The sequence below is a fragment of the Acrocarpospora phusangensis genome (genome assembly GCF_016862995.1).
GTDB lineage: Bacteria > Actinomycetota > Actinomycetes > Streptosporangiales > Streptosporangiaceae > Acrocarpospora > Acrocarpospora phusangensis.
Genome location: NZ_BOOA01000002.1, coordinates 1 through 230,686, shown reverse-complemented (window position 1 = coordinate 230,686; position 230,686 = coordinate 1). Strand labels below are relative to the sequence as shown.

Here is a 230,686-nt window from a genome sequence, read left to right as displayed (position 1 = left end):
GTCCGGAAGTCCTCCATCCGGTCCGACCACCGCAGCCCGCCCCGCGCCACCTTGCCGAAGCGCAGGTGCACGCCCTCCACCCGTGGCGAGTACACGAAGATCTCGAACTTGGGCCGCGGCTGCGGCAGCACGCTGATCGCCTGCGAGTCGAACTTCAGCGAGATGTACGGCTTGCGCCGCCCGTCCACCACCTGGAAGAAGTTGGTCCGCAGCGTCGCCGTGATCGTCTCCAGGTACGCCCGCAGGATCCGGTCCTCGTCCAGCGAGGCCACCTCGTCCAGCGACGCCAGGATCTCCTCGCGCAACGCGTCGCACAGCTCGGCCCGCACGTCCTCGCCCCGCCGGGGATCCAGCCGCGCCTCGAACAGCCGCACCAGCAGCCGCGCCAGGCGCACGTTCCCGGTCAGCACCTTCTCGATGTAGTCCTGGCTGAACGTGGTCCCGGCCTGGCGCAGGTACTTGGCGTAGGCCCGCAGGATCTCGGCCTGCTCCCAGGTCAGCCCGGCGGACAGCACCAGCGCGTTGAAGCCGTCGTTCTCCACCTGGCCGCGCCAGAGCGCCGCGAACGCGTCCTGGAAGAGCCGCTTGAACTCCTCCTGGTCCACGTCCGGCGCCGGGGTGAAGCGCAGGCCGAAGTCGTAGATCCAGGCGTCCTTGGTGGCGGGGTCGTGATCCCGATCCACCTCGTACGGACGTTCGTCGACCACCTCCACGCCCATGCGCCCCAGCAGCGGCAGCACGTACGAGAGCGAGATGGGCCGGCCCAGCCGGTAGACCTTGAACCGGCGCTCCCCCTCGGCCGCGCCGTCCGGCTCGTAGAGGTTCATGACGATCTCGCCCTCGTCACCGGACTCGGACAGCTCTTCCAGCCGTCTCAGGTCGGCGACAGCCGTACGGGGCGGGAAGTCGGCCTTGTAGCCCTCGGGGAAGGCCGCGACGTAGCGGCGGGTGAGGCGGGCGGGGTCCTCCTCGGCGCAGAGGCCGGCGATGGCGGTGGCGAGGTCGTCCTCCCAGGAGCGGGTGGTGGCCGCGATCTTGGCCTCCAGCTCCTCCACGTCCACCTCGATGGGCGGCAGCGGCGTGCCGCGCTCGCCGCGGATCACCACGTGCAGCCGGGCCAGCGCGGATTCGCCGATCATGGCGCTGTAGTCGAGGCTGACGCCGCCCAGGGCCTTCATCAGCAGGTCCTGCATGAGGAGCCGGACCTTCGTGGTGTACCGGTCCCGCGGCAGGAAGATCAGGCAGGAGATGGAGCGGCCGTAGTCGTCCCGGCGCAGGAAGAGTCTGACCTGCTTGCGCTCGCGCAGCCGGAGCACGCCCATGGCGGTCGGCAGCAGCTCCTCCACCGAGATCTGGAAGAGCTCAGACCGCGGGTAGGTCTCCAGGATCTCGATCATGTCCTTGCCGTCGTGGCTCTCCGGCGGCAGCCCGGCCCGGTCCAGCACCTCGGCCAGCTTGCGGCGCAGCACCGGGATACGGGAGATCGACTCGTTGTACGCGACATGCGTGAACAGCCCGAGGAACCGGCGCTCACCGACCACCTCGCCGTCGGCCGAGAACAGCTTCACCCCGACGTAGTCGAGGTAGGCCGGCCGGAAGACGGTCGCCCGGCTGTTGGCCTTGGTGATGATCAGGACCTGCTTCTCCCTGGCCTTGGCCCGCAGCTCGGGCGGCATGGCGGAGAAGCTGGTGGACCCGGCCTTGTCGGCGCGCAGGATGCCGAGCCCGGTGCCGGGCACGGCCGTGAGCGTGTCGTCGTCCTCCAGCCGGTACTCGCGCGAACCCAGGAACGTGAAGTGCCCATCGGCGAGCCAGCGCAGCAGCTCCAGGCTGTCCTCCACCCCGGCTGGATCTAAGGGCGGGGGGTTGTCCGCCAGATCCTCCGCGGTGGTCAGCGCCAGGGCGCGCATCTTGGTGTGGTCCTCGACCGCGTACCTGACGTCCTCCAGCACCCGGCGCAGGTCGGCTTCGAGCTGCTTGAGCACGGTGGGGTCGCTCTGCCGGTCGATCTCGATGTGCATCCAGGACTCCACCAGCACCATGCCGGTGACGTCCGCGTCCTCTTCGCCCAGCAGCCGGCCGGTCATGTCCCGCCGGACCCGCAGCTGCGGGTGGACGATCAGGTGCGTGCCGAGCTGGTGCCGGTCCAGCTCCGTGGTGACCGAGTCGAGGAGGAAGGGCATGTCGTCGGTGACGACCTGGACAACCGAATGCCCGGGGTCCCAGCCGGTCTGCTCCAGCGTGGGCGTGAACACGTGGACCATCGCCCGGCCCTGGGGCCGGTTGGCCGCCAAGCGGCGGTGGGTCAGCGCCGGGCCGCAGACGTCCCTGGGGTTCCGGTCGGCCAGATCTTCGGCCGGGACCTGGCGGTAATAGTCACGCAGGAAGCGGAGCGCCTCCTCGGGATCGCCCGCGCCGGGCGGGTGCGCGCACGTCTCCGCGGCCGTACGCAGCAGGTGGTCCATCGCCTCAGCCGTGTCGAGCGGCATGTCGCTACTCACTCCTTTGTGAGGTCGTACTCAAAGCCAGGCTCTCAGTTCCCAGAGGAGGGGGAACCGAACAGAGGGGGAAGAAGTGCAGCCTCGTCCGCCCTCTCAGATACGGTGCCCCGGAGGAGCCGCCGGTACCAGCTTTTGTCCCGATCTGTCGCTCCACCATCCGCACGTGCCGCATCCGCCACAGGGCGGTCGTCTCATCGTGCGTGAGCAGATCCTCGGCCGGCTGCCACAGGTCGTCGTACGACCCGCGATCCTTGGCCACGATCAGCAGCGCGTCCATGATCTCCGATTCGGAGACGGGCAGACCGCGCTGGGAGAGGGCGGTGAGGTAAGCATCCCACAGCGACGGCTCCGACAGCCGCCGCAACCGGGCGAGTTCGTCGTCTCGCGCGTCGTGGAGCCGGTCCGGACAGGACGGGCCCATCGCGCCACAAAGGAACGTACTGGCGTCCCGCGCCCGCTCCAGCTCGTGCAGGAGAAGTGTGAACCAGAGCTCGTAGACCTGGTGCTCAGTGATGAAGAGGAGTTCGTCACTGGCCCCCGACTGGGGATCCTGCACGTCTAGGAGCTGGGGCAGACGTAGGTACTCGCCATAGGACAGCCTCGCACCGTCCTCGCCGAAACTACGCGAGGGCGGTACGGCTCTCGCCTCGGACATCCCGAAACTCCTTCGGGGCGCACTCCCACCGGTCCCCTTTGACCGGCGACCAGGCCGCCACCGACCCGATAACATCCGAAAACCGCGCGGGCGTCAACTTAAGGTCGCACGTCAACGGCCCATTTCGGACGGACCGTAAAGCCGGGACCTCCAGCGCCCAAGGCCTTGCGGGGCCTTAGGGACGCACTCGCTGCGACGCGGACTTGACCTCATCGAGCAGGCCTGGCAACTCGCCGAACTCATCGAGTTCGATCTTGCACCGCTCACACGAGGCTAGGTGGAGTTCGAAGCCCTGAATATCTTCGGGGTCCAACACCCCGAGGGCGTATGCCGCCACGTCGTGGTGCAGAGACTCTGGAATCTCAGCAAACATGAGATTCCCCGAAGACCGCCATCAGCTGGCCACTCCCCTCTCTTTCAGGACACCGCGTAAGGCTCGCATCGCGTAGTAGAGCCTGGACTTCACCGTACCCGGTGGTATCCCCAGTATCTCTGCTGCTTCGCTTACCGTGCGGTCCCGTAAGTATGTCTGTTCTATAACTTCCCTGTGATCTGGCGACAGACCGCGCAGAGCGTCGGCGACCACGATGGCCGCCAGCGTCCTGTCCGCAGCGTCGGGGACGGCGATGCTGTCCGCCTCGGGAGGCTCTACCTCCCGCGGCCGGACACTTCGCCGGCGACGGCCGTCGATCACGATGCGGCGGGATACCGTGAGAAGCCAGGCCCACAGGAGCCCTCGTTCCCACGTTAACTTCGCCGCGTTACGCCAGGCGCGCAGGAGCGTCTCTTGAACGACGTCTTCTGCCCACTGCAGGTCGTTGCCTGTCGTCTGCCTGACCTGACGGAGCAACGGACCACCGAACTCCTGGTACAACTCCCTGATCAGACGATCATCCCGATCAGGGTCGTCGTCGGGGTCCAGACGCTCGAACCGGGTGTCGAGTTGTCGGCGCACGAGCCACATAGTGGCACCTGACTTTGTGCGATGTACACAACTCCCGTAACTCCAGTCATTTCTAACTATTTGCTGAACCCTTGCTGAGACTGCCGCGTACCTCCCTCCGAAGAGAGGAGGCGCCATGCGGTTCCGGTTCGGGGAGCTCGTGGTCTTCGGTGTTTTCCTGTTCGCGGCAGCGGTCGCCGTGATCGTGGTGGTGCCGCAGAGTCAGGCGGCGCAACAGGAAGGCTGGACCCAGACCAGGTGGGGCCCGTTGGGTCCCGCCGACAGAGATCTGCTCATCAAGGTGCGGTGGGCGGGTCTCTGGGAGATCCCCGCCGGCCGCTGGGCCCAGGAGCGTTCGACCAACGCGAAGGTCAAGGAGACCGGCGTTCACCTGATGAACGACCATGCGCAGCTCGACGAGGACGTCCGCGCGGAGGCGGCCCAACTCGGCGTCCCGCTGCCCGACGAGCCCAACCCGGACCAGCAGCGCTGGCTCGGCGAGCTCTCCAGCCGGACAGGCCCCGAGTTCGATCAGACATTCGCCGACCGGTTGCGTGCCGCGCACGGCAAGGTCTTCGCGGCGATCGCCGCGGTTCGCGCGGGCACCCGCAACGACAAGATCCGCGAGTTCGCCTCCAAGTGCAACGCGGTCGTCCTCAAGCACATGACCCTGCTTGAGGAAACGGGTCTTGTGGACTACTCGCAGCTGCCAACCCCTCAGTCTTAGCTAGTCCTACTTGCAAGAGGAGAATCCATGCGAAAACGCTCTATAGCGATCGCTGGCGTCCTGCTGGCCGGATCACTCGTGCTGCCCGTCTCGTCCAGCCCCGCGCTGGGCGCGGTAGTGGGTCCGTCCCTGGACAACTTCGTCGACATCCGCCGGGTGCCACCGGGGAGCACGGGCGTACGCGCCGGGCGCGGTTCGTTCGTGTCCCAGTGCGGCCGCAACCAGAACGGACATCGCAACTCGGACAACCACATCGTCGCGCCCGGTGTGACCAACGGCGCGCACCACGTGCACGACTATGTGGGCAACCGGACCACGAACGGGTTCTCCACTGACCAGAGCCTGGCCGCCGGCGGGACGACCTGCCGGTTCGGTGACAGGTCCGCGTACTTCTGGCCGGTCATCCGGCTCCGGCCCGACCTGCTCCAGGAACTGCGCGACGCGCAGAACCAGAACCGCAACCAGCGGAACAACCAGCAGGGCCAGAACCAGCAGAACCAGGACCAGCAGAACCAGCAGGGCCAGCAGCAGCAGAACCAGGATCAGCAGAATCAGCAGGGCCAGGACCAGGGCCAGAACCAGGGTCAGCAGCAGCTGCCGCAGGACCAGCAAGGTCAGCAGCAGCAGAACCAGCAGAACCAGCAAGGTCAGCAGCAAGGCCAGCAGGGCCAGGACCAGCAGGGTCAGCAGCAGAACCCGCAGGACCAGGGTCAGCAGCAGCAGAACCAGGGCAACGGCGATCAGAACGCCCAGAACGCGCAGGGCTTCACCGCCCAGAACGCCAACCAGCGCCGCAGCCCCGGCGGCAACAACCAGGGCAACAACCAAGGGAACAACCAGGGCAACCAGGGTAATCAGGGCAACCAGGGGAACCCGCAGCCCACGGCGACGCCCTCGCAGCAGCCCACCCAGCCGGCGCCCCCGCGGCCCGGTGAGGACGGCTCCGAGCTCGGCGGCGCCGCCGACGGCAACATCGGCCAGATCCTGACCCCCCGCTCGGTCACCCTCCAGTTCCGCGGCAACCCGTTCAGCCGGGTCGTGGCCATGCCCCGCTTCCTGCGCCTGATCACCGGCGACGCCAAGGCCTCCACCAACGGCGGCGCGAACGCGCGCGCCCAGTGGAGCTGCACCGGCTTCACCAACCGGTTCACCTCCACCCAGTACCCGCTCTGCCCCCGCGGCAGCCTGCTGGTGCGCATGCTGGACTTCCCCAGCTGCTGGGACGGCCAGAACACCGACAGCGCCAACCACCGCACCCACGTGCTGTTCCCCGGCCAGAACGGCGCCTGCCCCGCCGGCACCCGCGCCATCCCGCAGCTGCGCATGACGCTGACCTACCAGGTCCCGCAGGGTCCCTCCTTCGCGGTGGACGCGTTCCCCGAGCAGCTCCACAACCCGGTGACCGACCACGCGGACTTCCACAACGTGATGTCCACCCAGCTCATGAATGCCGTCGTTCAGTGCATCAACCGAGGCCAGCGCTGCTGACCCGGAGGTGATCCGCAGATGAGGCGAGAGATTCCGCGCGGCGGCCCCGCGCTCGTACCACCCCCCAGCACCATCCCCCAACCGGAGGAATCCGTGTCCAGACGACGGGGTCACCGTCGGCCAGAAACGCCGCTCAACCTGCAGTCCCGCCCGGCACGGATCGCATTGGGCACCTTGGTCGTGGTTGTCATCCTCGGCGCCATGCTCACCGCGAGAAACGGGCTGAGCGCCGGGATCCTCGCGGAGGCGCAGAACTTCCTGACCTTCTACGCGGGCGTGTTCTCGCTGGTCGCGCTCACCACCACGGTGGCGCTCGGACTCCTCGCCTCCGAACGTCTGTTGCTGCCCATCCCCTGGCGGGTGCGCGCCCAGCTCGTCCACCGAGCCGCCGCACTCGTCGGGGTGGGTTTCCTGGTCACCCACATCGGCATGAAGATCGCCGCCGGGCTCGTCCCGGCCTGGGGTTCGGTGCTCCCCACGACGAACCTGGCCATCGGGGCGGGCGCGATCGCGTCCGACCTGATGATCGTGGTCGTCGCGACCGGAGTGATGCGCGGCCGGTTCGCGCAGGCCGAGCGGCCCTGGCTGTGGCGGGGTCTGCACGACCTGGCCTACCTGGCCTGGCCCGTGTCGATACTGCACGGCCTGGCCGCCGGCCGCACCCCGGCGACGTGGGTGAGCTGGAGCTACATCGCCTGCCTTGTGGCAGTCGGAACCGCACTGCTGTTAAGAGTCGTCGTCTCTCTTCGCCCCGCGGCGACGATCGCCGACGACCTGGAGACCCTGCCGATGCCTGAGGTCGCACCCGCGCCTCAGTCGGTGCCTGAGCCGATCAGCATCGTGGGCCGCGAACGCACCGCCTCCAAGCTCCGGAGAGTCGTATGATCCCCTATCGCGTCTCCAAACTTCGCCGGATGGGCCCGGCCCGGTTGACCGCCGGGCTGGACGACAACCGCCGGCTGGATCTGGACACCCACTACACCGTCCACCGCCAGCTCGACGGCGAGACCGTCGACGGCCTCATCGCCATGGCCGAGGAGGTCGACCTGCGCGGCCGGGGCGGCGCCGCCTTCCCGTTCGCCAGGAAGCTCCGCGCGGTCGCGGCGCACACCCGTACCTCCGACACGGTGGTGCTGGTGAACGCCGCGGAGGGCGAGCCGGCCAGCATGAAGGACAAGATGCTGCTGACCCGCGCCCCGCACCTGGTGCTGGAGGGCGCGCTGCTGGCGGCCAGCGCGCTCGACGCGAAGGAGGTCGTGATCGCCACCCCGGCCGGGGAACTGGCCGAGGGTTCCATGCTGGCCGCCGTCGCCGAGCGCGGCCTCACCGGGTACGTCCGGGTGGTCGGCATCCAGGAGCGTTTCATCTCCGGCGAGGGCGGCGCCCTGGTCAAGGCCGTCAACGGCGAGCTGGGCATGCCGTCGGGGCGCAAGGTGCGCTCCAGCGACAGCGGCGTGAACGGCCTGCCCACGCTGCTGTCCAACACCGAGACCTTCGCCCAGCTGGCCCTCCTGGCCGAGCTGGGCCCCCAGGAGTACGCCTCCGTCGGCACTCCCCAGGAGCCCGGCACGATCCTGCTCAGCGTGAGCGGTTCGGTGGCCGCGCCCACGGTGGTGGAGTGCACGCCGGGGGTGCCGCTCGCGGCCGTACTGGACATGTGCGAGGCCAGTGTGGGCGACGGCCTGCTGGTCGGCGGTTACCACGGCAAGTGGCTGAGCGCCGCCGACGCGTACGGCGCGATCGTGTCCCGGCGGGGCATGTCCCAGTCGGGTGGCGAGCTGGGCGCGGGCATCATCGTGCCACTCGGCTCCGACACCTGCCCGCTCGGCGAGACGGTCCGGGTGGCCGCCTACCTGGCGGCGCAGTCGGCCGGGCAGTGCGGCCCGTGCCGGATGGGCCTGCCCTCGCTGGCGCGGGCGCTGGCCGAGCTGACCGTGGGCACGCCCGGCGCGCTCGACCTGGTGCAGCAGGCGGCGACGGCGGTCCGCGGCCGGGGCGCCTGCTTCCACCCGGACGGCACGTCCAGGTTCGTGCTCTCCGCGCTGGACGCCTTCGCCGACGACGTGGAGGAGCACCGGCTCAACGGCACCTGCGGGCGGCCGACCAAGGAGGTCCTGCCGCTGCCCATCGCGGACGCCTCCGACGTGCGGCTGGTGGTCGACTGGACCCGCTGCCAGGGCCACGGCCTGTGCGCGCACCTCGTGCCCGAACTGGTCAAGCTCGACCACCACGGCTACCCGGTGTTCATCGACACTCCGGTGCCGTCGTGGGCGAAGAGTGAGGCGCAGCGCGCGGTGGAGATGTGCCCAGCACTGGCGTTGCGGATCGGCACGCGGTGATCTGGTGACCCAGGTCACCTGATTGTCACCAACTTCGCCGGCATATCGCGCGTCTCACGAGGTAGTCGTGACTTCGGGGAGTGATCATGCCGACTTCTGGGCACCCTTCCGCCTCTCTCGGGCGGCGGGGATTTCTGGCGTTGGCTCCGGCCGGCCTCACGCTGGCCGGGGTCCAGGCGCCTGACTGGCGCGCGCTGGCCCGCGGACTCGACGGCAGTCTGGTACGGCCCGGCGACGCCACCTACGACCGCGCCCGCCGCCTGTTCAACCCGGCCTACGACAAGATCCGGCCGGCCGCGGTGGCGTACTGCGCGACCCCGGCGGACGTGGCCGAATGCGTGGCCTTCGCGCGCCGCTACAACGTGCCCGTCACCTCGCGTTCCGGCGGGCACAGCTACGGGGGCTACTCCACCGGCACCGGCCTGGTGGTGGACGTGTCCCGGCTCTCCTCGATCCGGCACAGCGCGGGCCTGGCCACCATCGGCGCGGGCGCCAAACTGGTGGACGTCTACGCGAAACTCAGCAAGCTCGGCGTCAGCATCCCGGCCGGCACCTGCCCGACCGTCGGCATCGCCGGGCTCACCCTGGGCGGCGGCCTCGGCGTCGTCTCCCGGCGGTACGGGCTCACCTGCGACGTGCTCACCGAAGTCGACATGGTCACCGCCGACGGCCGCCGGATCACATGTTCGCCGTCCAGCCATCCGGACCTGTTCTGGGCGTCTCGCGGCGGCGGTGGGGGAAATTTCGGCATCGCGACGTCTTTCACCTTCCGAAGTCACGGGACGCGGGAGGTGACGGTGTTCTTCCTGCACTGGCCGTGGGCGAAGGCGGGGGCGGTCCTGCGGGCCTGGCAGAAGTGGGCGCCGTCGGCTCCGGACGGGTTGTGGTCGAACCTGCATCTGAGTCGTGATCCGTCGCCGGATGTGACCGTGGGCGGGCTCTATCTGGGGTCCAAGGCGGGGTGCGAGAAGCAGTTACAGATGCTGGCGGATCGGGTGGGGAGTGATCCGTCCAGCCGGTATGTGCGGCATGTGCCGTACCAGCAGGCCATGATGATCATGGCGGGCTGCTCGTCGTACTCGGTGTCGGAGTGCCACCGGCCTGGGTCCTTACCCGGCGAGACGGCGAACGGCAAGCTCGTGCGTGACACCTTCAGCGCCAAATCGCACATCGCGTACGCACCACTCGGAGACGCCGGAATCCGCGCCCTGGTGGCCCAAGTGGCCAGGCCCGGCCGCCACACCGTCCTTCTGGACGCCCTCGGCGGCGCCATCGCCCGCGTCCGCCCCGACGCGACCGCCTTCCCCCACCGGAAAGCCCTCTACAGCGTCCAGTACTACGCCCACTTCGACGGCGCCCGCGCCTGGGCCCGCGCCGCCCACACAGCGATGCGCACGTACTTCGGCGACCACGCCTACGTCAACTACATCGACCCCGACCTCAAGGGCTTCCTCGGCCAGTACTACGGACCCAACGCCCCCCGCCTCGTCCGCACCAAGTCCCAGTACGACCCGACCGGCTTATTCCACCTCCCCCAGGGCCTCTGACCAGGATCGGGTGAACCAGAATCGGGCCCTTTTCGGGCCAGGAGTGGCCTCGGAAGCGGCCATTCCGCGCGCCTACTTTTTCGGGACTCGAAGCACTTCGTCTCGAAGGAGTACCACCATGATCCGTACCCGTCGTATCGCCCTCGGCGTCGCCGCCCTGGCCGCCGGCGCCACCGTCCTCACCGTCTCCTCCCCCGCGCACGCCCTGGCCGGCTGGGGCGGCACGCTCACGCCCGGCAGCGTCGCCTGCGTCGGCCAGTACGCCGCCACCAAGGTCCAGGGTGACGGCACGGCCACCAACGACGGCGCCAAGTTCTTCATCTACAAGAACGGCGTGCTGGTGTTCACCACCGGCGGCCGGGTGCCGTACTTCCTGAAGGCGCTGACCGCGACCAGCAGCCCGGCCTTCCCCGGCCCGGACGCCTACACCGTCTGCGCCAAGAACACCGGTGCCACCAACACGCTGGTGAACATGCACATCGCCACCGACGGCGAGGTGTGACGGGTCTGACCCGCTCCTCGGTGTCCCCGGCCCTCTCCGGGGACACCTCCGGGAGGGTCAGTGCAGGCGCTGCCAGAGGAGTTCGGTGAAGCGGGACTCGGCGAGTGCGAGATGGCGGCGGTAGGTGGTTGTGGGTAATCCGAGGAGCGCGGCCGCGTCCGCCTGGGTTCTGGCTGGGCGGAGGAACGTGTGGTGCAGCGCGCGGTGGGCTTTCAGGTCGCGTGGTGAGGCGGCCAGTTGCGCGGCGACGTCCTCGAAGAGTGCGCGCAGTTCGCGTTCGCCCAGGTCGAGCGCGCTGAGCAGGGGTGAGTCACGGAGCCCGTCGGCCTTGCCGTACGCGCGGAGGGCTTCGCGGACGGCCTGGCCGAACTCCTCCTCGCCGAGCGTACGCCGCGCCGCGGGAGCAGCCTCGATCAGCGCGTCCCGCTCGGCGAGCCGCGCCACCCAGGCCAGCGGCGGCACCTGCCGCCAGTCATGACAGAACACCGCGAAGGTGTGGTCGCCCACCGTGAAGTCGGCGGCGGCCAGCCGCGCGAAGTCCACATACGCGCAACCCTCCGCCCACGGTTCCGGCGTCGCGAACGTCAGCAGCGTACGATCCGGGCAGTCCCCGGTCAGATACGACCGGAACAGATGCGTGGTGATGAACAGCTGCACCGGAGACGGCTCCTGGTAGCACCGCCCATCCATCCAGAACCGGACCATCCGGACCCGGCCCGGCTCCAGATCGCGCGTGGCCGGATCCTCCGGATCGGGAACAGCGTCGATCATCAGGTAGAAGCCGACGGCCGCGCCGTCCTGCCCCCTGATCACGGTCGCGTCATGCCGTGCCAGCCATCGCTCACACAACCGCGCCGACTCGTCCCCCTCGTGCTTGCGCACCCACGACACGATCGTCCCCAGCTCCGCACGCGTGGGCCGATCCGCGCTCAAGCCGCTGGTCTGCGGATAACCCACCACGAAGGGCCCCAACGCGGAGGTGTCCCGATGCAGGTAGACGAAGTCCAGCAGAACCGAATGCCGGGACGGTTCGGTGAACTGCCTCCGGTAGTAGGCGGCGGCACGACGGCGAATCCGCTCACAGCCGTCCGGATCGCGCCAGCCGAGCTCGGCAGCCAGGGCGTCTCGCGCCAGATCGTGCGGGAACAGACCGCGAGAGCCGTACTCGACGATGGACAGTCCGCGCAGCCACCCGAACAGTTCGCCGGCGTCGTCGAGGCCGAGCAGAGCTTCGAGCAGAGGTTCCGTAGTCGCCAGGACCTGGGCGCACGCCTCCAGCGCCTGCCGATGCAGCGGACTGGGCACGGTGTCGACGAAACCGCGCAGGAGCTCGCCCATGACCTCGTGAGCGGAACCGGCGGAGAACCTGCGCTGGGCGGAGACATCCGCGACCAGGGCGAGCGCGAGCGGATGCCCGCGGGTGAACTCCAGCGCGGCCTCGCGCTCCTCCTCGGGAACGCCGCGGACGGCCAGCAGCCGCAGGCCGTCCTCATGACCGAGGTTGCCAAGCGGGAGCACCCGTACCAGCTCACGCCACCCGGGATCGGCCCGCCAGATCGGCGCGGGACGGTCCCGCCCGGCGATGACCACGGCGGCATCGGCGGGCAACCGGGGCAGAACCTCCCGGCGCAGCCACCGGTCCAGGCCCGGAACCCGCTCCACCGTGTCGACCAGGAGCACCAGCCCATCCGCGTCGAGATCCAGCTCGTCAAGCCCCTCCACACCGTCCAGTTCGTGACCGTCCAGCCACACCATCGGACGCTCGGCGCGAGCGGCCAACCAGGCATACCGATGCAGAAGCGCCGTCTTGCCGACACCGCCCGCGCCGTGCACGAGCAGGACCCGGGCCACGCCGTCCGGATCGAGCAGATCGTGGAAGGCCGCCAGCTCGCGCTGCCGGCCCACGAAACCCCGCTGACGCGCTGCGTCCAGCCGATCACCCAGGCGTGTGGACATGACACCTCACATGGTCGCGATGTGAAGTGTCCGTCACTTAAAGCGATATTTCTAGGGAATCGGCAGGAAGTGGTCTAGCACCTCGGGATTGGCCATCGCGTCCCGATTGGCGGCCTTCTCGACGGGCACGCCGAGCAGGATCTTCCGGACCGGCACCTCCAGCTTCTTGCCGGAGAGCGTACGCGGAATGCCCGGCACCTCGATGATCTCGTCGGGAACGTGACGGGGGGAGAGTTCGGCCCTGAGAGTGGTACGCAGGCGCGTGACCAGGGTCTCCTCCAGACTCGACCCCTCGGCCAGGGCGACGTAGAGGAGCAGACGGCCCTCCTGTCCGAGCTGACCAGTGTCGATCACCAGGCTGTCGGCCACCTCCTCGAACCGCTCGACCACCCGGTAGAACTCACTGGTGCCCATGCGCACCCCACCCCGGTTCAGGGTCGAGTCCGACCGCCCATAGATCACACAACCGCCGTCCGGCTGGATCTTGATCCAGTCACCATGCCGCCAGACGCCCGGATAGTCCGCGAAGTACGAGTCGTGGTACCGAGAGCCATCCGGGTCGTTCCAGAACATGACCGGCATCGACGGCATCGGCTGGGTGAGAACCAGCTCACCCACTTCACCCAGAACCGAACGGCCCTCCGGGTCGTACGACTCGACCCGGGCACCCAGACAGCGGCACGGGATCACACCCGCCCGAACCGGAAGCAGCGGAACGGCCCCCACGAAACCGGTGCAGACGTCGGTACCGCCAGAGAACGACCCGAGCTGCACGTCCGGCTTGACGTGGGAGTAGACGTAGGCGAAACCCTCCGGCGGCAGCGGCGACCCGGTCGAGCCGAGCCCCCGCAGCCGGTCCAGGCCGTGCGGCTTCACCCCGGCCTTCATCGACGCCACGATGTACGGCGCGCCGGTCCCGAAATACGTCACTCCCTCCTCGGCGGTGACATTCCAGAGGGCATCGGTAGCGGGATGGGCGGCGGAGCCGTCGTACAGGACCACGGTTGAGCCGACGAGCAGGCCGCCGATCAGGAAGTTCCACATCATCCAGCCGGTCGTCGTGTACCAGAAGAACACGTCGTCGGAGCCGAGGTCCTGGTGGAAGGAGAGCGCTTTGAGGTGTTCGAGCACGATCCCGCCGTGCCCGTGCACAATCGGTTTGGGCAGGCCGGTGGTGCCCGAGGAGTACAGAATCCAGAGCGGATGCCCGAACGGCACCCGATCGAACTCCGGCTCCGCCTCCTCGCCCCTGAGCTCCTCCCACGACACAGCCCCATCAATCCCGTTCTGGTACGGAATGCGCACGGTCGCCGCCAGCGACGGAAGGGTGGCTGCGATGTCCTGGACGACGTTCCTGCGGTCGAAGCTCTTGCCGCCGTAGCGGTAGCCGTCCACGGCGAAGAGGACCTTGGGCTCGATCTGCGTGAAACGGTCGATGACACTGGGAGCGCCGAAGTCGGGCGAACACGACGACCAGATCGCACCCAGGGAGGCGGTGGCCAGGAAGGCGATCAGCGCCTCGGGGATATTCGGGACGTATGCGGCAACGCGATCGCCCCGGGTGACACCCAGCCGCACCAGACCGGCCCGGACCCGCCCCACCTCGGCACGCAACTCGCCGACCGTGTACGTCCGCCGGTTCCCCGCTTCATCCCGAAAAATCACGCTTAAGCGGGCGGGGTCGCCGCGGAGGGCGTTCTCGGCGTAGTTGATCGTCGAGCCCTCGAACCAGCGGGCGTCGGGCATCTCGCCGGTGACGACCGGGCCGTCCCCCCGCTCGCCCGCCACCGCGAAGTAGTCCCAGATCGCGGTCCAGAACTCCGCGGGAGAGTCCACGGACCATTGCCATATGTCGTGATACTCACCTGGCCGTCCCAGCCACTCCTGGAAACGAGTGATCTTCGCGGACCGGATGATCTCGGGGGTGGGTTCCCAGAGCAGAGCGCCTTCCTCAACCATGCCCCCATCCTGCCCCCCGCCCGTAGGCGATCCAAGAAGGACCCGGACCATATCCCGACCGGCCTTTATGTGGCCGGCAGGGGGGTTCAGCCGGCTTTGCGGTTGACCGGGCTGGTGAGGCGGGCGACGGCGGCGACCACTTCGGAGGCGTTGGAGAGGTCCGGAAGGACGATGTCGGCACCGGCCTCCACGAGTTCGGCCTCGGTCGATCGCCCGGAGGCCACGGCGATCATCGCGGCGCCGCCGATCTGGGCGGCCTGCACGTCGCGGGTGGAGTCGCCGATCAGGACGGTGTTCCCGGCGTCGAAGCGGAAGCCGTACTTGTCCTTGGCGCGGCCCTGGGCGACCTGGAGCAGGGTGGCCTTGGGGTAGACCTCCTCGCCGTACCCGCCGACTTCGAAGTCGACCCATTTGTGCAGGCCGAAAGCGGTGAGTTTGTGTACGGCATTGGTCTTAATGGTCCCGGTCAGCACCGACTGCACGACCCCGTCCAGGCGGGAGATCGCCTTCAGCGCGTCCTTGGCGCCCGGCATCACGCGGCCCTCTTTGTCCAGCCGGCGCCGCTTGTCCGTGAACGCCACGGCCAGCGCGTCGATGAACCGCGGCAGGTGGTAGTCCTCCACCTGGATCCCGTTGATCGCCAGCGTCTCAAAGATGATCTCCGAGTCCGGCCGGCCCATGGCCACCGCCAGCTTCACCAGCGGCCGCCCGGTGACCATGCGAAACGCGTCGGCGTACGCGTCGCGAGCAACGATCGTGACGTCCACCAGCGTCAGATCGACATTCCAGAGCACGAGCCGGTTAATCGCGACCTCCGAGGACACAAACTCGACTCCGCCAAGCGTACGGCTTGCGCCCCCCGCTTAACCCCTGCGATGCCAGATGGATTGCCCCTATACCGATCAGATCGTCCGTCTTCACGGGGAAACAGCGACCAGCTTCAATCCCCGCGCCCACCCCACTGGCTGACCGCCGGACTTGGGAGTGGCGGTCAGCACCAGAGGACGTTTGACAGTTATGGGCGAGCGTGGTGAGGCCCCTGGCTCTCCTCGATCACGTGGGCGATTGATTCGGTCCCGTCATCCCAGCGCCACGGCACGTGGTGCCCACGTAGATGCACCCCGCCAATCCACCGGTCGATGCCGTTGAGCGTGACGTGGTCCGCCACACCGGCGAGCACTCGTGCTCCGGTGTCGGTCAGGCGCAGGCCGGTTCCACGGTTGACCGGACGGGTTGCCGGCTCGGCGTGAAGGAGCGGGACGGCGGCGTGCGCCATCCGGTCCATCATCGTGTAGCACCAGGAGTCTCCAAGGTACGGACGCGTTTCTCGCGCTGCGGCGCGGACGAACGCCGTCCCAGCCTCAGCCGCGCCGTCGGCGACAGCGGCCAGGATCCGCCGTTCGGTCAGCGACAACCCGTCGCGGGTCGCCGGGTACTCCCGGCTGAGCCGGTCGAACGCCTCTCCCAGAAACCGCAGTTCACCCGAGCGGCTACCGGCGATGGCGCGCAGGCCCTCGGGATTCGGCGCCCGGAAGGCGGCCCAGGCATGAGTGGCGAGCTGAAGCGCGGCGGGGGTCAGCCGGGCGCACGCGTTCGTGGCGGGCAGTTCGCGCAACTGCTCGGCCGTCAGCTCACCGAGACCACCGAAACGGGCGATGCCGGGATGCTCACCGATGCAGATCAGGGTGATGCGCCGCGCCGGCACTCCAAGGTCGGCGAGGCGAGCGAGGATCTGGATGATCTGTAACTGGTCGTACAGATCCGCCTCGAACCACAGGACGTACTCGCCGTCCCGGTTGGCCTCCAGGATGCGATCCCGCTCGGCGAACATTTCGGTGCCCTCCGCGCGGTCGTCCGCGTCCGCACCTGCCAGGAAGGCGGCTCTGATCTGGCGGAGCTCCTCGGGACCCACCGCGGGCACCGGCCCCTCGTGCAGGGAGTCGCGCCAGTACAGAACGCGTGACGCGAGCCCGGTCCCGGGTAGGTCCGTGGCGTCGCCGTTGCTTACGTGCAGGGCCGCCGCCATCCCATCGGGACTGGAAGCCGCCGGACCCGGCTGCTCGGCCAAGAGCTGGCTGCGGGCGGTCGCGTACGACTCGCCGGTCTTGGCCATGCGGGCGCGCACGCGCCGTTTGAAGTCGGCCTGCTTGGTCATGGTCATCTCCCGCGGCCCGACCGCAGATCCCCCAGCGACCGGTACGGCGGACGCGCGATCGACAACGAAAGCCCGGCCGGGAGGTGGACCTCCCTTTGCCTCCTGGGGTGACCCTGCTGGGGCGGGTCGCCGGAGGTTGTGCGCGGACGGACGCCATCCGCCAGAGTATCCGACTAGGCCGCACCAGTCGCGTATGAGATTTTGCGCCGGGATCAGATCAGGTTCAGCGCGTGCTGCAAGGAGTCGACCACGGGGACGCCGACGCGTTCGAGTTCGGAGCGGCGGGTCATGCCTCCGGTGTAGAGGATCGCGCGAGCGCCGACGTGCTCGGCCGCGTGGGCGTCGTCGACGCTGTCGCCGATCACCACGACCTTGCTCGGATCGAGGTCGAGCGCCTTCAGGTGCAGGACCATGTGCTCCGCTTTGGGGCCGCCGGAGGCCGCTCGCAGCCCGTCCACCCGGGCGAAGTGGTGGTCGATGCCGAACTCGCCGACCTTGGGCACCAGTCGATCGTGTCCCCACATCGACAGCAGCGACTGCGTGCGCCCGGAGTCTCCCCAGGCCCGCAGGCTGGCGACCGCGCCCTCGGCCAGCTGGCAGGCCAGCATCAGCTGGTGGTAGTGCTCGTGGAAACCACGATCGAGCTGGTCCCACTCTCCCTCGGCGAGCGGCCGACCGATGATGCGCTCATACGCCACCCAGATCGGCCGCGTGTAGACCTCCCGGAACCCGTCAAGGTCGAAGGGCCCCACCCCGTACGGCTGGAAGATCGCGTTCGTCGCTCCCACGACCGCGTCGGTGTCGTGAAAGAGCGTTCCGTTCCAGTCCCAAACAATGTGTGTCATCGTCCCCCAACTTTAATCCACCCCACCGACAACACCCTGGTCACCCACCCCACCCACCACCCAACCCCCGAGCGAACAGGCTCTGGGCCCACCAGGGTTGGAGCGTCAGGGCATCAGCCACCTTGGGTCATTCCGTTAGGCGATCTTCGGCCGTGCCGAGCGGTCCACGACCGGAGCGGGCGATCCGGACGACCCGATCCGGGAGGCTGGTGTTACTCCAGGCCCACTTTGCCCGGCGTCCAGAACGGCTTGGTGAGGACGGAACGCCGTGGCCAGTCGCGTTCGCGTACGAGATGGTCACGGACCATCTGGACGGTTTTCGCTTCGCCCGCCACATACGCGACGCCGGGCTCCGCCGGCAGTTCCAGCCGCCGGACCGCCTCCACTAGTTGCCCCGACTCCGCCGCGCTTCGATCGCCCCGATAGAGCCACTGGATCCCGTCCCCGAGGTCGAGCCGATCGTCGGGCCCAGCGACCTCCACGACTCCGTACACCGAGGCGCCTGCCAGCTTCCGGATCATCGGGCCGAACGCGACCGCGGCCGTCTCCTCGCCCACGAACAGGTGATACGCCCCCTCCTGAACGACGAAAGCCCCCTCGGGCTTGTTGAACGTGACCTCATCCCCCACCGCCAGGCTCCGCGCCCACCGAGCCCCGGGCCCATCCCCGTGATCGAGAACCCGCAACTCCAGCCCACCATCGAGATCCCAGACCGAGTAGGTCCGCAGGAAATCCCGAGGCCGCCGCCAGTTCCGAATCGCCAGCGGATCGGTCACCAGAACCCGCACCTGCTGCCCCGCCGCCCAAGCCAGCCCACCAGCTCCATCGATGCGAATAGCCCGCATCCTCCCCGCCACCATGCGGATATCGGCCACCACCCCCGTGACCAGAATCAGATCCCGAACCCGCCGCCCCAACCCCCGAGACACCGCCGCCGCACCCATATTCCCCGGACCGAAGCCACCGACTCCGCCCCATCCCTCCCATCCACCCCATCGCAACCCACCAAGACGAACTCAAGATATATCTCGAAAATTCACCCAGTCAATGCCCGCCATCGCCGCGATGACATCCCTACGCACAGCGCAACCGATGACATGCCACGCCCGCGGCGGATACCCACGCACGGACGGCATGAAGATCATGCCCACGCACAACGCGCACGATGAGCAAACCCACAGAACCACGATGAGCAAACCCACGAAACAAGGATGAGCAGACCCATAAAACAGGGATGAGCCTGCCCACGGAACAAGAACTTCTGGCGAGCCGGACAGATCGGACACCTCTTGGCGCCGGTACGGCGAGAAGCGTCACCTGCGTAAACGGCGCCGGATAACGGCGAGAACCCGACGTCCCGCCCCTATGGTTTCACCAGATCAGGGAAGGATGTCGGGAATTTCCTGGGTGGCGTACCAGAGGAGTTCGTGAGCGTCGGCACTGTCGACGATGAACTGAGCGTCGTCGTCACCGTCATCCGCGGAGGAGAGCGCGGAGACCGCCGCAGCCACGTCCTCCTGAGCGTCGACATCATCCACATGCACAGCCGCCAGTTTCCCCAACGGAACCGACTCCTGCACCCGTACCCTGCCTCGATCGTTCAGATCAGGACTGACCAGGACAGCCGAGTCAGGAACCTCCGCCGCCACCACGACACGCCGAGCGGGAGCATCGAACCCATCGGCCAGATCCGCGGCCAGCATGCGCAAGGACGCCCGAGCCGCCTCCATCAACGCGACATATTCCAACTCCTCGGTATCCCCCGAGACGTACCACTCGACCAGCGCGGGCGTCACCGCGAACCCGGACAGCGGCCCCGGACCGAGTTCCCCGACCGTAACCGCGCGGGCCAGGCCCGGAAGCGTGCACGGCAGATAGACACGCATGACTTCCCCAAGTTGCTCGACTCTGAAGCTTGCCACGGCCGCCCGAACAACGAAGAGCTCCGCACGGATTCCAGGGGCGCCCCCAACCCCGGGCGCGGCCGATCACCCCATGAGTGTGCCAGCACCACAGCACTTCCCGCGAGAACCGCTCTCCACGGAAACCAGCCCCCACCCAATGGAAGGATGTCCCCTATGACCGATTCAGGACCGAAAGCCGATCTCCACCGCTACCTCCAGACGGCCCGCGAAGCCCTGCTCTGGAAACTCGACGGCCTCTCGGAGTACGACATCCGCCGCCCCCTCACCCCCACCGGCACCAACCTCCTCGGCCTGGTCAAACACGTAGCCAGTGTCGAACTCGGCTATTTCGGCGACACCTTCGGCCGCCCGAGCCCCGAACCCCTCCCCTGGTTCGCGGACGACGCCGAACCCAACGCCGACATGTGGGCCACCGCCGACGAGTCCCGCGAACAGATCGTCGCCCTCTACCACCACTCGTGGGCCCACTCCGACGCCACCATCGACGCCCTGGACCTCGACGCGACCGGCCAGGTCCCCTGGTGGCCGGAAGACCGGCGTCAGGCCACCCTGCACCGACTCCTGGTCCACATGATCGCCGAAACCAACCGCCACGCCGGCCACGCCGACATCGTCCGCGAACTCATCGACGGCGCCGCCGGCCTTCGCGAGGGCAACGACAACATGCCCCCACAAGACGAAACGTGGTGGCAGACTTACCGCACCCGCCTAGAGGACGTAGCCCAGAAATCGGCCCAGCCCGAGCCCACAACCCAGCCCACGTGACGCCGGAATCACCGATCCGCGCGACTCACCAGAGTCACACCAGGCAGTGGATCAGATGAGGTCGCGGAGGGGGTGGCCGGTGAGGGATTCCAGGTGGGTGATCGTGGTGGTGGGGGCGGTGTGGTGGAGGCCCTGGATGCCGAGGGCTTCGGCGGCGGTGATGTTGGCCTGGATGTCGTCGATGAAGACGCACTGGGCGGGGGCGAGGGCGATCAGGTCCAGGGCGTGGTGGAAGATGCGGGGCTCGGGCTTGCGCATGCCGACCTCGCCGGAGATGACGACCTGGTCGAAGAGTCCCGTCCAGGAGTCGCGGGGGTAGTCGTTGGCCCAGGAGTTGGAGAGCAGGCAGGTCTTCAGTCCGGCGGCGCGGGCGCGGCGCAGCATTTCGTGCATGGACTCGACCGGGCGGAACCCCGCGAACATGCGGTTCAGCAGTCCTTCGGCGACGGGCGGCACACCGTCCAGCGTGAGCAGACGAGCAGCGAGGTCCCGTTCGAAGTCCGCAGCGGAGATCTCACCCCGCTCCAGCGCGTGAATCGCGTTCTCGCCATCGACCGCCCCCTCGTACGCATGCCGGATCAGCTCCCGCATGACATCCCGATACCGCGAACCGTCGATGCGATCCGCGACGATCCACTCATCGATCGCCTCGGCCAGCCCGGTGGTGAGAACCCCACCCCAGTCGATCAGCACACCCTTAACCACAAACCCTCCCCGATAGACCCGATCTAGCCTAAGCCACCCACCTCGCTCGCCCGGAACACCACCGTCCCGCGGAGACGAAGCCCCCGCCACCTAGACACGAACTCCCACATGGGTGGCCTGTATCCAAGCCTCGCCAACGGCACCTTCGCAGAGCGCCTCGGCGGTCACCAGGACGGCGAGGGCCCAGTCGTCGTCCCACATGTCGCCCCCGGCGGCCGAGGAGGCGATCCATCGCTCGACAACGTCCGGATCGGGAGCCGCGAAGACCTCCCGGTCGAACGGATCGAAGGACGCGACAATCCGGCCGTCGGCGACATAGGTGACTCCGGGCGGGGCGGTGTCGCTCCACTGGACGCTCAGGCAGGAGCCGACCACGTAGACCCGGAAGCGTTCGCCCAGGTCAGCTCTGGGCGGTCAGGCGGGCGGCCGCGCGGCGGTTGCTCGGGGTTTTCAGGAGGGATGCCGCTTTGGACGGAGGAGGGAAGAAGTTCTTGGTGTGGAGGGAGCGGTCGAATTTTAGTTTGAGGATGCGGCGGACTGATTGGTTTAAGCGGGTTTGGGAGATTCGGCCGGATTGGACGGCGGCGAGGACGGCCTGGTAGGCCTTCGGGAAGTCGGGCGGCATGAGGAGGATGTCGGCGCCGGCGAGGATGGCGCGGATGGCCACCTCGGAGTCGCCGTACTTCTTGCGGACGCCGTCCATGTTGAGGGCGTCGGTGGAGATGACGCCCTTGAAGCCGAGTTCCTCGCGGAGCAGGCCGGTGAGGATCTTCTTGGAGAGGGTGGCGGGGTCGCCGGAGGAGTCCAGGCGGGGCATCACGATGTGGGCGCTCATGATGGCGTCCACGCCGGCGTCGATGGCGGCCCGGAAGGGCGGGGCGTCGAGGCGTTCCCATTCGGCGCGGGTGTGCCGGATCACGGGGAGGGCGGTGTGGCTGTCGGTGGCGGTGTCGCCGTGGCCGGGGAAGTGTTTGGCGGTGGCGGCGACGCCGCTGTCGTGGAAGCCCTTGACGGCGGCTTCCACCATGTCGGCGACCAGTTCGGGATCCGACCCGTACGCCCGCGGGCCGATGACGGGGTTCTTGGGGTTGACGTTCACGTCGGCGACCGGAGCGAAGTCCATGGAGATGCCGAGCGCGCGCAACTCCGCGCCGGTGATCTTGGCGGCGGCTCGGGCGTTGGCGGGGTCCCCGGTGTCGCCGATGGTCTGCGCGCCGGGAAGTTTGGTGACCAGGTCACCGAGGCGGGAGACCAGGCCGTTCTCCTGGTCGACGCCGATGAGCAGCGGCACCTCGGGGGAGGCGGCACGCAGCCCGTACGTTAACTGGGCGAGTTGTTTGGCGTCGACGATGTTGCCGGTGCCCGGGAAGAGGATCATGCCGCCGAGGTGGTACTTCTCGATCACCTGGGCGGGGCTGCCGACGCCGAACCTCGCCTGGTTCTCCTGGTGGGGGGCGTCGGCGCGCGAGCCGTACAGCACGGGCATGAAGAGCTGGCCGACCTTCTCCTCGACGGTCATCTTCTGGAGGGCGGCCGTCACCCGGGAGACCGCCTCCGCCCGCGTCGGTGTGATGGAGGGAGCGGCCGAAGGGGCCGACACGGGGGGCAGGGTGGCGCGGCCCGCGGAGGAGTTCTCCGGTGAGCACGCGACGACCATGACCGATGTCAGGCATATCCCCGCCCAGACCCGCACACGAGCGAACCTGGCGAGAGCACGTGACGGGGAGGGCGCAAGCATGTTCTCACCGTAGTCGTCCCGACCGACATCCGGCGGGATCTGGTGCGCACGGCTCCTCCCCCAGGCCCTGTTCCACCCGGAGGAGGAGCCGCACGCGAGTTCAGAGGCCCAGGTCGCTGAGGCCGGGGAGTTCGGCGCGAGCGGCTGCTCTCGCGCTGGTGGCGGAGAGCGCGCCGCGTGCCGCCGCGGCAGCGGTACGGCACTGCTCCAGATTATGTCGCGAGAGCGCGGCGCGTACCCACGGCAACGCCGGAGATCCCATCGAAAGTGAGGTGACGCCGAGCCCGACGAGCACGCAGGCGAGCGCCGGGTCGGCTCCCGCCTCGCCGCAGACCCCGCAGCTCTTGCCGGCCGCGGCGGCGCCCTCGGCGGCCAGCGCGATCAGGTCGAGCACGGCGGGATGCCACGGGTCCTGGAGCTCGGCGACGCCGCTGACCTGGCGGTCCGCGGCCATCGCGTACTGGGTGAGATCGTTGGTGCCGATCGAGAAGAAGTCGACGACGGCGGCGAGCTGCCGGGCCCGGAGCGCGGCCGAGGGCACTTCGACCATGATGCCGGCGTCGGCCAGCCCGGCCTCGTGCGCGGCGGACACGAACCAGGTGGCCTCCTCGACGGTGGCGACCATCGGCGCCATGACGTAAGGCCGTGCCGACGTGCCGGAGGCCGCCCGCGCCAGCGCCCCCAACTGACTTCCCATCATTTCCGGATATTTCCGGAAAAGGCGGAGGCCGCGTTCGCCGAGGGCGGGGTTGGGCTCCTCTCCGGACGGCGGCAGGAACGCCAGCGGCTTGTCCGCCCCGGCGTCCAGCGTCCGCACCACCACCCGGCCTCCCGGAAAGGCCTCGAAGACCGCCCGGTAAGCCGCCTCCTGCTCCTCCTCCGAGGGCGCGTCGCCGCGATCCAGGAACAGGAACTCGGTCCGGAACAGCCCGACCCCCTCCGCGCCGTGCGCCAGCGCCGACTCCAGGTCCCGCGGCCCGCCGATGTTGGCGAGCAGCGGCACCGCGTGCCCGTCCGCGGTCGCCCCGGGACCGGTCACGGACGCCAGCGCGGCCTCCCGCGACGCGGCCGCGCCGAGCACCGCGTCCACCTCGGCCCGCGGCGGCGAGAGCCGTACCGAACCGGAGGCGCCGTCCACGAGCACGAGGGTGCCCTGGGCGAGCAGGGTGGCGCCCACGCAGCCGACCACGGCCGGCACGCCCATGGCGCGGGCGAGGATCGCGGTGTGGCTGGTCGGCCCGCCCTCCTCGGTCACGAAGGCGGCCACCAGATCCTTGTTGAGCAGGGCGGTGTCCGCCGGCGCCAGATCCTTGGCCACCAGCACGTACGGCTCCGCCGCCGTCTCCGGCACCCCCGGCATGGGCAGCCCGGTCAGCAGCGCGATGGTCCGGTCCCGGATGTCGTCCAGGTCGGCCACCCGCTCGGCCAGATAGCCTCCGGCGGCGGCGAGCAGGTCGCGATATTTCCCGAACGCCTCGAAGACGGCGCGCGGCGCGGCGATGCCCTCGTCGATGAGCTCGGCGACCCCGACCTCCAGGCCGGGGTCGCGCGCCATCATGGCCTGCGCGCCCAGCACGTCCTGGGCCGCGCCGCCGGCCTTGGCCCCGCGCATCTCGAGATCGTCGGCGACCCGTTCCAGCGCGGCCGCGGCCCGCTTGCGCTCGGCCGCCGCCTCTCCCTCGTACCGCGAATCGGGCGCGGGCTCCGGAATCGACCCCACCAGCACGTGTACGGGCCCGTACCCGGCGCCCGGACTGACCCCGGACCCGCGCAACTCCGCAGCGGCGTCCATGTCAGGTCGCCGACGCTATCGCGGCCAACTGGTCGAGGACCGCGTCGGCCCCCTCACCATCGGCGGTGATGATGATGGTGTCGCCGTGCCGGACGTCCAGCGCGAGCACCGACAGGATGCTCTTGGCGTTGACGGGGGCGCCGGTGCCGCCCATCTTGGCGATCGTCACGTCCATCGCCGCCTTCGTCGCGGTCTGCACGAACGTGGCGGCGGGGCGGGCGTGCAGGCCCACCTCGGATTCGACGGTGATCTTTCGCTCGGCCACGGAATACTCCTCTACCTACGCGGGCGGTCCAGACCACCCGTTATTGGCCATTCCACACCAGTTAGATCGGCCACCACCAGATCGGCGTGCGCCAATTCGCGGGGATGATGGGTCGTCGCGAGTCCGACGCACGTCATACCCGCCGCCCGCGCGGCGGCAATCCCGGCGAGCGAGTCCTCGAACACCACACACTCCGCGGGCGGCACCCCCAGCCGGTCGGCGGCCGTCAGGTACGCCTCCGGGTCCGGTTTGCCCGCGGTCACGTCCTCGGCCGTGACGATGGTCTGGACCAGGTCGTACACGCCGAGCCAGCGGAGCCGGTCCTCGGCCCACCAGCGGCGCGCCGAGGTGACCAGCGCGGTGGGCGCGCCGGAGTCGGCCACCGAGCGCACGAACTCGACCGCGCCCGGGACGATCTCGACCTCGGGCAGGCCGGGCAGCGTCACGTAGGAGTTGATCTCGGCGAGCAGCGCGTGCGTGTCGTAGCCGGGCATCACCTCCCGGAGCACGTCGGGGCCGCGCCGGCCCATGAAGCCGCGCAGCACGGTCTCGTCGTGGGCCACGCCGTGGTTGTCCAGCAGCATGGCCCAGACGACCAGGCTGCGCGCCTCGGAGTTGATGAGCGTGCCGTCCAGATCGAACAGCGCGGTGGTCAGTCCCATTGGAACAGCTCGTCTCCGGCGTGTACGGGCCCCGCGGCGACCCGCAGCACCGCCGACGCGGGCGTGTCCAGCGCCACGACCGGGCAGATCGGCGAGCGCCCGCCGGCCTCCACGTCGGCCGGGTTCCAGGACACGACCGGCTGCCCGGCGCGCACCGGGTCCCCCTCGGCCACCAGCGGCTCGAAGCCGGCGCCCTTGAGCTGGACGGTGTCGATGCCCAGGTGCACCAGCACGCCGCGGCCGTCCGGGGCCTCGATCACGTACGCGTGCGGGTGCAGCTTCACGATCCGCCCGGAGATGGGGGCGAGCGCGTGACCGGGCTCCCGCGCCGGGTCGATGGCGGCGCCCGGACCTACCATGGCCTGGGAGAACACCGGATCCGGCACGGCGGAGAGACTGATCGCCGCGCCTGCCATCGGGGCCAGCACAGGTGTCAACAAGGTCCCCCTCAGCCGATGATGTCCTCGATGTCGCTGGCGATCGTGTCGGCCTCGGGACCCACGACGATCTGGACGATGTTGCCCGCCGCCATCACCCCGTGCGCCCCCGCGGCCTTGAGCGCGTGCTGGTTCACCCGGGCGGCGTCGCGCACCTCGGTCCGTAACCGGGTGATGCACGGTTCGATCTCGATGATGTTGTCCACGCCACCGAGACCGGCGATGATCGCCCGCGCGTCTGCCGCCATGGTCGAGCCTCCCTGTTCCCATGAGAAATCCGTGATCCGGGCAGCCGTGGGCGGTAACCCGGGGCGGGTTTCTCAGCAACGGACCTGTGACTGGAAGCCTAAGTCAATCGGTCTGGGTCACCTTGTTCAGGCCGCGGGGCGCGTCGGGGTCGATGCCGAGCCTGCGGGCCAGCGCCTCGGTGAGCAGCTGCCCGGGGACGATCAGGCCGAGCGGCGCGACCCATTCCGGCAGGTCGGGGCCGTGCAGCGAGGCCGTCGAGGCGGCCGCCAGCCGGGAGCCGCCGCCCACGCCGAAGGAGGCCGCGCCCGCGCCGGTCACCCGCTCGGCGAGCGCGATGGTCCCGGGCAGGGTCGGCCCGTCCTGGGCGGCGACCAGGATCGCGGGGGTGTCCTCGTCCACCACGGCGATCGGCCCGTGCAGCAGGTCGGCGTAGGACAGGCCCATGGCGTGCAGGTAGCAGGCCTCCTTGAGCTTCAGCGCCAGCTCCAGCGCGGTCGAGAACGCCAGCCCGCGGCCCGACACCACGACGCCCGGCTTGTCGGCCAGGCCGTCCACCAGGGCGTCCAGGTCGCCGGGGTTCTCGATGAGCTTCTCCACCGCGTCGGGCACCCGGTCCAGGTCCGCCGCGTTCACGTCCGCGTCCAGGCCGAGGGCGAGCACCGCCATCGCGGCCAGCTGGGTGGTGTAGGTCTTGGTGGCCGGGACGGCCTTCTCCTCGCCCGCGACCGTGCAGAGCGCGAGGTCGGCGCTGAGCGCGAGCGGGCTCTCCGGCCCGCCGTTGGTGATCGCCACCGTCCGCGCCCCGCACTCCTTCGCCCAGTCCAGCGTCTCCACGATCTCCTCGGTACGCCCCGACTGGGACACCGCCACCGCGAGCACCCCGTCCAGATCCAGCCGCCGCCGGTACGTGGTGGCGATCGACGGAGCGGCCAGCGCGCACAGACGGCCGGCATGGGCCTCGATCAGATAGCGGCCGTATACTGCGGCGTTGTCAGATGTGCCCCGGGCGATGAACAGCAGCTGACGCGTCCGCGCCCCCAGTCGACGCACCTCCTCGACCTGGGGTAGCAACGCGTCCAGCGTGGCCCGGAGCGCGGCGGGCTGCTCGGCGATCTCGCTACGCATCTTCGTCGTCATCTGGTGCTCATCCCGTTATCGGTACGTACGTTGACAGGGAAATCGGGCCTGTGGTCTAGTCCGGACTAGACCAGTAGGAACCTTACCTAATGGAAGAGGGGAGGCAACAGTGGCCCAGATCGATCCGGACAGCCCGGTGCCCAAGTACTTCCAGCTGCGCGAGATCCTTTTGGACCTGATCGAGAGCAACGAGCTCCCGATCGGCGCGGCCATTCCCTCGGAGCGCGAGCTGTGCCAGCGTTTCGGCCTCTCCCGGATGACGGTCCGCCAGGCGGTGGACCATCTGGTCTCCGAGGGCCGGCTGCACCGCGTGCCCGGCAAGGGCACCTTCGTGGCCCGGCCCAAGATCGAGCTGGCCCTCCAGCTCACCTCCTTCAGCGACGACATGCGCGCCAGGGGCCTGGAGCCGGGCTCCCGCGACCTGGACCGCCGGGTGGTCCGGGCCAGCGCCCACCTCGCCCGGGAGCTCGGCATCCAGCCCGGCGACGCGGTGCACTTCATCGAGCGCCTCCGTACGGCGGACGGGGAACCGCTGTGCATCGAGCGGGCGCACATCCCGGTGGCCCTCGCCCCCGACCTGGACGCCTTCGACCTGTCCGGCCGCTCCCTCTACGCGCTGCTCGAATCCCGGTACGGCCTGGTGCTGGACGCCGGCGAGCTGACCATCGACGGCGGCATCGCCGATCCCAGCGACGCCGATCTGCTCAAGCTGGCCCGCGGCGGCGCGGTGCTGCTCCTGCAAAGGCGCTCCTACGCCGGTGGGGCCTGCGCGGAACTCGGGGTATCCACCTACCGTGCCGACCGCTACCAGCTCCGCACCCTCCTGGAGCCGAGGCGCTCGTAACCTCCCCCACCTTGGAGGATCCCGATGAGTTCCACCTCCATCCCGGGCATGCCGAACGACCGGGGCGCCGGTTCCGCGGTGATGGGCGTGCTCCAGCGGCTGGGCCGCTCGCTGATGCTGCCGATCGCCGTGCTGCCGGCCGCCGCCCTGCTGCTGCGTTTCGGCCAGCCGGACATGCTGGGCTCCAACGGCGCGGAGCCGGGGGGCCTGGCCGACGTGGCCGGGTTCGGGTGGATGGCGAACGTGGCGAAGGTGCTCGCCAACGCCGGCGACGTGCTGTTCGGCGCGCTGCCGCTGCTGTTCGCGATCGGTGTGGCGATCGGCTTCGCCCGCAAGGCGGACGGCTCCACGGCGGTGGCCGCCCTGGTGGGCTACCTCATCTTCGACCGGGTGTCCAAGGGCCTGTTCTTCGACGCGCCGGCGGCGGATGTCGTACACCAGCGGGTGTCGCAGCAGGTGGTGGGGGCGGACGGCAGGCCGGTCGAAGTGATCAACTGGGCGGCGGGGAACCCGACCGGGGTGCTCGGCGGCATCGTGATCGGACTGGTGGCGGCGCTGCTCTGGCAGCGGTACTACCGGATCAAGCTGCCGACCTGGCTGGCCTTCTTCGGCGGGCGCAGGTTCGTGCCGATCGTGACCGCGTTCGCGGCGGTGCTGCTGGGGGTCGTCTTCGGCCTGGTGTGGCCGCCCATCGGCGAGGTCATCAACAACTTCGGCAGCTGGCTGGCCGACCACAACGAGGTCGGCGCCGGTGTGTACGGCACCGCCAACCGCCTGCTCATCCCGGTCGGCCTGCACCACATCATCAACTCCATCGTCTGGTTCCAGGTGCCGGGCTGCACGGTCGGCGGCGCCCAGTTCACCGGCGACCTGACCTGCTACCTGCAGGGCGCGGACGGCGCGGGCTCCTTCATGACCGGTTTCTTCCCGGTGATGATGTTCGGCCTGCCGGCGGCGGCGGTCGCCATCTGGCGGGCCGCCCCGGCGCACCGCAGGACGGCGGTCGGCGGCATCATGATCTCCGCCGCGCTGGTCTCGTTTGTGACGGGCATCACCGAGCCGATCGAGTTCGCGTTCATCTTCGTGGCGCCGGTGCTGTTCGTGGTGCACGCGCTGCTGACCGGCCTGTCCATGGCGCTGATGGCGGCGCTGGACGCGCGGCTGGGCTTCGGCTTCTCGGCCGGGGCCACCGACGCGCTGCTGAACTTCGGGAAGGCCAACACGCACAACTTCTGGCTGGTCATGCTGGTCGGCCTGATCTACGCGGTGGTCTACTACGTGATCTTCAGTTTCCTGATCAGGCGGCTGAACATCATGACGCCGGGCCGGGAGCAGGAGCCGGACGTGGACTCCGGCGAGGGCGCGGAGCCGGCGCCGTCCCGATCCTGACCCGGGGATCTTCACCTTCTTCGCTTACAGTGGGAAAGCGACTCTCGGCCTGGCGAGACCCGAGGTGGGGCCATGTTGACGATCCGGCTGCTCGGGCGTCCGGTCATCGAACGTGACGATGTGGCGGTGCGCCAGCCGCGCGGCCGCAAGGCGTGGGCTCTGCTCGGCTACCTGCTCCTCACCGGACGGCCGCAGACCCGCAGGCACCTGGCCGAACTGCTGTTCGCCGACGCCGACGACCCGCTCGGCGCGCTCCGCTGGACGCTGGCCGAGCTGCGCAGGACGCTGGGCCTGCCCGGCGCGCTGACCGGCGACCCGGTGTCCGTCTCGCTGGCTGGCGAGGCGGTCGTGGACGTGGACCTGATCACCCGCGACGACGCCGACTCCTCCCCCCTGCTCCAGGCCGACGGCGACCTGCTGGAGCGGGTGAGCCTGGCCGGGGGCTCCGGGTTCGAGTCCTGGCTGCTGGTCGAACGCCACCGGCTCTCGGCGCGGATCGAGGCCCGCTGCCGCCAGGTCGCCGTCGGCCTGCTCGCCGCCGGACGGGCCGGGGACGCCGTCGCGTACGCGGCCCGGGCGGTTGCCCGCAACCCGCTGGAGGAGGGCAACCACGAGCTGCTGGTCCGGAGCCTGGCCAGCAGCGGGGACAGGGCCGCCGCGTTACGGCAGGTCGCGGTCTGCGAGGACATCCTGCGGCGCGAACTCGGCCTGAAACCGTCGGCGGTGCTGTACGAGGCGACCTCCGTGACCACGGGAAGGCCGGTGGCTCCCGCGCTGAGCGGCCGGGCCGCCGGATCCAGCCAGCTGGACGCGGGCCGGGCCGCCATCGCGGCCGGAGCCGTGGACGCGGGGTTGCAGTGCCTGCGCCGCGCCGTCGCCGAGGCGGCCCGCCATGGGGATACGGGATTGCAGGGCCGGGCGCTGGTGGCGCTCGGCTCCGCGCTGATCCACGCGGCCCGGGGACGCGACTCCGAGGGCTCCATCGCCATGCACGAGGCCATCGCGCTGACCGAGCGGACCGGCGACCGGGCGATGGCCGCGCGGGCCTACCGGGAGCTCGGCTTCGTGGAGGTGCAGGCCGGCCGGCGGGACACCGCGGACGAATGGCTGAGGAAGGCCCAGTCGGCGGCCGAGACCGACGCCGAGTTCGCCGCCCTGTTCGGGCTGCGCGGGATGAGCTCCTCCGACGTCGGCGACTATCCGGCGGCGTTCGGTTACCTGAACGAGTCCGTCGAGCGGGCCGCGCGCTGTCAGGACCACCGGCAGCAGGCGTGGTCGTTGTCGATCCTGGCCCGCGCCCACCTGCTGCGGGCCGAACACGGCGAGGCGGCCGCGGCGCTGCGGCGCTCGCTGGACCTGACCTCCCGGCAGCGCTGGATGGCGTTCCTGCCCTGGCCGCAGACGCTCCAGGCCGAACTCGACCTCCACGCCGAGAGGCTGGAGGAGGCGGGGGACGCCCTCGAACACGCCTGGGAGCTGGCCTGCCAGCTCGGCGACCCGTGCTGGGAGGCGATGTCGGCGCGGGGCCTGGGCCTGCTCAACGCCACCCGCGCCGACTACGCCACGGCCGTCAAATGGCAGGACGAGGCGACATTCCGCTGCGTACGGGTGCCCGACCGGTACCAGTGGATCCACGCGTACGCCCTGGACGCCGCCGTCACGACCGCGCTGAAACACGAGGACCGGGATCGGGCGATCGCCCTGGTGGACCCGCTGGCGACGCTGGCCGCCCACTGCGATATGCGGGAGTTCGTGGTACGGGCGCAGCTGCACCGGTGGCGGCTGGGCGACTCCGCCGCGCTGGGGAACGCGCGCAGGCTCGGGGAGGGCATCGACAATCCGGCGCTGGCCGAGCTGTTCCGCTAGGTTTTGCGGCCATCTGGTTGCCGGGAAGCTGGTGCTCCGAAAGCCGACCGACTTGGTGGATCTTCTTGGTTAATCTGAGCGAATCGCCGTACAAGAGCGGGAAATCTGGGGCGGGTGGTATTCGGGAGGGCTGGCCGGAATCTCTTCTAGGGGACCGATCGCCCGACCCCCCTCGGAGACTCGATGCCCAAGCCGATCCCGCTTCCCCGGCTCGTGCCCGTCCCCCAAGCCGACCCCCCGTACGACGACGAGCCCCAGACCAGCGGATCCCTGGCCCTCGCCTACCTGCCCGCCCCCGAACCCGTACGGGACCGGCGGCCGCTGGCGATCGGATCGTCCGGTTCCATCCCCGACGAACGGCGGCTGCGCGGCCTGGGTCAGGCGCTGGCGGAGATCCTCGCCGGTCGGAGACCACCGGAGACCGTGCAGGACCGGCTGTCCGAACGCGCCTACACCGAACTGATCCGGGCCGGGAAGATGATCGACACGCAGCGCCCGCCGATGGCCGGCGCCCCACACGTGCAGTCCCCTCGCCCGGGTGCCGTGGAAATGTGCCTGCTGGTGCACTGCGGCACCCGCAGCCGCGCCCTCGCCGTCCGCCTCGAACGGTACGGCACGCAGTGGCTCGTCACCGACTTCGAAACCGCGTGAACGAAGAAGCCCGCGCCGGATGACCCGGCGCGGGCTTCTTCGACTGGCCTTACGCGTTCGCGTGCTTCGGGTCCCCGTGGCAGCGCTTGAACTTCTTGCCCGACCCGCAGGGGCACGGCGCGTTGCGCTCCACGTTCCCGTAGGCCGCGCGCTGCTCCGGCGTAGACCGCACCCGGCTGACCTCGACCTCGCCGCCCTCACCCGGAGCGGAGTAGATCATCTCCGTCGGCCGGGACGGCCGGCGCAGCGCCCGCGCGATGATCGAGGTGGCCTCGGCCACGGCCGCGTCGCCCTCCTCGCCCGCCTCGTAGCTGATCGGGTTCTCCTGAACCTGGATCTGCACGGCGAACAGCCAGCGGGTCGACTCCTCCTTGATGCCGTCGAGCATCGCGGTGAACATCTCGTAGCCCTCGCGCTGATACTCGATCAGCGGGTCCTTCTGGGCATAGGCGCGCATGCCGATGCCCTCCTGGAGGTAGTCCATCTCGTAGAGGTGCTCGCGCCACTTCTGGTCGATGACCGTGAGCACGACCTGCCGCTCCACGTGGCGCATGGCCTGCGGCCCGAACTCCTCCTCGCGCCGCCCGTACGCGGCGAGCGCGTCGGCCTTCATCTTCTCGGCGATGAGAGAACCGTCCAGGTCCGCGCGCGAGCCGCCGGACTCCTCGATGAGCTCGTCGGCCGTGGTCTTGACCGGGTAGAGCTCGCCGAACGCCTTCCACAGGCGGTCCAGGTCCCACTCCTCGGCGAAGCCCTCGGAGGTGGCGCCCTTGACGTAGTCCTCGACCACGTCGCCGATGAAGCTGCGGACCTGGTCCTGCAGGTCGGCGCCCTCCAGCACGCGCTGGCGCTCGGCGTAGATCACCTTGCGCTGGCGGTTCATGACCTCGTCGTACTTGAGGACGTTCTTGCGGATCTCGAAGTTCTGCTGCTCGACCTGGTGCTGGGCGGAGGCGATGGCCTTGGAGACGATGCCCGACTCGATCGGCTGGTCCTCGGGGATGTTCAGCCTGGTCATGATCATCTCGACCCTGGCCGAGTTGAACAGCCGCATCAGGTCGTCCTCGAGGGACAGGTAGAAGCGGGACTCGCCGGGGTCGCCCTGACGGCCGGAACGGCCGCGCAGCTGGTTGTCGATGCGGCGCGACTCGTGCCGCTCGGTGCCCAGCACGTAGAGACCGCCGATCGAGACGACCTCCTCGTGCTCGGTCTTGACGGCCTCCTTGGCCTTCTCCAGCGCCTCGGGCCAGGCCTTCTCGTACTCCTCCGGAGTCTCCACCGGGTCCAGGCCGCGCTGGCGCAGCTCCGTGTCGGCGCGGAACTCGGGGTTGCCGCCGAGCATGATGTCGGTGCCTCGACCGGCCATGTTGGTGGCCACCGTGACCGCGGCCTTGCGGCCCGCCTCGGCGATGATCGCGGCCTCACGGGCGTGGTTCTTCGCGTTCAGCACCTCGTGCCGCACGCCCTGGCGCTTCAGCATCCGGGAGAGCCGCTCGGACTTCTCCACGCTGGTGGTGCCGACCAGGACCGGCTGGCCCTTCTCGAACCGGGCCTTGATGTCGTCCACGCAGGCCTGGAACTTGGCGTCCTCGCTCTTGTAGACCACGTCGGCCTGGTCCTTGCGGATCATCGGCCGGTTGGTCGGGACGGGGACCACGCCCAGCTTGTAGGTCTGGTGGAACTCGTTCGCCTCGGTGGCGGCGGTTCCGGTCATGCCGGAGAGCTTCTCGTAGAGCCGGAAGTAGTTCTGGAGGGTGATCGTGGCCAGGGTCTGGTTCTCGTCCTTGACCTTGACGCCTTCCTTGGCCTCGATGGCCTGGTGCATGCCCTCGTTGTAGCGCCGGCCGTGCAGCACGCGGCCGGTGAACTCGTCGACGATCAGCACCTCGCCGTCGACGACGATGTAGTCCTTGTCCTTCTTGTACAGCTCCTTGGCCTTCAGGGCGTTGTTCAGGAACTGCACCAGATGGGTGTGCTCGGGCTTGTACAGGTTGTCGATGCCGAGGACGTCCTCGACCTTCTCGACGCCCGCCTCCAGGATGCCGACGGTGCGCTTCTTCTCGTCGACGGTGTAGTCGCCGGTGCTCTCCTCGCCGTCCTTGCCCTCGGTGCCGCGGCGCAGCCTGGGCACGATCTTGGCGAACTCGCCGTACCACTTGCCGGACTGCTCGCCGGGGCCGGAGATGATCAGCGGGGTCCGGGCCTCGTCGATGAGGATGGAGTCGACCTCGTCCACGACCGCGAAGTTGTGGCCGCGCTGCACGCACTCCTCGATGGACTGGGCCATGTTGTCGCGCAGGTAGTCGAAGCCGAACTCGTTGTTCGTCCCGTACGTGATGTCGGCGTTGTACTGCTTGCGGCGCTCGTCCGGCGGCATGTTGGCCAGGATCACGCCGACCTCGAGGCCGAGGAAACGGTGCACCCGGCCCATGGTCTCGGCGTCGCGCTTGGCCAGGTAGTCGTTGACCGTGACGACGTGCACGCCCCTGCCGGAGATGGCGTTGAGGTAGGCCGGGAGCGTACAGGTCAGGGTCTTGCCCTCACCGGTGCGCATCTCGGAGATGTTGCCCATGTGGAGGTTGGCGCCGCCCATGAGCTGCACGTCGAAGTGGCGCTGGCCGAGCACCCGGCGGGCGGCCTCGCGCACGGTGGCGAAGGCTTCGGGAAGCAGGTCGTCCAGCGACTCGCCGGCCGCGTGACGCTGCTTGAACTCCGCGGTCTGCGCGCGGAGCTCGGCGTCCGTGAGACTCTTGAAGTCTTCCTCAATGGAATTGACCTGCTCGGCGAGGCGCTTGAGCTTACGCAGAGTCTTGCCTTCGCCGGCGCGAAGAATCTTGTCGAGAATGGCTGCCACTGTTAGTAAAGCTCCTCGCAGGTCTACCCCGGCTCACCCGCCGGAGTTGAGGACAAGACATACTTCCCCGAAGCCATCGTAGGCGGTTCCACCACCGGACACAGCCACCCGACACAGTCGTCTGACGGCCGGTGTAAACGGAGCGGAGGACCCGGGGGCATACCGAGGGGGCATGTCGATAGGCTCAACCCTGACAAACGTACGAGCGAGGCCCCGTGTTCCGGTGGGGCGGGTCAGGTAGGTAAGCGGATATGGCAGAAACTGCGCACCAGGGCAGTCACGGGGGCAGCGCCAAGTCGTGGCTCGCCGTCTCCGTCATCCTCATCGGGTTCACCGTCGGCGGGGTCGCGCTGACCGGGCTCGGTGGGAACGCCCCCATGTGGGTGCTCTTCTGGGTCGGCGCGGGCATCTGCGCGGTGGGCGGCCTGCTGGCCCTGGTCTTCGACATCTTCTCCGACGTCATCGTGGACGCGCCCCGGGCGCTGCGGGCGGCGGAGCACCACTCCCCGCACGAGCAGCGTCTGGAGCAGAAGACCCTGCACGAGCTCAACTGACCCACGAGCCGAACCGATAACACAGGCTGAGCTGAGCACGGGCCGACCCGGAGCATGGGCTGAGCCGGCTCTGGGACCCGGCCGGTCGGGCCCGAGGCGAAACCGGCGTAGGCGTTTTGTCGGTGGCGGGCTCTAGCATCGGACCCGTGACGGATTCCGTGCATGACTTGACGGCCGACGAGGCGAGGCGGCTGATCCTGCGCGCCCAGGGCTTCCTGGGCGCCGACGGCCGGCGCGGCGGCGCGCCCGCGATGCTGCGCCGCCTCGGCGCCGTGCAGCTGGACACCATCTCGGTGCTGGCCCGCTCCCACGAACTGGTGGCCTACGCGCGCCTCGGCGCCATCGGCAGGGACGCGGTCGAACGCGCCTACTGGAGCGGCGACGCCTTCGAGTACTGGTGCCACGCCGCCTGCGTCCTCCCCCTCGAACACTGGCCGCTGTACGGCTTCCGCCGCCGCGCCTACCGCGAGAAGGGCATCCGCTGGCACGAGGTCCCCGCCGGCGTGGAGAAGGTCCTCGACCGGGTCCGCGCCGAGGGCCCGGTGACCACCACCGACATCGGCGGCGCCAAGAACGGCGGCCCCTGGTGGGACTGGTCCGACTCCAAGATCTCCATCGAGTTCCTGCTCGACATCGGCGAGGTGGTCTGCGTCAAGCGCGTCGGCTGGCGCCGCGTCTACGACCTGGCCGAGCGCGTCGTCCCCGCGCACCTGCGGGAGACCGAGCTCACCGACGCCGAGGCGGTCACCCGGCTGACCCGCGTCGCCGGCGAGTCCCTGGCCGTCGCCACCCGCGCCGACCTGGTCGACTACACCCGGGTCAAGGGCCCGCACGCCGCCCTGCTCGACGAGGCCCTGCGCAGCGGCGGCGCCGGCCTGGTCCCCGTGCACGTCGCCGGCTGGCCACCCGCCAGAACCCGCGGCGCCCCGGTCACCCTGACCGGCCTCCCGTCCGCCCGCAGCGCCACCCCCAACGCCTGGGCCGACCCCGCCGCCCTGGCCGCCGGCGACCCCCGCGGCCGCCACCGCACGACGCCCCTGTCCCCCTTCGACTCCCTCATCTGGGACCGCGCCCGCACCGAACGCGTCTTCGGCATGACCCACCGCCTGGAGGCGTACGTCCCCAAGGACAGACGCGTCCACGGCTACTTCGCCATGCCGATCCTCTCCGGCGGCAAACTCATCGCCCGCGTCGACCCGGCCCGCGAAGGCGACACGCTCATCGCCCGCCAGGTGACCCTCCAACCCGGCACCAAGTCCCTCGACCCCATCCACACGGCCCTAACCGAAGCCGCCACCTGGGTCAACTGCACCAAAATCCGCATAGACCGAGTGACCTGACTCCGGCCAGCCCGTCAGGTGATCTCCAGGAGGCGTTCGCGGACTGCGTAGACGACGGCTTCCATGCGGGAGTGGAGCTGGAGTTTCTCCAGGATGTTGCGGACGTGGTTTTTGACGGTGTTCTCGGAGATGAAGAGTTCTTTGGCGATTTCGCGGTTGTTCATGCCTTTGGCGACCAGGCGGAGGACTTCCATCTCGCGGTCGGTGAGGCGGGGGACCGGGAGTTGCGGGGGGCGTTCCGCCTCTTTGCGGCTGATGCTGGCGAACTCGGTGATGAGTTTGGTCGCCATGGCGGGGTTGATGAAGGACTGGCCGCCGTGCACGCCGCGGACGGCGTCGGGGACCTCGTCGATCTGGACGTCCTTGAGCAGGTAGCCGGTGGCGCCGGCCTTGAAGGCCTCGAAGAGGTCCTCCTCCTCGTCGCTCGCGGTGAGCATGATGATCCGGGTGGACGGCATGCTCTCCTTGATGGCCCGGGTCGCCTGGATGCCGTCCTTGCGCGGCATGCGCACGTCCATCAGGACCACGTCGGGCAGCAGCCGTTCGGCGAGCTCGACCGCCTCCTGGCCGTCGCTCGCCTCTCCGACGACCTCGATGTCCGCCTCCGCCGCCAGCGCCAGCTCCAGGCTGCGCCGGATCAGCGAATGATCGTCGACTATCAGGACGCGGATCGGTTCGTTACGACCAGCAGAGCGGGCCACCTCGTCTCGCTCGCTGCGCTCACTCACAGCTCCTCCTCGTGGGGGGCCAAGGTCGCCGGACAGCCATCATTACACGGCCTCCAGCCCTGGCGAGGATCTTCGTTTCGATCTCCATGGTGCGATCCAGCGCCCGGCGCCCCGCACCAACGAAGGTGTGGGGCGCCGGTTTCTACGGTGAAGGGTATAAACGAGAAACCTGTCCTATGGACAGCCGCGACGGAGGCCGGTAAGGCGAATCCATACCGCGGCTTTCTCATTTATAGGCGGTGTCCGGGTCAGCTTTCGACGAGCCTGAGCACGCCGTAGTCGTAACCGCGGCGCCGGTAGACCACGCTGGGCTGCCCGCCTTCCTTGTCGCGGAACAGGAAGAAGTCGTGGCCGACCAGTTCCATCTCCAGGAGCGCCTGGTCGATGGTGATCGGATCGGACTGGTGGAACTTCTCCCGGACGACCAGCGGGCCGTCGCCGTCCTGCTCGATCGGGATGATGGGCTCGGTGTAACCGTTGCGCTTCTGCGGTGGGACGTACTCGTACCGGGACTCGGATTCCGGCGTCGGGGTCCGCGTCGAGTCGGACTCCTGGTTCACGTCGGCCAGAGCCGCGGTGAGTTCGGCGACGGAGGGCGGGCAGTTCTTGCCGTGATGGATCTTGCGCCGATCGCTGATCCGGCGCAGCCGTGACTCGAGTTTGCCGAGAGCGATGTCGAGAGCGGAGAACCGGTCGTCGGCCGCCGCCTCGGCCCGGATGGCCGGGCCCTTGCAGTGGATCGTCAGTTCCACTCGCTCTCGCTGATCCGCCATCCGCGGGTTGCGCTCCTTGGACACTTCCACGTCCACGCGGATGAGTTTGTTGTCCAGACGCTCGATTCTGGCCAGCTTGGTCGTCACGTGATCACGGAATCGGTCACTCACTCCGGTGTGCCGTCCCTTGACGATGATGTCCACGCAAAAGCCCCCCTTCGCCTCTCGACTGACATGAAGGAACACCCGTCCGGCCGACCTGGTCTTCGTCCCCACATCCGCCTGCTGAGGGGTTCGCGGCTCTTTGCCACTACTGCCCTTCTCTTCTGACGGGGGACATCTGGACCCCCGGGAAGGCAGGACTTACCTCTAAGCCGCACCGTGATCGGTCGACCAAGAGTCGCCTTACGTGGACCGTTTTGCCTGCGGCTGGCATCGGCTAGCCAGACCGAGACCCGAGCCGCCCACACGCGAACGGCGGGGGTGGGAGTCGGTCCGGCGCAACCACGGACCCGGACGGGTGCCATGTCCTGAACGCTAGTCGCTACCGGGCCGAATGTCAGCCGCGACCTCTTCCAGAAGATCACGTTGGGTGATTTTCCCGGCCCGCACGGCACTTGCGGCAGGTTCGTGTTTGGTCAGGTTGCCTTGCTTATGCGAAGCCCGCCGAACGTGCCTGACCAGGGGGACTGCCGTGGCCAGGCCATGAAGATGTAGCCCTTTGGCCAGACCGTTATTTAACTGTTTCTTTACTCTCGGTCACTTACCAAATTTCGATCATCCCGGGCGTGTCGCGTTGTGGTCACCCGCTTCCTGGTGGCCGCCACGGTGACCGCCAGGGGCGCCTGCGCCCCCGCCGCGCGCAGTGCCTCCGCCGCCGCGGCCAGCGTCGCCCCCGTCGTCACCACGTCGTCCACCAGCACCGCCAGCACGCGCCCTGACGCCCGCGGCCGGCCCTCCGGGACCACGAAGCCGCCGGCCAGGTTCTCGGCGCGCTCCGGCGCGCTCAGCCCCGCCTGGTCGGCCACCCGCCGCCGCGGCCGCAGCACCGGCGCGAGCGTGACCGGCCGCCCCCGCGCCCGCAGTTCCCGTACGGCGGCCGCCGCCATCCGCCGCACCGGATCGTGCCCCCGGCGGCGGGTGGCGGCCGGGGCGCTGGGCACCGGAACCAGTTCGAGCGCCGGCCACACCCCACCTGTCGCGGCGGTGAGGGTCTCGGCCAGGCAGCCACCCAAGAGTGGCGCGAGCGCCACCCTCCCGCGCTCCTTGTGGGCGACCAGCAGCCGCCGCACGGCCCCCGCGTACTCGGCGGCGGCCCAGACCTCCGGCATGCCGAGAGGCGGGTTCTCGGGCGGGCGCGGCGAGGGGTCTCCGCGCAGCCGTGCCGTACAGGCCGGGCAGAGGGGACAGGCGGGGAGGGGCGCGCGGCCGCAGCCGGCGCAGCGGGGCGGCAGGATCAGGTCGAGCAGGGCGGCGAGCACGCCGACACCCTGCCAGCCGGCACCGACAGAATCACCGACAGGATCACCGGCGGATTCTCAGCCCAGCGGATACACCACGTACGTCACGCCCGCCTTGATCGGCGTGTCCCACTTGGTGCCGTTCCAGCGCCGGAGCGCGCCGTCCTCGTCCGCGGCCAGGATGTGCCCGGGCGCGGCGGAGATGGAGCTCACCCGCCGGTCCACGTTGGGCGTCTCCGGGTCGTCGCCGTCCGCGATCGAGTACACCGTCAGCGACTGCTGCTTGCCCTGTTCGGTCAGGACCAGGAGCGTCCCGTCATCCTGCCAGGCGATGTCCACGATGGTCCGGCCCTCCTCCGGCGGGATCAGCTCCTCCAGCCCGCCGACCCGGTAGTCGGCCAGCCGCACGATGACGCCGATCTGCACGCTCTCCCCGGCGCCGTGGTCGGCGATGACGGCGGCCCTGACCCCGTCCCTGGCCACCCGGAACGCCTTCACGTTGGCGTTCTCCAGCTCCGGCGCGCTGACCTGCAACGGGCGGCCCTCCCTGGCGTGCCAGACGCGCGAGCCGTACGCCCCCTCCGGGGCGGTGCGCTCCACCGACCACACCTCGCCGTACCGGTCCCAGGAGGGCGGGGTGAGCGCGCCCTCGGCGGTGATCCAGCGCTGCCACTGGCTGCCGTCGACCAGGTCGGCGACCCAGATGCCGGGGTCCGGGCGGAGCGCGGCGACCCGGGTGTAGGGCAGCTCGGCCAGCGCCGGGTCGGTGAAGGCCTGGTTGGGCTGGCCGGCCGCGCCGGGCACCGGCACCGGCTCCTCGTTGGGGCGCGGCTCCTTCACCAGCGTGCCGTTGTGCACGAAGTAGCCGCCCGCCTGGGGGGACAGCACGGCCGGGTCGAAGTTCTGGTACTCCCGCTGCTGGAAGCGCAGCCCGCCGCCGGGGAAGGGCTCCCCGTTGACGGTGACCACGATGGGCAGCGCGGCCACGGCGCTGAAGGTCCAGGCCAGCTGCGCCTTCATGACGCGCAGCCGGTCCGGGGAACCGGCCAGCCGGGCCAGTTCGGAGCTGAAGTCCATCACCACGGCGTCGTCCTCGACCCGGATGTCGCGCAGGTCGGTGCCCTTGGGGAAGACGTTGCGCACGCCGTCGGCCAGCGGCTTGCTCGGCCCGGCCAGCAGCCGTTCGATCAGCGACTCGGGGAAGCCGCGGACCGGGTCGATGGGCAGCCGCACCCGGTCGGCGACCAGGCCCTGGCCCTCGATGTCGGGGTAGTAGAGCGTGACCCGCCGGTACGCCCTGGACAGGTCGTCAGGCCGCAGCAGCAGCCCGGCGGGAGCCGCCGAGATGCGCCACTGCCCGTCCAGCTTCACCAGCGCGATCTCGTCCACCACGCTGTTGTCGGTCCCGCTCGGCGCGGGCAGGTAGCGGCCCTCGGGATCGATGGTGGCGATGGTCTTGCCCTTGATGGGCAGCCGCAGCTCGGTGGCGTCCTGGTCGGGCAGCTCGGGCGAGGTGAACTTGCAGTCGCAGACGGTGGCTTTCGACCCGGAAGGGTGCCACTTCGCCCGCGCCTCCGGGGTAAGGTACATCTTGGCGATCATGCGGCTGGTGTCGTCGAACCCGGCCGTGGCCGCCTGGAAGCCCTGGATGATCTCCACGGGCGTGGCGTTCTGCCGCGGCTCGCTGGCGATGATCCGCACGTACGGCTGGCTCAGCGGGTCGCTGCCGCCGTCCTCCTTGTCCACCGTGGTGGGATTGCCGCTGGAGGGGACGATCGTGCACGCCGACACCGCGCCCAGCGCGACCAGGCCGGCCAGATAGCGTCTAGTCCACATCGAAAACCCCAGACTCGCCCGCCGCGGCCGACAGCACGGGCGTGGCCTGCCCGCGCCAGCTCCGGCGCATCTCCACCTCGGGGGGCACCAGCGGCAGCGGCGAGCCCTTCAGCTCGGCGCCGGCGAGCCGGGGCAGCGACAGCCGGAACTGGGTGCCCTCCCCCGGCGAGCCCCACGCCTGGAGCCATCCGCCGTGCAGGATCGCGTCCTCCCGCGAGATGGCCAGCCCGAGCCCGGTGCCGCCGATGGTCCTGGCCCGGGACGGGTCGGCCCGCCAGAACCGGTCGAAGACCATGTTCTCCTCACCCTGCCGCAGCCCCACCCCGTGGTCGCGTACGGCCACCGCCACCGCGTCCCGGTCGGCGCCGAGGGCGACCACGATGTCCTTGCCCTCGCCGTGCTCGATCGCGTTGAACAGCAGGTTGCGCAGGATGCGCTCGACCCGGCGGCTGTCGCACTCGGCCATGCACGGCTCGTTGGGCAGCCGCAGCTCGAACCGGGTGGCGTGCCGCTCGGCCAGCGCCTCGGAGTCGCCGACCGCGCGCAGCACCACGTCGCGCATGTCCACCGGCTCCAGGTCGAGGGTGGCCGCGCCCGCGTCGTACCGGCTGATCTCCAGCAGGTCGGCCAGCATGGACTCGAAGCGTTCGAGCTGGGCCTGCATCAGCTCGGCCGAGCGGGCCGCCATCGGGTCGAAGTCCTCGCGGGCCTCGTAGAGCAGGTCGGCGGCCATCCGCACGGTGGTCAGCGGGGTGCGCAGCTCGTGCGAGACGTCGGACACGAACTGGCGCTGGACCTGGGAGAGCTCCTCCAGCTGGTGGATCTTGAGGGCGAGGGTGCCGGCCATCTCGTTGAAGGAGGTGGCCAGCCGGGCCAGGTCGTCCTCGCCGCGGACCTTGAGGCGCTCCTCCAGGCGGCCGGAGGCCAGGCGTTCGGCGGCCTGGCGGGCCAGCCGTACGGGGGTGACGACCTGGCGGGTGACCAGGGAGGCGATCGCGGCCAGCAGCAGGACGAGGCCGGCGCCCACGATGACCAGCAGCTGGAGCACCGAGGAGAGGGTCTCCTCCTCTTCCTGGAGCGGGAACAGGTGGTAGATCTCGTACGTGCCGTCGGGGCTGAACACCAGCGAGCCGACCACGAAGCCGATCTGGTTGGGTTTGGCGTTGTCCAGGTAGCGCAGGGTGGCGGGCTGCCGCCAGGAGAGCGTGGTGGAGCCGCTCTTCATCAGGTCGCGGCGCAGGCGTTCCGGCACGCTGGCGGCGTCGATGCTGCCGGTGGCGCGGTCCTGCCCGACCGCGTCCTTGTTCAGGATGACCACGTCGTAGCGGGAGCCGGCGCGCTCGGCCAGGTCGCGGGCGGCCAGTTCGACGGGGGTGCCGACGGCGGCGGCGGGGTCGCCGCCCTTGGCCGGCACCTCGTTCTGGGAGACGGTGAAATATCCGGCGACGCTGGACACGTTGGCCTTCGCCTCGGCGGTCGCGGCCCGGGTCCGCCCGGCGATCATCGCGTCGGTGATCGACTGGAACAGGAACACGCCCAGCACGGCCACCACGACCATCGAGATCACCAGCGTGCTGGTGACCACCCGCAGTTGCAGCGAGCGCCGGTAGGCGCCGCGCAGCCGCCCGGCCAGCCGGCGGGCCCGCCGCCGCACGCCGCGCGCGATCTGCCGGAGCGTGCGCCGGGGCCGTTTGCCGCGCGCCTTCGGGGCGGAACCCGATGGGTTCCGCCCTGTCGCCGGCGCCGAGAGGCGAGCCATCCCGCTGGTACGGCTAGGCGGGGCCGGCCTTGTACCCGACCCCCCGCACGGTCACCACGATCTCCGGGTGCTCCGGGTCCTTCTCTATCTTCGCCCGCAGCCGCTGCACGTGGACGTTGACCAGCCGGGTGTCGGCCGCGTGGCGGTAACCCCAGACCTGCTCCAGCAGGACCTCCCGGGTGAACACCTGCCGCGGCTTGCGGGCCAGCGCGACCAGCAGGTCGAACTCCAGCGGCGTGAGGTTTATGGTCTCGTCGAGCCGCTTCACCGAGTGCCCGGCCACGTCGATGGTGATGTCGCCGATCTGCAGGATCTCCGGCGTCGGCTCGTCGGTACGGCGCAGCCGCGCCCGCACCCGCGCCACCAGCTCCTTGGGCTTGAACGGCTTGACGATGTAGTCGTCGGCGCCCGACTCGAGTCCGAGCACCACGTCGATGGTGTCGCTCTTGGCGGTGAGCATGACGATCGGCACGCCGGACTCGGCCCTGATCCGGCGGCAGACGTCGATGCCGTCGGCGCCGGGCAGCATGAGGTCGAGCAGGACCAGATCCGGGCGGGTGTCGCGGAACGCGTCCAGCGCCTTGTCGCCGTCGGACACGAACGACGGCTCAAACCCTTCTCCGCGCAACACGATGCCGAGCATCTCGGCGAGAGCGGCGTCGTCGTCGACGACCAGCACGCGTCCTTTCATGGCCCCTCATTCGTTCTTAGCGCAGTTTGGGAGGTATGGGGTGGATTTACCGGGTTTATGGGAAGGTTACCCGCGACCACCACATGGGTGATACACGACCATGACAAAGGATGGAGTTTAGGGGCTTGTGGTGGAACGCGCGATGATCTGACCGGATAAGGCCTACTTCGTGGGAACTCCATGGTGTGGTCACGTTCCAAGTCTGCGCTTTGACAACGCGTTTCTGCCATCCCGGGTTCACGGTTTCCCCACACGGAGGACCCCGGGTAGCCGTACATCATGCCAGGATTGGGACATGACAGACGGTCCCCCTGAGAACCCGCCGCCCGGCTGGGCGCCTCAGCAGCCCCCCGCGTACGGTCAGCCCGGCCCGGGTTCCTGGGCGGCGCCCGGTCAGCAGCCTCCGCCGCCACCGGGGTACGGGGGATATCCGGCCATGCCGCACAACCCTTATGGACCCTACGGCGCGCCGCCGGCGCTCAAGCCCGGGATCATCCCGCTCCGGCCGCTGACCATGGGTGACATGTTCAACGGCGCGATCGCCTCGGTGCGGGCCAACCCCAAGGCGACGCTCGGGCTCGCCGCCATCGTGGTGACCGTCAGCCAGCTGGCCGCGTTCGGCATCCAGCTGGCCACCGCCGGGTCCATGTTCGACGTGCTCAACATGGACGAGGCGGCGCTGGCCGACAACCCGGAGCAGATCCTGGGGCCCATCGCCACCTTCCTCGGCGGGACCATCCTCGGCGCCATCGTGTCGGTGATCGCCATGGTGGTGCTGACCGGCATGCTCACCAGCGTGGTCGGGCGGTCGGTCTTCGGCGAGTCCATCGGCATCGGCGAGGCCTGGCGGCAGACCGCCGGGCGGGTGCTCCCGCTGCTGGGGCTCGGCCTGGTGCAGACCGTGATGGTGTTCGGCATCTTCCTGGTTCCGCTGCTGTTCGTCGGCGTGCTGGTGGCGCCGCTGGTCGACGTCGGCGTGGCGGTGCTGCTCGTCTTCCTGTTCCTCGTGCTCGGCGTGATCGCGGCGGTGTTCCTCTACACGAAGATGGCCCTGGCCGGGGCCGCCGTGGTGCTGGAGCGCATCGGGGTGGCCGCCGCCATCGGCCGCTCCTTCCGGCTCGTACGCGGGGACTTCTGGCGGGTGTTCGGCATCCTGCTGCTGACCTCGATCATCGTCGGCCTCGTGTCGGCCGCGGTCGGCGCGCCCTTCCAGATCGCCGGGATGTTCACCGGCGGCGACGCGCAGAGCCTCGTCGAGGTGAGCGACGGCCTGTACACGTCGATGGCCCTGTCCACCATCGGGGCCATCATCGGCGGTGTGATCGCCAGCCCGTTCTCCGCCGCCGTCAACGCGCTGCTCTACGCCGACCGCCGGATGCGGGCCGAGGCGTTCGACCTGGTCCTGCAGACCGAGGCGCTGGAACGGCAGCGCGGCGGCATGCCCACGGGCCCGCAGGACCTCTGGCACCCGTCGTACGGCTCCGGCCAGCGTCCCCCGGGGTACTGGCCGCAGTGATCGCCTGGACGATCGCCCCGACGATCGCTGGGACCGACGTCCCGGTCGACATCGGCCGCGAAGCCGCCAGGGAGGCGGCGCTCCGCGAGCTGGCGCACCCGGTCTACCCGAAGGAGTCGTGGACGGACCGGCTGTTCCAGTACGTGACGGAGTGGATCGACGACCTGTTCCGGGCCGCCGGGGAGTTCCCCGGCGGCGCGGCCGCGCTGTTCGTGCTCGGCCTGATCGTGGCCGGCCTGGCCGTGCTGCTGCTGCGCGCCGCGGCCAGGGCCACCCGCTCGTCCGCCCCCACGGCCGAGCTGTACGACGAGCGGACGATGTCGGCCGCCGAGCACCGGGCCGCCGCCGAGCACCACGCGCTGCGCCACGAGTGGGCCGACGCCGTCCGGGAGCGCCTCCGCGCCATCGCCCGCGACCTGGAGGAACGCGCCATCGTGGACCCCCAGCCGGGCCGTACGGCCGCGGAGTTCGCCGCCGAGGCCGGGCGCGCCATGCCCGCGTTCGGGACGGAGCTGACCGCCGCCGCGCGGTACTTCGACGACGTCACCTACGGCGAGGCGCCCGGCGACCCCGCCTGGTACTCCATGCTGACCTCGCTGGACGAGCGCCTCCGGGTGGCCCGCCCGGCCCTGGCGGCCCGATGAGCGTCCCCACCACCCCGCGGATCCGCGACCGCTGGCGCACCTGGCGCGGCACGGTCGGCGCGCTGCTGCTCATCACCCTGGCCGCCGTGCTGATGGTCGGCCTGACCGCGCCGCGGCCCGGCGGCTACCTGGACGCCGAGGGCACCGGCCTGGGCGGCACGCACGCGCTGGTCGAGCTCCTGGCCGACCAGGGCGTACGGGTCGAGCAGGTGCGCACACTGGAGGAGGCGCGGGAGATCGCCACGCCCGACTCGCTGGTGGTGCTGGCCCGGCCCGAGTACCTGATCGACGGCGACGTGCTGGACCGCATCGACGACCTGCCCGGCGACCTGCTGCTGATCGAGCCGCTCGACGCGATGCTCCCCGAACTGGCCCCCGGCGCGAGCATGGGCTCGTACGAACCCGTGCGCAGCCGCGCGCCCGAGTGCGGCCTGCGCGAGGCCGTGCAGGCGGGCACGGCCAGGATGGGCGGCTCCTTCTACCAGCTGACCGGCCCGGACGCGCGCTGCTACGGCGGCGCCCTGATCCGGTACCGGCCCGGCGGCCGGACCACCACGATCGTCGGCTCCGGCGACTTCATGACCAACGGCAAACTGGCCGAGGACGGCAACGCCGCCCTGGCCATGAACCTGGTGGGCGCCAAACCCCGGGTGACCTGGTTCGCCCCCAGGATCCCGCTCGGCGACGAACCCCCCTCGACCCTGGAAGAACTGCTGCCAGAACAGGTCGACTGGCTCATCTGGAGCCTGATCGTGGCCGTCGGGCTGCTCGCCGTCGCGCAGGGCCGCAGGCTCGGCCCGGTGGTGGCCGAGAAACTCCCGGTCGTCGTGCGCGCCGCCGAGACCGCGGAAGGCCGCGGCCGCCTCTATCGGGCGCGCCGCGCCCGCGACCGGGCCGCGCACGCGCTGCGCGCCGCCTGCCTCGACCGCGTCGTGCCCCGGCTGGGGCTCTCCCCGGCCGCGGAGCCGGACGCGATCGTGGCGGCGATAGCCGTACGGGTCGGGCAGGATGCCGGACAGATCCGGTCCACCCTGTACGGCCCAGCGCCGGAGGACGACGCGCGGCTGGTCGCGCTGGCCCGGCGACTCGACCTCATCGAAAGGCAGGTAAGAGACTCGTGACGACACCCGACGCCTCCCGGGAGGCGCTGGCCGCGCTCCGCGCGGAGGTCGCCAAGGCGGTGGTCGGCCAGGACGCCGTCGTCACCGGCCTGGTGATCGCGCTGCTCTGCCGGGGCCACGTGCTCCTGGAGGGCGTGCCGGGCGTGGCCAAGACCCTCCTGGTACGGACGCTGTCCACGGCCCTCTCGCTGGACTTCAAGCGCGTGCAGTTCACTCCGGACCTGATGCCGGGCGACATCACCGGATCGCTGGTGTACGACGCCAAGACGGCCGCGTTCGAGTTCCACGAGGGCCCGGTCTTCACCAACCTGCTGCTCGCCGACGAGATCAACAGGACGCCGCCGAAGACGCAGGCCGCGCTGCTGGAGGCCATGGAGGAGCGGCAGGTGAGCGTGGAGGGCTCGGCCCGCGCGCTCCCCGACCCGTTCATCGTGGCCGCCACCCAGAACCCGATCGAGTACGAGGGCACCTACCAGCTGCCCGAGGCCCAGCTGGACCGGTTCCTGCTCAAGCTGACCGTGCCGCTGCCGCCCCGGGACCAGGAGATCGCGGTCCTGGACCGGCACGCCCGCGGCTTCGACCCGCGCGACCTGACCGAGATCAAGCCGGTGGCCTCGGCCGCCGACCTGGCCGCCGGGCGGGAGGCGGTGAGCCAGGTGCACGTCTCCCCCGAGGTGCTCGGCTACATCGTGGACATCGCGCGGGCCACCCGGCAGTCGCCCTCGCTCCAGCTGGGGGTCTCGCCGCGTGGCGCGACCGCGCTGCTGGCCGCCGCGCGGGCCTGGGGCTGGCTGTCCGGCCGCACGTACGTGACGCCGGACGACGTGAAGGCCCTCGCCAGGCCGGCGCTCCGGCACCGGATCCAGCTGCGTCCCGAGGCGGAGCTGGAGGGCGCGACGCCGGACGGGCTGCTGGACGGCGTGCTCGCCGCCGTACCCGTGCCGAGGTGAGCCGGGCGTGGCACTGACCCGCAGAGCCGGGCTCATCGCGCTGCTGGGCGCGGTGGCCGTGGTCCTGGCGCCCCGGCCCGGCCTGGCCTTCGGCCTGCTGCTGGGGCTGCTGGCCGTACTGATCGGCGTGGACCTGGCGCTGGCCGGGAGCGTGCGCGCGCTGCGCTTCCAGCGCCAGGGCGAGAACGCGCTGCGCCTCGGCGACTCCGCCGAGGTGACCCTGCTGGTGGAGAACCCGGGGTCGCGGCGGGTACGCGGGCGGGTGCGGGACGCCTGGGCGCCGAGCGTGCGCGCGACGCCCCGGGAGCAGCCGCTGGACGTGCCGCCGGGCGAGCGGCGCCGGCTCGTGTTCCGGCTGAGCCCGCTGCGGCGCGGCGACCACCGGGCGGTGGCGGTCACCGTACGGGCGTTCGGCCCGCTCGGCATCGCCGCCCGGCAGGGCTCCCACCTGGCGCCGTGGTCGGTCCGGGTGCTGCCACCGTTCCTGAGCCGCCGCCACCTGCCGTCCCGGCTGGCCCGGCTGCGCGAACTGGACGGCAGGCATCCGGCGCTGGTCCGCGGCCAGGGCACCGAGTTCGACTCGCTGCGGGAGTACGTGGTCGGCGACGACGTGCGGTCGATCGACTGGCGGGCCACCGCGCGGCGGCAGGACGTGGTGGTGCGCACCTGGCGGCCCGAGCGGGACCGGCGGGTGCTGATCGTGCTGGACACCGGCCGTACCTCGGCGGGCCGGGTCGGCGTCGACCCGACCTCGGGCGACCCGGCCGGGTGGCCCCGGCTGGACTGGTCCATGGACGCGGCGCTGCTGCTGGCGGCGCTGGCCGCCAAGGCCGGGGACCGGGTGGACTTCCTCGCCCACGACCGGACGGTCCGGGCCTGGGTGTCGGGGGCCTCGCGGACCGAGACCCTGCCGGCGCTGGTGAACGCGATGGCGCCGCTGGAGGCGGAGTTGGTGGAGGCGGACGCGCCGGGCATGGTGGCGGCGGTGCTCACCCGGGCCCGGCGGCGCTGCCTGGTGGTGCTGCTCACCGACCTCAACGCGGCGGCGCTCGAGGAGGGCCTGCTGCCGGTGCTGCCCCAGCTGTCGGCGCGCCACCAGGTGCTGGTGGCGGCCGTCGCCGACCCCCGGGTGGCCGAGCTGGCCGCCGGCCGGGACAGCGCGGAGCAGGTGTACGACGCCGCCGCCGCGGAGAAGCTGCGCGGCGATCGGCGGCGCATCACCGCGCGCCTGCGCCGCCACGGCGTGGAGGTCGTGGACGCCCTCCCCGAAGACGCCGCGCCGGCGCTGGCCGACGCGTACCTCGCGCTGAAGGCCGCCGGCCGGCTCTAACTGGCAGGAATGTAGTCGGGGGCGTTGTCGATGTCGCCGGTCTCGCCGGCGCGGGCGGCGCGGCGGCCGTACACGATCACGTAGGTGAGGAAGGCGGCCTCGGCGAGCACGCCGATGCCGATCCTGGCCCAGGTGGGCAGGGAGGACGGCGTCACCAGGGCCTCGATCAGGCCGGCGACCAGGAGGACCACGATGAGGCCGACGACCACGGTCATCACCGCGCGGCCCTGTTCGGCGAGGACCTGGCCGCGTGGGCGGGGGCCCGGTGAGACCACGGCCCAGCCCACCCGCATCCCGGCCGCCGCCGCCAGCAGCACGGCGGTCAGCTCCAGCAGGCCGTGCGGGGTGATCAGGCCGAAGAAGACGTCGCCGCGTCCCGCGTCGACCATGAGGCCGCCGGCGACGCCCACGTTGGAGGCGTTGGCGTACAGGATCATGGGGATGGGCAGGCCCATCAGGGCCGCGGAGGCGATGCACTGCGCGGCCACCCAGGCGTTGTTCAGCCAGACGTGGGTGGCGAAGGAACCGGCGGGGTTCTCGCTGTAGTAGTTCGCGAAGTCGTGCTCGACCAGCTGCCTGATCTCCTCCGGGGTGCCCACCGCGGCGCGCACCTCCGGGTTGCCGGCCACCCACGCGCCGAACAGCACCGACGCCACCGCGAAGGCCACCGCCGTCCACAGCCACCAGCGCCAGGTCCGGTACGTGACGACCGGGAACGACACCGTCCAGAACTTCACGAACTCCCGCCAGGCGGGCGCGTGCGCGCCGGTCACCGCGGAACGGGCCTGGGCCACCAGCGCGGACAGCCGTCCCACCAGCATCGGGTCGCGGGAGGCCGAGCGCACGATGGACAGATGGGTGGCGACGCGCTGGTAGAGGTCCACCAGTTCGTCGATCTCGGCGCCATCGAGGCCGCGCCGCCGTTTCACCAAGTGCTCCAGCCGGTTCCAGGTGGGCTGGTGAGCGGTCACGAATGCGTCGATGTCCACAATGGGGAGCCTAGTAGGGTTCGGGATGTGTCCGATGTTGTGACCGGCGACGCCGTCGTCGTCGATGTGCAGATCGCCCAGTTGCCGATCCGGGCCGGGGCGCGGCTCATCGACGCGGCCATCCAGGCGGTGCTGCTGCTGGGGGCGGTCCTCCTGGTCAGCCAGCTCTGGGGCAGCCTCGGGCTGGACGACTCCATCCTGCAGGCCGTCATCATCCTGTTCCTGGTGCTGCTGCTGGTCGGCTACCCGCTGATCTTCGAGTCGCTGACGCGGGGCCGTACGCCCGGGAAGATGGCCCTCGGGCTGCGGGTGGTGTCCGACGACGGCGGGCCGCAGCGGTTCCGGCAGGCGATGTTCCGGGCGCTGTCCGGCACGGTGGAGATCTACGCGCTCAGCGCCGCGCCCGCGGTGATCTGCTCGCTGGCGCACCCGCGCGGCAAGCGGCTCGGCGACGTCTTCGCCGGGACCATGGTCATCTCGGAGCGCGGTCCGCGCCGGGACGGGCCCGCGCCGGAGATGCCGCCCCCGCTGGCGGGATGGGCGGCCGGGCTGGAGTTGTCGCAGCTGACCGAGGAGGCGGCGGCGATGGCGCGGCAGTACCTGGCGCGCTGGCACCAGCTCAACGCGGTCGCCCAGTTCGAGATGGGCCGGCGCATCGCGGCCCAGGTGGCGGCCGTGGTCTCGCCGCCTCCGCCGCCGGGCGTGCCGCCGCACGCGTACCTGGCCGCCGTCCTGGCCGAGCGCCGCCGCCGCGAGTCGGTACGGCTGGAGCACGCCAAACAGGGCACGACTCCGCAACCGGCCGGGTACCAGGCGCCCCATCAAGCGCCGTATCAGCCGCCCTACGCGGCACCGGGCCAGGCTCCGTATCAGGTGCCCGATCCGTCGCCGTTCGCGCCGCCGTATGCCGAACCTGCGCAGGCAGCCAGCCCGACATATCCGGGTTTTCCGGGGTATCGGCCGACGCCACCGTCAGGGCCGCCGGTCCCGCTGCCGCCGCCGAATGAGAGCACTCCAGGCCCGACTCCCGGGGGATTCGCGCCACCCGTCTGAGATTGGGATGTTTAGGGCGATAGCACCGGGTACCTGTGGTTTACGCAGGCACGGGGCATGCCTGCAGTGGGGTTGGGCGGGTACGTCCGGAGCGCAGAGGGAGAGACGCACCGGCCGTACCCGCCCTTTTCGCGGCCCGCTCAGGTGACTGGCCCGAAATGAGGGGCGCGCGAGTTCTTTCACAGGAGTGGTACCCGCGGCTCCCGCAGACGGAACGGCCCCCGCCGTTACGGGCGAGGGCCGTCCGCTAGCCGATCTCCAGCCGGACTGGCCGGCCGTCGGTCGACGGGGTTCTGCTAGTGGCCGCCGTGCCCACCGTGACCGCCGTGACCGCCGTGACCGCCGTGGCCACCATCGTGACCGTGGCCGCCGCGCTCCTTGTAGGAGGGCTGGGTCTGCACGTTGAAGATGTCGTACTTGACGTTCTTCGCACCACGGGTGCGACGGTCGTCCACCTTCAGGATGTCCAGGCCGCGGGAGAACTCGGAGCCGTAGATGTAGCCGTTGTAGTAGTAGGCCGACCAGTAGCCGTCGAACAGGTCGGCGCCGGGACCGCGCTCGAAGTAGCCGATCTCGTGCGGGTTGCGCGAGTCGGTGAAGTCCCAGATCGAGATGCCGCCCTGGTACCAGGCCTGGACCATGATGTCGCGGCCGTCCACCGGGATCAGCGAGCCGTTGTGCGCCACGCAGTTCTCGGTGTCCGCCTGGTGCCGCGCAATCTTGAAGTAGCTCTTGAAGGTCATCTCGTTACGCCGGGAGATGTCGAAGATGGCGTCCGCGCCGCGCTTGGGACCGATGGTCTCGTTGCAGGTCGCCGCGGTGCCACCACCGAGCTCGTCGGTGAAGATGACCTTGTCGCCCCGGTTGTTGAACGTGGCGGAGTGCCAGAACGCGAAGTTCTCGTCATCGCGTACGACGTCCACGACGCGCGGGGCCTCGGGGTTGCGGATGTCCATCAGGATGCCCTCACCCATGCACGCACCGGCCGCGAGGTCCTTCTCCGGGTACGCGGTGATGTCGTGGCAGCCGCTCGTCGCCGAGGTCCGCTCCGGGTACGGCAGGGTCTCGCCGGGGTTGCCGCCGTCGGGGAACAGGTTGGGCGTGGCGATGACGCTCGCGTTCTGCGGGTCGCGCAGCGGGACCTTGATGATGGAGATCAGGTCATGCGGCGGCTGGCAGTCCGGGAACGACGCGGACGGGCTGTAGGAGGAGACGTACAGGTAGACGTTCTTCCGGTCCTTGCCCGGCACCAGGGTGTGGGTGTGCGAACCGCAGTTGGTCTCGATCGACTTGACGTAGCGCGGGTTGGCCTTGTCGCTGATGTCGAAGACGCGGATGCCTTCCCACGACTCCTTGACCGCGGCCGACTGCGCCGTGCTCTGGCAGGAGTCGTTGTTGCGGGAGGAGTCCACGGAACCGAACAGGAGGTTGCCGTACACGGACACGTCCATCTGGGAGCCCGGGCACAGCACCGCGCTGACCAGCTTGGGCTTCTTCGGGTTCTTGATGTCGTAGATCGAGAACCCGTTGTAGTTGCCCATGAAGGCGTAGTCGCCCTGGAACGCGAGGTCGGTGTTGATGTTGCCGGAAAGAGCTTCCGGACGCGGGATGTTGGCGACGTGCTCGACGTTGTCGCTCATGTCGATCGCGCCGGGGGGCAGGATGTCAGCGGCCTGAGCCGGCGTCGTGGAGAGTGCTAACGCACCCGCGGCACCGAGCACGGCGAGCAGACGCCCGGCCCTGCGGAGGGGGGACATTGAGGGAACCTCCGGGTAAAAAGGATGCAAACACCCCTGATCGTTTCTTTACTGGACGGGTCAGGCAAGCCGTCAATATGTCACATTTCTCTGACGATCTGTCTTCTTTACGTCACAAGCCGAGGGCCATAGGTTCCTCAGAACGACCGAAAGGGGGACGGGTGCGCACAGCTCTCCTCAGCATGGCCAGGCGCAATCGCTCCGCGAACACATCCTTAAGGACCGAAATGCGCAGAGTTCTCCTGGTCATCCTGGGTGCCGCCCTCCTGACGGCCTGCTCGTCGCCGCCCGAACCCACCGTCGTCAGCGGCGCTCCGGTCATCGTCCCCGGCAGGCCCGGCGAGGTCGCCGCCACCCTCAGCCCCGGCCAGACCGTCGCCCCCGTGCCCTCCCCCACGGTCAACGCCACCGACGTGCGGTACGTCCAGGACATGATCGTCCACCACCGCCAGGCCCTCGAAATGGCCGCGCTCGCCCCCGAACGCGCCCAGTCGACCTCGCTGAAGGCCCTGGCCAGCCGGATCTACGACGCCCAGGGCCCCGAGATCAAGGCCATGTCCAGCTGGCTGGAGCAGGAGGGCCTGCGCGAGGCCGACCACCACGCCGACCACTCCGGCATGCCCGGCATGGCCACCCCCGCCCAGCTCACCGACCTCCGCAACGCCTCCGGCGAGGACTTCGACACCCGCTTCGTCAGCCTGATGGTCGCCCACCACCAGGGCGCCATCACCATGGCGGAGAAGGAGATGATCAACGGTTCCCACGACCGGGTCCTCGGCTGGGCCCAGGACATCGTGGCCGAGCAGAGCGCCGAGATCGCGCGCCTGAACCGCCTGCTCGGGTAGCGGGCCGCCTGGGGTCCAGCACCCAGGCACGCCGGGGTATGACTCGCATAGGGGCGTGCGCCGATGGGAGGCGGACCGCATGGACAGCCCGGCGGCGTGGCGGAAGGCTGGAGACATGAACGATCGGGGCGCACGGCGGGGGACGGCGCGGACCCCCGCGCAGGCGCTGTTCTGGCGGCTGTTCGTGCTCAACGGGCTGGTCTTCACGGCGGGCACGCTCGTGCTCGCCCTGTCCCCGGCCACCGTGTCCTCGCCGCTGCTGCTGACCGAGGTGCCGGTGCTGACGGTCGGGCTGGCGCTGATCCTGGCCGCCAACGCGCTGCTGCTGCGCTCCAGCCTGGCTCCGCTGGACGCGCTGGCCACGCTGATGCAGCGGGTGGACCTGCTGCGGACCGGCGACCGCATCCCGGAGAACGGCAACAGCGACCTCACCCATCTGTTCCACACGTTCAACTCGATGCTCGACCGGCTGGAGGCCGAACGCAGCGCGAGCAGCGCGTACGCGCTGGCCGCGCAGGAGGGCGAGCGGCAGCGCATCGCCCGCGAGCTGCACGACGAGATCGGCCAGAGCCTGACCGTGGTGCTGCTGGGCCTGAAGCGGGCCGTGGACCGCGCGCCCGGCGACCTGCGGGAGGAGCTGCACGCCGCCCAGGAGACCGTCCGCGCCAGCCTGGACGAGGTGCGGCAGGTGGCCCGCCGGCTCCGCCCCGGCGTGCTGGAAGACCTCGGTCTGCACAGCGCGATGAGCGCCCTGAGCAGCGACTTCTCGCAGGCGAGCGGGATCGCGGTGACCCGCAGGGTGGACTCCGAGCTGCCCGCCCTGGGCGCGGACGCCGAGCTCGTGCTCTACCGGATCGCCCAGGAGAGCCTCACCAACGTGGCCAGGCACGCCCAGGCGAAGCGGGTGGAGCTGTCCCTGACCGCGGACTCCGGCGAGGTGACGCTGCGCATCCGCGACGACGGGCGCGGCGGCGTGCGCCAGGACGGGGCCGGCATCCGGGGCATGCGCGAACGCGCCCTGCTCGTCCGGGCCCGCCTCACGATCGACTCCCCACCCGGCGGCGGCACCGAGGTGCGCCTGGTCATCCCGGAGGAACCGAACCGGTGAACAAGACACGCATCCTGCTGGCCGACGACCACGCCCTCGTACGGCACGGCCTGCGCCTGATCATCGACGCGGAGCCCGACCTGACCGTGGTCGCCGAGGCCGCCGACGGCGCCGAGGCGGTCGAGGCCGCCACCCCCGAGGAGGTCGACCTGGCCATCCTGGACATCGCCATGCCCCGCATGACCGGCATCCAGGCGGCCCGCGAGATCTCCCGCCGCGCCCCCGGCATCCGCATCCTGATGCTCTCCATGTACGACAACGAGCAGTACTTCTTCGAGTCCCTCAAGGCGGGCGCCTCCGGCTACGTGCTCAAGTCGGTGGCCGACCGCGACCTGCTGGAGGCGTGCCGGGCGGCCATCCGGGGCGAGCCCTTCCTCTACCCCGGCGCGGTCACCGCGCTGATCCGGGACTACCTGCAGCGCGACCGGCAGGGCGAGCGCCTGCCCGAGAGCATCCTGACCCCCCGCGAGGAGGAGATCGTCAAGCTGATCGCCGAGGGCAACTCGGCCAAGGAGATCGCCCAGACCCTGGTCATCAGCGTCAAGACCGTGGACCGGCACCGCGCCAACATCCTGCAGAAGCTCGGCATGCGGGACCGGCTTGAACTGACCCGCTACGCGATCAGGGCCGGTCTCGTGGAGCCGTGAGACTCAGCTGCCCAGCCGCCAGGAATGCAGGTACGACTCCTGCTCGGGAGTGAGGGTGTCGATCGTGATGCCGGTGGCGGCGAGTTTGAGGCCGGCCACCTGGGTGTCGATGTGGGTGGGCACGTCGTACACGCCGGGGGCGAGACGGCTGTGCTCGCCGGCCAGCCAGGCGGCGGCGAGGGCCTGCGCGGAGAAGGACATGTCCATGACGGCGGCCGGATGCCCCTCGGCAGCCGTCAGGTTGACCAGGCGGCCCTCGGCGAGCAGCAGCAACCGCCGGCCCTTCAGCAGGTACTCGTCCATGTTCGGGCGGATTCCCGGGTGTACGGCCTCGGCCAGCTCGGCCAGGGCGCGGACGTCGATCTCGACGTCGAAGTGGCCGGCGTTGGCCAGGATCGCGCCGTCCTTCATCTCCACCAGGTGTTCGGCGCGGATCACGTCCCGGTTGCCGGTGACGGTGACGAAGACGTCCCCGATGACGGCCGCCTCGGCCATGGAGCGCACCTCGTAGCCCTGCATGGAGGCGTCCAGGGCCTTCACCGGGTCGATCTCGGTGACGATCACCCGGGCCCCCAGGCCCTTGGCCCGTTCGGCCACCCCCCGGCCGCAGTACCCGAACCCCGCCACCACCACCGTACGGCCGGCCAGCAGCGCGTTCGTGGCCCGCATGATGCCGTCGAAGGTGGACTGGCCGGTTCCGTACCGGTTGTCGAACATGCGCTTGGTGCGGGTGTCGTTGACGGCGACCATCGGGAACTTGAGGGCGTTCTCGGCGGCCATCTGGCGGAGCCGGATGATGCCGGTCGTGGTCTCCTCGCAGCCGCCGAGCACGGTGATCTCGGTCCGCTCGGTGTGCAGGATGTTGACCAGGTCGCAGCCGTCGTCCAGGACCAGGTCGGGGGCGATGTCCAGGGCGCGGTGGATGTGGCGGTAGTAGGTGTCGCGGTCCACCCCCGCCCTGGCGTGCACGGCGATGCCGTACTCGGCCAGGGCGGCGGCGACGTCGTCCTGGGTGGAGAGCGGGTTGGAGGCGGCCAGGGCGATCTCCGCGCCGCCGGCCCGCAGGGCGCCCATCAGCACCGCGGTCTCGGCCGTCACGTGCAGGCAGGCCGCGATGCGCATCCCGTCGAACGGCAGCTCCCCGGCGAACCGCGCGCCGACGGCGGTCAGCACCGGCATGGACCGCGAGGCCCAGCCGATCCGCCGCTCCCCGGCCTCGGCCAGCGATCCGTCCACGAACTCCCCCATCGGAAAGGGGCCCCGGACCGGGGCCCCTCGGTGTCCTAGTACCGGTAGTGGTCCGGCTTGTACGGACCCTCGACGTCCACGCCGATGTACTCGGCCTGCTTCTTGGTGAGCGTGGTCAGCTTCACCCCGAGCGCGTCCAGGTGGAGCCGGGCGACCTTCTCGTCCAGGTGCTTGGGCAGCACGTACACGCCGATCGGGTACTGCTCGGTCTTGGTGAACAGCTCGATCTGGGCGATCACCTGGTTGGTGAAGGAGTTGGACATCACGAACGACGGGTGGCCGGTCGCGCAGCCCAGGTTCATCAGGCGGCCCTCGGCCAGCACGATGATCTGGTGGCCGTCGGGGAAGGTCCAGGTGTGCACCTGGGGCTTGACCTCCTCCTTGACGATGCCGGGGATGCGGGCCAGGCCGGCCATGTCGATCTCGTTGTCGAAGTGGCCGATGTTGGACACGATCGCGTTGTGCTTCATCCGCGACATGTGCTCGGCGGTGATGATGCTGAAGTTGCCGGTGGTGGTGACGAAGATGTCGGCGATGCCGACCACGTCCTCCAGGGTGGTGACCTGGAAGCCGTCCATGGCCGCCTGGAGCGCGCAGATCGGGTCGATCTCGGTGACGATGACGCGGGCGCCCTGGCCGCGGAGCGCGTCCGCGCAGCCCTTGCCGACGTCGCCGTAGCCGGCGACCACGGCCACCTTGCCGCCGATCAGCACGTCGGTGGCGCGGTTCAGGCCGTCGATCACCGAGTGGCGGCAGCCGTACTTGTTGTCGAACTTGGACTTGGTGACCGAGTCGTTCACGTTGATGGCCGGGAAGAGCAGCTGGCCGTTGTTGAACATCTCGTACAGGCGGTGCACGCCGGTGGTGGTCTCCTCGGTGACGCCCTTGATCGCCTCGGCGACGCCCGTCCAGCGCTTGGAGTCGTCCACCGTACGGCGGAGCAGGTCGAGGATGATCCCCCACTCCTCGGGGTCGTCCTCGGCGGCGGTCGGCACGACGCCGGCCTTCTCGAACTCGGCGCCCTTGTGCACCAGCAGGGTGGCGTCGCCGCCGTCGTCCAGGATCATGTTGGGGCCGCTGCCGTCGGGCCAGCGCAGCGCCTGGTCGGTGCACCACCAGTACTCTTCCAGCGTCTCGCCCTTCCAGGCGAAGACCGGCACGCCCGACGGCTCCTCGACGGTGCCCTCGGGGCCGACGACGACCGCGGCGGCGGCGTGGTCCTGGGTGGAGAAGATGTTGCACGAGACCCAGCGCACGTCGGCGCCGAGCGCGACCAGCGTCTCGATCAGGACGGCGGTCTGGATGGTCATGTGCAGCGAGCCCATGATCTTCGCGCCGCGCAGGGGCTGGCTGGCGGCGAACTCGCTGCGGGTCGCCATCAGGCCCGGCATCTCGTGCTCAGCGAGTCGGATCTCCCTGCGGCCGAAGCCGGCAAGCGAAAGGTCGGCGACCTTGAAGTCCATCTGGGGTGTCCCCTCTCGTAACGACGTCTGCGAGTTTAGGGGCCGAAACACCCTCAGCGCACCGTCAGACGGGCGAACCTGACACAAGAATGTAAGGATCGCCGGAATCGCCTATCGTGGGGGCATGCGGATTACCGAAGCGGCGGCGCGGCTGGGCATGTCCCCGCGCATGCTCCGCTACCGAGAGGCGCTCGGGTTGCTGCCGCCGGTACGCGACAAGGGGTCGCATCGGAGGTTCGGCACGGAGGAGCTCGCGGCCGTCACCCAGGCCGTCGAGCTGGAACGCCGGTTCGACGTGTCCCCGGCGGAGCTGGCGTTCGCGCTGCGGGCGCTGTCGGAGCCCGCCGTGGCCCAGGCCGTACGCGACCTGGGCATCCGGATCGGCAGGATCCAGGCGCCCCGCAGGGCGCTGGACTTCGAGCAGGAGAAGGCGCTGCGGCTACTCCGCGGCCGGTAGCGAGGCGGCCCGGTCGCGCCGGTCCAGGTCGGGCTCCAGGTAGATCACCCGGGCGATCGGGACCTGGGCGCGGATGCGCTGCTCGGCCTCGTCGATGCCGCGGGCCACCTCGGCGGCCGTGTCGTCGTGGTCCACCGCGATCTTGGCGGCCACCAGGAGCTCCTCCGGGCCGAGGTGCAGGGTGCGCATGTGGATGATCCTGGTCACCTCGGGCGCGCTCTCCAGCGCCGCGCGGATCTGCTGCTCCATCTCCGGGCCCGCGCCCTCGCCGATCAGCAGCGACTTCGTCTCCAGCGCCAGGATCACCGCGATGATCGCCAGCAGCACGCCGATCATGACCGTGCCGATGCCGTCCCAGACCGGGTCCCCGGTCACGACCGCCATCGTTACGCCGAACAGCGCGAAGATCAGGCCGAGCAGCGCGCCCAGGTCCTCCAGCAGCACCACCGGCAGCTCGGGCGACTTGGAGCGGCGGATGAACGCCACCCACGACTGCGACCCGCGCACGTGGTTGGACTCCTGGATGGCGGTGCGGAAGGAGAACAGCTCCGCGATGATCGCGAAGATCAGCACCCCGAAGGCCCACTGCGGCGAGGTGATCTCCTCCGGGTGCGAGATCTTGTGATAGCCCTCGTACAGCGAGAAGACCGCGCCGATGGTGAACAGCACGACGGCGACCACGAACGCGTAGAAGTAGCGCTCCCGGCCGTAGCCGAACGGGTGCTCGGCCGTGCGTTCTCGCGCCGCGCGCCGGGCGCCGACCAGCAGCAGCGCCTGGTTGCCCGAGTCGGCGACGGAGTGCACCGACTCGGCGAGCATGGATGACGATCCCGTGAACAGGAACGCCACGAATTTCGCCACCGCGATGGCCAGATTCGCGACCAACGCCGCGATGATCGCCTTGGTACCGCCACCCGCGCTCACAGAACACTCCTCAAGAAGCCAAGAAGCCGACCAAGGAGATCCTATTGGCCAATTCTGGCCTTCAGTTCGGCAATGGCCGAGACCGGGGCCGGATCGACGCCGTAGCCGAGGGAAAGATAGACGCTCGCGTAGTCGCCCAGGCCGACGACGGTGGCCAGGCGCTCCAGCGGATGGCCGGCCTCGGCGGCGATCTCGGAGACCGGGACGCCCCGGTCCTGCGCCAGCCGCACCGCCGCCTGGCGGGCCTTGGCCACCTGGGGGTGCTCCTCCGAGTCGCGCAGCACCAGCAGGCGCAGCGACCTTCCCGGGCTGTCGGCGAAGATGTCACGCTCGGCGAGGGGGCCGTCCAGGGCGGCCAGCTGGTTGTGCCCGGCCTCCGGGATCTCCCCCCAGAGCGCCGGATACCGGGCGTTCTCGTTGAGCTGCGTGGCCAGCCGGTACGCGGCGACCGCCATCAGCCGCGACGACCCCCACACCATCGGCACGCTCTCGGCCAGCTCCTCGGCGAGCGTCTTGCCCGGGTTGATGAACGACTCGCTGGACGGGCGGCACCGGTGCGCCACGTCCTCCAGGCGCTTGGCCGCCGACTCGAACAGGTCCGCGCCCGCCTCGACCAGGCCGAGCGAGGCGGCGGCGGCGACCAGCGGCACCACCAGCGCCCACAGCGCCGCCCTGGGCTGCCCGGCCACGGTCACCGGCACGAACGGCGCGTTCCGCTGGGTGGCCAGCGCCTGCAGCGGCGAGCCCGTGCCGCCCACCACCAGCAGCCGGCAGCCGCGCCGGGCGGCCTCGGCGGCCAGCGCCAGGGTCTCCTGGGTGTCGCCGGTGCTGGACACGGCCATCACCAGGTCGGCGGCGCCCACCCAGCCGGGCAGCCGGTGCCCGCGCACGGTCGTGACCGGCACCGGGCAGCCGTACCCGCAGACCGCCTCCAGGACGTCCCCGGCCACGCCGGAGGCGCCCATGCCGGCCACCACGATCGCGCGTGGCCGTCCCTCGGACGCGATGGCGTCCACGGAGGCCTCGACGGCGGCGCGGTGCGCGGTGCGGATCTGGGCGGCCGAGGAGGCGACCGAGACCAGCATGCCCGAGGGATCCCCTTCGGCCAGGTACGCCTGGTCGTCGAGCTTCTCAGGCTCCCAGTTCATGCCTTCCGGGCCTCGTCCACGAGGAGCACCGGGATGTCGTCCCGCACCGGGTAGACCAGCCCGCAGGACTCGGACGTGCACGCCAGCTCGTCGCTGTCGGCGGACACCCGCAGCGGGGACTTGCACGAGGGGCAGGCCAGGATGTCCAGCAGCCAGTCGTCGATCTTCAAATCCCTTGTACCTCTCTCAGAACCTCGTCGCGCACCGCAGCCATCGTCGCCGCGTCGGCGCCCTCGGCGTTCAGCCGGAGCAGCGGCTCGGTGTTGGACGCGCGCAAGTTGAACCACCAGTCGGTGCCGGTCACGGTCAGGCCGTCCAGCTCGTCGAACGTAACACCGTCCCGGGCCGCGAAGACCGCGCGGACCTGCGCGATCGCGGCGGCCTGGTCCGGGACGGTGCTGTTGATCTCGCCGGAGGCCGCATACCGGGCGTAACCGGCGAGCACCTCCGACAGCGGGCGCTCCTGCTCGCCGAGCGCGGCCAGCACGTGCAGCGCGGCCAGCAGGCCCGAGTCGGCGAACCAGAAGTCCCGGAAGTAGTAGTGCGCCGAGTGCTCGCCGCCGAAGACCGCGCCGGTCCTGGCCATCTCGGCCTTGATGTAGGAGTGCCCGACCCGGGTGCGGACCGGCCGGCCGCCGTGCTCGCGGACGATCTCCGGCACCCCGGTGGAGGTGATCAGGTTGTGGATGATCGTCGAGCCGGGGTGCTTGGCCAGCTCCCGCACGGCCACCAGCGCGGTGATCGTGGACGGCGAGACCGACGCGCCGTGCTCGTCGACGACCCAGCAGCGGTCGGCGTCCCCGTCGAAGGCCAGCCCGATGTCGGCGCCGTGGTCGAGCACGGCCCGCTGCAGGTCGCGGAGGTTCTCCGGCTCCAGCGGGTTGGCGTCGTGGTTGGGGAAGTCGCCGTCCAGTTCGAAGTAGAGCGGGACGAGCGTGACCGGCAGGCCCGCGAACACCTCGGGGACGGTCAGCCCGCCCATGCCGTTGCCCGCGTCCGCGACCACCTTCAGCGGCCGGATGCCGGACAGGTCCACCAGGCCGCGCAGGTGGTCGGCGTACCCGGCCAGCAGGTTCTTCTCGGTGACGGCCCCGGACGGCCGGCCCAGCGGGGAGCCGAGCAGTTCCGCGGCCCGGTCCCTGATCTCGGTCAGGCCGGTCTCCGCGCCGATCGGCACCGCGCCCGCGCGGCACATCTTCATGCCGTTGTAGCGAGCCGGGTTGTGGCTGGCGGTGAACATCACGCCGGGCAGGTCCAGGCTGCCGCTGGCGTAGTAGAGCAGGTCGGTGGAGCCGAGCCCGGCGTTGATCACGTCCGCGCCCCGGGTGGTCGCGCCGCGCGCGAAGGCGGCGGCCAGCGGCCCTGAGGACTCCCGCATGTCGTGGGCCATCACCAGCGAGACGGCCCCGGTGACCTCCACGAAGGCGGCCCCCACGGCTTCGGCGATCTCCTCGTCCAGTTCGCCGGGAACCACGCCGCGCACATCGTACGCCTTGAAGATCGTGGCGAGGTCGCCCACTCCAGCCCCTAAGAAGTTCGCGAATACTACGGTTCGAGCCTATCGGGCCTGAACGGTCAGCGTTCGCGGTTGGGCTGGGCCGACTTGAGCACCCGCAGATGGCCTCGGCGGCCCACCTCGACCGCCTGCCCGGTCGGCTCTCCGGCCGAAGGGGCCGGTCGCGCCGCCTCGCGCACGGCGTTGGCCAGCGCCTCCAGGTCGTCACCGCTCGGGGCGCCCGGCTCGTACGGCAGGCGCACCACCTCCCACCCTCGGGGCGCGGTGAGCCGCTCGGCGTGTTCCGCGCACAGGTCATAGCAGTGCGGCTCGACGTACGTCGCCAGCGGGCCCAGAACTGCGGTCGAGTCGGCGTACACGTACGTGAGTGTGAAGACGGCAGGCTGCCTGCAGGCGGTACGGGAACAGCTGCGGACGGGGCTCACGGAGGGACCGTATCCGGTCCGCGTGCACATTGCCACCACCCGGCCCCTCTTAACGAGCGTGTCGCCACAATCCGGACACTCACCTGGGGGTTCCGCGCCTCCCATAAGCTGGCCGGATGAGTCCTCGACGACGCGACCGCCACGGCCGGGGCATGCGCGGCCCGCTGGCGCCCTCGCACGTGCCGATCGCCAAGTCACGCGGCGAGCGCTTCGACGACCTGGTGCTGGACGCGGTGGACCGGCTGCGGGTGCGCTGGTCCAAGGAGCTGGCCTCGGTGGAGTTCGCCGTGGAGGAGGTGCCCCAGGCGAGCGAGCTGATCGACGGACCGGGCCGGCTGGCCTCGGAGCCGATCCCGTTCGGGCGCGCGGAGCCGGCGGCGGGCGGCGAGCCGGCCATGGTCGTGGTCTACCGGCGGCCGATGGAGGCCCGCGCGCGGGACCGCGAGCAGCTGGCCGGTCTGGTGCACAGCGTGGTCGTGGAGCAGGTGGCCAGCCTGCTCGGGCTCACCCCCGAGGCCGTGGACCCGGGCTACGACGAGAACTGACGAGAACCGACGAGAACTGATCAGGGCAGCACGGTCCTGGGCGAGTCCACCGTGGGCGGCACCAGCGCCCAGGTCCTGGCCATCTGCAGCGGCTGGGCGGTGACCAGCTGGCCGGAGGAGGTCTTCTCCTCGATCACGCGGCCGCCGTACACGGGACCGGAGCCGGGGCGCGGGGTGACCACCACGCTGAAGCCCTTCGGGTCGCCGGTCAGCTTGATCTCGCGGGTACGGCCGGCCGGGATCTCGACCTCCGACGGCGCCGGGAGCGCGCCCGACTTGGGCAGCAGCTGGACCTGGACGGCCGCGGCCCCGAAGGGCGCCGACAGCACCAGGCGGGAGGTCTGGTTCTTGCCCGCCCTGCCGTCCGCGACGACGCTGCCGAGGTCCAGGGAGGGCGCCCCGGCGAGGAACGCGACGTCCTGCAGGGTGCCGGTGCCGGTGAGCTCCAGCCCGGCCACGATCGGCACGGGCGAGGTGAGCACGAGCGCGGCCGGCTGGCCGCCGATGCCCGTGGACAGGTCCATGGTGGTGGTGGAGCCCGCCGGGACGCTGATCTCCTCGCGGTTCTTCAGCGCGTACGAGCCGTCCTTGAGGACGGCCTTGACCTGGACCACGGTGTCCTGCTCGCCGGGCACGGTGAGGTAGAGCCTGCGCTGGCCGGCGCTGCCGGGCACGCCCGGCACGACCACCGTGGTCGCCGGCTCACCCGCCTGGGGCAGCCAGTCGGCGCCCTTGCCGCGGCCCAGCACGGCCTCCACGGCGGCGGTCACCCGCCCCCTGCTGGTGATCACGTGCAGGCCCATGACGAGCGGCGAGGTGGTGACGTCGCGGAGTTTCACGGTGCGGTGCTGGCCGGGTTTGAGGACCATGCCGGTGGAGCGCTCGGCCACGACCAGGCCCTCGCCCGCGTACACCTCGAAGGAGACGTCGGCGGGGGCGGCCTCCACGTTGGACAGGTGCAGGGTGAGGTCGGCGGAGGCGGGCCCCGGGCCGACGAACCAGGCGCTGGCGCCCGGTTCGACGCAGCGCACGCCGGACAGGCCGCGCCCGTCGCCGTCGAGGGTCCTGCTGATCCTGGCGGCCTCCAGGCCGGCGGCCATCGCGCCGGTGGCGACCACCCGGATCGGGTCGGCGTCCTTGCCGGCGGTCTTCTGCCAGAGTTTGCCCGCCTCGGAGAGGGTGGCGGGCTTGTCGCCGTCCAGCACCTGGGCCTGGCCGGAGCCGCGCGGGCCCGGCGGGGTGACCGCGCTCACGGTGGCGCCGCCGGGGTCGGGGCAGACGGCGGAGACGGACTCGATGGCGGCCTTGACCGGCTGGGCCGTGGCGGGCTTGACGGGGGCGGGGCGGCTGACGAACGCGCCGCCGTACACGGCGCCGAGCGCGATCAGGACCAGGGCGAGCAGGCCGAAACGGTTCTCGATCAGGCGTCTCACACCAGCACCCGCTCTCCGGCGACCTGTTCCTCCAGCTGGACCTCCGGCTCGGGCTGGCGCGCGCCGGGGGCGGCCAGGATGAGCACCAGGACCACCAGCGCGCCCTGCGCCCACAGCCAGCCGCGTTCGAAGGCGTCCAGCGGCGGGGGCGGCGCGGGCGGCGCCACCGGGATGACCATCCGCCAGAGCCCGGCCGTCTTGGACAGGCTGAGCCGGGTCAGGGCGGGCTCGGAGTCGAGCGAACGCTGGAGCGCCGGGTCGACGGGCGCGGGCACCGTCACGAACGTGACGCCCCGCGCGGCGAGCTCCTGCGCGTCCTTGCCGCCGCGGCCCGAGGCCAGCCCGGCCACGGCGGCCGTGACGGCCGGGTCGGTGACCGCGCCGTCGGACTCGCCGACCAGCGGGCTGCGCCCGTGCAGCACCGTGTACGCCAGCGCCCCGCCGGACGGCCGGAGCACCAGCGTGCCCTCGCCCGCGGTGGACTTGGCGGCGGCCAGGGCCGGCAGCGGGTCCCGGACGTTCCAGCTCAGCGGGCCGCCCGCGCCCGTACGGATCCACAGCCCGGCGGCGGCCAGCGGGGTGGCGAAGGCCACCACGGAGACCAGGAGGGCGGCGAACCTCCGCCAGCCGCCCGCGGCCCGGAACTCGGCCACCCGGTGCGCGGCCAGCGCGGTGGACACCAGCAGGCCGGTGGCCGCGAACGCCAGCGGCACGCCCGGCCAGACGGACAGGCGGCTGACCACGGTGGCCACCAGCACGCCGGAGATCGCGACACCCCAGCCGACGGCGACGATCAGCTGGTGGCGGCGGAGCAGCAGCGCGCCCAGGGCGACGGCGAGCAGCCCGGCCGTGGTCCACAGGGGCGGCGCGCCCGGACCGCCCGGGTTGAGGGTGAGCAGGGCCTCCGCGGGCAGGCGGGGGTCGGCGGGCAGCGGCAGCCCGGCCTCGCGCAGCACCCGGGCCGGGTCCGCGGCGAAGCCGGCCAGCCACGGGAACAGGAGCAGGATGGGGACGGCCAGGCTGATCGCCAGCGAGACGCCGACGCCGCGCCGTACGCCGCCGAAGGACAGGGCCGCCAGGGCCCCCAGGACGAACACGAAGCCGTACAGGAGGGGGACGAAGGCAGTGCCCACGGTCAGGAGCAGGCCGAGCCCCCAGGCGGCTCTGCGGGCCGGGCGGCCGCCGTCGGCGAGGACCCGGGTGGCCAGCGACGCGTACACGGGCAGCAGCACGATCACGACCGCCGACCCGAGCCGCCCTGCGGCGACCACGCCCGTGGCCACCGGCAGCAGCGCGTACGAGGCGGCCAGCCACACCCGTCCGGGCGCGTACGGGATGAGCCGCCGCGTCGCCGCGTAGGCCGAGAAGCCCGCCAGCGGCACGCAGCCGAGCAGCAGCACCGCGACCGCCAGCCAGATCTTCCCGAAGAAGATCGTGGACAGCGCGGCGAGCACGGCCACGTAGGGAGCCTGGTTCCCCGTCAGGTAGAGATCCCACAGGTCGGACGCGCCGCCCGCGACCGGGACCAGCGCTCCGCCGCCGAGCAGGCCGCCGGTGGGCAGCCGCCAGAACGCGGCCACGGTGACGGCGGTCAGCAGCAGGACGAGCAGCACGCCCGGGTTGCCGAACACCCGGCGCAGCAGACTGCCGTCGTCGTTGAGCAGCTCGTCGCCCTCCTCCTCCGGGGAGGAGGCGACGGCGTGGTGGCGGCCCGCGGAGTCCATCGGGCCCGCCCCGGCCAGCTGGCCGCGGACCATGTCGGCGATGCGGCGCAGCGCGGCGATGGGCGGGGTGAACAGGGGTTTGACGAGCTGGTAGCCCTGCTTGCGGTTGCGCCTGCGGGCTTTGCGGGCCCGGCGCAGCTTGCCGGGGTGGGCGAGCACCGAGCCGAGGGCGACGATCTCGTCCAGGGCGTGCGCGGGCTGCTTGGCCACCAGGAACAGGAAGGTTCTGATCATGGACCCGAAGGTGTTCCTGAGCATCGACCAGAGCATCGCCGGGAACGGCAGGTTGATCATGATCACGAACAGCGCGTAGCGGCGGGCCAGGCGGCGCGGGTGGTCGTCGCTGGCCGCGATCCGGCGCCGGCGGCGGCTGGAGGCCTCCGCGTGGTACGCCATGGCCTCGGTCACGTTCAGCACGCGGTAGCCGGCCGCGCGGGCCCGCCAGCAGAAGTCGAGGTCGTCGCGGAAGAGCGGCAGCTTCGGGTCCAGGCCGGACAGCTCGTCCCAGACGTCGCGGCGGATGAGCATGCCGGCGGTGGACACCGACAGCACGTCGCGGATGCCGCCGGTCTCGTGGTCGTGCTGGCCCTGGTCGTACTCGCGCGGCTCCAGGCCGGTCTCGCGGCGGCCGGACCTGGCCACGGTGACGCCGATCTCCAGCAGGAGTTTGCGGTCCAGCCAATCGCGGAGTTTCGGCCCCAGGATGACGGCCTTGTCGTCCTGGCCCGCCGCCCAGAGCAGCGCCTCCAGGGCGCGCGGGTCGGGGGCGCAGTCGTCGTGCAGGAGCCAGATCCACTCGGTCCCGTGCGGGGCCGGGGGCAGGCGGCGCATCACGTCGTGCACGGCTTCGGCGAAGCCGGTCGAGCGGGGCATGCTCACCACGGCGGCGGGGCCGAAGGCCTGGGTCAGGAGCTTGGCGCTGTCGTCTCGGCTGCCGTTGTCGACGCCGACCACGCGGTCGAGCCGATAGGTCTGGCCGAGGACCGCCGAGAGGGTCTCGCCGAGCCAGCGTGCGCCGTCATGGGCGACGACGATGGCGGTGACCGAATGCACCGGGGTTTGCACGGGGGTCTTGTCCTGGAGATTTGTCGTGAAGCCTGGGCTGTCGTGAGGTTTGTTGCGCTTTGCCGGGCCCACCCTACGACAACCCTCGAACGCCCCGAGGCCGAAACCCCGACCGGGAAAACGGCGGGGGCCACGATCGTGGCCCCCGCGCGCGTCCTGCTACATCTGATCAAACGGCCTGGCGCTTGATCCGCCGTCGCTCCCGCTCCGACAACCCGCCCCAGATACCGAATCGCTCGTCGTGTTCCAATGCGTATTCAAGGCACTCCGCGCGCACTTCACACGCCCGGCACACCTTCTTAGCCTCTCGGGTGGAGCCGCCCTTTTCTGGAAAGAACGCCTCCGGATCGGTCTGAGCGCACAGCGCACGCTCCTGCCAACCCAGATCTTCACCGTCGAGCGCCTGTGCCATGACCGGTTCGGTCACTGCACACCTCCCTGTCGCCCGCCCGTCACCAACAGCAAATGGTGCCCCCCTATGGACGCCGTCCTCATACCCACCTTGAGGAAGGCGTAACAACACAGCTGTAATTACACGCGTGTCTCAGGTGTGGCGTCAAGCGGCATACCGATACCCGGGGAAAGACATGCTTGCCCCGGTATCTGGCGGTCTCGATCAGTGGTCTCGGCGGTCGGAACCGTACCAATGCGGGGTGCCGTCGGCTCCCTGAGCTGCTTGTTCTCTACTCGGACCTTCCTCGGGCTTTGCCTGCTGGCGCTCCGGCTTGTAGATCGCCGTGGGGTCCAGGAGCTCGTCGCCGCGCAGCGGGCCGGAGAGCGGATCACCCTGGTAACGGGGGCTGCTGAGCGGATCGCCCGCGTAACGGCTGAGTTCGGGGCTGGTGAGCGGATCGCCCTGGAACCGGTCCTGCTGCTGGTACGGCTCCCGCGACTGCGGATGCCCGAGCGGGTTGTCGTACGCCGGCGTCGGCGCGGGCTGCGCGACCGGCTGAACGGGCTGAACCGGCGGGAGAGGCTGAACCGGCTGCGGCGCGGCCTGCTGGACCGGGGGCGGCTGCGGCGCGGTCGGCGCCTGCTGGTAGGCCTGGGCCTGCTGGTACGCCTGGGCGAGCTGCTGCTCCCGCAGATCACCCTCGTAGGACGGCTCGTACGCCTGCTGCGCGAACTGCGACCCCGAATACCCCGAGAACGGCGACCCGCCCCCGTAGTTGCTCTGGTTGGCCGGGTACGCCGGCTCCTGGTAGACGGGCTCCTGATAAGCCGGTTCCTGGTACGCGGGCTCCTGATAGGCAGGTTCCTGATAAGCCGGTTCCTGGTACGCCGGTTCGTTGTAGACGGGCTCGTTGTACACCGGCTCGCTGTAGCTGACCGGCGGGAACGAGGGCGAGTCCCCCGCGTACCCGTGCTGGTCGAAGACCGGTCCCTGCGGGGGCTGCTGCTGCGGGAACTGCTGCGGCGCCGCGGCGTACGCCGGCGGCTGGTACGACTCCCCGAACCCGTTGGCGGCGGGCTGCTCCGGCGATTGAACGAATCCGTGCTGCGCCGCGTATCCCTGATCGTAAACCGGGGCCGCATACGCGTCCTGGCCGCGGTCGGCGGGGCGGTCCGCCGATCCGTACGGCAGGGCGGGCTGTGCGGGCTGCTGGCGCGGCACGGCGGTCGTCGCTGAGGAGACGGAGGAATCCTGTACGGGACCATGGGGAACGGGAGCACCAGCGGGCTCCGGGGACGGGTACGAGCCGTAGCCCTGGAATCCGTCGTTCTGGTAGCCGCCGAAGAACGGCTCTTCGTTCCCCGTCCTGGTCGCGGCCTGCTTGGGGGCCGCGGGGGCGACCGTGCTCAGCGCGTACACGCCCGCGACGGCCATCAGCGCGAGCTGGGGCAGCCAGACGAGCAGGATGAGGAGCTTGGTGCCGAAGCCCAGGGAGCCGAACAGCATCACCAGGGCGCTGAGCAGGCCGAGGATCACGGCGACCGCGAGGGAGCCCGCCGCGATCAGGCCGATCACGCGGCTCTTGGGGGTCGGCGCGCCGAACCGGGTGGTCACCACGACCGCGCCCACGGCCAGCGCGGCCCGGGAGACCGCGGTCAGCGTGCCCAGCAGGACTCCGGCGAAGATTCCGGACCCCCCTAAGCCGTCGGTCACGAATGACACCACGTCGGCGAACACGCCCGTGCACACCACCGCGAGCATGATCCAAGCGGCGGGCTCCCGTAGCCTCGCCGGTTCAACCTTGATCACAGTGACCCCCTGAGAGCGAACGGCATGCAAAGGGCATACCACGACGAGTTTCGCACATGCCTGACTTTGCCGTCGGCTGACCCACCAACCTCGTGTATCCCCCGAGTGTCCTGAATCTCGCAAATCGCCTCATATCGCCGCAGGTCACAGCCTTGCGGTGGTGATTCACGGCAGGCGTCGCGAGGTCGTGCGCACGGGCGGTGCGAGGATGGGCGTCATGCGCATCGTGTCCCTCGCGGGAGGCATCGGCGGGGCCCGATTCCTCCGCGGCCTGCGGGCCGCAGCCCCGGCCGCCGACATCACCGTCATCGGCAACACCGGCGATGACATCACCCTCTTCGGCCTGCGGGTCTGCCCCGACCTCGACACGGTCATGTACACGCTGGGCGGCGGCATCAACGAGGAGCAGGGCTGGGGCCGCACCGCCGAGACCTTCACCGTCAAGGACGAACTGGCCGCCTACGGCATGGAGCCGCAGTGGTTCGGGCTCGGCGACCGCGACTTCGCCACCCACATCATCCGGACCCAGATGCTGGCGGCCGGATACCCGCTCTCCCAGGTCACCGAGGCGCTCTGCGCCCGCTGGCAGCCCGGCGTACGGCTGCTGCCGATGTCCGACGACCGCACCGAGACCCACGTCGTGATCACCGACGAGGGCGGCCGCCGCGCCGTGCACTTCCAGGAGTGGTGGGTCAGGCTCAGGGCCTCCGTCCCCGCCGAGGAGATCGCCCTGGTGGGCGCGGCCGACGCCAAGCCGGCCCCCGGCGTGCTGGACGCCATCGAGGCCGCCGACTTCGTCGTCCTGCCGCCGTCCAACCCCGTGGTCAGCATCGGGACGATCCTCCAGATCCCCGGCATCCGCGCCGCCCTGGAGAGCAAGACCGTGGTGGGAGTCTCCCCGATCATCGGCGGCGCGCCCGTACGCGGCATGGCCGACGCCTGCCTCACCGCCATCGGCCGCGAGACCACCGCCCAGGCCGTCCTCGACCTGTACGGCGCGCCGCTCCTGGACGGCTGGCTGGTCGCCGAGGAGGACGCCGCCACCGCCCACCCGGGTGTGACGGTGGAAGCCCGTCCCCTGCTGATGAGCACGCCGGAGGCCACCGAGGCCCTGGCCGCCGCCGCCCTCACCCTCGCCCGCACGCTCGCCGACCGCTGAAGGGGGAACCATGATCCAGATCGAGGGTGTGGCAGGGCTGGCGGAGGTCGTCCCCGGCGACGACATCGCCGAACTGGTGGCCGGGTCCGGGATGAAGGTCGCGGACGGCGACATCCTGGTGGTCACCTCGAAGATCGTGAGCAAGGCCGAGGGGCGGATCCAGCGGGGGGACAGCCGCGCGGAGGCCATCGCGGCGGAGACCGAGCGGGTGGTGGCGCGGCGCGGGGACCTGGTGATCGCGCAGACCCGGCACGGGTTCGTGATGGCCGCGGCCGGCGTGGACGCCTCCAACACGGCCGCCGGCACGATCCTGCTCCTGCCGGAGGACGCCGACGCCTCGGCCCGGCGCATCCGGGCCGGCATCCGCGAGCGTCTCGGCTGCGACGTCGGCGTGATCGTCTCCGACACGTTCGGCCGCCCGTGGCGGCACGGCCTCACCGACCTGGCCATCGGCGCGGCGGGCGTGCGCCCCCTTGAGGACTTCCGCGGGCTCACCGACCCGTACGGCAACCCGCTCAGCGCCACCGTCACCGCTCTCGTCGACGAGATCGCCGCCGCCGCGGAACTGGCCAAGGGCAAGCTCGCCGGGGTGCCGATCGCGCTGGTCCGCGGCCTCCCGCACCTGGTCACCGAGGAGGACGGCCCCGGTGTCACCGCCCTGGTCCGCCCCGCCGACGAGGACCTGTTCCGGCACGGTTCCGCCGACGTGGTCTACGCCCGCCGCACCATCCGGGAGTTCTCCCCCGTCCCGGTGGACCCGGCCGCCGTGCGCCGCGCCGTCGCGGCCGCCATCTCGGCTCCCGCGCCCCACCACACCACGCCGTGGCGGTTCGTCCTCCTCGAAGACCCCGCCACCCGCGTCGCCCTGCTGGACGCCATGCGCGACGCCTGGATCGCCGACCTGCGCGCCGACGGTTTCTCCGAGTCCTCCATCGCCAAGCGGATCCGCCGCGGCGACGTCCTGCGCAACGCTCCCTACCTGGCGGTGCCCTGCCTGGTCATGGAGGGCTCCCACACCTACCCGGACGCCCGCAGGAACGCCGCGGAACGCGAGATGTTCATCGTCGCCACCGGCGCCGGCGTCGAGAACTTCCTCATCCAGCTGGCCGTCGAGGGCCTCGGCTCCGCCTGGGTCTCCTCCACCATGTTCTGCCGCCCCACCGTCCGCGAAATCCTCAACCTCCCCGACACCTGGGACCCCATGGGCACCGTCGCCATCGGCCACCCCTCCGCCCCACCCCGCGACCGCCCCCCACGCAACCCCTCCGATTTCATCCTCGTCCGCTGAGACCGGTCAGATGACCGGGAGGACTCGGCGGACGGAGCCGGTGACGCCGTCGCTGTTTCTGGCGGCGGCCTGTCGTTCGGGCGAGGGCGTGCCGTAGGAGGTGGTGCGCTGGCGGAGGGGGCGGCCGGTGGGGGTGACCATGGCGGCGAGGTCGGTGATGGTCTTGTAGGAGCCGTTCTCGGAGCCGGCCATGCGGCTGATGGTCTCCTCCATCAGGGTGCCGCCGAGGTCGTTGACGCCCGCCGCGAGGACGGAACGGCAGAGGTCGTCGCGGAGTTTCACCCAGGAGCACTGGATGTTGCGGATGCTGCCGTGCAGCAGGATGCGGGCCAGCGCGTGCACGGCCAGGTTCTCCCGGGCGGTGGGCCCGGGGCGGGCGATCCCGGCCAGGTAGATGGGCGCGCTGTGGTGCACGAACGGCAGCAGGACGAACTCGGAGAAACCGCCGGTCTCCTGCTGGATCTGACGGATCAGCCGGATGTGGCGCACCCAGTGGGCGTGGGTGTCGACGTGTCCGTACATCATCGTCGAGGTGGTCGGGATACCCACACGGTGGGCGGTGGTGACGACGTCGATCCACTCGCGGGTCGGGAGCTTGCCCTTGGTGAGCACCCAGCGCACGTCGTCGTCGAGGATCTCGGCGGCCGTCCCCGGCAGGGAGTCGACCCCCGCCTCGCGCGCCGCGTGCAACCAGTCCTCGATGGACAGATTCGTACGACTCGCCCCGTTGATCACCTCCATCGGCGAGTACGCGTGCACGTGGATGTCCGGCACCCGCTCCTTGACCGCCCGCGCGATGTCGAAGTACGCCGTCCCCGGCAGATCCGGATGGATGCCCCCCTGCATGCACACCTCGGTCGCCCCCGCCGCCCACGCTTCGGCGGCCCGATCCGCGACCTGGTCCAGGCTGAGCGTGTACGCGTCGGCATCCGTACGCCGCTGGGCGAACGCGCAGAACCGGCACCCCGTGTAGCAGACGTTGGTGAAGTTGATGTTCCGGTTCACAACATAGGTGACGTCGTCCCCCACCGCCTCCCGGCGCAGCCCGTCCGCGATCCGAGCCAGCTCGGCCAGCCCCTCGTCGTCGGCCCCGGCCCCGTTCTGGTCGCCCGCCAGCCCGAGCAGGGCCAGCGCCTGCGCCTCCGTGAGCGCGGCGGGCTCCTTCTCGGCCTGCCGCAACGCCTCCCGTACGTCACCGCTCACCGGCGCCCCACCGGCCGGCAACCGCTCCCTGAGCGCGTCCCAATCCCCGTACACGTGATCGAAGTCATCCCTCCGATCACCGCTCCGGCCTTCCGAGTCCACCGCCGTGTGCAGATCCGTACGCCCGATCGCCGTGAACCCGCCGTCCGGCTCCTGCCAGGGACGCCCGGCCAGTTCCGCGCCCTCCCGGGCCAGCCCGGTCTCCGGATCGGCGAGCGCGGCCACGTGCTCCCGCAGCCGGGGGTCCAGCCACGGCTCCCCCGCCATCACATATTCCGGATATATCGTCAGACGCTCCCGAAGCGTGAACCCGGCGTCAGCCGTACGGGCGGCGAGGTCGTCGATCTGCGGCCACGGGCGTTCAGGGTTGACGTGGTCGGGCGTGAGCGGGGAGACGCCGCCCCAGTCGTCGATCCCGGCGCGGAGCATCAGCGCGTACTCGTCGCCGATCAGGTTGGGCGGGGCCTGCACCCGCATGCGGGGGCCGAGGACCAGCCGGGTCACGGCGATCGTGGCGGCCAGCTCGTGCAGGTCGGCGTCGGGCAGACCGCGCATCGCCGTGTCCGGCTTGGCGCGGAAGTTCTGCACGATGACTTCCTGGATGCCGCTGTACTCGCGCGCGACCCGGCGGATCGCGAAGATCGATTCCGCCCGGTCCCGGATGGTCTCGCCGATGCCGATCAGAATGCCCGTCGTGAAGGGCACGTTGCTCCGGCCGGCGTCCTCCAGCACGCGTACACGCACCGCCGGGTCCTTGTCGGGCGAGCCGTAGTGGGCCGCGCCCTTCGTCCGGAAGAGCGCCTCGGAGGTGGTCTCCAGCATCATGCCCATGGAGGGCGCCACCGGCTTGAGGCGCTGCAGGTCGCGCCAGGTGAGCACGCCGGGGTTGAGGTGCGGCAGCAGCCCGGTCTCCTCCAGCACGCGGATGGCCATCGCCCGCACATACGACAGCGTGTCGTCGTACCCGTGCGCGTTCAGCCACTCCCGCGCCTGCGACCAGCGATCCTCCGGCCGGTCCCCAAGCGTGAACAACGCCTCCTTGCAGCCCATGGCCGCGCCCTGCCGGGCGATCTCCAGCACCTCGTCCGGGCTGAGGAACGCGCTCTCCAGCCGGTGCGGCGCGGTCGCGAACGTGCAGTAACCACACCGATCCCGGCACAACCGCGTCAGCGGAATGAAAACCTTCCTGCTGTACGTGACGACCCCCGGCCGCCCCGCGGCCGCCAGCCCGGCGTCCCGCACCCGCCCGGCGTGCGCGAGCAACGTCTCAAGATCGTCCCCTCGGGCCGACAGCAACACCGCGGCCTCGGCCACGTCGAGCGTCTTCCCGTCCCGCGCCCGCGCCAGCGCCCGCCGCATCGCGTTCCCGCCGGGAGCATTGGTCTGGTCCCCTGCCACGTCTGCCACGTCGGGCTGTTCTGACGTCATACGCCGCACACTACGACTCCGGCTCATGTCCCCGAGCATTCAGGGTGCGCTAAAAGGATCGGTAATCCCGCGCCGCCATCCGCGGGCCGCGCGCGGGCGGGCGGATCCCGCTCAGCTCGATCAGCCGCACCACCCGGTGCCGATGCCCGGCGAAAGGTTCGAGCAGGTCGAGCATTCCCGCGTCGTCGGTCTTCTCGCCCGTGAACGCGTACCCCACCAGACCCGGGATGTGATAGTCGCCGACGCTCGGCGCGTCCGGGTCGCCGTGGGCGCGTTGCCGCACCTCAGCCGAGGTCCAGACGCCGATCCCCGGCAGCGCCCGCAGCATCCGGTCGGCCGCCGCGCTCGACCCGCCCTCCAGCTTCGCCGCGTGCCGCGCCGCGTTGATGATCGTCCTGGCCCGTACGGCTTCCGCCCCCGCCCGGTGCCAGTCCCACGACGGCACCCGCCGCCACACCTCCGGCGACGGCATCACCGTCAACCCCTCCGGTACAGGACCGGGCGCCGGATCCCCATATTTCCGGACAAGCCAGCGCCAGGCCTGCCAGGCCTCCCGCCCGACCACCTTCTGCTCCAGCACCGCCGGGACGAGTGCCTCGAAGACCCGTCCCGTCCTGCCGATCCGCAACCCCGGATGCCGGACGGCCAACTCCCCCACGAACGCCGCCCGAGCCCGCACCGACGCGTCCGGGGAGCTCTCGGCCTCCCGGATCATCTCCGCGAACCCGAGGCCGTCGTCGTGCGCCCCCAGCAACTCGGGCACGGTCTCCAGCAGCCACTCCGCCCCTGGCCCCCAGGCGGTCGCGTGCACCTCTCCCGCGCGCCGCACGATCCGCAGCGTCCCCACACCGTGCGGGGTCCGGCAGGCCCGCCAGGTGGCCCCGTCCGGCGTACGACGCCAAGAGGGATCGCCGCCGCCGTGCGGATGCGGCGACAGCGTCAGTCCCAGGTCAAGCGCCCCCACGGGCCGCCAGACCCGCTCGAAGAAGGACGATCCGGCCACACTCGATTGAAGCACTCAGGCGTCGCCCGTGAAGCGGATGGCCGATTCGGGCAGCGTGACGCCGGGCCAGATCCTCGCCCCCGAGGTCAGCTCGTTGTTGGGCCCGATGACGGCGGTGTCGCCGATGACGGCGTCCCGCAGGATCGTGCCGCCCGCGATGGTCGCGTGCCGGCCGACCACCGAGTTCACGACGGTGACCCCGGGCGCGATGGTGGCGTCGTCGGCGATCACGCTGCCGCGCACGAGCGCGCCGGACCCGACGATGGCGCGCGCGCCCACCACGGTGCCTCCGGTGACCTTGGCCTCCGGGGAGACGACGGCGTCGGGAAGCAGCAGGGACTCACCGGGCGGCCCCGGCAGGGCGGGCGACTGGAGCGCGCCGAGGACCAGGTCGCAGGAGCCCTGGACGAAGGCCGCGGGCGTGCCCACGTCCAGCCAGTAGGAGGAGTCCGCGTACCCCAGCACCCGGCCGCCGGACTCGATGAGGGTCGGGAAGGTCTCCCGCTCGACCGAGACGACCTGGCCGTCGGGGATCTGGTCGATGACCGAGCGGCGGAACACGTAGCAGCCGGCGTTGATGCGGTTGGTGACCGGGTTCGGGGTCTTCTCCAGGAAGGCCAGCACCCGCCCGTCCTCGTCGATGGGCACGCACCCGAACCGGGAGGCGTCCTCCACCTCGGTCAGGTGCAGGGTCAGGGCCGCGTCGCCGGACAGGTGCTGCCGCACCTGGGCGCCGATGTCGTGGCCGGACAGGATGTCGCCGTTGAGCACCAGCACCGGCGCGTCCGGCGGGCAGGTCAGCGCGCGCGCCGCGTTCCTGATCGCGCCCCCGGTGCCGAGCGGGGTGTCCTCCGTGACGTACTCGATCTCCAGGTCGAAGGCGGAGCCGTCACCGAACGCGTCCGCGAACATGGCCGCCTTGTACGACGTGGCGAACACGATCCGCCGCACCCCGAAAGCCCGGGCCCGGGCCAGTTGGTGGGCGAGGAACGGCACACCCGCCGTCGGCAGCAGCGGCTTCGGCGTGAACAGCGTCAGCGGTCGAAGCCGGGTGCCCTGCCCGCCCACCAGAAGGATCGCCTCAAGAGCCGCGGGCAAAGAACTGTCCGTCACACGGGTGAGGTTAGCCCAACCCTCCGTCGATCGCGGGCGGCGACACAGAGCGTTAACGCTCTAAGGCAACACCTGCGTCAACGCTCCAGGGCCCGCTGGTACGTCGTCAGGTGCGCCTCCGCGGAAGCCGCCCAGGTGAACTCGCGCGACCTCGCCGCTCCGGCCTCGCCCAAAGCCGCCCTCCGGTCCTTGGAGTCGAGCAGGGCGCGCAGCGCGGTCCCGATGCTGGCGGCGTCCGGCTCGGTGTAGGCCACCGCGTCACCGCCCACCTCGGGCAGCGACGTCCGCCGCGTGGTGAGCACGGCCGCGCCGCAGGCCATCGCCTCCAGCACCGGCATGCCGAACCCCTCCACCAGCGAGGGGAAGGCCGCCACCAGCGCGCCACCGTAGAACCCGGCCAGATCGGAGAACGGCAGGTACCCGGTCCGCACCACCCGCACCCCCGGGGGCAGTTCGCGCACCGCCGCGTCCACCTCCGCGTCGGGCTCCTCGATCAGCCCGCCGGCCAGCACCAGCGCGGGCGGCCGCGCCAGATCCTGTACGGCCCGCGCGAACCCCCGCACCAGATTCGGCACGTTCTTCCGCCGCTCCAGCGTCCCCAGCGAGGCCACGTACGGATACCCGTGCAGCCCCAGCCGGTCCGACACCCGCCGCACCTCGGCCTCGGCCGGCCGGTGGAACAGCTCGGGATCGACGCCGTGGTAGGCCACGTCGATCCGGGTCGGGTCCGCGCCCAGCACCCGGATCAGCTCGTCCCTGGTGGCCTTGGAGGGCACGATCACCCTGTTCGCCCCCCGCACCGCCGTACGGGTGGCCGAGCGCACGTACGACGCCTTGGCCGGGCCCCGGCACTCGGGTTCGGTGAACCAGGTCACGTCGTGCACGGTCACCACGGTCGGCACCCCGGCCCGCAGCGGGATCGAATAGGAAGGCGAGTGGATCACGTCGGCGCCCACCTGCCGGGCGAGCACCGGCACTCCGGTCTGCTCCCACACCAGCCGCGCGCCCCGGTTGGTGATGGCGGGCGGGCCGGGCAGGATCCGCGCCGAGGGCGCCATGCGCCCGTACCGCTCGGCGTCGGCGCGCTGGCACACCACGGCGAGATCGGCTCCGGCCTGGTGCAGCGCGGCCAGCAGTCCGTCGACATATCTGATCAAGGCGCCTCGGTCGGCGGGAACAGCCGCCGCGTCGACGAGCACACGGGGTTTCACGAAGGTTCGCTCCCCTCACCGCGAGCCGCCCGGACCCTCGAACCGGACGCCAGCGCGTTGTCGCCATGCGTGGAGGATCCCCCAGCAACTGGGTGGAATCGCCTTGTGGGCTGTCCCCGATCCCCCTTCGCCCTTCTCTCCAACTGTAGAACTAGGTTCCAGGGATCGTGAGCGAAATCACATGGCTAGATATCGCCCAGATACGGATTCCGTGGCTATTCCACGGATTTATCGAGATTTGCGCCGATCTGCTGGCGGCTTCTGGCCCCGGCGACGGCGGCGCACACCAGGTCGCCCGCCGAGACGACCACCCGGGAGACCAGGGCCGCCGCGATGGCCGACCCCCGGTCGAGCACGGGCGCCAGGGCGGCGATCATGGCGACCTCCCGGACGCCGGCCCCTGCCGGGGCGATCACGAACAGGAAGCCCAGGCACCAGGCCAAGGCGAACGCGCCGAAGCTGAGGATGACCGCGCGGGGTCCCGTCCCGCCCAGGCCGTACACGATCAGGGCCAGGTGCACGCCGTAGGCGGCCCAGCCGGCGAAGGCCCAGCCGGCGGAGGTGAGCACGCCGCGGCGGCTGAGCGGGCGCTCCAGCGGCGGGCGGCGGAGCAGGCGCAGGCCCAGGTTGAGCGCGCCGTTGACCACGGACGGGTGGAGCCCGGCGACCACCAGGGGGATCAGGAGCAGCAGCCAGGCGTACCCGGCGACGGACTCACCGGCGAACGCCGGCAGCGTCACGGCGGCCACGAAGAGCCCGCTCGCCAGATAGATCGGATAGGTCAGGAAGAAGGCGGCGGCGCTGCGCTCCCGGGGCACGCCGTGGTCGCGGCCCATCTCCATCTGGGCGATCATCGGCCAGATCGACCCGGGGATGTACTTGCCGAGCTGCCCGACGAAGAGGATCTTCGCGGCGTCGGCCACCCGGAGCGGCGAGCCCAGGTCGGCCAGGAGCGCCCGCCACATCAGCATGCCCGCGAACAGGGCCGCGACCACGGCCACGAAGGACGCCGCCAGCACCCCCCAGGACAGGCGGGCCAGCCCGGCGGTCACCTGGTCCCACTGCCCGGCCACCGCCCAGACCCCGAACCCGAGCGCGACCAGCAGGAAGCCGGCCCGGACCAGGCCGCGTACGCTCACCGGGGCAGGACCGCCGCGGGCGGCTGCGGCAACACCGGGCCGAGCGGCCGGCGCGGCGTCTTGGTGGCCACCCACAGGTAGGTCGGCACGACCGGGAGCAGCCCCGCCAGCACCGGACGCGGCGTGCGCTCCAGCGTGGCCTTGGCCATCCGCCCGACCGTGCCGGGGAACAGCTCGCCCCCGGCGAACCGCTCCGGGGAAGCCAGCACCGGGAAGGTGTAGTCCCAGACGTGGAAGTCGCGCAGCATCCGCCGCAGCCCGCCCCGGGTCCTGAACCGCTCGTAATAGTTGTCGGCCCGGCCGAACGCCCGTACGTAACGGTCCGCGGGCCCCGGCGGCAGGTACGACAGGAACGGCAGCCTGTAGTGCGGCTCCATGATCCCCAGCCGGTTGCCGAGGCCAAGGTAGAGCACGCCGTCGTCGGACAGCACCCGGTGCATGTCGCGGATCACCGCGTCCGGGTCCACCACGTGCTCGTAGATGTGGTTGAAGACCAGCACGTCCACGGATCCGTCGGGGAACGGCAGCGCCCCGCCGTCCGCGCACACGAACGCGACCCGCTTCCCGAACCGTTCGGACGCCTTCCGCAGCCCCGGCACGTCGATGTCGATCCCGAACGTGCGCCGCGCGCCCGCCTCCGCCAGCTCGTCCGCGATGAACCCGGCGGAGCACCCGACGTCGCCCACGGTCAGCCCGTCCAGCGGCGCCTCCCCCGAGCGCCCGAGGAAGTGCCCGAGCACAGCGATGATCTTGGCGGCCTTGCGCCGCCGTTTCGCCTCGTCCAGCATCGCCGACTGGAACTCGGAGTACTCCAGCTGCGCGGCGCGTTCCCTGACCACGGGCCGTCCCCACCCCTCTCGACTGCGGACCAACAGTAGCTACTCGGCGAGCAGTTCAGGCAGGTAAGCCGCCCAGTACGGCTCGGGATCGACCGCCTTGACGCCCGCCCGCAGCCGTTCCGGCGTCCCCGGCTCGTAGAAGCGCGCCAGCGCGTCCGCCAGCGCGTCCGCGGAACCCGGCTCGACCAGCAGGCCGTCCACGTCGTCGGTGACGTTGTCGGGCAGCGCCCCTACCCGGGTGGCGATGACCGGAACGCCGTGCTCGTGCCCGAGCCACACGTTCTGCGAGGCCGTGGCCGACCGGTACGGCAGCACCAGCGCGTCGGCCCGCCCGAACAGCTCCGGCACGTCCGCCTCGGCCACGTACCCGGGCCGCAGCTCCACCCGGTCGGCCAGCCCCAGCTCGCCGATGAGCGCGCGGGTGGCGTCCTGCCCGCCCCAGAACTCCCCCGCCACCGTGAGCGTCACGCCCGGCGTCCTGGCCAGCGCCCGCAGCAGCAGATCCAGCCCCTTGTACGGCCGGACGATCCCGAAGAACAGCAGCCGCCGGAACGGCTTCCCGGCCGCCGCCTTCGCCACGGCGCCCACCGGCAGGTGCGGTGCCATCACGGCCACCCGTACCGGCTTGCCGGTCAGTTCCCTGGCCAGGGCCGCCTGCTGCTCGGAGTGGGTCAGCACGGCGTCCACCCGCCGCAGCAGCCGCCGGACGAGCGGCCGGTCGTAGAACGTGCCCTCGTGCGGGAGCACGTTGTGGCAGAGGGCGACCACCCGGGTCCGGCGGCGCAGGCCGTACAGGATGCCGAGGTAGGGCGGGACCTGGACCGGGCTGAGGAGCACGAGGACGACCAGGTCGGCGGTGCGGAACAGGCGGCCCCTGCGGAGCCAGCCGTCGGGGCGGCGCCAGTCCAGCACCCGGTTGGTGGCCGCGAACGGCTCGCCCTCGGGCACGTCGATGGTCTGCTGCCCGGGGTAGAGGAAGGACGGATACTGGGCCTTCCACGACTCCAGCACCACGTCGTGCCCGGCCGCGCCCAGCCGCCTGGCCAGCTCGGTGGTGTGCTGAGCCCCGCCCCCCTTGTACGGATACGTGGGCCCGACGACGACGATCCTCTTTCTCTTGAGGCTCATTCGCCCCTGGACCTCACGATGAGGTCGGCCAGCAGCGCCACGGACCCGATGAGCATCCCGGACAGGAAGATCACGATGGTGTTGCTGGTCAGGTAGAAGCCGTAGCGGACCACGTCGTACACACCCTTGACGACGCCGATCCCGACCAGCCAGAGCGCGGGCGGCATGAGCACCTTGAGCGGGTTGAAGTACATGATCATCCGCAACACCTGCAGGATGTAGCGGTACGCGTCGGAGAAGAAGCTGAACTTGGACTTCCCGGCCCGCTTGGCGTAGTCGATCGGCAGGTAGTAGACGTCGTGCTGGTTGGACAGGAACGCCAGCGTGATCGTGGTCACGCACGAGAACCCCGGCGGCAGCAACCGCAGGTACGGCCTGGCCACCGACTTCCGGAACGCCCGCAGCCCCGAGTTGAGGTCCGGGATCCGCTGCCCGGCCAGCCGCTCGGCCACCTTCCTGATGACCCACTTGGCGGGCACCCGCAGCAGCTTGTGCGAGCCCTCCTCGCTGGTCCGCGCCCCGACGACCTGGTCCACCGTCGGGTCCTTCTCCAGGATCTGGACCAGTTCGGGAATACGCTCGTTCGGGTAGGTCATGTCCGCGTCGGTCCACACGACGATCTCGCCGCGCGCCTCCTGCGAGCCGATCCGCCGCACCGTGCCGGAGCCGCCGTTGCGGTGGAACGCCTTGACCCGCATGTTCGGGAAGCGCGGCGCGGCCTCGCGCAGGCGCAGCAGCGTCTCGTCCGCCGAGCAGTCGTCCACGGCGAGCAGCTCGTAGCTGTACCCACTGGCGTCCATGGCCGCGCAGATGCGCTCGACCTCGTCGATGACGTGATCCTGCTCGTTGTAGCACGGCAGCACGATCGTCACGTAGGGGTTGGCTTCCACGTCGCTTCCAGTCTCCATGGGCATGCTCACGACGGACGAGGGTACTCTGCCCGGCCGCCCGGCGATCCCACATCAATTATCCGGGACTGCCAGCCACACGTTCGTGGTGAGTGTCCAGGTGCCGTCCGGGGGGTGGGTCAGCGAGCGTTCGTCCTGCCGGGTGACGAGGCCGAGCGCCTGCACAGGGTGACCGTATCGGGCGAGCTGGTCGGATTCGGCCGCCAGCAGGACGGGCACGCGGCCGGTGGCCCGGGTGGCGGCGACCAGCCGGCGCACGTCGGCCTCGGCGGCGACGTCGGCCGCGCCCGGCAGGGCCACCCGGGCCGCCGGGTGGCCGCACTGGCCCCGGATCAGCTGGGTGTAACGGTCGCCGGTCACCCGTTCCACGATCAGGACGGGGGCGTCCGGGGGGATCGCCGCGCACAGGCCGGCCACGGCGGCGGCCTCGCCGCGTTCGATCGGGGTGAAGGCGGTGCCGATGGAGGTGACGGCGGCGGGGACCACGATCAGGAGCGCGCCGGCGGCGAGCAGGAGGCGGGAGCCGTACCCGGACTTCCGGGCGCGGTCGCGGAGGCGGCGCAGGCCCCAGACGGCCAGCAGGATCAGGCCGGGGAGCACGATCGGGACCAGGCGGCGGGCGGCGAACGGGTGGTCGGGGGTGATGGCCGGCCGGTAGAGGGTGGTCACCGTGGTCCAGCCGATGATCGCCAGCGGCAGCAGCCAGACGAATCCGCGCCCGCGCGCCATCCGCCGCACGAGTACGGCCGCCGCCAGCGTGGCCAGCACGACCACCGGCACCCCGACGTACCAGACCACCCAGTACAGGGAGTCCTCGTAGTACAGCCGTTCGCGGTCGATCGGGAGGCCGTTGGCGAGCTGGGTGGCCTCGATGAACCTGGCGGTCAGCTCGTCCTCGGGGGTGGTGGGGGTGCGCCGCACGGTCTCCAGCCAGGGGCGGACCGCGAACGCGACCAGGATCAGCCCGACGAGCCCGGCGGCGATCTCCGGCAGCCATCTGACCGATCGCCACGTGATTCTGGGGGCGAACGCGGCTCCCACCGCGGTCAGCACCAGGACGACCGCGCAGACGGCCACCAGCGGCACCAGTGAACCGGACAGATACTCCAGATAAGGCCGTGCGAGGAAATATCCCGCCACGAACCCGCACGCGCTGCCGACCCCGAGCCCGACCAGCAGCGGCACCCCCAGCCGCCCATCCGGAAATATGCGCTTACCCTCACCCCGGGACACCCGATCCAGCGCGATCAGCACCCCCCCGTACGCCAGCACCGGCAGCACGTCGCGGAGGCCGTCGATGCGGACCAGCAGCGCCAGCCCGAACGCCAGCCCCGCCAGCAGCGCGCTCCGCATCGCCCCGGCCGGCTGCTCGTCCCGGTCGGCGGGCAGATAGCCCACCCCGGTGAGCCCGCTCCGCACCCGGAACCGGGCGTCCAGCATCAGGGTCATCCCGCCGAACAGCAGGATCAGCGACGGGATCTCGCTGAAGATCGACCGGGAGGTGTAGAGGATCGGCAGGCACACCGCGAACGTGAGCGCGGCCAGCGGTGCCCAGCGGGCCCCCGCCAGGCGGGCGACCGTCCCCGCGAAGACCAGCACCGCCAGCGCTCCCAGCACGGGCGGGGCCAGCAGCAGCCCGCCCACCCCGCCGAGCCACTGCGCGGCGGCGTTCAGGATCGGGGTGCCCGGCATGAACTGCGGCACGATCACGCCGTCCTGCAGGTAGAAGCCCATGCTGTCGAAGCGCAGCGCCGGATCGGGCCCGCCGAACGCGGCGGCGTCCGCCGGGATCGGCACCCGGCCGTGCCCGGCCAGCCAGATCGTGTACTGCGCGTAGCTCGCCGGGTCGCGCCGGACGATCAGCTGCTCGGTGTGGAGGATCGCGTTGAGGACGCCGGAGGCCGCGGTGACGGCGAGGACCGCGCCGGTCTGGAGCGCCGTGGCGGGCACGGTCTCGGGGAGGCGGCGCAGGCCGTACCAGACGGTGGCCGCCGCGAGCGCGACTCCGGCGGGCCACATCGCCCAGGGCGAGAACCAGCCCGCCAGGGCGAGCGGCAGTCCCGCGAGCAGCCAGCCCACCAGCGCGAGCACGGGCGCGGCCGACCCGACGGCGAGCACCCTGCCCGTCGACGGCCACCGCGAACGATCAATCTTGAGCTTCCGAATAGGCGAGAGCGTAACGGGAGTCCTGGGAGCTCAGGACCGGTACCGTGAGCGGGCGAATCCAGGGAGGGGCGTGAACGTGGCAGTCCGGGCGGTTTCGCCATGGCTGAGGCGGCATGGGTGGTTCGCCGGGCTCGCCGTGGTCGGCGGACTGCTGCGGCTGACGGCGATGCTGGGATACCGGCCCGCGCTCTGGTTCCCGGATTCGTATACCTATGTCGTGACGGCCATGCGCCCGCGGCCGGACCTGGTGCGCCCGGCCGGATACTCCATGTTCCTGCGGCTGCTGGAACCGTTCCACAGCTTCGCGGCCGTGGCGTTCGTGCAGCACGTGCTCGGCCTCGCCACCGGGGTGCTGGTCTACCTGGTGGCACGCCGGTGGAAGCCGTGGATCGGCGCGCTGGCGGCGGCGCCGGTGCTGCTCGACGCGTACCAGGTCGAGCTGGAGCATCTGCTGGTCTCGGACACGCTGTTCATGTTCCTGATCGCCCTGGCCGTCTGGCTGGGTCTCGGCCCGCTCGGGTGGCGGCGGGCGCTGGCCATCGGCCTCCTGCTGGCGGCGGCGACCCTCACCCGCACGATCGGGCTCCCGCTGATCGCCGTCGTGGCGTTCTTCCTCGTCCGGTACGGCGGCCTCCGCGCGGCCGCGATCATGCTCGCCGGGGCCCTGCTGCCCGTCGCCGCGTACGCGGGCTGGTTCCAGGCCACCTACCACCGCCCCGGCCTGGTCGGCTCCAACGGCGTCTTCCTGTACGTCCGGACGATGACCTTCGCCGACTGCGCCGTGATGCGGCCGCCACCGGACGTCGCCGTGCTCTGCGACCCGAGGCCCCCCGGCGAACGCCCGCCCCCGCAGTTCTACGCCTGGGATCCGGCGTCGCCGCTGGTCAAGCTGCCCGGGATCACGTTCACGCGGGAGACCGACGAACTCGCCCAGCGGTTCGCGCTGCTCGCCGTCCGCAGCCAGCCGATCGAGTACGCGACCTCGCTGCTCACCGAACTGGCCAGGACCTTCACCCCCGGCCGCCCGATCTACCCAGACAAAGAGGTCTACGACTCCTACGAGTTCCCGGCCACCACCCCGCCCCCACCGGTCCGGTACGTGGCGACCGTGGGCGCCGAATACGCCGAACAGTACGAGCAGGGGCCCATCGCCACCCGGATCGAGGAGCCGTACGCGGGCTGGATCCGCGCCTACCAGGACGTTGCCGCCCTGCCGGGACCCCTCGTCCTGGTGATCCTCCTGATCCCTCCCGTCGCGGCGGCCACCCGGCTCCGGCGACCGCGTCCGGACCCCCCTCGGGACGCCCGCTGGGGCCTTCCGTGGACCCTCTCCGTGGCCCTGCTCGTCGTCCCCGTGGCGACCGCTGTCTTCGACTACCGCTACGTCCTGCCCGCGCTTCCGCTCGCCTGCATGGCCGCCGCCAGGTCCCTCGCTCCAAGGCCCGAGACGCCCGTCGCAGCCGATCTACCTGGGAGTTTCGTGAATAACACGTAAAGCGGACCCCATTCGCATACCGTGAAATGTCCCTGTTTGAGTATGCTGTGCCTCTAGATCACCCGGGCGACCGTCGGGTGGGACCCCCGCGAAAACCCGAGATCGCCGCGCCGCGAACCGGCCGGTGACCTACCCTCAAGAGCGCAATGAGCGAGCGAACCTGTAACCCGAGCCGACTCCTCGCCCGTGCCCTCGAAGCGACCTCAGGCGAGGAGACGGTATGAGCGACCACCGGCACCGCCCCTCGCACGACCAGGACCAGCCGGTCTGGGGGCAGTCAGAAACCGGCCCGCACGCGTACGGCCCCGGCGACCAGCCCGTCTACGGCACCCACAGCGAGCCCGTCACCTACGGCCACCCCACCCGCCGCCGCCGGCAACAGCCGGAACCCCAGTACGACCAGCAGCAGTACGATCCGCAGCAGTTCGAGCAGCAGCAGCAGCAGTACGGCCAGCAGTACCAGGGCCCGCCCGGTCCCCAGGGGTGGCAGCCCGACCCCTACCAGCCCGATCCGTACCAGCAGCAGGGGTTCCCGCCGGGCGGGTATCCGCAGCAGCAGCCGTACGGGCAGGACGCCTACGAGGAGTACCAGCCGGCCCCGTTCGAGGAGCAGGGCCCGCGCGGACGGCGGGCGGAGGGCGGCGACCCGGACTTCGACGAGCACCGCTGGGGCGTGGGCGACCGCTTCGACGATGACGACGAGCCGCGGCGGCTGCGCTGGGGCCGGCGGAAGAAAGAGGACGACGGCTACGACCCGCTGCCCGAGTCGGCCGCCGCGTCCGTGGCCACGTCCGTGGCCACGCCCGTCGGCGCTCCCCCGGCACCCCCGCAGAAGCCTCCCGCCAAGAAGGGCAAGGGCGACAAGGGAGGCGGCGGCAAGGGCCTGGGCCTGCTCGGCTGGACCAGCGTGGTCCTCACCTCGCTGCTCGTCCTCGGCACCCTCACGGCGTACACGATCTACAGCCGCACCCGCTCCAACATCGACTTCGGTGAGTCCACCGACGAGCTGGACAAGAACCGCCCGGAGAACCAGACCGGCGCGATCAACGTGCTCCTGGTCGGCTCCGACACCCGCGCCGGCGACAACAGCAAGTACGGCCAGAAGGCCTCCCGCGAGGACAAGACCGAGCGCACCGACACGATCATGCTCCTGCACATCACGCCCAACCGGGACGGCGCCCGCCTGATCAGCTTCCCGCGTGACGCGATGGTGCAGATCCCGGAGTGCAAGAACGCCGACGGCCAGATCAGGCCCAGCCACTTCGCGCAGATCAACGAGGCGTTCAACAACGGCGGCATGCTCTGCACCCGGCGCACCATCGAGACCCTGACCAACATCCCGGTGGACCACTACATCAAGGTCGACTTCACCGGCTTCAAGAACATCGTGGACGCGCTGGACGGCATCCAGATCTGCGTGCCGCAGGCCGTGGTGGACCCGAAGGCCAAGCTCAACCTCAAGGCGGGCGAGCAGGTCGTGAAGGGCGAGGCCGCCCTGGCGTACGTGCGGGCCCGCTACCAGCTCGGCGACGGCAGCGACATCGGCCGGATCAGGCGCCAGCAGATCTTCATTTCGCAGGTGGTGAAGAAGGCCACCAGCAGCGCCATGCTCACCGACCCGGGCCGGCTGCTCGGCTTCGTGGAGGCGGCCAGCAAGTCGGTGCAGATGGACAACCGCCTCAACACCGAGCGGCTGATCGAGATCGCGCGCAGCGCCGGCAAGCTGACCGCGAAGGGCTTCAAGGCGACCACCGTGCCGTGGGAGCCGTTCTCCGGCGACAAGAACCGGGTGCAGTTCAAGCAGCCGGCCGCCAACAACCTGTTCTCCTCGATCGTGCACGACACCGAGGTCGCTCCGGCGCCGTCCGCGAGCGCGAGCGCGAACCCGTCCGCGCCGGTGGACAACAGCCCCAAGCCCACCGAGGCCGCCCAGGTGCGGGTGCAGGTCATCAACGGCACCGACACCGCCGGCAAGGCCAAGGAGGTCGCCGACCAGCTGTCCGCGCAGGGCTTCAAGGTCACCACGCTGGGCAACGGCATCGGCGCGGACGGCGTGGACCGGCCGACCACGACGATCAGCTACAAGGGTTCGGGCTGGGAGGGTTCGAAGCTCCTCGCCGCCTCGCTGCTGAACGAGGTGAAGCCCGACACCAAGCCCATCACGCCGTCGGCCCCGAACAAGTACACGCCGGTCACGCCGCCCCCGGACGCGGACAAGAAGGCCGTCGGGCCCGTCATCCAGCTGGTGATCGGGGCGGACTTCAAGGGTGTCAAGATCCCGCTAGCGGCGACCGAGGACGCGTCCACGGTCGACTCCCAGACCGATATCTGCCAGACCTGAAATCCGGCCGGGGTGGACCGAAATCCCACTCCGGCCGGATGTCGCATTGATCACGTTCGCGACCCCAGGGGACATTCGAGGGTCGAGGACGGTAAAGTAAAAGGTCTTGTGGACGCGTCCCGCTTCCCAGGTTCGCCTGATCCTCTGGGGCGCCTTCGCTAATGTCCGACTAGGGCGTGACTCGGATTCCCCTCCGGCTCACGGCCGGCCCCCCGGTCTCCGACAGATAGCTGAGCGTTTCCCCGTGAGTGAGCTCCGACACCGTCCCTCCGTTCCGCCTTCGCGCCCTGGCGTCGACCCCGACGTCGAAGACGCGCCAACGGGCGTGATGGGGCGGATCGTCGAGGACGAGCCGACCGGTGTAATCAGCAGGATCACCGACGACATGGCCGACCCCGCCGGGGGTCCCGGGCCCGCCGAGCCCGGGCGGCAGCTGCCGCCGCCCATGCAGGGCCCCGGCGACCCGCTGCCGGTGCGCCGGCCGCGCAACCGCCAGGGACGCGACCAGCAGGCCGACGGCGGCGCGCCGTCCTTCGACTACTTCGGCGGCGGAGGCCCGGCCGGCACCGGTGCGACCCCCCGGCCGGGCGGGCCGGGAGGTTCGGGCGGGCCGGGAGGTTCGGGTGGCTTAGGGGGCGGGAGCACGACCGGGGGCTTCCGGCAGGCGCCTCCGGTCGATCCCTACACCCTCCGGGACCCGCACGACTCCCGCGATCCCCGCGACCCTCTGGGCCCGCAGGCGTCCCAGGGCCTGTCGCAGGCCCCCAGGCCCGGATTCCCCGGGCAGGACCCGCGCGGCCCCCAGCCCGACCCCCGGGCGCCCCAGCAGGACCCCTTCGCGCACGACACGACCTACCCGCCCGCGCGCGCCCAGGGCAGCCCCAGCGCTCCCCCGCAGCAGCCGGGCCCGCAGTGGCCCGACCCGACCGGCCCCATCAACGCGCCGGACGAGTGGAGCCCGTGGCGCCGCCGCAACCCGTACGACCCGCCGGGCACGGCCCTGCCCGCCGCCCCCGAGTCGTTCGACCCCTCCCGCGACCACGACCGGTCCCTGTCGCAGCCGATCCCGCTCCCCGCGTGGGCGCAGGGCACGCAGGCCCAGATCCCCACCCGGGGCACGCCCTGGACGCCGGCCCGGCCGGAGTGGGACGAGGAGCCCGCGCCGCCGCCCGTGGCCAAGAAGCAGCGTGAGCCGTACCTCGACAATGTGAAGTTTTTGCTGATCGCGACCGTGGTGGCCTCGCACGCGCTGCGCGACACGGTGGGGGCCGACGCCAACCGGGCGGCGTACATCTTCTTCTTCTCCTTCCACATGCCGCTGTTCGTCATGATCAGTGGCTATCTGTCCCGCAACTTCTGGGACTCCCGTGGCAAGGTCAACAAGCTCGTCGACACCATCCTGGTGCCGTACGTGGTGGTGGAGTTCGGCTACGCCGTGCTCAGGTACTCCCTGGGCCAGAAGTGGAGCCTCACCATCACCGACCCGGCCTGGCTGAACTGGTATCTGGTGGCCCTGCTGCTGTGGCGGCTCACCTCGCCGGTGTGGAAACGCATGCGCTACCCGCTCACCGTGGCCGTCGGCGTCTACCTGTTCTCCGGCTTCTCCCAGCTGGAGCAGGACTTCAGCATGGACAGGTTCTTCGGCCTCATGCCGTTCTTCGTGCTCGGCATGATCTTCAAGCCGGAGTGGTTCGACCTGCTCAAGCGCACCTGGGTCAGGGTCATCAGCGCGACCCTGCTGGCCGTCTGGGTCGGCTTCCTGGCCGTGTACGCCTCCCGCCTGAAGCTGAGCATCTTCTACTTCCGCTTCAGCTACCAGGACCTCAACATGTCCTGGTGGTACGGCATGGGCTTCCGGCTGGTCTTCCTGGCCGGGGTCCTGACGATGTGCTTCGCGGTGCTGGCGCTGATCCCCCGCAAGGAGACCTGGTTCTCCGACCTGGGCACCCGCACGCTCTACTGCTACCTGCTGCACGGCATCCCGGTCCTGATCGCCAAGGACCTGGGCTGGCTCAAGCTGCCCTGGCTGGAGGGCCCGCTGGGCGCGCTGACGATCATCGCGGGCGCGTTCGTGATCGCCATCATCCTCTGCCTGCCCATCACCAGGACGATCTTCAGGTGGGTCCTGGAGCCGCGCCTGACCTGGCTCTACCGCAAGCCGAGCGCGCCGGCGACCGTTCCCGGCGATCAGAAGCCGGAAGTTCAGCGGTAGTTCGGCCCGGATTAACGTGCCGCATCCGGTTCCTTCGGAACCGGCGGTCAGCCTCGCTCTATGAAGGTATGCGTCGGCACGGTCACCCGCCATCCCGAGGACGCGCGGATCATGCACCGGCAGATCCGCGCGCTGCTCGACGCCGGCCACGAGGTGACGTACGTGGCGCCGTTCACCGACTGCAACGTGACCCCGGCCCCCGAGTTGCGCGCCATCGACGTGCCCCGCGCCGTGGGCCTGCACCGCGTCCGCGCCCACCGGGCGGGCGTCGCCGCCCTGCGCCGTGGCGCCAGGGACGCCGACCTGCTGCTGGTGCACGACCTGGACCTGCTGCTGGCCCTGCCCCGCCGCCGCCCGCCGACCGTCTGGGACGTGCACGAGGACATGGCCGCGCGGCTGGACGGCAAGACGCTGCCCCGGCTCATCCGGCGGCTTGAGGCCCGCGCGGAGCGGCGGCTGCACCTGATCCTGGCGGAGCAGTCGGACCGCTTCGGCCGGGAACACCCGGTCGTGCCCAACCACACGTACGTCCCGGACGCGCTGAGCAAGCCCTCCGGCGACAACCGCATCGTCGCCATCGGCCGCCTCGGCGAGTCCCGCGGCGCGGCCGACCTGATCGAGGTGGCCCGCCTGCTCCACCCGTACGGCATCCGGCTGGACCTGATCGGCCCGGCCGACCCGCACATCCGCCCCCTGCTGCGCGACGCCCAGCGCTCCGGCCTGCTCGACTGGTTCGGGTACGTGCCGAACCGGCACGCGCTGCGCATGGCGGAGGGCGCGCTGGCCGGCCTGTCCCTCGCCCACGACGTGCCCGCCCACCGGGACGCGCTGCCGACCAAGGTCATCGAGTACCTGGCCCGCGGTGTGCCCGTGATCTCCACGCCGCTGCCCCGGGCCGTGGCGGCGCTGCGCGGCGACGGGATCGTGGTGCCGTTCGGCGACCCGGAGGCGGTGGCGCAGGCCGTACTGGACCTGAAGGCCGACCCGGCGCGGCGGCACGCGCTGACCGCTCGGGGGCACGCGCGGGCGCGGGCCGAGTTCCACTGGCCCGACCGCGCCGGCGCCTTCGTGGCCCACCTGGAGGCCTGGGCGGGCGCCCCCAGCCCGGTCGCCGCCCGCAGCTCCCACCGCGCCGTTCCCGCCTGAGGCCTGTACGGGCCCGCCCAGCCATTGATGTACTGGACGCCATGGCAAGTCATCTCATTCAGGGGCGCCGGATCGACCTTCCCGTCGAGATCCGGGACGCCACGGCCTGCACCGCCATGTACCTGGTGCGCGCCGACGCCGCCCGCGCGGTGATCGCGTATTCGGGGCTGGACGTGACCGAGGTGCTGCCCGGCAAGGCGCTGTGCACGCTGATGTTCGTCGAATACCGGGAGTCCGACCTGGACTCCTACCACGAGTTCGGAGTGTCGTTCCTGGTACGCCCGCCGGAGGCGGGACCGCCGCCGCGGCGTTCGCTCGGCGCCGGCCTGAACGATCTGCGCACGGCCGGGTCCGGGCTGTTCGTGCACTGGCTGCCGGTGGACCAGGCGTTCACGATGGAGGCCGGCCGGGAGATCTGGGGGTTCCCGAAGGAGCTCGCCGACATCGACCTGCGGCTGTCCTCGCCGTACAAGCGGTGTGTGCTGCGCCGGGAGGGCCGGCTCGTCCTGGACATCCTGATCCGGCCGGGCATGCCGGTGCCGGCGCGGGGGCTGCCGGCGCTGGACGCGTACACGCATCTGGACGGGGTGACCCGGCGCACGGCCTGGACGATGCGGCCGGGCGGGGTGCGGGCGCGGCCGGGCGGGGCGCTGATCCGGCTGGGCAACCATCCGATCGCCAAGGAGCTGAGCGAGCTGGGCCTGCCCAAGCACGCGCTGATGACCTCGACCATCCGCCACCTGCGGATGAGCTTCGGGCCCGCCCTCTAGACGATCGGGGGGCGGCCGAGGCGGAACATGCGCCAGGCCGTCTTCCACGTCATCGGGCGGCGCTCGCCGGCCGGTTCGCGCAGGCCCTCGGCGAAGCCGCGGAACCACGCCTTGAGCGCCATCGACGACCGCTCGCGGACGAGCGTGAGCACCACCCAGTCGAGCAGGTAGAGCGCGGCCAGCGCCCAGGGCAGGTTGCGGCGGGCCAGCCAGACCCGGTTCCTGGCGTTGAGCCGATAGAAGTCGGCGTGCCTGCTGGGCAGCACCAGCGGGTGGTACATGACGGGTTCGGCGTCGTACTCGATCCGGTAGTCCTCGCCGAGGAGCCGCCAGGCCAGGTCGGTCTCCTCGTGCGCGTAGAAGAACTTCTCCGGCAGGCCGCCGACCTGGAGGTAGGCGGAGCGCCTGATCGCGCACGCGCCGCCCAGGAAGGTGGTCACCGGGGAGGAGCGTTCCGGGTCGCCGGCGCGCAGCCGGGGCACGTGCCGCCGCTGGACGACCTTGCCGTCGGGGTCCATCACCCGGAACGAGAGCACCGCCAGGTCGGGTTCGGCGGCGAAGCGGTCCCGGACGTGGGAGGCGACCTTGTCGGTCGCGTACCAGCCGTCGTCGTCGAGGAAGAGCACGACGTCGCCGGAGCACTCCTGCACGCCCCGGTTGCGGCCTTCGGGGATGCCCGCGTTGTGGGTCAGCCGGACCGTCTTGACGGTGGCCGCGGAGCCCGGCGGCGGGGTGGCGGCGAGCTCGGGCACGTCCGCGCCGTTGCCGATGATGACCACTTCGACATCGCCGTCGACCTGCGTGAGCGCGGACTCGACCGCCCGGTTCAGCTCGGTGACCCGGTTGCCCATGGTGAGGATGACGCACGAAATCTTCATCGCGTCATCGCCCCAACGCATGGCGGGTAACACACGATTTCATGATCACCGAGTCTGTATGGGCGGTCAAATCCGGATCTATGCCTGCTTGCTGCGGAATAAGGGTATCGGAACCGTCGGCGAACACCCACCAAACGCGAAGTGTCCGGCAGACCAGGTTTCCGGTGTCGCATCAGGCCAGCCGCCGGGAGGCCAGGATGCTCACCAGGTGCAGGATAAGCTGCACGCCCGCGATGATCGCGCACGCCACCGTGAGGATTCTGGTGGCGGGGAACCACAGGTCCAGCACGGCCGCGACCACCACGATGAGTGACAGCTCCACCGCCTGGATCACCCGGTGGAAGCGGAGCGCCGCCGCCGCCCGCCGGGCCATCCGGATCTTGGCCGACTGGAACTGCGCCGCCGACGCCTCGGTCGCCGCCACCATGCCGGACCTGGCCCTGGCCACGTCCACCAGGTCGGTCTCCGACTTGATCAGGATCGCGCCGAGGGCCGCCGCGAAGCCGAGCACGGTGTACCAGTCCGGCAGGGTCTCCGACGCCCGGAAGCCGAGCCCGATCAGCAGGGCCGCCTCGGCGAAGTAGTGCCCGACCCGGTCCAGGTAGACCCCGGCGATCGAGGTGCGCCCGGTCCACCGGGCCAGCTCCCCGTCGGAGCAGTCCAGCAGCAGGTACAGCTGGATCAGCAGCGCCGCCCCGATCGCCGCCGCCAGGCCCGGCAGCGCCAGGACCGCCCCGGCCAGCACGCCGGAGAGGATCATGAGGCCGGTCACCTGGTTCGGCGAGATGGGCGTCTTGGCCAGCGCCCACGTCACATAGATGGACAGCTTGCGCATGTAGAGCAGCCCGGCCCAGTGCTCGCCGTTGCGCCGCTCCATCGTCATCTCGGGCTGCGCCTTGGCGCGCAGCTCAGCCACCGACGGCGTCGACATAGCCCTCAACCCGATCGCGAACCTCGGCCTCGGACAGCCGCAGGTGTTCCAGAATGGTGTAACGGCCCGGCCGGGTGGCGGGGGCCAGCAGGACGGCCTCGGTGAACTGGTCAGCGGTGAGGCCGATGTCGGTGTGGGTGACGGGCAGCCGGTGCTGCCGCAGGCAGTCGACGACCTGGGTCAGGCGGGCTTCGTCTTCCCTGAGGAAGTAGCAGAACGCCGCGCCGATCCCGGCCAGCTCGCCGTGGTTGGAGGTCCCGGGGAAAAGCTGATCCACGGCATGAAGGATCTCATGGTCTCCGCCGCTAGTCGGACGACTTGAGCCCGCGATGACCATCGACATGCCGGACAGGATCAAAGCTTCGGCCAGCATGGTCAGGAAATGGTCGGATTCGATGGACACCTTCTGGCCCATCACGGCCTCGGCGGCCGTCCTGGCCATCGACACCGCCACCCCGTCGATCGGCTCGCCGCGCTCGCTGTTGCCGAGCTGCCAGTCCTCGATCGCGGACAGGTTGCTGACCACGTCGCCGACGCCGGAGCGGACCAGCGCGGCGGGCGCGTCGTGCACGAAGTCCAGGTCCACCATGATGGCCAGCGGCATCGGCACCCCGAAGGAGCCCTTGCCGCCGTCGTGCACCAGGGACGCCACCGGCGAGCAGATCCCGTCGTGGGACAGGTTGGTGGCCACCGCCACCATCGGGATGCCGGCCAGCGAGGCCGCGTACTTGGTGCAGTCGATGGTCTTGCCGCCGCCGATGCCGACGACCGCCTCGTACGCGCCCTTGCGCAGGTCGGCGCCGAGCGAGATGGCCGCGTCGACCGAGCCGTCGGGCACCCGCAGCACCTGGGCCTCGCCGAGCGACGGCGTGACCATCTCGGTGATGCGGTCGCCCTGGCCGGCGCCCACCGCGACGGCCACCCGCCCCGAGGTCGCCACCCTGCTGTCGGCCAGCAGCGGGCCGAGCTGCGCGATCGCGCCCCGGCGCACCTCCATGTGCAGGGGGGCGGGGAGCATCCTTGCCAGAATCGGCATGTGACCTCCCTTAGTAGGTGACGGCGATCGTGCGGGCCTTGGCCAGGTCGTCGTGGTTGTCGACCTCGACCCAGTCGACCTTGCCGATGGGCGCCACGTGGATGGTCTCGCCGCGCGCGACCATCTCCTGGTAGCCGTCCTCGTAGTACAGCTGGGGGTCGCGCTCGAAGGTCGCCTGGAGCGCGTCGGCGAGCCTGGCGGCGGCGCCGGGGCGGATCAGGGTGGCGCCGATGTACTCCCCGTACGCCTCGGCGGGGTCCATCAGCTTGGTGATGCGGCGCAGCGCGCTCCCGTCGAGGGTGACCTTCATCTCCTCGTCGGCCAGCGCCTTGACGTCGTCCACGGCGAGCAGGATGTCGCTGGTGTGCGGCGCGTCCAGCAGGGTGCGCTCGACCGAGACCGGGTGCACGGTGTCCCCGTTCACCAGCAGCGCGCCCTTGGCGAAGTACTCCCGGGCGCACCACAGGGAGTAGGCGTTGTTCCACTCCTCGGCCTTGTCGTTGTGGACCAGCGTCAGCTTCACGCCGTGCCGCTCCTCCAGCGCCGCCTTCCGCTCGTGTACGGCCTGCGCCTGGTAACCCACGATCACCACCACGTCCCGCAGCTCCACCGCCGCGAGGTTGCGCAACGCGATGTCGAGGATCGTGGTGTCCCCGTCGACCGGCACGAGCGCCTTGGGCAGCGTGTCGGTGTAGGGCCGCAGACGTCTTCCGGCCCCGGCGGCCAGCACCATTCCCAGCAACGAGCACTCCTCACACGATCTGTTCATCGCACGGTCGAGCGATGGCAAAGTCAATAACCCCACAGGTTAGTTGCCAACGCGCCCTGATTGTGTATCAGGCTCAGTCGTGCGCGCCCAGATCGGCCGCTTCCACACCTGATCGGGGGGCGGCGAGCCAGCAGGTGAGGCTCTCCCAGCCGAACAACGCCCAAAGATACAGGGCGAGCAGGACGAACACGGCCGTGCTGGCCCCCAGCAGCCCGCCGGCGGCCACCGCGAGCATCCGGCCCTCCCAGCCCAGCCCGGCGGTGGCGAGCCAGGTCGGCGGGTACACGTGCTGGCGGATCCGGTAGACGGTGTCGTAGTGGTGGAAGATCACCGCCCCCAGCAGCATCATGATCACGATCGCCGGTACGCCGTGGGCGAATCCGACGAGGCAGATGAAGCCGTACTCGGTGATCCGCAGGATGACCGGGACCAGCCAGTCGAGGCGGCCGTCGTGGCGGTGCGAGGAGCCGGGCCCCGCCAGGAGCAGCGCGACCAGCGGCGCGAAGACGGCGAAGCCGTCGGCGCCGGCGATGCCGACCACCAGGAGCACACCGGTGACGAAGATGGCCGCGATGGCCGGGGGGAGCGGGGGCAGCTGGCCGGCCACCATCATGCCCATGCCGCGGGAGAGCGGGCCGTCGTCGCGGTAGGCCGTCACCGAACTGGCCGGGATGGGGGTCATGTGCACGCTGGTCACGACAGGGACCTCGCGATCCGTCCGGTGAGGGTGTAGAGGCAGGCGACCGCGCCCCAGCCGAGCAGGGCCAGGAAGGTGACGCGGGCGTTGAACAGGCCGGCGGTGACCGCGATGAGCGCCATCCGCTCCCCGATCGGCAGCACGATGATCTTCTTGAGCCAGCGGGTGGCGGTGTCGCCCTCCAGCCGGCCGGCGAGCTGCACGATCGTGTTCTCCCGCTGCACGGCCGCGGCCTCGGTGCTCTTGTCGGTGGTGCTCCTGACCGAGTCCACGGCCATCGCCAGCGAGCGGTGCGGCCTGGCCCAGGAGACGCCCACCTTGGCCGCGTCGGTGACCGCCCCCGCGTACGAGAAGTCGATCATGTGGCGGATCGCCTGGAGGGCCATCGCGCCGGCCGCGAGCGCCCAGATGCCGTCCGGGCCCACGCCGGTCATCGGCGCGCCCGCCGCGTAGCCGAGGGCCAGGCCCACGTAGACGACGAACTCCTTGACCCGGTCGAAGGTGGCGTCCAGCCAGGCGCCGAGTGGGGAGAAGCGGCGGCTGTAGCGGGCCAGCTGGCCGTCCAGGCAGTCCAGGACGAACGACAGGTAGAGGCAGGCCGCCCCCACGAGCTGGGACTGCCGGTCGCCGGCCGAGAACCAGATGGCGGCGATCGCGGCCACGCCGACCGAGATGCCGGTGACGGCGTTGGGGGTCAGCCCGAGCCGGTCGGCGATCTTGATCAGCCGCCAGGACCAGGAGCTGACGCAGTAGGTGGTGAAGAAGCCGTCGTCCTGCTTGACCGCGGCGTCCAGCCGTACCCGGTCCTCGTCCACCTCGTCGAGGCGGAGCAGCGCCAGGTCGGCCGCGGCCTGGTCGGTCACCCGGTCGCAGCGCAGCCGCCCGAACCCGGTGGCCCGGACCTGGACCCCCGACCGGACCAGGCCGGCCAGCAGCAGGTCGGCGGCCTCGTGCGGGCCCGCGGCGCCCAGGCCGCCGCTGTCGGCGAGCCCGGCCAGTTCGTCGGCGACCAGGGCGAAGGCCTTCACCTGGTCCGGGCCCACCTGGAACACGCCGCGGAAGGTGGCGTTGGGGACGTCCACCTGGTGGAAGGAGTTCCCGGCGGCGGCCACCCGGCCGTGCTCGGCCCGTACGGGGGTGCACGCCGGGTTGGCGACCCGGGGGCCGACCAGCGCGCCGGTGCTCCGGGACGGATGTTCGAGCAGGACGGCCAGGGCCTCGGTGTGGGCGACCACGTCCCCGGCCAGGACGGCCAGGGGCGCCCCGGCGGCCGCGGCCCCCTTGGCGATCTTGGCGATCTGGCGTAACTCCTCGGCCAGTCCCTGCTCGTCCGGCACGATGTGCAGGTCGGCGACGGGGAGGGCGGCCAGCTGTTCGGTGAGGCGATCGACGAGAGTGGTGTCGGCACACGCCAACCGGGCCGTGTGGGTGGGCGCCAGCACCACCGCGACGGTGTCCGGCCGGTTCTCCCCCATGTCAGACCGCCTTCGCTCAGAGACGACGTCCATAGCACATACCCGACCACTACCTCGCAAAGTAACCGAGCGATCACTGATGAGCAATCGCCCCCAAGGGTATGGTGCTCGTCGGGGAGGATCATGATGATGGGTTCACGTTTGCCGACCGTTGGTGTGGTGCTGGCCGGCGGCATCGGCCAGCGTGTGGGGCTGAACACCCCCAAACAGCTGTTGAAGATCGCCGGGAAGAGCATCCTGGAGCACACGATCGCGGCCTTCGACAGCCATCCGGACATCGACGAGGTCGTCGTCCTGATGACTCCCGGTTTCACCGGCGAGGTGGCCGCCCTGGTGGCGAAGAACCGGTTCAGGAAGGTGACCCAGATCCTGGACGGCGGCTCGACCCGGACCGAGTCCACCTGGATCGCGTTGCGGGCGCTCGGCGACCGGGAGTGCGACGTGCTGCTGCACGACGCGGTCCGGCCGCTGGTGGAGCCGCGCATCATCGGCGACTGCGTGACCGCGCTGGCCGAGTACCAGGCCGTGGACACGGCCATCCCGTCCTCGGACACGGTCGTGGTCGCGGTGCCCGGCCCGGCCGGGGAGATCATCAGGGACATCCCGGACCGGGCGCGGCTGCGGCGCGGCCAGACCCCGCAGTGCTTCCGGCTGTCGGTGATCAGGGACGCGTACGCGCGGGCGCTGGCCGATCCCGACTTCGACAAGCAGCCCGCCACCGACGACTGCGGCGTCATGCTGCGCTACCGCCCGGACGTGCCGATCTTCATCGTGGCGGGCAGCGAGCACAACATGAAGGTCACCCACCCGGTGGACGTCTTCATCGCCGACAAGCTCTTCCAGCTGGCCGCCGCCACCGCGCCCGCCCCCGTCTCCTACGCCGAGCGGCTGGACGGCCGCACCCTGGTGGTCTTCGGCGGCTCGTACGGCATCGGCGCCGACATCGTGGACCTGGCCAAGGAGCACGGCGCCACCGTCTACTCCTTCTCCCGTACCGAGACCGACACGAAGGTCCAGGACGAGAAGGCGGTGGCGGAGGCGCTGGCCCGGGTGCACGCCGAGACCGGCCGGATCGACTACGTGGTCAACACGGCCGCCGTGCTGCACATGGGCAAGCTCGGCGACGCCGACCACGCCACGATCGAGGAGGCCATCGGGGTCAACTACCTGGGCCCGGTCAACATCGCCAGGGCGTCCTTCAGGTATTTGGCCCAGACCCACGGCCACCTGCTGCTCTACACCTCCAGCTCCTACACCCGGGGCCGGGCCGACTACAGCCTCTACTCCTCCGCCAAGGCCGCCGTCGTCAACCTGACCCAGGCGCTGGCCGACGAGTGGGCCGAGCACGGCATCCGGGTCAACTGCGTCAACCCGGAGCGTACGGCCACGCCGATGCGGTTGCGGGCCTTCGGCGAGGAGCCGCCGACCAGCCTGCTGTCCGCCAAGGAGGTCGCCAGAACCAGCGTAGAAGTGCTCATATCAGACCTAACCGGACAAGTGGTCGATGTGCGCATCGATGGGTAAGCACCCCTCATGGGGGGATCTTTCCGGGGGGCCTTGGTCACCGCTGCGCTTCTGGGGGCTTATCCGGTTCTGGTGGTAGCGGCGCTCTGTCCGTGGCCGTGGGTGTTCGCGGCCGCCTGCGCGGTGTCGTACGCGGCGGAGGCGAAGCTGCCGAAATCCGTCGCGATCCAGCTGAGCCGGGTGCATCTGGGGGCGACCGTGCGGTTCCTCACCCGGGAGACGGCCGCCGTGCTGCTGCTGGCGCGGGCGATCGGCCCGGAGTCGCGGTGGTTCGCGCTGCTGGCCGCCGGACTGTTCCTGTGCCACGGCATGCGGGCCGTACAGACCGGGCTGGCGCTGTACCTGCGGCGCTGTCATGCCCTCAAACCGGTCGAGAGCCGCAACCTCGGCGTGGTGTTCCCCGCCGCGCCGCCCGAGGCGCTGCTCTCCTGGCGCGGGGTGCGGCTGCTCTACCTGGACGTGCTGCCGGTCGGGCTGACCGCCGCGGGCGCGCTGACCGGAGCCGCCTGGCCGGGCGCGCTCGGGGCCGGAGCCGCGCTGCTGCTGATGGCGGGCGCCACGCTCGTCCTGCTCTGGCACGTACGCCGGGTGGGTCCCCTGGCCGACCGGCGCCGGGTGATCCGGGCGGTGGACGAGCGGGTGCGCGCGTACCGGCCGGAGGTGCTCCTCTACTTCTCCGGCCCCGCCGACTCCGTCTACCAGGCGTCCATGTGGCTGCCGGTCCTGGCCGGCCTCGACCGGCGGGCCGTCATCGTGCTGCGCGAGCGGGCGCTGCTCGGCGGGCTCGGCCCGACCACGCTGCCCGTGCTCTGCATCCCCTCCGCCGTGGACATGATGAACTTCCGCGGCCTGGACACCGCCCGGGTCGCCCTGTTCGCCTCCAACGTCGGCAACAACATCCACATGCTCCGCACGCCCGGCCTGGTCAGCGTCTTCATCGGCCACGGCGACAGCGACAAGGAGGCGTCCTTCAACCCCTTCACGAAGGTGTACGACGAAGTCTGGGTGGCCGGTCCGGCCGGCCGTGACCGTTACCGGCGGGCGGCCGTGGGCGTGCCGGACTCCGCCATCGTCGAGGTCGGGCGGCCCCAGCTGGCCGGGATCACGGGCGAACGGCCGGCGACGCCGTACCGGACCGTGCTGTACGCGCCGACGTGGGAGGGCTGGACCGACGAGCTGTTCCACAGTTCGGTGGCCGCCATGGGACCCCAGCTCGTCCAGGCCCTGCTGGACCACTCCGTACGCCTCATCTACAAGCCGCACCCGCTCATCGGCCACCGCTGCCCGGCCGCCCGCGCCGCCCACCGCCGCGTCCTGGCCGTGATCGCCAGAGCCGGGCAGCCGGCGGGACGCGTCGCCACCGACGACCTCTACGCCTGCTTCAACCAGGCCGACCTGCTGGTCAGCGACATCTCCAGCGTGGTCGCCGACTTCGTGGCCAGCGGCAAGCCGTACGCGGTGACCAACGTGGCCGGGCGGCCCGCCGCCGACTTCCGCGAGCGGCACCCGACGGCGCGGGCGGCCTACCTGCTGGGCAGGGAGCTGACCGAACTGCCGGAGATCCTCGCCCAGCTGGACAAGGACGAGGACGCGCTGACGGAGGAGCGGCGGGCGCTGCGGGGATATCTCCTGGGGGAAGGGGACGCGATGGGGAGGTTCCGGCGGGCGGTGGACAACGCCTGCCGGCGGGCGGGCAGGACTAGTGGAAGAGGTCCTGTAGATCGGTGCCCGCCGGGCGTGGCTTGCTGAGGCGCGAAGGGCTGGTGAGGAAGCCGGCGCCCCACGACAAATGCATCGTCACGTACACGAGCGGGAGCCGGACCAGCGCGGCGCCGGACAGGCCGCGGCCGGTCAGCGGCGTGGCGGCCAGGATCGCGGCCAGGTAGAGGCCGGGCACCAGCACGGCCGGCCAGAGGAACGGCGTGAGCGCCAGGCCGAACACGATGCCCAGCACCGCCGCCGGAGGGGCCAGGTAGCGCAGGTTGATCGTGCCCTGGTGGGTGCGGGCCACCACGCGCCGCCAGCGGCCGTAGTGGAAGTACTGCTTGGCCAGCGCGCGCGCGTTCGGGCGGGGCCGGTAGGAGACGCGCATCTTCGGCTGGAACCACACCAGGCCGCCCGTCTCGCGGATGCGGTGGTTCATCTCCCAGTCCTGGGCGCGCTGGAAGTGCTCGTCGTAGCCGCCGACGCGCTCCAGCGCCTCCCGGCGGAACACCCCCAGGTAGACGGTGTCGGCCGGGCCGCCCTCGCCGCCCACGTGGAAGGCCGCGTTGCCGACCCCGATCTTCGACGTCATCGCGCGGGCGACGGCCTGCTCGAAGGCGGTGACACCCTCGGCGGCCATGATCCCGCCCACATTGTCCGCGCCGGTCTGCCGGAGCGTGTCGACCGCCGTGCGCAGGTAGTCCTTCGGCAGCATGGCGTGCCCGTCCACCCGGGCGACGATCTCGTTGCGGGACGCCTCGATGGCCGCGTTGAGCGCGTTCGGCGTGCGCCCGGTCGGGTTGGCGACCACCGTGACCCGCGGGTCCGCCGCCGCGATCGAGTCCGCCACCTCCTGCGTCCGGTCCCGCGACGGGCCCACGGCCAGCACGACTTCGATCGCGCCGTCGTAGTCCTGGTCAAGCACCTGCTGTACGGCTTCGCGCAGGTGCCTCTCCTCGTTGAGGACCGGCATGATGACGGAGACAGAAGGGCTCATCAGACTCGACAGACTGTGTGGGGGCGCGTCGGGGAAGGGGTTCGTGGCTGCGCTCACGCTACTGTACGAAGGGGCGTAGACGGCAACCTCAAGGGGGACCGGTGGAGGACTCGGGTGTGCGCGTGGGCGGGGACGCCTACGGCGGGGTCCGAGTCTCAGCACCCCGCACCCGCCGCACCCGCACCAGCGTCCGGTCGCTGGTGATCACGGCGACGCTCTCCAGCCTGGTGCTGGTCGGGTCCGGATTCGCGTGGGCCATTCCCGAGTATCTGATCGGGCAGATCGAGTCCGTGGACGCGGGCACGGCCGGATCCTCGTCGCGGGGGGCGCTGAACATCCTGCTCGTCGGGGTGGACAAACGCGACAACCTCACGCGGAAAGAGCAGAACCAGCTGCATCTCGGGCGTCAGACCGGGGAGCGTACGGACACCATGATGGTGATCCACCTGTCCGCCGACCAGCGGAAGGTGACCGTGGTGTCGTTGCCCAGGGACACCTGGGTGGACGTGCCGGGGCAGGGGCCGCACAAGATCAACGCCGCGTACCAGTTCGGTGGGGCGAAGCTGGCGGTGCAGACCGTGCAGCAGGCGACGGGACTGCGGATCAACCACTACGTCGCGGTCAACGTGATGGGTTTCATCGATGTCGTCGAGGCGCTCGGCGGGGTCACGGTGTGCACGCCTGTCGCGATCAACGACAGCAAGACCAAGTTGCAGCTGGCGGCCGGGACGCACGAGCTGAACGGGGTCAACGCGCTGCACTACGCGCGGACGCGGGCCACCGGGCGGGCCGACCTGGATCGCATCGACCGGCAGCAGCAGGTGATCTCGGCGTTGCTGGGGAAGGCGTTGAGCGGTGACACGCTGACGAATCCGGTCAAGCTGGGGGCGCTGGTCGATTCGACGCTGCGGACGCTCACCGTGGATCAGGCGCTCGCCGAGGACTTCCTCGGTCTGGCGACGCAGCTCAAGGACGTGTCCACCGATGATGTGTCCTTCGCGACCGTGCCGCTGACGGATGTGAACTACCGGACGCCCACCGGGGAATCCGCGGTGTTGTGGGACAAGCCCGCGGCTCGGGAGATGTTCCAGCGGATCAACAATGACCAGCCGCTGGTTCCGGCGGTCAGGCCCAGCAAGTCGCCCACGGCCTCACCCTCGCCGTCGCCCACCGCGGCGACGATCGCGCCCAACCGCATCGCCATCCGTCTCCGCAACGGGACCATGGTCACCGGGCTCGGGGCGCGGACCAAGGCCGCGCTCCTCGACGCCGGCTTCCTCGTGCCCACCGCTCCCGGCGACACCGCCACCCGCAGCTACAAGAACACCATCATCCGGTACGGCCCGACGCGCCTCGACTCCGCCCGCACGGTCTCGGCCGCCTTTCCGGGAGCGGAGCTCCGCGAGGTCGACATCGACGGCATCGAAGTGATCCTCGGCGCCCAGAACAACACCGTCCACAAGCCCACGATCTCCACCCCCAAACCAACCCCGACCGCCATCTCCACCCCCACCACCAAAACCGCCACCCAAAACATCTGCAAAAAGCCGTAAACGGCGCCGGATAACGGCGCGCAACCAACCGGCTCAGTCGGATTTTTCACGAAAAACCGGCCGGTCACCTTCGCAGTGAATCTCGATCTCGGTCTCCGCTTCCTCGGCCTCGAACTTCAATTTGGCCCGATCATCAGGACCGGCATGAACATCGTCCACCTGATACCCCTGCGCCGGCGTCCAAGAGAGCAACGACACCTGCCCGGACACGCAGGAAGCCACAACAGACCCGCCCCGCGTGGCGATGACACGAATCTCCCGAGGAGCGGCCCCAGGAGTCTGAGCCATCGTCGGACCAGGCGCCGCCGACCGGACCACACCCGGAGTCGGCGACACCGTGACCGGTATGGCCAACTGCCGCCGCACTTCCTCAGCGGAAAGCGGCCGCACATCCGCACCCGTCACAGCCGACCCCAGCGAGTTCGTCACCGCGACCCCCGCGACCATCGCCACGACAACAGCCGCAACCCACCCGCCAACCCCGAGCAACGTCCGCAGATTCACCCCCACACGATCCCCCACCCCGCGCTAAGCCCACGCTAAGACCCCGATAAGAACCTTATGCACCCCCTCCCGACCGGCTAACGTGGCCGCAAATGGCAAACGTCCTGCTCGTCGAGGATGACGTCACCATCCGTACGGCCCTGGTCCGGGGGTTGCGCGATCGTGGTCACGCCGTGTCCTCCGCCGCCACCGCCCTAGACGGCCTCCGCCTGGCCCTCGACACCCGGCCCGACCTCGTCGTGCTCGACCTGGGCCTCCCCGACCTGGACGGCACCGAACTGCTCCGCATGCTCCGCGCCGTCAGCCGCATGCCCGTCATCGTCGCCACCGCCCGCGACGGCGAACCGGAAACCGTACGCCTCCTGGACGCCGGCGCCGACGACTACGTGGTCAAACCGTTCACCGCCACCCATCTGGACGCCCGCATCCGGGCGGTGCTCCGCCGTACCGGCCAGGAGGACACCGACACCACGGTCACCGTCGGCGGCCTCCACATGGACGTCCGCGGCCGCGAGACCACCCTCGACGGCACCCCCATCGACCTGACCCCCCGCGAGTTCGACCTGCTCTTGTATCTGGCATCCCGCCCCGGCCGCGTCGTCACCAAACGCGAACTCCTCACCGAGGTCTGGCAGGTCCCCTACGGCGGCACCGACAAAACCGTCGACGTCCACCTATCCTGGCTCCGCCGCAAACTAGGCGAAACAGCCCAAGCCCCCCGTTTCCTCCACACCGTACGCGGCGTCGGCGTCAAACTGGTCGACCCCACCTGACCCGCGATGAAACCCAGGTCGGCACTCCTGGTTGCCCCATCTGCCCCGGCGAAAGAATCCCGATGACCACTCGACCGGCCCGATGAGACCCAGGCCAGCACTCCTGTGACCCCACCTGACCCGGCGAAAGAATCCCGATGACCACTCGACTGGCGACATGAGACGTAGGCTGGCACTTCTGGTCGCCGCGACCACCTCGCTCGTCCTGATCGCGATGCTGGTGCCGATGGGCCTGCTGGTGCGATCGGCCGCCGAGAACGGCGCGGTCGCCCAGGCCACTACCGAGGCCCAGTCGGTCGCCGCCGTAATCGGCACGGTCGACCCGGCCGCGCTCGCGCTTACGGCGAACCGTGCGTCCGCCGCAGGTGGCCATCAGATCTCGGTCTTCCTCCCTGATGGAACGGTCGCCGGAGTCCCGGCCGAACGCTCCCCCGCCGTCGATCTCGCCGCCCGCGGCCGGAGCCTCTCCGCGGAAGCCCCCGGAGGCGGACGCGAGATCCTCGTCGCAGTTCAGGGCGAATCCGGGACCAGCGTGGTGCGGGTGCTGCTTTCTGCCGCCGATCTGAGCAGGGGCGTACAGGCGGCGTGGCTTGGACTGCTGCTGCTTGGCCTGATCCTCGTCGGGCTCGGCGTCCTGGTGGCCGATCGTCTCGCGGTCGCGCTCACCCGCCCGATGACCGGCCTCGCCCAGGTCTCCCACCGTCTCGCCGGCGGCGACCTGTCCGCCCGTGCCACCCCCACCGGCCCTCCGGAGATCCGCGCCGCCGCCCTCGCCCTCAACCACCTGGCGACCCGAATCGACGCCCTCCTCCATGAAGAACGCGAATCGGTCGCCGACATCTCGCACCGCCTCCGTACCCCCCTGACCGGTCTCCGCCTCGAAGCCGAATCCCTGTCCAATCCGGACGAGGCCGAACGCCTCGGCACCCGCGTCGACGCTCTCGACCGCGCCGTCACCTCTGTGATCGTCGACGTACGCCGCCGGAGCAGGGAACGCGGCTCCTGCGACGCCACCGCCGTCGTCGCCGCCCGCGTCACCTTCTGGTCCGTACTCGCCGAAGAACAGGACCGCCCCCTCACGTTGTCCCTCCCCGGCTCCCCCCTCCCGGTCGCCGCCTCCGCAGACGACCTCGCCGCCGCCGTGGACGCCCTCCTCGAAAACGTCTTCGCCCACACCCCCGAAGGCATCCCCATGTCGGTACGGCTGACGCCCTCCACCCCCGGCGCCGAACTCACCGTCACCGACTCAGGACCGGGCATCCCCCAACTCACCGAGCGCGGCCGAAGCGGCGGCAACTCCACCGGCCTCGGCCTCGACATCGCCCGCCGTACCGCCCAATCGGCCGGCGGCACCATGACCCTGAGCACGCCACCCGGCGGCGGAACCACCGTCACCCTCACCTTTGCCGCGCCTTAACCCTCGCAAAGCGCGCCCATAGCCAACCCCAGGCAACGGTAAAGCCATGAGAATCAAAACCGCCCTCACCGGCGCCCTGACGGCCACCGCCCTTCTCCTCACCGGCGCCGCCACCGCCGGCGCCGCCACGACTTCCGCCGGCACCGCCTCCGCTTCCACCGCCGCGGCCGACATCACCCGCGCCAAGGCCATCAAAATCGCCAAGAAAGCCGTCCCCGGCGCCCGCGTCACCGACGTGGAACGCGAATACGAGCACGGCCACCGCACCTGGAAAATCGAACTCGAAAAGGGCCGCTACGAGTACGACGTCTACGTCTCCATCAAGACCGGCAAAATCATCAAATTCAAAGTCGACCGCGACTAGGACCCCGGACAGAACGAAGCCGGTCGCCCTTGGCACCGGTGCGGCGAACAGCGTCACCTGCGTCAAACGAGATGGCCCGCAAAGCCACTGGGCGTACTGCGTGGACGTGGATGGGCAATACGCCCCCAGTCGGGCATGGGCGGCCTTAGGGTCAGACGCTGAAACAGCGGGTCAATAGCGGGAGCTCAGATGGCCGAGATCGATCTGACGCAGCACGCCGCGCAGCACGGCGGATCACAACCCCTACGCGGATATCTCGCGACGCCTCAGGGCGAGGGGCCTTGGCCCGGCGTGGTGATGATCCACGAGATCATGGGGCTGGAGCCGATGATCCTCCGCCATGCCGACCGTATGGCCCAGGCCGGTTACCTGACCCTCGCCGTGGATCTCTTCAGCGCCGGCGGCCCGCGACGCTGCCTCGTCTCCACCATCCGCGCGCTCCAAAGACGCGAAGGCCGCCCCTTCGCCGACATCGAAACCGCCAGAACCTGGCTCGCCGCCTCCCCCGACTGCACCGGCAAAATCGGCGTCATCGGCTTCTGCCTGGGCGGTGCCTTCGCCCTCCTCACCACCACCACCGGCTTCGACGCCGCCTCCGTCAACTACGGCAGACTCCCCCGCGACCTCGAGGCCACCCTCACCGGCTCCTGCCCCATCGTCGCCAACTACGGCGCCCGCGACCGCACCCTCAGAAACGCCGCCGCCCGCCTCGAATCCGCCCTCACCACCCTCGACGTCCCTCACGACGTCAAGGAGTACCCCACCGCCGGCCACGCCTTCCTCAACGACGAAGTCACCACCCCCTTAGCCCTCCGTCCCCTCCTCCACATCGCCGGCATCGCCCCCGACCCCGAATCCGCCCCCCATGCCTGGCACCGAATCACCACCTTCTTCTCCGAGCACCTGACCTAACCCCGACCAGCGCCGACGGAACCTCTCAAAACTCCGCTCACCCTTGCCTCCGGCCTTCCGCCGGTACACGTGGTTCTCCCACCCTCTGTGAGCTGGCGCTCGGCCCCTCCTCCAGCGCTGGCCGCATGCCCGGCATTGCTTACGGTGGTTCTCCCACCCGCCCACCCTTTGTGAGCTGGCGCTCGGCCCCTCCTCCGGCGCTGGGCGCATGCCCTGGCAGTGCTTGCGGTGGCTCTCCCACCCGTTTGAGCTGGCGCTCGGCCCGTGAGCAAAGCAGCGGCGGGAAGGGTAAATGGATTTCACCTTTCAGGGTGAAACTGTTTACGCATGGGCCGGACGGTGCGCTTGTGGCACCGTCCGGCCATCGTCCGAGGGTCAGGCGAACGCGTCGATCGTCGCTTCGCCGAAGGCCTTCAGGTCGTCGGGCATGCGGCTGGTGACCAGAGTCGACGGGGCCGCATTGCAGACCACGACCTCCTGGTCATGCCAGGTCGCGCCCGCATTGCGCAGATCCGTCTGCAGGCTGGGCCACGACGTCATCGTCCGCCCCCGTACGACATCCGCCTCGATGAGCGTCCACGGCGCGTGACAGATCGCCGCGACGGGCTTCCCCATGTCGAAGAACGCCCGGACGAACCGGACGGCCTCGGGGCGCGTACGCAGGTAGTCGGGGTTGGCGACACCGCCGGGCAGTACGAGCCCGTCGAACTGGGCGGCGTCGACCTCGTCCAGGGTGGCGTCCACCGGGAAGGTGTCGGCGCGGTCGAGGTGGTGGAACGCCTGGATCCGGCCTTCCCGGGTGGAGATCAACCTGGGCGTGCCCCCGGCGTGCAGGATGGTCTGCCAGGGGTCGGTCAGCTCGACCTGCTCGGTGCCCTCGGGAGCGGCGAGAAATGCGACGGTCTTGCCTTCGATCATGGCTGTCTCCCTTCTGAGCTGCCTAGACGCTGCCTGAGCACTGTCCAGACCCTTCCCCTGCCCGTTCTCACCAGCCCTATTCGGGCTCGTACGCGAGGTTGGGCCGCAGCCACCGCTCCGCCTCGGACACGGGAACCCCGCGCCGCGCGGCGTAGTCCTCCACCTGGTCCCGGTTGATCCGCCCCACGGTGAAGTACCGCGATTCGGGATGCGCCAGTATCAAGCCACTCACCGCCGCGGCCGGCGTCATCGCGTACGACTCCGTGAGGCCGATCCCCAATTCCTCGGACCCCAGCAGATCGAAGAGCTCGCGCTTCTCCGTGTGGTCCGGCGTGGCCGGGTACCCCAGCGCGGGCCGGATCCCGCGGAACCGCTCGGCGTGCAGGTCCTCCATCGCGGGGGAGGCGCCGGGCTCGAACCACTCCCGCCGCGCCCGCAGATGGACGTACTCCGCGAAAGCCTCGGCCAGCCGGTCGGCCAGCGCCTTCACCATGATCGCGCGATAGTCGTCCAGCTCGGCCTCGTACGCCGCGGCCAGCTCCTCAGCCCCCTGAATGGAGACGGCGAACCCGCCGACGTGGTCCCCAGCGGGGGCGACGAAGTCCGCGAGGCACCGGTTGGGCCGTCCGGCGGGCTTCTGCGTCTGCTGGCGCAACATCGGCAGGCGTACCCCGTTCACCACGATGTCGTCGCCTTCGGAACGCGCGGGCCAGAAGCCGTACACGCCCACAGGACGGAACGAACCGTCGGCGATGATGCGGTCGAGCATCGTGTTCGCGTCGTCGAAGAGTTCGCGCGCCTCGGGCAGGTCGAGGATCGCGGGGTACTTGCCCTTGAGCTCCCAGGCGAGGAAGAGGAACGTCCAGTCGATGAATTCCCGCAGTTCGGCGACCGACGGCGTGACCGTCCGCACCCCGGTGAACGCCGGCACGGGAAGCTCGTCGAACGCGATCTGCGGCCGGTTCGCCCGGATCTGGTCAAGTGGGAGCAACGGCTGGCGTACCCGCGCCTCATGCTGCTCGCGCAGCCGCTTCTGCTCGGCCCGGTTCTCGACGTCCAGATTGGCCGCCCGCTCCTCGTCGAGCAGATCGGAGACCACGCCGACCACCCGGGACGCGTCCAGCACGTGCAGCGTCACCGAGTTGTACGCCGGGGCGATCCGCACGGCGGTGTGCTGCCGCGACGTGGTCGCACCCCCGATGAGCAGCGGCGTCTTGAGCCCGCGCCGCTGCATCTCGCCCGCGACGGACACCATCTCGTCCAGCGACGGCGTGATCAGCCCGGACAGCCCGATCACGTCGGCGTTCTCGGCCACGGCCGTGTCGAGGATGACCGACGCCGGCACCATCACCCCGAGGTCGATCACCTTGTAGTTGTTGCAGCCCAGCACGACCCCGACGATGTTCTTGCCGATGTCGTGCACGTCGCCCTTGACGGTGGCCAGCACGACGGTGCCCTGCCCGCGCCCGGTGTCCAGCCGCCCCTCCAGCCGCGCCTGCTCCTTCTCGGCCTCCATGTACGGCTCCAGGTAGGCGACCGACCGCTTCATCACGCGCGCGCTCTTCACCACCTGCGGCAGGAACATCTTTCCGGAACCGAACAGGTCGCCCACGATCTTCATGCCGTCCATGAGCGGGCCCTCGATCACGTCGAGCGGCCGGGCGGCCTGCTGCCGGGCCTCCTCGGTGTCGGCCTCGATGAAGTCCACGATGCCGTGCACCAGCGCGTGCGCGAGCCGTTCCCGTACGGGCGCGTCCCGCCAGGCCAGGTCGACCACGCGCGCGGTGCCGCTCCCGCTCACCGTCTCGGCGAACGCCACCAGCCGGTCGGTCGCGTCGTCCCTGCGGTCGAACAGCACGTCCTCGACGAGTTCCAGCAGGTCGGCCGGGATGTTCTCGTAGACGGCGAGCTGCCCGGCGTTGACGATCCCCATGTCCAGCCCCGCGCGTACGGCATGGAGGAGGAACGCGGAGTGCATCGCCTCGCGCACCACGTCGTTGCCGCGGAAGGAGAAGGACAGGTTGGAGATGCCGCCGCTGGTCCTGGCTCCGGGGCAGCGCGCCTTGATGAGCGGCAGGGCGTCGATGAACGCCTTCGCGTAGCCGTTGTGCTCGGCGATGCCGGTGGCCACGGCCAGCACGTTCGGGTCGAAGATGATGTCTTCCGCGGCGAACCCGGCCTCCTGGGTGAGCAGGTCGTACGCGCGGGCGCAGATGGCCACCTTGCGCTCGGTGGTGTCGGCCTGGCCCTGCTCGTCGAAGGCCATCACCACGACGCCGGCGCCGTAGTCGCGGATGCGCCGGGCCTGGGCCAGGAACTGCTCCTCGCCCTCCTTGAGGCTGATCGAGTTGACCACGCCCTTGCCCTGCACGCACTTGAGCCCGGCCTCCAGGACGCTCCACTTGGAGCTGTCCACCATGATCGGCACCCGGGCCACCTCGGGCTCGGTGGCGATCAGGTTGAGGAAGGTGGTCATGGCCTGCTCGCTGTCGAGCAGGTCGGCGTCCATGTTCACGTCGAGCACGTTCGCCCCGCCGCGTACCTGCTCCAGCGCGACGTCGACCGCGCCCTGGTGGTCGTCGGCCTCGATGAGCCGCCGGAACCGGGCGGAACCGGTCACGTTGGTCCGCTCACCGATCATGACGAAGCCGGTGTCGGGCCCGATCGCGAACGGCTCCAGGCCGCTGAACCGGGTGGCCGCGACCGGCGCCGGGACCTCGCGCGGCGGGAGCCCCGCCACCGCGGCCGCGATCTTCTCGATGTGCGCCGGGGTCGTCCCGCAGCAGCCGCCGACGATGTTCACCATGCCGGCGTCCACGAACTCGGACAGCAGGCCGGCGGTCTCCTGCGGCGTCTGGTCGTAGCCGCCGAACGCGTTGGGCAGGCCCGCGTTGGGGTGGCTGGCCACGTACGTCCCGGCGAGGCGGGCCAGTTCGGCCACGTGCGGCCGCATCTCGGTCGCGCCGAGCGAGCAGTTGACGCCGACCACCATCGGCTCGGCCCGCTCGATGGAGCGCCAGAACGCCTCGACGGTCTGCCCGGAGAGCGTGCGCCCGCTGAAGTCCACGATCGTGACGGAGATCCACAGCGGCAGGCCGGGGGCGACCTCGCGGGCGGCGGCGATCGCGGCCTTGGCGTTCAGCGTGTCGAAGATCGTCTCGATGAGCAGCAGGTCCACCCCGCCCTCGGCGAGCGCCGCGATCTGCTCCGCGTAGGCGTCGCGTACCTGATCGAAGGTCACCGCCCGGTACGAGGGGTCCTCCACCCGGGGCGACAGCGAGAGGGTGACGTTGAGCGGCCCGATCGACCCGGCCACGAACCTGCCGCCGAACTCGTCGGCCGCCTGCCGCGCGAGCTGGGCGCCGCGCACGTTCATCTCCCGTACGTACGCCTCCGCGCCGTAGTCGGCCTGGCCCACGCTGGTGGCCGTGAACGTGTTGGTGGTGGTGATGTCGGCGCCGGCCGCGAGGTACTGCCGGTGCACGTCCAGGATGAGATCCGGCCGGGTGATGTTGAGAATGTCCGGGTCGCCGGTGAGGTCCCGGGGGTGATCGGCGAAACGTTCACCGCGATAGTCCTCGGGCGCGAGCTTCGCGCCCTGGAGCATCGTCCCCCACGCGCCGTCCAGGACGGCGACGCGTTCGGTCAGCAGCTGCCGCAGAGCATTCGTCCGGTGCACCAGAAAGTCTCCTCCCACGTGGGAGGCGACCTTGAGGGGGATGGTTCCAGTCGAGCGTGGCGGGCTCCAGCCCGTTGCAGCGCCTCTCGACCTGCCTCAAGTCTACCTGAGCTCACACTCGTCCGACTGGCACTCCCACGATCATGCGACCGCCTGACGGGCAATCCCTCACGAATCAGGGTGAGCTCTGCCAGTGTGGGGCGTATGGACCTCAAGGACGCCAAGGAGCTGACGCGGGCTCTCAGCGAGCTCCTCAAGGACGCCCACCACCAGCTGGACGAGGCGCGGCCGACCCCCGAACTGGTGGCGCGGGTCACCGGGCATCTCGGGTGCTCGCTCAAGGACGTCGTCAACGTCGTCGAGAGGTTCCCCACCTGGGAGCACGTCAACCTGCAGCGCGGCCTGGACGCGTACCTGGCGGCGCACACCCCGGACGCCGAGTGGTTCGGGATCGCCGGGCACGGCCGCGAGCACAACGACATCGTCAACATGCTGGCCAGCGCCGAGCGGAACTGGGAGCGCTTCGAACCCGGCGCCGTCGACTACGCCACCGCCGCCGTCGGGCCCGACGAGACCACCGAGGTCATCTCGCTCGGCCTGATCCTGACCCGCTCCCCCGAAGGAGTCCCGGTGGTGGTCGGGCTGCGCGGCGCGCAGGAGCACTCGGCCCCGCAGTGCCGGATCGTCGTCCTCGCCCCGGACCGGCGCAGCGCCACCGGCACCCGCGACGCGATCGAACGGCTGATGCGCGAGCACGACATCTACCGGGGGCAGGTCCTGTCGTTCGCGTGGAGCGAGCACCGCGGCAACGACCTGGTGACGTTCCTGCCCCGCCCCAGCCTCGCCGCCGACGAGGTCATCCTGCCGGGCGGGGTGCTGGCGACCATCGAACGGCACATCGTGGGGATCGCCGAGCATGCCGTACGGCTGCGGGAGCACGGCCAGCACCTCAAGCGGGGCCTGCTGCTCCACGGGCCGCCCGGCACCGGCAAGACGCACACCGTCCGCTACCTCATGGGCCGCATGAGCGAGTGCACGGTGATCGTCATGACCGGCACCGCCATCCGGTACGTCACCCAGGCCGCCGGCCTGGCCCGGCGGCTCCAGCCCGCGATCATCATCCTGGAGGACGTGGACCTGGTCGCCCGCGACCGCTCGCACACCGACGACGGCAACCCGCTGCTGTTCGCCCTCCTCGACGCGATGGACGGCGTGGGCGCCGACGCCGACGTCACCTTCGTCCTCACCACCAACCGGGCAGACGTGCTCGAACACGCCCTGGTCGACCGCCCGGGACGCGTGGACCTCGCCGTGGAGATCCCCAAGCCGGACGCCGTCGGCCGTACCGCGCTCCTCCGCCTGTACGCCCGTGACCTGCGGCTGGAAGCCGACCTCGACCCGGTCGTCGCCAAGACGGCCGGCGCCACCGCGTCGTTCTTCAAGGAACTCCTCCGCCGTACGGTCCTGACCGCGCTCCGCGACGAGGACCCGTCACCCGTCCTGACCGGCGAACACTTGAGCCAGGCTCTGACGGACATGCTGGGCGAGCGGGAAGCGCTGACCAGGTCCCTGCTCGGTTCCGGCGAACGCGTGCACCAAGCCGAGGAGCACGGCATGCCCTTCGCCGATTTCGACGAGCGGTGATCGCCGCCTAGAGTTGCCGTATGAGCCGGAAGATCGCCACGTCCGACACCGTCACCCGTGACCAGCTGCTCGACTTCCTGCGGGAACGGCACCGGGCGATCCTCATCACGGCGCGACGTGACGGACGGCCGCAGGCGTCGCCGGTGACGTGCGGCGTCGACGCCGAGGGCAGGATCGTGATCTCGACCTACCCCGAGCGGGCCAAGACCCGCAACGCCCGGCGCGACGAGCAGGTCAGCGTCATCGTGCTGTCCGACGACTTCGACGGCCCATGGGTCCAGGTGGACGGCACCGCCGAAGTGCTCGACCTGCCCGAGGCGCTCGAACCCCTCGTGGACTACTTCCGCTCGATCTCGGGCGAACATCCCGACTGGGACGAATACCGGACGGCCATGGCCCGCCAGGGCAAATCCCTGGTACGCGTCACCCCCACCCGCTGGGGCCCGGTCGCGACGGGTGGTTTCCCGGCGCGCCTCGCCTGAAATCGGCGCGCCGCCTGGACCGGAGACTCGTCCATCGCTGTCCACGCCCGCCCAGGACTGTTGCACGCCGTCGGCCAGCCATGATCGATCCGCTACTCGGGACCGTCCCGCCGCCTATTCACCTATTGCGTTCCAGGAGAACCACGGGGATCTCGCGAGTGGTTTGCTCCTGGTAGGCCGCGTACTGCGGCATGGCCGACACGATCAGGTGCCACAGATGTGGACGCTCTGCCGCCGTGGCGGGGCGTGCTCGGGCGGTGAAGGTCTCCGTACCGACCTGCACGGTGACATGCGGGTCGGTGAGCAGGTTCAGGTACCAGGCAGGGTGATGATCCGCTCCGCGGTTGGAGGCCGCCAGGACGTAACGGCCGCCGTCACGTCCGTAGACCAGTGCAGTGCGGCGCAGCTCGCCGCTTTTTCGCCCCCGGGTCGTCAGCAGCAGGTCGTTCACACCCGGCCGTGGCCGACCGCCGGTCTCCTCGAAACGACGGATATGTTCGGCAATCCAGGGGTTCGGGTTGTCGTGGACCTCGGGCATCACGCCTCCCGGACGCTGGCGGCGGTGCGGCGGTGGCGGGGAGCCTCGATTTCGTCGACCAGCGCGACCGCGAAGTCCGCATAGGTGATCCGGCTGGCCGGGTCGCCATGCTCGGCGATCTGATACCGGCCGGTGCGCGTGCCGTCTCGGCTGAAGTCGCCCGCCGGCGCGACATAGGCCCAGTCGAGGTCGCAGTCCCGAAGCACGTCGAGCCCCGCCGCATGGCCCAGATAGAAGGCGCGGTACTCGTTGGGGTAGCCGGGCTCGTCCATCAGAGGAGCACCGGATGCCCCCGGCATGATCGACGCGAGCCCGACCACCACCAGGCGGGGCACGCCCGCCTTCGCCAGACCGGTGGCCAGGGCGCGGGCCGACGAGGTGAAGAAGTCGTGCGGTGGCCTGGACAGGTCCACGGCAGCACTGATGGCGGCGTCATGCCCGGCAGCCGCGTGCTCGATGCTCACCGGGTCCGTGACATCGCCCGCCACCCGCACGTCGCTCAAGTCACTGTGGCCTGCGGGGTCACGCACCACGGCGGTGACCGCGTGACCGCGCCGACGCGCCTCCGCGACCGCCTGCCGCCCCGCCCGGCCGCCCGCGCCGAACACCACGATGTTCATGACGAAACCGCCCCTCCACCAGCGCCGGAGCCCAAACGCCCGGCCGATTCCAGGACGCTATCCGGGGCCACGGTTACCACCGGGATACCGGCTACCGTGAGGCCATGAGGGAACCCCTGCCCGACGACATGTTCGACGAGCTGTGTCCGTCCTCGCTCAATCCGATCCGATTCGGCGACAAGTGGGCGGCGCTCATCATCCGCTGCCTCGAACACGGGCCACGCCGGTTCACCGAGCTACGCGTACCCCTGAAACGCGTCACTCCCAAGGTCCTCACCCAGTCGCTGCGATCCCTCGAGCGGGACGGTCTGGTCAAACGCACCGTCTACGCCGGGACCACCCCGCATGTCGAGTACGAACTGACCCCGCTCGGCCGCAGCATGCTCAAACCGATGGCGGTCGCCTGCGCCTGGGCGGAGGAACACTGGGACGAACTACTCGACGCCCGCGAGTCGTACGACAACGTCACCCAACACGACAGGGACCGAACAGTGATCGTTTAAAATGCCGAACCGGACAGAAGAAACCCCGCCATCGAACCTCGGTTGGCGGGGTTTCGGCATGCCAGGGCTACTTGAGGAGCTGGCGGGCCATCACCATGCGCTGGATCTGGTTGGTTCCCTCGTAGATTTGGGTGTTCTTCGATGCGCTCATGGGCTACCTGCAATAGCCCACGAAGCTAGCCGTTGACCAGGGCATAGGCTTTTCAGGACCTTCCATCGGTTGCCGTCGGTTTCGGCGCTCCCACGGAACAGTCACGGAACAGACCATGATCAGGAGGTGCTCGGTGGCACTTCCTAAGAAGGGCTCTCACAGCGTCACCGCGAGCGATATGGCTTACCACTGGCGCGTCCGCCACAAGCCCGCCCGCCTACGCCAAGAAACGGCTCGACTCCTATGACCTGACTGGAGCAATATCCCGGATCTTGAGCTTGTCGATACTGATGATTTCCACTTGTTCCGGTGGGCTTGATCCGGTTTGACGGACACCTGAGATCAGGGGTTCGCCCCCGGAAAGGTGTCCATGTTGGACAGCATGGGCAAGAAGAGACGTCCACGCCGCTCGTTCACCGCGGAATTCAAATACGAGATCGTCGAGCTGTGCAGGCGGGGTGACCGCTCGGCCGGGCAGGTGGCCAAGGGCTTCGATCTGACCGAGACCCGCTGTGCGGGAATGGGTCCGCCAGGCCGAGGGCGACGCCGGCAAGCGTGACGGCCTGACCAGCGGTGAACGCGAGGGGCTTTCGACACTCTTAGAGCTGATCATTTCGCGGATATTCCACGCGCTCCCAATCGTCTTCGTCCTCCTCGTAGCTGCCGACCCAGCCCCGGATGGGCGAGGGTCAAGCGCGGCCCACCGGCCGCGTACCGCTTGGCCAGGACGCGCGGTGCTCTGGCCAGACACTCAGCCTGGAGAAGGATCCACCGCAGCCACGAGCCATCTGGTAGCAAGCTGACGGAGCACAAGGCCGCCAGGTCCGAGCACCGGAAGCGGCGCGGCAGCCTGATGTCCCCGTAGTCACCGACCGAGGTATCTTCGCTTAGCCAGGCATCGACTACGCCCCTTCAGCTGATGAGTCGGCTGCGGTTCCCCGGCCACGGCTGAGCCAGCCGCGCAGTCGCTCCAGCAGCCGGTCTACATCGAATGGCTTGGCCACATAGTCGGAGGCGCCGGAGGCGATGCTCTTCTCGCGATCGCCTCGCATGACCTTAGCGGTCAACGCGACGATCGGCAGATCCGCGAACTGCGGCATCCGGCGGATGGTCGAGGTCGTCGCCCAGCCATCCATCTCGGGCATCATGATGTCCATCAGGACCAGGGCGACGTCCTCGTTGCGTTCGAGCTGCTCGATACCCTCACTGCCGTTCTCGGCGTAGACGATCGTCGAGCCGTACCGCTCCAGCACGCTGGTCAGCGCGAACACATTCCGAATGTCGTCGTCGATGATCAGAATCTTGACGCCAACCAGCGGGTCCTCGCCCTGCCACTTCTGGCCCCAGACGGGCAGGTCGGCGACCGGCGCCTTGACTGGGTTCGTTGTGACCGGACGGCGAACCACACCACCGTCGCTCGCGGCCAGCGGGCCTGAATAGACGGGCGGTAGGTAGAGGGTGAACGTGCTCCCCTTGCCGAGCTCGCTATCGACGTGGATCTCGCCGCCGAGCAACCGGGCGATGTCGCGGCAGATCGAGAGGCCGAGACCGGTGCCGCCGTGCTTGCGGCTGGTGGTGCCGTCCACCTGCCTGAATGCCTCGAATATGACCTCGAGCTTGTCTGGCGGGATGCCGATGCCACTGTCAGTGATCTGGAAGGCGATCAGATCGCCTGCCTCGCGCAACGCCGCGTCGCTGTACTCGATGCTCATCGGCGCGGGCGCGACGCGCAGCCGTACCTCGCCCTTGGGGGTGAACTTGACCGCGTTGGAGAGCAGGTTGCCCAGCACCTGCTGCAGGCGCTGCTCATCGGTGCGTAGGTTCTGCGGGACGCCTGGGTCGAGCTCAACGATGAAGGCCAGCCCTTTGTCCTGGGCCAGCGGGGCAAAAGCGGACTCGACGTAGCTGACGAGCTTGGGCACCGAGAGTTGGCTCGGATGGATGTCCATACGGCCCGCCTCGACCTTGGATACATCCAGGATGTTGTTGATCAGCTGGAGCAACGCCGAGCCCGCGCCGTGGATCGTGCGCGCGAACTCCACCTGCTGGGAGGTGAGGTTGCCCTCGGCATTCTCGGTGAGGAGCTTGGCCAGCACGAGCATGCTACTGAGGGGTGTACGCAGCTCGTGAGATGTGTTGGCAAGGAACTCGGACTTGTAGCGGGAGGAGACGGCCAACTGCTCGGCCCGCTCCTCCAGGGTCTTTCTGGCCTGTTCGATCTGGAAGTTCTGGATCTCAATCGCACGGTTCTGCCTGGCCAGCAGCGCCGCCTTCTCCTCGAGCTCGGCGTTGGATCTGCGCAGCTCATCTTGAGCCTTCAAGGCTTCGATCTTGAGCTTGATATCTTTTTGGCTGAGTTCGACGAAGGATACGATTCCGGACGGAATATCGTCCGACCGCTCGACCAGCCAACGTTGCGCTTCGGCGACCCTGACGTCCGAGAGTAAATCACTCTCCGCAGAACGCTCATCCATTACCGTCAGCCAGCGCTGGAACTCCGCATCCGTATCGGCCCAGTCCCGCAGGCGCTTCCATTCGCGGATCAATGCTTCGTGAGCAATTTCTGCTGTGTCCGGCCCTTCGGGTGCGAGCACCACTAAACGGTTAGTTGAACTGGCAAGCGCTTCGGCTATCTTCCAGCCATCGCCTAAATGCTCACGCTGCGCGACCACTCGGACCGCACTCGCTGCCCCGCCTCTGGCGCGCACCATTGCCAGCAGGACCCTCCGGATGCTCCCTTCATCGAATTCTGCGCACAGTTCATGGTAGACATTTTCCGCATGTCGATTCAGAGCACCGGCGACACCACCGAGAGCATAGTAGTGATCAAATGTCAACCTGCGCTTGATCTGCATCGGCCACAGCTGGGTCAGAGTGAATTCAAGGAGTGGTAGTCCGCCTCTACTCCGGCTGGCTTCTGCAGCGATAAGCTCCACGAGTTGCGGTGAGTACATCACGCCTTCGGTAGTGGAAGGCTCGACAATTACCCGGGTCAGAGCCCGTTCATCCAATGGAGAGATGTTCAGCTGCCGATCCTGCAGCCGCAATCCCATTCCAGGTAGTTCGAGAATCATTGGAAGGAAGTCGGCCCTGAGCGTACAAACGAGTCGGACGGCACGCGAGACTGATTCACTCCCGACAGGAGGAAGTAATTTCTGCAGGAATTCTAGACCTTCACTATTGCTTTGCTCGGAAGTAAAAAGCTCTTCCATCTGATCGCAGATGATCGCGACCGGTCCGCCTACCAGAAGGGTCATTTTCTCGGTGACATGCGTTAGACCGTACTGGCGTACTTGGGTAGCGCAGGCATTAAGGTCCTCCAGAGAAGGCGTCTTTTCTGGTTGCGCTAGACTCAGCAGTGCATACGCAGCGGCATCGAATGGCGATCGACCGGGCCGGAACGAGGTCACCCGCCAACCCTCGGCGCGGAGAGCAGGCTCTAGACCGGCAGCTACCAGGGATGATTTGCCGACACCGGAAGGCCCGACCACAAGGATCAGTGGATTGATTTTGACCATGGACCTGAGCCTGGTTATTTCGTCTTCCCGCCCAACGAAAAGCCCGGCTCGAGCGTCAGCGGCCGTGAATGTACGTAGTCCGCGATACGGGCAAGGTGGAATGGAACTACCAGCGAGAACCTCTGGCCATGATTCTGCAATATGTGCCATAGGGATCGCATAGGCATCGCCCACCAAACCATCGCGAGATGCGATGACCAACATGCCGACGACCACGTCCCCCCATTCGTCCTCCGTGATCACGGGGCTACCGCTGTATCCTGGTTGAGCCCTCAGGGCGGACTCGCTGGCCGCATCGAGTTGAAGCAGCCCCCCGGTGACCGCACCACGAATTCTGCACGTGGTCCATGCTCCGTTGGCCCGGGAAGGGGAGCTTGGATACCCGAACATGCTTATCTCGCCTTTGGGCGGCTCTTTGCGGTTTACCAGCCGGGCCGGGCCGGCACCGTAAGGCAAGGTGTCTCCTCCCACGAGAACGAGTCCGGCGATATCGCGGCCAGCGCAATCAGTCGCCGCCGGCGGGCTCCATGCAACAACCTTGCAGTTCCTTAGAGGCGCACCATCGACATCACCTAGAAGCGGGAAATCAATCTGGATCCGCACGCTCTGTGCCGGGCGATCGCTGGTGATCTTGTCTCGCCCCATCGCCGCATTGATAACATGTGCACACGTCAGAATTTCGCGATCGCCCACCACGAGACCGACACCCACGGTGTCTTCACTTCCAGAGCGTCGGATGCGGACCAAAAATCCGTGCCGCGATATAGTCGCCATCACCCTAAGAACGCTTCCACAGTACCCGGATCGCAAAATTTACTTCCGTGGTCCCCTTGGCAATCACGATTGTCGACTCGCCACTAACCTTTAAACCGAATTCTATTTCGATTTCATTGGGCGCCGCTTCACGGAGAGTGTCGATGATTTGGGCGAGAGCGGGCTTGATGCTGTGAAGTGCTTTATCGAGAGAATTGCGAGCTCGTGCAATAGTTCCATCCCCAGCGGCGAGGTCGAGATCCTGGCCCATCAAATCGCGATCGACCTCGAAAACGATAACGTCTTCGCTGCAGACCTCAACAGGCACGGCCAACAGTCGATCCATATTTGACTCCCAAAACAGTCCATACCAGCCAAGCCTTGATCAGCGCCCGAGCAGCCTATGGGCGCAAGACGGGCCTAGATGGCATTGTCCGCGCTAATGCAATCAAGAGGCAAGGATGTGTCCCTGTCTACCTCGTCACGGCCCGCCTCGGCCACTCCGATCCCGCTATCACGCTCCGGGTGTACGCCTCACCTGATCAGCGAACAGACGGGGCCGACATCTTCGCCAACGCGATCAAGGTGGCGTGAGGGCCTGTTAGCAAGATCGGGAACATTGCCCGGACAAATCTAGAGTCCCTGGCCATATCTGACCTGGTCTGAGGATTTCGCATGTGAGCCGCCTTGGGGAATCGAACCCCAGACCTTCTGTTTACAAGCCAACTCGACAGCATCCACCGGTGTCTACCGCCGTCAGACGTGCCTGTTCAGTGGGCCCTCCGGCCTGATCAACGTTCGTGAACGTACACCAGCGTCCACGAACGTTGTTAGCAACGGCGTTGGCAAGATCGACCGCATGGTGTTTGCCCCGTTGGAGGCTGCCACCTCAGCCATGATCACCGGTGCCAAGTCCTGACGAAGGAAGGGCTTGGCCTCGATCGCCCCAACCCCGAACGGCGGGTACCGAAGTGCGCGATCGTCACGGCCCTGGCCAACCAACACCCGCGCTTAGGAGAGCGTGAGCTACGCCCTGTTCCTCTGAGCTGCTCAAATTCACCATGATGGCGGAGGGAGAAGGATGATCACCCCGCAGATGCCCCACGTTCGCCGGGGACGATACCGTCCGTGATGCCCTTCGCGGCGGCCGAGGTCGGACGGTCTGAGAATAACCGTACGCCCATGAACCGAGGTGTACCGTTCCCTCAACGTCAGCACCTAGGAGGTGAACATGCTGACTCCGACATCGCGCGATTGGGAGGATTGGGCCACCGGAGGTGAGGGCCACCCTCCCCCGGGCTGGGGTGAGAAGCAAGACGGCGAGCCAGACCTCCCTATCGTGTACTCGACAGCCGACGCCGCGGACGAGATGGCGCAGACCGTTATGCTCCGCTATGTGGAGCTCCAGCGGTCCATGCTGGAACTTCGCCTTAGGCCCCTTGATCCGCAGTTCGAGGCATTCCGCGAGGCCCTACGCGGATCGTGGAGCAAGAGGACTCCCCTCGTCGATCTGGCCTGCCATGGCGACTCCGGCTTCGACCTCGTCGTCACCTTTGGTGACGGACGTAAGGCTTTTATACAGGCGAAGGGGTTCCTGACCGCGGACGGCGCCAGGCGCTCTGACCGCGATGCGTGGCGCAAGGCCCTCAACGTCTGCCGCGCAGCAGCGAGTTCAGACAAGTCCGGAGGACGCGGACGGCGGAAGCTGCCCCGGTGGTTGGCAGACGTCCTCATTGAACTCGCCTCCCGGACTTTGCCGATCCCCTTCCTGATTGGGATCGACAAGATCCGGCGGTCACGGACCGCCGTTGTTCCACAGGGCTACGACAGCGAGGCACCGCGCATCGCACCTTCCTTCGGCGAGCTCGCTGTGCACTACACACACCACGCCAGCACCCGATAATCCCCTGCAGGTCGAACCGGAGCTTCTTGTTTGGCCTGGGGGTGTTCGCATTCCCGCAGCCAGCCGTGACCAGTTCGCCTGCGGGTTGCGCATGCGCGCTCCCGCGTTCACCCGGGAGTCAAGGGTGCCATACACCCATTCCGTGGTCCTGCACATCGCAGGGCTGCCAGCCGAGCCATCTGCCTCGGCCAACATTTTCGTTAGCGTCCTGTCCAGCGTTCTCGTGCTGGTCGTGCTTTTCGTCATCTTCCTCGGCTGTGTGGCCGTGTTGAGCACCGACATCGAGCGGTGCAAACGCGCCGAGAAGATCCTACGGGCGATGTTGAAGTTCCTCGTCGACATCGTCAGGGCCATCATCGGGCTCTTTAGGAGCCAGACATGAGCGGCCACCGCAGGGGCCGCCCTGCTTGCATCTCGCCCGAGGCAAGGGAGAAGGTCGTCCGCATGCAGATAGCCGGCATGGGAGATCAGGCCATCGCCGATGAGCTCAACCAGGCGGGAGTCTCCACACCCATGGGAACCTGCCACTGGACGCGCGCACACGTCTGGCGACTGCTCAGGACGCGAGACGCCACCGAACTGCTGAACCGACTACGGGAGTCACCAAGCTAAGGCGACCCGTCCGTCGAAGCGCCCCTACTCTCGTGTCGAGGGCAGGGGCGCTTGGACTGCCGTGACAGAGCAACGTATGCGGACACCGCTCACCGCCTGCGCCTTAGCCCTGGTGCGGTTACCGCCGCTCTTGCCTCTCCTCGGACGCAGCCTCCCGACCTTGAGCCTGTTCGTGATGGCCCCGCGCAACGAGCGGGTAAGAGGGGGACCGATAGCTAACCGGAGGACACAGGGAGAACGCGTGATTAAGCCGCAATCGGCGCTTCCCCCGGAATCCGATGGGCTGGGGCTGAGGAACGAAGATCAGTGCTCCGATCACCCTGACTCTGTACGGCGACACCGGAGTGAGCGATCGTCACGACCACAGCCACCTCGCTTCATGCGTGGCGGTTTTCAAGACCAGTATGGAATCTATGCCGATTCGACCTCTCACCTGCGGCTAGACCGTACCCAGGTATCTACACAGAGAAGAGCATCCCGCACATATCCCGTGTCGCCGGACTACCCAATCCAGCGGGTCGCCCATCATCCGCTGGAAAAGCCGACACGAGCGCAGGGCCGCCGGGTCCGAGCACTGGAGGCGGTACGGCACTCCGTCTTGCAGGTCGGCCATCTAGGCGCAAGACGAGATGTCATCGCTCTACTGATGATCCTCCTGTCCGAGGTCCAACGACTACACCGAGAGTGCGCCGACTACGAGCACTCCGGTCCGCCAATTAACGGAGTAGCTCATGCGCGCCTTTCGAACATGAGGCTTCCTCATCGTCGGACGGTGGGTGGCCCGACTTCCGGCCTGAGGAACCGGAGGTTGCTACTTCGGCTTGAAGAACGCCTGCTCGTCGATGTCCACCGGAACCTCAAGGTGGACCGTCCAGGGCTCGTAATCGGGATGCTCGCACGTGACGGCGATCCGTACGGGGGCGTCCGCGTACTTGGTGCGCCAGTGGTCTTGGTTCGTCCAGCGAGGCCATGCCGACCTGATCAGTGCAATGGGCTTGTAGTCCCCCATAGTAAGACGAAAGGTCTCAACGGACCGCCCGTCCTCGCTTCCTCCGTCGATAGCCCTGTTGAACCGGTACGGCCCCCAGATTGTGGCAGCGATCTCGTCGGCGGTGGGCCCGCCTGCCAGCGTCGATTTGCGATCCGGCCAGTCATCCCGAATCGACACCGTCAGCGTCACCTCATGCAGGGCCGTCGGGCCAAGCAGCAGTAGACGTAATTCAGCATTGTCCCACACCTTCGGAGCCACCACGGCGGCTCTGAGTTGGGGCGTCATCTCGTGATGCCACCGACGCCGCTCAATCTCCGTAAGTCGCGATGCTGCGTCGGCGGACTTCGCCGCGGCCTTCCAGGCGAGAAAGCTCCCGCTTAAGGCGATGAACGCGGCTATCGCCGACCAGGTCTCAGCAGTCATAACCACCAGTCTTCCCGTCGCCTACAGTTCGCATCGAAGGGGTCGCGGTTTGCTGTACAGCAACACTGCCTCACATGATCACACGCCACCGGCTCGCCACTGTCGTCTTTCAGGCAGGGCGAGAAGCCCTCTACGGCGTGCAGTATCAAACGGGAACCGGAAAGAACCCATAACGGCCGAAATCGCGGCGCTTAGTGAAGTGAACAAGTTTCACCTCGTCGGACAAGTTTGCTGGAGGGTCGGTGTTCTCGACGACAATACACTGACCATCAAACTGGAAATCTATATAGAAATAAAAAGCGTCTGCAACGCTCGCAAATTCCTCTTCCGAAGGTCCTTCGCTTACCCCGGGCTCTGGTTCCCGATATGTAATAAGGGGAGAATCGAGGACGACGAATCCGGGATGTTCCAGATCGCGATCGAAACAGTATTGGGCCAACCCGAGCGTAAAGGCGGCATGAAGAATGGATCGCACGCCTTTTCCTCGCGAACCTCGGGCTTGATCGCCGACGAAGAGATCATTAGCGCTTTTGCTATATGTAACGGAGTCCGCAATTGGCACCGACCACTGATGGAGTACTTCCTTAATTGACGCGGCAAGCTCTATCAGTACTTTTTCGTTAAGGCCAGTAGGGGTTGGCAGATTCTCTGGATCTTCGGGTTGGACAGTTGCCCGTAGTGCCTCTAGTTTCTCTATTTGAGCATAAGTTGCCAGCTTGCTCTCGATGTCCGACCTTACGTTCACAAGGTCCTGTATTGCCACCCTCTGAGGCTGAAGTTCTTCGTCGAAAGCATTGATCTGCTGTCGCAGCTGCTGGATTGTAGCTGTGGAGCCGAGAATGCTCGACCGCAAGCGCTGTTCTTGCGTTTGGAGATCGGAGAGGGTGCTGAGCAGATCCTCACGGAGCATGCTGGTCTTTTGAATCTCCACAAGAACCGACTCCCCGAATGCAGAAATCTCCTCTGCGCTGTGAACATCCGCCGCTTGGTGCTCTACTTCTGCACCACAAAATACGCATACACCTGGCCGGAAATAGCCAAGCAGACTTCCTGCTTCCCGAACCATTTCTAGCCGGTCCAAATCTGAATCGTATTTGGCGAGTAGGAGCGAGAAGCGAGAAATAAGCTCGCTGACCTCTTCAAGTCGCGCCTGGTGGTTGCTGTAAACACGCACTGCCGAGGCATGCTCGGAGGCGACGCCGGTTCGTGAGTCGAGAATCGAATCTATTGCTGAGGTATGCTCCTGGATGGAATTGTTGAGGCGGGACAACTGCTCATTAAGCTCAAGAGGGCCGTCGGCGGAGAGTAGGGTCTCCTTAAGATCCCTGATCACTACTTCGAGGACCTCTGCTTTACCTCTACCAATCTTCCGTCGTTCGACTGCACCCGCGTCCTGGGCAATCGCACTATCATCGTCGCCCTGCAAGAGCAGTTTAAGCGTCGAGATCTCTGCTGTTGCCGTCGTGTATTGACCCGAGAGCGCTGGCGGTGTAGCGGCTTGCATCTTGGTCTCATCGATGATGCACAAAAAGCAAAGATTTCGGAAGCTCAGGGGAACGGTTTCATTGCGCTTATTCTTCCGGATCTGACGACCATCCAGGCCGATTTGCCGCAGCAGGAAGCCTGAAAGGCTATCCTTCGTAGAGCTTGCTTGCCCGTGAGCCGCCGCCAGCGTGAAATCTGGTGCCGTATTCGGCGCACTCATGAACTCGCCGCGATATGCGCGGAATGAACCGCCCTGTATTGATCGCTCTAGAGTCAATGCAGTATCATCGGGCAAAATCATACTCAGCAGAATAGTAGAGTATGGCTCTGCTTCGGGGATGGATTTTAGTGCTTTTCTGCCGAGCATGAAGTCGATTGCTTCAACGATATACGATTTGCCTGTGTCAGAAGCGCCATATATCACGGTAAGGCCCGACCCAAACTCCACCGTTGCATCCGGGACACCCTTGCCGATAAAGCTGAGGTGTGTAAGCCGCAATTTACTCATCGGTTGCCTCCATGCGGCGGCTTGGTGATGGGTCCACCAACTCCGGCCAGCGACCCAGGGCCGACATTTTCTCCCGAATCTCGGCAGGGTTTACACTTCCAAAGGCCTCAATGACCCAGTCTGCACGATTTCGCAATTGATGCATATACGATGACTCGAGAAGTTCCACGAAACCGGGCGCATTATCTGTCGCAGCATAACCAATTCCGCTACTACTGACCTGCAAGGTAACCAGTCTCGCGCGAATCATGACTTGTAGCCCAAGTTCCAGAAGTTCGCGTTTCACAGCTATCTCGCTCGTGTGGTTAGGAACATCCGGATGTAAACTCTGCGGGCCTCCAAACTCCTCAGAGTGGAGCAGGCTGTAATCAAAAAACGCGAGAGCATTTATGTCGTAGGCTTCTGGGAATGCGCTAGTTAGAATAGCCAGTACTCGTATGCCTGTCTCTAGTGGGCCGTTCAGAGGTTGGTTTATCATTGCTCGTCACACCAGATGAGGCGATCTGAGTTTGCCAGCTGATGGCAAATGCCCCGCTTGTCTCTTGGGTTGGACACCGAAATAAGTGCATTCGAGGTTAGACTCAACGCTGTCGCCATCTCCAAGACTCGCGTTAGTCGTTCCATTCCGTCTGGATAGGAGCGTTCTTGTGTCTCAATGACGCCCTCATATACCTCGTTTTGCAATTCCTCGAATGTACCGGGCATTACGCTATCCCGCGCGAAAACCCTCAGCGCTTCAGCGCTGTAAAAGGCCTCGCGCTGTCGACTAAAGTGTTTCATAGCCTTCGGATGTGACATCAGAGACTCGATGCCCTGTATCTCCATTTTGAAGTGTTCGACATAGACATTGAGCAGGTGCTCAATGTAGCGTGTCTCTTCTTCCTCGGGCGTCTCCGGAGGGGTCTGGACAACTGGACGTGCTGGTAGAGGGCCACCGAAGCGATGGGCATAGTACGGTGTGCGACTATGAACTTCCAGAATCTCATGTATTTCCACTGACCGAAAAACATTGTACTCGATCGTTTCGGCCAGGCCTCGAACCTTATCGACCAAACTCCCATCAAGTCCGGCCCCTAGCGGCTTGTCTCCCTCAAACTTTTCAAGGAACTTCGTACGAAGCTCACTAGGCTTGCTCAGCATTCGCTTAAGACCTGGTCCGCATCCTTGTGGGGCAAGGAAATAGTACCTGCGGGGCATCGTGTAGTGGCCTTCGACAACCGACCTAAGAATCTTAAAGATCTCCGGGTAAGCGTCGCTGGGCATCAACGCTTCTTCATAATGCTTACATTGAAAGCAATCCCATTCCCCCTCAAACCCATCCGGACTCAAAAAGCCGGCGACGTCGGCACCTCGATCGTTTGATCCGCCGATACGCTTGATTTGAAAGTAGTCTTCTCGCAGACCTGTTACCCACTCAAGGATGAAGTCTTCCCAGACGTCAGGTGTGTAGAAGAAGATTCTCTGTCTCGGGGTCGGTGGAGTGCCGCCAGCAAGATTCGCCACCGTAGTCACTTGTCCCTGAGGCGGAGCGGGTATGTCTGACAGAGGGACTGGCGGGTCTCCTGGTGCTTGGTGTGGCACGCCTGTCCCTTTTCTATGGTGGTGGTGACCGATACGGCAGAAAGTGTTAAGTATGCCACCTACAGCAAGTTTCGGCGAGGGCCTGATTTTACGCGTGGCCGGACCCGGATTTCTGTCTGTCAGGGGGGTATAGCAATGGCGGATATGGGCTTTTTGGGTGGATTGGCCAGTTAATGCGTGCAGGGCCTAGGAGCCTGGTTAGGCGTTGCGCCGAGGCTACCTCGCGGGTGCCGTCATCGCGTCCTTAGTGCCCTGGCTTCGCCAAGCCGAATTCTCAGACACGTCCTAGTAGACGGGGTCGGGTCGGCTGAGGCCGTGAACACCTACGACCTCCCAGGCGTCGAGGGCATCCGTAAGTCAGATCCCAGCTTGTTCGGGATCGCCCGACATCGTCGGCGGATGCGCAAGGGGAGTGCGTACGATCTAGATCGACTGGGTCCATGGCCCCACCACGAGCACGAGGTGGACCACGTTGTTACCGATGTGCTCCAGGCACTGGAGGTCCTGCATGGCGAGGCCTGACCCCACTCAGCCTGCTGTGCCGGAGGCGCGGGATGATCTGCGCCGAGCGTTGCGATTCCAAGGACCAGCAGCAGATCAGAGGCGGGGCAGCTGGCTGGTGACGGAAGGTCACGCTGCTTCGCGTGTACATGTTCCGGTTCGTCCCCGTCGTGGCCGTCCACACGGCTGGGAAGAGACCATCTCACACCAGGCGACTGCCGCCATCGGGTATTGCCACGCCGCTTGTCGGCGTGGCTCGCGCCGCTGCCGGCGGACCGGCCCGAAGAGGCCGCAGCCGCCGGCGGGCGAGCGCGCGAATCAACAGATGAAGAATGATCGTCGTGTGCACTTTCCGTACTGGCCGTAGATGGCACCTGGGCAGCGCTGTGCACCCATCCCCCGGCGCGTCCGCTCCCCGCGGGCCGCCCCGCTGGATCGTCCAGGGCGCACACCCCCACCCTCCAAAGGGCTCACCCTTACTCTCTCTCGCTTCCACCTCTCCTCACCTTCCCCGTCGGCCTGCCCCTGCCGCGTGAGTGGCGGCTTGGCCTCCCGGAAGGAAGGTCTTCACCAGCTCCGCCACTACTACGCGAGCGTCATGCTCGCCGGAGCCGTCTCCATCAAAGAGCTCGCCGAATACCTCGGCCACGCCGATCCGGGCTTCACTCTCCGTGTTTACGCCCACATGATGCCGGGCTCCCACGACCGCGCCCGGCAAGCCATAGACGACCGCCTGTTCCGGCCGCGGCCAATCTCTCACGGAACAGGGACGGAACAGTGATCGCTTAGGATGCCGAATCGGACATCAGGAACCCCGCCCACAGACCGCGCATGGCGGGGTTTCTGCATGTCAGGGGCTACTTCAGGAGTTGGCGGGCCATCACCATGCGCTGGATCTGGTTGGTGCCCTCGTAGATTTGGGTGATTTTGGCGTCGCGCATCATGCGTTCTACCGGGTAGTCGCGGGTGTAGCCGTAGCCGCCGAGGAGTTGGACGGCGTCGGTGGTGATGTCCATGGCGGCGTCGCTGGCGGCGCATTTGGCGGCACTGGAGAAGAAGGTGAGGTCCTTGACGGGGGTGCCGTGCATGGCCTGTTCGGATTTGGCGGCGGCGGCGTAGGTGAGCTGGCGGGCGGCTTCGAGTTTCATGGCCATGTCGGCGATCATGAATTGGAGGCCCTGGAAGTCGGCGATGGGGCGGCCGAACTGTTTGCGCTGCTTGACGTAGTCGATCGCGTAGTCGAGGGCGCCTTGGGCGATGCCGAGGGCCTGGGCGGCGATGGTGATGCGGGTGTGGTCGAGGGTGGCCAGCGCGGTTTTGAAGCCGGTGCCGGGGGCGCCGATCATCCGGGTGGCGGGGATGCGGACGTTTTCGAGGATGACCTGGCGGGTGGGGGAACCCTTGATGCCGAGTTTCTTCTCCTTCGGGCCGAAGGTGACGCCGGGGTCGGACTTCTCGACGACGAATGCGGAGATGCCGCGGGGGCCGGCGGTGGGGTCGGTGACGGCCATCACCGTGTAGTACTCGGAGATTCCGGCGTTGGTGATCCAGGACTTGGTGCCGTTGAGGACGTAGTGGTCGCCGTCCTGGACCGCGCGGGTCTTCATGGCGGCGGCGTCGGAGCCGGCGTCGGCCTCGGAGAGGGCGTAGGAGAACATGCCGTCGCCGCGGGCGACCGGGGCCAGGTACTGGGCCTTGAGGTCCTCTGACGCGGAGAGCAGGAGGGGGACGGTGCCGAGTTTGTTGACGGCGGGGATCAAGGAGGAGGACGCGCAGGCGCGGGCGATCTCCTCGATGACGATGACGGTGGCCAGGGCGTCGGCACCGGCGCCGCCGTACTCCTCGGGGATGTGGATGGCGTGGAAGTCGGCCGCGACGAGGTCCTTGTAGACGTCGGCGGGGAACTCCTCGCTTTCGTCGGCGGACGCGGCGCGCGGGGCGATCTTCTCGTCGGCGAGGGCGCGGACGGCCTCGCGCAGCATCTCGTGCTCTTCGCTGGGCGAGTAGAGAGGCACACTCATAGACAGATTCTAGGACGTCCAACTATTGGGCGGGCCAGGGGTGGGTATGCACAGCTGTCATCAGTGGAGCGGTACATCCCTTAAAGGGCACTTCCTGTGGATTGCTGTGTTGCGAGGGGATCACTGGCAGGTGCCCTAACCTGGGATAACATTCCGGGACGCAAAAGATGAGCAAACGGAGGGAGCGTGGCCGTGCCGTACCGTCTGACGGTGTTGGGGACCGGGTATCTGGGGGCCACGCACGCCGCGTGCATGGCCGAGCTGGGGTTCGAGGTTCTCGGTCTGGACGTCGAGCCGGAGAAGGTCGCGAGTCTGCAGCGGGGCGAGTTGCCCATCCACGAACCTGAGCTGGAGGAGGTTCTGCGGCGGAACCTCGCGAACGGGCGGTTGCGGTTCACCACGTCCTATGACGAAGTGGCGGAGTTCGGGGACGTGCACTTCGTGTGTGTGGGGACGCCGCAGAAGAAGGGGGAGTACGCGGCGGACGTGTCCGCGCTCGACGCGGTGATCGAGGCGCTGGCGCCGCGGCTGAAGCGAGAGTGCCTGATCGTGGGGAAGTCCACGGTTCCGGTCGGTACGGCCCAGCGGCTGGCGGACAAGCTGTCGCATCTGGCGGGGTCGCATGTGGAGCTCGCGTGGAATCCGGAGTTCCTGCGGGAGGGGTTCGCGGTTCAGGACACCTTGAAGCCGGATCGGCTGGTGTTCGGGGTGCAGTCGGAGCGGGCGGAGAAAATTCTCCGGGACGTGTACGCGCCGTTGGGGGACGTGCCGACGGTGGTGGCCGATTTTCCGACCGCGGAGCTGGTCAAGTCGGCGGCGAACGCGTTTCTGGCCACCAAGATCTCGTTCATCAATGCGATGGCGGAGGTGTGCGAGGCTGCGCATGCGGATGTGAAGCAGCTTTCGCTGGCGTTGTCGTTCGATGAGCGGATCGGGGGGAGGTTCCTGAACCCGGGGTTGGGGTTCGGGGGTGGGTGTCTGCCCAAGGACATTCGGGCGTTCATGGCGCGGGCGGGGGAACTGGGGGCGGATCAGGCGCTCACGTTCCTGCGTGAGGTGGATGCGATCAATATGCGGCGGCGGGCGCGGATGGTGGATCTGGCTCGTGATCTCGTGGGGGGGTCGTTCCGGCGGAGGATCGTGGGGGTGCTGGGGGCGGCGTTCAAGCCGAATTCTGATGATATTCGGGATTCGCCGGCGTTGGATGTGGCGCTGACGATCGGGCAGCAGGGTGGGGCGGTCACCGTGTACGACCCGGTGGCCTTGACCAATGTACGGAAGGCGCATCCCGATCTTGGGACTGCGGATTCGGTGCTGGAGGCGGCGAACGACGCGGATGTGGTGCTGCTGCTGACTGAGTGGCAGGAGTTCGTGGATCTCGATCCGGAGGCTATTGGGGCGGTGGTGAATACGCGGAACATCGTTGATGGGCGTAATGCGTTGGATGCGGAGACGTGGCGGGCGGCGGGCTGGAACTACCGCGCTCTCGGTCGTCCCTAGGGGTTCTCCCACCCTTTACTCTTGCGTGTTCACTCACTTGAATCCAACCGGTCGGCCCTGGTGCGCGGAGCGTGCCCTGTCTGGGGTAGTTCCAGCCGAGGCTTTCCGCGTTTGCGCTGGCAGTGGCTGTTCCCACCCACCCACCCTTTTGCGGGCTCCGCCCGCCCCCGTGGGCTTCGCCTGCCTCATGAGGCTCCGCTCGCTTCACAGTTCCGCCCGCTTCGGCGAGTTTGCCGAAGCCCTTTGGGAACCAAATCCCCTACTGATGCAAGGTGGCGGCCTCGGCGCGGAGGTTCTTGCCCTTGGCGTGGGCCTGTTCACGCAACGCGGTCTGGAAAGTGACCATGCGACCCTGAAGCGCGGGATCGGTGGCGGCAAGAATGCGCACAGCGAGCAGGCCGGCGTTTCTAGCGCCACCGATAGCCACGGTGGCCACAGGAACACCCGCGGGCATCTGCACGATGGACAGAAGCGAGTCCATTCCGTCCAGATACTTCAGGGGAACCGGCACACCGATCACCGGGAGAGGCGTCACCGAAGCGAGCATGCCCGGCAGATGCGCCGCTCCCCCAGCCCCCGCGATGATCACCTTCAACCCGCGCGAATCCGCGTGCTTCCCGTACTCGATCATTTCTTCCGGCATGCGGTGCGCGGACACCACATCCGCCTCGAAGGCCACGCCGAACTCCGCCAGCGCCTCGGCGGCGGCTTTCATGACCGGCCAGTCGGAGTCGCTGCCCATGACGATCCCGACCTGCGGGACGACCTCGGGCTGGCTGTACGTCATGTCATGATCCCTTCGGAGCGGACGGGCCGCGCAGGCACGTCACGGCGTGGCGGGCGCGGGCGCGGACCTCGTCGAGGTCGGTGCCGAGTGCGGTGACGTGGCCGATTTTGCGGCCGGGACGGACTTCCTTCCCGTAGAAGTGCAGCTTGATGCCTGGGTCGTTGGCGAGGACGTGTTCGTAGCGGGAGAAGATGTCCGGGTCGGGGCCGCCGAGGAGGTTGGCCATGACGACGACGGGGGCGGTCATCGCGGGCGAGCCGAGGGGGAGGTCGAGGACGGCGCGCAGGTGCTGTTCGAACTGGGAGGTGCGGGCGCCCTCGATGGTCCAGTGGCCGCTGTTGTGGGGGCGCATGGCGAGTTCGTTGACGAGGAGACCGGTCTTGGTCTGGAACATCTCGACGGCGAGCAGGCCGGTGACGCCGAGTTCGCTGGCGATGGTGAGGGCGATCTTCTGGGCCTGGGCGGCGTCCTCGGCGTCCAGGTCGGGCGCGGGGGCGATGACCTCGACGCAGATGCCGTCCTCCTGGACGGTCTCCACGACGGGGTAGCTGACGCCCTGGCCGTGCGGGGAACGTGCCACCAGCACCGCCAGCTCGCGTTCAAACGGGACGAAAGCCTCAGCGAGCAGCTCAGTGCCGTTTTCGAGGACCCGGGCCGCCTCGGTCGGGGAGTCGGCGACCCACACGCCACGGCCGTCGTAGCCCCCGCGAACGGCCTTCAGGACGACCGGCCACCCGTTCTCCTCGGCGAACTCCTCGACGTCGGAGAGGGACTCCACCCGCCGCCACGCGGGGCAGGGCGCGCCGATCTCCGTGAGCCGGGCGCGCATCACGGCCTTGTCCTGCGCGTGGATGAGCGCGTCCGCCCCGGGGTGGACCACGATCCCGGCCGCCGCCATGTCCCGGATGTGCGCGCCGGGCACGTGCTCGTGGTCGAACGTGACCGCGTCGCATCCGTCGGCGAACGCCCGGAGATCGTCCAGGTTCCGGTAGTCGCCCAGCGTCGTCCGCGTGATCACCCGTGCCGCGCTCTCATCGGGCGAATCGGCCAGCACCCGCAGCTCGATGCCGAGCGCGATGGCGGCCTGCTGGGTCATGCGGGCGAGCTGCCCGGCACCGACCATGCCGACGACGGGGGTCACGTTAGCGCTGTTCACAAAGGGCTAGCTTAGCCCGCGGTGATGTGAGCCAGTTCCCGGCGGAGCCCGATGGTGGACATCTTGCCCGCCGCGCTGACCCTCGTGATGAGGAAGACGATCTCGCTGCCGGTGAGGGAGCCCGGCTTGGATTTGCCGGTGAAGGCGCGCACGTCGGCGGTGGCGTACCGGGGATGGCGGATGGCGCGGCGGCCGGATCCGGGCTTCTGGGTGAAGACGAGGGTGATCGCGTGGAAGACGAGCGCGCCGCCGTCGTCGAGCAGGAGCGCCCTGGCGGAGTCCACGGCCAGCCGGACGTCCACCGATATCCGGTCAGGCCTGACTCTTCTCGGCGTACGGAGCAGCTCCGCCAGCACCGTACGCACCGGGTCTCCGGACGGGAAGGCGACCCCGCTGACGCCGGCCGGATCGGTGAGGTAGGTCAGGTACTGCTGCGGGACGAGCCGGGCTTTGACGATCATGTCGGCCGCGGCGGTGGGCACCGAGTCCGGCTCCGGGACCTTCCCGAGCAGCGGAATCGGGCCCAGCGCCAGCCGCCAGGTCCCGCTCTCGTACGCGAAGACGAAGTAGGCCGGGTCGGGTTTGCGGGCGAGCGCCGTGAACCAGGCGCCGTCCTCGTCCTCGGCCGGCAGGAAGACCTCGATGTCCGAATAGCTCGGGAGGTTGACGCCGCGCCGCCCGTTGCGCACCGCCTTGCACACGGTCGCGCCGAGTTCGCCCTCGGCCCACCCCGTCAGCGACTCGACCTTGTCGCAGTCCGTCTCCCGCCAGGCCTCCCGCAGCTCCGGCAGGATCTCCAGCGCCGCCTCGGCCGCTTCCACCGTCAGCACCGGCGAGGCGGACGCGCCCTCGCTGAAGACGGGCTCCGCCACCGGCTGCCCCCCGCACGCCACCACGCCGGCCAACACCCCGGCCAGACTGAGGACACTGACCCCTCGGCGACGGCGGCCCCAACCCATGAGGCCCATGATCCGGAAGTCTCCTCACCAGCCAACGCCCAATGTCGGCGCGAGCGTAGTGCCTGAACGCTGCCTTTTGCCCTTATAGTCGGAAATTTATTGAAATGTTCTTCGGTGGCCGAGGAGAGATCACCGATGAGCTGGGAAGAAACGGCTGTGGAAGTGGATGGGCACACGTATGTCGAGCAAGGGCCGGTAGCCTGGGGCGAACCCCCAAGCAGGAAGGACCGTACGGCTCGTGCAGCTAATCCGTCGCGCATACGAGCGGTTCGCCGCACTCGTCCATGAAGTGCTGAAGTTCGGCACCGTGGGCGCCATGGCCTTCGTGATCAACTTTGGCGTGGTCAACATCCTGTGGGCCTGGTGGGGGTCGGAGGGAACGCTGACGGCGAAGGGCATCGCGACCGTGATCGCCGCGACGTTCGCCTACTTCGGGAACCGCTTCTGGACTTTCCGCCACCGCGAGCAGAGCGGCCTGACCAGGGAATACCTGCTGTTCTTCATCCTCAACGGGGTCGGCCTGCTGATCGAGCTGCTCTGCCTGGGCTTCAGCCGCTACACCCTCGGCCTGGACAGCCTGATCGCCAACAACATCGCCACCCTGATCGGCACCGGCCTGGGCACGCTGTTCCGCTTCTGGTCGTACAAGAGATGGGTGTTCCTGGCCCCGGCGCTCCCGGCCGAGGCGGTCGATCAGGCGGGGCCGCTGACCACCCGGTGACGGCGGCCGTTCTCCCCCACCTGGCGGAGGAAGATGGCGAAGGTCGCCGGGCGCGGTTTGACCAGTTCGAGCCTTCCCCCGTCGGACACCACGAGTGACCGGGCGAGCGTCAGGCCCAGCCCGGTCCCCCGCCCGCCGGTGACGTTCCGCTCGAACACCCGGTTGCGGATCTTCTCCGGCACCCCTGGCCCCTGGTCGGCCACCTCGATGACGATGGACTTCTCCGAGCTGGTGGTGGTGATCCGGACCGGGCCGCCGCCGTGCTGGAGCGAGTTGTCCAGCAGCGTCGCCACCACCTGGCTGAGGCCGCCGGTCGTGGCGAGCGCGAGCAGCCCGCGGGTGCCGAGCAGCTCGATCCGGCGCTGCGAGCGCCGGAACGCCGGCTCCCACTCGCTGATCTGCTGGATCAGGACTTCGTCCACGTCGATGGGCTCGGCCTGGGCCTGACGCTGCCGCCGGGCGGCGGCCAGCAGCTCGTCGATGACGGCGGTGAGGCGTTCAGCCTGGAGGATGGCGGCCTCGCCCTCCTCCTGCACGATGGCGGGCTCCCCGGCCGCGGCGACGATCTCCTCAAGGCGCATGGTGAGGCCGGTGAGCGGGGTACGCAACTGGTGGGAGGCGTCGGTGGCGAACTCGCGCTCGCGGCCGAGCAGTTCGGAGATGCGGATGGCGCTGCGGTCCAGCACCTCGGCGACGCGGTCCAGTTCGGGGATGCCGTAGCGGTGTTTGCTCGGCCGGGCGTCGCCGGACCCCAGCCGCTCCGCGATCTTCGCCAAATCCAGGAGCGGCAGGGAGAGGCGGCGGGAGGTGACCACGGCCAGGCCGATGGCCACGCCGAGCGCGGCGAGCGCAAGGGCGATGGTGAGCAGCAGCCGTGCTCTTATCTCGTGGTCGATCTGGGCGGTGTCCCTGCTGACCCGCACCACGCCGTTCTCGGAGCGCGCGTCCTCGGTGAGGGAACGGTTCGCCGGTGGTTGGGTGCCCACGGCGATGGGCGCGATGCCCCGGAACGCGACCTGGATATATCGATTGGGGTAGTTGCTCGCCAGCTGCTTGGGGTCGACGGGCTGCTCCTGGCTGATCGCGTACTCCACGCTGATCAGCACGCGGGTCGCTTCGGCGTTGAGCTCCTGGGCGGCCTCGTCGTTGATGAGCCGTACGACGACCACGCCCAGGGGCACACCGAGCAGCAGAACCGCGATGACCGCAACCAACAGCATCGAGGAGAGCAAACGTCTCCGCATGGCCCCTTACTCGCGTTCGAAGCGGAAGCCGACTCCTCGCACGGTGGTGATGTATCGAGGCTTTGCGGCGTCGTCACCGAGCTTGCGCCGCAGCCACGAGATGTGCATGTCCAGGGTCTTGGTGGAACCCCACCAGTTGGTGTCCCACACTTCCCGCATGATCTGTTCGCGGGTGACGACCTTGCCGGCGTCCCGGACGAGCACGCGAAGCAGGTCGAACTCCTTGGTGGTCAGATGCAGTTCCTTGTCTCCCATCCAGGCGCGGCGCGAGTCGGCGTCGATCCGTACGCCCTGGACCACGGGCGTCTCCGACGTGCCACGCCGGAGCAGCGCCCGGACCCGGGCCAGCAGCTCGGCCAGCCGGAAGGGTTTGGTTACGTAGTCGTCGGCCCCGGCGTCGAGGCCGACCACGGTGTCGACCTCGTCGACACGGGCGGTCAGAATCAGAACGGGTGTGCCGTGGCCTTCGGCCCTGATGCGGCGAGCGACCTCGAGCCCGTCCATCTCTGGCAGGCCAAGGTCTAGCACGATGAGGTCGACGCCCCCCGAAAGAGCCCTTTCCAGGGCCTGCGGGCCGTCCGGACTCACCTCCACCTGATAGCCCTCCCGGCGCAGGGCGCGCGCAAGCGGCTCGGAGATCGAGGTGTCATCCTCGGCGAGAAGTACGCAGGTCATGGAGCGATCGTAGGACCTTAAGCGATCGTTTCCCGGCAGCAGCGCGCGGTTTGACTCGTCGTTGACTTATCAATTGACCTGGGCAAACACTCCTAAAGCTCGGTTTATCGCAGTAGTTCGTGCGCCCTGCGGGGGTAGCGTGACAGGAAAACTCCCCTGGGATGAGGGCGATAAAGAGAGAAGCCCGCCGGGAGATCCCGACGGGCGTGTCATCGGCCGATCATGAGGCCGACGGCGGCTCCGCGTACCGCTGGAGGTACAGCTGCTCGCCGAGGCTGTCCATCAGCTGGAGCTCGGTCTCCAGATAGTCGATGTGGTGCTCCTCGTCCGCGAGGATCTCCTCGAAGAGCAGGGCGGAGACGATGTCCCCGCGCTCGCGCATGAGCGCGATCCCCGGACGCAGCCGCTGCACCACGCCCAGTTCCAGGTCCAGGTCCGCCTGGAGCTGTTCGCGCACGGTCTGGCCGATGTGCAGGGTGAACAGCTTCTGGTAGTTGGGCAGACCGTCCAGGAAGAGGATGCGGTCGGTGAGCTTCTCCGCGTGCTTCATCTCGTCGATGGACTCGGCCCGGGTGAAGCTCGCCAGCTTGGTGTAACCCCAGTTCTCCTGCATCTTGGCGTGCAGGAAGTACTGGTTGATGGCGGTGAGCTCCGAGGTCAGCTGCTCGTTGAGGAGCGCGATGATCTCTCTGTCGCCCTGCATGACGGGCCCCTTGCATCTATGCGGTGGTGATCAGGTCTTCTGACCGTTTCAGGATCGCACAGATCTTCCGGACACATGAGCCGCAGTCGCCCCCGGCGCCCGTGGTGTCGCGCACTTGCCGGGCGCTGGTGGCTCCCGCGGCGATGCACGCGTGAACCTCCGAATCGGTCACGGCGCGGCAAATGCAGACGTACATACGGGGGAGAGCCCTTTCAAAGTAGGTTAGGCACACCTAAGGTAACCCACTTTGGTAAGGCTTGCCTATGTGAGGCTCACCACAGCTCACCGAATCCCGTTAGTGCCCTCTGGCCAGCCACTCCGCCAGGTGCGGCGCCTCCGCCCCGATCGTGGTGGAGTCCCCGTGGCCGGTGTGCACGACCGTCTCGGGCGGCAGCGTGAGCAGCCGGTCCTCGATCGACTCGATGATGGTCTCGAACGAGGAGTGGGACCGGCCGGTGGCCCCGGGGCCGCCCTGGAACAGGGTGTCCCCGGTGAAGACCACGCCCAGCTCCGGCGCGTAGAGGCAGACCGCGCCCGGCGCGTGGCCGGGCGTGTGCAGCACGGTGAGCGCCACCTCCCCCGCGTCGATCACCTGCCCGTCCTTCAACGGCAGGTACGGAACCTCCGGCCCGTACTGCATCTCCCAGAGGACCTGGTCGGCGGGGTGGAGCAGGATGGGCGCACTGGTGGCGGCGGCGACCTCGGCGGCGGCGTTGATGTGGTCGTTGTGCGCGTGCGTGCAGACGATCGCGGCGACCCGGCGGCCGGCCACGGCCGAGAGGATCGCCGCGGCGTCGTGGGCCGCGTCGACGATCACGACTTCCTCGTCCGAGCCGACCAGCCAGACGTTGTTGTCCACCTCCCAGGTCCCGCCGTCCAGCGCGAACGTGCCGGAGGTGACCAGGCGGGTGACGCTCACAGCACCACCGCCGAGCGCAGGACCTCGCCGCGGTGCATCTTGGCGAAGGCCTCCTCGACGTCGCCCAGGCCGATGGTCTCGGACACGAAGCCGTCCAGGTTGAGGCGGCCCTGCAGGTAGAGGTCGATCAGCATGGGGAAGTCGCGGCTGGGCAGGCAGTCGCCGTACCAGGAGGACTTGAGGGAGCCGCCGCGGCCGAAGACGTCCAGGAGCGGCAGGTCCAGGCGCATGTCGGGGGTGGGCACGCCGACCAGCACGACGGTCCCGGCCAGGTCGCGGGCGTAGAAGGCCTGCTCGTACGTCTCCGGCCGGCCCACCGCCTCGATCACGACGTCGGCGCCGTGGCCGCCGGTGAGCTCGCGGATGGCCTCCACGGGGTCGGTCTCGCGGGAGTTCACGGTGTGGGTGGCGCCGAAGTCGCGGGCCCAGTCGAGCTTGCGCCCGTCCACGTCCACGGCGATGATCGTGCCCGCGCCGGCCAGCTGGGAGCCGAGGATGGCCGCGTTGCCCACGCCGCCGCAGCCGATGACGGCCACCGAGTCGCCCCGGGAGACCCCGCCGGTGTTGATCGCGGCGCCCAGGCCGGCCATCACGCCGCAGCCGAGCAGACCGGCCACGGCCGGCTTCGCCCGCGGGTCGACCTTGGTGCACTGACCGGCCGCGACCAGCGTCTTCTCGATGAAGGCGCCGATGCCGAGCGCGGGGCTGAGCACGGTTCCGTCGGCCAGGGTCATCTTCTGCTTGGCGTTGTGGGTGGCGAAGCAGTACCAGGGGCGGCCGCGCAGGCAGGCCCGGCAGTTGCCGCAGACCGCGCGCCAGTTGAGGATCACGTAGTCGCCCGGCGCCAGGTCGGTCACGCCGTCGCCGACGGCCTCGACCACGCCGGCGGCCTCGTGGCCGAGCAGGAACGGGAAGTCGTCGTTGATCCCGCCCTCGCGGTAGTGCAGGTCGGTGTGGCAGACCCCGCAGGCCTGGACCGTGACGACCGCCTCGCCGGGGCCCGGGTCCGGGACCAGCACGGTCTCCAGGGTGACCGGCGCACCCTTGCCCTTGGCGATCACGCCCTGCACTTCATACGACATTCCGCACCTCCGTGTGTTTGATCAGGATTTCCATGAGCGGCCTCCCCGTCAAGCCGATCAGGCGCGCCGCAGCACGTACGGCTGGATCACCCCGAGCCCCCGGGCCGGCCGACGGCTGATCTTGAGCACGTCGATGCCCGGCAGGCCGGTGACGCTCCCGGCCAGGGCGGCGTCGGCGACCACGCTGCCCGCGCGGGCGATCGCGGTGAGCCGGGCGGCCAGGTTGACGGTCGTGCCGAACACGTCGCCCATCACCGGCAGCACCGGCCCGTACGCCAGGCCGATGCGCACGCCCGGGTCGCCCCGGCCGAGCGCGTCCACGAGGTCGAGGGTCATCCGGGCGGCGGTCTCCGGCTCGGCGGCGGTGAACAGGACCTCGTCGCCCAGGGTCTTGACCAGGCGCCCGCCGTGCTGGGCGATCACGTCGGAGGCGCGGGCCTCGAAGCCCTCGACCAGGTCGGCCAGGGCCGGCTCGTCCAGCTCGCGGGAGACCCGGGTGAAGGAGACCAGGTCGGCGAAGCCGACGGCCAGGGTCGCCCGGTTCTCGCCGACCTCGGTGAGCGCCAGCTGGCGGCTGGCGGAGGCGGCCAGCTGGGCCCGCCAGACGTGCACCAGGGTGTGCTCGAAGTCGGGCAGCAGCAGCTCCGCCGCCCCCATGACCCGCGCCAGGTCGGCGTCCGTCGGGGTGGCGCCCGGGTCCAGCAGGGCGCCGATCATGATCTCGGCCTGCCACTGGGCCAGCCGCGCGGTGGTCCGGCCGAGCGCCCGGGTCATCCGGATCAGGGTGACCTCGTCCAGCAGGCCGGCGTCCAGGATCACCCGGATCCGGCGCAGCGCCGCCAGGTCGGCGTCGGTGAAGAAGACGGCGTCGTCGGCGAGGGTGGCGAAGCCGAGCGCCCGCCAGATGCGTTCGGACAGGTCCTGCGGAATCCCGGCGGACGCGGCGACCTCCCGGCGGGTGTAGCGCGCCTGGCCGACGAACAGCCGCTGGATGTCCGCTGAGGTCGGCCGGCCCGCCGGTTCCGTCGTCACTTGCCGTCGATGTTCCCGTCGGAGGCGTCCTCCACCAGCCGGAACAGCTCGGTGCGCACCGTCTGGATCTGGGGGATGTCCCGGTAGAGGATCTCGCCGCGGTCCGAGGCCGACTCGACCTTCAGGGTGCCGCAGCCGAACAGGCGCTCCATCAGGGTCTGGTCGGAGCTGACCGAGTTGACCTTGGTGAGCGGGATGTCGTCGTCCGACTTGTTGAGGATGCCGGTGCTGATGTTGAACCGGTGCGTGGTCAGCGTGTACGACGTGGTCTTCCACCGCAGGTACGGCACGAAGGACAGCAGCGTGAGCGCGACGACGGCGACCACGGCGACGGTGATCCTGGCCAGCGAGACGTACTCGAAATCGCCGGGGATGAAGTAGATCGCGGCGCTGGACGCGGCGACGACCAAGACGAGCGCGAGGAAGGGCACGACGAGGCGCTTCCAGTGCGGGTGGAACGAGTGCACGACTCGCTCGCCCTGCGTGAGGTGGTGATCGGGCAGACCCATGGAGCGAATCGTGGCACGACCAGCGGACCCATGTGTTGTTTCGTCACGGATTGGCTGGCCGGACATGGACCACATCCCCCACGCTCAGCAGATGGTCGGTGCCCTCGGAGCGCACCATCAGGTAGCCGGCCTTGTCGATGCCGGTGGCCAGCCCGACCAGCACCCGCTCGCCCGGCAGCTCCACCCGCACCTCCTGCCCCACCGTCGCGCTTCCCGCCAAGTACGCCTGCCGCAGCCCGGTCGACTCCACGTCCCCGTCGGCGGCCACCCACGTCCGGTACCGCGTCTCCAGCTCCCGCAGGACGGCCAGCAGCAGCGCGCCCCGGTCGACGGAGGAGGCCTCGGCCAGCAGCAGCGAGGTCGCCCGCTCCACCGGCAGCTCCTCCTGCCTCATGGTCACGTTGAGGCCCATACCCACCACGACGGCCCGGTCCACGCGCTCGGCCAGCACGCCGGCCAGCTTGCGCTCCCCGATCAGCAGGTCGTTGGGCCACTTGAGCCGTACGTCCACGCCGGTGTGGGCGGCCACGGCGGTGGCGGCGGCCAGGCCGAACAGCAGCGGCAGCCAGCCCAGCCTGGCCATCGGCACGTCCGGGCGGAGCAGCACCGAGAACGTCAGCCCGGACCGGGGCGGCGCGGTCCAGATCCTGCCGAGCCTCCCCCGGCCGGCGAACTGGGATTCGGCCGCCAGGACGGCTCCCTCCCGGAGGCCCTCCCTGGCGGCCTGCGCAAGGTCGGCATTGGTGGAACCGGTGCGCTCGACGACCTTGACGGCCGACCAGAGCGAGCCGGGGCGGACGAGCGCGCTCTCCAGCGCTGCCTGCGACAACGGCGGACGCTCAAGATCCAGGAACGGTGAGTCTGGCACTCGCCCATTTTCCCCTCCCGAGCGACACTCTGTAACCCGATTACCCCAATGACCTGGAATAACTACTCATAGAGATTAGATAGTTACAATCAGTGACTCACATCGGCCACTGGGACGGCGCGCCGTACGGTCTAGCATGCGGGCATGCAGACTGCAGCTGCGGGCCTTGTGCTCGCGGGCGGGCGCTCCACGCGGATGGGGCGGCCCAAAGCCTGGCTGGAGTGGCACGGTTCGACGTTGCTGTACCGAGCCGCCGCGGTCCTCGCCAGGACGGTCGACGGTCCGGTCATCGTGGTGGCCGCGCCCGGGCAGGAGCTCCCGCCGCTTCCCCCGAACGTGTCGGTGGTCGGGGATCCGGTGGAAGGGCTGGGGCCCATGCAGGGGCTGGCCGTGGGGCTCGCGGCGGTGGCCGACCGGGCCGAGACGGCGTTCGTGTGCTCCACCGACATGCCGTTCCTCCACCCGGCCTTCGTCCGCCGCGTCCTGCGTGCCCTGCCCGCCGGGACGGACGTCGCGCTCCCGGTGGCCCGAGGCTTCCGGCAGCCGCTGGCCGCCGGTTACCGAACCGCGCTGGCGGGACTGATCAAGGATCTCCTGGCCGCGGGCGACCTCCGGCCCGGCATGCTCTTCAAGCACTGCGAGGTGGCCCAGCTCACCGACGAGGACCTGCTGGCCGACACCGAGCTCGCACGGCGCGACCCGACGCTGGAATCCGTGGTGAACGTCAACTCCCCGGACGACTACGCGGCGGCCCGCGACCGGCTGCCGCCGGAGATCACGGTGGAGTGCTTCGGCGCGCTGGCGAGGAACGGCGGCCATCGGCCGCGCGAGGTCCGGGCCGCCACCCTCGGAGCCGCCGCCGCCGCGGTCGGGCTCACCCTGAACCGCCACGTGGTGGCCGCGCTCAACGGCGATCAGGTCACCCGGGACGAGTGGCTGCCCCTGGTGGCGGGAGACACCGTCGCCTTCCTGTCCGCGGACGCCGGCGGCTGAGGCCGGTCGTAGAGTCGGGACATGGCGCCTGGTGGATTCTTCGGACGGGCCTTGCTCGTGGACGTCGCCGGCAGGGAGGCGAGCTGCGCTCCGTACGAGCTGGACGAGCGGGTGCTGCGGTCCTACCTGGGCGGGGTGGGCCTCGGCACGTGGCTGCTGCACCGGCTGGCGCCCGCCGGGGTCGATCCCCTCGCGCCCGAGGCGCCGCTGGCCTTCGTCTTCTCCTCGCTGGTCGGCACCCCGCTGACGACCAGCGCGAAGTTCGCGGTCGTGGCCAAGTCGCCGTTGACCGGGCTGCTGACCGACGCCCTCGCGTCCAGCCAGTTCGCCATCGCGGGCAAGCTGACCGGGCATGACGCGCTCGTGATCCGCGGCCGCGCCGACGAGCTCTCAGTGCTGCTGATCGACGGCGACAGGGTGCGTCTCGAACCGGCTCCCGAGCTCGCCGGGCTGACCGCGGCCGAGGCGGAGTCCGCGGCGCGGGCGCGGTTCGGCCGCCACTGGCGCACCGCGGCCATCGGCCCGGCGGGCGAGCGCCTGGTCAGATACGCGACCATCAGCCACGACGGCCGTCACGCCGGCCGGGGCGGCCTGGGCGCGACGATGGGCGCGAAGAACATCAAGGCCGTGCTGGTCAGAGCAGCGACCAAGGTGTCGGTCGCGGACCAGCCCGGAGTCCTCGCCGCCGCCCGCGACCTGCGCCGGCGCAGTTTCGGCCCGGCCACCGCGAAATACCGGGAGCTGGGCACGCTGGCCAACCTCCTGGCGTTCAACGCCGTCAGCACCCTGCCCACCCGCAACTTCACCGCGGCGACCTTCGAAGGCGCGCCCCAGCTGGCCGCCGAGGAACTGCACGAGCTGCGCGGAGTGGCGCGCAACAGCTGCGCGTCGTGCTCCATCGGCTGCGAGCACATCTACTCGCGCAAGGGCGGCGGCAGCCAGCGGATGGAGTACGAGAACGTCTTCGCGCTCGGCCCGCTCTGCGGCGTGTCCGACCCCGACGAGGTGTTCGCCGCCAGCGCGCGCTGCGACGAACTGGGCATCGACACCATCTCGGCGGGCGGCACGATCGCGTGGGCCATGGAGTGCGTCGAACGTGGCCTGCTCGACGAGCCGTGGCTGCGGTTCGGCGACGGCTCGGCGCTGCTGCGCGCGCTGGACGCGATCGGCAAGCGGTCGCCCGGCCTCGGGGAACTGCTCGCGCAGGGCTCGCGCCGCGCCGCCGGGGTGGTCGGGCACGGTTCGATCGACTTCGCGCCGCAGGTCAAGGGGCTGGAGCTGCCCGGTTACGAGCCGCGCAGCCTGCAGACGATGGCACTCGGGCTCGCGGTGAACGCCAGGGGGGCCGACCACAACCGGTCCGGCGCGTACGAGGCCGACCTGTCGGGCGAGCTCGACCGGCTGGCAGGTGGCTCCGCCCACGTCGCCGCCGCGGTCGAGACCGAGGACCGCGCCGCGGTCATGGACTCGATGATCCTCTGCAAGTTCCTGCGCGGCGTCTTCGAGGACCCCTTCACGGAGTGGGCCAGGCTGCTCGCGCTGGTCACCGGATGGCAACTGGACGCGACCGAGCTGCGGGAGACCGCGCGGCGGATCGTCCGGGCCAAGCGCGCCTTCAACATGCGCGAGGGAGCCACCGCGGCCGACGACACACTGCCGGCCCGGATGCTGGAGACGCCCCTGGAACTCAGCTCCGGCCGTCGTGCGGCGCTGGGCGCGGACCGGCTGCGGTCCATGATCGCCGGGTACTACGCGGCGCGCGGCCTGGACGAGGAGGGGCGGGTCACGGCCGATCTGGATGACCTGCTGCTCGACGCGTGATCAGCGCATGGTCGTGTGTAGCGGGGCGGGTCGTCGGGCATAGGCCGGTACTAGACAATAGGACAAATGCCACAGTTAACTGTATGCAGCATTCTGTATGCCACAGTGCTCGACTGATGAGGTTGAGATGACGATACTCAGGGAGCCGGCGACGGCCCTGCGGACTGTGTCCGTCGAGATCGATGGCCGCGCGGTGACCGTGCCGGAGGGCACCAGCATCTACGATGCCGCGAAGCGACTGGACATTGACATTCCGGTGTTGTGCCACGACGAGCGCTATGACCCCGTCGGGGTGTGCCGCATGTGCGTGGTGGACACCGGCGGGCGGGCCTTCGCCGCCGCGTGCGTGCGTCCCTGCGAGGACGGCATGCAGGTCAGGACCAGCACCCCCGAGCTGGAGCGCAACCGGGCCACCCTGACCGAGCTGCTGATCTCCGACCAGCCGCCGCGCGAGGAGGATCCGAAGCAGACCACCACCGGCGACAACCTGCTCCTCGGCCTCGCCGACCGGTTCGACGTGGCCAAGGAGACCACCGACCTGCCCTGTGGCTCGGGCCGGGGCATGGACATCTCGAACCCGGTGATCGCCGTCAACCATGACGCGTGCATCCTCTGTGACCGCTGTGTCCGCGCGTGTGACGACATCCAGGGCAACGACGTCATCGGCCGTTCGGGCAAGGGCTACTCGACGAAGATCGCCTTCGACCTCGACGACCCGATGGGCGCCAGCTCGTGCGTGACCTGCGGGGAGTGCGTACAGGCCTGTCCCACCGGCGCCCTGACCAACAAGGCGATCAACGACGTCCCGATCCGGCCCCGCGAGGAGCTGGACGCGGTCGACAGCGTCTGCCCGTACTGCGGCGTCGGTTGTGCGCTCACGTACTACGTCGACCGGTCGCGTGGCGCGATCGCCTTCGCGGAGGGCCGCGACCAGCCCGGCTCGAAGGGCCGGCTGTGCGTCAAGGGCCGGTACGGCTGGGACTACGCGGCGTCGCCGCAGCGCCTGACGGTGCCCCTGATCCGGGTGGATTCGTCCTACCCCAAGGGCCCGCTCTCGGCGGACGTGCGCGGCGACGCGGACAACGACCGCGGCCGGGCCGGCGCCGGCGGCAACCGCAGCGGCGGCGGGCGCAGCGCCAAGCTGAGCAAGAACGGCAAGGACGGCCGGCGCAAGCCCGGCGGCCTGGTCGACTACGACGAGGTGCTGCCGCACTTCCGCGAGGCCACCTGGGAGGAGGCGCTCGACCTCGTGGCCCGGCGGCTGAAGGGGATCCACGCGGAGCAGGGCCCCGGCGCCATCGCGGGGTTCGGATCCGCGAAGTGCTCCAACGAGGAGGCGTACCTCTTCCAGAAGCTGATCCGGGCCGGCTTCGGCACCAACAACGTCGACCACTGCACCCGGCTCTGCCACGCCTCGTCGGTGGCCGCGCTGTTCGAGGGCGTCGGCTCCGGGGCGGTCTCGACCACGTACGGCGATGTCGCCAACGCCGACGTCGTGATCATCACCGGGTCCAACCCGACGGCGAACCACCCCGTCGCCAGCTCCTTCTTCAAGCAGGCCCGCCGGCGCGGCACAAAGATCATCTACGTGGACCCGCGCGCCAGCACCGTGTCCGAGCACGCCGACTACCACTGCCAGGTCAAGCCCGGCACCGACGTGGCGTTCTACAACGCGATCATGCACGAGGTGATCCGGCTCGGCCTGATCGACATGGAGTTCATCAGGGCCCGGGTCTCCAACTTCGAGGAACTGGTCCGCACGGTCGGCGATTACCCGCCGGAGCGCAGCGCGCAGATCACCGGTGTCGACGCGGACCTGATCCGGCAGGTCGCGCGGGTCTGGGGCGAGGCCAAAGCCGGCGTCATCTACTGGGGCATGGGCATCTCCCAGCACACCACCGGCACCGACAACGCCCGCTGCCTGATCGCGATGTGCTCGATCACCGGCAACGTCGGCCGGCCCGGGACCGGCCTGCACCCGCTGCGCGGCCAGAACAACGTCCAGGGCGCCTCCGACGCCGGACTGATCCCCATGTTCTACCCCGACTACCAGGGCGTCGACCGCGACGCCACCCGCCGGAGGTTCGAGGAGGCCTGGGGCACCGAGCTCGACCCCGACCGTGGCCTCACCGTCACCGAGATCATCGGGTCGGTGCTGAAGCCCGGCGGCGTGCGCGGCATGTACATGCTCGGCGAGAACCCGTTCCTGTCGGACCCCAACATCAACAAGGTGCGCAAGGCGCTGTCGCAGCTGGACTTCCTGGTGGTGCAGGACATCTTCCTGACCGAGACCGCGGAGTTCGCCGACGTCATCCTGCCGGCGTCGTCGTACCTGGAGAAGGAGGGGAGCTACACCAACACGGACCGGCGCGTGCAGCTCGGCCGCAAGGTGATGGACCCGCCGGGCCAGGCCCGCGTGGACTGGGAGATCATCCAGGACATCGCCCGGCGGATCGGTCTGGACTGGTCGTACGCCTCGCCCAGCGAGGTGTTCGACGAGATGGTCGGGCTCATGCCGTCGTACGCGAACCTGCGTCACGACAACCTGGGGCTGACCGGGAAGCTCTACCCCAACGCCGACCCCGAGCATTCCGACGGGACCGTGGTCCTGTTCGACGAGCGGTTCAACACCGACGACGGCCTCGCCCATCTCGTCCCGGCGCAGTGGCTGCCGGCCAAGGAGCTGCCGGACGCGGAGTACCCGCTGGTGCTCAACACCGGCCGGCTGCTCGAACACTGGCACACCGGGTCGATGACGCGACGCTCGTACGCGCTGGACACGATCGCGCCGATCGCCGAGGTGTACATGCACCCCAAGGACGCCGCCGACCGCGGGCTGGCGCACGGCCAGAGGGCCCGGGTACGGTCCCGGCGCGGAACCATCGAGCTGCAGGTGCGTGTCTCCCACCGCGAGCAGCTCGGCAACTGCTTCATCCCGTTCCATTTCCGCGAGGCGGCGGCCAACCTGCTGACGATCGACGAGATCGACCCCTACGGGAAGATCCCCGAGTTCAAGTTCTGCGCGGTTCAGGTCGAGGCGTCGGGCGTGGGCGACACGGAGCTCCACAGCGACATGGGAAGTGTCTAAATGACCCTGAGTTTCGAGTTGGGACGTCCCCGGGTGCCGGGGGTGGAGGCGCGAGCCGGCAAGTTCCCCGGGCCGTCGCTGATCCCGGCGCTCAACGCCATCCAGGCGCGGCTGGGCTGGTTGCCTCGGGAGGAGCTGGAGGAGCTGGCCCGCACCATGCGGCGGCCACTCTACGAGATCGAGGGCTTGATCTCGTTCTACCCGCACTTCCGCACGACGCAGCCCGCCAAGGTGGCCGTCAACATCTGCCACGACCTGTCGTGCTGGCTGCGCTCCGCGGACGACCGGATCGCCGAGGTGCGCGCCCGCCACGGCGATGACACCGAGGTCGAGCTCGTCGAGGTCTCGTGCCTGGGCCGCTGCGACAGCGCCCCGGCGCTGGCCGTCAACGAGTTCCCGGCGCCGGTCACCGACGTGGACGCGCTCGTGACCGCCGCGCGGGATGACGAGCTCGGCGAGGCCACCGTGACCGGCCGCGCCGAACCCTGGCCGAACGACCCGTACCCGGCCGGTTCGGACATCTCGACCCGGTACGCGAGCCTGCGCGCGCTGCTGTCCGGTGAGCTGAGCGCCGAGAGCGTGGTGGCCACGCTGGAGGCCTCCGGACTGCGCGGCATGGGCGGCGCCGGATTCCCCACGGGCCGGAAATGGGGCCTGGTCCGCGCGGCCGAGCCGGGCGGCGTCAAGTACGCGATCTGCAACGCCGACGAGTCCGAGCCGGGCACCTTCAAGGACCGCCAGATCCTGACCGACCAGCCGCACCTGGTGATCGAGGGCGTCCTGATCGGCATGGCGGTCGTCGGGGCCAAACAGGGCTGGATCTTCATCAGGCACGAGTACGGCCCCGAGGAGCGCGTGCTGCACGCGGAGATCGAGGCGTTGCGCGAGGCGGGTGTGATCGGCGAGAACGCCTGCGGCAGCGGCCGCCGCCTCGACCTCGGCATCTTCGTCTCGCCCGGCGGCTACATCCTCGGCGAGGAGACGGCGCTGCTGGAGTGCATGGAGGGCCACCGCGGCGAGCCGCGCAACAAGCCGCCCTTCCCCGGCAACTACGGCCTGCACGGCCGCCCCACATTGATCAACTCGGTGGAGACCTTCGCCGACGTGCCGGTGATCCTGCGGCGCGGTGCCGACTGGTGGGCCGAGCAGGGCGAGGGCGACTCCGTCGGCTGGAAGTTCTTCGCCGTGTCCGGGCACGTGGAGAACCCCGGCGTGTACTGCGTGCCGATGGGCACCACGGTGCGCGCTCTGATCGACATCGCCGGTGGCGTGCTCGGCGGTGCCGAGGTCGGCGCCGTGCAGCCGGGTGGCGCGTCCTCCAACTTCATCGGCCCCGACAAGCTGGACCTGGCGCTGGACTTCGGCGCGCTCGCCGAGGCCGGGACCATGCTCGGCTCCGGCGCGCTGGTGGTGCTCGCCGAGGGCACCGACCTGCTGGCCGCCTCGACGAATGTGCTGCGCTTCTTCCGCAACGAGTCGTGCGGCAAGTGCGTGCCCTGCCGGGTCGGCTCCACCAAGGCGCACGACCTGCTGCGCGGCGCCCTCGACTCGGGATCCTCCACCCTCGGCGACGCCCAGAGGAGCCGGATCCTGCAGTTGGAGGAGACCATGCGCAAGACGTCGATCTGCGGGCTCGGTCAGGTGGCGCTGGGGCCGGTGGTATCGGTGCTCGGGCTGAACAAGGGCGGCGCGGCGGCCCGTCCGCAGCCCCGGCCCGAAGGTTCTGAGGAGCAGCCGGACCGTTGAGCGGCAGGGAGTTCTTCACCGCCCGTACCTTGGCCGAGGTCCGGGCCGGTTTCCGGCCCGCGCACCGCACGCCGGTGGAGCGGGTGCCGTTGTCGGAGGCGCTGCGCCGGGTGCCCGCCGCGGACATCACGGCGCCCGCCGCGCTGCCCGGCTTCGCCCGTTCCACCGTGGACGGTTTCGCGGTCCGGGCGATGGACACCTACGGCGCCTCCGAGGGGCTTCCGTCCTACCTCGACCTGATCGGCGCGGTGCGGATGGGCGCCGCGCCCACCGTGGCGGTCCGGGCAGGCGGATGTGTCGCGATGCCGACCGGAGGAGTGATCCCGGACGGCGCCGACGCGGTGGTCATGGTGGAGTACACCGCGGAGACGATGCCGGGCACGATCGAGGTCACCCGGCCCGTCGCACCGGGCGGCGGCATCGTACGCGCCGACGAAGACGCCGTGGCGGGCGGCCTCCTGGCACCCGCCGGCCGGCCATTGCGCGCCCCTGACCTGGGCTTTCTCGCCGCAGCGGGGGTGACCACGGTCGCCGTGCACCGCCGCCCGCGGGTGGCGATCGTCTCCACCGGGGACGAGGTGGTGCCTTCCGGCACCGTGGAGCTCGCCGCCGGGCAGGTACGCGACGCCACCGCCTCCGCGTTGGCGGGCCTGGTCGCCGACGCGGGTGGCGAGCCGATGATCGCTGGTATCGTCCCGGACGAGCCCGGCGCGCTCAAGGAGCGGCTGACCGAGATCCTCACCGAGTCCGACCTGGTGGTCGTGTCGGCGGGCTCGTCGGTCGGAGCGCGGGACGAGACGGCGGGAGCGGTGGCCGCCATCGGCGACATCTGGTGCCACGGGATCGCCATCAAGCCGGGCAAGCCCACCCTGCTGGCCGAGTGCTCCGGAATCCCGCTCATCGGGCTACCGGGCAACCCGCTGTCCGCGTTGGTCGTGTTCGGGCAGGTCGGGACACCGCTGCTGTGGCGCATCGCCGGATGCGAGGCGCCGCCACCGCAGCCGAGCACGCGCGCGCGGCTGTCGCGCGACCTGGCGTCGGCGGCCGGCCGGCTCGACGTGGTCCAGGTCGCGGTCCGCGGCGGCGTGGCGGAGCCGATTTTCGGCCCGTCGGCGCTGCTGTCGGTGCTGACCCGCGCGGACGGATACATGATCGTGCCCGAACCGGCCACCGGCCTGGACGCGGGCACCGAGATAGAGGTCATCCTGTACCGATGAGCGCAGAAAGTCCCTTCGTCTTCGACGTTCCCGCGGCGCAGGCCCTCTCCGTCTGGCGCGAGACACGCGCCGCGGCGGAGTGCCCCGCCCGGGTCGGCACGGTCCGGGTTCCGGTCGGCGCCGCCGTGGGCCGGGTGACGGCCGAGCCGGTCTGGGCGCTGCGGTCCTCACCCGCGTTCGACTCCTCGGCCATGGACGGCATCGCCGTCCGCGCCGCCGACACCGTAGGCGCGTCCGAGACCAGCCCGGTGCTCCTCGCCGCCGGGGACTTCGCCGTCGTCGACACCGGCGACCCGCTGCCCGACGGGTACGACGCCGTGGTCATGCGCGAGCACGTGCACCGCACCGCGGCGGGGGAGGCGGAGCTCCGGGCGGCCGTCCCGCCCTACCAGCACGTCCGCTCCATCGGGGAGGACATCAGCGCGGGCGAGCTGCTGCTCCCGGAGGGCCACCGGCTGCGCCCGGTCGACGTCGCCGCGTGCGCGGCGGCGGGAGCCGTCGAACTCGGCGTCCGCCGCGCGCCGCGCGTGGTGATCGTGCCGACCGGCGACGAGATCCGCCCGATCGGCGCGGAGCTCGCCCCCGGCGACATCCTCGACACGAATTCGATGATGCTCGCCGCGCAGGCACGGGAGGCGGGCTGCGAAGCCCGGGTCACCGACATCGTCCCCGACGACCCGGAAGCCATCACCGCGGTGCTCCGGGAGGCCACCCGCGATGCCGACCTGGTCCTGCTCATCGCCGGCTCCAGCGCCGGATGGGACGACTACACCGCCCGCGTGGTCGCCCGGGCCGGCGTGGTCGCCGTCCACGGGGTCGCCGTACGCCCCGGCCACCCCGTCGTCCTCGGCGCGGTCGAGGCCACGCCCGTGATCGGCGTTCCCGGCTACCCCGTGTCGGCGGCGCTGACCTTCGACATCTTCGCGGCTCCGATGCTCGCCGAACTGGAGGGCGCCGCGCCGCGTGAACGCCCGTCGGCGACGGCGCACCTGGCCAGGAAGCTGCCGTCCGCCATCGGCATGGACGACTGGATACGGGTGCGCCTGGGACGGGTGCGGGACCGGCTCGTCGCCACCCCGCTGCCCCGGGGCGCCGGCGTGCTCACCTCGCTCGTACGCGCCGACGGGCTGCTGCTCGTGCCCTCGGGCGTGGAGGGCCATCACGCCGGGGAACAGGTCCGCGTCGAGCTGCTGCGCGGTCTGTCCGAGATCGGCCGGACCATCGTCTCGATCGGCTCGCACGACCTGGTGCTCGACCTCGCGGCATCGGCCCTGCGCGCGGCCGACCCACTGATCACGCTGGCGTCGTCGAACGTCGGCTCGCTGGGCGGCCTGGTGGCGCTGCGCGACGGCCTGTGCCACGTGGCCGGCTCGCATCTGCTGGACCCGTCCACCGGCGAGTACACGCTGCCCTACGTCGACCGGCTGCTGGGCGCGGACTCCGACATCGCCGTGGTCCGGCTGGTCCACCGGGACCAGGGACTGATCGTCGCTCCCGGCAACCCGCTCGGCCTGGACGGCCTCAAGGATCTGACCAGGCCCGACCTGCGCTACGTGAACCGGCAGCGCGGCGCCGGCACGCGGGCGCTGCTGGACCACAAGCTGGCCGGCCTCGACATCGACCCGGGCGAAGTGGCCGGCTACTCCCGCGAGGAGCACACGCACCTGGCGGTGGCCGCGGCCGTGGCCGCCGGACGCGCGGATGCCGGCCTGGGGATTCTCGCCGCCGCCCGCGCCTTCGGGCTCGACTTCATCCCCGTGGCCCAGGAGCCGTACGACCTGGTGCTGCGTACCAGCGCGCTGTCCGACGAGTTGCTGGCTCCCCTGTGGGCGCTGCTGGATCGGCCCGGGTTCCGCGCCGACGTGGAGGCGCTGGGCGGGTACTCCTGCACCGAGACCGGGCGTCGCATCCGCTGACCCGGATACCGGTAGGGATGACGATCCCTACCGAGGAGCCGCCGGGATCGAACGTCAGCCGGTGTTCTGCAGGCCGGCCGCCACACCGTTCACGCTGAGCAGCAGCAGCGTCGAGAGCCGGTCCCGCTCCTCCTCGGTCAGCCCGTCCTCCGAGCGCAGCGCCGACAGCGCCCGCAACTGCAGGTGCGAGAGCGCGTCCACGTACGGATCGCGCAGTTGCACCGCCCGCGACAGGACCCGGCGGTTCTCCAGCAGGCGGCTGTGCCCGGTGATCTCCAGGACGAGCTTCCTGGTCAGGTCGTACTCGACGAGGACCTGCTTGGCGAAGTCGTCCCTGCCGCCCAGGGCCAGGTAGCGGGAGGCGATGGCCCGGTCGGTCTTGGCCAGGGACATCTCCACGTTGTCCAGCAGCGAGGCGAACAGCGGCCACTCCTGGTACGCCGACTGGAGTTCGGCCCTGCCCCCGGCCTCCAGGACGGCCGACAGGCCGCTGCCCAGGCCGTACCAGCCGGGCAGGTTGACGCGGGTCTGGGCCCAGGCGAACACCCACGGGATGGCGCGCAGGTCGTCCAGCGACTTGGGCGCGCCGAGGCCGCGGCGGGCCGGGCGCGAGCCGAGGCGCAGCGAGCCGATCTCCTCCAGCGGGCTGACCAGCGCGAACCACTCGGGGAAGCCGGGCGCCTCGGTAAGCGCCCGGTACGCGTGCTCCGACGCCGAGGCCACCTGGCCGGCCAGCGCGCGGAACTTGGCGGCGGCCTCGGCGGTGCTGGACTCCACGCTGGAGGTGGAGGCGAGCAGGACGGCGTTGGTGACCTGCTCGATGTGGCGGCGGGCGATGGCCTGGTGACCGTACCGGGCGAAGATGACCTCGCCCTGCTCGGTGACCTTGAAGCGGCCGGCCACCGAACCCGGGGCCTGGGCCAGCACGGCCCGGTTGGCGGGGCCGCCGCCGCGGCCGAGCGCGCCGCCGCGGCCGTGGAAGAGGGTGAGCCGCACGTCGTTCTCGGCCGCCCAGGCGGTCAGCGCGGCCTGCGCGTCGTAGAGGCGCATGGTCGCGGCGGCCGGGCCCAGCTCCTTGGCCGAGTCGGAGTAGCCGAGCATGACCTCGATCCGGCGGCCGTTGGCGGCCAGCCTGCGCCGGACCGGCTCGGACGCCACCATCCCGGACAGGACCGACACCGAATTGTCCAGGTCCTCCCCCGACTCGAAGAGCGGCACCACGTCCAGCACCGGCGCCCGGTCCCCCAGCGCGTGCCGGGCCAGCTCGTAGACGGCGGCCACGTCGTCGGCGGAGCGGGTGAAGGAGACCACGTAGCGGGAGCAGGCCTTGACCCCGAAACGCTCCTGGATCCAGGCGATCGTCCGGATGGTGGCCAGCACCTCCTCGGTGCGCTCCGAGCGCCGGCCGCCCGCGGTGAGCTCGGCCAGCGCCTCCGCGTGCACCTGCGAGTGCTGCCGCACCTCCAGCTCGGCCAGGTGGAAGCCGAACGTCTCCACCTGCCAGATCAGGTTCTGGATCTCCCCGTACGCCTGCCGGGCCGCGCCCGCGTCGCGCAGCGAGTCCTGCGCCAGCCGCAGATCGGCCAGGAGGTCCGCCGGCGACAGGTAGGCCAGGTCGAGGTCGCGGCGGCGGGTGGCGGCGATCCTGGCGGCGGTGAACAGCAGCCACTGCCGGTGCGGCTCCTGCGGCGACCGGGTGGCCATCTCCGAGACCAGGTCGGGGAAGTCCCCCTCGGCCTGGGCCAGCGCGGCGGCCAGCTGGCCGGACGGCGGGGTGTAGGCCGCGGCGGCCGTCAGCGTGCGGGCGATCCGGTTGGCGGCGGTCTCCAGCGCGGTCAGCACGTGCTCGGCGTGGATGAGCACGGCCTCCCTGGTCACCTTGGCGGTCACGTTGGGGTTGCCGTCCCGGTCGCCGCCGATCCAGCTGCCGTACCGGATGTAGGCGCGGGAGCGGGGGGCGCGGGTGCCGGTGCCGGGTTCGAGCGCGGCGTCCAGCGAGCGGTAGATGTGCGGGACGGCCCGGAACAGGGTCTCGTCGAAGGCGGCCATCGCGGTGCGCACCTCGTCGAGCGGGTCCAGCTTGGTGCTCCTGAGCTGGGAGGTACGCCAGAGCAGGTCGATCTCCTCCAGCAGCCGCCGGTGCGCCTCCTCCCGCTCGGCCGCTCCCCTGCCCGGCGTGTTGTACGCGTCGAGCTGGGCGCTGACCCGCTGGATGGCGGTGACCACGGCCCGCCGCCTGGCCTCGGTGGGATGGGCGGTGAGCACCGGCCGGAACTCCAGGCCCTGGATGAGCCGGTTCAGCTCCTCCAGCCCGAGATCGTCCTTGAGATCCCGTACGGCCTGGGCCAGCGACTCCGGCACCGGCGTGTCGTCGCTGTCGCGGCGGCGCAGGATCCTGATCCGGTAGTGCTCCTCGGCCAGGTTCGCCAGGTGGAAGTAGCAGGTGAAGGCGCGGGCGATCTCCACCGCGCGGTCCACCGGCCAGGTGTTCACCAGCGCGGCGACCTCGTCCACGGTGGTCTCCCGGCGGCGGGCGGAGATCACCGCTTTCCGCAGCCGTTCCACGTCGGCCAGCAGATCGGGGCCGCCCTGTTCGGCGATCACTCGACCTAGCAGTTCACCCAGGAGGCGGACGTCGGCGCGGAGTTCGTCGGGCATCTCAGTGACAGCGCTGTGGCGTTCGATCGAGGCCATGGTTCGAAGAGTAGCGAGTGACCCTGACTGGCCCGAGACCGGTCTCACCCATTGGACTAGACCACTGGGGGGCTGCTCAGGTGGGCCGGGACACCGCCTCCAGCAGTTCCGGCATGCGCCGGAAGCCGATCCTGGACGCGATCCGCCTGCCGCCCCAGGCCATCGCCGCGCCGTACACCACGGCGATGCCGCTCACCCACTGGGCGAAGAACACGGTGGGGATCAGCACCGGCAGCACCAGCAGGCCGGCGCCGGCCATCGCGCCGAGACCGGCGACGAACGCCTGCCCGCCCTGCCCCGGCGCGGCCCCGCTGAACGCGTTCATCCGCTCCGGATACGTGTACGGCGAGAGCACGCTCATCAGCGAGCCGGTGCCCATGGCGACCCCGAGCATGCCCCAGGCCAGCAGAGTGGCCGGCACCGCCCAGAGCGCGTTCCCTGCCAGCACCGAGCCGGCGGTCGCCACGACGGCGAGCAGCGGCCCGGAGATGAGGAAGTTGGCCAGCTGCCGCCCCGCGAAGTCAGTACGCAGGTCGCGGTCGGTGCCGAAGGCGACCGCGTTCATCCACAGGGAGCGCCCGTCGATGCCGAAGGTGTTGGCGGACTGCACGCCGATCATGATCGCGGCGATCATGGCGGGGCCGATCGCGAGGCCGAAGCCGCCCCAGCCCTGGCCGGTGAAGGAGAACAGCATGACGCCGCTGACCGCGACGGCGGTGAACCAGGCCACCCGGCCGCGCGGCTCGCGGCGCGCGTACTTGAGCTCCTTGGCGATGACCGCGCCGAGTTTTCCGTCCGGGAGCAGGCCCTTGCGGCGGGAGCGGCGGACCGAGCCGCCCTGGTTGGAGGAGTCGGGGCGGACCAGTGCCGCCCGCAGGGCGATGATCCAGAGCCAGCCCAGCAGCACCACGACGGCGGCCAGGATCAGCAGGTCGAGCAGGCCGGCCAGGCCGCCGTCGGCGATCGCGTGCGCGGCCAGGCCGGGCGGGGTCCAGCGCAGCGTGTCGGCGGCCGAGGTGAACATCTCCATCGAGGCGCTGGGCAGGCCGCGGTTGACCAGCAGGTTGGGCAGCTGGGTGAGGAGCACCACGAACACCACGGCGACCGCGAGCATGTCCCGGCCGCGGCGGCTGCGCAGCGCGCCGGACAGCGCGGTGGTGACCAGCCGGGAGGCGACCAGGCAGAGCGCGAACACCAGCGGCACCGCGACCAGGCCGAGCAGCACGCCCCCGATGCCCCGGGACAGGCCGACCAGGGCGCCGAAGAGCGCGACCAGCGAGGCGATCGGCCAGGCGCCGGTGGCGGAGGCGGCGAACATGCCCAGCGCCAGCTGCCGGGTGGTCAGCGGGAACAGGGCCAGCCGGGAGGGGTCGAGCGTCTCGTCCAGGCCGAACGCGAGCAGCGGCACGACGACCCAGCCGAGCACGGCCACCGTGAAGACCGTCGCGCCGATCCGCAGGGCCATCTCGTCGGGGGTGAGGCTGACCAGGCTGAAGAGCAGGAAGCCGAGCAGGGCGCAGACCACGGCGGCGAACACGGAGAAGCCGAAGCCCAGCTGCCTGACCAGATCCCCGCGCAGACTGCCCGCGATCAGGCGCAGCTTGAGCCGGACGAACGTGCCGGTCATCGGGACCCCAGCCAGGACAGTCCCTCGCCGTCGCCGTGCCCCCGCGCCCCGACCAGGTCCAGAAACGCCTCATTGAGCGTACGGCCCTGCCGGACCTCGGCGACCGGGCCCTGGGCCACGATGAAGCCGCGGCTCATCACCGAGACCCAGTCGCAGAGGCGTTCGACCAGGTCCATGACGTGGCTGGAGAAGATCACCGTGGAGCCGGAGCCGGTGTAGCGCTGGAGCACCTCGACCAGGGTGTTCGCGCTCACCGGGTCCACCCCCTCGAAGGGCTCGTCCAGGAAGAGCACCTCCGGGTTGTGCAGCAGGGCGGCGGCCAGGCCGATCTTCTTGCGCATGCCGGTGGAGTAGTCGACGACCAGTTTGTCCTGGGCCTCGGTCAGGTCCATGACCCGGAGCAGTTCCTCGGCCCGCTGCTGGACCTGGGCACGGGGAATGCCGCGCAGCTGGCCGTTGTAGAGCAGCAGCTCCCGGCCGGAGAGGCGTTCGAACAGGCGCAGGCCCTCGGGCAGCACGCCGATCCGGGACTTCACGTTGAGCGGGTCGGCCCACACGTCGAAGCCGTCGATGGCGATGGTGCCGTAGTCGGGCCGGAGCAGGCCGGTGACCATGGACAGCGTGGTCGTCTTGCCCGCGCCGTTCGGGCCGACCAGACCGGCGAAACTGCCCTTCGGCACGATCAGATCGACCCCGGCCACCGCGACCTGCTGGCCGAACCGTTTGACCAGCCCCCGTGTGCGGACCGCCTCTTCCATGCGCTCAACTCTCTCTGTGTGACGGCGCCCCCGTCTCTACATCAACGAACATAATCGGGCTTAAGTTGCAAATCGGGTGCCGTCACCGCCCGATCTCTGCCTCGACGGCGCTGTCCTCGCGGTTCCTCCCACGGCCGGCCAGGAGGCGGTTGACGAACCAGAGCAGGACGCCGACCGCGAGCAGGACGCCGGCGCGCAGGTAGACCGAGCCGTCCCTGCCCGTGATCGGCAGGGCCAGCAGCACGCAGACGGCCGCGCCGAGGGCCGGCGCCCAGTTCGGGGCGCGGTAGTGCGCGTGCTCCACCGGATCCCGGCGCAGCACCAGGACCGAGACGTTGACCAGCGCGAACACGCACAGCAGCAGCAGGACGGTGGTCTCCGCCAGGCCGCCCACGTCGCCGGTGCTGACCAGGGCGACCGCGACGGCCACGGTGAACAGGATCGCCACCCACGGGGTGGCCCGGGTCGGGTGCACGCTGGCGAACACGGCGGGCACGATCCGCTCCCGGCCCATGCCGTAGACCAGGCGGGAGGCCATCAGCATGTTGATGAGCGCGGTGTTGCCCACGGCGAGCAAGGCGATCAGCGCGAACAGCTTGGGCGGGAAGCTCAGCCCGGCCACCTTGACCACTTCCAGCAGCGGACCGCTCGAGGTCCTGAGCGTCTCGGTGTCGACCAGCATGGTGGCCGTGAAGGCGACCGCCAGGTAGACGGCGGCGGCCACGGCCAGACCACCGAACAGGGCTCGGGGGAAGTCGCGCTGGGGGTCCTTGGCCTCCTCAGCCAGGTTGACCGAGTCCTCGAAGCCGAGCAGGGCGTAGAAGGCCAGCGCGGTGCCGCCGAGCACGCCCAGGAACGCGCCGTTGACCGGGTGGAACTCCAGCGCCCTGCCGGGGTCGCCGTCGCCCGAGACCAGCGCGTAGACGCCGATGGCGATGATGACCAGCAGGCCGAACGCCTCGATCAGGGTGAGCACCACGTTGACCTTGATCGACTCCGAGATGCCGGCGAAGTTGACCAGGGTGACCAGGGCCAGGAAGATCAGCGCCCCGGCCAGGACGGGCAGGCTGACGAACTCGGCCAGATACTGGCCGCCGAAGGCGCGGGCGGCGGCCCCGGCCGAGGTGACGCCGCTCATCATCACGGCGAACGCCACGATGAAGGTCACGAACGGCACCCCGAACGCCTTGTTCGCGTAGAGGGCCGCGCCGGCCGCCTGCGGATACTTGCCGACCAGTTCCGCATAGGCCGTCGCGGTCAGGGCGGCCAGCACGAAGGCCACCAGGAACGGCACCCAGAGCGCGCCGCCGACCTGGCCGGCGACCTTCCCGGCCAGGGCGTAGATGCCCGCGCCCAGGATGTCGCCCACCACGAACAGCAGCAGCACCTTGCGGCCGATGACCCTGCGGAGGGAAGTTTGCGCTTTCATGACCGTGAGACTACCCAGCGTGACCGACAATACTCCGGCCCCTGCGACGGGCGCGGTGAGCGAATGGTTACCCTGACGACATGACGGCTGATGGAATAAAGGCGGCACCGGCCTCGGAGATCGACATTCACACCACCGCGGGCAAGATCGCCGAACTGGAGCGCCGGCTGCACGAGGCGGAGCACGCGGGCTCCGCGCGCGCCGTCGAGAAACAGCACGCCAAGGGCAAGATGACGGCCAGGGAGCGGCTCGCCGCCTTCCTGGACGAGGGCTCCTTCGTGGAGTTCGACGAGCTGGCCAGGCACCGGTCCACGAGTTTCGGCCTCGACCGCGACCGGCCGTACGGGGATGGCGTGGTGACCGGGCACGGGACCGTGGACGGGCGGCCGGTGGCCGTGTTCGCGCAGGACTTCACCGTGTTCGGGGGGTCGCTCGGGGAGGTCTTCGGGGAGAAGATCGTCAAGGTCATGGACCACGCGCTCAAGACCGGCTGCCCGATGGTGGGGATCAACGACTCGGGCGGGGCGCGCATCCAGGAGGGCGTGGTCAGCCTGGGGCTGTACGCGGAGATCTTCAAGCGGAACGTGCACGCCTCGGGCGTGATCCCGCAGATCTCGCTGATCATGGGCCCGTGCGCGGGCGGCGCCGTCTACTCGCCCGCTTTGACCGACTTCGTCCTGATGGTTCAGGAAAAGTCGCACATGTTCATCACCGGGCCGGACGTGATCAAGACGGTGACCGGCGAGGAGGTGACCTTCGAGGAGCTCGGCGGGGCGCACACGCACAACTCCCGCTCCGGCGTGGCGCACTACGAGGCCGCCGACGAGGAGGACTGCCTGGTGTTCGCCCGGGCGCTGCTGTCCTACCTGCCGTCCAACAACATGGACGAGGCGCCGGTCTTCCCCGCGGACTCGGCGCTCGACCCGGTGCCGGAGCTGGACACGCTGATCCCCGACTCGGCCAACCAGCCGTACGACATGCACACCGTGGTCGGGCACGTGCTGGACGACGGGGAGTTCCTGGAGGTGCACGCGGCGTTCGCGCCCAACATCCTGGCCGGGTTCGGGCGCGTCGAGGGGCGTTCGGTCGGGGTGGTGGCGAACCAGCCGATGAGTTTCGCGGGCACGCTGGACATCGCCGCATCGGAAAAAGCCGCGCGATTCGTCCGGACTTGCGATGCTTTCAATATCCCTGTGCTGACATTTGTTGATGTACCGGGATTCCTTCCGGGGACCGATCAGGAATGGAACGGCATCATCCGGCGCGGCGCCAAACTCCTGTACGCCTACGCCGAGGCCACCGTGCCGCTCGTCACGGTCATCACCCGAAAGGCGTACGGCGGGGCGTACGACGTTATGGGGTCAAAACACCTCGGAGCGGACGTGAACCTGGCCTGGCCGACCGCGCAGATCGCCGTCATGGGCGCCCAGGGCGCGGTCAACATCCTCTACCGCCGGGAGCTGGCCGCCGCCGAGGACCCGGACGCGGCCCGCGCCGGCTTCGTGGCCCACTACGAGGACACCCTGGCCAACCCCTACCTGGCCGCCGAGCGCGGCTACGTGGACGCGGTCATCCGGCCCTCCGAGACCCGCTCCCAGGTGGTACGGGCGCTGCGCGCACTGCGCAACAAGCGCGCTTCACTCCCGCCCAAGAAGCATGGGAACATCCCGCTGTGAACCAGTTGAACCAGCTGAGAATCGTACGGGGGGACGCGTCCCCAGAGGAGATCGCGGCGCTGCTGGTGGCACTCAGCGCAGCCCCGCCGTCACAACCGGAAGCCGTACCGACCAGGCAAAGCTGGCGGGATCCGGCCCGTCGCATGCGCGGCGCCACCGGCCCGGGCGGCGCCTGGCGGCCCGGTCCGGGCGCCTGGCGGGCGAGCGCGCTGCCGGATTAGCGAGGGATTAGATCCGCCGAACCGGGTGTCAAGTGGCCCAAGAGTTGGGAGTATCTACAAAAGGGCAATTACCCTCAGCCAAACACATGGAGACGAGGCCTGGAGGACAAGATGGCCATCCCGGACCTCGCAGCGCACAGCATGGCAGCCAAATACGCGGTACTCGTCGATGTCGGATACCTCTACGCGGCTGCTGGAGAGGTTCTCCTGTCGGCCAAGGAGCGCAAGGAGTACCGCGTCGCGGCCGACGAGTTGATCCAGTCGTTGCAGAAGCACGCGCTGGAACGCATCCCTGGCGAACTGCTGCGCGTCTACTGGTACGACGCGGCCCGCGACCGCGTGCCCACCGTGGACCAGCGCGTCATCGCGCAGCTCCCCTGGGTCAAGGTACGGCTCGGCAACCTCAACGCGCGCGGCCAGCAGAAGGGCGTGGACGCGCAGATCCGCAGCGACCTGGAGGCCCTGGCCCGGCACCACGCGGTCAGCGACACCGTGCTGATCGCCGGCGACGAGGACATGGTCCCCGCCGTCGAGGCCGCCCAGGCGTACGGCGTGCGGGTGCACCTGTGGGGCGTGGAACCCCCGTTCGGAACGAACCAAGCCGAGCGGCTGGTGTGGGAGTCCGACACGGTGGAGATCCTCAGTGCCGACTTCCTGCGGCCGTACTTCAACCGGGCCCCCATCCCGGTGCCGGTCACGCCGCCGCCGTCGCCCGCGCAGGTGTTCGCCGCCCGCGCCGCCAAGCCGGTCGCGCCGCCCAAACCCGTGCACGGCGCGCCCAGCAGCCCCAAACTGGGGCCGAGCCGTCCCCGGGTGGAGGAGGTCGGCGAGCACGTGGCGCAGAAGTGGATCCTCACCCGCGGCCGCGACAACATCAGGGACCTGCTGCCCGGCCCGATCCTGCCCACCGTCATCGACACCGAGCTGCTCATCGAGGCGGAGAAGGAGCTCGGGCACTCGCTGCGGCCGTACCCCGAGGCCAGGGTGTGGCTGCGGGACGGCTTCTGGGCGCGGGTCTACCGGGAGTTCGACCTGGGGGTGGGCATCTCCAGCAAGTAGCCCACCTGGGCATACGCTGAGGTCCGATTTCCGCCAGCATGGGTTGCTGAGCAGGGCATAGCGTGTTCCACATGAGCACGGAACTGGACTTCGACCGGTGCTACCTGGCGATATCGGCGCGGGACGCGCGGTTCGACGGGCGGTTCTACACGGCGGTGACCTCGACCGGGATCTACTGCCGGCCGATCTGCCCGGCTCGTACGCCCGCGCGGAAGAACGTGCGGTTCTATCCGTACGCGGCCTCGGCGGAGGCGGCCGGGTTCCGGCCGTGCCGCCGCTGCCGGCCGGAGCTGAGCCCGGGGTCGCCCGGCTGGGACGCCCGCGCCGACCTGGTCGGACGCGGGCTGCGGCTGATCGACGACGGCGTCGCGGACGAGACCGGGGTGGCCGGGCTGGCGCGGCGGCTGCACGTGACGGAGCGCCACCTGCACCGGCTGTTCGCAGCCGAACTGGGCACCGGGCCGCTGGCGGTGGCCAGGACCCGGCGGTTGCTGCTGGCCAAGCAGCTGCTCACCGAGACGGCGCTGCCGATCACCGAGGTCGCGTTCGCGGCGGGGTTCGGGAGCGTGCGGCAGTTCAACGCGGCCATGAAGGAGTCGTACGGGTTCGCGCCTGGGGATCTTCGGAAGGCGGTTGGGCCGTTGCGGGGGGCGGGTGGGGTGGATGGGGTGACTTTGCGGCTTGGATATCGCGCGCCGTATGACGCGCAGGCGTTGCTGCGGTTCCTCGCGTCCCGGGCGATTCCTGGCATCGAAAGCGTGATATTTCAGGACGACCTGGTGGCCAGCTATCAGCGGGTGATTCCCGGCGGGTTGATCGCCCTGGCTCCTGGCGCCGATCACATCCGGCTGACGGTGAGCACCGACGACACCCGGCAGCTGGCCAGGATCGTCGCGCGCTGCCGCCGCATGCTCGATCTGGACGCCGCGCCCGACGCCATCGCCGCCGTGCTGGAGCCCACGTCGCTGGGGCCGCTGGTGGCGAAACGCCCGGGCCTGCGGGTTCCGGGGGCTTTCGACGCTTTCGAGTTGGTGGTCCGCGCGATCGTCGGCCAGCAGATCTCGGTTGCGGGCGCACGAACCCTCCTGGGCCGGATCGCGGCGGCCGGAAGCTCCCCGACCACCGTTGAGGCCGACACTCCGGTCGCCTTGCCGGTCGACATTCCTGCCGATCGATCGGCCAGCGTGCCGGTCGCCTTGTCGGCCGGCATCCCTACCGATCAATCGGCCGACATCCCAACCGATAGCCAAACCGACATTGCCGCCAACCAAGCGGCCGATATCCGGACCGGCAGGCCGACCGCCTTCCCGACCGCCCTTCCGACCGCCTTCCCGACCGCCTTTCCGACCGCCTTTCCGACCGCGGAAGAGCTGGCCGAGCGGGACCTGACCGGCCTGGGGCTGACCAACCGGCGGGTCGCCACGCTGCACGCGGTCGCCCGTGCCGTCGCCGACGGCCGAATCGACCTGGACGGCGGCGACCCCGCTGAGACCTCGGCGTTGCTGCTGGAGATCCCCGGCATCGGGCCCTGGACCGTCGCCTACATCGCGCTGCGCGCGCTCCGCGACCCCGACGCGTGGCCCGGCGGCGACCTGGTCCTGCGCCGCAAAATGGCCGAACTGGCCATCGGTGAAGACGAAATCGAGCGGTGGCGCCCCTGGCGCGCCTACGCCGCCCTCCATATCTGGAACGCGTGAGGAGATCATCATGATCGTCACCCAGACCGTCCCGACCCCCGCCGGACCGCTCGCCCTGCTCGCCCGCGAAGACGTCCTGGTCGCGGCCGGCTTCACCGCCGACCCCCACGAGATGTTCGTACGCCTCTCGCCGCGCCTCCAGGCCGAGGGCCTGCGCGTGGGCGAACTCCCCGAAGCCGCCCAGGCCGTCGCCGACTACCTGGACGGCAGACTGGACGCCCTGGACAAGATCCCCGTGTCGCAGCCGGGCACGCCCACCCGCCAGCGCCTCTACCAGGCGCTCCGCGCGGTCCCCGCCGGGACCACCGTGCGCTACGCCGAACTGGCCGTCAGCGCCGGGCTGCCCGCGACCGCCGCCCGGGCGGCCGGCTCGGCCTGCGCCCAGAACCTGATCGCGCCCTTCGTCCCCTGCCACCGGGTGCTCCCGGCCGCGGGCGGGTACGGCGGCTACTACTACGGCCCGCCCGTGAAGGAGTGGCTGCTCCACCACGAGCGGGCCAACTGAGCCCCGGTCAGCCCTTGACCGTGCTCTGGACCTCGCCCACCTGGACGTCGCGGGTGACCGTACCCTCCACGGGGTCGAACACGAACGGAACCACGGACTGGTCGGCGTTGCTCGTCACCGGCCAGACGGTGGTGACGGTCAGGGTGTAGACCTTGCGCGGCTGATCCGCGGAAGCCCGCAGATACCGGACACCACACGTGAAAGCCGCACCCTTGGCGTACGGCCTCCCGGCCGGGCCGCAGTTCTCCTTGACCTCGGCCCGGTCGCTGGTCGTCCCGGCGTCGATCTTGATGTCGTCCAGGGTGGCGGTCACCGTGGCGCTCAGCAGGCCCGGCAGGGTCGCCGTGACCGAGCGGGTCGTCTGGCCCTGGCCGTTGAGCCAGACGAAGGTGGGCAGGTTCACGTAGCTCTTGGCGTCCGGATTGAGCTGGATCTGCGGCTCAGGAACGGTCAGCGCGGCCCTGGCGATGTCCAGGAGCTCGGTCATCGTGATCCCGGCGGGCGGCGTGTTGCCCTGATCCACCCAGATCGCGCCCTCCAGAGCGCTCCAGCAGGACATGCCGCCCGGGTCGGCCGCGTTGTAGGCGGGCGCCCACCAGCGGCCCGGCTGCCCGATCTTGTCCTTGAACTGCTTGAGGAACTCCTGGAACTCCTCCTCGGTGCTGTTCGGGTTGGTGTGGAACCAGAACGCCCGCAGGTCCTCCTGGGTCTTCAGCATGTCCTCGGCGCTGCGGCCGGGCTCGTACCAGCACGGCCGTTTGATCCGGTAGCCGTCGGGTTTCGCGCCCAGGCCGGTCCCGGTGATGACGATGGTGGAGTTCTCCAGTTGCACACCGACGGTGCGGCCGGCCTGGAAACCCTGGCCGTACGGCCCGCCCGGGTTGGGGGCGGCGGCCGGGGCGAGCGCGAGCGCCAGGGCGAGCAGCAGTCTCATCGGACCTCCTCGGAAATCAACGCAGGCACTCCTTCGCGCGTTCGTGGGGGTAGCTCGCGTGCCGGAACAGCTTGACCCGCCAGGTGCCGTCGTCCCCTCTCCGCACGGCGGCGACCTGCAGGTACGTGGATTGCGGCGGCGCCGTCCACGGCGGCTGGTCGGCCACCGGGTCACCCGCGGCATCGGTGACCCTGATGCCGGAGGTGTCGACGCACGCGTTGATCTCCGCACCCCGCCCGGTCACCGAGGCGACCCGGAGCGCGTACAGCTTGGCCGTGCCCTGCGCGGACTGCTTCTCGGCCAGGAAGCTCCTGACCCAGCGGTAGGCGTCCCGGTTGGCGGGCTCCTCGACGCCCTCCAGGTAGGACTCGTCCTCGCCGTCCGTGCCGACCGCGCGCCACTGGCCGACGAAGCTGTCGGTGAACGCCTTGACCATGACGTTCCGTTCGGACGGCCATTCGATCGTGACCTTCAGGCCCGGCGCGGCCGTGACCGTCTCCACGCCGGGCGCGGGCGCGGACGACGCGGCGGGAGCGGCCTTCGCGGTGGCCGCTCCGCCGCCCGGCACGAACTCCCGCCCGGCGGGCGCGCCGCACGCGGAAAGCACCAGGACCAGCAGCGCCGCTCTCGCGATGGTCACTCGTCCTCCCGTGCGTCGATCGGACGGTAATGACGCGGACCGGGGTGGATCCACCGTTATGCGGGTTTCGGCATGGCGCATTTCGGGGTCCTCCTCAGGCCAGTCGCGGAGCGCGCAGATCCGGTGCGGTGGTCCGGCGCCAGGCCGGGAACAGCTCGTCGATCAGCGCCTCCGTCTGGGGGGCCATGCCGCCGCCGTACGGGTGCGACGCCGCCCTCCGGTGCAGGGCGTCGACAACGGCACGCAGCCGGGCGTGGTCGCCGGTGGCGTGCGCGGCGCGGAGCAGGTCACGCCAGAGCGCCTCGTCGTCGGGGGCCAGCAGCAGCCCCGCCCTGGCGGCGGCCACCGCCATGTCCGGTTCGCGGCGGTCCAGCCGGGTCTCGCACACCCGGTGCGCGGCGTCGGCCACGGCGGCGGTCACGTCGTACTCCAGCGAGTCGGCGGCCAGCCAGGCGTACCGGTTTCCCGGGCGGGCGTTGAGCAGGGGCCCGCGGACCAGGCCGAGGGCGCGTTCCAGGGAGGCGGCGTCCCCGCGGCGTACGAGATCGCGGAACAGGTCCCAGTCGGTGCGCACCTCCGGGCTGAGCCGCAGCCGCCCCGACTCGTCGGTGTAGAGGTAGGAACGTCCCCGGGAGTCCTTGCCCAGCCACTGCGCGACCCGGGCGATCGTGGCGTCCCTGACCATCGGCTGCACCCCGCGCGGCCACAGCACGCCGCCGAGCACCACTGGATGCACGCCGCCCGGATGGGTGGCCAGGTAGACCACCAACTCCTGCGCGAGCGACGCGCGACCCTCCTCCAGCATGTTCACCGGACTGATCTCGATCGGACCGAGAATGCGCACCTCGATCGCGGGCGGCATATCCGCTCGGTACGGCTCCCGCGGGTCCTGCCACGACTCGGACCGGGGCTCCCCCTCGGTCCGCCCAGCCGTCCGGAACAGATCCACGACCGCCTGGTAGTGCCGCCGCGGCAGCAACTGCGCGTCCACGTCGAACCCGAGCGTCTCCACCAGCGCCCGCCCGTCCTCGGTGATCTCCCACGTCCAGGTCGCGTGCGGTACGGCTCCCGCGACGACGAACCCGGAGGCCGTCCTTGTCCCCTTACTGAGCAGGGCCAGCCTGCGCGCCTCCTCGGCAGTGGGCTGGATGGCCGACAGCAGGTAGTGCGGCGGCCAGGCCGGGTCGTGGGCCCGCCCGTGGATGCGCCCGGTGAGCACGTCGCCGGGCTGGTCCTGGGCTTGTTCCTCGAGTTCGGGAAGGACTTCGGCGAGGCTGGCGGCCACGCGTACACGATCGGGGGCGATCAGGGAGAGTTCCTCACCGAACCCGACAAGGGTGATGCGCATCTGGTCCGACCAACGGTTGGTGGCCAGCTCCACGGCGAGCGCGGACAGGGCCGCCAGCGTGTTGGGACCCGTCATGGAGATCACCCCGTGCGCGGCCTCCAGGTCGATGAGCACACGCCCACCGCCTCCCGTCCCGAGCGACACCAAGCCCGGGTACGGCGCGGGGACGTCGCTCATCGTGTTCTCGTCGATGCGGCGTCCCTCGTGCGCCGCCAGCCGCCAGACCTGGCCGTCGTCGGCGACCTCCCAGGGTTCGGGGGCGTTGCGGTCCGGGGGGTGGATCCACAGGTCCATGCTGCGGCTGGACAGATGCACGCCGTAGATCGCCGGCGGGCGTCGATCGGCGTCGGCCAGCAAACGCCCGAGCAACCGCAAACCGGAGTCCAGCATCCTGCTGCCGGGCGCATCGGAGCCGATCCGGATCGCGACTTCAGCACTGGCCGCGTCACCACGCGGACGCACCACGCGATACCCAAAAGCGCGCCGCCACAACTGTTCCCGGCGCCTACGCCCCAGCAACGCGAGCAACCCAGCCGACAGCAGGGACGCACCGGCCAGATAATCGACCAGATCCAGCCCCGCCGCAGCCTCCTCAGGCTCAGCGACCGCATCCACAGCCGGCACATCTTGTACGGCCCCGCCATCGACGCCCGCTGGCCGGGTCGGAGAGTTATCCCGCTCTGCCCCTTCGTCGAAGCGATCGCCAGAAGATTTCGATTCAGCCAGGCTCTTCCCGGATTCTGCGGCCACGTCGCCCGAGGACCTGGAGTCGCCGGTCGAAGACTCCGCGGACGCTCCGGATTTGGAGTCGCCGGACTGCGCCTTCGGGTCGCCCTTCTGATCGGGCCAGGCGGAATCGGGCAGCGTGATCCGCGGCCTGGTCGGCGAATCGTCCCTGTCCGCGCTTTCGTTTCCGGCTTGACCGGTTCCTACCTCACCGGTGTCGGGACGAGTGATGTCCTGCTCAGCACCGCCGGGGGTACGCGAATCCACCCCGCCGGGCTGCCCGCGTCCATCGCCGTCGGACCCGGACTTACCGGCATCCGGCTTACCCGCGTCGGGCCTGCTCTCCGACACATCCGGCCGGGACTCCGACCTACCCGAGTCCGGTCTGCTCTCTGAGGCGTCCGGCCGGGACTCCCACCTGCCCGCGTCCGGGTTGCTGATTCTGGGGTTGTCGCGGAGGTCGTTGGCGTCTGGGAGAGCCGGGCGGGTTGCGTCGAGGTCGGTGGGTGGGCCCGGGTGGTCGCTGAGGATGTCCCGGCGGTTGTCGTCGGCGGAGACGATGTGGACGTTCCTGGCGTCGTCGGGCATGTCGAGGACCCAGCCGGGGCGGATCAGGTCGGCCATGTGGAGGCGGCTGCCGTCCGGTTGTTCCTTGTGCTGGTTGAGCTGGTAGATCTCCGGGTATCTGCGGCCGTCGCCGAGGCATTTCTCGGCTATCTCCCAGAGGCTTTCGTGGTGGCGTCCGTGGGGTGGCTGCACCACGTACACCTTCTTGACCTCTCGGGGTTGCAAGGCGGGACGGTCTTCGGCGGCCGGGGCCAGGACGGGTGTCGTTTGCGCGGTCAGGTGGGATTGGATCGGTGGCGCGGTGGCGACCCTCGCGAACGGAACCGCCACAGCCGTCGCGGTGAACAGGACCAGGACCGCGCCCACCAAGCGATTGGCCAGCGCCTGGGTGCCTCCAGCGAGCGGCACTCTGGCCGGCATCCCGATCCGGCGGATCGCCGCATAGACCTCGACGATCACGCAGATGACCAGTTGCAGCCAGGCCAGCCAGACCAGCAGCACCAGCACCGCGATGATCGTCTCAGGGCCGACCTGGCTGGTGAACACATCCAGATCGAAGAGCCCTTCCGGCACCGGCGGCCCGGCCAGCCGAATCAGCCCGAACGGCACTCCACCCACGAGCGCCGCCAACGCCACCAACGCCGCAAGGCCGGCGAACACATCGCCAACCGTCCGCCGACGCGGAATCCGCCCCGGCTCCCCCCGCCCACGCACCGCTCTCCGCCCAACCTCTCCCTGCACAGCGAGCCGCTGCGCCCCCCGCCGCCGTTCCTGAATCTCCTCCCGACTGGGCCGCCCCCCAGGCAACCCCAACTCCCTCTCCCGCCGCCCCCCACCACGCCCCCGCTGCCCCCGCCCCGCAGAGGACCCTGCACCCCGCTCCCGAGCTCCAGACCCCGACGCGAACCCGCGATCCCGCTCTCCGGCTCCAGAGCCCGAACCGAACTCGCGGTCGCGCTCCCTGACCCCAGAACCCGAACCGAACTCGCGATCCCGCCCCGTAACTCCGGAGCCTGAACCGAACTCGCGGTCGCGCTCCCTGACCCCAGAGCCCGAACCGAACTCGCGATCCCGCTCTGCGGCTCCAGAACCTGAACGGAACCCGCGGTCGCGCTCCCTGGCTTCAGAGTCCGAGCGGAACCCGCGGTCCCGCTCCTCTGGCCCAGAACCGGACAGGAATCCCCTGTCCCGCTTCTCAGCAGCAGAACCCGAAGCGAATCCCCTGTCCGGCTCTCCAGCCTCGAAATCCGAAGAGAATCTCCGGTTCCGCTCTTCGACCCCGGGTCCCGAAGGGAACTCCCGGCTTCGCTCTCCAGCTCCTTGACCTGCGCGCTTTCCGGTTTCCGCAGGGAAGCCCGAGGTCCGGTCCCCCGCGAGGTCTCCCCGTTCCTGCTGACGCACAGCCGATTCTTCGGGGAGTCGTCCCCCGAGAGAACGACCGCCTCGCGCCCTTTGGAGAGCTTCGTCGCTCGATGCGTCCCACGTAGGTTCGTCCCGCCGTGGCCAGCCGGGAGATCCGGCGCCCTGTCGTCCCCGGGCTGAACCACCGGCCTGGGGTATCCCTGTGGGGCGCGGGAAGGGCTGATTCTGACGCGAGTCCGGGACCCTCTGATCGCCGGCGAAGGCCGAGGTCGGCCGGTCCCCAGCAGGACCTAGATCTCCGCGGTCCCGCACCGAATCGTGGCTCTGGCGACTTCCGTCCGCCCCTGCGCCAGGCCAAGGACGTGGGGAGCTTCCACGGTCCTCCGCGTACCCCCTGACCGCCCGATCGACCTGGGAACCACGCGCGTACCGCCTTATCGGCGAATCCTCCCCGTTTATATCGCCGGAGGCTCGACCGTCCTGCTCCTCGAAGGATTCCCGACCCCTCTTCCACGGCTCCTGGTCCTGCCCATAACCCTGGCTGCGCCTACTGCCCTGTCCTTGGCCGCGGCTCTGGCCCTGGCTCTGGCTCTGGCCGCGGCTCTGGCTCTGGCCGTGGCCCGGGTCAGGGCTTGGGCCTTGGCTCAGCACCCGGCCCTGCTCCTGGCCCCAGCTCTGCACCCGGCCCTGCTCCTGGACCCGGCCCTGGTCCGGACCCTGCTCGATGCCCTGGCCGTGGCCTCGGCTCGGGTTCTGCGAGGAGGTACCTTCCGGCCGGCGATTGGACGAAGCCCCGGTATGCCGATCGCGTGTTGGGGCCGCTGAGGACGAAGCCTCTGCGGGGTATCCGGGGCGGGGAACCATTGGGGAGCCCGCGACGAGCTGGTCGCCGTATGAGGTGGGGGATGGGCCGGTTTGGTGCCCGTTTGCAGGGTGGTCGTCAGGGGTGGCGTGAGGGGTGGGATCTCCGGGTGGGTTGGCGGGTTGAGGGGGTGTGGGGAGTGATGTGACGCGGTGGTCTTTGAGGGAGTTCCATGGCTTTGGGCTGCTGAATGGGTCCGTCAGCGGGCGGCCGTGGGTGGGGTGGGGGGGGTGGTGGTCGTCGGGGGAAGGTGCGGTTTTGCGGTCGGCGTACCAGGCGCGTACCCAGTCGGTTTTGGGGGTTGGGGTGGCGGCCGGAACTGAACGCGCCTCTGGCCTGGCCGGATGCGCATCCGTTTGAGGCGGACTGCCAGTCGATTGGGCTGGGATCACGGCTGAAATCCCGGGCGGCTGGGCTGGAATCGCAGTCGGACTCGCAGGAGGTTGCGTTGGAATCGCGGTTGGACTCGCAGACGGTTGGGCTGGAATCGCAGTTGGAGCCGGAGGAGGTTGGGCTGGGATCGCGGTTGAGGCCGCAGCCGGTTGGGGTGGGATGGCAGGTGGTTGGGTTTGGGTGGAGGTTGTGAGGGTGTGGGTGGCGAGGAATGGCTTGGGGAAGCCGGCTACCGGGACGTCGCCGGGTTCGCCGGAGCGGGGGATGGGGCGTTGAGGTGGGATGGGTGGGTCTGACGGGGTGTGGGGGGTGGGGTTCGTGGGCATGCGTCAGACCTCCCCGGGGGTGTGGGTGGCGGTGGGCCCTTTCAGGGTGGTGAGCGGTCGTGGGGTGGGCCAGCGATTCGACCGGATCGGCATAGGGGTCATGCGTCTCCTTCGTCTGGGATCGCGGTGGCGACCGCGGTCATGTCGGCGCCGCCGAAGCCGATGACGGAGAGGAAGAAGGCGTCCCAGTGCACGCTGACACCGACGGTCACCTCGGTCTGCCCGCCGCCGACCGTGCATTCGGTGAGCTGCACGCCGTCCAGGGAATGAGCGGTGATGATCTCCTCGGCTCGGCCGCAGACTTCGGCGTCGCCGAGGAGGCGTACCTGACCAGTGGCACGCAGGTTCTCGACATCGATCTGGTCGGCGGCCCCCCGCGCACCCTGCTCAGCGATGTCCGCCGCCTTGAGCCGGGAGTTGATCGCGGCCCCGCCATCCACCAGCAGCCCCGCCAGCAGAAACACCGCCACCGAGAACAACACCACGAACACGGACATCGAACCGCGCTCACGGCGAGGCCCGCCCAGGAAACCGGTCGGAGAGGCGCACGCAGACCATGGACGGCAAGGGGGGTTGGTCATTCGACCCTCCGGAACTGTTCCAGGGGGACGACTGAGTTGCCGGTCATTTGCTTGGTGGTGCCGAAGCCGAGGAAGTCGAGGTCGAGTTCGCAGGTGATGGTTACGGCCACGACGCCGCCTTCGGCCCACTCGGTGCCGGCCATGCTCACCTGGGGTGGGCACTCCTCTCCCAGGACTGACTGAGCGGTTTGCTCGGCCGCGCCGGTGGCGGCGTCTTCGGTTCGCTGGACGGAGGCGGCCCGAGCGGCGTCCCGGGCTGCGCCGTTGACCTCGCCCTGGGCTTCGACGACGCGGCCCGCACCCACCAGGAACATCAGGAAGAGGAGGAAGACGGGGGCCAGCATCACCGTTTCCGCGGTCATCGAGCCACGCTCACGGCGTACGTCGTGAACGTTCCTGACAGCTCCGATGCGCGGGCGGCGCTGGTGGACGCGGTCACGAGAGGGCGTCACTCGCATGTGTCGCTCCCGTCGTCGGGACGGAAACACTCGATCGGGCCCCCAGATCTGGCGGTGATCGTGAAGGCGAGTTCGGGGAGCAGGGGAACGACCTGGACGGCGGTTCCGGTCACCTCGACGCCGCGCTGGTCGCCTTCCTCGAAGGCGGTCGCCGTGGCGGACTGGAGGAGTTCCGGGCCGATCGCCTGGATGATCTGGGTGGCTTTGGCCTCGGCTTCGGTGGGCCACGCCTCCGAGGCGCCGGCGGATCGGGCGACCCTGGCGCCTTCACGGGCCGCCGCGTCCGCCACCTGCCGACCGTGGAACCACAGCGCCATCTGCACCACGAGCAGAACCACCGCAAGAATGACCGGCATCAGAATCGCCAGTTCGATCACCGTCGCCCCACGCTCTCCACGCCGAAGACGACGACCATCACCCCCAGCCCGACGGCGACGCGAACCGACGACGGTCCGCGAGGGGGTTCCTGCGGAGTTCCGCTGGATCATTGGCCGACACCGCTCCCGTCGCCGCCCCCGCCGCCACCTCCGAAGTTGCTGCTGATCTCGGCGGACTTCCCCTCGACCAGACCCTTGATGAGCGTGGCCAGCCCCAGGGCGACCCCCGCGATGATGGCCGTGATGATGACCCATTCCACGGCGGACGCCCCTCGGGTGGGCGCGTTGCGTGCCTGCTGAATGCGTACGTTCAGCATCGCTACCAGGTATTCGATCATTTAAGACCCCAACATCTTCATGGCTGCCGGATAACTGAGAAAGATCACGAAGCCGGCGCACAGCAGCAGTTGAGCCACGAGCATCGACTGGGAGCGTTCGCCCGCCTTGCCCTCGATCTCGGCCAGCTCACGGCGCCGGAGCGTGGCGGATCGGGCGGTCAGCGAAGCCCGTACCTTCGCGCCGTCGTCGGCGACCAGGCCGAGCGCGGCGGACAGATCGCGCAGTTCGTCCACGTTGATCTCGTCGCCGAGCTGGCCGAGCGCCTGCCACGGCGTGATGCCGACGATGCGGGCGTTGGCCAGGGACTCCCGGATGCGCTCCATCGCCCAGTTGGACCCGGGCGCGTCGGCCAGCGACCCGTTCGCGGCCGGGGCGGGGCTGCCGACGGACACCGCCATCAGGAGCGCCTCGGGCACGCCCCGGCCACCGGCCAGGTTCATCGACACCAGGTCGAGAAAGGCCCCGACCGCGTGCCGGAAATCGCGACGCCGTACGGCCGCGTCACGCCGGATCTGCGCGTCCGGCAGCAGGAAGAACACCACCGACACCAGCAGGGCCGACCAGAACGGCACGTGCAGGGAGACGCCCCAGCCCATCACCGCCAGCCACCCGACCAGCAGCGGAAACGCGAACAGCCCGGACACGGCGAGCAGCACCTTGGTGGCCAGGAAACCCTCGAAAGACTTCCCCAGCAGGGTCAGGTCGGCCCGTACGGAACGGGCTTCCCAGCCGCGGGCCTGGTAGAACTTGGCCAGCCGTACGCCCAGGGAGCGCCGGAAGGCGCTGACCTGCTCGTCGGGGGCCACCAGCGGGGCACGCACCACGTCCTCGCCGGCTCTGGCCTGGTCGAGCGCGGCCAGCCGGGCCACCAGGCCGGGCCGGGGCGGGAACAGCGCCCGCAGCAGCAGGAAGATCCCCAGGCCGAGTACGGCCCCGGCGAGCACGGTCTCGGTCATGAGGGCACCTCGGCTTCCTCGGGCCTGGCGGCGACATCCGGCCTGCGGTACGGCGCGAGGATCCGGGCCGGCTGGTCGAATCGGGCGAGCCGCCGCATCCACGCGAATCCCGCGCCGAACAGGGCCGCGACCACGATGAGTACGGCCTGGCCGAGCAGCGAGTTGTACTCCTGCACGTACGACCGATTGAAGATCACGAGGAAGGCCGCGAAGGTGAGGGCGGTGCCGACCACGATCTGCACGCTGCGCCGGGTGGCGCGCCGTTCCGCCTCGACCCGGCGGCGCATGTCCAGCTCCTCGCGGGCGGACAGGGCCAGCGCGGAGAGCACGTCCCGCAGGCCGGGTCCGCGCAGCTTGGAGTTGAGGATCAGCGCGGCGACGACCAGGTCCGCGGAGGGGTCGTCGAGTTCGTCGGCGAACATGCGGAGCGCGTCGGAGAGCGCCATCCGGGTGTGCATGCGGTCGACCAGGGCGCGCAGGTGCGGGCGCAGACTGGGGGCGGCGGCCCGGATGGAGACGGGGATCGCCTGCTCCAGGCCGGCGGCGCCCGCGATGGTGTCGCGGAGCGACTCGGTCCAGGCGGCCAGGCCCTCCAGGCGGCGCATCGAGCCGCGTTCCTCGGCGGCGCCGCCGGTGAGGCCGCGCCAGGCCATCACGAGCAGGGCCGAGCCGACGGCGACGACGGGCCAGCCGGTCAGCACGAGGACGACGGCTGCCGTGATCACGGCGACCGCGGTCCTGGTGGAGAGCGTGCGCAGCAGTTCCATCCGGCGGGCGGTGCCGTCGGGGCCCGCGGGGCGGGGCGGCCTGCCGTACAGGGCGAGGGCGAGGAGGAAGAGGCCGCCGCCGATGGCGGCGCCGGAGATCAGCACGAGCGGGTCGAGGAGGCCGGGTGGGATCATGACCAGGCTCCTTCGTAGCCGTGTTCGGCCAGTTCCTCGATGCACGCGATGGGGGCGTGCGGGACGACGGAGCCGTTGTCGGTGGCGATGAAGATCTCCGAGGAGAGCACCCGGCCGTCGCAGCCGGCCACCTCGCGCACCGAGGAGACGAAACGGCGCAACCGCCCGCCCCGGTGGTAGTCATTGCGTTTCTCGATGAAGACGACGAAGTCGATGGCGCCCGCGATGAGCATGTGGCTGGCCTCGATGGGGAGGCGCTCCTCGGCCTGCAGGGCGTACGTGGCGATGCGGTTGAAGACCTCGATCGAGGAGTTCGCGTGGATCGTGGACAGCGAGCCGTCATTGCCCTGGGTCATCGCGTTGAGCATGGTGACGATCTCGTCGCCGAGCACCTCGCCGACGATCACGCGGGACGGGTTCATCCGCAGCGAGCGGCGGACCAGTTCGGCCATGCTGATCTCGCCCTGGCCCTCGGAGTTGGGCAGCCGCTGCTCGAACGCGACCACGTTGGGGTGCAGCTCGGGGAACTGGTCGAGGCCGAGTTCCAGGGCGCGCTCCACCGTGATCAGGCGCTCCACCGGGGCGATCTCGTTGGCCACCGCGCGCAGCAGGGTGGTCTTCCCGGCGTTGGTGGACCCGGCGATCATGATGTTCTTCCTGGCCGAGACGGCGGCCGAGAGGAACCGGCCCAGCTCGGGCGTGAGCGTGCCGTTGCCGACCAGGTCGCTGACGAAGACCTTGCCCAGCCGGGCCCGGCGGATCGAGATCGCGGGGCGCACCGTGACGTCCATCACGGCCGAGAGGCGTGAGCCGTCCGGGAGGCGCAGGTCCAGCTGCGGATTGGCGGTGTCGAACGGGCGGGAGGACAGGCCGGAGTAGGCGGCGAGGATCTGGATGAGCTCGATCAGCTCCTCGTCGGATTCGGCGACCGGCTCGTGGGTGAGCTCCTGACCGTCCGCGTACCCGACGAAGACGCGGTCGCAGCCGTTGATGTCGATGTTCTCGACTTCGGGGTCGTCCAGCAGCGGCTGGAGCCGGCCGACGCCGAACAGCGCCGCGTGGATGCCGGCGGCGAGCGCCTCCTCCTCTTCCGCGCTCGGCGGGGTGCGGCCCACGCCGATCTCGCTGCGCGCGAACTCCTCCAGCACCTGCGCGATCAGCGCCCGCGCGAACTGCCGCTCGTCCTCGCCGCTCATCGGCAGCAGGCCGCTGGCCTGGTCCAGCCTGCGCTGGTGGGCGAGCCGGTCGCCGACCTCCTGCCGGAAGCGTTTCACCAGGGTGTGGTCGATGTTCATGGGCTCTCCTCGCGGGGCCCCGGCACGATCGGCCGCCCGTTGACCCGGCGTGGCTCGGCCTCAGCCACCCGCCCGGCCAGGCGGCCGGCCAGCTCCCGCGCGGTCCTGATCAGCATGCTGCGGTCCAGCCGCCCACCCCACTGGCCGCGCAGCAGCTCGGCTCCCTTCGGGTCGTACGCGAGACCGCCGACGAACGCGACGTCCCAGCCCGACACGATCCGCCGGACTTCGTCCAGCTCTGACCTGTACGCCCTGGGGTCGGCGATCACCACCACCCCCACCTGCTGTTTGAGCAGCGTGAGCCGCTCCCGCAGGTGGGCCACGTGGTCGAGGCTGGCCCGGGTGAACAGCACGATCTGGTCCGCCTCCGCCAGCAGGTCGTTGACGGCCGGGTGTGCGCCCAGCCGGCCGCAGTCCGCCAGCACGTCGGTGTGCGGCAGCGCGGCCAGCGAGCGCCCGAGCGGGCTCCACAGCCAGGTCAGGCCGGCGGCCTGTTCCGCGTTGGTGAGCCCGGCCAGCACGTCCAGGCCGCCGACCAGCTTCTGGGTGTGCTCGTACACCTGCTCGGCGTGCATGCCGCGGCGGGCCACCGCGCCCAGGCTGAGCAGGCCGCGGCCCGGATTGAGCACGCCGCCGTCGGCGGCCGGCAGGCGGTAGGCGAGATCACCTCCGGACGGGTCGCATTCGGCCAGCAGCACGGGCCTCGGCCACACCGCGCCGAGTGCCGTCGCGGCGGTGGTCACTCCCGGGGCCCCCTTGTCGGCGGCCAGGACGATCAGTGCCATTCGCTACCGTGCCCCGGGAAGCACGGCCAGGGCGATCTCGCCGCTGGAGGCGTACTGCGCGACGGTGGGTGAGACCGCGGTGTCCACGATCACGGTGACCAGGCCGGTGGCGGCGCGGCCGGGCGCGCCGACGCTGTGCACGAGGGCGTTCTGGGCGAGGATGCGCTGCTGGGAGGCGGCGGTGGCGCCGCGCCCCGCGGCGGGCACGTAGATCACCTGGACGATGTCGCCCTTGGTGAGCCCGACGGGCGCCTGCCCCGATTTCAGGGCGAGTCCGACCTGCGCCTTGCCTGGGCCGAGCTGCTCGCTCTCGGTGCTGGTCATGTTCTCGGTGAGCAGGGTGCCCGGCAGCAGGGTCACCGACGCGTAGGTGGTGAGCACGCGGTCCCGGAAGCGCCAGGCGACGTAGTCGATCCCGGTTTCGGCGATCTGCACCTCCTGCAGCGCGGACGCCGGGATCTTCTCGCCCGCGCCCACCTGCTCGATGATCCGTACGGCCGAGACGCGGTCGCCGCTGCGCAGCACCAGCAGCGTGGTCGCCAGCGCTCCGCCCAGGATGAGGAGCACGGCCAGCGCCGCGAGGGCAGGCTTGCGCTCGCGTGGCGGCACCGGCAGTTTCCGCGCGGCGGGTCCGGACAGGCCAGATCGTTCCACCGGGCCGGTACGGCTCTCGCGGGCGGGCTTCTCGCTGATCCTCATGGGTGGGGGGCTCCCAGAGTCCAAGTCCACGCGCACGCGGCACAAAGCCACATGATCACGAGGAGGGCCGATCAAAACATTTTCGGATTCGCGCGAAATTTCACGCCATTATGGACATCACCGACCGGCACTGATTCCCAAAACGAGGGACCCATGCTTATCGGTTATAGGTCATCCCGTCAACGAGAAAAGTATTACCGCAGGTCAAGCGATAGGTTCGTCACACTGGTAACAGGCGTAACATGACTACCGGATCTTCCTGAGATACTGTCTTAACACAACATAACCACAAAAAGTCAAGAGTGTACGAAATGTCAACGCGAATCGCCTTGACTATTGTCTTGACAAAACTTGTTGCCGTGGCTTCATTGTGGAGATCGCCAGATGAGGAATGCCCGGGGGTGGCCCCCTCCCACCCACCCCTCGCCCCCACGCGACGGAGCCATATGCCCCTACTCGTCCCACGCACCCGCCCCCTGGAACGCTCGACCATCCATGCGCGCCCAGCCGATCCCCGACTTCGACCGTTCCCACGCCTTCACTGGTTGCTACGCCGAACCAGCCGGGTGCGTTCAATCGGGGCTGCGCTCATGTCCGGACTTGTGGCGCGGGAGCCCGCCCAACCAGGGGCTGGCGTCTTTTCTCGCCGCCCCGGCCGCTTGCGATCTGCGTTGTTCGGTCCGCACCCCCCGACCTGCCAAGCCGGGACATATGACTAATGACACGACAATTGACCGAATTGGCCACAACCTGGGCACGGCGCAACCTGCGCATAGTGCGGATAGCCTCCAGGCCGCCCTGTTGTCGGCGGTTTCGCGTCAGCGAATCAAAGGGCGGGCACCCCGCCAACGCCGAAAGCAGAAGCAAGTACACAACCCCGACCAAACGAGCCGCCCGGCAAGGCGCCATGGAACCAGGAGGGGGAAGCAAGAGCCCGGCTCTCCAGCAGGAGCGGAATGCATCCACAGCCCCTGCAACGGCCACCACGGCATGGGACGAAACACGAAGGGCCAAGCGCGAAGGCGCGAGGCGCGGATCGGGAGGCGCGGATCGGGAGGCGCGGATCGGGTGGGGCAGCGCCCGGAGGAGGCGAAGCCCGCAACCCGAAGCGCGGAAGAGGTGGAACCGGAAGGCACGAAGCCAGATGGCCCGAAGCCTGGTGCGCGGAGTCTGGAACGCGGAGCCCGAAGCCTGGAGCGCGGAATGCGGAGCCCGGAGCCCGGAGCGCGGAATGCAGAGCGCGGAGCCTGGAATGCGGAGCCTGGAATGCGGAGCGCGGAATGCGGAGCGCGGAGCCTGGAGTGCGGAGCGCGGAGCCTGGAGTGCGAGTGCGGAGTGCGGAGTGCGGAGCGCAGGGCGCGGGAGAGGCGGTGCCCCGAGGGCGCGGAGCGCAGGGCGCGGGAGAGGCAGTGCCCAGAGGGCGCGGAGCGCGGAGCCCAGAAGGGCAAGCCGGAAGGCTGGGAGGGCGGAGCCGGAAGGCGCGAGGACCGGAGCCCGGAAGGGCAAGCCGGGAAGGGCGGAGCCGACCAGACCGGAGGGGCGGAGCCCCGGAAGAACAAAAGGGTGGGTGGGTGGGAGAACTCGGCAACTTCGGGACCGATCCGAAGCACCGGCATCGGCGTACCCATGGACGTCACCAGGACCGCGGACAGGCCCCCACGAAGCAAAGTTATCCACAGGGTTGTTCAGTGAACATGAATGCGATTCGTGTTTATCGAAACGATTACAAGCACTTCATGCGCTGGTCGCAGGTGGATTGGTCCAACTTTGTCCACAGGGTCAGAAGTTATCCACAGAGATATCCACCGCTCCACCCAGTCATCCACAACCCCCAACACGAACGTGTCCACAGTCCGCTTCAATGGCTCGCGTGTTACCGAATCCGCATACCAGGAGAGCCCCCAGGGCGGCTTCTGTACCTTGACCCCGCCCCCCAGCATTGGAGCCGCACATGCGGATAACGATCAGCGTGGTCGGAACCCCCGGGGCCACCGCCGCCCGCGACGTCCTCGTCGAAGGAGACGAGAGCACCACCGTCGCCGCCCTGGCCAGGGCACTGGAAAGCCCCAACTCCCGCCCCTCGAACGTCGTGCGCCTCCCCCGCGCCCGCGCCCCGTACGGCATGGACCGCGAACCCCCCGACCCCGGCCACACCGAGGTCTGGCTCGACGGCCAGCGCCTGGACCCCGCGGCCCGCGTGTTCGGCCTGCTCCGCGAAGGCGACCGCATCGCCCTGGACCGCCGATCCGCGCTGGCCACCGTCATCGAGGAACCCGCCGGCATGGTCGAACTCCGCGTGGTCGGCGGCCCAGGAGCAGGCGCCGTACACCGCCTGGCCCTGGGCACCCACGTCATCGGCTCAGACCCGGCCTGCGCGATCACCGTCCCCGACCCGACGCTGGGCACCGAAGCGGCGATCATCCGCCTCATCCCCTCCGGAATCACCATCGAGGCCGGCTCATCCTTCAGAACCCCGACCGACCCCCCGACGACGAAATCCAGATCACCTTTCAGAACCTCGGCGGATCCCGCCGGCACCCCGAGGTCATCCAGCGCTCGCCCCGGCCCTTCGCGAGACGCGGAAGAGGAATTCTGGAAAGAATCTCCTAGGAATTCGAGGGACGAACGAGGACCCACCCTCCGAGAGAACGGATCCACCCGGGACAGCGGATCGAACCTTGGATCCCCCCAAGGAAACGCGCCCGGATCCAACCGAGGCACGTCTGATTCCAGCGGAGGGCGCACCTCTGGCTCCATCCTTGGAAGCCTGCCCGGATCCAACCGAGGAGCATCCGGTTCCAGCAGAGAAAGCCCACCTGGCTCCATCCTTGGAAGCACGCCCCGATCCAGCCGAGGAACATCCGGCTCCGGCCGAGGAAGCACGGCTGGTTCCCTCCTGGGCAACGCGCCCGGATCCAAGGGCCCGATTCTCGACGGCAACGCGGTCAACGAAGCGGTCGCCTGGGACGAGGGCGCGATGCTGTCCTGCGGCAACTCGGTCTTCTCGGTGGGCCCCATCGAACCCCCCGACGCCCACCTGGACGCCCTCCCCGACGGCGGCCTCGCCTACAACCGCCCCCCACGCCTGCGCCTCCCGGAACGAACCATCTCCTTCGCCGTCCCCCAGGAGCCCAAACGCGCCGAGGGAATGCGCCTCCAACTCCTCGCGGCGTTCCTCCCCGCCGTCTTCGGCCTGGTCATGGCGATCGTCTTCCAAGCCTGGTACTTCCTGCTGATCGCCTTCATGACCCCCATGATCATGATCGGCCAGTGGATCAGCGACCGCCGCCACGGCCGCAAACAGCACCGCCAGGCCCTCAAGGACTACCGCCAGGAACTCGAGGATTTCACCCGGCGCGTCGAAGCCGCCCGCGCCGAGGACGAGAAGGCCCGCCGCGCCGCCGCCCCCGACCCCGCCGAACTCCTCCTCACCGCGACCGGCCCGAGACGCCGCCTCTGGGAACGCAGAACCCACGACCAGGACGCCCTCCGTCTCCGGGTCGGCCTCGCCGACCTCCCCGCCGAGATCGAATTCGAGCCGCCCCAGAAGGACATTCCCACCGCCCGCAACGTCCCCGTGGCCCTGGCGATGCGCCGCCTGGGTGTGGCCGGCCTCACCGGCCCCCGCAGGGTCGCGCTCAACACCGCCCGCTGGCTGGTCGGCCAGGCCGCGACCCTGCACAGCCCCCGCGACCTGGCCGTCGTCGTCCTCACCGCCCACCCCGACGGCGCCGACCAGTGGAGCTGGGTCCGCTGGCTCCCGCACTGCGTAACCCACGTCACCGACAGCGTCGCCCTGATCGGCGCCGACCCCGACGCCGCCGCCCGCCGCGTCGCGGAGCTGGCCGCCTTGATCACCGAACGCCTGGACGAGGAGAACGCCCCTCTTCTGCGCCCCGGCAGGCTCACCGGCGGCCCCACCGGCTGGAACGATCTCGGCCGCGGCACCCCCCGCCCCGCGGAACCCACCTTCGGCACCTACGACGAACGCCCGTACGACGTCCTGGTCGTCCTCGACGGCGCCCAGGTCCTGCGCGGCCTGCCCGGCATGCCCCAGGTGCTGCGCCAAGGTCCACCCGCGGGCGTCTACACGATCGCCATCGACGACGACCAAGCCCTGCTCCCCGAGGAGTGCGCGACCGTCGTCTCCTGCGCCGCGGACGGCACCCTCCGGCTGCGCGGCGGCGGCCTCGACGCCCTCGGCCGGATCCGCGCCGACCAGGTCTCCGCCCGCTGGGCCGACCGGGTGGCCCGCGCCCTGGCCCCACTCCGCGACGTGAGCCGCGACGATCCCGCCACCGCGCTCCCCGGCTCCGCCCGCCTGCTCGACCTGATCGACCTGGGCAAAGCCCCGGGCCGCGACACCCGCGCCGTGATCGGCGTCGGCCCCGACGGTCCGTACGCGGTGGATCTGCGCCGGGACGGCCCGCACACGCTGATCGCCGGAACCACCGGCGCGGGCAAGTCCGAACTCCTCCAGACGATGATCAGCTCGCTGGCCGTAGCCAACCGCCCCGACGAGATGACCTTCGTCCTGATCGACTACAAGGGCGGCGCCGCCTTCAAGGAGTGCGTACGCCTCCCGCACACCGTCGGCATGGTCAGCGACCTGGACGGCCACCTCACCCAGCGCGCCCTGACCTCCCTGGCGGCCGAGATCCGCCGTAGGGAGCGCCTGCTGCTGAACGCGGGCGCGAAGGACATCGACGACTACCTGGAGGCCAGAGACGCGGCCGAACGCGGCACGACCTGGGTGCTGGGCGCGTCCGGCGTGACCCAGGCGAAGGCCACCGGCCTGTTCGACCGGCCCAGCGCGGGCGCCGTCTGGACGACCGCGAGCGCGCAGCTGCCGCCGCTCCCCCGGCTGGTACTGATCATCGACGAGTTCGCCGCCCTGGTGGCCGAACTGCCCGACTTTGTGGACGGCCTGGTGGACATCGCCAGACGAGGCCGGTCACTGGGCATCCACCTGGTCCTGGCCACCCAGCGGCCCGCCGGCGTCGTCACCGCCGACATCCAGGCCAACACCTCCCTGCGCATCGCCCTGCGGGTCACCGACACCCAGGAGTCCGCCGACGTGATCGACGGCCCCGAAGCCGCACACATCCCGAAGACCTTGCCGGGCCGATGCTACGTGCGCTCCGGCTCGGGAGCTTCGGTCGCCGTGCAGGCCGCGCGGATCGGCGGCCGTGCCCCCGGCGGCCCGGGCTCCCACGGCGAACTGAGAGTCACCGACCTCTCCTGGGCAGCGCTCGGCCACCCGCTGGCCACCAGGAGCGGCATCGAGACCTCCGGCACCACCGACCTGGCGAGACTGGTCGACCAGGTCCTCACCGTCACCCACTCCATCCCCCGGCAACCAAGCCCTTGGTTACCCCCGCTCCCTGAGCAGATCACCCTCGGCACGCTCCAGGAGAACCCCGCACGACCGCCCTCCGGCGCATTCCACGAAGACTCCGCCCAGCAAGCGTCCGGCACATTCCAAGACACCTCACGCCAAGCCTCCGGCGCGTTCCACGAAGACACCCCACGGCAAGCCTCCCCTGCATTCCACGAAGACTCCGCACAGCAAGCGTCCGGCGCATCCCGAGAAGACGCCCCATGGCACGCCTCCGGCGCACTCCACGAAGGCTCCGCACGGCAAGCCTCCGCTGCATTCCACGAAGACTCCGCACAGCAAGCGTCCGGCGCATCCCGAGAGGACGCCCCATGGCACGCCTCCGGCGCGCTCCACGAAGGCTCCGCACGGCAAGCCTCTGGTGCGTTCCGCGATGACTACGCACGACAGGCCCTCGGCGCACGCCACGAGAACTCCGCGCAGCAAGCCTTCGGCGCGTTCCACGAAGACTCCCCCCGACAGGGCTCCAGCGGAGTCAAGCGGAATTCCCGGCAGGCTCTCGGGCAGCAGGATGAGATCCCGTTCGGGTTGTCCGACCTGCCGTGGGATCAGCGCACGCGCCCGCTGGCCCTCGGTACCGGCCACCTGCTCATCGCCGGCACCGCCAGAAGCGGACGATCCACCGCCCTACGGACGATCGCCGGATCGATCGCCGCCAACACCTCCGCCGACGATGTGCACCTGCACGTGATCGACTGCGGCTCCGGCGCCCTGCTGCCGCTGGTCGCTCTGCCGCACTGCGGCGCGGTCGTCACCCGCGACCAGTTGGAGCGCGTCGAACGCCTGCTCACCCGGCTGCGCGCCGAGGTGGCCCGCCGCCAGCATGTCCTGGCCGACGCCGGCTACGCCTCACTGGCCGAGGCCCGCGCGGGCGGCCTGCGCGAGCCCTGGCTGATCCTCATGCTCGACCGCTGGGAAGGCTACGTGGCCGCCTTCGAGAACTACGACTACGGCCGCCTGCTCGACTCGATGCTCCAGTTGCTGCGCGAAGGCCCGGCGGTGGGGCTGCGCGCCGTGGTCACCTCGGACCGGTCGGGTCTGCTCGGCCAGATCTCCACCGTCTTCGAGGACCGTCTGATCCTCCGGCTGGCCGACCCCGCCGACTACGGCCTGGCCGGGCTTCCGGCCAAGAACCTGCCCGCTGCCATGCCGAACGGCCGCGCCCTCGCGATGACCGAGCAGGGCGTGGTCGAGAGCCAGATCGCCCTGCTCGCCGACGACCCCTCCGGCCCCGCCCAGGTCGCGGCCCTGCAAGCGCTGGCCCGCACGGTGAAGGAACCCCGGGACCAGCAGCCGCTGCGGGTGGACGCCCTCCCGACCCGGATCACGGCGGCCCAGGTCATGGACCTGTCCCCCGGTTTCACCCCGCCATCCCCCCTCTGGGCTCTGATCGGAGCGGGCGGCGACGCCCTCGCTCCCTCGGGTCTGGACCTGCTGGCCCACGGCCCCGCCGCGATCGTCGCAGGACCGGCCAGATCGGGCCGCTCCTCCACCCTCCTGACCGCCGCCCAGGACCTGCTCGACCGGGGCGTCCCCGTCCTGATCATCACCCCGCGCCGCAGCCCGCTCCGAGAACTGCGCGGCGTCCTGGCCGTCCTGGACGGCAACGCCCGCAGCCTCCGCGACGACTCCGCCGGCGGCGAAAGCTTCGGCGGCCTGCCCGGCGCGGTCGATCCGCTCAAACTCCTGGCCGAACAGACCGGACGGATTAAAGATCAGAGCGACACCAAAGAAGAAGATCACCACAAAGAACGGCACAGATACGTCGTAATCGTCGACGACGCCGAATTGATCTCCCCGGATTCCGCGCTGGGCTCCGCCCTGGACGAGATCCACCGCACCGCCCGCGACGGCGAACACGCCCTGCTGATCGCCGGAACGACGGGAGACCTGGCCACCGCTTACCGCGGCTTCGTAGCGGAAGCCCGTAAATCCCGCACCGGCGTCCTGCTGTCCGTACAGAGCCCCGCCGACGGCGACCTGTTCAACGTCCGCCTCCCCCGAGGCGCCACCGGCGGCCCTCCAGGACGCGGCCTCCTGGTCGTCTCAGGAACCGCCACCCCTGTCCACGCCGCCGTCCCCAACCCGATCTAGAGCGTCTCCCAAACCCAGGAAAGCCAAAAGCCCCCGTCATCGTGTCCCAACCCGGCGGGGGCGCGGACCCTGCCCCCTCTCACGGGCAGGGCGGCTCGTCCCCTACGAGACAGGGGCACCGGTCCTGACCAGGTACAGGCAGGAGGCGCGGACCCCTGCCAGTCGCCTCTAACGGGCAGGGGCGGCTCATCTCCCCACGAAACAGGGGCACAGGTCCTGACCAGGCACAGGCAGGAGGCGCGGACCCCTGCCAGTCGCCTCTAACGGGCAGGGGCGGCTCATCTCCCTGCGAAACAGGGATACAGGTCCTGACCGGGTACAGGCAGGGGCGCGGGCCCTGCCGGTTCGTCCGTACGGGCTGGGGCGCGGCCTGCTGGTTGTGTCGGGGAGTGCCACTCCCATCCAGGCCGCCGTCCCGAACCCCGGGTCAGCGGGTCGCCGACTCGATGTTCCCTCGGTAGGTGTTGATCACCCGGGACGCCTCGTTGAGTTCCTCGGACATGCGCTGGAATGCGGCGCGGTAACTCTGCCAGGAGTCCTTGAAGCGCTGTGCTCCGGCGCCGGTCCAGACGGTGCCGACCTTGGCCGCTTCGCGGTCGAGGTTGGCCATGGTCGCCCGGACCTGGTCTGCCTGCTGGGTGAACTGCGCGGCCATGCTCTGCATTTCCGCGGGGTCGCCGCCGAGCAAGCTGTGACTCATCTCGTTTCCCTTCGCCGACGTATGGGCGCCCTCACCGTAGATCTCGGGGACGGGAATTGCCCCGGTTATGCCCAGCGGTTATGAGAGCTGTCAGGAGCCGTCAGCCAGCCGTATTAGTAGGGATCTGTAAAAGAGCAAGGGGCCGGATCGGAAACCACAAAGGGCCTGCTTACACTTCCCCATGTCAGGCTTGAAGTCAGGGGAGGAGATCCGGTGGAGAAGGTCCTGATCGCCAATCGCGGCGAGATCGCCGTTCGGATCGCCCGCGCGTGCGCGGACGCCGGCCTGGGCAGCGTCGCCGTCTACGCCGACCAGGACCTGGACGCGCTGCACGTGCGTACGGCCGACGAGGCCCGCGCGCTGAACGGCCAGAGCCCGGCGGAGACGTACCTGGACATCGGGAAGATCCTCGCGGTGGCCCGGGAGACCGGGGCCGACGCGGTGCACCCCGGTTACGGCTTCCTTGCCGAGAACGCCGACTTCGCCCAGGCCGTCCTGGACGCGGGCCTGACCTGGATCGGCCCGCCCCCGTCGGCGATCGTGGCGCTGGGCGACAAGGTCCAGGCCCGGCACATCGCCCAGCGTGTGGGCGCGCCGCTGGTGGCGGGCACGGCGGACCCGGTGTCCGGCGTGGACGAGGTGGTCGCCTTCGCCTCGGAGCACGGCCTGCCGATCGCGATCAAGGCGGCGTTCGGCGGCGGCGGGCGCGGCCTCAAGGTGGCCAGGACCCTCGCCGAGATCCCCGACCTGTACGAGTCGGCGGTCCGCGAGGCCGTCACCGCCTTCGGCCGGGGCGAGTGTTTCGTCGAGCGCTACCTGGACCGCCCCCGCCACGTGGAGACGCAGTGCCTGGCCGACACGCACGGCAACGTGGTCGTGGTGAGCACCCGGGACTGCTCCCTGCAGCGCCGCCACCAGAAGCTGGTCGAGGAGGCCCCCGCGCCGTTCCTCACCGGGGAGCAGCTGACCCTGCTGTACGACAGCTCCAAGGCCATCCTCCGCGAGGCGGGCTACGTGGGCGCCGGCACCTGCGAGTTCCTGGTCGGCCAGGACGGCACGATCTCCTTCCTGGAGGTCAACACCCGCCTCCAGGTGGAGCACCCGGTGACGGAGGAGGTCGCGGGCGTGGACCTGGTCCGCGAGATGTTCCGGATCGCCGACGGCGAGCCGATCGGCTACGACGACCCGGTGCTGCGCGGCCACTCGCTGGAGTTCCGGATCAACGCGGAGGACGCGGGCCGAGGCTTCCTGCCCGCCCCGGGCACCCTGCTGGCGATGCGCACCCCGGCGGGTCCGGGCGTACGGCTGGATTCCGGCTACGAGGCCGGGATGACCGTCCCGCAGTCGTTCGACTCCCTGGTGGCGAAGCTGATCGTGACGGGCGCGACCCGGAAGCAGGCGCTGGAGCGGGCCCGGCGGGCGCTGGCCGAGTTCGAGATCGACGGCATGCCGACCGTGCTGCCCTTCCACCGGGCGGTCGTCACCGACCCGGCGTTCACCGGTGAGCCGTTCTCGGTGCACACCCGCTGGATCGAGACCGAGTTCGTGAACCGGATCCCGCCGTACGAGGGGCCCTCCGAGGCGGCCGAGCCCGAGGCCCGGGAGCGGATCACGGTGGAGGTGGGCGGGAAACGCCTGGAGGTGGTGCTGCCGGCCGGGTTCGGGAGCCGTACCGGCGTGAAAGAGGAGCGGCGGGCGCCCAGGCGCGGCGGCGGCTCGGCCCGGAAGGCGGTGACCAGCGGGGACGCGCTGGTCAGCCCGATGCAGGGGACGATCGTGAAGGTGGTGGCCGCGGATGGGGACGCGGTGTCCGCCGGGGACGTCGTGGTCGTGCTGGAGGCGATGAAGATGGAGCAGCCGCTGACCGCCCACAAATCCGGCACGATCACGGGCCTGGCGGCGGCGGTCGGCCAGACGGTCACCGCCGGTTCGGTCATCTGTGAGATCAAGGACGCCTGAGCGTGCGTGGGTCCGCCGTCCGGCGGATACGGTGGTCAGTGAGGAACCATCGCGACTCGCCGTTCGTCCTGAAGGGCGAAGGAGGCCGTAAAGCCGTGACCAAGACCCACTCGCCGACCCGCCTGAAGGCCGCCGCGGCGGCTCTGCTGACCGGGCTGGTGGCGCTGCTCTTCTCCACGTTCCTGTTCACCCCGGTGGCCAACGCCGCCGCCGCTCCGCCTGATGTCGCGACCGCGGTGGCCGCCTGGCGGTCCGGAGACCCGCTCTTCGTCCTGTCGGGCTCACCGCTCAGCTCCGAGCAGCAGTCCGGTGTGCGCGAGGCACTGAAGGGCTCCAAGTCCAAGATCTACGCGGTGGCGCTGCCGGACGGCTCGGTCACCGAGGCCGAGGCGGGCCAGTTCATCACCCGGACCATCGCCGCCCTCGACAAGGCCGGCCGATCCGCCGCCACGGTGGCGGTGCTGGACGGTATGAGCCTGTTCGCGGGGTCCTCGGCGATCCCGAGCGGCGCGCCCGCCATCCTGGCCAATCTGGCCACCCAGCACAACGGCGACGTGGTCACCGGCATGCAGGACTTCGTGAACCGGGTCAACCTGGTCGCCGGCGGTGAATCACGCAAGGCGCAGCGGCCGGAGTCGATGGCCAACCCGGGCGCCGGCTCCGCCGCGATCTGGTACGGGTTGCTCGGCGTCGCCGTGGTCGGCGGCGGTGGCCTGTGGTTCATCTCGCGCCGGATGAAGCGGCAGCGTGAGGCCAGGGAGGCCGCCGAGCTGGCCGCCGTCAAGCGGACGGTGGAGGAGGACGTGACCAAGTTCGGCGAGGAGATCACCGCGCTGGACCTGGACGCCCGCATGCTCCCGGCCGCCGGCACCGACCACGACTGGCAGCACGCCCTCGACTCCTACGAGAAGGCCAAGACGGAACTGGCCGCGACCAAGCGGCCGGATGAGCTGCGCACGGTCACCGCCACGCTGGAGGACGGCCGTTACGCGCTGGCCGTGGTCAAGGCGAAGATGAACCAGGAGCCGGTGCCGGAGCGGCTGGCCCCCTGCTTCTTCAACCCGCAGCACGGGCCCTCGGTCCGGAACGTGCGCTGGGCCCCGCCCGGCGGCGCCCTCAGGGACGTGCCCGCCTGCGCGATGGACGCCCAGGCCATCGAGCGCGGCTTCGACCCGCAGATGCGCGAGGTCGTGCTCCCCAACGGGCAGCGCGCGCCGTACTGGAACGCGGGCCCGGCCTACCAGCCGTACGCGTCGGGGTACTACGGCGGGTTCGACGGCGGCAGCCTGCTGACCGGCATGCTGGTCGGCACCATGCTCGGCAGCGCCTTCGGCGGCTGGGGCATGGGTGGGTACGGCGCGGGCTACGCCGACGGTCTGGCCGCCGACGGCGGCGGTGGCGACTGGGGTGGCGGCGGCGGCGATTGGGGCGGCGGCGACTTCGGTGGTGGCGATTTCGGCGGCGGCGACTGGTAAACCGGCCGAACCGGCAGGACGGCGGGACAGCTGGAACGGCTGGGGCTGGCCGGACTGCCGGTAAGACGGCTGCAAGGGGATTTCAAGCGGCCATGGGAGAATCCTGGTGTTTCCCCAGGAGGACCCCGTGCGCCGCATCACCCCCCGAATCACCCCGCTTTTCGTGGCTTTAGCCGCCGCGCTCATCACCGTCTTACTCGGCCTCGCCATGGCGATCATGCTGCCGGCCGGCCCCGCCGAGTCCGCCGCCCGTCCGTGCGCGGTCGGGAGCGGCCCGAATCTGGCCGGCAAACGTTTCACCCGGGTCGAGCAGCTGCCCGCGAACCTGCGCTGCGCGACGCTCACCAACGCGAAGCTGGACGAGCTGGACCTGACCCAGCGCGATCTGAGCGGCGCGGTGCTGCGCGGCGCGTCCCTCAAGGAGGCCGACCTCACCCAGGCCCACCTGGAGTACGCGGACCTGCGCGGCGCCGACCTGACCGCGGCCGACCTCGGGCAGCTGCGGGCCAAGCAGGCCGACCTGCGCAACGCGATCCTGATCGACGCCGAGGCCGGCCAGGCCGAGTTCCCGCACGCGGACCTGCGCAAGGCGGTGCTGACCCGGGCGGTGCTCACCCAGGCCACCTTCACCAACGCCAAGCTGGGCGGGGCCGACCTCAACCAGGCCACCCTGGGCCAGATCAAGGCGCGGACGGCCGACTTCACCGGGGCCAAGCTCAAGGACGTGAAGCTGGGCCAGGCCGCGCTCCAGCACGCGGTGTTCAAGGACGCCGACCTGACCGAGGCCGTCTTCACCCAGGCCGAACTGCAGGGCGCCGACTTCACCGGGGCCATCATCGAGGGCGCCTCGTTCATCCAGGCGAGCGACCTGAACCTGACGGGGGCGCGCGGCGAGGGCACCAACGTGCCCGACGACGCGGTCATCGCGCCCGCCACCGAGACAGAACCGCCCGCCGGGGACGGCGAGCCCTCCGGCGGGGAGAGCGACACCGAGCCCGCGCGGAGGTCGTCGGGCGGCCTGTCGCCCGCGTTCATCGTGGTGCTGGTCAGCGCGTTCGGCCTGAGCATGACGCTGCTGGTCTGGGGCCTCACGAGCGGCCGCAGGAAGCGTTCCCACGCCACGTTCACGATGGCCAGGCACGCCGCCGAGGAGGACGTGACCCGGTTCGGCGAGGAGATCGACACGCTGGACTTCGAGATGAAGGTGAATGCGGTGAGCGGGCCCAGCCACGACTGGCGGGCGGCGCTGGACGCGTACGAGGCGGCGAAGCGGGCGCTGATGCTGGCCCGCACGCCCGGTGAGCTGCACGCGGCGGCCGTGGCCGTGCATCACGGGCGGCAGGCGCTGCACCGGGTCAGGGCCACCATGGGCCGGGCTCCCCGCTAAACGGTTTCGCGGATGGCGCTTCGTCGCAGGTCAGCAGCTATCGCACTAAACGGAGGCTAGATCCCGGCGGTCAGGGGGGACATGAGCCGCCGGGCGGCCTCGGTGATCGAGCCGGACAGCGACGGGTAGACGGCGAAGGTGTGGGCCAGCTGGTCCACGGTCAGCCGGTGCTGGACGGCCACGGACAGGGCCAGGATGAGCTCGGAGGCGCGCGGCGCGACGACCACGCCGCCCAGCACGATGCCGGTGTTCGGGCGGCAGAACAGCTTGACGAAGCCGTCGTTGAAGCCCTGCATCTTCGCCCGCGCGTTGGTGGCCAGCGGCAGCTTGACGACCTTCGCCTCGATCTCGCCCGCTTCGACCTGCCGCTGCGAGACGCCGACGGCGGCGATCTCGGGGTCGGTGAAGATGTTGGAGGCCACCGTGGCCAGCCGGATCGGCTGTACGGCTTCGCCGAGCGCGTGCCAGACGGCGATCCGGCCCTGCATGGCGGCCACCGAGGCCAGCATGAGCACGCCGGTGCAGTCGCCCGCCGCGTACACGCCGGGGGCCGAGGTCCTGGACACCTTGTCCACCTCGATGAAGCCGTTGCGGTCGAGTTTGACGCCGTTGTCCTCCAGGCCGATGCCGGAGGTGTTGGGCACCATGCCGACGGTCATCAGGCAGTGGGTGCCTTCGGCGGTCCTGCCGTCCTCCAGCGTGACGACGACGCCGTGCGCGGTGCGTTTGACCGAGGCGGCCCGGGAGCGGCCCATCACGTTCATGCCGCGCCGCCGGTAGACGGCTTCGAGCACCTCGGCGGCGTCGGCGTCCTCGTTGGGCATCATGCGGTCCCGGCTGGACACCAGCGTGACCTCGGAGCCCAGCGACTGGTACGCCCCCGCGAACTCGGCCCCGGTCACCCCGGAGCCGACCACGATGAGGTTCTCCGGCAGCTCCGTCAGGTCGTACATCTGACGCCAGGTGAGGATGCGCTCGCCGTCGGGTTCGGCGCCGGGCAGGACCCTGGGGGTGGCTCCGGTGGCCACGATGACCACGTCGGCGCGGATGGTGCGGTCCCCCGCCCGTACGGACTGGGGGTCGAGCAGCCGTCCGGGGGCGCGGATGACCTCGACGTTCTCGGCGGAGAGCCGGGCGGCGATGTCGGCGGACTGGGCCCGGGCGAGCTCCTTGACGCGGCCGTTGACCAGCGGCATGTCGGCCACGGCGTCACCCACGTCGCCGTCCTCGCCGCCGGTGAGGTAGACCCCCAGCGACTCGGCGTCCAGCAGCGCCTGCTTGCGCACGGACGAGGCGATCAGGGTCTTGGACGGCACGCAGTCGGTCAGCACGCAGGCGCCGCCCGGCCCGTCCTGTTCGACGACGGTCACCTGGGCGCCGAGTTGCGCGGCGACCAAGGCCGATTCGTAGCCGCCGGGCCCGCCACCGATGATCACGATCCTCGTCACATACCCCATTCTCGCGTATACGCCCGGGTGCTTAACGAATGGGGTTACGCGCAATGGACGCGCCTACGCGGAATGGCCGCGACCGGGCGCCGCATAGCGATCTTGGATTACGCTAGGACGCTGTGCCTGTCTACGCCGCGTTCGCGAGCAACATGGACCCCAAGCAGATGGCTGAGCGTGCCCCGCACTCTCCGATGCGGGGCACCGGCTGGCTGGTCGGCTGGCGGCTGACCTTCGGAGGCGAGGACGTGCACTGGGAGGGCGCCCTCGCCTCCATCGTGGAGGACCGGCACGACCAGGTCTTCGTGGTGCTGTACGACGTGCCCGAGTGGGACGAGGCCTCCCTGGACCAGTGGACGGGCCTCGAACTGGGCATCTACCGGCGGGTCCGGCTCCGGGTGGCGACCCTGGACGGCGACGTGCTGGCCTGGGTCTACGTGCTGGACTCCTACGAGGGCGGCCTGCCCTCGGCCCGCTATCTGGGCATCATCGCGGACGCGGCGGAGAAGGCCGGCGCCCCGGACGACTACGTGAAGGACCTGCGCTCCCGGCCGTGCAAATCCCTCGGCGACTGAGGGTTGGGAAATCTCGCTGAAAATTTGATGAATGATTCTGGCAGGTGGGGCGGCTGGGATACTTCATCCCTTTCTGTACGCTCGGTCCTGTGAGCAACGACGCGTATTCCCTCGCCGCCGAGGCCGCTGAGGCCCTGCAGAGCCGTACCGGGGTGAACGGTTTCGACGTGGCCCTGGTGATGGGGTCGGGCTGGGTGCCGGCCGCCGAGGCGATCGGCGAGACGCTGGCCGAGGTGCCGGTGACCGAACTGCCCGGGTTCTCCGCGCCCGCCGTGGCCGGACACGGGGGCACCATCCGCGCGGTACGGATCGAGTCCGGCGCGCACGCGCTGATCTTCCTGGGCCGGACCCACCTGTACGAGGGACGCGGCGTCGAGCCGGTCGTGCACGGCATCCGCACGGCCGCCGCCACGGGCGTGCGCACGGTGGTGCTGACCAACGCGGCCGGGGGACTGCGGCCGGAGACGCAGCGGGTCGGCGAGCCGGTGCTGATCAGCGACCACATCAACATGACCGGGGCGAACCCGCTCACCGGCTCCACCTTCCTGGATCTCACGAACGTGTACTCGCCGCGGCTGCGGGCGCTCGCCAAGGAGGCGGACCCGACCCTGGCCGAGGGCGTCTACGTGGCCTTCCGGGGCCCGACGTACGAGACGCCGGCCGAGATCCGGATGCTGCGCACGCTGGGCGGGGACATGATCGGCATGTCCACCGTGCTGGAGGCGATCGCCGCCCGCGAGGCGGGGGCGGAGGTGCTGGGCATCTCGCTGGTCACCAACCCGGGGGCGGGCCTGGTCGGCGAGCCGCTCAACCACGAAGAGGTCCTGGCTGTGGGCAAGGCCACCGCGAAGCGGATGGGCGTGCTGCTCAGCGAGGTCGTCAACAAGCTCTGATCGAAGAAGCTCTGATCGAGATTCACCCTGGGGGACGGCGATGAACGCTGAGCTCGCTGAGCACGCTGAGCTCGAACTGCTGGCGGCCGAATGGCTCGCGCAGGATCCCGACCCGGTGACCCGGGCCGAACTGGAGTCCCTGCTCGGGGATCCGGAGGCGCTGCGGGACCGGTTCGGCGCCAAGCTGGAGTTCGGCACTGCCGGGCTGCGCGGCGAACTGGGCGCGGGACCGAACCGGATGAACCGGGTCACCGTGATGCGCGCGGCGGCCGGTCTGGCGGCGGTGCTCGGCCCCGGCAAGCTGGTCGTGGTCGGCTACGACGCGCGGCACAACTCGGACGTGTTCGCCCGCGACACCGCGGCCGTGCTCACCGGCGCGGGCCTGCGCGTCGCCGTCATGGGCGACCGCTACCCCACCCCCGTCCTGGCCTTCGCGGTACGGCACCTGGGCGCGGACGCCGGAGTCATGGTCACCGCCTCGCACAACCCGCCCAGGGACAACGGCTACAAGGTCTACTGGGGGGACGGCACCCAGATCGTGCCGCCGATCGACGGGGAGATCTCGCGGGCGATCGACGCGGTGGGCCGGGTGGACGAGCTGCCGCTCGGGGAGGAGTGGACGGTCCTCGGGCAGAACGCGATCGTGCAGCCGTACCTGGACGCGGTGATCTCGCTGCCGCTGGGGGACGCCCGGGAGCTGCGGGTGGCGTACACGCCGCTGCACGGGGTGGGCGGGTCCACACTGGCGGCGGCGTTCGTGGCGGCCGGGTTCAAGTCGCCGATGATCGTGGGGGCGCAGCACCGGCCGGATCCGGACTTCCCCACTGTGGCGTTCCCGAATCCGGAGGAGCCGGGGGCGATGGATCTGGCGCTGGAGCTGGCGTCGGCGCCTGCCGTACAGGCGGATCTCGTGGTCGCGAACGATCCGGACGCGGACCGGTGCGCGGTGGGGGCGCGGCTGCCGGACGGCAGGTTCCGGATGCTGACCGGGGACGAGGTGGGCGGGCTGCTCGGCGAGCACGTGCTGCGGAACACGTCCGGGCCGGACCGGCTGGTGGCCACCACGATCGTGTCGTCGTCCCTGCTGGGACGGATCGCGGAGGCGTACGGCGTGCCCTACCGGGAGACGCTGACCGGCTTCAAGTGGATCATGAAGGCGGGCGACGGGCTGGTCTACGGCTACGAGGAGGCGCTGGGCTACAGCGTCGGCTCCGACGCGGGCCTGCCGGTGCACGACAAGGACGGCATCAGCGCCGCCCTCACCATCGGCGCGATCGCCGCCCAGGCCAAACGGGACGGCCGCACCCTCATCGACCTCCTCGACGACCAGGCCAGAAAGTACGGCCTGCACGCGACGTCGCAGCTCTCGTTCCGGGTCGAGGACCTGTCGCTGATCACCCAGGCGATGGAGCGGCTGCGCGCGACGCCCCCGGCCGAGCTGGGCGGCCGGAAGGTCGAGTCGGCCGAGGACCTGGCGGCGGGAGCGGGCGGCCTGCCGCCCACCGACGGCATGCGCTTCCGCCTGGCGGGGGGCGCCCGCGTGGTGGTCCGTCCGAGCGGCACCGAACCCAAACTCAAGTGCTACCTGGAGGTCGTCCTCCCGGTGACCGGCGAGGTGGACGAGGCCCGCACCCAGGCCGCCGAGGACCTGGCCACCCTCAAACACGACATCGCCCAAGCCCTGGGGCTGTGAAGCAGGTCCTCTTGGCGCCGGTACGGCGCGAACCGGCACCTGCGTTGACGGCGCCGGATAACGGCGAGAAGCGGCTCCTTGGGTCTTGGGCGGGTCTCGGACGCTCCGGGAAGCCTAGAGCGAAGCCGCGATCACGGCCGCGATGACGAGCGCTCCCGCCGCGGCCGCGGCGGCGATCGCGGAGGGCGACCACGTCACCGTGGCCTCCCCGCCGGTCTTGCGCTTGTTCCGCCCGGCCAGCTCGCGGATCTGCTCGGCCACCCAGTCGGCGTGCGTCCGCCCGGCCAGGGCCTCCGCGGCGGCCCGCTCCCCCTTCGACCGCACCGGCTCCGACGTCGGATACCGGCCAGACCGGCCAGAACGCCCGGACCGGCTCGATCCGGCCTGCCGGACGGCCTTGGCCCGCTCCCGCGCCGACGGCTGCGGCGTCCAGCACCGCACGCGCAGCTCCCCGGCCTTGATCGTGATCGCGTTCGACACCTCGACGTCGTCCACCGTGTGCCACGGCAGGAACACGTTGCGGAACGGGTTGCGGACCCGTACGCCGGTCTCCTCGGTGATCGTCGCCGGGCGCAGCGACAGCACGAAGACGAGGAAGGTGATCACGCCCAGCACGGAGCCCACCACCAGCGCGACCGGCATCGTCCCGCGGATGATCAGGTCGGCCGTGTTCAGCACCGCGAACACCACCCAGACCCACCCGAAGATCCAGGCCATCGTCGACCGGTACGTCATGCGCGCCACTTGAGCTGCGCGAACCCCGGCTTGATCACGCCGTTGATGAGGGCGAGCCGCTCGTCGAACGGGATGAACGCCGATTTCATCGCGTTGACGGTGAACCACTGGAGGTCGTCCCAGTCGTACCCGAACGCCTGGACCAGTTTGTCGAACTCCTGGGACACCGAGGTGGCGCTCATCAGGCGGTTGTCGGTGTTGACCGTGACCCGGAAGTAGAGCCGGCGGAGCAGCCCGATGGGGTGCTCGGCGATGGACGCGGCGGCGCCGGTCTGCAGGTTGGAGGTGGGGGCCATCTCCAGCGGGATGCGCTTGTCCCGGACGTAGGCCGCGAGCCTGCCCAGTTTGGCCTCGCCGTCCGCCGCGACCGCGATGTCGTCGATGATCCGCACGCCGTGGCCGAGCCGGTCGGCGCCGCACCACTGGATCGCCTGCCAGATCGAGGGCAGCCCGAAGCCCTCGCCGGCGTGGATGGTGAAGTGCGCGTTCTCGCGCTGGAGATATTCGAAGGCGTCGAGGTGCCGGGTGGGAGGGTACCCGGCCTCGGCGCCGGCGATGTCGAAGCCGACCACGCCCACGTCCCGGTAGCGCACGGCCAGTTCGGCGATCTCCATGGATCTCGCCTGGTGGCGCATGGCGGTGAGCAGCGTGCCGACCCGGATGCCCCGGCCCTCGGAGCCGAGCCGGAAGCCCTCGTTGACCGCGGTGACGACCTCGTCCAGGGTGAGCCCGTTCGAGGTGTGCAGCTCCGGCGCGTACCGCACCTCGGCGTAGACGACGCCGTCGGCGGCCAGGTCCTCGGCGCATTCGGCCGCGCACCTGATCAGCGCCTCCCGGGACTGCATGACCCCCACGGTGTGCGCGAAGGTCTCCAGATACCGCTCCAGCGACCCGGAGTCGGACGCCTCCTGGAACCACTGCGCCAGGTTGGCCGGGTCGTTCGACGGCAGCTTGTCGTAGCCGGACTCCCGGGCCAGATCGATGATCGTGCCGGTCCGCAGGCCACCGTCGAGGTGGTCGTGGAGCAGGACCTTCGGGGCCTGGCGAATCTGCTCTAGAGTGGGCTGGGTCATCCCGGCATCCTACCGCCACCTGCGAAAACGACGATCTAGCAGAGTTTGCCGAATCTCAGTGGGCGACGTCGATGACGATCCGGTCGGGCTGCTTCTGCTCAAGGACGCGGAATCCCGCCTTCTTCTTGAGCGCGAGCCCGATCGTCACGTACCCCTCGTAGTCGCCGGTCCTGACCACCCTGGTGAGGTTGCCCAGGTCGGCCTTGTAGATCGGCCCGCCCGCCCAGGTGGGCTTCCCCGCGTCGGTGTGCGCCCGCGCCCAGCCGAGCCTGACCTCCAGGAACGCCTTCCCCTTCACGTTGTACGGCATTCCGGACCCGTCCGAGATGAGCTTCTTCACCCACCGGATGGTGTAGCCGGGGAACGGCCCCTTGAGATCCACGACGACGCGGTCGTAGCCCTTGTGCCGGGCGTACCGCACGCCGGCGACGGTCGCTGGAGCGTTCCAGGCCCGTGTGACGGTGACTTCCTTCTTGCTGAACGGCTTCGGCGCGGCGGCCACGGGCTGGGCCGCCACGCCGAAGGTGGCCCCTGCGGCGACCAGCGCCACCAGTAACGCACGGAGTTTCATGTCCGTTTCCCTCCTCGGAGTGTGTTCTGTACTCCGTAGGACGAGAAGACGGAGAAGAAAGTTCTCAGACGGTTTCCAAGACCTTTTCCTGCTGGTCCGCCGGCTCGGCGGACCGGAAGCGCAGCCCGCTGATCGCCACGCCCAGCCCGAGCAGCGCGAACACGACCGAGATCACGATCGCCGCCCGGAAGGTCGCGATCGGGTCCCCCACGCCGATCGTCAGCACGGCCGTCACGATCGCCAGCACCACCGCGCCGCCGATCTGCCCCGAGGTGTTGAGCAGCCCCGAGGCCAGTCCCTGCTCGTCGTCGTGGACGCCCGCCACGCCCTGGATGTTGAGCGACGGGAACGACAGCGCGAACGCGATGCCCAGCAGGACCATGCCCGGCAGCACCATGCCGGCGAAGCTGGGCGCCTCGTCGAGGCGGAGGAACAGGCTGTACCCGGCGGTCAGCGCGGCCGCGCCGACCGCGATCAGCTTGCCGGTGCCGAACCGGTCCGCGAAGCCGCCCATCCGGGTGGAGGTGATCGCCACCAGCAGCCCGGACGGCAGGAACGCGAGCGCCGTCTCCAGCGCCGACCAGTGCAGCAGGTTCTGGAAGTACTGCATGGCCGCGAACTGGAACCCCACGTACGACCCGAACAGGATCATGATGCCGATGTTGGCCCTGGCCAGGTGGCCGGTTCGCAGGAGGCCGAGGCGGACGAGCGGGTGCCGTACCCGGCGTTCCAGCCAGATGAACAGCGCCAGCAGGGCGAGTGACGCGGCCCCCGTCGCGACCGTACGCGCCACGCCGGCCTCGGGCGCCTCGACCACGGTGAACACCAGCAGCAACATGGCGGCCGTGATGGTGACGGCTCCCAGCACGTCGTAGCCGCCCTCGGCCCGCTCGTCGTTCCTGGGGATCAGCTTGAGGCCCGCCAGCAGGGCCAGGACGGCGATCGGCGCCGGCATCAGGAACGTCCACCGCCAGCCGAGTTCGGTGAGCAGGCCGGACAGCACCAGGCCGAGCGAGAAGCCGCTGGCCGCGCAGGCGGTGAAGATGCTCAGGGCCCGGTTCCTGGCCGGCCCTTCGGCGAACGTGGTGGTGATGATCGAGAAGGCCGCCGGAGCCGTGAAAGCCGCACTGACTCCCTTGACGAACCTCGCCGCGATGAGCAGCGTCCCGTCCGTGGCCAGCCCGCCCAGGAGTGATGCCCCCGCGAACACTCCGAGCGCGACCAGCAGCACCCGCCGCCGTCCCAGCAGGTCGGCGGTCCGCCCGCCGAGCAGCAGCAGCCCGCCGTACCCCAGCACATAACCGCTGACCACCCATTGCAGGGCGGCGGTCGACATCCCCAGTTCGGCCTGGATGGACGGCAGCGCCACCCCGACCATCGACACATCCAGCCCGTCAAGGAAGACAACAGCACACAGAACGGCGAGCAACCCCCACAGGGCTGCCCCCCAGCGCGCGTCCCGCGCAGACGATTCCATGACCCCGATTTTAGATGCACATGCATTCAATGCACAAGCAATTAATGCGTTTGCATCTAATGACCGAGCATGCTACGGTACGCGCGGGGAGGAATCATGAACGACACCGACGTCGTCACCGCCTGGCGCCAGTTGCTGGCCCAGCACGCGACGATCGTGTGCGCCCTGGAGCGCGAGCTGCACGACAAACACGACCTGGGCGTGAGCGAGTTCGAGGTCCTCGACCGCATGGCCGAAGGCGTCTGCAGGTCACCCGGCGGCGGCTTCCGCGTCCAGGAGCTGGCCGAATGCGTGCACCTGAGCCAGAGCGCGCTCTCCCGCCTCATCGCCCGGCTGGAGAAGGACGGCCTGGTCGTCCGCTCCCTCTGCGAGGACGACCGCCGCGGCGTCTATGTCTCCCTCACCCCCAAGGGCCGCGACGCCCATGCCGAGGCCCAGCCCACCCACCGGGCCGTCCTCGGCAAACACCTGTGAGTTACGCCTCGATGCGGTCGATCACCAGCGGAAGCAGGCCGGGGTCGCCGGCGGCGGTCACCTCGTAGGCGCCGTCCAGGGACTGGAGGGCGCGGTCGAAACGCGCGGTCTCGTCGGCGTGCAGGGTCATCAGGGGCCGGCCCTCGCGGACGACGTCGCCGGGCTTGGCGTGCAGGGTGATGCCGGCGCCGAAGGACACCGGGTCCTCCTTGCGGGCGCGGCCCGCGCCCAGCCGCCAGGCGGCCACGCCCACGCCGTACGCGTCGAGCCGGGACAGCACGCCCGAGGCCGGGGCGTTGACGGTCATGGACTCGGCGGCCTGGGGCAGCACACCGTCGGGGTCGCCGCCCTGGGCGGTGATCATGCGACGCCAGGCGTCCATAGCGGAGCCGTCCTTGAGCGCCTGCTCGGGGTCCTTGCCGGAGATGCCCGCGGCGGCCAGCATCTCGCGGGCCAGGCGCAGGGTCAGCTCGACCACGTCGGCGGGGCCGCCGCCGGCGAGGACCTCCAGGGACTCCGCCACTTCCAGAGCGTTGCCGATCTTGAGGCCGAGTGGCCGGTCCATGGCGGTGAGGAGGGCGACCGTACGCACGCCGGCGTCGGTGCCCAGGGCGACCATGGTGGTGGCCAGCTCGCGGGCGCTGTCCACGTTCTTCATGAACGCGCCGGAGCCCACCTTGACGTCCAGGACGAGCGAGCCGGTACCTTCGGCGATCTTCTTGGACATGATCGACGAGGCGATCAGCGGGATGGACTCGACCGTGCCGGTGACGTCGCGCAGGGCGTAGAGCTTCTTGTCGGCCGGGGCCAGCCCGGTGCCCGCCGCGCAGACCACCGCCCCGGAGGCCCGGATGACGCCCAGCATCTCGTCGTTGGAGAGGTTGGCGCGCCAGCCGGGGATGGATTCGAGCTTGTCCAGCGTGCCGCCCGTGTGGCCGAGGCCGCGCCCGGACAGCTGCGGGACGTACGCGCCGCAGGCGGCGACCAGCGGCGCCAGCGGCAAGGTGATCTTGTCGCCGACGCCTCCGGTGGAGTGTTTGTCGGCGGTCGGCCGGTCCAGGACCGACCAGTCCATGCGCTCACCCGAGCGGATCATGGCCTGGGTCCAGTCCGCGATCTCCCGCCGGTTCATGCCGTTGAGCAGGATCGCCATGGCCAGCGCGGACATCTGCTCGTCGGCCACGTCGCCCTTGGTGTAAGCGTCGATCACCCAGTCGATCTGCGGGGTGGACAGCTCCCCCCGGTCCCGCTTGATCGAAATGATCTCGACGGCGTCGAATCCCATGCTCTCCCCCGATTAACGCGACAGGTCTTCCGGGCCGAACGCGAACGGCAGGATGTCCGCCATGCGCCACGGCCCTTCCGGCGTCTCCACCAGAAGCTCAGGTCCGCCCTGCTCGTACAGCAGCTGCCGGCAGCGGCCGCACGGCATGAGCAGCTCGCCGTGGCCGTCCACGCAGGTGAACGCCACCAGCCTGCCCCCGCCGGAGGCGTGCAGCGCGGACACCAGGCCGCACTCGGCGCACAGGCCGATCCCGTACGAGGCGTTCTCCACGTTGCAGCCGACGACGATCCTGCCGTCGTCCACCAGCGCCGCCGCCCCCACCGGGAACTTCGAGTACGGCGCGTACGCGTGCGTCATCGCCTCCGCCGCGTGCTCCCGCAACAGGTCCCAGTCGATGGCGATTCCGCCGCTCATTTCGCCTGTCCTCTCCGATACGGCAAGCCGTCCGCGGCCGGCATGCGCAGCCGCTGCGAGGCCAGGGACAGTACCAGCAGCGTAGTCAGGTGCGGCGTGAACGAGGTGAACTGCTCGGGCACCGTGTCGGTGACCGCGAACACCGCGAAGACCACGATCGCGCTCACGCCGGTGAGCAGCGCCGCGCGGTTGCGCGACTGCCGTACCAGCTGGTAGACCGCGACGGCGGCGAGGAGCAGCGCGACGACCAGCAGCAGCGCGTGCACGGAGGTGCCGCCCTGGCGGAGCTGGAGGGCGTCGGTGTAGCCGAACAGGCCGGCGCCGGCCGCGAGGCCGCCGGGCCGCCAGTTGCCGAAGATGACCGTGGCCAGGCCGATGAAGCCGCGCCCGCCGGTCTGGCCCTCCCGGTAGGTGCCGGCCGCGACGATGGACAGGAACGCGCCGCCGAGCCCGGCCAGCGCGCCGGAGACGATCACGGCCACGTACTTGTAGAAGTAGACGTTGACGCCGAGGGACTCGGCCGCCACCGGGCGTTCGCCGCAGGCGCGCAGGCGCAGGCCGAAGGCGGTCCGCCAGAGCATCCAGAAGGTGAACGGCACCAGCAGGATGGCCAGGATGGTGAAGAGCGAGACGTTGGTGGTCAGGCCGCGCAGCAGCCCGGCCAGGTCGGAGATGAAGAACCAGCGCTGGCCTTCGAGCGTGCGCAGCGGGTCCGCGCCGTCGAACAGGACCCACCGGCTGTCCCCGCTGGTGCCCCACAGGCCGATCGTCTGCATCGCGGGGATCCGGGGCGACTGGGTGTCGCCGCCGCCCTGCATGGTGGAGAAGATCAGGGCGGACAGGTACTTGGCGATGCCGGTGCCCAGCAGGATGATCGCGACGCCGGAGACCACGTGGTCGACGCCGAAGGTGACCGTGGCGATCGCGTGCAGCACGCCCGCCACCGCGCCGCCGATCGCGCCGGCGATGACGCCCACCCAGGGGTTGCCGGTGACGATCGCGCCCCACGCGCCGAACCAGGTGCCGAGGATCATCATGCCTTCGAGGCCGATGTTGACCACGCCGGACCGCTCGGACCACAGGCCGCCCAGACCGGCCAGCCCGATGGGCACGGCCAGGTAGAGGGCCGCGCTCACGGTGCCGCTGGAGGTGATGTCGTGCGCGCCGGTGACGACTCTGGCCAGCGACAGCAGCACCAGCAGCCCGGCGGCGCCGAGCAGGATGACCGGCAGGGTCACCCGGAACTTCCGGGCCGGCGGTGCGGCGGCGGCCGGCGGAGAGGTGGTGACCGTGCTCACGCGGCGGCTCCTTCCATGCGAACCGATGCCGACAGTTCCCGGCTGACCCGCCGCTGCTCGGCCACGATCCGGTAGCGGTGCACCAGCTCGTACGCGATGACGACCGCGAGCACGATCACGCCCTGCATGATCGTGACGATCTCGGGTGACACCTTTTCGAGGCTGAGGATGTTCTGCGACACGTCCAGGAAGCTCCACAGCAGCGCCCCGAACGCGACCCCGATCGGGTTGTTGCGGCCGATCAGCGCGATGGCGATGCCGGTGAAGCCGAACCCGGGCGGGAAGTCGAGGCTGTAGGAGTAGGAGGAGCCGAGCAGCTGCGGCATGCCGACCAGGCCGGCCATGCCGCCGGAGATCAGCATGGCCACGACGATCATCTTCTTGACGTTGACCCCGCTGGCCACGGCGGCCGGCTCGGACAGGCCGGTGGAGCGCAGGTTGAAGCCGAACCGGGTGCGGTTGAGCAGCACGTGGAAGCCGATGCCCACCAGGACCGCCAGGATGAACAGGCCGAACACCTCGTTCGGGGCCTGCGGGATCAACGAGATGCCCGGCGCCCGCCCCGACTCGGGGATCGGGCTGGTGCCGATGTTGTTGCTGCCCGCCACCGGCACCGCCCACTGGGCCAGCAGCCAGGCGCCGAGGCCGGTGGCGATGGTGTTCAGCATGATGGTGGAGATGACCTCGCTGACCCCGCGCTTGGCCTTGAGCACGCCGGCGATGCCCGCCCAGGCCGCGCCCACGGCCACCGCGACCACGATGATCAGCCCGATGTGCAGCGGTTTCGGCAGCGCGACCGCGCCGCCGACGGCGGCGGCGCACAGGGCGGCCAGCCGGTACTGGCCGTCCACGCCGATGTTGAAGAGGTTCATCCGGAAGCCGAGCGCGACGGCCATGGCGGACAGGTAGTAGGCCGAGGCCAGGTTGATGATCAGCACGATCGAGCGCGGCGTGCTGCCGTACTCGACCATGGCCAGCAGGGTGTCGATCGGCGGGTGGTCGGTGAGGATCAGCACCACGGAGGTGACCAGGCCCGCGAACACGATCGCCAGCACCGGCGCGGCCAGGGCCAGCATCCCGTTGAGCTTGATCCGCCCGATGAGCCGGTTGCCGAAGGTGTCGCGATGGGCGGGCGGGGGGGTCTGGGGGGCTTCGGGGGCTTTGGGGGCTTCGGGGGCTGTGGTCATGCGTCCTCCCCGGCACCGGTCATGGCCGAGCCGAGCTGTTCGGGAGTCACGTTCGCCGGGTCGACGTCCGCGACGATCTTGCCGCGTAGCAGTACCTTCAGCGTGTCCGAGAGGCCGATCAGCTCGTCCAGGTCGGCCGAGATGAGCAGCACCGCGAGCCCGGCGGCGCGGGCGCTGCGCAGATGGTCCCAGATCGCCGCCTGGGCGCCGACGTCCACGCCGCGGGTGGGGTGGGAGGCGATGAGCAGCACCGGGTCGCCGCTCATCTCCCGCCCGACGATCAGCTTCTGCTGGTTGCCGCCGGAGAGGGCGGCCGCGTCCACGTCGATGCCGGGGGTGCGCACGTCGTACTGCTCGACGATGCGCTGGGTGTCGGCGCGGGCGCCCTTGCGGTCGATCCAGATGCCGCCGGAGTTGTGGCCGAGGATGCGGTTCTCCCAGAGCGGGGCCAGCAGGAGCAGGCCGTGCCGCTGCCGGTCCTCCGGGATGTAGCCGATGCCGGCCTCGCGGCGGCGCAGCGTGGACCAGTCGCCGATGTCGGCGCCGGACAGCCTGACGGCGCCGGTGGAGGCGCGGATGCCCATGATGGCCTCGACCAGTTCGGCCTGGCCGTTGCCCTCCACGCCGGCGATGCCGAGGACCTCGCCCTTGTGGATGGTGAAGGAGATGTCCTCAAGCAGCAGGCGCCCGCCGTCGTTCCCCATGGTCAGGCCGGAGACCTCCAGGGCCACCGTGTCGGTGACCGTGGACTCGCGGGTCTCCGGGCTGGGCAGCTCGGAGCCGACCATCAGCTCGGCCAGCTGCCGGGCGGTGACGGACTTGGGGTCCACGCTGGCCACCGTGGTGCCGCGGCGGATGACCGTGATCGCGTCGGCGACCTTGAGCACCTCGTCCAGGTGGTGGGAGATGAAGATGATGGTGATGCCCTCGCGGACCAGCCCGTGCAGGTTCTCGAAGAGCTCGTCCACCTCGTGCGGCACGAGCACGGCGGTGGGCTCGTCCAGGATGAGGATGCGGGCGCCCCGGTAGAGGACCTTGAGGATCTCGACCCGCTGCCGGGCGCCGACGCCGATGTCCTCGACCAGCACGTCGGGGTCGACGTCCAGCCCGTACGCGTCCGAGATCTCTTTGATCTTCTTGCGGGCGGCGGCGAAGTCGAGCGCGAGGCCGCCCCTGCGGGGTTCGCTGCCGAGGACCACGTTCTCCAGCACGGTGAGGTTGTCGGCGAGCATGAAGTGCTGGTGGACCATGCCGATGCCGGCGGCGATGGCGTCGCCGGGGGTGTGGAAGGAGACGGGGGTGCCGTCGATGCGGATCTCACCCTCGTCCGGCCGCTGCATGCCGTACAGGATCTTCATGAGCGTGGACTTGCCGGCGCCGTTCTCTCCGACGATGGCGTGGATGTGACCTTTGGCCACGCTCAGGTGGATGTCGCGGTTGGCGACGACGCCCGGGAATCGTTTGGTGATCCCGTCCAATGCGACTGCGGTCTGGGTGCTGATCTCGGCCTCCCCCACTGGATGGCCCTTAGGACGTGACCGCGGACCCAAATCCGGCCATGCCCTAATTACAGACGGTGATGAGTAAAGTAAACCAAGGGGCCCGGAGCTTAGCTACCGGGCCCCTTGACGCATCGGATCAGGCGCCGGTCGGAACCGTGATCTCGCCGCTGATGACCTTGTTCTTGTATTCGTCGATCTGGGTCTTGATGTCGTCGATCTTGCCGCCGGTGACGGAGTAGTCGACGCCGCCCGCCTTCAGGTCGTAGACGGTGACGCCCGCCTTGACCGTGCCGGCGGTGAAGTTCTTGATGAAGTCGAAGACCGCGACGTCGACCTTCTTCAGCATCGAGGTGATGATGACGTCGGCGACGGTCGGGTCCGCGGTCTTGGCCTGGTCGGAGTCGACGCCGATGGCCAGGCCGCCCGCGGCCTTGGCGGCCTCGAAGACGCCCGCGCCGGAACCGCCCGCGGCCTGGTAGACCACGTCGGCGCCCGCGTCGAACATGCCCTCGGCGGCCGTCTTGCCCTTGGCCGGGTCACCGAAGCCGGAGAAGTCCGGGGGCTGGGTGAGGTACTTCTTCTGGACGGTGATGTCCGGCTTGACGGCCTTGGCGCCGGCCTCGAAGCCCGCCTCGAACTTGTGGATCAGGGGCACGTCCACGCCGCCCACGAAGCCCACGTTGTTCTTGGTGGACTTGAGCGCCGCGGCCACGCCGACCAGGAACGAGCCCTGCTCCTCGGCGAAGACCAGGTTGGAGATGTTGGGGCCCTCGGCGGCGTCGTCCACGATGGCGAACTTGACCTCGGGGAACTCCTTGGCGACCTTCGTGATCGCGGCGGAGTAGGCGAAGCCGACGGCGATGACGGGGTTGAAGCCGCCGGTCGCGAGCAGGCGCAGGCGCTCCTCCTTCTGCGCGTCGGTCTCGCCGTTGGCGGCCTCGAGCTCGTTGACCTCGACGCCGAGTTCGGCCTTGGCCTTGTCCAGGCCGGCCGCGGCGGAGTCGTTGAACGACTGGTCACCACGCCCGCCGATGTCGTACGCGAGGCCGACCTTCGCCGTGGCGGCGGCGGGGGCGGAGGACGAGCCCGGGGCGGCGCTGGGGGCCGCTTCGGTCTCGCCGCCGCCACAGGCGGCTACTGCCAACAGCATGGCGCCCGCCGCGGTACCGGCGATGAGCCTGCCAAAACGATTGCGGAGCAAGGTGAACTCCCCTTCCGTGACGTCCAACTTCCGTCGCACGCGCGAAAGGAACGCACGGCAACCCTGCACGGAAGATAGTTGTTTGACCTGCAACCACCAAATGGTCACACAAGTCCGCAACAGGTCCGTTATGCAGCTCAGTCCTGCCTGTGACCAGGTCAACCGGTCCGGATCTTGATCGTTCCGTCCGCGGGCTCGCCGAAGAAGGGGTTCCCGGCGCGGAACGACTCGTCACCGCGCCGGGACAGGGAGATGAACGTCACATGGCCGCGAGCGCGGTGGTGGCCATCACCTTGACGCCGATTCCGATGGCCTGCTCGTCGATGTCGAACTTGGGGTGGTGGATGTCGTTGACGATCCCCGCGCCGGCGGGCTGCACGCCCAGCCGGGCCAGCGCGCCGGGCACCGACTCGATGTACCAGGAGAAGTCCTCGCCGCCCAGGCTCTGCGGGGTGGGCACGGCGGCGCTCTCGCCGATGAACTTGCTCACCGCGTCGTTGAGCATCTGGATGCTCTTGGCCTCGTTCACCGTGGCGGGGGTGCCCCGGCGGTAGTCCAGCTCCACGTCCAGCCCGTACGGCGCGGCGACCTGGTCCACCAGGGACTTGATCAGGTCCGGCGCGGTGTGCCAGGCGTCCTCGTCGAGGGAGCGCACGCTGCCCTGGGCGTACCCGACGTCGGGGATGGTGTTGAAGGCGGAGCCGGCCGAGATCTGGCCCCAGACCAGGCTGAGGCTGGAGCGCGGGTCCACCCGGCGGGACAGCACGGCGGGCACCTCGGTGACGATCTTGCTGAGCGCGAAGACCAGGTCCACGGTCAGGTGCGGGCGGGCGGTGTGGCCGCCGGGACCGGACACCTTGATCTGCACGTTGTCGCAGGAGCCGGTGATCGCACCGGTGCGCAGGCCGACCTTGCCCACCTCGATGCGCGGGTCGCAGTGGACCGCGAAGATGCGGTCGACCCCGGACAGGCCGCCCTCCTTGACGACCTCCAGGGCGCCGCCCGCGATCTCCTCGGCCGGCTGGAAGATCAGCCGGACCCGGCCGGGCAGCGTACCCGCCTCGGCCTGGGTCTGGAGGAACAGCCCGGCCCCGAGCACGATCGCGGTGTGCGCGTCGTGCCCGCACGCGTGACAGGCGTGCGGATACACCGACCGGTACGGAACGTCCTTCTCATCCTCGATCGGCAGCGCGTCGATGTCCGCGCGCAGGGCGATGAGCGGCCCGTCGCCCCGGCCGATGTCCGCCCACAGGCCGGTGCCCCGGGCGAGGGGCCGGGGGTTGAGCCCGGCCTCCTTCAGCCGCTGGGCGATCGCCTCGGTGGTGCGGTGCTCGTTGAAGGCGGTCTCCGGGTGGGCGTGCAGGTCACGCCGGAACTCGATCAGTTCCTCGTCGTGCTTGACGAGGAACTGGGTCAACTGCCCGGCGAGCTCGGTCCCCTCCGCGAGCGAGGTTGTCACTGGCGTTCCCTTTCACGTTCCTATGTGGTCAGACGGTTCGCGGGAGGAGTGCCGGCCGGCTGTCACGAACCGGTTCTCGGCGAATTCGGTGATGGTGGCGTCCACGACGTCTTCGAGGGTGCCGCCCCCGGCGCGAACGGCCCGCTGGCGCTCGCTGGAACTGCCCTGCTCCAGGACGTCGGTCAGCACCGCCAGCTCGTCCGCGCAGCCGAGCCGGTCGGCGACGGGTTCCAGCTCGCGCTGGAGCTCGTAGAGCATGTCCCGCATCGGCGCGGTGGAGCCGCGGTCGTCGGTGATGACGGTGGCGTCGAGGCCGTACCGGGTGGCGCGCCACTTGTTGTCCCTGACCACCCAGGTGGCCGGGTGGGGGAGCGTGTACCCTCGGTCGAGCTGCTGGTCGAACAGCTGCACGAGACACTGCGACAGCGCGGTCACCATCCCGACCTCCCGCAAGGTCGGAATGCCGTCGAACATCCTGATCTCGATCGTGCCGAAGTCGGGGTGCGGTCGGATGTCCCACCACACCTCTTTGATGCTCTTGATGGTGCCGGCACGCACCAGGGTGTCCATGTACTCCTCGAACTCCGCCCAATCCGCCAGCAGATGCGGCGGTCCAGCCGTGGGCAGTGCACCAAAAACGATGGCCCGGCTGGAGGCTAGCCCGGTGTCTTGGCCGCCCCAGTACGGGCTGGAGGTCGTCAGCGCCAGGAAATGCGGCAGGTAGGCCGCAAGTGCGTTGACTATAGGAATGACTTTATCTCTTTCCCGCACTCCCACGTGGACATGTACGCCAAATGTTTGGATGCGCCGCGCCAGCCACTGCAGTTCCACGACCAGCTCCGCGTAGCGCTGCATGGGCGCGTACTCGGCGTCCTGCCATTCGCTGATGGCGTGTGTCCCCGTGCAGGCCAGCGCCATGCCCCGGGATTCGACCACGGGCCGTAACCGCTGGATGCTCTTCTCCAGATCCTGTACGGCTTCCGCCGCCGTGTGGCAGATGTCGGTGACGATCTCGATCTGCGACTGCATGAGTTCGTGCATGGCCTTCGGCCGGGCGCCTTCGCTCAGGTCGGGCACGGCGGCGAGCACGTGGCGCGCGTCCTGGCGGAGGTGCCGTGTGCGCGTGTCGACGAGCTGAAGCTCCCATTCGACGCCGAGTGTGGCGCCGCGGGACGGATTAAACTCAATCGCCACAACTACCTCCATAGTCCATCGTCTCAGGCGCTGTCACTCGGCGTGGCAAAAATCGGCCATCCCGAATCCCCCACCGTGAGCAGTCCCGTTCAGAGCATGGTCACTCACGGGCCAAGATCCGCCAATAGGCCCCAAACAATCACACTTCGCCAACGCCCTTGCGGCGTACGGCCTTCCGTGCCCGAGTCCCAGTAGGGTCGGCGTGTCGCGATGCGTACGGCTGCGAGCTTTGGGGGATGTGTCCGCACATGCGAATAGGGACAAGCGCCCTCGGGGTCGCGGTACTGACGACTGCCCTGGTCGGGGCGGGGCAAACGGGAGCGCACGCCGACACGATCGGCGGCGAGCGGCTGGCCGGGACCGGCCTGATCGTGCCGGACGGGGTGAAAGAGCCCCCCAAAAGTGAGGCCAAGTCCTATGTGATCGCCGACGCCGACACCGGGCAGGTGCTGGCCGCCAAGAACCCGCACGGGCGCTTCCTGCCCGCGAGCACGCTCAAGGCGCTGACCGCGGTCACCCTGATCCCCAAACTGAACAAGAACAAGCGGGTCAAGCCGAGCCGGGAGGCCTGCAACATCGAGGGCAGCGCGGTCGGGCTGGTGCCCAAGCCGATCTACCAGGTGGACGACCTGTTCCGGGCCCTGCTGATGGTCTCGGGCAACGACGCCGCGCACGCGCTGGCCGAGGCCAACGGGGGCGTGCCGGTCACGCTGGCCGCGATGAACGCGGAGGCCAGGCGCCTGCAGGCCAACGACACGGTGGCCAAAACCCCCAGCGGCCTGGACGAACCCGGCCAGAGCAGCTCCGCCTACGACCTGGCGCTGATCGCCCGCGCCGGCCTCAAACTGCCCACGTTCAAGGACTACATCTCCACCAAGACCGCCAACTTCCCGGCGCCCAAGGGCTACTACCAGATCGGCAACCACAACAAGCTGCTGTGGACCTACGACGGCATGGTCGGCGTGAAGAACGGCTGGACCTCCAAGGCCCTGGGCAGCTTCGTGGGCGCGGCCACCCGGGACGGCCACACCGTGATCGTCTCGGTCATGCGCCATGAGGGCTCCTTCTGGAAGGAGGTGGCCGAGCTGCTCGACTGGGGCTTCGCCAACCGCGGCAAGGTCGCCCCGGTCGGCGCCCTGGTGGACCCGCTGCCCGAGCGCAAGCCCACCTCACGCGCGATGAAGCCGATCAGCCCCACGCCGATCCCGGCCGCGGACGTCTCCGCCACCACCGCCCAGCCCGGCGCCGCTCCGCTGGCCGCCACCTTCGTGCTGGCCGCCGGCCTGATCGCCGGCGTCGTCTGGATCGGGTACGGCGTGCGCCGCCGCGCCCGCCGCCGTCAGTGGTAGTCAGTGGTAGTCAGTAGTTCTCCACCAGCGGCGCCGGAGTGGGCTCCGGAGGCGGCCCGAAGGTGGCCGTGGCCGTCCAGGCCGCCGCGTAGAGGATCACCCGGGCCGACAGGTTGATCCAGACCAGCAGTCCCACGATGACCGCGAACGTGCCGTACACCGGGTTGCTGAGGGTGTGCGAGAGCAGCAGCGTCGCCACCTGTTTGAGCACGCCGAAGACGACCGCGCCGAGCACCGCGCCCTTGACCACCACCGAGAACGGCTGCGCCGGCTTCGGCTTGGCCATCCAGCCCAGCAGCACCAGGAAGAGCAGCACGTCGGCGGCGAGGCTGACCAGCAGGCCCACCACGGCCACGCTGAACGTGCCGAGGCCTGAGTGCTCCAGGCCGAACCAGCCGGCCACCGTGGTGGTGGCGCCGCCCGCGAAACCGGCGATCAGCACCGACGCGATCATGATCACGCCGACCAGGACCAGCGCGACCAGGTCCCTGAGCTTGAGCAGGAAGAAGTTGAGCTGCGGCTCCGTGCTCATCCAGATTCTGTGGAAGGCCACCCGGAGGGCGTCCACCGAGCCGAGCCCGGCGTAGAGCAGGCCGATGAGGCCGATCAGCCCGGCGTTCACCCGGGCGGAGGCGAGCTGGTCCAGGTTGAGCTGGTCCGCCAGGCCGGGCAGCTGCGTGGAGATGGCGTCGGTGATCGTCTGCCTGGCCTCGGGGTTCAGCCAGCCGAACGCCACCACGTACCCGAACAGGGCGAAGACGAGCGCGATGAGGGGGAAGAAGGAGAGGAACGCGAAGTAGCTGACCGAGCCGGCCAGGTGGTCGCCCGACTGGATCTGGTACCGCTGCACGGTCCTGATCAGATGGTCCGCCCAGGCGAACCGGATCCGGACGCGTTCGGTCAGGTCGCGCCCGCGCGCCTTGATCGAGTCGATGAGCTGGCTGACGCGCGCGATCACAGGCTGTCTCTACCCGCGAAGGCGCGCGCCTCACCAGGCCTACGGGGTCGGCAGCAGCCCGATGTTCTCGCGGACGTGGGCCATCGTCTCGGCCGCGACCGCGCGCGCCTTGGCCGCGCCGACGGCGAGCATGCGGTCCAGCTCGGCCTCGTCGCCCAGCAGCTTCTCGGTCCGCTCCCGGATCGGCGCGAACACCTCCACCACGGCCTCGGCCACGTCCTTCTTGAAGGTGCCGTAACCCTGGCCCGCGTACCTGGCCTCCAGCTCGGGCACCGGCACGCCGGTCACCGCGGACTGGATGCGCAGCAGGTTGCTGACGCCCGGCTTGTTCTCCTCGTCCATGACCACGTCGCTGCCGGTGTCGGTGACCGCGCGCATGACCTTCTTGCGCAGCGGGCCCGGCTGCTCCAGCACGTCCAGGATGCCCTGCGGGCTGGAGGAGGACTTGGACATCTTCGCCGTCGGGTCCTGCAGGTCGGTGATCTTCTCGACCTCTTTCAGGATGTACGGGCTGGGCACCGTGAACGTGGGCCCGAACCGGTGGTTGAAGCGCTGCGCGAGGTCGCGGGAGAGCTCCAGGTGCTGCTTCTGGTCGGCGCCCACCGGGACCTGGTCGGCCTGGTAGAGCAGGATGTCGGCGGCCTGCAGGATCGGGTAGGTGAACAGCCCGACACTGGTGGAGCCCTCGCCGACCTTGGCGGACTTGTCCTTGAACTGCGTCATCCGGCCGGCTTCCCCCATGCCGGTCTGGCAGATCAGGATCCAGGCCAGTTCGGCGTGCTCCCGCACGTGGCTCTGCACGAAGACGGCCGAGCGCTCCGGGTCCAGGCCGGAGGCGAACAGCTGCGCCGCGGCCAGCCTGGTCCGGGTGCGCAGCTCGGCGGCGCTCGGGTTCACGGTGAGCGCGTGCAGGTCCACGACCATGTAGAACGCGTCGTGCGTGTCCTGCAGCGCGACCCACTGACGCACCGCGCCCAGATAGTTGCCGAGGTGGAACGAGTCGGCGGTGGGCTGGATGCCGGACAGTACGCGAGGACGGGCCATAACTCCCGATTCTGGCAGGAGAGCGGGACCACGCGCGACTTGAATCACCGAGCCTCGGACGGCGGCGGCTTGGGCGTGACCAGAACCCGGGAGACGCGGCGGCCGTCCATCTCGGTGACGGTGAGCCCGGCGCCCGGACTGTCCACCGAATCGCCCACCTGCGGCAGGTGGCCGAGCACGGCCATGACGTAGCCGCCGAGCGTCTCGTACGGCCCTTCGGGCAGGCGGATGCCGGTCTCGTCGGCGAAGTCGACCAGCCGGACCAGGCCCTCGACCTCGATGTCCCCGGCGATCCTGCGGACCGGCTGGTCGTCCTCGTCGTACTCGTCGCGGATGTCGCCGATGAGTTCCTCGACCAGGTCCTCCAGGGTGATGATGCCGGCGGTGCCGCCGTACTCGTCGACCACGATGGCCAGGTGGTGGCCCTCGTCGCGCATCTCGGAGAGGGTGATCAGCACCCGTTTGGTGCCGGGCAGCAGCTTGACCGGGCGGATCGGGACCACTTCGCTGATCGGGTCGATCCGGCCGGTGAGCACCGGATCCAGCAGGTCACGCACGTGCACGAAGCCCAGCACGTCGTCGTAGGAGCCCCGGAACACCGGAAACCGCGAGTACGGCATGCTCGCCGCCAGCACCGCCGCCTCGGCCAGGGGTGTGTCCGCGGCCATGAACTCGACCTCGGTCCTGGGCAGCATGACCTCGCGGAGCTGGCGTTTGCCGGCCGCGAAGACCTCGCCGATGAGGTGCCGCTCGTCGGTGGTGAGCTCGGTGTGGCCGACCACCATGTCGCGCAGTTCCTCGGTGGACATCTTCTCCCGGTCGGCCTGCGGGTTGCCGCCGAGCAGCCGTACCACGCCGTCGGTGGACTTGGAGAGCGCCCAGATGATCGGGCGGGACAGCGCGGCCACCCGGTCCAGGAAGGGGGCGATCACCAGAGACAGGCCTTCGGCGCGCTGGCGGGCCAGGCGTTTGGGGGCCAGTTCGCCCAGCACCAGCGAGGCGTACGAGATGGCCAGGGTGACCAGCACGAGGGCGACCACCGGGGCGGCCTGGGCGGTGAGGCCCCAGTCTTCGAGCACGGGGGCCAGTTCGCCGCTGAGCCGGTCGGCGCCGAACGCGGCCGACAGCATGGTGGCGACGGTCACCCCGATCTGCACGGCGGACAGGAACCGGTTGGGGTCGCGGGCCAGTTTGGCCACCCGGGCGCCGCGCCGGCCGAGCGTGGCCAGGCGGCGGACCTGGCTCTCCCGGAGGGAGACCATGGCCATCTCGGCGGCGGCGAAGAAGCCTCCGATCAGAATGAAGATCAGAACGATGGCGATGTTCGCGAGGAGACTGTTCACTGGGTTCCCGCCCGGGGCCGACACAATGATCTGCCAGCGTACTCGGCTAGGCTAGTCGTACAGATTCAAACAAGAATGAACAGGATCAAACGTGAAGCTACTGGTGACCGGGGGTGCCGGTTATATCGGGAGCGTCGTGGCGGCCCAGCTGGTGGAGGCCGGGCACGCGGTGACCGTGCTGGACGACCTCTCCACCGGCCACGCCGACGCGGTCCCCGCGGGCGCGGCCTTCGTCGAGGGGTCGATCACCGAGCCGGGCGACCTGACCGGCTTCGACGCCGTGCTGCACTTCGCCGCCAAGTCCCTGGTCGGCGAGTCGGTCCAGCAGCCGGGCCGCTACTGGGCCAACAACCTCGGCGGCACCCTCACCCTGCTCGACGCCATGCGCGGCGCGGGCGTCGGCCGCATCGTCTTCTCCTCCACCGCCTCCGTGTACGGCGAGCCCGAGCGCACCCCCGTCCGCGAGACCGACCCCACCCGCCCCGGCAACCCGTACGGCGCGTCCAAACTGGCCGTCGACACCGCCCTCACCACCTTCGCCGGCCTGTACGGCCTGGCCGCCGTCAGCCTGCGCTACTTCAACGTGGCCGGCGCGTACGGACCCTTCCGGGAGCGCCACTCCCCCGAGACGCACCTCATCCCCAACGTCCTCAAGGTCGCCCGGGGCGAACGCGACGCCATCAGCCTCTTCGGCGACGACTACCCCACCCCGGACGGCACCTGCGTCCGCGACTACGTGCACGTGGCCGACCTGGCCCGGGCGCACCTGCTGGCCCTGGACGCCTGCACGCCCGGCCGGCACCGCATCTACAACCTGGGCAACGGCACCGGCTTCTCCAACCAGGAGGTCCTCGACGTCTGCCGCGAGGTGACCGGGCACCCGATCCCGGCCGAGGTGGCGCCCAGGCGGGCCGGCGACCCGGCCGTGCTGGTGGCCTCCTCCGAGCTGATCCAGCGTGAGCTGGGCTGGAAGCCGGAGCACACGACGCTGCGGGGCATCGTCGAGGACGCCTGGGCGGCACTTCAGTAATTGCCCGGATTCAATCCGTGAAATGTGATGAGATTTCATCATGAGGGAAGTGCTTCCCGCGCTGGGCCTGGTCGCTCTCATCGTGCTGGGCAGTCTCATCGCCGCCGCCGGTGTGGTGTTCGCCACCGGCGGCCCGGGACCCGAGGCCTCGGTGGAGTGTCCCCTCTAGCGGGACACCGCGGCGAGCCGGAGATGCGCCTGGTTGTTGGCCGGGTGGCGGTCGCCCAGGCCGCGTGAGTGGACCGTGGCCTGGGTGCGGACCGGGCGGGCCGGCGCGCGGAAGGCCAGCTCGACATGGGCCGAGGCGCCCGACCTGATCGGCGGCAGCGCGCAGCCGACGAGGTCCTGGCGGAGCTTGCAGCGCGCGCCGGAACCGGTCAGGAAACGCGCCCGGCCGGACTGCACGTAGACGTACGCGTCCCGGACCTCCTGCGGGCCCCGGTTGCGGACGACGGCGTCCACCGCGTACTCCTCGCCGGGGCGGGCGGCGCGGCGGGCCGGGGCCAGGCGCATGGCCAGGTCGGCGCCCTCGTCGACCTTGACGTCGGAGTCGGCGCGGTTGTTCCGCTCGTCGCCGTCGATCACCTCGGAGACGAGGGTGGCGTAGGCGTGGAGCGGGCCGGTGGCGCTGGGCCGTACCAGGCCGGTGATGGTGACCCCGCCGCTACCGCCGGTCAGGATGTCCCGCGGCGAACGGCAGACGACCTCGTTGTAGCCGCGTCCGGGCAGGCACTCCGCCACGTCCACGCTCATGATCTCGACCTCGCGCGGGATGCGCACGGTGAGCACCGGCAGCACCGCGTCGCCCGGTCCTGTGTTGCCGACCGTGACCCGGTAGGTGATCGGCTGCCCTGGCTGCGCCAGCGGCGGGAATGACTCGATCTTCACGGTGAGATCGGCTCCGCCCATCTCCTCGGCGTGCGCGGGCGGCGCCGCGACCCCCGTGAGCAGGCAAACGAATGCGGCAACAACCCAACGACCCATGCGGCTCCCCCGAACGCTCAGGAACCAATTCAAACCCGGCCGGTCGGCGGGGATCGGCGTGACACGCCGGGAATCAGCAGGCCAGCCGCTCGGGGGTGTCCGTCTCGGGGGTGAAGGCCACCTTGCCGAAGAAGCGGCGCATCAGGGCTTTGGCGGAGCCGCTCTCGTACAGGTCCAGGATGGCCTGGCGGACCGGCTCGCAGGTACGGGTGTCCCCGCGGGGCAGCCCGACCGCGTACCGCATCCCGCCCAGGCCCAGGCCGACCACCCGGAACTTGAGAGTGGCCTCCCGGTTGGCGAACCCGGCCAGGATCAGGTCGTCGCCGGGAACCGCGTCCACCACGCCGTCCTTGAGCAGGTTCATGCAGTCGCCGTAGTTGTCCGCGGGGACCGGTGTCATCTTCACCCGGGCCAGGATCTGGTCGTTGCTGGGGCTGCCGGTACGGGCGCACATGCGCTTGCCGGCCAGGTCGGCCTCGGTGGTGATGCCGGCGTCCTCCCGTACCAGCACGTCGGTCTTGGCCTCGTAGTACGGCCCGGCGAAGGTGACCTCGTCGGTCTTGAAGTCGTCGTAGGAGTAGGTGGCCACGACCAGGTCCACCTCGCCCCGCTTCAGCGCGTCCGCGCGGGTGAAGCGGGAGACGGACTTGAACGTGATGCCGCGCGCGGGCACGCCGAGCTTGTCGGCGATGAACTTGGCCACCTCGACCTCGAAGCCGCGGGGGGCGCTCTCGTCGCCGAAGGCCACGCCGGGCAGGTCGGTTCTGACCCCGATGACCAGCCGGCCGGTGGCGGCGGCCTTGTCGAAGACCGAGGCGTACCGGGACGGCGTGGGGGTGGCCGTGGTGATCCCCGGCGTCGGGCTGGGGGGCAAGGTGGGCGGCGGCTCCCCGATGGGCATGAACTGGGTGGCGGCCACCACGCCGCCGATCACCAGGACCGCGCAGGCCACCGCCAGTCCGGCCGGTAGCCAGCGCCGCCCTCCTGATCGGGATTTTTCCGGCTTCGGCACGTACTGGGTGCGCTGGACGGGCACCTGCTCGAACTCCATCGTGGCCGGCGGAGCCTGGTCGGGCCCGGCGAGCAGGCGGGACAGGATCTCGTCGGCCGTCGGCCGGTCCGCGGCGGCCTTGCGCAGGCAGGACCGCACCACCCCGCGCAGCGGCTCGGGCAGCCCGCTGACATCGATGTCGTGGTTGAGAATCCGGTTCAGCACGGCCGCGATGGACGACCCGCCGAAGGCGACCTGGCCGGTCGCCGCGTACGCCATGGTCGCGCCCCAGGCGAACACGTCGGTGCCCGGGCCGATCTCGTCCCCGGAGATCTGCTCGGGGGCCATGTAGGCCGGTGTGCCGACCGCCCTGCTGGTGATCGTCCCGGTCGAGTCGATGATCCGGGCGATGCCGAAGTCCACCACCCGGGGGCCGTCCGCGGCCAGCAGCACGTTGTCCGGCTTGAAGTCCCGGTGCACGATCCCGGCCTGGTGGATGGCGGTGAGCGCGGTGGCGGTACCGATCGCGAGCTGCTCCAGCGCCTCCCCGCGCAGCGGCCCGCCCGACTCCACCGCGTGCCGCAGCGACTGTCCCTCGATGTACTCACTCGCGATGTACGGCGTGTCGCCCTGCAGATCGGCGGCGATCACCCGGGCCGTACGCACGCTGGAGACGCGCTGCGCGGCCCGTAACTCGCGGGCGAACCGGGACCTGGCGATGGCGTCCCCGGTGAACTTGACGTGCAGGAGCTTGATCGCGGCCCGCTCCCCGGCCTCGTTCTGGCCGAGGTAGACGATCCCCTGGCCGCCCTCGCCCAGCTGCCCGGACAGCGTGAAGGGCCCGAGCTGCTTGGGATCCCCCGGCCCGAGCGGAACGATCATCTGGTCCCCATGATTCGGCGAACTACTGACCAGCAGCACTTTACGACCCAGAGGCGGCAAGGTGATCCCCCGCGCACAAAAGGCCACCCAAGGGCGGCCTTTTGTGCGAAACGGGTTTCTATCCAGCCATCTTTCAGACGGGGTCGGGCACCATGACCGACCCGATCAGCGTGGCCATCGTCTCCAGCCGGGCGATCTGCTCGTCGTCCAGGGGCGGCGCCGTCTCGCCGTTCCTGGCGGGCATCGCGTGGTCGGCGATGACCTGCTCGGGCCCGGGCGGCGTGAACATGAAGAGCATCCGCGCGGCGTGCATGCGCTTGTTCTGGAAGCTGTGCCGGATGCCCCGCGGAACGTGGATGAAGTCGCCCGCCGAGGCGGTGAACCAGTGGTCGCCGTCCAGGAACTCCAGCTCGCCGTCGAGGATGTAGAAGGTCTCCTCCGTTTCGGGGTGGATGTGCGCGGGCGGCCCGCCGCCCGCCGGCACGGTGGCCTCGATGAGGCCGAAGCCGCCGTTGGTCTGCGCGCCCGTCGCCTTGATCGTGTAGATGTCGCCCACGGCCCACACCGTCGGGCCCTGCCCGGACGGCACGTAGAGGGAGCCGCGGGTGGTGTACCGGGGATCCTCGGGGGTCTGGAAGGGAAGGCTCACGCCAAGCTCCTGGTCGTGTCAGAAGGTAAGTTTCGGGAGGTCGGGGAAACAGGCTGTCGTTCCCCCCAGAACACCCGCAAGAAGGCAGTTTTCTGTGCCGTAGTACCAAGGAGAGAACTCACATGGCCGAAAGCGCCGAAATCGTCGAATCGGAGGAGTCCTGCGCCGCGCTCCGGAGCATCCTGTCCCGGGTGGGCGAGAAGTGGGCCCCCGTGGTGATGACGGAGCTGGTCACCGAGCCGCGCCGATTCAACGAGCTACGCCGGCGGCTGGCGCCCATCACCCAGCGCATGCTCACGGCCACCCTGCGCGGCCTGGAGTCCGACGGGCTGATCACCCGCACCGTGCACCCCACCGTCCCCCCTCAGGTCGAGTACGGCCTCACCGACGCCGGGCGTGAGCTGCTGGCCATCCTCAGCGGGGTCGCGCGCTGGACCGACCGGCACCTCGACGCCATCCACACCGCCCGGCAGGCGTCTCGTGGCCGCTGACCAGGCATTTTTTGACAGACTGAATCTGGATGTCTAGTGTCCAGGTTGTGCGTACGGGCAAGGGCGTCGAGTGGGCGATGCACACGCTGCTCAATCTGGCTTGGTCGGGGGACGGGGAGCCGGTGGCCACCGCTCAGCTGGCCGCCGGGCACGACCTGTCGGTGACGTACCTGAACAAGCAGCTCCAGCAGCTGGTCAGGGCCGGGTTGCTGGAGTCGGTGCCGGGCGCGCGGGGCGGGTTCCGCCTGGCCCGCCCGCTGGCGGCGATATCGGTGCTGGACGTGGTGCTCGCCATCGAGGGGGACGCCCCCCTCTTCCGCTGCACCGAGATCCGGCGCTGCGGCACCATCGGGCGGCGCTGTCCCGAGGCCAGCTTCGCCGAGCCGTGCGCGGTCAAGACCGCCATGGCGCGGGCCGAGGCGGCCTGGCGGCAGGCGCTGGCCGAGCAGAGCCTCGCCGACGTGCTCGGCGCGGCCGACGCGCACGCTCCCGGCGTGGCGGCACACGTCCGCCAGGCGCTCGGGCGCGACTGATCCTTCTCCCCCGCGGCACGCCGCGCGTCTTTTCCGGAGGTGAACATGGATAAGGGATATCCAGATTACGGGTTATCAGCCTGGCGGAGCGGAAGCCGAGTGGCCGCCGTGACGCAGACGACCATCCCGGCGGGCGACAGGGGCCCCGCCGGCCATGATCACCCGCTTCTCCGGTAAGGAATTCGAACCCCCGATGGATCTGAAACTCGAACTCATCATGCTGCCCGTGTCCGACGTCGACCGGGCCAAGGACTTCTACGCGGCGGCGGGATTCCGTGTGGACCTCGACAAGGCCGTCAGCCAGACCTGGCGCGCGGTGCACCTCACCCCGCCCGGCTCCGAGACCTCGATCATGTTCGGTACGGGCATCACCGCCGCCGTCCCCGGCTCGGTCCAGGGCCTCTACCTCATCGTCTCCGACATCGAGCGGGCCCACGCGGAACTCGTCGGCCGGGGCGTCGCGGTGAGCGAGATCTTCCATGACGGCGGCGGCGTCTTCTACCACGGCCACGAGGACGGCGAGGTCACCCACCACGCCGGCGGCCAGGAACGCAAGCCCGCCCCGCACCCCGACCGCGCCGACTACGGCTCCTACGCCACCTTCAGCGACCCGGACGGCAACGGCTGGGTGCTCCAGGAGGTCAAGGAGCGCGCCCCCGGCCGCTGACCCAAACGAAACGGCCCCTACCTGCCGAGGTAGGGGCCGTTCTCACGGGTCAGGCGGACATCTTCTTCTTGAGGTTCTCGTCCAGCGCGGCGAGGAAGTCCTGGGTGGTCAGCCACTCGGCGTCGCCGCCGACCAGGAGCGACAGGTCCTTGGTCATCTGGCCGCCCTCGACGGTCTCCACGCAGACCTGCTCCAGCTTCTCCGCGAAGTCGATCACCTCGGGCTGGTTGTCCAGCTTGCCGCGGTGCTGCAGGCCGCGGGTCCAGGCGAAGATGGAGGCGATCGGGTTGGTGGAGGTGGGCTTGCCCTGCTGGTGCTGGCGGTAGTGCCGGGTCACCGTGCCGTGCGCGGCCTCGGCCTCCACGGTCTGGCCGTCCGGGGTCATCAGCACCGAGGTCATCAGGCCGAGCGAGCCGAAGCCCTGCGCCACCACGTCGGACTGCACGTCGCCGTCGTAGTTCTTGCAGGCCCAGACGTAGCCGCCCTCCCACTTGAGCGCCGCGGCCACCATGTCGTCGATCAGGCGGTGCTCGTACGTGATGCCGGCGGCCTCGAAGTCGGCCTTGAACTCCGACTCGAACACCTCCGCGAAGATGTCCTTGAACCGGCCGTCGTACGCCTTGAGGATCGTGTTCTTGGTGGACAGGTAGACCGGGAAGTTGCGGTCCAGGCCGTACCGGAAGGAGGCGCGGGCGAAGTCGCGGATGGACTCGTCCAGGTTGTACATGGCCAGGGCCACGCCGCCGCCGGGGAAGTCGAACACGTCCAGCTCGATCGGCTGGCTGCCGTCGCTGGGGGTGAAGGTCAGGGTGAGCGCGCCCTCGCCGGGGATCTTGATGTCGGTGGCGCGGTACTGGTCGCCGAAGGCGTGACGGCCGACCACGATCGGCTTGGTCCAGCCGGGGACCAGGCGCGGCACGTTGGACATGATGATCGGCTCGCGGAAGATGACGCCGCCGAGGATGTTGCGGATCGTCCCGTTCGGGGAGCGCCACATCTTCTTCAGGCCGAACTCCTCGACCCGGGCCTCGTCCGGCGTGATGGTCGCGCACTTGACGCCGACGCCGTACTGCTTGATGGCGTGGGCGGCGTCGATGGTGACCTGGTCGTCGGTGGCGTCGCGGTGCTCGATGCCGAGGTCGTAGTACTTGAGATCGACGTCCAGGTAGGGCAAGATCAGCTGGTCCTTGATGAACTGCCAGATGATCCGGGTCATCTCGTCGCCGTCAAGCTCGACGACCGGGCCCGCTACCTTGATCTTGGGCATGCGTGGGGTTCCCCTTCTGAACGAACACAATCCTGCTGCGGCAGTCCTTTTTGCGGTGCCGTTGAGGCTATCGAACCGGCGTGACCGGTCCGCGACTAGGTCGCGTGAAACTTGATGGCGAAGGCGAGTGACCCCGCCACAAGCAGGAATCCGAACACGGCGAGGGTGAGCACGTCCGCCTTCCTGCTGCGAATGGCCAGCGCCCCGGTGCTCCGCCCCGGCACCACGAGCCGCAGCCCGGCGCCCGCCAGCATGGCGACGCCCATGACCATGGCTCCGGTGGTGGCGGCGAAACCGAGGGCGATCAGCCCAAGACCGACGGCCGCACCCGCTGCCACCAGCAGGTACGGCCACCAGGGGGTCTTCTCACCGTTCGTCAATCGGGGTCCACTTCTGGTCGCGCTCGCCGATGTACTCGCTGTCCGGGCGGATCAGCCGGTTGTCGGCGTGCTGCTCGATCACGTGCGCGGTCCACCCGGCCATCCGGCTGACCGAGAAGACCGGCGTGAACAAATCAGTTGGAATCCCAAGGTAGTGGTAAACGGTCGCGGCGAAGAAGTCGACATTGGGGTAGAGGCCCTTCTCGGCGAGCACGACCTCCTCCATCTCCTTGGACATCCGGTAGTACGTGTCATCCCCGGACGCCTCGCCCAGCTCACGCGACATCTCACGCAGATGCGTGGCCCGCGGGTCCTCCACCTTGTAGACCCGGTGCCCGAAGCCCATGATCTTCTCGTGCGCCGCCAGCTTGTCCCGTACGGCCTGGGCCACACCGCTGGGGTCGATGCTCTCCAGCGTCCGCATGACCTGCTCGTTGGCGCCGCCGTGCAGGGGACCCTTGAGGGTGCCGATCGCGGCCACCACGGCGGAGTGCATGTCCGACAGGGTCGCCGCGCAGACCCGGGCGGCGAACGTGGACGCGTTCATGGTGTGGTCGGCGTGGAGCACCAGGCACTCGTCGAAGATCTCCACTTCCCGCGCGGACGGCATGCGCCCGGTGATCTGGAGCAGGAAGTTGGCCGCGATGCTCAGGTCCGGGTCCGGTTCGGCGATCTCCGTACCGGTTCTGGAGGCGTGGTAGCGGGCGACGAGGAGCGGCTGCTGGGCGGTGAGTCTGGCCGCCTTGCGCAGGTTCGCGTCCGCGGCGTTGGAGTCCTTGTCCGGATCGTCGGCGCTGGCCAGGGACACCAGCGTGCGCAGGGCCTCCATCGGCTCCTGCTTCTCGGCGATCTCGGCCACATTGGCCTGGACCAGGTTGCCCAGGCTCCGCCCACGGACCAATTCGTCACCGTATACGGCGAGTTGCTCCCTGTTGGGAAGTTTTCCGTGCTGGAGCAGGTGGGCGGTTTCTTCGAAGGTGGTGCGGCCGGCCAGATCGTGGATGTCGTAGCCACGATAGAAGAGCCGACCCGCCTTGCCGTCGATGTCGCTCAGCGCTGTGGACGCGGCGACGACATCTGCGAGGCCTTTGGTGGGCTTGTCCGCCATAAGTGTTTCCTCCACTTATCTACGCTGGAAGTCTACCTGTGAGCAGGTAAAGGGCTTTGCAGAGGTCCAAACCAATTTCCCGCTGGATTCTCCGTTGGGCAAAGGCGATTCCCCATCCCCACGTTTGGGTAAGCCGGAGGTGTAGTGAAAGTAACGGCGGGCTACCTGGGGAGGAACTGCCGTGGAGGGGCCGTTCATACGGATCGAGGACACCGGCGAGGTGGTGCCCTTGCGCCCCGAGATCACCACGATCGGCCGGGGCCGAGGGGCCGACATCCGGCTGACGGATCCGAGCGTGTCACGACTGCACGCCGAATTCGTCCGCCGCGGGCCGTACCTGTATGTCGTTGACCTGGGCCTGTCCAGGAACGGCACGCGGGTGAACGGCAGGCCGATCGCCCGGAGGGTGCTCGATGACGGCGACGTCGTGTCGTTCGGCGCCGCCAGGGCCAGAGTCGGCGGGGTGCCCCGCGAGGACATCGCGCCCGAGGTCGAGCTGCGGCGGGCCGCCGCGCCCGAGCTCACCCGGCGCGAGGTCGACGTGCTCACCTCGTTATGCCGCCCGGCGCTCTCGGACGAGGCGTTCGTGGCTCCGGCCACCGCCCGCGAGATAGCCGACGACCTGGTGGTGACCGAGGCCGCGGTCAAGCAGCACCTGCTCCGGCTCTACCAGAAGTTCCGCATCCCGGAGGGCACCAACCGGCGCACCCGCCTCGCCAACGAGGTCGTCGCGCTGGGTCTGGTCCGGCCGACCCCGGTGGTCCCGCCGCAGCGGGCGACCGAGTCGGCAGGCCCGGGAGCAGCGCCCGCGCAGCCCGCGGCGGGAGCCGCGAGCCGGCGGGCGAGCTGACGTCCTCCTGCCGGCGGACGAGCTGACGTCCGGCGCGCAGCGGGCTTCTAGCGTGTCGAGGCGGCCGCCCGTTCCGCCGCCTCGACGACGTTGGTGAGCAGCAGCGCACGCGTCATCGGCCCCACCCCGCCGGGGTTGGGCGCCACGTAACCGGCGACCTCGCTGACGTCGAGGGCCACGTCACCGGCGATCTTGCCGTCCACCCGGGACACGCCCACGTCGAGCACCGCGGCGCCGGGCTTCACCATGTCCGCGGTGATCAGGCCGGGCACGCCCGCCGCGGCCACCACGATGTCGGCGTTGCGCACGTGGAAGGCCAGGTCGCGGGTGCCGGTGTGGCACAGGGTGACGGTGGCGTTCTCGGACCGCCGGGTGAGCAGCAGGCCGAGCGGGCGGCCGACCGTGATGCCCCGGCCGACCACGACCACCTCGGCGCCGTTGATGGGCACGCCGTACTCGCGGAGCAGGTGGACGATGCCGTTCGGGGTGCACGGCAGCGGGGCCTCCACCATGTGGACCAGCCGGCCCAGGTTGACCGGGTGCAGGCCGTCCGCGTCCTTGGCCGGGGCGACCCGCTCCAGCAGGGCCATCGTGTCGAGGTGGCGCGGCAGCGGCAGCTGGACCAGGTAGCCGTCGCAAGCCGGGTCGGCGTTGAGCTCGTCGATCACGGCTTCCACGTCGGCCTGGGTGGCGTCGCCGGGCAGCTCGCGGCCGATGGAGGTGATGCCGACCTCGGCGCAGTCCCGGTGCTTGCTGGCCACGTAGATGCGGCTGGCGGGGTCGTCGCCGACCAGGATGGTGCCCAGGCCGGCCGTGACGCCCTGCTCGGCGAGCTTGCCGACCCGCCGGGCCAGGTCGAGTTTGATCTTCGCGGCGGTGGCCTTGCCGTCCAGGATTTGTGCCGTCATGGTGCCCCCTCGTGTGGCTGTGTACGTCTGGTGGCTTGCGTCTAGTGGAAGAAGTGCCGCGTGCCGGTGAAGTAGAGCGTCACCCCGGCGGCCTCGGCGGCGGCGATGACCTCTTCGTCCCTGATCGAGCCACCGGGTTCCACGATCGCCGTCACCCCGGCGTCGATCAACACCTGCAGACCGTCCGCGAACGGGAAGAAGGCGTCCGAGGCGCCCACCGAGCCCGCCGCGCGGTCGCCCGCGCGGGAGACCGCCAGCCGGGCCGAGTCCACCCGGTTGACCTGGCCCATGCCCACCCCGACCGAGGCGCCGCCCGAAGCCAGCAGGATCGCGTTGGACTTGACCGAGCGGCAGGCCCGCCAGGCGAACTCCAGGTCGGCCAGGACCTCGGGTGAGGCGGCGGGTCCGGCCTTGAGCTCCCAGTTCTCCGGCCGGTCCCCGTCGGCCTGGAACCGGTCGGCGCGCTGCACCAGCAGGCCGCCGTCGATGCGGCGGAACTCGGCCGGGTTGGCCGGCTCCTGCGGGCAGGCCAGCACGCGCAGGTTCTTCTTGCCGGTCAGCACGGGCAGCGCGTCCTCGGCGTACGACGGCGCGATCACGACCTCGGTGAAGATGGGCGCGATCTGCTCGGCCAGCTCGCGGGTCACCTCGCGGTTGACCGCGATCACCCCGCCGTAGGCGGAGACCGGGTCGCAGGCGTGGGCCTTGCGGTGCGCCTCGACCACGTCGTCGGCGACCGCGATGCCGCAGGGGTTGGCGTGTTTGATGATCGCCACGGCCGGGTCCGCGAAGTCCCAGGCGGCCCGCCAGGCGGCGTCGGCGTCCACGTAGTTGTTGTAGGACATCTCCTTGCCGTGCAGCTGCTCGGCGTTGGCCAGGCCGGTGGTCTGGCCGCTGTACAGCGCAGCCTGCTGGTGAGGGTTCTCACCGTACCTGAGGGTCGCGCGGTGCCGCCAGGACGCGGCCATGAAGGCCGGCCAGGACTGCTCCGCCGCGTAGACGTTGGCGAACCAGGAGGCGACCTCGATGTCGTAGGAGGCCGTGTGCGCGTACGCCCGCGCGGCCAGCCGGCGCCGGTCGGTCAGCGTGAAGCCGCCCTCGGACAGCGCGGTCAGCACGTCCGGGTAGGCGGCCGGGTCGGTGACCACGGCGACCGTGCTGTGGTTCTTGGCGGCGGCGCGGATCATGGCCGGGCCGCCGATGTCGATCTGCTCGACGCAGTCCGCGTCCGAGGCGCCCGACTCGACCGTCTCGCGGAACGGGTACAGGTTGACCACGGCCAGCTGGAACGGCTCGATCTCCAGCTCCTCCAGCTGCTTGACGTGGGACGGCTTGGAGCCGTCGGCCAGCAGGCCCGCGTGCACCCGCGGGTGCAGGGTCTTGACCCGGCCGTCCAGGCACTCGGGGAAGCCGGTGAGGGACTCCACCTTGGTGACCGGGATGCCGAAGGACGCGATCGCGGCAGCGGTCCCGCCGGTGGAGACGATCTCCACGCCGCTCGCCTCCAGGCCGCGCGCCAGCTGCTCGAGCCCGCTCTTGTCGTAAACCGCGATCAACGCGCGCCGGATGGCGATTCTGGTCACGGATGCTCCTCCTGTTTTGATTCCACCCGGGTTATCAGGAACCGGGTCATTTCTCCGCGCGGCCGAACCGGACGTGCCGGCCCTCCGCGTGCCAGCCCTCGCGGGCCATCCGGCCCACGACCTCCACCAGCAGCCGGCGTTCCACCGTTTTGATGCGTTCGTGCAGCGCGTCCTCGTCGTCCCCGTCCCGTACGGCCACCGCCTCCTGGGCGATCACCGGCCCGGTGTCCACGCCCGCGTCGACCAGGTGCACGGTGCAGCCGGTCACGCGCACGCCGTACGCCAACGCGTCGCGGACGGCATGAGCGCCCGGGAAAGCGGGCAGCAGGGCAGGGTGGGTGTTGACGACCGGCCAGGCGTCCAGCACGCTCGGACCGAGAATCTTCATGAACCCGGCGGAGACCACCAGATCCGGCTTGTGCTCGGCGATGCGCGCGGCCAGCGCGGCGTCCCAGGCCACACGGGTGTCGTGGTCGGCCACCCGGGTGACGAACGTCGGGATGGCGGCGCGCCGCGCGCGGGCCAGGCCCTCGATGTCGTCGCGGTCGGCTCCGACGGCGACCACGGCGGCGCCGAAGGCGTCATCTGCCGCGGCGTCCAGCAGGGCTTGTAGGTTGGTCCCCGAACCCGAGACGAGGACCACGAGCCGGGAAGACAGGACGGGCTCCTAACGGCGAGTGCACGTGCGGGAGCACGTGGATGCGGTAAACGGGTGCGGGAAAAGGGTATCGGGCGAGGAGAACGTGACTACACCGCTGCAAGTGTCGACGCCGGAACTGGGCGGGCGCAGGGCGCTCACTCTGGCCCTGATGGCACTGATCTTCACATTCATGCTGCCCGCCGCGGGCTTGGCCCTGTCGGTCTTCGGGTTCGTGGTCGGCGTACGGGACGTGCGCCTGCTGGGACGGGCCAAACAGCGCACCGGGATGGCCATCAGCGCCATCGTGATCTCCGTGATCGCGTTCGTGCTGGGGGCGGTGACCACGCTCGTGCAGGTGTACTTCTCGGCCGAGCTCACCGCGTACACGGAATGCCGGAAGGGGGCCGGGACGGTCACCGCCCAGCAGGAGTGCACGGGGGCGCTGAAGCGCGCCCTGGAGAGCAAGCTGGGCGTGCCGTGGCCCGCGGACATGCCGCTGCCCGGCTGAGTCTCAGTCCTCTTTCTCCCAGGGGTCCACGTAGATGATGTGACCGCCTCGGTCGTCGGTCTCGTCGATGATGTCGTCGCGGCCGGGGCGTACGGGCTCGGAGCGCTTGCGGGGGAACGCGTCGGTGTCGCCGTGTTCGTCCGACCAGTCGTCCTTGATGACCGGGATGGGCATCGTGTCGGACTCGGTGGCGTCCATCCAGTGGCCGGGCAGCGGCTTGGCCGGTTTGACCTTCTTGGCGACCTTGCCCACGACCTTCTTGATCGGGGCCGCCGGGGAGCGGGACATCAGCCACCAGTTGGACAGGCCCGCCGAGATGCCGGCGGCCACGCCGACCTCCAGCGTCACCGACAGCGCCACCTCCCACGGCGAGGGCCCGACCGCGGACAGGCGGTCGCCGCCCAGCGGCCCGCCCGACAGCGCGGCCAGCACCCCGGCCACGCCGCCCGTGGTCAGACCGCAGACGAACCCCCACAGCGGAGCCGTCTCCAGCGACGGAGTCGGGGCGATCCTGGCCACCACCGCACCCGCCACCGTGCCCGCCGCGAACGGCACCGCGATCACCGCCATCAGCCACGGCGGCGCGGGCCCCGACTCGGGCAGCGCGCCCAGCAGCGGCAGTGTCGGGAGGGTGCTCAGCTTCACCCCGGTCGGCGCGACCAGCGTGCCCGCGCCGATCGCGAACCCCGGTCCGGCGATGTACGACATGCCCCAGATGACGGCGTTGAAGAGGTAGAGCCCCTCGACCAGGAGCAGCAGCAGCCCGCCCACGAAACCGGGGCTCAGCACCTCCGACAGCTTCTGGATCTCGCCGAAGTTGACCACGATCGAGCCCAGCACCAGCACCAGGCCCGCGGCCAGCATCATCGACATGGCCACCGCCGTGCCGACCACCACCGACCTCGGCCGCTCCGGCAGCAGCCGCAGCATCGACCGCCACGGCCCGATCGTGCGGGCCACCGCCACCGAACCGGCCAGGAACGCCAGCAGGAAGTGGCTGACCAGCGCCTCCCCCAGGAACGGCTGGGTCACATCGTTCTCGGCCACCAGCGCGATCATGCCCGCCAGCAGCGCGTACGGCGCGGCCAGCGAGATGCCCGCCCGCGCGATCAGCACGAACTGGGCCCGGCGGCGGGCGTTGGCCAGATCCTTCGGCGTGCCCTTGGGCAGCCGCGCGGGCATGCGCAGCCGCAGGTCGGCGTCCCTGGCCATCCACAGGCCCGCCCGGTAGAGCAGCGTGCCCGGCAGGATCATCAGGCCCAGCGGGAGCAGCCCCACCCGGCCCCCCGGGATGGCGAAGCCCGCGTGGTGCGCCGCCAGCCAGAGCTGGCACGCCGTGCGGAACACGCCGGGCAGGCCCTGCCCGAACGCGCTGCGCGGTGCGGCGATCCACCCGATCAGCGTCAGGGTGGTCAGCACGGCCAGCCCCACGCCGAGCGTCAGCGCCGCCGCCAGCATGCCCGAGACCGGGAGCGGGCGCCGGTCCTCGTCACCGAAGACGGCCCTGGGGACAGTCCGAATCTGGTCAAGAAGCGCCGTCACAGTACCCGATGTTCTCAAGCTCCGACGCTCACGTGTTCGCGCCGCGCCGTAGCCTCCGTCCCGTTTGCCCAAGATCCAGTACGGCTGTCTCGCCAAGAGAACACAAAGACGCCCGGCGTTTCACCGGGCGTCTCCGTGATTTCAGCCGCTGTTCAGCGCGCCTGCATGACCTCGCGCATGAGGCGGGCGGTCTCGCTGGGGGTCTTGCCGACCCGGACGCCGACCTTCTCCAAGGCTTCCTTCTTGGCCTGCGCGGTCCCGGCCGAGCCGGACACGATCGCGCCCGCGTGGCCCATCGTCTTGCCCTCCGGCGCGGTGAACCCCGCCACATAG

General features: G+C 69.9%; 196 protein-coding genes and 1 pseudogene (1 of these 197 cut by a window edge). 73 read left to right on the top strand and 124 right to left on the bottom strand.

Going from position 1 to position 230,686, the window contains the following annotated elements; translation table 11 throughout:
* The 4 genes from Aph01nite_RS02130 to Aph01nite_RS02115 form a co-directional block, all read right to left on the bottom strand.
* Positions 1–2,489, bottom strand: partial view of an NAD-glutamate dehydrogenase gene (locus Aph01nite_RS02130; protein WP_204038967.1) — the 5' portion only. The gene continues 2,368 nt to the left of window position 1, outside the view; the window shows 2,489 of its 4,857 coding nt (coding positions 1–2,489); it begins with the start codon at positions 2,487–2,489; its stop codon lies off the left edge, out of view.
* Between the two features lie 4 nt (positions 2,490–2,493).
* Complete coding sequence (locus Aph01nite_RS02125; protein ID WP_204038966.1) at positions 2,494–3,156, bottom strand: tryptophan 2,3-dioxygenase family protein; 663 nt, start codon at positions 3,154–3,156, stop codon at positions 2,494–2,496.
* A gap of 175 nt (positions 3,157–3,331) precedes the next feature.
* On the bottom strand, positions 3,332–3,529 hold the full coding sequence (locus Aph01nite_RS02120) for an anti-sigma factor family protein (RefSeq protein WP_204038965.1): 198 nt from the start codon (positions 3,527–3,529) through the stop codon (positions 3,332–3,334).
* 21 nt (positions 3,530–3,550) lie between these two features.
* Complete coding sequence (locus Aph01nite_RS02115) at positions 3,551–4,120, bottom strand: sigma-70 family RNA polymerase sigma factor (protein ID WP_204038964.1); 570 nt, start codon at positions 4,118–4,120, stop codon at positions 3,551–3,553.
* A 115-nt stretch (positions 4,121–4,235) separates the two neighbouring features.
* Between Aph01nite_RS02115 and Aph01nite_RS02110 the strand changes: the two genes are divergently transcribed.
* The 6 genes from Aph01nite_RS02110 (at position 4,236) to Aph01nite_RS02085 (ending at position 10,702) form a co-directional block, all read left to right on the top strand.
* Complete coding sequence (locus Aph01nite_RS02110) at positions 4,236–4,826, top strand: DUF4142 domain-containing protein (RefSeq protein WP_204038963.1); 591 nt, start codon at positions 4,236–4,238, stop codon at positions 4,824–4,826.
* Between the two features lie 27 nt (positions 4,827–4,853).
* Positions 4,854–6,314, top strand: a complete 1,461-nt coding sequence (locus Aph01nite_RS02105) for a DUF1996 domain-containing protein (protein WP_239161329.1) — start codon at positions 4,854–4,856, stop codon at positions 6,312–6,314.
* A gap of 201 nt (positions 6,315–6,515) precedes the next feature.
* Positions 6,516–7,199 carry a hypothetical protein gene (locus Aph01nite_RS02100; protein WP_204038962.1) on the top strand — a complete coding sequence of 228 codons (684 nt, stop codon included), beginning with the start codon at positions 6,516–6,518 and terminating at the stop codon, positions 7,197–7,199.
* Positions 7,196–8,653 (top strand): NADH-quinone oxidoreductase subunit NuoF family protein, encoded by a 1,458-nt coding sequence (locus Aph01nite_RS02095; protein WP_239161328.1) that lies wholly within the window; start codon positions 7,196–7,198, stop codon positions 8,651–8,653. Before Aph01nite_RS02100 ends, Aph01nite_RS02095 begins: the two co-directional genes overlap by 4 nt.
* 86 nt (positions 8,654–8,739) lie before the next feature.
* On the top strand, positions 8,740–10,200 hold the full coding sequence (locus tag Aph01nite_RS02090) for an FAD-binding oxidoreductase (protein WP_204038961.1): 1,461 nt from the start codon (positions 8,740–8,742) through the stop codon (positions 10,198–10,200).
* Between the two features lie 118 nt (positions 10,201–10,318).
* Positions 10,319–10,702, top strand: a complete 384-nt coding sequence (locus Aph01nite_RS02085) for a hypothetical protein (protein WP_204038960.1) — start codon at positions 10,319–10,321, stop codon at positions 10,700–10,702.
* 57 nt (positions 10,703–10,759) lie between these two features.
* Here Aph01nite_RS02085 and Aph01nite_RS02080 read toward each other — a convergent pair whose 3' ends face one another.
* The 7 genes from Aph01nite_RS02080 to Aph01nite_RS02050 all read right to left on the bottom strand — a co-directional run bounded on the left by Aph01nite_RS02080 (position 10,760) and on the right by Aph01nite_RS02050 (position 19,503).
* Positions 10,760–12,658 carry an AAA family ATPase gene (locus tag Aph01nite_RS02080; protein ID WP_204038959.1) on the bottom strand — a complete coding sequence of 633 codons (1,899 nt, stop codon included), beginning with the start codon at positions 12,656–12,658 and terminating at the stop codon, positions 10,760–10,762.
* Between the two features lie 51 nt (positions 12,659–12,709).
* Entirely contained in the window at positions 12,710–14,617 is a 1,908-nt protein-coding gene (locus tag Aph01nite_RS02075) for an acetoacetate--CoA ligase (RefSeq protein WP_204038958.1), read from the bottom strand.
* Between the two features lie 86 nt (positions 14,618–14,703).
* Positions 14,704–15,441: an HAD family hydrolase gene (locus tag Aph01nite_RS02070; protein WP_239161327.1), complete on the bottom strand. Its 738-nt coding sequence runs from the start codon at positions 15,439–15,441 to the stop codon at positions 14,704–14,706.
* 191 nt (positions 15,442–15,632) lie between these two features.
* Positions 15,633–16,772, bottom strand: coding sequence for a hypothetical protein (locus Aph01nite_RS02065; RefSeq protein ID WP_239161326.1), 1,140 nt, complete (start codon positions 16,770–16,772; stop codon positions 15,633–15,635).
* A gap of 212 nt (positions 16,773–16,984) precedes the next feature.
* Positions 16,985–17,617 carry an HAD family hydrolase gene (locus tag Aph01nite_RS02060; RefSeq protein WP_204038957.1) on the bottom strand — a complete coding sequence of 211 codons (633 nt, stop codon included), beginning with the start codon at positions 17,615–17,617 and terminating at the stop codon, positions 16,985–16,987.
* A gap of 212 nt (positions 17,618–17,829) precedes the next feature.
* Positions 17,830–18,393 (bottom strand): siderophore-interacting protein, encoded by a 564-nt coding sequence (locus Aph01nite_RS02055; RefSeq protein WP_204038956.1) that lies wholly within the window; start codon positions 18,391–18,393, stop codon positions 17,830–17,832.
* Positions 18,394–18,996: 603 nt separating this feature from the next.
* A complete protein-coding gene (locus tag Aph01nite_RS02050) occupies positions 18,997–19,503 on the bottom strand; it encodes a DUF6912 family protein (protein ID WP_204038955.1) in 507 nt (168 codons plus the stop codon).
* A gap of 192 nt (positions 19,504–19,695) precedes the next feature.
* Between Aph01nite_RS02050 and Aph01nite_RS02045 the strand changes: the two genes are divergently transcribed.
* Positions 19,696–20,307 (top strand): DinB family protein, encoded by a 612-nt coding sequence (locus tag Aph01nite_RS02045; RefSeq protein WP_204038954.1) that lies wholly within the window; start codon positions 19,696–19,698, stop codon positions 20,305–20,307.
* A gap of 51 nt (positions 20,308–20,358) precedes the next feature.
* On the opposite strand, the gene Aph01nite_RS02040 is transcribed toward Aph01nite_RS02045, so the two are convergent.
* From Aph01nite_RS02040 to Aph01nite_RS02000, 9 genes are all read right to left on the bottom strand, one after another.
* Complete coding sequence (locus Aph01nite_RS02040; RefSeq protein WP_204038953.1) at positions 20,359–21,012, bottom strand: HAD family hydrolase; 654 nt, start codon at positions 21,010–21,012, stop codon at positions 20,359–20,361.
* A 90-nt stretch (positions 21,013–21,102) separates the two neighbouring features.
* Positions 21,103–21,387, bottom strand: coding sequence for a hypothetical protein (locus Aph01nite_RS02035; protein ID WP_204038952.1), 285 nt, complete (start codon positions 21,385–21,387; stop codon positions 21,103–21,105).
* A gap of 25 nt (positions 21,388–21,412) precedes the next feature.
* A complete protein-coding gene (gene nagZ, locus Aph01nite_RS02030; RefSeq protein ID WP_239161325.1) occupies positions 21,413–22,612 on the bottom strand; it encodes a beta-N-acetylhexosaminidase in 1,200 nt (399 codons plus the stop codon).
* 238 nt (positions 22,613–22,850) lie between these two features.
* Positions 22,851–24,542 (bottom strand): phosphoenolpyruvate--protein phosphotransferase, encoded by a 1,692-nt coding sequence (gene ptsP / locus Aph01nite_RS02025; RefSeq protein ID WP_204038951.1) that lies wholly within the window; start codon positions 24,540–24,542, stop codon positions 22,851–22,853.
* A gap of 1 nt (position 24,543) precedes the next feature.
* Positions 24,544–24,807, bottom strand: coding sequence for an HPr family phosphocarrier protein (locus Aph01nite_RS02020; protein WP_204038950.1), 264 nt, complete (start codon positions 24,805–24,807; stop codon positions 24,544–24,546).
* An 11-nt stretch (positions 24,808–24,818) separates the two neighbouring features.
* Positions 24,819–25,469, bottom strand: a complete 651-nt coding sequence (locus Aph01nite_RS02015) for an HAD family hydrolase (protein ID WP_204038949.1) — start codon at positions 25,467–25,469, stop codon at positions 24,819–24,821.
* Entirely contained in the window at positions 25,460–25,885 is a 426-nt protein-coding gene (locus Aph01nite_RS02010; protein ID WP_239161324.1) for a PTS sugar transporter subunit IIA, read from the bottom strand. The genes Aph01nite_RS02015 and Aph01nite_RS02010 overlap by 10 nt, the downstream gene beginning before the upstream one ends.
* 32 nt (positions 25,886–25,917) lie before the next feature.
* A complete protein-coding gene (locus Aph01nite_RS02005; protein ID WP_204038948.1) occupies positions 25,918–26,154 on the bottom strand; it encodes a PTS sugar transporter subunit IIB in 237 nt (78 codons plus the stop codon).
* A gap of 103 nt (positions 26,155–26,257) precedes the next feature.
* Positions 26,258–27,292, bottom strand: coding sequence for an SIS domain-containing protein (locus Aph01nite_RS02000; RefSeq protein WP_204038947.1), 1,035 nt, complete (start codon positions 27,290–27,292; stop codon positions 26,258–26,260).
* Between the two features lie 109 nt (positions 27,293–27,401).
* On the opposite strand from Aph01nite_RS02000, the gene Aph01nite_RS01995 reads away from it, so the two are divergent.
* The 4 genes from Aph01nite_RS01995 to Aph01nite_RS01980 all read left to right on the top strand — a co-directional run bounded on the left by Aph01nite_RS01995 (position 27,402) and on the right by Aph01nite_RS01980 (position 32,042).
* Positions 27,402–28,136, top strand: coding sequence for a GntR family transcriptional regulator (locus Aph01nite_RS01995; RefSeq protein ID WP_204038946.1), 735 nt, complete (start codon positions 27,402–27,404; stop codon positions 28,134–28,136).
* Positions 28,137–28,160: 24 nt separating this feature from the next.
* Entirely contained in the window at positions 28,161–29,525 is a 1,365-nt protein-coding gene (locus Aph01nite_RS01990) for a PTS transporter subunit EIIC (protein WP_204038945.1), read from the top strand.
* A 72-nt stretch (positions 29,526–29,597) separates the two neighbouring features.
* Positions 29,598–31,391, top strand: coding sequence for an AfsR/SARP family transcriptional regulator (locus tag Aph01nite_RS01985; protein ID WP_204038944.1), 1,794 nt, complete (start codon positions 29,598–29,600; stop codon positions 31,389–31,391).
* Between the two features lie 183 nt (positions 31,392–31,574).
* Positions 31,575–32,042, top strand: a complete 468-nt coding sequence (locus tag Aph01nite_RS01980) for an Rv3235 family protein (protein WP_204038943.1) — start codon at positions 31,575–31,577, stop codon at positions 32,040–32,042.
* Positions 32,043–32,091: 49 nt separating this feature from the next.
* Here Aph01nite_RS01980 and secA read toward each other — a convergent pair whose 3' ends face one another.
* Positions 32,092–34,896, bottom strand: a complete 2,805-nt coding sequence (gene secA / locus Aph01nite_RS01975; protein ID WP_204038942.1) for a preprotein translocase subunit SecA — start codon at positions 34,894–34,896, stop codon at positions 32,092–32,094.
* A gap of 251 nt (positions 34,897–35,147) precedes the next feature.
* On the opposite strand from secA, the gene Aph01nite_RS01970 reads away from it, so the two are divergent.
* Entirely contained in the window at positions 35,148–35,450 is a 303-nt protein-coding gene (locus Aph01nite_RS01970; protein WP_239161323.1) for an HGxxPAAW family protein, read from the top strand.
* Between the two features lie 146 nt (positions 35,451–35,596).
* Positions 35,597–36,790 carry a winged helix-turn-helix domain-containing protein gene (locus tag Aph01nite_RS01965; RefSeq protein ID WP_239161322.1) on the top strand — a complete coding sequence of 398 codons (1,194 nt, stop codon included), beginning with the start codon at positions 35,597–35,599 and terminating at the stop codon, positions 36,788–36,790.
* Between the two features lie 14 nt (positions 36,791–36,804).
* Here the strand turns inward: Aph01nite_RS01965 and Aph01nite_RS01960 are convergent, their stop codons facing one another.
* The 6 genes from Aph01nite_RS01960 to mtrA form a co-directional block, all read right to left on the bottom strand.
* Complete coding sequence (locus Aph01nite_RS01960; protein ID WP_239161321.1) at positions 36,805–37,518, bottom strand: response regulator; 714 nt, start codon at positions 37,516–37,518, stop codon at positions 36,805–36,807.
* Between the two features lie 248 nt (positions 37,519–37,766).
* On the bottom strand, positions 37,767–38,435 hold the full coding sequence (gene hpf, locus Aph01nite_RS01955; RefSeq protein WP_204038941.1) for a ribosome hibernation-promoting factor, HPF/YfiA family: 669 nt from the start codon (positions 38,433–38,435) through the stop codon (positions 37,767–37,769).
* A gap of 545 nt (positions 38,436–38,980) precedes the next feature.
* Positions 38,981–39,712 carry a ComF family protein gene (locus tag Aph01nite_RS01950; protein ID WP_204038940.1) on the bottom strand — a complete coding sequence of 244 codons (732 nt, stop codon included), beginning with the start codon at positions 39,710–39,712 and terminating at the stop codon, positions 38,981–38,983.
* Between the two features lie 57 nt (positions 39,713–39,769).
* Positions 39,770–41,527 (bottom strand): LpqB family beta-propeller domain-containing protein, encoded by a 1,758-nt coding sequence (locus tag Aph01nite_RS01945; RefSeq protein WP_204038939.1) that lies wholly within the window; start codon positions 41,525–41,527, stop codon positions 39,770–39,772.
* Positions 41,517–43,286: an MtrAB system histidine kinase MtrB gene (gene mtrB, locus Aph01nite_RS01940; protein WP_204038938.1), complete on the bottom strand. Its 1,770-nt coding sequence runs from the start codon at positions 43,284–43,286 to the stop codon at positions 41,517–41,519. The genes Aph01nite_RS01945 and mtrB overlap by 11 nt, the downstream gene beginning before the upstream one ends.
* Before the next feature lie 13 nt (positions 43,287–43,299).
* The gene (mtrA, locus tag Aph01nite_RS01935) at positions 43,300–43,977 is read right to left on the bottom strand and encodes an MtrAB system response regulator MtrA (protein ID WP_155339034.1); all 678 of its coding nucleotides are present in this window, start codon (positions 43,975–43,977) and stop codon (positions 43,300–43,302) included.
* A gap of 295 nt (positions 43,978–44,272) precedes the next feature.
* Here mtrA and Aph01nite_RS01930 point away from each other — a divergent pair, with 295 nt between their 5' ends.
* The 5 genes from Aph01nite_RS01930 to Aph01nite_RS01910 are packed head-to-tail and all read left to right on the top strand — an operon-like array spanning position 44,273 to position 49,538.
* Positions 44,273–45,493 carry a DUF7847 domain-containing protein gene (locus Aph01nite_RS01930; RefSeq protein ID WP_204038937.1) on the top strand — a complete coding sequence of 407 codons (1,221 nt, stop codon included), beginning with the start codon at positions 44,273–44,275 and terminating at the stop codon, positions 45,491–45,493.
* The gene (locus Aph01nite_RS41045) at positions 45,490–46,137 is read left to right on the top strand and encodes a DUF4129 domain-containing protein (RefSeq protein WP_239161320.1); all 648 of its coding nucleotides are present in this window, start codon (positions 45,490–45,492) and stop codon (positions 46,135–46,137) included. Before Aph01nite_RS01930 ends, Aph01nite_RS41045 begins: the two co-directional genes overlap by 4 nt.
* A complete protein-coding gene (locus Aph01nite_RS01920; protein WP_204038936.1) occupies positions 46,134–47,258 on the top strand; it encodes a DUF4350 domain-containing protein in 1,125 nt (374 codons plus the stop codon). Before Aph01nite_RS41045 ends, Aph01nite_RS01920 begins: the two co-directional genes overlap by 4 nt.
* A complete protein-coding gene (locus Aph01nite_RS01915; RefSeq protein ID WP_204038935.1) occupies positions 47,255–48,208 on the top strand; it encodes an AAA family ATPase in 954 nt (317 codons plus the stop codon). Before Aph01nite_RS01920 ends, Aph01nite_RS01915 begins: the two co-directional genes overlap by 4 nt.
* Before the next feature lie 7 nt (positions 48,209–48,215).
* A complete protein-coding gene (locus Aph01nite_RS01910; RefSeq protein ID WP_204038934.1) occupies positions 48,216–49,538 on the top strand; it encodes a DUF58 domain-containing protein in 1,323 nt (440 codons plus the stop codon).
* Here Aph01nite_RS01910 and Aph01nite_RS01905 read toward each other — a convergent pair.
* The gene (locus Aph01nite_RS01905) at positions 49,535–50,527 is read right to left on the bottom strand and encodes a stage II sporulation protein M (protein WP_204038933.1); all 993 of its coding nucleotides are present in this window, start codon (positions 50,525–50,527) and stop codon (positions 49,535–49,537) included. The two genes, Aph01nite_RS01910 and Aph01nite_RS01905, sit on opposite strands and share 4 nt — an antisense overlap.
* Before the next feature lie 27 nt (positions 50,528–50,554).
* Between Aph01nite_RS01905 and Aph01nite_RS01900 the strand changes: the two genes are divergently transcribed.
* Positions 50,555–51,580 carry an RDD family protein gene (locus tag Aph01nite_RS01900; RefSeq protein WP_204038932.1) on the top strand — a complete coding sequence of 342 codons (1,026 nt, stop codon included), beginning with the start codon at positions 50,555–50,557 and terminating at the stop codon, positions 51,578–51,580.
* A gap of 296 nt (positions 51,581–51,876) precedes the next feature.
* On the opposite strand, the gene Aph01nite_RS01895 is transcribed toward Aph01nite_RS01900, so the two are convergent.
* Positions 51,877–53,337, bottom strand: coding sequence for an LVIVD repeat-containing protein (locus tag Aph01nite_RS01895; RefSeq protein ID WP_204038931.1), 1,461 nt, complete (start codon positions 53,335–53,337; stop codon positions 51,877–51,879).
* A gap of 227 nt (positions 53,338–53,564) precedes the next feature.
* On the opposite strand from Aph01nite_RS01895, the gene Aph01nite_RS01890 reads away from it, so the two are divergent.
* From Aph01nite_RS01890 to Aph01nite_RS01880, 3 genes are all read left to right on the top strand, one after another.
* The gene (locus Aph01nite_RS01890; protein WP_204038930.1) at positions 53,565–54,182 is read left to right on the top strand and encodes a DUF305 domain-containing protein; all 618 of its coding nucleotides are present in this window, start codon (positions 53,565–53,567) and stop codon (positions 54,180–54,182) included.
* 115 nt (positions 54,183–54,297) lie between these two features.
* Positions 54,298–55,290 (top strand): HAMP domain-containing sensor histidine kinase, encoded by a 993-nt coding sequence (locus Aph01nite_RS01885; protein ID WP_204038929.1) that lies wholly within the window; start codon positions 54,298–54,300, stop codon positions 55,288–55,290.
* A complete protein-coding gene (locus tag Aph01nite_RS01880) occupies positions 55,287–55,937 on the top strand; it encodes a response regulator (protein WP_204038928.1) in 651 nt (216 codons plus the stop codon). The genes Aph01nite_RS01885 and Aph01nite_RS01880 overlap by 4 nt, the downstream gene beginning before the upstream one ends.
* A 3-nt stretch (positions 55,938–55,940) precedes the next feature.
* On the opposite strand, the gene Aph01nite_RS01875 is transcribed toward Aph01nite_RS01880, so the two are convergent.
* Positions 55,941–57,185, bottom strand: a complete 1,245-nt coding sequence (locus tag Aph01nite_RS01875; RefSeq protein WP_204038927.1) for an adenosylhomocysteinase — start codon at positions 57,183–57,185, stop codon at positions 55,941–55,943.
* A 35-nt stretch (positions 57,186–57,220) separates the two neighbouring features.
* Positions 57,221–58,648 carry an adenosylhomocysteinase gene (gene ahcY, locus Aph01nite_RS01870; RefSeq protein WP_204038926.1) on the bottom strand — a complete coding sequence of 476 codons (1,428 nt, stop codon included), beginning with the start codon at positions 58,646–58,648 and terminating at the stop codon, positions 57,221–57,223.
* 124 nt (positions 58,649–58,772) lie between these two features.
* On the opposite strand from ahcY, the gene Aph01nite_RS01865 reads away from it, so the two are divergent.
* Positions 58,773–59,105, top strand: coding sequence for a MerR family transcriptional regulator (locus Aph01nite_RS01865; protein ID WP_204038925.1), 333 nt, complete (start codon positions 58,773–58,775; stop codon positions 59,103–59,105).
* On the opposite strand, the gene Aph01nite_RS01860 is transcribed toward Aph01nite_RS01865, so the two are convergent.
* Genes Aph01nite_RS01860 through Aph01nite_RS01840 form a run of 5 tightly spaced genes read right to left on the bottom strand, consistent with a single transcriptional unit; the run spans position 59,088 to position 63,118 of the window.
* Positions 59,088–60,029 (bottom strand): cation diffusion facilitator family transporter, encoded by a 942-nt coding sequence (locus tag Aph01nite_RS01860; RefSeq protein WP_204038924.1) that lies wholly within the window; start codon positions 60,027–60,029, stop codon positions 59,088–59,090. The two genes, Aph01nite_RS01865 and Aph01nite_RS01860, sit on opposite strands and share 18 nt — an antisense overlap.
* A gap of 41 nt (positions 60,030–60,070) precedes the next feature.
* The gene (locus tag Aph01nite_RS01855) at positions 60,071–61,177 is read right to left on the bottom strand and encodes an SIS domain-containing protein (protein ID WP_204038923.1); all 1,107 of its coding nucleotides are present in this window, start codon (positions 61,175–61,177) and stop codon (positions 60,071–60,073) included.
* Positions 61,174–61,347 (bottom strand): Trm112 family protein, encoded by a 174-nt coding sequence (locus Aph01nite_RS01850; RefSeq protein WP_204038922.1) that lies wholly within the window; start codon positions 61,345–61,347, stop codon positions 61,174–61,176. Before Aph01nite_RS01850 ends, Aph01nite_RS01855 begins: the two co-directional genes overlap by 4 nt.
* The gene (locus Aph01nite_RS01845) at positions 61,344–62,696 is read right to left on the bottom strand and encodes a phosphomannomutase/phosphoglucomutase (RefSeq protein WP_204038921.1); all 1,353 of its coding nucleotides are present in this window, start codon (positions 62,694–62,696) and stop codon (positions 61,344–61,346) included. The genes Aph01nite_RS01850 and Aph01nite_RS01845 overlap by 4 nt, the downstream gene beginning before the upstream one ends.
* A gap of 56 nt (positions 62,697–62,752) precedes the next feature.
* Positions 62,753–63,118, bottom strand: a complete 366-nt coding sequence (locus tag Aph01nite_RS01840) for a DUF3499 domain-containing protein (RefSeq protein ID WP_204038920.1) — start codon at positions 63,116–63,118, stop codon at positions 62,753–62,755.
* A 116-nt stretch (positions 63,119–63,234) separates the two neighbouring features.
* On the opposite strand from Aph01nite_RS01840, the gene Aph01nite_RS01835 reads away from it, so the two are divergent.
* Entirely contained in the window at positions 63,235–63,663 is a 429-nt protein-coding gene (locus Aph01nite_RS01835) for a metallopeptidase family protein (protein ID WP_204038919.1), read from the top strand.
* Positions 63,664–63,683: 20 nt separating this feature from the next.
* Here the strand turns inward: Aph01nite_RS01835 and Aph01nite_RS01830 are convergent, their stop codons facing one another.
* From Aph01nite_RS01830 to Aph01nite_RS01815, 4 genes are all read right to left on the bottom strand, one after another.
* A complete protein-coding gene (locus tag Aph01nite_RS01830) occupies positions 63,684–65,096 on the bottom strand; it encodes a DUF5719 family protein (RefSeq protein ID WP_204038918.1) in 1,413 nt (470 codons plus the stop codon).
* A complete protein-coding gene (locus tag Aph01nite_RS01825) occupies positions 65,093–67,885 on the bottom strand; it encodes a glycosyltransferase (protein WP_239161318.1) in 2,793 nt (930 codons plus the stop codon). The genes Aph01nite_RS01830 and Aph01nite_RS01825 overlap by 4 nt, the downstream gene beginning before the upstream one ends.
* Before the next feature lie 169 nt (positions 67,886–68,054).
* Positions 68,055–68,297 (bottom strand): WhiB family transcriptional regulator, encoded by a 243-nt coding sequence (locus tag Aph01nite_RS01820; RefSeq protein ID WP_155339096.1) that lies wholly within the window; start codon positions 68,295–68,297, stop codon positions 68,055–68,057.
* 204 nt (positions 68,298–68,501) lie between these two features.
* A complete protein-coding gene (locus Aph01nite_RS01815) occupies positions 68,502–70,088 on the bottom strand; it encodes a hypothetical protein (RefSeq protein ID WP_204038917.1) in 1,587 nt (528 codons plus the stop codon).
* Positions 70,089–70,305: 217 nt separating this feature from the next.
* Between Aph01nite_RS01815 and cofD the strand changes: the two genes are divergently transcribed.
* Positions 70,306–71,247: a 2-phospho-L-lactate transferase gene (gene cofD / locus Aph01nite_RS01810; RefSeq protein WP_204038916.1), complete on the top strand. Its 942-nt coding sequence runs from the start codon at positions 70,306–70,308 to the stop codon at positions 71,245–71,247.
* 10 nt (positions 71,248–71,257) lie between these two features.
* Positions 71,258–72,535 carry a coenzyme F420-0:L-glutamate ligase gene (locus Aph01nite_RS01805; protein ID WP_204038915.1) on the top strand — a complete coding sequence of 426 codons (1,278 nt, stop codon included), beginning with the start codon at positions 71,258–71,260 and terminating at the stop codon, positions 72,533–72,535.
* Positions 72,536–72,541: 6 nt separating this feature from the next.
* Here Aph01nite_RS01805 and Aph01nite_RS01800 read toward each other — a convergent pair whose 3' ends face one another.
* From Aph01nite_RS01800 to Aph01nite_RS01760, 9 genes are all read right to left on the bottom strand, one after another.
* The gene (locus Aph01nite_RS01800; RefSeq protein WP_204038914.1) at positions 72,542–75,166 is read right to left on the bottom strand and encodes a bifunctional FO biosynthesis protein CofGH; all 2,625 of its coding nucleotides are present in this window, start codon (positions 75,164–75,166) and stop codon (positions 72,542–72,544) included.
* Between the two features lie 49 nt (positions 75,167–75,215).
* Complete coding sequence (locus Aph01nite_RS01795; RefSeq protein ID WP_239161317.1) at positions 75,216–76,184, bottom strand: DNA-3-methyladenine glycosylase family protein; 969 nt, start codon at positions 76,182–76,184, stop codon at positions 75,216–75,218.
* Positions 76,185–77,282, bottom strand: coding sequence for a mannose-1-phosphate guanylyltransferase (gene manB / locus Aph01nite_RS01790; RefSeq protein WP_204038913.1), 1,098 nt, complete (start codon positions 77,280–77,282; stop codon positions 76,185–76,187).
* A gap of 77 nt (positions 77,283–77,359) precedes the next feature.
* Entirely contained in the window at positions 77,360–78,493 is a 1,134-nt protein-coding gene (locus Aph01nite_RS01785; protein WP_239161316.1) for a glycosyltransferase family 4 protein, read from the bottom strand.
* 215 nt (positions 78,494–78,708) lie between these two features.
* Positions 78,709–79,632 (bottom strand): lysylphosphatidylglycerol synthase domain-containing protein, encoded by a 924-nt coding sequence (locus Aph01nite_RS01780; RefSeq protein WP_204038912.1) that lies wholly within the window; start codon positions 79,630–79,632, stop codon positions 78,709–78,711.
* Complete coding sequence (locus Aph01nite_RS01775) at positions 79,629–80,471, bottom strand: class I SAM-dependent methyltransferase (protein WP_204038911.1); 843 nt, start codon at positions 80,469–80,471, stop codon at positions 79,629–79,631. The genes Aph01nite_RS01780 and Aph01nite_RS01775 overlap by 4 nt, the downstream gene beginning before the upstream one ends.
* Positions 80,472–80,510: 39 nt before the next feature.
* Positions 80,511–81,599, bottom strand: a complete 1,089-nt coding sequence (locus Aph01nite_RS01770; protein WP_204038910.1) for a glycosyltransferase family 4 protein — start codon at positions 81,597–81,599, stop codon at positions 80,511–80,513.
* Positions 81,596–82,513, bottom strand: coding sequence for a glycosyltransferase family 2 protein (locus Aph01nite_RS01765; RefSeq protein ID WP_204038987.1), 918 nt, complete (start codon positions 82,511–82,513; stop codon positions 81,596–81,598). The genes Aph01nite_RS01770 and Aph01nite_RS01765 overlap by 4 nt, the downstream gene beginning before the upstream one ends.
* 48 nt (positions 82,514–82,561) lie before the next feature.
* A complete protein-coding gene (locus Aph01nite_RS01760) occupies positions 82,562–84,625 on the bottom strand; it encodes a hypothetical protein (RefSeq protein ID WP_239161315.1) in 2,064 nt (687 codons plus the stop codon).
* Between the two features lie 118 nt (positions 84,626–84,743).
* Here Aph01nite_RS01760 and Aph01nite_RS01755 point away from each other — a divergent pair, with 118 nt between their 5' ends.
* From Aph01nite_RS01755 to Aph01nite_RS01735, 5 genes are all read left to right on the top strand, one after another.
* Complete coding sequence (locus Aph01nite_RS01755; protein ID WP_239161314.1) at positions 84,744–86,168, top strand: hypothetical protein; 1,425 nt, start codon at positions 84,744–84,746, stop codon at positions 86,166–86,168.
* Positions 86,169–86,388: 220 nt separating this feature from the next.
* A complete protein-coding gene (locus Aph01nite_RS01750) occupies positions 86,389–88,509 on the top strand; it encodes an LCP family glycopolymer transferase (RefSeq protein WP_204038909.1) in 2,121 nt (706 codons plus the stop codon).
* A 244-nt stretch (positions 88,510–88,753) separates the two neighbouring features.
* Positions 88,754–90,721 carry an acyltransferase family protein gene (locus Aph01nite_RS01745; RefSeq protein WP_204038908.1) on the top strand — a complete coding sequence of 656 codons (1,968 nt, stop codon included), beginning with the start codon at positions 88,754–88,756 and terminating at the stop codon, positions 90,719–90,721.
* Between the two features lie 60 nt (positions 90,722–90,781).
* Positions 90,782–91,867, top strand: coding sequence for a glycosyltransferase family 4 protein (locus Aph01nite_RS01740; protein ID WP_204038907.1), 1,086 nt, complete (start codon positions 90,782–90,784; stop codon positions 91,865–91,867).
* A gap of 41 nt (positions 91,868–91,908) precedes the next feature.
* The gene (locus tag Aph01nite_RS01735; RefSeq protein WP_204038906.1) at positions 91,909–92,637 is read left to right on the top strand and encodes an acetoacetate decarboxylase family protein; all 729 of its coding nucleotides are present in this window, start codon (positions 91,909–91,911) and stop codon (positions 92,635–92,637) included.
* Here Aph01nite_RS01735 and Aph01nite_RS01730 read toward each other — a convergent pair.
* The 6 genes from Aph01nite_RS01730 to Aph01nite_RS01705 all read right to left on the bottom strand — a co-directional run bounded on the left by Aph01nite_RS01730 (position 92,634) and on the right by Aph01nite_RS01705 (position 98,423).
* On the bottom strand, positions 92,634–93,515 hold the full coding sequence (locus Aph01nite_RS01730) for a glycosyltransferase family 2 protein (RefSeq protein WP_204038905.1): 882 nt from the start codon (positions 93,513–93,515) through the stop codon (positions 92,634–92,636). The two genes, Aph01nite_RS01735 and Aph01nite_RS01730, sit on opposite strands and share 4 nt — an antisense overlap.
* A 172-nt stretch (positions 93,516–93,687) precedes the next feature.
* A complete protein-coding gene (locus Aph01nite_RS01725) occupies positions 93,688–94,446 on the bottom strand; it encodes a CDP-alcohol phosphatidyltransferase family protein (RefSeq protein ID WP_204038904.1) in 759 nt (252 codons plus the stop codon).
* A complete protein-coding gene (locus Aph01nite_RS01720; RefSeq protein WP_204038984.1) occupies positions 94,424–95,464 on the bottom strand; it encodes an iron-containing alcohol dehydrogenase family protein in 1,041 nt (346 codons plus the stop codon). The genes Aph01nite_RS01725 and Aph01nite_RS01720 overlap by 23 nt, the downstream gene beginning before the upstream one ends.
* A gap of 28 nt (positions 95,465–95,492) precedes the next feature.
* Entirely contained in the window at positions 95,493–96,224 is a 732-nt protein-coding gene (locus Aph01nite_RS01715; protein ID WP_204038903.1) for a phosphocholine cytidylyltransferase family protein, read from the bottom strand.
* Positions 96,225–96,324: 100 nt separating this feature from the next.
* Positions 96,325–96,948 (bottom strand): DUF5941 domain-containing protein, encoded by a 624-nt coding sequence (locus Aph01nite_RS41985; RefSeq protein ID WP_204038902.1) that lies wholly within the window; start codon positions 96,946–96,948, stop codon positions 96,325–96,327.
* Positions 96,945–98,423 (bottom strand): CDP-alcohol phosphatidyltransferase family protein, encoded by a 1,479-nt coding sequence (locus Aph01nite_RS01705; RefSeq protein ID WP_204038901.1) that lies wholly within the window; start codon positions 98,421–98,423, stop codon positions 96,945–96,947. Before Aph01nite_RS01705 ends, Aph01nite_RS41985 begins: the two co-directional genes overlap by 4 nt.
* A 129-nt stretch (positions 98,424–98,552) precedes the next feature.
* Between Aph01nite_RS01705 and Aph01nite_RS01700 the strand changes: the two genes are divergently transcribed.
* The gene (locus Aph01nite_RS01700; RefSeq protein WP_239161313.1) at positions 98,553–99,947 is read left to right on the top strand and encodes a bifunctional cytidylyltransferase/SDR family oxidoreductase; all 1,395 of its coding nucleotides are present in this window, start codon (positions 98,553–98,555) and stop codon (positions 99,945–99,947) included.
* Positions 99,948–100,019: 72 nt separating this feature from the next.
* The gene (locus Aph01nite_RS01695; protein ID WP_239161312.1) at positions 100,020–101,696 is read left to right on the top strand and encodes a CDP-glycerol glycerophosphotransferase family protein; all 1,677 of its coding nucleotides are present in this window, start codon (positions 100,020–100,022) and stop codon (positions 101,694–101,696) included.
* Here the strand turns inward: Aph01nite_RS01695 and Aph01nite_RS01690 are convergent.
* On the bottom strand, positions 101,647–102,648 hold the full coding sequence (locus Aph01nite_RS01690; RefSeq protein ID WP_204038898.1) for a glycosyltransferase family 2 protein: 1,002 nt from the start codon (positions 102,646–102,648) through the stop codon (positions 101,647–101,649). The genes Aph01nite_RS01695 and Aph01nite_RS01690 overlap by 50 nt on opposite strands.
* Before the next feature lie 101 nt (positions 102,649–102,749).
* On the opposite strand from Aph01nite_RS01690, the gene Aph01nite_RS01685 reads away from it, so the two are divergent.
* Positions 102,750–104,201 carry an LCP family protein gene (locus Aph01nite_RS01685; RefSeq protein ID WP_204038897.1) on the top strand — a complete coding sequence of 484 codons (1,452 nt, stop codon included), beginning with the start codon at positions 102,750–102,752 and terminating at the stop codon, positions 104,199–104,201.
* A 33-nt stretch (positions 104,202–104,234) separates the two neighbouring features.
* On the opposite strand, the gene Aph01nite_RS01680 is transcribed toward Aph01nite_RS01685, so the two are convergent.
* Positions 104,235–104,705, bottom strand: a complete 471-nt coding sequence (locus Aph01nite_RS01680) for a hypothetical protein (protein WP_204038896.1) — start codon at positions 104,703–104,705, stop codon at positions 104,235–104,237.
* 92 nt (positions 104,706–104,797) lie between these two features.
* Here Aph01nite_RS01680 and Aph01nite_RS01675 point away from each other — a divergent pair, with 92 nt between their 5' ends.
* From Aph01nite_RS01675 to Aph01nite_RS01660, 4 genes are all read left to right on the top strand, one after another.
* On the top strand, positions 104,798–105,478 hold the full coding sequence (locus tag Aph01nite_RS01675; RefSeq protein WP_204038895.1) for a response regulator transcription factor: 681 nt from the start codon (positions 104,798–104,800) through the stop codon (positions 105,476–105,478).
* 157 nt (positions 105,479–105,635) lie between these two features.
* Entirely contained in the window at positions 105,636–106,895 is a 1,260-nt protein-coding gene (locus Aph01nite_RS01670) for a sensor histidine kinase (protein WP_204038894.1), read from the top strand.
* A 46-nt stretch (positions 106,896–106,941) separates the two neighbouring features.
* Entirely contained in the window at positions 106,942–107,259 is a 318-nt protein-coding gene (locus Aph01nite_RS41980) for a PepSY domain-containing protein (protein ID WP_204038893.1), read from the top strand.
* Between the two features lie 189 nt (positions 107,260–107,448).
* Complete coding sequence (locus Aph01nite_RS01660; protein ID WP_204038892.1) at positions 107,449–108,171, top strand: dienelactone hydrolase family protein; 723 nt, start codon at positions 107,449–107,451, stop codon at positions 108,169–108,171.
* Between the two features lie 375 nt (positions 108,172–108,546).
* Here Aph01nite_RS01660 and Aph01nite_RS01655 read toward each other — a convergent pair whose 3' ends face one another.
* On the bottom strand, positions 108,547–109,089 hold the full coding sequence (locus Aph01nite_RS01655; protein ID WP_204038891.1) for a type 1 glutamine amidotransferase domain-containing protein: 543 nt from the start codon (positions 109,087–109,089) through the stop codon (positions 108,547–108,549).
* A gap of 76 nt (positions 109,090–109,165) precedes the next feature.
* Positions 109,166–112,768, bottom strand: a complete 3,603-nt coding sequence (gene metH / locus Aph01nite_RS01650) for a methionine synthase (protein WP_204038890.1) — start codon at positions 112,766–112,768, stop codon at positions 109,166–109,168.
* 204 nt (positions 112,769–112,972) lie between these two features.
* On the opposite strand from metH, the gene Aph01nite_RS01645 reads away from it, so the two are divergent.
* Together Aph01nite_RS01645 and Aph01nite_RS01640 are read left to right on the top strand one after the other, a co-directional pair.
* The gene (locus Aph01nite_RS01645; protein WP_204038889.1) at positions 112,973–114,412 is read left to right on the top strand and encodes an AAA family ATPase; all 1,440 of its coding nucleotides are present in this window, start codon (positions 112,973–112,975) and stop codon (positions 114,410–114,412) included.
* 20 nt (positions 114,413–114,432) lie between these two features.
* The gene (locus Aph01nite_RS01640) at positions 114,433–114,894 is read left to right on the top strand and encodes a PPOX class F420-dependent oxidoreductase (protein WP_204038888.1); all 462 of its coding nucleotides are present in this window, start codon (positions 114,433–114,435) and stop codon (positions 114,892–114,894) included.
* 118 nt (positions 114,895–115,012) lie between these two features.
* Here the strand turns inward: Aph01nite_RS01640 and Aph01nite_RS01635 are convergent, their stop codons facing one another.
* Positions 115,013–115,432 carry a nitroreductase family deazaflavin-dependent oxidoreductase gene (locus Aph01nite_RS01635; RefSeq protein ID WP_204038887.1) on the bottom strand — a complete coding sequence of 140 codons (420 nt, stop codon included), beginning with the start codon at positions 115,430–115,432 and terminating at the stop codon, positions 115,013–115,015.
* A complete protein-coding gene (locus Aph01nite_RS01630) occupies positions 115,432–116,052 on the bottom strand; it encodes an NAD(P)-dependent oxidoreductase (RefSeq protein ID WP_204038886.1) in 621 nt (206 codons plus the stop codon). Before Aph01nite_RS01630 ends, Aph01nite_RS01635 begins: the two co-directional genes overlap by 1 nt.
* 104 nt (positions 116,053–116,156) lie before the next feature.
* Here Aph01nite_RS01630 and Aph01nite_RS01625 point away from each other — a divergent pair, with 104 nt between their 5' ends.
* Positions 116,157–116,555: a winged helix-turn-helix transcriptional regulator gene (locus Aph01nite_RS01625; protein ID WP_204038885.1), complete on the top strand. Its 399-nt coding sequence runs from the start codon at positions 116,157–116,159 to the stop codon at positions 116,553–116,555.
* Between the two features lie 1,053 nt (positions 116,556–117,608).
* Here the strand turns inward: Aph01nite_RS01625 and Aph01nite_RS01620 are convergent.
* The gene (locus tag Aph01nite_RS01620) at positions 117,609–120,935 is read right to left on the bottom strand and encodes an nSTAND1 domain-containing NTPase (protein ID WP_204038884.1); all 3,327 of its coding nucleotides are present in this window, start codon (positions 120,933–120,935) and stop codon (positions 117,609–117,611) included.
* 67 nt (positions 120,936–121,002) lie between these two features.
* Positions 121,003–121,323: a CU044_2847 family protein gene (locus tag Aph01nite_RS01615; RefSeq protein ID WP_204038883.1), complete on the bottom strand. Its 321-nt coding sequence runs from the start codon at positions 121,321–121,323 to the stop codon at positions 121,003–121,005.
* A gap of 885 nt (positions 121,324–122,208) precedes the next feature.
* Between Aph01nite_RS01615 and Aph01nite_RS01610 the strand changes: the two genes are divergently transcribed.
* From Aph01nite_RS01610 to Aph01nite_RS42530, 3 genes are all read left to right on the top strand, one after another.
* Complete coding sequence (locus Aph01nite_RS01610; protein ID WP_204038882.1) at positions 122,209–122,880, top strand: hypothetical protein; 672 nt, start codon at positions 122,209–122,211, stop codon at positions 122,878–122,880.
* A 142-nt stretch (positions 122,881–123,022) separates the two neighbouring features.
* Positions 123,023–123,262, top strand: coding sequence for a hypothetical protein (locus Aph01nite_RS01605; RefSeq protein ID WP_204038881.1), 240 nt, complete (start codon positions 123,023–123,025; stop codon positions 123,260–123,262).
* Positions 123,259–123,492: a recombinase family protein gene (locus tag Aph01nite_RS42530; protein WP_204038880.1), complete on the top strand. Its 234-nt coding sequence runs from the start codon at positions 123,259–123,261 to the stop codon at positions 123,490–123,492. The genes Aph01nite_RS01605 and Aph01nite_RS42530 overlap by 4 nt, the downstream gene beginning before the upstream one ends.
* 811 nt (positions 123,493–124,303) lie before the next feature.
* On the opposite strand, the gene Aph01nite_RS01595 is transcribed toward Aph01nite_RS42530, so the two are convergent.
* From Aph01nite_RS01595 to Aph01nite_RS01570, 5 genes are all read right to left on the bottom strand, one after another.
* The gene (locus Aph01nite_RS01595) at positions 124,304–124,906 is read right to left on the bottom strand and encodes a hypothetical protein (RefSeq protein ID WP_204038879.1); all 603 of its coding nucleotides are present in this window, start codon (positions 124,904–124,906) and stop codon (positions 124,304–124,306) included.
* Between the two features lie 145 nt (positions 124,907–125,051).
* Positions 125,052–126,899 carry an AAA family ATPase gene (locus Aph01nite_RS01590; protein WP_204038878.1) on the bottom strand — a complete coding sequence of 616 codons (1,848 nt, stop codon included), beginning with the start codon at positions 126,897–126,899 and terminating at the stop codon, positions 125,052–125,054.
* Positions 126,892–127,377 carry an ABC-three component system middle component 2 gene (locus tag Aph01nite_RS42405; RefSeq protein WP_307836757.1) on the bottom strand — a complete coding sequence of 162 codons (486 nt, stop codon included), beginning with the start codon at positions 127,375–127,377 and terminating at the stop codon, positions 126,892–126,894. The genes Aph01nite_RS01590 and Aph01nite_RS42405 overlap by 8 nt, the downstream gene beginning before the upstream one ends.
* Positions 127,374–128,411 (bottom strand): ABC-three component system protein, encoded by a 1,038-nt coding sequence (locus tag Aph01nite_RS01580; protein ID WP_204038876.1) that lies wholly within the window; start codon positions 128,409–128,411, stop codon positions 127,374–127,376. Before Aph01nite_RS01580 ends, Aph01nite_RS42405 begins: the two co-directional genes overlap by 4 nt.
* A 1,427-nt stretch (positions 128,412–129,838) precedes the next feature.
* Positions 129,839–131,002, bottom strand: a complete 1,164-nt coding sequence (locus tag Aph01nite_RS01570; protein WP_204038874.1) for an acyl-CoA dehydrogenase family protein — start codon at positions 131,000–131,002, stop codon at positions 129,839–129,841.
* Between the two features lie 192 nt (positions 131,003–131,194).
* Here Aph01nite_RS01570 and Aph01nite_RS01565 point away from each other — a divergent pair, with 192 nt between their 5' ends.
* Positions 131,195–132,502 carry a UDP-glucose dehydrogenase family protein gene (locus Aph01nite_RS01565; protein WP_204038983.1) on the top strand — a complete coding sequence of 436 codons (1,308 nt, stop codon included), beginning with the start codon at positions 131,195–131,197 and terminating at the stop codon, positions 132,500–132,502.
* 259 nt (positions 132,503–132,761) lie between these two features.
* On the opposite strand, the gene purE is transcribed toward Aph01nite_RS01565, so the two are convergent.
* Genes purE through Aph01nite_RS01550 form a run of 3 tightly spaced genes read right to left on the bottom strand, consistent with a single transcriptional unit; the run spans position 132,762 to position 135,353 of the window.
* Positions 132,762–133,289 (bottom strand): 5-(carboxyamino)imidazole ribonucleotide mutase, encoded by a 528-nt coding sequence (purE, locus tag Aph01nite_RS01560; protein WP_204038873.1) that lies wholly within the window; start codon positions 133,287–133,289, stop codon positions 132,762–132,764.
* Position 133,290: 1 nt separating this feature from the next.
* A complete protein-coding gene (locus Aph01nite_RS01555; protein WP_204038872.1) occupies positions 133,291–134,445 on the bottom strand; it encodes a 5-(carboxyamino)imidazole ribonucleotide synthase in 1,155 nt (384 codons plus the stop codon).
* An 11-nt stretch (positions 134,446–134,456) separates the two neighbouring features.
* On the bottom strand, positions 134,457–135,353 hold the full coding sequence (locus Aph01nite_RS01550; RefSeq protein ID WP_204038871.1) for a hypothetical protein: 897 nt from the start codon (positions 135,351–135,353) through the stop codon (positions 134,457–134,459).
* 289 nt (positions 135,354–135,642) lie between these two features.
* Between Aph01nite_RS01550 and Aph01nite_RS01545 the strand changes: the two genes are divergently transcribed.
* Complete coding sequence (locus Aph01nite_RS01545) at positions 135,643–136,125, top strand: GtrA family protein (protein ID WP_204038870.1); 483 nt, start codon at positions 135,643–135,645, stop codon at positions 136,123–136,125.
* Here the strand turns inward: Aph01nite_RS01545 and Aph01nite_RS01540 are convergent.
* The 9 genes from Aph01nite_RS01540 to Aph01nite_RS01500 form a co-directional block, all read right to left on the bottom strand.
* Positions 136,098–137,345 carry an ATP-binding protein gene (locus Aph01nite_RS01540; RefSeq protein ID WP_239161311.1) on the bottom strand — a complete coding sequence of 416 codons (1,248 nt, stop codon included), beginning with the start codon at positions 137,343–137,345 and terminating at the stop codon, positions 136,098–136,100. The two genes, Aph01nite_RS01545 and Aph01nite_RS01540, sit on opposite strands and share 28 nt — an antisense overlap.
* Positions 137,346–137,375: 30 nt before the next feature.
* Positions 137,376–138,044, bottom strand: a complete 669-nt coding sequence (locus Aph01nite_RS01535; protein ID WP_030451323.1) for a response regulator transcription factor — start codon at positions 138,042–138,044, stop codon at positions 137,376–137,378.
* Positions 138,045–138,264: 220 nt separating this feature from the next.
* Positions 138,265–138,747 (bottom strand): bacterioferritin, encoded by a 483-nt coding sequence (gene bfr / locus Aph01nite_RS01530; protein ID WP_204038868.1) that lies wholly within the window; start codon positions 138,745–138,747, stop codon positions 138,265–138,267.
* A gap of 16 nt (positions 138,748–138,763) precedes the next feature.
* A complete protein-coding gene (locus Aph01nite_RS01525; RefSeq protein ID WP_155339462.1) occupies positions 138,764–138,943 on the bottom strand; it encodes a (2Fe-2S)-binding protein in 180 nt (59 codons plus the stop codon).
* A gap of 99 nt (positions 138,944–139,042) precedes the next feature.
* Positions 139,043–139,666 (bottom strand): MBL fold metallo-hydrolase, encoded by a 624-nt coding sequence (locus tag Aph01nite_RS01520; RefSeq protein ID WP_204038867.1) that lies wholly within the window; start codon positions 139,664–139,666, stop codon positions 139,043–139,045.
* The gene (locus Aph01nite_RS01515) at positions 139,663–140,748 is read right to left on the bottom strand and encodes an S-(hydroxymethyl)mycothiol dehydrogenase (protein WP_204038866.1); all 1,086 of its coding nucleotides are present in this window, start codon (positions 140,746–140,748) and stop codon (positions 139,663–139,665) included. The genes Aph01nite_RS01520 and Aph01nite_RS01515 overlap by 4 nt, the downstream gene beginning before the upstream one ends.
* 57 nt (positions 140,749–140,805) lie before the next feature.
* Positions 140,806–141,780, bottom strand: coding sequence for an adenylate/guanylate cyclase domain-containing protein (locus Aph01nite_RS01510; RefSeq protein WP_204038865.1), 975 nt, complete (start codon positions 141,778–141,780; stop codon positions 140,806–140,808).
* Positions 141,777–142,289, bottom strand: coding sequence for a PH domain-containing protein (locus Aph01nite_RS01505; protein WP_204038864.1), 513 nt, complete (start codon positions 142,287–142,289; stop codon positions 141,777–141,779). The genes Aph01nite_RS01510 and Aph01nite_RS01505 overlap by 4 nt, the downstream gene beginning before the upstream one ends.
* A 43-nt stretch (positions 142,290–142,332) precedes the next feature.
* Positions 142,333–143,157, bottom strand: coding sequence for a biotin--[acetyl-CoA-carboxylase] ligase (locus Aph01nite_RS01500; protein WP_204038863.1), 825 nt, complete (start codon positions 143,155–143,157; stop codon positions 142,333–142,335).
* A 144-nt stretch (positions 143,158–143,301) separates the two neighbouring features.
* On the opposite strand from Aph01nite_RS01500, the gene Aph01nite_RS01495 reads away from it, so the two are divergent.
* The 6 genes from Aph01nite_RS01495 (at position 143,302) to Aph01nite_RS01470 (ending at position 153,938) form a co-directional block, all read left to right on the top strand.
* Positions 143,302–144,150, top strand: a complete 849-nt coding sequence (locus Aph01nite_RS01495) for an NTP transferase domain-containing protein (protein WP_204038862.1) — start codon at positions 143,302–143,304, stop codon at positions 144,148–144,150.
* 21 nt (positions 144,151–144,171) lie between these two features.
* On the top strand, positions 144,172–145,971 hold the full coding sequence (locus Aph01nite_RS01490) for an aldehyde ferredoxin oxidoreductase family protein (RefSeq protein ID WP_204038861.1): 1,800 nt from the start codon (positions 144,172–144,174) through the stop codon (positions 145,969–145,971).
* Between the two features lie 127 nt (positions 145,972–146,098).
* Positions 146,099–149,059: a formate dehydrogenase subunit alpha gene (fdhF, locus tag Aph01nite_RS01485; protein ID WP_204038860.1), complete on the top strand. Its 2,961-nt coding sequence runs from the start codon at positions 146,099–146,101 to the stop codon at positions 149,057–149,059.
* Positions 149,060–150,805, top strand: coding sequence for an NAD(P)H-dependent oxidoreductase subunit E (locus Aph01nite_RS01480; protein ID WP_204038859.1), 1,746 nt, complete (start codon positions 149,060–149,062; stop codon positions 150,803–150,805).
* Positions 150,802–152,022, top strand: a complete 1,221-nt coding sequence (locus Aph01nite_RS01475) for a molybdenum cofactor synthesis domain-containing protein (protein WP_204038858.1) — start codon at positions 150,802–150,804, stop codon at positions 152,020–152,022. The genes Aph01nite_RS01480 and Aph01nite_RS01475 overlap by 4 nt, the downstream gene beginning before the upstream one ends.
* Complete coding sequence (locus tag Aph01nite_RS01470; RefSeq protein ID WP_204038857.1) at positions 152,019–153,938, top strand: molybdopterin biosynthesis protein; 1,920 nt, start codon at positions 152,019–152,021, stop codon at positions 153,936–153,938. Before Aph01nite_RS01475 ends, Aph01nite_RS01470 begins: the two co-directional genes overlap by 4 nt.
* 54 nt (positions 153,939–153,992) lie before the next feature.
* Here the strand turns inward: Aph01nite_RS01470 and Aph01nite_RS01465 are convergent, their stop codons facing one another.
* The 4 genes from Aph01nite_RS01465 to Aph01nite_RS01450 all read right to left on the bottom strand — a co-directional run bounded on the left by Aph01nite_RS01465 (position 153,993) and on the right by Aph01nite_RS01450 (position 160,446).
* Positions 153,993–156,632, bottom strand: a complete 2,640-nt coding sequence (locus Aph01nite_RS01465) for a phosphoenolpyruvate carboxylase (protein WP_204038856.1) — start codon at positions 156,630–156,632, stop codon at positions 153,993–153,995.
* A gap of 76 nt (positions 156,633–156,708) precedes the next feature.
* Positions 156,709–158,259 carry a hypothetical protein gene (locus tag Aph01nite_RS01460; protein WP_204038855.1) on the bottom strand — a complete coding sequence of 517 codons (1,551 nt, stop codon included), beginning with the start codon at positions 158,257–158,259 and terminating at the stop codon, positions 156,709–156,711.
* Entirely contained in the window at positions 158,256–159,017 is a 762-nt protein-coding gene (locus Aph01nite_RS01455; RefSeq protein WP_204038854.1) for an ABC transporter ATP-binding protein, read from the bottom strand. Before Aph01nite_RS01455 ends, Aph01nite_RS01460 begins: the two co-directional genes overlap by 4 nt.
* Before the next feature lie 82 nt (positions 159,018–159,099).
* On the bottom strand, positions 159,100–160,446 hold the full coding sequence (locus Aph01nite_RS01450) for an APC family permease (protein WP_204038853.1): 1,347 nt from the start codon (positions 160,444–160,446) through the stop codon (positions 159,100–159,102).
* Positions 160,447–160,526: 80 nt separating this feature from the next.
* Here Aph01nite_RS01450 and Aph01nite_RS01445 point away from each other — a divergent pair, with 80 nt between their 5' ends.
* The 5 genes from Aph01nite_RS01445 (at position 160,527) to Aph01nite_RS01425 (ending at position 165,604) form a co-directional block, all read left to right on the top strand.
* Positions 160,527–162,122 (top strand): acyl-CoA carboxylase subunit beta, encoded by a 1,596-nt coding sequence (locus tag Aph01nite_RS01445; RefSeq protein WP_204038852.1) that lies wholly within the window; start codon positions 160,527–160,529, stop codon positions 162,120–162,122.
* Positions 162,119–162,343, top strand: a complete 225-nt coding sequence (locus Aph01nite_RS01440; RefSeq protein WP_204038851.1) for an acyl-CoA carboxylase epsilon subunit — start codon at positions 162,119–162,121, stop codon at positions 162,341–162,343. Before Aph01nite_RS01445 ends, Aph01nite_RS01440 begins: the two co-directional genes overlap by 4 nt.
* A gap of 111 nt (positions 162,344–162,454) precedes the next feature.
* Positions 162,455–163,402, top strand: coding sequence for an NYN domain-containing protein (locus tag Aph01nite_RS01435; protein ID WP_204038850.1), 948 nt, complete (start codon positions 162,455–162,457; stop codon positions 163,400–163,402).
* Positions 163,403–163,473: 71 nt separating this feature from the next.
* Positions 163,474–165,099, top strand: a complete 1,626-nt coding sequence (locus Aph01nite_RS41030; protein ID WP_239161310.1) for a DNA-3-methyladenine glycosylase 2 family protein — start codon at positions 163,474–163,476, stop codon at positions 165,097–165,099.
* A gap of 10 nt (positions 165,100–165,109) precedes the next feature.
* Complete coding sequence (locus Aph01nite_RS01425; protein WP_204038849.1) at positions 165,110–165,604, top strand: methylated-DNA--[protein]-cysteine S-methyltransferase; 495 nt, start codon at positions 165,110–165,112, stop codon at positions 165,602–165,604.
* Positions 165,605–165,611: 7 nt separating this feature from the next.
* On the opposite strand, the gene Aph01nite_RS01420 is transcribed toward Aph01nite_RS01425, so the two are convergent.
* The 12 genes from Aph01nite_RS01420 to Aph01nite_RS01365 form a co-directional block, all read right to left on the bottom strand.
* Entirely contained in the window at positions 165,612–166,538 is a 927-nt protein-coding gene (locus Aph01nite_RS01420; protein WP_204038848.1) for a hypothetical protein, read from the bottom strand.
* Positions 166,539–166,554: 16 nt separating this feature from the next.
* Positions 166,555–167,178 (bottom strand): hypothetical protein, encoded by a 624-nt coding sequence (locus tag Aph01nite_RS01415; protein ID WP_204038847.1) that lies wholly within the window; start codon positions 167,176–167,178, stop codon positions 166,555–166,557.
* Between the two features lie 94 nt (positions 167,179–167,272).
* Positions 167,273–170,479 carry a hypothetical protein gene (locus Aph01nite_RS01410; RefSeq protein WP_204038846.1) on the bottom strand — a complete coding sequence of 1,069 codons (3,207 nt, stop codon included), beginning with the start codon at positions 170,477–170,479 and terminating at the stop codon, positions 167,273–167,275.
* 2,381 nt (positions 170,480–172,860) lie between these two features.
* Positions 172,861–173,259, bottom strand: coding sequence for a pilus assembly protein TadG-related protein (locus Aph01nite_RS01405; RefSeq protein WP_204038845.1), 399 nt, complete (start codon positions 173,257–173,259; stop codon positions 172,861–172,863).
* Between the two features lie 80 nt (positions 173,260–173,339).
* Complete coding sequence (locus Aph01nite_RS01400) at positions 173,340–173,705, bottom strand: TadE/TadG family type IV pilus assembly protein (protein ID WP_204038844.1); 366 nt, start codon at positions 173,703–173,705, stop codon at positions 173,340–173,342.
* Positions 173,706–173,791: 86 nt separating this feature from the next.
* A complete protein-coding gene (locus Aph01nite_RS01395; protein WP_275418234.1) occupies positions 173,792–174,178 on the bottom strand; it encodes a TadE family protein in 387 nt (128 codons plus the stop codon).
* 107 nt (positions 174,179–174,285) lie between these two features.
* Positions 174,286–174,516: a hypothetical protein gene (locus Aph01nite_RS01390; protein WP_204038842.1), complete on the bottom strand. Its 231-nt coding sequence runs from the start codon at positions 174,514–174,516 to the stop codon at positions 174,286–174,288.
* The gene (locus Aph01nite_RS01385; protein ID WP_204038841.1) at positions 174,517–175,473 is read right to left on the bottom strand and encodes a type II secretion system F family protein; all 957 of its coding nucleotides are present in this window, start codon (positions 175,471–175,473) and stop codon (positions 174,517–174,519) included.
* The gene (locus Aph01nite_RS01380; RefSeq protein WP_204038840.1) at positions 175,470–176,375 is read right to left on the bottom strand and encodes a type II secretion system F family protein; all 906 of its coding nucleotides are present in this window, start codon (positions 176,373–176,375) and stop codon (positions 175,470–175,472) included. Before Aph01nite_RS01380 ends, Aph01nite_RS01385 begins: the two co-directional genes overlap by 4 nt.
* Positions 176,372–177,670 carry a TadA family conjugal transfer-associated ATPase gene (locus Aph01nite_RS01375; protein WP_204038839.1) on the bottom strand — a complete coding sequence of 433 codons (1,299 nt, stop codon included), beginning with the start codon at positions 177,668–177,670 and terminating at the stop codon, positions 176,372–176,374. The genes Aph01nite_RS01380 and Aph01nite_RS01375 overlap by 4 nt, the downstream gene beginning before the upstream one ends.
* A complete protein-coding gene (locus Aph01nite_RS01370) occupies positions 177,667–178,455 on the bottom strand; it encodes a MinD/ParA family ATP-binding protein (protein ID WP_204038838.1) in 789 nt (262 codons plus the stop codon). The genes Aph01nite_RS01375 and Aph01nite_RS01370 overlap by 4 nt, the downstream gene beginning before the upstream one ends.
* A gap of 3 nt (positions 178,456–178,458) precedes the next feature.
* Positions 178,459–179,154, bottom strand: coding sequence for a hypothetical protein (locus tag Aph01nite_RS01365; protein WP_204038837.1), 696 nt, complete (start codon positions 179,152–179,154; stop codon positions 178,459–178,461).
* Between the two features lie 1,951 nt (positions 179,155–181,105).
* Here Aph01nite_RS01365 and Aph01nite_RS01360 point away from each other — a divergent pair.
* The gene (locus tag Aph01nite_RS01360; protein WP_239161308.1) at positions 181,106–186,646 is read left to right on the top strand and encodes an FtsK/SpoIIIE domain-containing protein; all 5,541 of its coding nucleotides are present in this window, start codon (positions 181,106–181,108) and stop codon (positions 186,644–186,646) included.
* A 427-nt stretch (positions 186,647–187,073) separates the two neighbouring features.
* Here Aph01nite_RS01360 and Aph01nite_RS01355 read toward each other — a convergent pair whose 3' ends face one another.
* Positions 187,074–187,346 (bottom strand): WXG100 family type VII secretion target, encoded by a 273-nt coding sequence (locus Aph01nite_RS01355; RefSeq protein WP_204038836.1) that lies wholly within the window; start codon positions 187,344–187,346, stop codon positions 187,074–187,076.
* Positions 187,347–187,559: 213 nt separating this feature from the next.
* On the opposite strand from Aph01nite_RS01355, the gene Aph01nite_RS01350 reads away from it, so the two are divergent.
* The 3 genes from Aph01nite_RS01350 to Aph01nite_RS01340 all read left to right on the top strand — a co-directional run bounded on the left by Aph01nite_RS01350 (position 187,560) and on the right by Aph01nite_RS01340 (position 192,167).
* On the top strand, positions 187,560–189,305 hold the full coding sequence (locus Aph01nite_RS01350) for an acetyl/propionyl/methylcrotonyl-CoA carboxylase subunit alpha (RefSeq protein WP_204038835.1): 1,746 nt from the start codon (positions 187,560–187,562) through the stop codon (positions 189,303–189,305).
* Between the two features lie 95 nt (positions 189,306–189,400).
* Complete coding sequence (locus Aph01nite_RS01345) at positions 189,401–190,780, top strand: hypothetical protein (protein WP_239161307.1); 1,380 nt, start codon at positions 189,401–189,403, stop codon at positions 190,778–190,780.
* Between the two features lie 127 nt (positions 190,781–190,907).
* Entirely contained in the window at positions 190,908–192,167 is a 1,260-nt protein-coding gene (locus Aph01nite_RS01340; protein ID WP_204038834.1) for a pentapeptide repeat-containing protein, read from the top strand.
* A 56-nt stretch (positions 192,168–192,223) separates the two neighbouring features.
* On the opposite strand, the gene Aph01nite_RS01335 is transcribed toward Aph01nite_RS01340, so the two are convergent.
* Positions 192,224–193,615 carry an NAD(P)H-quinone dehydrogenase gene (locus Aph01nite_RS01335; protein ID WP_204038833.1) on the bottom strand — a complete coding sequence of 464 codons (1,392 nt, stop codon included), beginning with the start codon at positions 193,613–193,615 and terminating at the stop codon, positions 192,224–192,226.
* Between the two features lie 122 nt (positions 193,616–193,737).
* On the opposite strand from Aph01nite_RS01335, the gene Aph01nite_RS01330 reads away from it, so the two are divergent.
* From Aph01nite_RS01330 to Aph01nite_RS01320, 3 genes are all read left to right on the top strand, one after another.
* The gene (locus Aph01nite_RS01330) at positions 193,738–194,190 is read left to right on the top strand and encodes a gamma-glutamylcyclotransferase family protein (protein ID WP_204038832.1); all 453 of its coding nucleotides are present in this window, start codon (positions 193,738–193,740) and stop codon (positions 194,188–194,190) included.
* 89 nt (positions 194,191–194,279) lie between these two features.
* A complete protein-coding gene (locus tag Aph01nite_RS01325; RefSeq protein ID WP_204038831.1) occupies positions 194,280–195,083 on the top strand; it encodes a purine-nucleoside phosphorylase in 804 nt (267 codons plus the stop codon).
* A 40-nt stretch (positions 195,084–195,123) separates the two neighbouring features.
* Positions 195,124–196,776, top strand: coding sequence for a phospho-sugar mutase (locus Aph01nite_RS01320; RefSeq protein ID WP_204038830.1), 1,653 nt, complete (start codon positions 195,124–195,126; stop codon positions 196,774–196,776).
* 114 nt (positions 196,777–196,890) lie between these two features.
* On the opposite strand, the gene Aph01nite_RS01315 is transcribed toward Aph01nite_RS01320, so the two are convergent.
* The 4 genes from Aph01nite_RS01315 to Aph01nite_RS01300 form a co-directional block, all read right to left on the bottom strand.
* The gene (locus Aph01nite_RS01315) at positions 196,891–197,511 is read right to left on the bottom strand and encodes a PH domain-containing protein (RefSeq protein WP_204038829.1); all 621 of its coding nucleotides are present in this window, start codon (positions 197,509–197,511) and stop codon (positions 196,891–196,893) included.
* Complete coding sequence (locus Aph01nite_RS01310) at positions 197,508–198,584, bottom strand: adenosine deaminase (RefSeq protein ID WP_204038828.1); 1,077 nt, start codon at positions 198,582–198,584, stop codon at positions 197,508–197,510. Before Aph01nite_RS01310 ends, Aph01nite_RS01315 begins: the two co-directional genes overlap by 4 nt.
* A gap of 55 nt (positions 198,585–198,639) precedes the next feature.
* The gene (locus Aph01nite_RS01305) at positions 198,640–199,155 is read right to left on the bottom strand and encodes an AMIN-like domain-containing (lipo)protein (protein ID WP_204038827.1); all 516 of its coding nucleotides are present in this window, start codon (positions 199,153–199,155) and stop codon (positions 198,640–198,642) included.
* 64 nt (positions 199,156–199,219) lie between these two features.
* Entirely contained in the window at positions 199,220–200,632 is a 1,413-nt protein-coding gene (locus Aph01nite_RS01300; RefSeq protein ID WP_204038826.1) for an MFS transporter, read from the bottom strand.
* A 96-nt stretch (positions 200,633–200,728) separates the two neighbouring features.
* On the opposite strand from Aph01nite_RS01300, the gene Aph01nite_RS01295 reads away from it, so the two are divergent.
* Entirely contained in the window at positions 200,729–201,106 is a 378-nt protein-coding gene (locus Aph01nite_RS01295) for a MarR family winged helix-turn-helix transcriptional regulator (RefSeq protein WP_204038825.1), read from the top strand.
* A gap of 1 nt (position 201,107) precedes the next feature.
* Here Aph01nite_RS01295 and Aph01nite_RS01290 read toward each other — a convergent pair whose 3' ends face one another.
* The 8 genes from Aph01nite_RS01290 to Aph01nite_RS01255 all read right to left on the bottom strand — a co-directional run bounded on the left by Aph01nite_RS01290 (position 201,108) and on the right by Aph01nite_RS01255 (position 210,646).
* Complete coding sequence (locus Aph01nite_RS01290) at positions 201,108–202,391, bottom strand: thymidine phosphorylase (RefSeq protein WP_204038824.1); 1,284 nt, start codon at positions 202,389–202,391, stop codon at positions 201,108–201,110.
* A 12-nt stretch (positions 202,392–202,403) separates the two neighbouring features.
* Complete coding sequence (locus Aph01nite_RS01285) at positions 202,404–202,805, bottom strand: cytidine deaminase (protein WP_204038823.1); 402 nt, start codon at positions 202,803–202,805, stop codon at positions 202,404–202,406.
* On the bottom strand, positions 202,802–204,103 hold the full coding sequence (locus Aph01nite_RS01280; RefSeq protein WP_204038822.1) for an ABC transporter permease: 1,302 nt from the start codon (positions 204,101–204,103) through the stop codon (positions 202,802–202,804). The genes Aph01nite_RS01285 and Aph01nite_RS01280 overlap by 4 nt, the downstream gene beginning before the upstream one ends.
* Positions 204,100–205,290: an ABC transporter permease gene (locus tag Aph01nite_RS01275; RefSeq protein ID WP_204038821.1), complete on the bottom strand. Its 1,191-nt coding sequence runs from the start codon at positions 205,288–205,290 to the stop codon at positions 204,100–204,102. Before Aph01nite_RS01275 ends, Aph01nite_RS01280 begins: the two co-directional genes overlap by 4 nt.
* Positions 205,287–206,807 (bottom strand): ABC transporter ATP-binding protein, encoded by a 1,521-nt coding sequence (locus Aph01nite_RS01270; RefSeq protein ID WP_239161306.1) that lies wholly within the window; start codon positions 206,805–206,807, stop codon positions 205,287–205,289. Before Aph01nite_RS01270 ends, Aph01nite_RS01275 begins: the two co-directional genes overlap by 4 nt.
* A gap of 121 nt (positions 206,808–206,928) precedes the next feature.
* Complete coding sequence (locus Aph01nite_RS01265) at positions 206,929–207,942, bottom strand: BMP family lipoprotein (protein ID WP_239161305.1); 1,014 nt, start codon at positions 207,940–207,942, stop codon at positions 206,929–206,931.
* 310 nt (positions 207,943–208,252) lie between these two features.
* Positions 208,253–209,452: an amidohydrolase gene (locus Aph01nite_RS01260; protein ID WP_204038820.1), complete on the bottom strand. Its 1,200-nt coding sequence runs from the start codon at positions 209,450–209,452 to the stop codon at positions 208,253–208,255.
* Between the two features lie 12 nt (positions 209,453–209,464).
* Positions 209,465–210,646 (bottom strand): glutamate--cysteine ligase, encoded by a 1,182-nt coding sequence (locus tag Aph01nite_RS01255; RefSeq protein WP_204038819.1) that lies wholly within the window; start codon positions 210,644–210,646, stop codon positions 209,465–209,467.
* 248 nt (positions 210,647–210,894) lie between these two features.
* Between Aph01nite_RS01255 and Aph01nite_RS01250 the strand changes: the two genes are divergently transcribed.
* On the top strand, positions 210,895–211,995 hold the full coding sequence (locus tag Aph01nite_RS01250; protein ID WP_204038818.1) for a D-alanyl-D-alanine carboxypeptidase family protein: 1,101 nt from the start codon (positions 210,895–210,897) through the stop codon (positions 211,993–211,995).
* Positions 211,996–212,005: 10 nt separating this feature from the next.
* Here the strand turns inward: Aph01nite_RS01250 and Aph01nite_RS01245 are convergent, their stop codons facing one another.
* The 3 genes from Aph01nite_RS01245 to Aph01nite_RS01235 are packed head-to-tail and all read right to left on the bottom strand — an operon-like array spanning position 212,006 to position 215,340.
* Positions 212,006–212,953 carry a YihY/virulence factor BrkB family protein gene (locus tag Aph01nite_RS01245; protein ID WP_239161304.1) on the bottom strand — a complete coding sequence of 316 codons (948 nt, stop codon included), beginning with the start codon at positions 212,951–212,953 and terminating at the stop codon, positions 212,006–212,008.
* Between the two features lie 39 nt (positions 212,954–212,992).
* A complete protein-coding gene (gene trpS, locus Aph01nite_RS01240) occupies positions 212,993–213,997 on the bottom strand; it encodes a tryptophan--tRNA ligase (protein WP_204038817.1) in 1,005 nt (334 codons plus the stop codon).
* Positions 213,998–214,041: 44 nt separating this feature from the next.
* A complete protein-coding gene (locus Aph01nite_RS01235) occupies positions 214,042–215,340 on the bottom strand; it encodes a hemolysin family protein (protein WP_204038816.1) in 1,299 nt (432 codons plus the stop codon).
* A gap of 91 nt (positions 215,341–215,431) precedes the next feature.
* Here Aph01nite_RS01235 and galE point away from each other — a divergent pair, with 91 nt between their 5' ends.
* Both galE and Aph01nite_RS41970 read left to right on the top strand, forming a co-directional pair.
* The gene (gene galE, locus Aph01nite_RS01230; protein WP_204038815.1) at positions 215,432–216,370 is read left to right on the top strand and encodes a UDP-glucose 4-epimerase GalE; all 939 of its coding nucleotides are present in this window, start codon (positions 215,432–215,434) and stop codon (positions 216,368–216,370) included.
* A gap of 40 nt (positions 216,371–216,410) precedes the next feature.
* A complete protein-coding gene (locus Aph01nite_RS41970) occupies positions 216,411–216,539 on the top strand; it encodes a hypothetical protein (protein WP_275418221.1) in 129 nt (42 codons plus the stop codon).
* Here the strand turns inward: Aph01nite_RS41970 and Aph01nite_RS01225 are convergent.
* The 3 genes from Aph01nite_RS01225 to Aph01nite_RS01215 form a co-directional block, all read right to left on the bottom strand.
* A complete protein-coding gene (locus tag Aph01nite_RS01225; protein ID WP_204038814.1) occupies positions 216,536–217,354 on the bottom strand; it encodes a COG1361 family protein in 819 nt (272 codons plus the stop codon). The genes Aph01nite_RS41970 and Aph01nite_RS01225 overlap by 4 nt on opposite strands.
* A 73-nt stretch (positions 217,355–217,427) precedes the next feature.
* A complete protein-coding gene (locus Aph01nite_RS01220; RefSeq protein ID WP_204038813.1) occupies positions 217,428–219,227 on the bottom strand; it encodes a serine/threonine-protein kinase in 1,800 nt (599 codons plus the stop codon).
* A 133-nt stretch (positions 219,228–219,360) separates the two neighbouring features.
* Complete coding sequence (locus Aph01nite_RS01215) at positions 219,361–219,876, bottom strand: cupin domain-containing protein (RefSeq protein ID WP_204038812.1); 516 nt, start codon at positions 219,874–219,876, stop codon at positions 219,361–219,363.
* 122 nt (positions 219,877–219,998) lie between these two features.
* Between Aph01nite_RS01215 and Aph01nite_RS01210 the strand changes: the two genes are divergently transcribed.
* The 3 genes from Aph01nite_RS01210 to Aph01nite_RS01200 all read left to right on the top strand — a co-directional run bounded on the left by Aph01nite_RS01210 (position 219,999) and on the right by Aph01nite_RS01200 (position 221,567).
* Positions 219,999–220,367 carry a winged helix-turn-helix transcriptional regulator gene (locus Aph01nite_RS01210; RefSeq protein WP_204038811.1) on the top strand — a complete coding sequence of 123 codons (369 nt, stop codon included), beginning with the start codon at positions 219,999–220,001 and terminating at the stop codon, positions 220,365–220,367.
* Positions 220,368–220,396: 29 nt separating this feature from the next.
* Complete coding sequence (locus Aph01nite_RS01205) at positions 220,397–220,900, top strand: RrF2 family transcriptional regulator (RefSeq protein ID WP_204038810.1); 504 nt, start codon at positions 220,397–220,399, stop codon at positions 220,898–220,900.
* A 193-nt stretch (positions 220,901–221,093) separates the two neighbouring features.
* Entirely contained in the window at positions 221,094–221,567 is a 474-nt protein-coding gene (locus tag Aph01nite_RS01200; RefSeq protein ID WP_204038809.1) for a VOC family protein, read from the top strand.
* Positions 221,568–221,616: 49 nt separating this feature from the next.
* Here Aph01nite_RS01200 and Aph01nite_RS01195 read toward each other — a convergent pair whose 3' ends face one another.
* The 3 genes from Aph01nite_RS01195 to Aph01nite_RS01185 all read right to left on the bottom strand — a co-directional run bounded on the left by Aph01nite_RS01195 (position 221,617) and on the right by Aph01nite_RS01185 (position 224,337).
* The gene (locus Aph01nite_RS01195; protein WP_204038808.1) at positions 221,617–222,834 is read right to left on the bottom strand and encodes an NADP-dependent isocitrate dehydrogenase; all 1,218 of its coding nucleotides are present in this window, start codon (positions 222,832–222,834) and stop codon (positions 221,617–221,619) included.
* Between the two features lie 95 nt (positions 222,835–222,929).
* Positions 222,930–223,214 (bottom strand): DUF3017 domain-containing protein, encoded by a 285-nt coding sequence (locus Aph01nite_RS01190; protein WP_204038807.1) that lies wholly within the window; start codon positions 223,212–223,214, stop codon positions 222,930–222,932.
* Positions 223,201–224,337, bottom strand: coding sequence for a citrate/2-methylcitrate synthase (locus tag Aph01nite_RS01185; RefSeq protein ID WP_239161303.1), 1,137 nt, complete (start codon positions 224,335–224,337; stop codon positions 223,201–223,203). The genes Aph01nite_RS01190 and Aph01nite_RS01185 overlap by 14 nt, the downstream gene beginning before the upstream one ends.
* 166 nt (positions 224,338–224,503) lie before the next feature.
* Here Aph01nite_RS01185 and Aph01nite_RS01180 point away from each other — a divergent pair, with 166 nt between their 5' ends.
* Positions 224,504–225,172: an FHA domain-containing protein gene (locus Aph01nite_RS01180; RefSeq protein WP_204038806.1), complete on the top strand. Its 669-nt coding sequence runs from the start codon at positions 224,504–224,506 to the stop codon at positions 225,170–225,172.
* A gap of 47 nt (positions 225,173–225,219) precedes the next feature.
* Here the strand turns inward: Aph01nite_RS01180 and Aph01nite_RS01175 are convergent, their stop codons facing one another.
* The 3 genes from Aph01nite_RS01175 to purN are packed head-to-tail and all read right to left on the bottom strand — an operon-like array spanning position 225,220 to position 228,321.
* Positions 225,220–226,080: a bifunctional methylenetetrahydrofolate dehydrogenase/methenyltetrahydrofolate cyclohydrolase gene (locus Aph01nite_RS01175; RefSeq protein ID WP_204038805.1), complete on the bottom strand. Its 861-nt coding sequence runs from the start codon at positions 226,078–226,080 to the stop codon at positions 225,220–225,222.
* A 41-nt stretch (positions 226,081–226,121) separates the two neighbouring features.
* Positions 226,122–227,663, bottom strand: a complete 1,542-nt coding sequence (gene purH, locus Aph01nite_RS01170) for a bifunctional phosphoribosylaminoimidazolecarboxamide formyltransferase/IMP cyclohydrolase (protein WP_204038804.1) — start codon at positions 227,661–227,663, stop codon at positions 226,122–226,124.
* Positions 227,664–227,709: 46 nt separating this feature from the next.
* Positions 227,710–228,321: a phosphoribosylglycinamide formyltransferase gene (gene purN, locus Aph01nite_RS01165; RefSeq protein ID WP_204038976.1), complete on the bottom strand. Its 612-nt coding sequence runs from the start codon at positions 228,319–228,321 to the stop codon at positions 227,710–227,712.
* Between the two features lie 85 nt (positions 228,322–228,406).
* Between purN and Aph01nite_RS01160 the strand changes: the two genes are divergently transcribed.
* Entirely contained in the window at positions 228,407–228,811 is a 405-nt protein-coding gene (locus Aph01nite_RS01160; protein WP_204038803.1) for a hypothetical protein, read from the top strand.
* A 3-nt stretch (positions 228,812–228,814) separates the two neighbouring features.
* Here Aph01nite_RS01160 and Aph01nite_RS01155 read toward each other — a convergent pair whose 3' ends face one another.
* Together Aph01nite_RS01155 and Aph01nite_RS01150 are read right to left on the bottom strand one after the other, a co-directional pair.
* Entirely contained in the window at positions 228,815–230,353 is a 1,539-nt protein-coding gene (locus Aph01nite_RS01155; RefSeq protein WP_204038802.1) for a cell division protein PerM, read from the bottom strand.
* A gap of 152 nt (positions 230,354–230,505) precedes the next feature.
* Positions 230,506–230,686 (bottom strand): annotated as a pseudogene (locus tag Aph01nite_RS01150) (succinate--CoA ligase subunit alpha); the annotation flags it as partial.

What these genes read in the sequence shown, in the direction of transcription:
- Aph01nite_RS02125 (WP_204038966.1), bottom strand. Translation starts at nt 3,156, where the DNA reads ATGTCCGAGGCGAGAGCCGTACCGCCCTCGCGTAGTTTCGGCGAGGAC.
- Aph01nite_RS02120 (WP_204038965.1), bottom strand. Translation starts at nt 3,529, where the DNA reads ATGTTTGCTGAGATTCCAGAGTCTCTGCACCACGACGTGGCGGCATAC.
- Aph01nite_RS02115 (WP_204038964.1), bottom strand. Translation starts at nt 4,120, where the DNA reads ATGTGGCTCGTGCGCCGACAACTCGACACCCGGTTCGAGCGTCTGGAC.
- Aph01nite_RS02110 (WP_204038963.1), top strand. Translation starts at nt 4,236, where the DNA reads ATGCGGTTCCGGTTCGGGGAGCTCGTGGTCTTCGGTGTTTTCCTGTTC.
- Aph01nite_RS02105 (WP_239161329.1), top strand. Translation starts at nt 4,854, where the DNA reads ATGCGAAAACGCTCTATAGCGATCGCTGGCGTCCTGCTGGCCGGATCA.
- Aph01nite_RS02100 (WP_204038962.1), top strand. Translation starts at nt 6,516, where the DNA reads ATGCTCACCGCGAGAAACGGGCTGAGCGCCGGGATCCTCGCGGAGGCG.
- Aph01nite_RS02095 (WP_239161328.1), top strand. Translation starts at nt 7,196, where the DNA reads ATGATCCCCTATCGCGTCTCCAAACTTCGCCGGATGGGCCCGGCCCGG.
- Aph01nite_RS02090 (WP_204038961.1), top strand. Translation starts at nt 8,740, where the DNA reads ATGCCGACTTCTGGGCACCCTTCCGCCTCTCTCGGGCGGCGGGGATTT.
- Aph01nite_RS02085 (WP_204038960.1), top strand. Translation starts at nt 10,319, where the DNA reads ATGATCCGTACCCGTCGTATCGCCCTCGGCGTCGCCGCCCTGGCCGCC.
- Aph01nite_RS02080 (WP_204038959.1), bottom strand. Translation starts at nt 12,658, where the DNA reads ATGTCCACACGCCTGGGTGATCGGCTGGACGCAGCGCGTCAGCGGGGT.
- Aph01nite_RS02075 (WP_204038958.1), bottom strand. Translation starts at nt 14,617, where the DNA reads ATGGTTGAGGAAGGCGCTCTGCTCTGGGAACCCACCCCCGAGATCATC.
- Aph01nite_RS02065 (WP_239161326.1), bottom strand. Translation starts at nt 16,772, where the DNA reads ATGACCAAGCAGGCCGACTTCAAACGGCGCGTGCGCGCCCGCATGGCC.
- Aph01nite_RS02060 (WP_204038957.1), bottom strand. Translation starts at nt 17,617, where the DNA reads ATGACACACATTGTTTGGGACTGGAACGGAACGCTCTTTCACGACACC.
- Aph01nite_RS02050 (WP_204038955.1), bottom strand. Translation starts at nt 19,503, where the DNA reads ATGCGTGTCTATCTGCCGTGCACGCTTCCGGGCCTGGCCCGCGCGGTT.
- Aph01nite_RS02045 (WP_204038954.1), top strand. Translation starts at nt 19,696, where the DNA reads ATGACCGATTCAGGACCGAAAGCCGATCTCCACCGCTACCTCCAGACG.
- ptsP (WP_204038951.1), bottom strand. Translation starts at nt 24,542, where the DNA reads ATGGACGCCGCTGCGGAGTTGCGCGGGTCCGGGGTCAGTCCGGGCGCC.
- Aph01nite_RS02015 (WP_204038949.1), bottom strand. Translation starts at nt 25,469, where the DNA reads ATGGGACTGACCACCGCGCTGTTCGATCTGGACGGCACGCTCATCAAC.
- Aph01nite_RS02010 (WP_239161324.1), bottom strand. Translation starts at nt 25,885, where the DNA reads ATGGCAGGCGCGGCGATCAGTCTCTCCGCCGTGCCGGATCCGGTGTTC.
- Aph01nite_RS02005 (WP_204038948.1), bottom strand. Translation starts at nt 26,154, where the DNA reads ATGGCGGCAGACGCGCGGGCGATCATCGCCGGTCTCGGTGGCGTGGAC.
- Aph01nite_RS02000 (WP_204038947.1), bottom strand. Translation starts at nt 27,292, where the DNA reads ATGACGACGAAGATGCGTAGCGAGATCGCCGAGCAGCCCGCCGCGCTC.
- Aph01nite_RS01990 (WP_204038945.1), top strand. Translation starts at nt 28,161, where the DNA reads ATGAGTTCCACCTCCATCCCGGGCATGCCGAACGACCGGGGCGCCGGT.
- Aph01nite_RS01985 (WP_204038944.1), top strand. Translation starts at nt 29,598, where the DNA reads ATGTTGACGATCCGGCTGCTCGGGCGTCCGGTCATCGAACGTGACGAT.
- Aph01nite_RS01980 (WP_204038943.1), top strand. Translation starts at nt 31,575, where the DNA reads ATGCCCAAGCCGATCCCGCTTCCCCGGCTCGTGCCCGTCCCCCAAGCC.
- Aph01nite_RS01970 (WP_239161323.1), top strand. Translation starts at nt 35,148, where the DNA reads ATGGCAGAAACTGCGCACCAGGGCAGTCACGGGGGCAGCGCCAAGTCG.
- Aph01nite_RS01945 (WP_204038939.1), bottom strand. Translation starts at nt 41,527, where the DNA reads ATGTGGACTAGACGCTATCTGGCCGGCCTGGTCGCGCTGGGCGCGGTG.
- mtrB (WP_204038938.1), bottom strand. Translation starts at nt 43,286, where the DNA reads ATGGCTCGCCTCTCGGCGCCGGCGACAGGGCGGAACCCATCGGGTTCC.
- mtrA (WP_155339034.1), bottom strand. Translation starts at nt 43,977, where the DNA reads ATGAAAGGACGCGTGCTGGTCGTCGACGACGACGCCGCTCTCGCCGAG.
- Aph01nite_RS01930 (WP_204038937.1), top strand. Translation starts at nt 44,273, where the DNA reads ATGACAGACGGTCCCCCTGAGAACCCGCCGCCCGGCTGGGCGCCTCAG.
- Aph01nite_RS01920 (WP_204038936.1), top strand. Translation starts at nt 46,134, where the DNA reads ATGAGCGTCCCCACCACCCCGCGGATCCGCGACCGCTGGCGCACCTGG.
- Aph01nite_RS01895 (WP_204038931.1), bottom strand. Translation starts at nt 53,337, where the DNA reads ATGTCCCCCCTCCGCAGGGCCGGGCGTCTGCTCGCCGTGCTCGGTGCC.
- Aph01nite_RS01890 (WP_204038930.1), top strand. Translation starts at nt 53,565, where the DNA reads ATGCGCAGAGTTCTCCTGGTCATCCTGGGTGCCGCCCTCCTGACGGCC.
- Aph01nite_RS01885 (WP_204038929.1), top strand. Translation starts at nt 54,298, where the DNA reads ATGAACGATCGGGGCGCACGGCGGGGGACGGCGCGGACCCCCGCGCAG.
- Aph01nite_RS01875 (WP_204038927.1), bottom strand. Translation starts at nt 57,185, where the DNA reads ATGGGGGAGTTCGTGGACGGATCGCTGGCCGAGGCCGGGGAGCGGCGG.
- ahcY (WP_204038926.1), bottom strand. Translation starts at nt 58,648, where the DNA reads ATGGACTTCAAGGTCGCCGACCTTTCGCTTGCCGGCTTCGGCCGCAGG.
- Aph01nite_RS01865 (WP_204038925.1), top strand. Translation starts at nt 58,773, where the DNA reads ATGCGGATTACCGAAGCGGCGGCGCGGCTGGGCATGTCCCCGCGCATG.
- Aph01nite_RS01855 (WP_204038923.1), bottom strand. Translation starts at nt 61,177, where the DNA reads ATGAACTGGGAGCCTGAGAAGCTCGACGACCAGGCGTACCTGGCCGAA.
- Aph01nite_RS01835 (WP_204038919.1), top strand. Translation starts at nt 63,235, where the DNA reads ATGAGTCCTCGACGACGCGACCGCCACGGCCGGGGCATGCGCGGCCCG.
- Aph01nite_RS01820 (WP_155339096.1), bottom strand. Translation starts at nt 68,297, where the DNA reads ATGGCACAGGCGCTCGACGGTGAAGATCTGGGTTGGCAGGAGCGTGCG.
- cofD (WP_204038916.1), top strand. Translation starts at nt 70,306, where the DNA reads ATGCGCATCGTGTCCCTCGCGGGAGGCATCGGCGGGGCCCGATTCCTC.
- Aph01nite_RS01805 (WP_204038915.1), top strand. Translation starts at nt 71,258, where the DNA reads ATGATCCAGATCGAGGGTGTGGCAGGGCTGGCGGAGGTCGTCCCCGGC.
- Aph01nite_RS01800 (WP_204038914.1), bottom strand. Translation starts at nt 75,166, where the DNA reads ATGACGTCAGAACAGCCCGACGTGGCAGACGTGGCAGGGGACCAGACC.
- Aph01nite_RS01770 (WP_204038910.1), bottom strand. Translation starts at nt 81,599, where the DNA reads ATGAGCCTCAAGAGAAAGAGGATCGTCGTCGTCGGGCCCACGTATCCG.
- Aph01nite_RS01765 (WP_204038987.1), bottom strand. Translation starts at nt 82,513, where the DNA reads ATGCCCATGGAGACTGGAAGCGACGTGGAAGCCAACCCCTACGTGACG.
- Aph01nite_RS01750 (WP_204038909.1), top strand. Translation starts at nt 86,389, where the DNA reads ATGAGCGACCACCGGCACCGCCCCTCGCACGACCAGGACCAGCCGGTC.
- Aph01nite_RS01740 (WP_204038907.1), top strand. Translation starts at nt 90,782, where the DNA reads ATGAAGGTATGCGTCGGCACGGTCACCCGCCATCCCGAGGACGCGCGG.
- Aph01nite_RS01735 (WP_204038906.1), top strand. Translation starts at nt 91,909, where the DNA reads ATGGCAAGTCATCTCATTCAGGGGCGCCGGATCGACCTTCCCGTCGAG.
- Aph01nite_RS01730 (WP_204038905.1), bottom strand. Translation starts at nt 93,515, where the DNA reads ATGAAGATTTCGTGCGTCATCCTCACCATGGGCAACCGGGTCACCGAG.
- Aph01nite_RS01725 (WP_204038904.1), bottom strand. Translation starts at nt 94,446, where the DNA reads ATGTCGACGCCGTCGGTGGCTGAGCTGCGCGCCAAGGCGCAGCCCGAG.
- Aph01nite_RS01720 (WP_204038984.1), bottom strand. Translation starts at nt 95,464, where the DNA reads ATGCTCCCCGCCCCCCTGCACATGGAGGTGCGCCGGGGCGCGATCGCG.
- Aph01nite_RS01705 (WP_204038901.1), bottom strand. Translation starts at nt 98,423, where the DNA reads ATGGGGGAGAACCGGCCGGACACCGTCGCGGTGGTGCTGGCGCCCACC.
- Aph01nite_RS01700 (WP_239161313.1), top strand. Translation starts at nt 98,553, where the DNA reads ATGGGTTCACGTTTGCCGACCGTTGGTGTGGTGCTGGCCGGCGGCATC.
- Aph01nite_RS01690 (WP_204038898.1), bottom strand. Translation starts at nt 102,648, where the DNA reads ATGAGCCCTTCTGTCTCCGTCATCATGCCGGTCCTCAACGAGGAGAGG.
- Aph01nite_RS01675 (WP_204038895.1), top strand. Translation starts at nt 104,798, where the DNA reads ATGGCAAACGTCCTGCTCGTCGAGGATGACGTCACCATCCGTACGGCC.
- Aph01nite_RS01670 (WP_204038894.1), top strand. Translation starts at nt 105,636, where the DNA reads ATGAGACGTAGGCTGGCACTTCTGGTCGCCGCGACCACCTCGCTCGTC.
- Aph01nite_RS41980 (WP_204038893.1), top strand. Translation starts at nt 106,942, where the DNA reads ATGAGAATCAAAACCGCCCTCACCGGCGCCCTGACGGCCACCGCCCTT.
- Aph01nite_RS01660 (WP_204038892.1), top strand. Translation starts at nt 107,449, where the DNA reads ATGGCCGAGATCGATCTGACGCAGCACGCCGCGCAGCACGGCGGATCA.
- Aph01nite_RS01655 (WP_204038891.1), bottom strand. Translation starts at nt 109,089, where the DNA reads ATGATCGAAGGCAAGACCGTCGCATTTCTCGCCGCTCCCGAGGGCACC.
- Aph01nite_RS01645 (WP_204038889.1), top strand. Translation starts at nt 112,973, where the DNA reads ATGGACCTCAAGGACGCCAAGGAGCTGACGCGGGCTCTCAGCGAGCTC.
- Aph01nite_RS01640 (WP_204038888.1), top strand. Translation starts at nt 114,433, where the DNA reads ATGAGCCGGAAGATCGCCACGTCCGACACCGTCACCCGTGACCAGCTG.
- Aph01nite_RS01635 (WP_204038887.1), bottom strand. Translation starts at nt 115,432, where the DNA reads ATGCCCGAGGTCCACGACAACCCGAACCCCTGGATTGCCGAACATATC.
- Aph01nite_RS01630 (WP_204038886.1), bottom strand. Translation starts at nt 116,052, where the DNA reads ATGAACATCGTGGTGTTCGGCGCGGGCGGCCGGGCGGGGCGGCAGGCG.
- Aph01nite_RS01625 (WP_204038885.1), top strand. Translation starts at nt 116,157, where the DNA reads ATGAGGGAACCCCTGCCCGACGACATGTTCGACGAGCTGTGTCCGTCC.
- Aph01nite_RS01615 (WP_204038883.1), bottom strand. Translation starts at nt 121,323, where the DNA reads ATGGATCGACTGTTGGCCGTGCCTGTTGAGGTCTGCAGCGAAGACGTT.
- Aph01nite_RS01610 (WP_204038882.1), top strand. Translation starts at nt 122,209, where the DNA reads ATGCTGACTCCGACATCGCGCGATTGGGAGGATTGGGCCACCGGAGGT.
- Aph01nite_RS42530 (WP_204038880.1), top strand. Translation starts at nt 123,259, where the DNA reads ATGAGCGGCCACCGCAGGGGCCGCCCTGCTTGCATCTCGCCCGAGGCA.
- Aph01nite_RS01595 (WP_204038879.1), bottom strand. Translation starts at nt 124,906, where the DNA reads ATGACTGCTGAGACCTGGTCGGCGATAGCCGCGTTCATCGCCTTAAGC.
- Aph01nite_RS01590 (WP_204038878.1), bottom strand. Translation starts at nt 126,899, where the DNA reads ATGAGTAAATTGCGGCTTACACACCTCAGCTTTATCGGCAAGGGTGTC.
- Aph01nite_RS42405 (WP_307836757.1), bottom strand. Translation starts at nt 127,377, where the DNA reads ATGATAAACCAACCTCTGAACGGCCCACTAGAGACAGGCATACGAGTA.
- Aph01nite_RS01570 (WP_204038874.1), bottom strand. Translation starts at nt 131,002, where the DNA reads ATGAGTGTGCCTCTCTACTCGCCCAGCGAAGAGCACGAGATGCTGCGC.
- purE (WP_204038873.1), bottom strand. Translation starts at nt 133,289, where the DNA reads ATGACGTACAGCCAGCCCGAGGTCGTCCCGCAGGTCGGGATCGTCATG.
- Aph01nite_RS01540 (WP_239161311.1), bottom strand. Translation starts at nt 137,345, where the DNA reads ATGCTGTTGGTTGCGGTCATCGCGGTTCTGCTGCTCGGTGTGCCCCTG.
- Aph01nite_RS01535 (WP_030451323.1), bottom strand. Translation starts at nt 138,044, where the DNA reads ATGACCTGCGTACTTCTCGCCGAGGATGACACCTCGATCTCCGAGCCG.
- bfr (WP_204038868.1), bottom strand. Translation starts at nt 138,747, where the DNA reads ATGCAGGGCGACAGAGAGATCATCGCGCTCCTCAACGAGCAGCTGACC.
- Aph01nite_RS01525 (WP_155339462.1), bottom strand. Translation starts at nt 138,943, where the DNA reads ATGTACGTCTGCATTTGCCGCGCCGTGACCGATTCGGAGGTTCACGCG.
- Aph01nite_RS01515 (WP_204038866.1), bottom strand. Translation starts at nt 140,748, where the DNA reads ATGTCGTATGAAGTGCAGGGCGTGATCGCCAAGGGCAAGGGTGCGCCG.
- Aph01nite_RS01505 (WP_204038864.1), bottom strand. Translation starts at nt 142,289, where the DNA reads ATGGGTCTGCCCGATCACCACCTCACGCAGGGCGAGCGAGTCGTGCAC.
- Aph01nite_RS01495 (WP_204038862.1), top strand. Translation starts at nt 143,302, where the DNA reads ATGCAGACTGCAGCTGCGGGCCTTGTGCTCGCGGGCGGGCGCTCCACG.
- Aph01nite_RS01490 (WP_204038861.1), top strand. Translation starts at nt 144,172, where the DNA reads ATGGCGCCTGGTGGATTCTTCGGACGGGCCTTGCTCGTGGACGTCGCC.
- fdhF (WP_204038860.1), top strand. Translation starts at nt 146,099, where the DNA reads ATGACGATACTCAGGGAGCCGGCGACGGCCCTGCGGACTGTGTCCGTC.
- Aph01nite_RS01480 (WP_204038859.1), top strand. Translation starts at nt 149,060, where the DNA reads ATGACCCTGAGTTTCGAGTTGGGACGTCCCCGGGTGCCGGGGGTGGAG.
- Aph01nite_RS01470 (WP_204038857.1), top strand. Translation starts at nt 152,019, where the DNA reads ATGAGCGCAGAAAGTCCCTTCGTCTTCGACGTTCCCGCGGCGCAGGCC.
- Aph01nite_RS01465 (WP_204038856.1), bottom strand. Translation starts at nt 156,632, where the DNA reads ATGGCCTCGATCGAACGCCACAGCGCTGTCACTGAGATGCCCGACGAA.
- Aph01nite_RS01460 (WP_204038855.1), bottom strand. Translation starts at nt 158,259, where the DNA reads ATGACCGGCACGTTCGTCCGGCTCAAGCTGCGCCTGATCGCGGGCAGT.
- Aph01nite_RS01455 (WP_204038854.1), bottom strand. Translation starts at nt 159,017, where the DNA reads ATGGAAGAGGCGGTCCGCACACGGGGGCTGGTCAAACGGTTCGGCCAG.
- Aph01nite_RS01450 (WP_204038853.1), bottom strand. Translation starts at nt 160,446, where the DNA reads ATGAAAGCGCAAACTTCCCTCCGCAGGGTCATCGGCCGCAAGGTGCTG.
- Aph01nite_RS01445 (WP_204038852.1), top strand. Translation starts at nt 160,527, where the DNA reads ATGACGGCTGATGGAATAAAGGCGGCACCGGCCTCGGAGATCGACATT.
- Aph01nite_RS01435 (WP_204038850.1), top strand. Translation starts at nt 162,455, where the DNA reads ATGGCCATCCCGGACCTCGCAGCGCACAGCATGGCAGCCAAATACGCG.
- Aph01nite_RS41030 (WP_239161310.1), top strand. Translation starts at nt 163,474, where the DNA reads ATGAGCACGGAACTGGACTTCGACCGGTGCTACCTGGCGATATCGGCG.
- Aph01nite_RS01425 (WP_204038849.1), top strand. Translation starts at nt 165,110, where the DNA reads ATGATCGTCACCCAGACCGTCCCGACCCCCGCCGGACCGCTCGCCCTG.
- Aph01nite_RS01420 (WP_204038848.1), bottom strand. Translation starts at nt 166,538, where the DNA reads ATGAGACTGCTGCTCGCCCTGGCGCTCGCGCTCGCCCCGGCCGCCGCC.
- Aph01nite_RS01405 (WP_204038845.1), bottom strand. Translation starts at nt 173,259, where the DNA reads ATGTCCGTGTTCGTGGTGTTGTTCTCGGTGGCGGTGTTTCTGCTGGCG.
- Aph01nite_RS01400 (WP_204038844.1), bottom strand. Translation starts at nt 173,705, where the DNA reads ATGACCGCGGAAACGGTGATGCTGGCCCCCGTCTTCCTCCTCTTCCTG.
- Aph01nite_RS01390 (WP_204038842.1), bottom strand. Translation starts at nt 174,516, where the DNA reads ATGATCGAATACCTGGTAGCGATGCTGAACGTACGCATTCAGCAGGCA.
- Aph01nite_RS01385 (WP_204038841.1), bottom strand. Translation starts at nt 175,473, where the DNA reads ATGACCGAGACCGTGCTCGCCGGGGCCGTACTCGGCCTGGGGATCTTC.
- Aph01nite_RS01380 (WP_204038840.1), bottom strand. Translation starts at nt 176,375, where the DNA reads ATGATCCCACCCGGCCTCCTCGACCCGCTCGTGCTGATCTCCGGCGCC.
- Aph01nite_RS01375 (WP_204038839.1), bottom strand. Translation starts at nt 177,670, where the DNA reads ATGAACATCGACCACACCCTGGTGAAACGCTTCCGGCAGGAGGTCGGC.
- Aph01nite_RS01370 (WP_204038838.1), bottom strand. Translation starts at nt 178,455, where the DNA reads ATGGCACTGATCGTCCTGGCCGCCGACAAGGGGGCCCCGGGAGTGACC.
- Aph01nite_RS01365 (WP_204038837.1), bottom strand. Translation starts at nt 179,154, where the DNA reads ATGAGGATCAGCGAGAAGCCCGCCCGCGAGAGCCGTACCGGCCCGGTG.
- Aph01nite_RS01360 (WP_239161308.1), top strand. Translation starts at nt 181,106, where the DNA reads ATGCGGATAACGATCAGCGTGGTCGGAACCCCCGGGGCCACCGCCGCC.
- Aph01nite_RS01355 (WP_204038836.1), bottom strand. Translation starts at nt 187,346, where the DNA reads ATGAGTCACAGCTTGCTCGGCGGCGACCCCGCGGAAATGCAGAGCATG.
- Aph01nite_RS01320 (WP_204038830.1), top strand. Translation starts at nt 195,124, where the DNA reads ATGAACGCTGAGCTCGCTGAGCACGCTGAGCTCGAACTGCTGGCGGCC.
- Aph01nite_RS01315 (WP_204038829.1), bottom strand. Translation starts at nt 197,511, where the DNA reads ATGACGTACCGGTCGACGATGGCCTGGATCTTCGGGTGGGTCTGGGTG.
- Aph01nite_RS01310 (WP_204038828.1), bottom strand. Translation starts at nt 198,584, where the DNA reads ATGACCCAGCCCACTCTAGAGCAGATTCGCCAGGCCCCGAAGGTCCTG.
- Aph01nite_RS01305 (WP_204038827.1), bottom strand. Translation starts at nt 199,155, where the DNA reads ATGAAACTCCGTGCGTTACTGGTGGCGCTGGTCGCCGCAGGGGCCACC.
- Aph01nite_RS01300 (WP_204038826.1), bottom strand. Translation starts at nt 200,632, where the DNA reads ATGGAATCGTCTGCGCGGGACGCGCGCTGGGGGGCAGCCCTGTGGGGG.
- Aph01nite_RS01295 (WP_204038825.1), top strand. Translation starts at nt 200,729, where the DNA reads ATGAACGACACCGACGTCGTCACCGCCTGGCGCCAGTTGCTGGCCCAG.
- Aph01nite_RS01290 (WP_204038824.1), bottom strand. Translation starts at nt 202,391, where the DNA reads ATGGGATTCGACGCCGTCGAGATCATTTCGATCAAGCGGGACCGGGGG.
- Aph01nite_RS01285 (WP_204038823.1), bottom strand. Translation starts at nt 202,805, where the DNA reads ATGAGCGGCGGAATCGCCATCGACTGGGACCTGTTGCGGGAGCACGCG.
- Aph01nite_RS01275 (WP_204038821.1), bottom strand. Translation starts at nt 205,290, where the DNA reads ATGACCACAGCCCCCGAAGCCCCCAAAGCCCCCGAAGCCCCCCAGACC.
- Aph01nite_RS01265 (WP_239161305.1), bottom strand. Translation starts at nt 207,942, where the DNA reads ATGCTGTTGGCAGTAGCCGCCTGTGGCGGCGGCGAGACCGAAGCGGCC.
- Aph01nite_RS01250 (WP_204038818.1), top strand. Translation starts at nt 210,895, where the DNA reads ATGCGAATAGGGACAAGCGCCCTCGGGGTCGCGGTACTGACGACTGCC.
- trpS (WP_204038817.1), bottom strand. Translation starts at nt 213,997, where the DNA reads ATGGCCCGTCCTCGCGTACTGTCCGGCATCCAGCCCACCGCCGACTCG.
- Aph01nite_RS41970 (WP_275418221.1), top strand. Translation starts at nt 216,411, where the DNA reads ATGAGGGAAGTGCTTCCCGCGCTGGGCCTGGTCGCTCTCATCGTGCTG.
- Aph01nite_RS01225 (WP_204038814.1), bottom strand. Translation starts at nt 217,354, where the DNA reads ATGGGTCGTTGGGTTGTTGCCGCATTCGTTTGCCTGCTCACGGGGGTC.
- Aph01nite_RS01220 (WP_204038813.1), bottom strand. Translation starts at nt 219,227, where the DNA reads ATGATCGTTCCGCTCGGGCCGGGGGATCCCAAGCAGCTCGGGCCCTTC.
- Aph01nite_RS01210 (WP_204038811.1), top strand. Translation starts at nt 219,999, where the DNA reads ATGGCCGAAAGCGCCGAAATCGTCGAATCGGAGGAGTCCTGCGCCGCG.
- Aph01nite_RS01205 (WP_204038810.1), top strand. Translation starts at nt 220,397, where the DNA reads ATGTCTAGTGTCCAGGTTGTGCGTACGGGCAAGGGCGTCGAGTGGGCG.
- Aph01nite_RS01200 (WP_204038809.1), top strand. Translation starts at nt 221,094, where the DNA reads ATGGATCTGAAACTCGAACTCATCATGCTGCCCGTGTCCGACGTCGAC.
- Aph01nite_RS01195 (WP_204038808.1), bottom strand. Translation starts at nt 222,834, where the DNA reads ATGCCCAAGATCAAGGTAGCGGGCCCGGTCGTCGAGCTTGACGGCGAC.
- Aph01nite_RS01175 (WP_204038805.1), bottom strand. Translation starts at nt 226,080, where the DNA reads ATGACGGCACAAATCCTGGACGGCAAGGCCACCGCCGCGAAGATCAAA.